Raw genomic sequence first — 217,723 nt, forward strand, 5'->3', positions numbered from 1 at the left:
CGTTGAACTGCATGCCGCGCTCGCTGAGCTTGGCGGCGAATTCGGCATCCGATTCCTCGATCATCTTCCGCTGGGCGACGCCCCATTTGCGGCCCAGCTCGGCCAGCAGCGCGCGGTCGGGCGGCGCCAGCCGGTCATGCACCCGCTTCGCGGCCAGCAGATGCGCCCCGCCCCAGACATGGCCGGTATAGGACATGTATTTCTGCACCTCGAAGAAGGAGGAGGTGAAGACGATCGAGAGCGGATTCTCCTGTGCGTCGAACAGCCCCTGCTGAAGGGCGGAATAGAGCTCGCCGAAGGCCAGCGGCGCCGGCTCGGCGCCGAGCGCGCGGAAGGTATCGACCCGCACCCGGTCGGGCGGGGTACGGATCTTGAGGCCGCGCAGATCGGCGGGCAGGCGGATCGGCTGGCGCCGGTTGGTCACGTGGCGCAGCCCGTTCTCCCAGAGGCCGAGATGGGTCATCCCCCGCCCGTCCAGCAGCTTCGCCAGGGCATCGCCAAGCGGGCCTTCCAGCGCCGAGAAGGCCTGTTCCCGCGACAGCCAGGCATAGGGCATCTCGACGATGCCCATCCGCGCCTCGAAGCTGTTGAGGTCGGAGGAGCCGACGATGGTCAGCTCCACCGTGCCGGTCTGCAGCCCCTCCAGCACCTGCCGGGCGGCACCGAGCTGGCCGCCCGGGAAGACCTGCACCGAAAGCCGCCCGTTGCTCCGCTCATTCGCTTCGCGCGCGAAGCCCTCGGCGGCGATGTTCCAGCTATGGGTCGGCTGTAGGGTATGGGCGAGGCGGAGCCGGGTCTGGCCCGCCGCGGCGCGGCCGAGCAGGAGGGCCGGGGCGGCGAGCGCCAGGCTGCGGCGGCTGATCGGCATGCGGCATTCCTTCACTGGGGCGTGACCCAGATTAGGCGGCGGCCTGCCGGAATGAAACCGTCCTAGCCCGCGACAGGCATCCGGAAGGTGAAGCGCGTCTCCTCCGGCGTCGAGGCGAGCTCGATCCGTCCGCCATGCGCCTCGGCGATTCGCCGGGCGATGTAGAGGCCGAGCCCGAGCCCGCCCTGATGCGGCCGCAGGCTGCCGCGGGCGAAGGGCTCGAAGATGCTCTCGCGGATTTCGGGGGGAATCGGCTCCCCGCCATTGGCGACGATCAGCTCGAACCAGCCGGCCTCCACCCGCGCCTCCAGCCGCACCGGCAGATCCGGGGCGCCATGGCTCATCGCATTGCCGAGCAGGTTGGAGGCGAGCTGGGCGAGGCGCCGACGGTCCCCGGACATGATGGGCGGCAGGTCGAAGGCGGTCTCGACCGGCCAGTCCTGCCGGCCCGCCTGCAATTCGGCCACCACCTGGCGGAGCAGGGCCTCGATCGGCACCGCCTCCCGGTCCAGCGCCAAGCCGCCGCCCAGGCGGAACCGCGCGAAATCGACCACCGCATCGATCAGCCCGCCCATCCGGACGACGCTCGCCTGCATCATCCCGAGCAGCGTCAGGGCCTGGGCGTTCAGCGGGGTCTTGCGCAGCAGCCGCACGCCGCCATCGATGGCGGCCAGCGGGTTGCGCAGGTCATGGCCCAGCACGGCGATGAACTGCTCCCGCAGCGCCGCCGCCTTGCGCTCGTCGAGCAGCCGCACCTCATTCGCCCGCGCCTGGTCGATGGTGCCGAGATAATGGCCGATGACCTGGGCGAACATCTCGAACATGCCGATGGTGTCCGGCGTCGCCAGCCGGTTCGGCGCCGGGTCGATGGCGCAGAGGGTGCCGAAGAAGCTGCCATCGGGGCGGCGAATCGGCACCGAGATATAGCTGCGGAAGCCATACTGGGCCGGAGTGTGGTGGTGGCGATAGACCGGGTCCGCGGCCACGTCGTCGATGACGACCAGCCGCTGCTCGCAGCGGACCTCGTGGCAGAGTGTGGTCTCGACGGCCAGCTCCCCACCCGGGGCGAGGCCGAAGGCGATCTCGTCGCGGACCGCGCAGGCGATCCAGCGCCCCTCGGTCACCCGCGCGATGGCGGCGAAGCGCAGCCCGGTGACACGACAGACAACATCGAGGATGGTCGGGATGATCGTGATCTCTCCGATCCTGGCCACATCCTCGGCAAAATCTTCAGCCATACCTCTGTCCTGGTCCCTGGAGGGCAATGCTAAGGCAGCCCGTACCCGGCTTGCCGGGACCATCCATGTTGCGCCGCGGAAAGTGACACCTGAACGGTGCCATCTCCAGCCCGAACAGCGACTTGTCACCGCGCCGTGGTTTGTCGTCGAGCCGGTCACCGCGTAAGCACTCTGTATTCAGGATGCACTTCATGACCTCTGCCTTATCCGGCCCTGCCTTGCCAGACCCTGCCCTGCCTCGCGCCGGCGGCCCGGCCTTTGGTCGGGTGGCGGGCGAACTGTTTCGCTTCGGCGTGGTCGGTGTCGTCGGCTTCCTGGTGGATGCGGGCGTGCTGACGGCGGGGATCGCGCTCGGCACCGGCCCCTGGTTCGGCCGCGTGCTCTCCTATGTCGCAGCGGCCAGCACCACCTATGCCCTGAACCGCGCCTGGACCTTCCGCTCGGCGCCCCGCGCCTCGGGCCGCGCCGCGGCCCGGCAATGGGCGCTGTTCCTGGCAGTGAACCTGATCGGCTTCGTCTTCAACTACGGCACCTATGCCGCCCTGCTGGCCACGGTGCCGCTGGTGGCGGCGCATCCGGTGCTGGGCGTCGCGGCCGGCTCGCTGGCCGGGATGGTCGCCAATTTCTTCGTCACGCGGCGCTTCGTCTTCGGCGCCGCCAACCCTTGTGCCGGGACCGAGGGAGCCTCCGCATGGAAGGGGTGATGCCGCCCAAACCGCATGCCGCCGAACGGCGACTGATGCCTGCCGTGGCGGAGCTCGGCTGGGGCCGCTTCGCCGATGAGGCACGCGGCGCCCATCCGGCGCTGCCGCTCCAGGCGCCGCTGTCGCCGGTCCTGCTGGCGACGCTGGTTGCACTGCTGGACGGGATGGCGGTGGTGCTCGCGGGCGTTGCCTTGCAGGCGCTGCCGATGCCCTCCGGCCGGCCCGAGCCGGCGCTGATCGGCTTCCTTGCCGTGCTGGTGCCCTGCATGATCGCGGCGCTTGGCGGCTATCAGCACTCCTCGCTCTACGGCAACCGGCGCGCGGCGCTGGCGACGCTGGCCGGGCTGGTGCTGGGTGGTGGCGGGCTGGCGCTGGCGGCGACGGTGCTCGGCGCGCATAATTCCTTCCCGCCCGGCCTTGCCCTGGTCTGGCTGGCGATGGCGACGGCGCCGCTGCTCTGCGGCCGGCTGGCGGCGGGGTTGGCGCTTCGCGCCGCGGCCGAACGCACCCGCCAGCGTGCGGTGGTGGTGGGCGACGGGCCGCAGGCGGCCCGCTTCGTCGCCGCGCTGCGCGGCCGGCAGGACCGCAGCATCGAGCTGATCGGGATGGTGGATGACCGCCGGGCCCAGCATACCGGTGGCCAGCGCAACGGCCTGCCCTATCTCGGCTCGATCGAGGCGCTGGGTGCCATGATCCGTCGCGGCGAGGTGGACCAGGTGATCCTGGCCCTGCCCTGGGCAGCCGAGGCGCGGATGCAGGCCCTGCTGCGGCATTTCGCCGACTACCCGGTGGATGTGCGCCTGGCGCCGGACCTGATGGCCTATCGCAGCCCTGGCCTCTCGGGGCCGGAGGCGGAGCGGCTGCGCCTGCTGCGGCTGGCCGACCGGCCGATCCGCGGCTGGGGCGCGGCGGTGAAGGCGATCGAGGATTATAGCCTGGCGGTGCTGGCCCTGGCCATCTGCGCCGTGCCGATGCTGCTGATCGCCCTGGCGGTGAAGCTCGACAGCCCCGGCCCGGTGCTGTTCCGGCAGCGCCGCACCGGCTTCAACGACCAGCCCTTCTACGTGCTGAAATTCCGCACGATGTATCAGGAGAAGCTGGACTACACCGTGGCCCAGCAGGTCCGGGCCGGCGATTCGCGGGTGACGCGTGTCGGCGCCGTGCTCCGCCGCACCTCCCTCGACGAGTTGCCGCAGATCCTCAACATCATCCGCGGCGAGATGTCCTTCATCGGCCCGCGGCCGCATGCGCCCGGCACCCGGGCCGGCGGCCGGCCCTTCGAGGAAGTCGCGGCCCGCTATGCGGCGCGGCACCGGGTGAAGCCCGGCCTCACCGGCCTGGCCCAGGTGCGCGGCTGGCGCGGCCCGACCGAGACCGAGGACAAGCTGCTCCGCCGGGTCGAGAGCGACCTCGAATATATCGATACCTGGTCGCCCTGGCTCGACTTCACCATCCTGGTCCGGACCCTGCTCGCGGTGGTTCGCATGAAGAATGCCTGCTGATCGGTGATCAGCAGGACCATGCGGACGCCATAATCGCCCGATACGGAACGGCAACCGAGCGGAGACCGCCCTTGCCCGATACCCATGCCGAAATGCGGCCGGACCTCCGGCCCGAGTGCCGTGCCATGCCGCGAATTGCCGTGCTGATCCCCTGCTACAACGAGGAAGTGGCGATCCCGCGCGTGGTCGCCGCCTTCCGCGCCGCCCTGCCCGGGGCCACCGTCTATGTCTACGACAACAACTCGAAGGACGGGACGGTTGCCGCGGCGCGCGCGGCCGGCGCCCTGGTCCGGACCGAGTTCCTGCAAGGCAAGGGCCATGTCGTGCGGCGGATGTTCGCCGATATCGAGGCCGATGCCTATGTGCTGGTCGATGGCGACGACACCTATGACGCCACCTCCGCGCCCGAGATGCTCAGGATGCTCTTCGCGGAGCGGCTCGACATGGTGACCGGCGTGCGGGTCACGCCCGAGGAAGTGGCCGCCGCCGCCTATCGGCCTGGCCACCAGCTAGGCAATGCGGTCCTCACCGGCATGGTGCGCAACGTCTTCGGCGACCGCATCTCCGACATGCTCTCCGGCTACCGCGTCTTTTCCCGCCGCTTCGTGAAGAGCTTCCCGGCGTTGGCCTCCGGCTTCGAGACGGAGACCGAGTTCACCGTCCATGCGCTGGAACTGCGGCTGCCGGTCGGCGAGCTGCGGACACGCTACAAGGAACGCCCGGCCGGCTCGACCAGCAAGCTGAACACCTATCGCGACGGCTTCCGCATCCTGCGCACCATCGTGACGCTGGTGCAGCGGGAGCGGCCGCTGATGTTCTTCTCGGCGGCCGCGCTGGTGCTGCTGGCCCTCGCCCTGGTGCTGGCGGCACCGCTGGTCAGCACCTTCCTCGCCACCGGCCTGGTGCCGCGGCTGCCGACGGCGGTGCTCTCGACCGGCCTCGTGCTGCTCTCCTTCCTCTCCTTCGCCTGCGGCCTGATCCTCGACACCGTCACCCGCGGCCGGCAGGAGGCCAAGCGCATCGCCTATCTCGCCCAGCCGGCCCCGGATTTCGAGGAGACACCATGAGCCTCGGCCCCTACCCGACACCCGAGCACATTGCCGGCGCCTCTGGGCCGGCCGGTCCGGTCGATGCCGATGTCATCATCCTCGCCCTCGACCGGGCCGAGGACACCATCGCCGCCATCGCCTCGGCCCGCGCCCAGATGGGCATCACCAAGCATGTCTGGATCACCGACCAGGGCAGCCGGCCGGAGAACCTGGCCCGGCTGACCGCGGCGGTGGCGGATGCGCCGGATGCGACGCTGGTGCGGCTCGACCGGAATTGGGGCGTCGCCGGCGGGCGCAACCGGGCAACGGCGCTCGGCCAGGGGCGGGTGGTCTTCGCCCTCGACAACGATGCCGAATTCGAGGACGCCGATACCCTGGCCCGCGCCGTCCGGGCGCTGGATGCCGAGCCGGATATCGCCGCGCTTGCCTGCCGCATCCTGGTCTTCAGCAGCGGGGCGGAGGATGTGTCCTCCTGGGGCTATCCGCCGGCGCTGCTGCCGCGGGCGGCCGACAGCTTCGATGTCTGCACCTTCGTCGGCGCCGGCCATGCCATCCGCCGGCGCGATTTCGAGGAGACGGGGGGCTATGACGATGCCCTCTTCTTCTGCTGGGAGGAGTTCGACTTCGCGCTGCGCGCCATCAATGCCGGGCAGCGCATCCGCTATCGCGGCGACATCGCCGTGCGGCACAAGGTCAGCGGCGAGCACCGCTTCGCCTGGTCCGGCACGCGCTGGTACCATTTCGTCCGCAACCGCATCTATATCGGGCTGAAATACGGCCTCGCCCCGGCTTCGCTCCTGCCGCGTTTCCTGGCCTATCAGGTGAAGGGCGCGCGGAACGGGGTGCTGGCGCAGGGCCTCCGGGCCGGGCCGGATGCCATCCGCATGTGGCGGCGCTTCCGCCCGGCGCCGGGCACCGAATCGCTCTATCGGCTGGACCCGGCGGCACGGGACTATCTGGCGCGGAACGACGCTGCCTATCGCGGCGGCATGGCGCGGCGGGTGCGGGCGGAATTGCTGGCGGCGCTGCCCGGAGCGGCCCGCAGCTGACATCCCGGTTGAGCCCGGCAGGTCCGGCCCCCATCTCCCATTCCTGACGGGACAGGCGGGCGATGCCGGACGAGCGGTCGGATGAGATGCTGGGCGAGATCGTCGCCCTGGAAACAGCCCTGGCCGCGGCCTTCGGCGAGATCGCCGTGCTGCGGGCGGCGATGGAGGGCGGCGGCGCCGAGGTGGCGCTGCGATCCATGGAATTGATGGCGGCGCAGCTGGAAGGCGCCGTCTTCCGCGGCGTGATCGGCGCCGAGGAAGCAGGCCGGCCGGGCGCCGCGGTAGGGTTCGAGCGGCGGATGGAACTGATCGTGCACGCCTTGCGCAACGCCATCGCCTTCCGGGGGCAATAGGCGCGATGGCGCGGTTTCTCTGGTCGGCCGGGACGATCCTGGTGGCGCTCGGCATCGCGGCGCAGCTTTTCGGCTGGGATGCCATCATGTGGATCCCCTCGGCGGTGCTGGACGCGCTGCTCTGGATTCCGCAGGCGGTGGTGGAGGCGTTGCGGGAGGACCCCCGCACCTATGGCGTGATCCTGGCCGGGCTGGCGCTGATGCTGGTTGCCCGGTTGCTCAGCCGCCGCGGTTGAGTCGGGCCTCCCGCCGAAGCAAGGCGATGATGGCGGGGCTGTCGACCAGGTAGCGGCGGGCCAGCCGCTTCGGGTCCTGCATCAGGCGCCAAGCCCATTCCATCCCCGCCCGCTGCACCGGGCCCGGCGCCCGCCGCTCCTCCCCTGTGAGGAAGAGCAGGCTGGCGCCGATGCAGAGGCCGATGCCGCGGGCCCGTCCGCGGGCGGCAGCGGCCTGGGCGACCCTTTCCTGCCGCGGCGAGCCGACGGCGAGGAAGGTGTAACGGGCCGGCGTCTCCTCGAGGAAGCGAACCGCCGCTTCGAAGGCGGCCGGGTCGTGCTCGAAGCCCATGGGCGGGTTGTGATGGGCGATGCGGCGGAGGCCGGTGCTGGCCGCCAGCCGCTCCAGCGCCGCCGGGGCGAGGCCGAGCACGGCGACCGGCTCATCCTTCGGCAAGCTGGCCAGCAGCGCGGCGGTCAGGTCGCTGCCGGGGACGACCGCCGGCGCCTGGAGGCCGAAGAGCCCGGCCAGCCGCGCCACCACCCGGCTGTCCAGCAGCCGCATCCAGGCCCCGTCATAGAGCGGGCCGAGCGCCGGGTTGCGGGCCAGCCGCACCAGATGGTCGGCGTTCGGCGTCACGACATAGCCGAAGGGTGCCTCGGCCGGCCGCGCTCGGAAGGCGGCCAGCACGTCCGGCAGGGTCAGGTCCGCGAAGTCGAGGCCGAGGAGCCGGCGGCCCCCCGGGTCAGAGGTCAAAGCGCAGCCGGACCTGCAGCAGGTTGCGGTCATACTCGGTGAAGCCGCCGGTCGACTCGAGCCGCCGGGTATAGGCGTAGCTGCCGATGACCTGCATGTTGCGGTTCAGCAGGTAGCGGGCCGAGAGGATCAGCAGCGCATCGGTCGAGCGCTGGCTGGGCCGTTCGTATTCGCGGCGGTCGCCCTTCACCTCGCCATGCAGGATGACGTTCCGCAGGTATTCGTGGTCGACCGAAAGGCCGAGCTGGGTGCGCTGGTAGCTCACCGCATCCTGGCGGATCGATTCCTCGATGGTGCGCGAGACGAGGAGGCGGAGGGTGGTGAGCTGGGTCGGCACATAGCTCAGGCTGCCCTCGAATGCCGGGCCCTGGAGGGTGCGGATATTCGGCCCGCGATATTCGCGCTGCCGCCAGCCGACCGCGATGCGGCCCTGCCAGAGACCGTCGAAGTCGTAGTCGAAGCCCGTCAGCGCCTCCCAGGTGAAGCTGTCGCGGGCGCGGACGCTGGGGTCGTTGGCGGTATAGCTGATATCCTGGACGCGGACGATCGTGGTGATGTTCCGCCCCGGCGCCAGGGAATAGCTGGCGCCGATGGCGCCGACCGTGGTGTTGAAGCTGTTGCGGGAGACCTGGGTGTTGAGGCCAGGGACATTCTCGAAGTCGAAGGTCCGGTAGACGCCTTGGGCGATCAGCCCGAGCCGGTTCAGCCGGGTGGTGCCGGCGACCACGAACTCATCCGAGTTGTATGGCACCGGCTGGGAGATGCCGGCGCTCTGCACATCGGCACTGTAGACGTCGAGGTGGTCGCGGTAGTGGCGGTACTGCGCCTGGAGATTGGTCGAGGACGAGAAATCATAACGGCCGAAGCCGCCGACATCGAAGTCCTGCCAGTCCTGGCTGCTCTGCTTGAAGTACTGCCGCGCATCCATGTTCACCGAGGCGCCGACCGCATGCCGGGTCCAGTCGCTCTCGAGGTTGATGCGGGCTGCCTCGTCCACATAGGCATCCGATTTGATGCTGTTCTTGCGGCCGAAGATGTTGCTGTCCCAGCCGCCGCCGGCCTCGACCGAGCCGTCCAGGCGGAAGCCGCCGAGCCGGACGCCGAGCGGGTTGTAGTCGGAACGCTGGCGGCTGGTAACGGTCACACCGCGGGCCACATCGGGCACGTTGCCGAGCTGGGCGAGCGCCTCGCCATACGGCAAGCCAGCCATCACCAAGCCCCAGAATGCCCAGCCTGGAAAGCTTTTCACTACCATTTCCCCGTCATTCTGGTCCCCCGGCCTCCGTAGCACGGGTTGCCGCCGGAGTGTGCATGCAACGATCACGTTCTCTCATGATTTCCTTACGCCCGGCAGGGTTGTTGCCGAGTGTGGCCGGAAGGACGCGGCCGGACGGCATGGAATCGTTGCGGAACATAAGCGTTGTCACCGGTTACCGTCCAGCAATAAGGCCCGAAGAGGGTTGCAATTCGCCGGCGGCGCAGTGCGTATTCGACCTTAGCGCCACCCCTTGCGCCTCCCGGCAAGGGGTCACGTGTCACCGCCATGTGGGACAGGCTCGCCCGATTCGCCGGAACCGGCGTATCATCGCCTCCCCATGGCCGGCCCAGGATGGAGCCAAGCGATGGCCAGCATCGAGACTTTCCGGGCGGGTCCTCCCGCCCCGGCCGCACCCGTACCGGAACCGCGGACCGAGGCCGCCCTGCCCGATCCGGCGGCCTTCCGCTGCGAGGACCGGCTGACCGGCCTGCTGGCCTTCGCCCTCGCCGCCGAACGGGGCGAGCCGGCAGCGCCGGAGGCCGTCTCTCGCCTGCAACGTGAAGCGGAGGCGGCGCTTTGTGACCACGCGCTGCGCTATCTTCATAATAATGTCGAGCGGCTGCGGCAGGAGGCGGTGGCCGAGCAGCTCGGGCGGCTTCGCCGTCCACCCGGCTTTCTCCGCCTGATGGCCGCCAACCTCGCGGCGATGGCGCTGGTCGCCCTCGCCGGTGGCTGGCTGGCGATGCACCCCGAAACCCTGGCCGGCATCACCGGCCTGCTGGCAGGCTGACGCATGTCCTTCACCCGCCCCGCTTCCGGTCCCGCCGGCGCCGAATTCTCCGCCGACACCCCGCTCCGCCGCGCCCTCCAGGCCTGCCGCACCCAGTTCATGCTGGTCGGGGTCTTCAGCGGCGTCGTGAACCTCCTCCAGCTCACGACCTCCGTCTATATGATGCAGGTCTTCGACCGGGTGCTGGCCACCCGCGTGCTGGACACCCTGCTCTACCTCTCGATCATCGCGGTCGCCGCCATCGGCGTGCTGGCGGTGCTGGAAGCGGTGCGCGGCAAGGTCATGCAGCGGATCGGCACCTGGGTGGAGCACCGGGTCGCGCCCGAGGGCTTCGTCCGGGCGCTGGAGGGCACGCTGCGCGGCCGGCCCTACCGGATGGAGGCGCTGCGCGACCTGGCGGTCTGCCGCGGCTATCTCGGCTCCCCCGGCGCGCTCTCGCTCTATGACATCCCCTGGGTGCCGGTCTATATCGGCGTCATCTTCCTGCTGCATCCGGTGATGGGGCTGATCGCCCTCGGCGGCGCGGTGGTGCTGTTCGGCCTGACCCTGGCCTCGGAGCTCTCCACCTCCTCCCTGCTGCGCCAGGCGAATACCGCCGCCATGGCCTCGCAGCGCCGGGCGGATGCGATCTCCCGCAATGCCGAGGTGATCGACAGCATGGGGATGCTGCCTTCGGTCATCGGCCGCTGGCGGGAATCGGTCGCGGCGATGACGGTGCCGCAGCAGCGCGCCGCCGACCGCGCCTCCTACCTCGTCGCCATGACGAAGTTCTTCCGCCTCGCGGTGCAGATCGCGATCCTCGGCGTCGGCGCCTATCTGGTCCTCCAGCAGGAGCTGACCTCGGGCGCCTCCATCGCCGGCTCGATCATCATGGGCCGGGCGCTGGCGCCGGTGGAGCAGATGATCGGCGGCTGGAAGCAGCTGGTCTCCGCCCGGCAGAGCTTCCGCCGGCTGCAGAGCTTCCTCGCCATGCCGCGGCTGCGCCCGCCGGGCCTCCCCCTGCCGGAGCCGGTCGGCAAGCTCTCGGTCGAGCGCGTCTCCTACGCCTTCCCGGGCCAGGGCGTCGCCATGATCAAGGGCGTGAATTTCAGCCTCACGCCGGGCGAGAGCTTGGCCGTGATCGGCCCCTCGGCCGCCGGCAAGACCACGCTGATCCGGCTGCTGATCGGCACGCTGCCCGCCTCGGCCGGCACGGTCCGGCTGGACGGCGCCGATGTCTATCAGTGGATGCGCGAGGATTTCGGCCGCCATGTCGGCTACCTGCCGCAGGATGTGGAGCTGTTCGACGGCACCGTCTTCCGCAACATCGCCCGCATGGCGGAAGCCGAGCCGGAGGCCGTCTACGAGGCCGCGAAGCTCGCCGGCTGCCATGAGATGATCCTCCGCCTGCCGAACGGCTACGAGACCGAGATCGGCGATGGCGGCCAGTATCTCTCGGGCGGCCAGCGGCAGCTGATCGGCCTGGCGCGGGCCATGTTCGGCCGGCCGAAGCTGGTCGTGCTGGATGAGCCGAACAGCAATCTCGACGGCGATTCCGAAGCGGCGCTGACCCAGGCGCTGGAGCGGCTGAAGGCCCAGGATACGACTGTGGTGCTGGTCTCGCACCGCCCGACCCTGGTGCAGGGGGTGGACAAGGTGCTGCTGCTGAAGGACGGCGCGATGGAGATGTTCGGCCCGCGGGCCGAGGTGCTGAAGCGCCTGATGAGCCCGCCCCGCCCCGCCGAGGTGCCGAACGGCGCCACGCCCATGCCTCGCCTCGAGGGGAGTGCCGCCCGATGAGCGTCACCACCCAGCCCGGCGGCAACCTGCCGGCCATCGCCCCCTCCTCCCGCGCCCTTGCCCCGATCGGCGGGCGCGAGCTGGGCGGCACCCTGCCGCCCTTCCCCTTCGACCCGCTGCTGGATGCCCCGGCGCCGCGCACCCGTGGCGTCATGGCGGTCGGCCTGCTGGTCTTCCTGGTCTTCGTCGTCGGCGGCCTCGCCTGGGCTGTTTTCGCCCCTCTGGCCGAGGCCTCCATCGCCCCCGGCACCATCCGGGTCGAGGGCACCCGACGGACCATCCAGCACCTTGAAGGCGGCATCGTGCGCGAGATCGCGGCGCGCGATGGCGACAAGGTGCAGAAGGGTCAGGTCCTGATGCGGCTCGACGATATCCAGGCCGATGCCTCGCTCGAGACGCTGCGGGCGCAGCGCTGGGCGCTGATGGCCCAGGATGCCCGGCTGAATGCCGAACTGACCCAGGCCCGCGAGATCACCTTCCCGGCCGAGCTGCTGCAGGCCGCGAATGCCCGGGCGCTCGACAGCGTCGCCGGCCAGCGCGCCCTGTTCGAGGCCCGGACCGCCAGCCTGAACAGCCAGGTGCAGGTCTTCCAGGCCCGCATCGACCAGCAGCAGGCGGTCATCGCCGGCGCCCGCGGCCAGCTCAGCTCCACCCGCCGTCAGCTCGCGCTGATCAAGCAGGAGGAGGAGATGACCCGCGGTCTGGTGAACCAGGGCCTGCAGCGCCTGCCGCAGCTGCTCGCGCTCCAGCGCAGCTTCGCCGGGCTCGAGGGCAGCATCGAGGACCTGAACGGCCAGATCGACCGCGCCAATGGCGCGATCGCCGAGGCGCGGAAGCAGATCCAGCAGACGGTCGAGCAGCGGATGCAGGACAACTCGCAGGAGCTGCGTGATGTCCGCGGCAAGCTGGCCGAGGCCGAGGAGAAGCTGCGCGCCGCCGCCGATGTGGTGACCCGCCGCGACATCGTCGCGCCGGAGGACGGCACCATCGTCAACCTGCGGATCTTCACCCTGGGTGCCGTGGTGAAGCCGGGCGACCCGGTCATGGACCTGGTGCCGGAGCATGACCGCCTGGTCGCCGAGGTGAATGTCCAGCCGAACGACATCGACGTGGTCTATCCCGGCCTCCGCGCCGAGGTCCGGCTGCCCGCCTTCAAGCAGCGGCTGGTGCCCTATATGCACGGACAGGTGACCTGGGTCGCGGCGGACGTGACCACCAATGACCAGACGCGGCAGCAATACTATCGGGCCTTCGTGCTGATCGACCAGGAACAGCTGGCGAGCCTGCCGAACGTCTTCCTCACCCCCGGCATGCCGGTCGAGGCGCATATCCAGATCGGCGAGCGTAGCTTCTTCCGCTACATCACCCAGCCGATCCGGGACAGCTTCCACCGCGCCTTCCGCGAGCAATAGGACCTGCCATGAGCGACAACCGCCTGACCATTCTCGCCGATGGCATCGCCGACGCCAGCGTCACCCATGGGGTGGTCCGGCTGACGCTGGCGCAGACCGGGCCGGACGGGAAGCCGGTGCCCTGCGGCCAGCTCGCAGTGCCGCTGGTGCAGCTTCCCTCCTTCGCCAACAGCCTGCTCAACCTGTTGAAGCAGGTGGAGAACCGGGTGAAGGAGCAACAGGCGGCGGCCCCGGCGGCCACCCCCACCGCCGCCCAGAGCGTCCCCGGCTCCTTCCGCTTCGGCTGAGGATGCCTGGTCGTCGGGGCCTACTGGCCCTGCCGCTGGCCGGCGCCCTGGCGGGCCCGGCCGCGGCCGCCCCGGATGTTGCGCCGATCCGGCGCCGGCTCGCCGGCCTCCGGCTCGGCGCCAATCTGGAACGCTGGTATCCGATCAGCCGCGACAACCAGCCGCGCCGGCTCGGCGCCGGCTGGTGGCGGGACTTCCGCGCCGCTGGCTTCGACCATGTGCGGATGTTCCTGCCCGAGGTCGCCAAGACCGGCTCCGGCACCGAGATCCCGGGCCTGTTCCTCGACGCGGTCCAGGATGCGGTGGGTGCCGGCCTGCCGGTGCTGCTCGGCATGGCCGATTTCTTCCACCAGAATGAACCCTGGGGCGAGCGGGACTGGGCTGCCCTGCGGGAGCGCGCGCGCTTCTTCGCGGGGCGCACCGACCCCGGCATGGTGGTGCTGGCCGCTCTGAACGAGCCGGTCTTCGACGATGCCGCCAGCTGGCTGCCGATGCGCGACCGGCTGCTGGGGGAGATGCGCCGTGCCGCGCCTCGCCACCTGCTGATGTGGGGCGGCCATGAATGGTGCAGCTGGCGGTCGCTGATCCAGCTTCGCCCGCCCGCCGATCCCGCCACGGTCGCCGAAATGCATGACTATGTCGGCGGCGATACGACAGCGGTGGAGGAGCGTTTCGGCGCCGTCGCCGCTTGGCGCGACCGCCACCGGATGCCGGTGCTGGTCAGCGAGCTGGGCGGCGCCGTGGGTCATGAGACGGACCGCGCCGCCTGGGCCGCCGACCTGGCGCAGAGCCTGCCGGTGCTGCGCCGGCTCGGCCTGCCGGCGACGTTATGGTCCTACAGCCACGGAAGCTGGTGGCGCATCCAGGAGGATGACCGCCCCAGCCCCCGCCCCGGCCTATTGCCGCGCGGGTAGCGCGCCCGACGCCACCGGACGGCCGGCGCCCCGGCGCAGCAGCCAGCGCTGCACCGGCACCTCGACGAAGCGCCAGGCCAGCCAGCCCGCGACGAGGCTGGCGAGGAAACCCACCAGCATCAGCGCCACGCGCCCGCCCGGCCCCGGCTGCATCACCCGCTGCAGGCCGACCAGCCCCGTCTCGATGAAGACCCAGCAGAGATAGACCCCGAAGGAAGCCTCGCCGAGCCGCAGCAGCAGGTCCGGCCGGCCGGTCGCCGGGGCAGCCTCCGGCCGGTGCAGCAGCGGGATCAGCGCCGCCAGCGCCAGCACCACCGCCGCATCCTGCGCGAACCAGAGTCCGAGCGGCAGGCCGATCAGCAGCACCGCCAGCAACGGCCGCGGCAGCATCCCCCCACTCGCCAGCCGGCCGATGCCGAGGCCGGTGAGGAATTCGAGGGCGAAGCGCAGCAGCCCGAAATCCAGCGTGTAGTTCAGCCCGATCGTCTCATCCCAGCCCGACATCAGGACGAGGCCGAGCAGCCCGGCGAGCGGCAGCGCCGGCAGCAGCACCCGGGGCAGCCGCCCGACCGCCAGCACCAGCAGCGGGAAGGCGAGATAGCCCGCCCATTCGACCGAGAGCGCCCAGGATGGGTAGTTCCAGGCATGCCGGTCCGTCGTCTCCCAGGCATTCACCATGAACAGTTGCAGCAGGAATTCGCGCGGCGCGAAGCGCTCCGGCTCGCGGATGGTGGCGCCGGCGGCGATGGCAAGGCCGACCAGCAGCGCCAGCGCCAGCAATGCCAGGGCATGCAGCGGCCAGATCTTGGCGAAGCGGCGGCGGAGGAATTGCACCGCCCCCGAAAAGCCGCGCGGCGGCCGCGCCCCATAGCCGAGCCAGAGCGCGAAGCCCGAGAGCAGGAAGAATCCGTCCACGCCGAGATAACCGTGACGGAACAGCGGCGCGAGCGGCGGCAGCACCTCCGACACATGCAAGGACAGGTCGAGGTGATAGATGATCACCCAGCCGATCAGGAAGAAGCGGAGCCGCGTCAGCGCCGCGTCACGCGGCGCCCCGCCATGCCCGCCCACCTGGTTGCCGCCCTGTGCCGCCTGCATGGGTACCGAACCTCCGCGCGAGAAATATCAAGCCTATCGCTGCCACAGGATGCGTCGCCGGCGCATCCCCCCCGGCGGTCACGCTTTCGGGTAAGGCCCGGGGCGGGCTGCAAGCTGACACAAGCCTGATTGGCGATGCCGCGGGCGACATGGGACAACCGTCGGGCATGACGAACCTCACCTCGCCGCTCGCCCAGGTCCTGATCGCCCTGCTCGGGGCGGTGGGGATGCTGCTCTTCGCCCTGTGGCAGCCGAATTATCTGCTGCTCTCGCTGCCGCTGCTGGTCGGCACGCTGGGCGCGCTGGCGATGTATCAGTATCCGCCGGCCATGGTGGCGCTGCTGATCGTCACCTATGGCGTCGGGCTAGACATCCAGCTCGATGGCGGCATGCTCTCGGGCAGCGGTGGCGCGACGGCGACGCTGGGCGCGGCGCTGGTGAAGGTGGTGCCCTTCGCGCTCGCCGGGCTGCTGGCCATCCGCTACGGCATCTCCGATGCGGTGAACTGGCCCTTCCTAGCCTATACCATCATCGCCACACTCAGCATCGTGATCCTGCCGATCGGCCGCATCGTCAGCAATGCCGAGATGATCCGCAGCTTCGTCGGCTCGACGGCGCCCTTCGTGCTGGCCTTCGCGCTCGCGCCGCGGCGGACCTGGACGCTGATCATCCGCGGCACCGCCTTCGTGCCGCTGATCAGCGCGGGCGTGAGCCTACTGACGACCGTCGCCGGCCTCTACCCCGCCTTCGACACGCTGGGCCGCTTCCAGGGCATGCATACCGCGCCCTTCCTCGCCGGCTTCTGCAGCACCGCCATCTTCGCCGCCACCACCGAATATCTGCGCGGCTTCCGCCTCACCTGGCTCATCATCGGGGCGCTCGACCTCGCGGTGCTGCTGGCGACCCAGGCGCGGGCGCCGCTCGGCGCCGTCATCATTTTCGTCCTCGCCGTCTTCCTGCTCTCGGACCGCAAGACCTTCCCGCTGAAGCGCAAGGTGGATCTGGCGATGGGCGGCGGCGTGCTGGGGATGCTGGTGCTCTCGCCGGTGATCGCCTTCGCCTTGCAGCGCTTCATGAACCAGGGCGCCGATACCTCCGGCCGCGACCTGATGTGGCCCTACTTCATCGATGCGATCCAGGCGCGGCCGCTCTTCGGCTATGGGCTCGGCGCCGGCAAGCTGCTGGTCAATCCAGATGATCCGTTGATCAAGCTGCTCGGTTCGACCGCCGCCCATAACGAATATCTCCGCCTCTCGGTCGATGGCGGCATCTTCGGCTGCGCGCTGATCTTCATCTCGCTCATTCTCTGGGTCTGGGTGGGCACGCGGCGGATCGCGCCCGGGGAGCGGCTGATCCTACGCGCCGGCCTGGTCGGCTGGCTGGTGCATAGCGGCTTCGACAACACGCTGATCGCCACCACCTCGGTCATCATGTTCGTCTTCTTCGCCGCCGTCCTGGCCCGCGCCCGGGTGGAGGCGAAGATGGTGCCGCAGGCCAGTGCCGAGCGGGGACGCCACCATCACCGACATCGGCGCGCCGTCGGGGTCGGCTAGCCCTATGCCCGATCAAGCTATCGCCGAGGCCGGGCTGGCGCTGCAGCCACCCCGCCCGTCCCGGCCGCGCCGGCTCGACCTCGACCGGGCGCGCGGCATCGCCATCCTGCTGGTCGTCTTCGGCCATGTGGTGGCGCAGACCGTGCCGCCCGGCGTCGAGTGGTACGAACCGGTGCGCTACGCCATCTACCGTTTCCACATGCCTTTCTTCCTCTATCTCAGCGGTACGGTGGTGGTGCTGTCGGGCGTGCTGGGGAAGCCGGCCAGGCTGGTGGGCCGGCAGCGGGCGGAACGGCTGCTGCTGCCCTTCTTCGCCATCGGCCTGGTGATCCTCTCGGCCAAGCTGCTGGCGCTGCACTTCGCCCATGTCGACAACCCGCCGGAGGGGCTGCTGGGCGGGCTGCGCGACCTGTTCTGGACCACCAGCCACAGCCCGGCGACCTCGGTCTGGTACCTCCTCGTCCTTTTCCTCTGCACCATGATGGGGCTCGGCCTGGCGCGACTCGGCCTGCGCGGGACGGGGCTGGTGGCGCTCGGCCTGCTGCTGCAGCTGCCGGAGGTGCCGGCCATCGCCTATCTCGATCGCTTCGCCTCCCACTTCCTCTACTTCGCTGCCGGTGTCTGGGTCGCCGAGCGCGAGGGGCGGCTGTTGCCTGTCTTCGAGCGCTGGCAGGGCCTCTGGTGGCTGATCTTCGCCGCGGCGCTGGCGCTGGCCGAGGCCGACTGGCTCGGCGATTGGGGAATCCTCGGCATGCGGGGCGCGATGGTGCTCTGTGGCCTGCTCTGCATCCCGGCGCTGCATGGCGCGATGCGGCTGCCGCCGGTCTCGCGCTGGGAATGGCCGCTGGTGCTCGGCCGCTATTCGATGGCGATCTACCTGTTCAACACCCTGGCGATCGGCGCAGCCAAGGCGGCGCTGATCCTGGCCGGCATCGGCTGGACCGCGGGCTGGTTCCCGCTGCATGTCACGGTGGCGATGGTGGCGGGGGTCGCCCTGCCGATGCTGGTGAAGCGGCTGGTATTGCGGCGGATCGCGGTGGTGGACCGCCTGACCGATTGAGCCGCGGCGCGGCGATGACCTCCGAGGTTATTGGGCGGCGGCCCCGGCAGGGCTAGCCTCCGCCCATGGCCAGCTCCCTTGCCCCCATCGCCCCGGCTCCCGGCACTCCGGTCGGCGCGCTGCTGCGTGCCTGGCGGCAGCGCCGGCGCCGCAGCCAGCTCGACCTCGCCCTCGATGCGGAGGTGTCCCAGCGGCATCTCTCCTTCGTCGAAAGCGGCCGCGCCGCGCCGAGCCGCGAGATGGTGCTGCGCCTGGCCGAACAGCTCGAGGTGCCGCTGCGCGAGCGCAACGCGCTGCTGCTCGCGGCCGGCTATGCACCCCGCTACGCCGAACGCGGGCTGGAGGATGCCGATATGGGCGCGGCACGCCGGGCGGTGGAGGCGATCCTGCGCGCGCATGCGCCGCATCCGGCGCTGGCAGTGGACCGGCATTGGCAGCTGGTGGCGGCGAATGACGCGCTCCGGCCGCTGCTGGCCGGCATCGATGATCCGGGGCTGCTGGCGCCGCCGGTGAATGTTATGCGCCTGGCGCTGCATCCGCGGGGCCTGGCGCCGCGCATCGCCAATCTCGGCGAATGGCGGGCGCATCTGCTGGAGCGGCTGCGCCGGCAATGCGACGCCAGTGCCGACCCGGTCCTTGCCGCCTTGCTGGCCGAGTTGGCCGCCTATGACCTGCCAGCGGGGGCGCAGGCGGCCCCATCGCAGCATCCGCCCGGCGGCATCCTAGTGCCGCTCGAGCTGGAGAGCGCGGCGGGGCAACTCTCGCTGATCTCCACCACGACCGTCTTCGGCTCGCCGGTCGAGGTCACGCTGTCGGAACTGGCGATCGAGGCCTTCTACCCGGCCGATGCGGCGACGGCCGAGCGGCTGGCGCAGCTAGCCGCCTAGCCCCGATCCCCGAAGCCCTTCGGATGCGCCGCATGCCAGGCCCAGGCGGTGCGGACGATATCGTCCAGCGCGGCGAAGCGCGGCGCCCAGCCGGTTTCCTCGCGCAGCCGGGCGGAGGAGGCGACCAGCACCGCCGGATCGCCGGCCCGGCGCGGGCCGAAGCTATGCGGCACCGGCCGGCCGCCGATCCGCTCCACGCTGTCGATCACCTGCTTCACCGAATAGCCGGTGCCGTTGCCGATATTGAAGCGGCAGCTCCCCTGCTCCAGCCGATCCAGCACGCGGAGATGCGCATCCGCCAGATCCATCACATGGACATAGTCGCGGATGCAGGTGCCATCATCGGTCGGGTAGTCGGTGCCGAAGACCGTCAGCGGCGGCCTTGTGCCGAGCGCGGCGCCGATCGCCAGCGGGATGAGATGCGTCTCCGGCTCATGATCCTCGCCGATCGCGCCCGAGGGATCGGCGCCGGCGGCGTTGAAATAGCGCAGCGCGGCGGAGCGGAGCCCATGGACCTGGTCGGCCCAGGCCAGCGCCCGCTCGACCATCAGCTTGCTCTCGCCATAGGCCGAGACCGGTGCAATCTCCGCTGTTTCATCGATCGGGATGCTCTTCGGGAAGCCGAAGAGCGCGGCGGTCGAGGAAAGGACGAAGCGGAGGCAGCCGGCCTTCACCGCCGCATCGGCGACGGCGAGGCTGTTGGAGAGGTTCTCCGAGCAGTAGCGCAACGGATCGCGCATGGATTCGCCGACCAGCGAGAGGGCGGCGAAGTGGAAGACCGCATCGAACCGCCAGGCGGCGAAGACCTCGCCCAGGCGGCGGCGGTCGCCGATCTCGGCCACCACCAGCTCGGCCGAGGGCGGCACGGCGGCCCGGTGCCCCTGCCGAAGATCGTCGAGCACGACGACATCGTCGCCGCGCTCGACCAGGGTCTTCACGATGTGGCTGCCGACATAGCCGGCGCCACCGGTGACCAGATACCGACCGCCCATCCGCGTCCTCTTACTCCCGGAAGTAACCGCCATAGCGCGGATGGTAGACCTCGGCATCGGCATAGCCAGACCGGCCATGCACCTTGGCATCCACCTGCGTCAGCGCGGCGCCGACCACGCGGGCATGCGCTTCCTCCAGCAGGCCGAGGGAGTTGCGCACCACCGAGCGCGGTGTGTCACGCCACCTTACGCAGAGGAGTGTGGCATCAGCGAGGCGCGCCACCACCCGCGCATCCGCCATCGCCAGGGCCGGCGGGGCGTCGAGGATGATGAGGTCGTAGTCGCGCCGCACCCGGTCGAGCAACCCTGCCATCGCCTCCGACATGAAGAGGCCGAGCGAGTGGATCTCGGCCGCGCCGGCCGGGATGTAGTCGAGGCTGGAGAGATGGTCGCGGCGGATGATCCGCTCCAGCAGCGCCTGGCCGAGCAGCAGATCGGTGACGCCCGGGGCGCCTTCGCACCGGAAGACCCGGCCGAGCGCCGGCTGGCGCACGTCGCAGTCGATCAGCAGCACCCGCTCCCCGTTCATCGCCGCCGAACGGGCGAGCGCGACGGAGGTGGTGGTCTTGCCTTCGCCCGGCCGGGCGGCGGTGATCACCACCACCCGCGGCGGCTCGGTCCCCAGCCAGAGCGCGGCACGGAGCGTGCGCATGCTCTCGGAGAAGGGGCTGAGCGGCTTGCGGACCACATAGTCCTCGACCTTGTGCCGGCCGAGCAGGCCGCGCTTCAGCATCGGCACCAGCGCCAGGCAGGGCAGGCCGAGCGCCGCCCGAACCTCCTCGCCCGAGCGGATGGTGCTGTCGGCCTGTTCGAGGAACCAGATCACCAGCAGGCCGAAGAGCACGCCGAGGATCGTCGCCGCCATCACGAAGAGCGAGACCTTCGGGAAGCTCGGGATCACCGGGACGGTGGAGGCCGAGAGGATGCGCGCATCCGGCTTCTCGATCGCGGTCTGCGAGACGGTCTGCTGCGAACGCTCGAGCACCGCGCGGAGCAGGCTGCGGGCCGCCTCCGCGTCACGCTCCAGTGCCGCGACCTGGATCTCGGCGCCCTGGCTCTGGTTGAGCCGGCCTTCCTGAGTCTTCAGCGCGGATTCCAGGCTGACGACGCGGGCCCGGGCGGCACGCGCCTCGGAGTCCAGCGCCTGGACCACGCGGCCGGTCTCGCCGCCCACCGCCCGCTCGGTCTCGGCCAGCCGGGACCGCGCGGCGCGGACATCCGGGTGGTTCGGGCCGAGCGTTGCCTGCAGCCGCTCCAGCTCGCGCCTCGCATCGTCGCGGGCGGCGCGGGAGGCGGTGAGGTTGGAGGCGCCGAGCGCGGTGAGGTCGGCACCGCCGCCGCCGCTCTTCGCCGCATTCAGCCGTGCTTCCGCCGTCGCCAGCAGGTTGCGGGCCTCGATCAGGTCGGTGTTGATCTTGCTGACCTGCTCGGTGGCCAGGCCGGCGCTGACGCCGCGCACCAGGCCGGACTGGCTCCGCAGCTCGGCGATCCGGCTCTCGGTCGTCTGCAATTCCTTGCGGAGCTGGGCGACGCGGCCATCGAGCCACTCATTCGCCCGCCGCACCGCGTTGAACTTCGCCTCGAGCTGGTCGGAAATATAAAGTTCGGAAGCGAGGTTCGCCGCATCGGTGGCGAGCTGCGGATCCTCCGAGGTGAACTGCACGGTCAGCACGCGGGAGTTGCGCAGCACGGTGACAAGCATGTGATCGCGCACCGCTTCCGCGGCGGCGGTCTCGGCCTTGTCGTCGGCCGGCCGCGGCACCGGCGCTTCCGGCGCGATCATGTCGGCCAGGCTCGGCGAGAGCGTGGCGACACGGCGCGCGATCGCGTCGAGCCAGCGGTATTTCAGAGTCTCGGGCCGCTTCGCCTCGGCCACCCACCAGGCGAATTCCTCACGGTTCGTGAGGTCGAACTGGCGGACGATGCGGCGGGCGACGGGCAGGCTGCGGATGATGTCGGCCTGGCTGGCCAGCACCGCATCCGTCGTCGTCTCGTCGCGCAGGATGCTCTGCAGCTCCCGCGCCGCGTAGTCCGTCGGCTCGAACATCAGTGTCGCCGAGGCGGTATAGCGTGGCGTGAGCTGCTTCGCCGCGATATAGGCTGCTATGGGGAAGAGCAGCGCGCAGAGCACAAGGACGAAGCGCCTGCGGCGGAGGGCCGCCAGGAGCGCCGTTACCGTCATGCCCTCGGGCTCGATCGGAGCCGCGACGGGCGCCGGGGCGCGGAGTTGCGGCTTGCGGTCGGAGGGAGGCCGCGATTCTACCGGTCTGTCGAGCATGCGGAATTCGTCTTCCTTCGCGGCAAAGGCTGCGGAGAGCTCCGGCAATACGCGTGCTGCGCGAGGCGGGTCAATCAACGGGCTGGCGAACAACGCGGGCATGGGCAAACATCAGCGTGATGAACCAGCCGCGCAAGGAAACGCGAATGTGCCAACGGCGCAGTGCATGGCAGAGGATGGAATGACGATCGGGGATTGAGGTCAGCGCCTCGCCTGATCGCGTTTGTCCCTGCCCGTCCACGGAAAAGGAAAACCGGACGATGCTTCTCCGCCGCGTGCTCTGCCTCTCCCTGCTGGCCGGCGTCGCCGCCTGCTCCACGCCTGGCGCCAACCTGCCGCCGCTGCCGGAAGCGACGGCATCGTCGTACCGCATCGGACCGGAGGACCAGCTCCGCGTCACCGTCTTCAACGACCCGCGACTGACCGGCGATTTCCGCGTCTCGGATGCCGGCACCATCGCGCTGCCCCTGATCGGCACCGTACGCGCCGCCGGCCTCAGCACCACCGAGATCGAGCGCGCGGTCGAGCGCGAGATGCGCGAGAAGAACCTGTTCCGCGATCCCTCCGCCGCCGTGCAGGTGCTGACCTACCGCCCGGTCTTCGTGCTTGGCATGGTGGAACGCGGCGGGCAGTTCCCCTATCAGCCGGGCATGACCGTGCTCAATGCCGTGGCTGTCGCCGGCGGCTTCAACTACCGCGCCATCCAGGACTACGTCTCGATCACCCGGGTCGGGCCGAACGGCCGGGCGCAGGAATACCGCGCGAAGCGGGATTCGCTGGTGCAGCCCGGCGACGCCGTCACCGTCTTCGAGCGGCGGTTCTGAGGCGGGGCCTGCTGCTGGCCGGGCTGCTGCTTGCCGCGGGTCCCGCGGCGGCGCAGCCCGCTTCGGCCTGGGCCGCGGCCAAGATGCCGCTGGCCGGGCCGGCGCATATCATCGGCGGCACCGGGCTCGGCTGCATCGCCGGAGCGGTGCCGCTGCCGCTGGACGGTCCTGGCTGGCAGGCGGTGCGGGTCTCGCGCAACCGCCACTGGGGCCATCCGGCGCTGATCCGCACCCTCGAACGCCTGGCCGGCGAGGCGCGGGCGCAGGGCTTCGCCGATCTCTGGATCGGCGATCTCGGCCAGCCGCGCGGCGGGCCGATGCCCTATGGCCATGCCAGCCATCAGGTGGGGCTGGATGCCGATATCTGGCTCGACCTCTCGCCCAAGCCGCCGCTGCCGCCGGCGGCGCGGGAGACGATCGATGTCGCCTCCCTGGTGCTGCCGGATGAGAGCGGGGTGGACCCACGGGTCTGGCGGCCACGCCATGCGGCGCTGATCCGCCTCGTCGCCGAGCAGCCGGGGGTGGACCGCGTACTGGTCAACCATGCCATCAAGCGGGAGCTCTGCCGGATCGCGCCCGGGGCGCCCTGGCTGCGGCTGGTGCGGCCCTGGCGCGGCCATGACAGCCATATGCATGTGCGGCTGCGCTGCCCTGCCGGCCAGGCGGATTGCCGCGACCAGGCGCCGCCCCCGCCCGGGGATGGCTGCGACGCGACCCTCGACTGGTGGCTCACGCCCGAAGCGCGGCATCCCACGCCGCGTCCGCCCGGCCCCCCTCCCCGCCTGCCGGCGGCCTGCGCCGGGGTCCTCAGCGCACCCTGACTGAAATGAAGCGTTCCTGGCGCGGATTCACGCTCCGGGACGATGACATCCCTCCGCGATCCGCTACCAGCGCCGCGCCGGCCCGCAATCGAGATGCACGAAGCCGTCGCGCCGGTAGAGGCCGACCCCACCGATCTGCATCTCCGCCGCCAGCCGGGCCATGCCCATGCTCTCCCGCCCGATCAGACGCACATCCGCTGCCATGCCCGACATATGCAGGCTGGCGCGGGAGACCCGGCGGGATTCGCGGGCGCGGGCGGCATTGGTCTCCGGCGCCCGGTAGCCGCTGACGACCTCATAGCCCTCGCTCGCCTCCATCCGCTGGGCCACGGCGGCCAGCACGTCGAAGAGACGCGGATCCATCGGCGTCGCCTCCTCCATGGAGGGGTCGCGCAGCACCCAGTCGAGCTGCTGCAAGGCCTCCCGGTCGTAGCGGCCATCCTGCCAGTAGATGCCGTCGAAGCTCTCGCCGGTCTGCAGCCGCTGGATGGCGATTCGCCGCGGCGCGCCGCCCAGGATCTGCGCCGGCGCGGGCGCCGCGGCGCAGGCCAGGCCGAGGCCGAGCGCGCCGCGCAGCAGGCTGCGGCGTCCGGCCGAATCGCAGCAGGGGCAGCCGAGCATCAGCGCGGCCCGGCGCTGGCGACTCGCGTCCGGCCACTATCCATGGCGCGGGCATAAGCCTCGTCGAGGCCATAGAGGTCGGGCCGCAACCGCACCTCGCCGCGCTCCACCACCGCCGTCGTGTAGTGCAGCCGCACCGGGATGGAATGCGGCAGGGCGACTCCGGTGGTCACCCGACTGGCCAGCACCCGGTCGGCCCGTGCCCGGTCCCAGCCCGGCACGCCCTGGAGGACCGCGTCCAGCAGCTCCATCGGCCGCTCCAGCCGGATGCAGCCGGAGGAGAAGGCGCGGTCCGGCCGGCGGAACAGGTGCCGGTCGGGGGTGTCGTGCATATAGATGTCCTCGGTATTCGGCATGATGAACTTGATACGGCCGAGGGCATTGATCTCCCCCGCATCCTGCCGGACGACATAGGGGAAGCGCTGCGGGTTCACGCTGGCCCAGTCGATGGTGGTGGGGTCGATCTCCACCCGCTGGCCATCGACCCAGGAATAGACCCGGAAGCCCTTCTCCATCATGGCGCGCGGGTCGCGGCGGAAGCGCGGCAGCAGGTCCTCCCGCGCGTTGCGCTCCGGCACGCCCCATTGCGGGTTGAACTGCACCGCATTCAGCCGGACCCGCAGCATGGGCGTGGCGCGGGCCGGCTTGCCGACGATGACGGCCATGTCGAGCAGGGTCCGGCCGCCTTCCTCCAGCGTGAGGCGCTGATGCGGGACATTCACCTCGATATGCCGCTCGGCCGGCGGCGCGGCGGCGGCACGGCGCATGTCGAGCGCGACGCGCAGCTGGCGGACCGCGATCTCGGCCGGGCGGTTCAGCGCGGCGAAGGTGATGCGGCCGATCCGGCCATCCGCCTCCAGCCCCTCGGCCGCCTGGAAGCGGCGGACCGCGGCGACCAGCGCATCATCATAGGTGTCGTCGCCGCTGCGCGGCACCTGCGGGTCGGTGAAGGCGAGGCGGGCGCGGAGCAGCGGCACCCGCGGATCGGCCATGCCCGGCTCCAGCGTATCCGGCCCGGCGCTCGGCACTGGCGGGAAGCCGCCGGCAGCCACCCGGGCCCGGGCGAGGGCCAGGGCCCGCTTCAAGGCCGGGGCCTCGGGCGGCAGCAGGGCGGCGCGGTCGATGACCGTGGCCGGCTCCGGCGCCGCCTGCAATTCGGCCAGCCAGGGGCCGAGCGGCACCGCGGCGGTGTCGCGGCGGATGTCGGGCCGGTTCGGCAATTCCACCACCCGGCCATGCAGCAGGTCGGTCAGTGCCGCCAGCGAAGCGCGCAGCAGCGCCGCCTGCCACCCAGCCGGGTCGGCACGGGATTGAGAGTCGGGCGGGATGCCATAGGCACGGGGGTCGAGCCCGTCCTCATCCAGCCGGCGCAGCCGGTCCGCGAGGCGCAACAGCGCCTCCTGCCCCGGCAGGGCCTGGGCATAGCGGACCTGCGGGGCCGGGCGAGCCTGGCCCGGCAGCACCGGGACAAGGGCGAGGAAACCGACGAGGGAGAGGATCGCACGCACGCCCTGGTGCATACATCCCCCGCCCCCTTCGCGCCACGGCTTCGTGACGCCGGCCCCGCTTCAGGCCAGGACCGTGTCCTCCGGGGTGATGATGAGCTGCGGCGAATCCGGGTCCTGCGGCTCGGCATCCGCGGCACGGCGCTCGTAGAAGACGAAAACGTCGTCCTGCAGATGTTGCGTATCCGTGTTGCGGAGGATGATGTCGGCGAGGCTGGTGTGCTGGATCTCCTCCAGCGTCGCAGCATCGAAGCCCTGGTTCTCATACCAGAGCGGATCGCCGTCCCGGCTCCGCGTGAACTGGTCGGCGATGATCAGGCCGAAGGTCTCGCCGATGAAAGCGCCCGGCATGGTCCGCTCCGCCAGACCCCCGGTCCAGAGATCGATCGCATCGACCGAGCTATAGACCTGGCGCAGCGCATCCACCGTGCCCTGGTCGTCGGTGATCTGGCCGAACTCGGTATAGGGGTCGAGATGCAGCGCTTCCCGCATCCCGTTCAGCGTCGGCAGGCCAAGGTCGCGGCCGCGCTGGATGTTGATGGCGGCGAGGTCGAGGCCGACCGGCGGGTCGAACAGGAAATTCCGCAGGTCATCCACGATCCGCACATCGAGCGACTGCGACAAATCCGCCGCGAGATGCCGCAGGAACCCGTCCGCGCCGCCATCCTCGGCGAAGGCCTCGGGCGAGAGGAAGAAGGTGTCGCGCAGCAGGATCTCGCCGGAGGGATTGCCGAATTCGTCCAGCCTCTCGGTGCGCGGCGAGACGATGGAGTGGCCGAAGCGATAGGCGGCGCCGGCGAATTCGATGGCCATGCGCGGATCGACCGAGGGATCGTAGCCGTCATACTCGCCCGGGGCGAGGCTGCCGAGGAGATGCGGCAGGAACTCGGCATAGGTGATGTGCTCGATCTCGGCCGTGACGATGGCGCGGGCCTGGTCGAAGAGCTCGTTGCCGGTCAGGCTCGGATCGGCCGCATGCAGCCGGTCCACCTGCCAATTGTGCTCGCGGACGAAAAGGGTCTGCAGGGCGGTCAGCGAGGGGTTCTCATCCGCCCGCCCATCGCCCGCGAGATGGCCCGGCAGGCCGCCTTCATTGGTTTGGGTATTCTCCCCGGTCGGGTCGATCGGAGCCAGCGGGAGGTTGTTGCCCTCCGAGGTCCGCATATGGCCGTCCGGCGTGCGCAGCCGCTCCGTCAGCTGGATCGTCGAGCCATAGACCATCGAGGCGTCGATCCAGCCGGTGACCGCATTCACCGGCTGGCCGGAGGCATCGGCATCGGCGCGGCTCATCGGGATGATGCTGCCCGGCAGCAGCCGCGTGTCATCGGCAGGGACCGTAATGTCGATCCGTGCGCCGGTGCGGGCATCGGCCGTCAGGTTGATGTCGTGGTCGATGAACTGACCCCAGGCATACATCATGCCCGAGAAGCCCTGCGGGTTCTCCTCCAGCGCATTGCCTTCGCCGACGACGATGTTGCTGATCACGCGCGGGTTGGGCCCGTCCACGAGACCGCGTTGGTCGTCTGCGTAATGGGCGGGGGCGATGCGCAGGAAAGGAGTATTGGTGACGTTGACCGTGCTCTCGGGCAGGCTCTCGAGCGAGCCGTTGAAGGTTCTGTATAACATAGGCGCTTCCTCGTTTTTCTGAGGGGCGGCCAGCGCGGGGGGGCGCTTGACGGGCGGCGGGCCAGAACGCCGACGGTCGGCCAAGTCCAGTTCGCTTGAACTTGATAGAAACCCGGGTCAATCCGGCGGACAGGTTCCTCACGTAATCGTATACGTTTCCTCAACCCCGAGGCGGAGGGGTGTCGGGCCAAGCCCACGACTCCGGCAAGAGGACATGGACCACTTTGCAAAAGGTCTATTTGGGACATGGTGGGCGTTGACGCCTGCCCCTGCCCGGGGCGAGCCTCTTCCCCTATCGCCCGCCGGTGGAGATCCCGATGAGCCCGCTCGACCACGCCCCGCTCCGCAACAGCGACCTCGATGCGGCGTTGGCCGAGGCGCATGCCGCCTATGCCGCGGCCCGGCCGCGCAGCGCCGAGATCCATGCCCGCGCCCGGGAGTTGCTGCCCGGCGGCAATACCCGCAGCGTGCTGTTCTACACCCCCTTCCCCACCGCCATGGTCCGCGGCGAGGGCTGCCGGCTCTGGGATGCCGATGGGCACGAATATCTGGACCTGCTCGGCGAATACACCGCCGGGCTGTTCGGCCATTCCGAACAGCGCATCCTGGATGCGGTGCGGGGCGCGCTGGAGCGGGGCATCAACCTCGCCTCGGTCGGCGAGGCGGAGGCGCGGCTGGCCGGGCTGATCGTCGGCCGCTTTCCCTCGATCGAGCTGGTGCGCTTCACCAATAGCGGGACCGAGGCCAATCTCATGGCCCTCGCCGCGGCGCGCGGCTTCACCGGCCGGGTGAAGACCATGGTCATGCGCGGCGGCTACCACGGCGGCGTGCTGACCTTCGCCAGCGAGCGGAACCCGGTCAACGTCCCGATCCCGCTGGCCTTCACCGACTACAACGACCCCGAGGCGGCGATGCGCGACATCCTGGCCGAGGGCGAGGAGCTGGCGGCGGTGCTGGTGGAGCCGATGCTCGGCTCCGGCGGCTGCATCCCGGCGAGCCGGGAATTCCTCCAGGCCCTGCGGGACGCGACCCGGCAAACCGGCGCGGTGCTGATCTTCGACGAGGTCATGACCAGCCGGCACGGCCGCGGCGGCTTGCAGGAAAGGCTGGGGGTGATCCCCGACATGACCACCCTCGGCAAATACATGGCCGGCGGGATGAGCTTCGGCGCCTTCGGCGGCCGGGCCGATATCATGTCCGTCTTCGACGGCCACCGGCCGGGCACGCTGCCGCATGCCGGGACCTTCAACAACAATGTCTGGTCCATGGCCGCCGGCTGCGTCGCCATGGGCGAGATCTTCGACAGCCCGACCGCCGAGGCGCTCTTTGCCCGGGGCGAGGCGCTGCGGACGGCGCTGAATGCGGCCTGCGCCGGGGTGCCGATGCAGTTCACCGGCCATGGCTCGATGCTGAACGTGCATTTCCGCCGCGGCCCGATCACCGGGCCCTATGCCGCGACCGAGGCGGAGAACAAGCTGCGGGAGCTGTTCTTCTTCGACATGCTGGGGATGGGCATCTACCTCGCCCGGCGCGGGATGGCGGCGCTCAGCCTGCCGGTGACGGAGGCGGACTGCGCCCGTTACGTCGCCGCGGTCGAGGAGTTCGCTGCGGCGCGGCAACCGCTGCTGGCCGAAGCGGGCGGGGCGGCGTAGCTTCGCCCCTCGCCCAGGAGAGCCCATCCATGCCGCATTCCGTCCCCGCCGCGGCTCGCCGCGCGCCCAACCAGGCGCGGCGCGTGATGCTGCTGACCGGCGCCTCGCGCGGGATCGGCCATGCCACGGTGAAGGTCTTCTCCGCCGCCGGCTGGCGGGTCATCACCGTCTCCCGCCAGCCCTTTCCCGAGGAATGCCCCTGGGAGATGGGGCCGGAGGATCATATCCAGGCCGATCTCTCCGATGCCGCCGATACCGTGCGGGCAATCGAGGAGATCCGCGAGCGGCTGATCCCGGATGAGGGGCGGTTGGATGCGCTGGTGAACAATGCCGGCATCTCGCCCAAGGGCCCGGGCGGGGCGCGGCTCGGGACGATCGATACCGCCATCGATGACTGGAAATGGGTGTTCCAGGTGAATTTCTTCTCCTCGATCATGCTGGCCCGCGGCCTGCTGGAGGAGTTGAAGAAGACCCGTGGGGCGGTGGTGAACGTCACCAGCATCGCGGGCAGCAAGGTGCATCCCTTCGCCGGCGCGGCCTATGCGACCTCGAAGGCGGCGCTGATGTCGCTGACGCGGGAGATGGCGCATGACTTCGGGCCTTTCGGCATCCGGGTGAACGCGATCTCGCCCGGGGAGATCGATACCTCGATCCTCTCACCCGGGACGGAGAAGATCGTCGAGGAGCAGATCCCGATGCGCCGGCTCGGCAAGCCGGCCGAGGTGGCGAAGGCGATCTACTTCCTCTGCTCCGACGCGTCCTCCTACGTGAACGGCGCCGAGATCCACATCAATGGCGGCCAGCACGTCTGACCGAACACTCCTCGCACCCGGACGATGCAGGTCTTCGTTCCCGACACGCCTCATCAAGCTCACTCAGGATTCTCTGGCCGGCCTGAAGAGCGGCGCGACTAACGCGTCCAGTCTAGGCCAATGCGAATCCACTCTCAGCCACACCATTCGGCGAAGTTGCTGCAAAGAACTAAGCCTACAGTTCCGACTTGATCCCAATCGCGTCATAGTTGGCCCCATACATTCGCAGAAGCGAACTAGATGCGTTGTCTGGAGGGCCGAAATTAGCCTGCATGCAAACGGCAGGGCTAACAACAGCCCCGCAGGAAGGGATTCGAAATGCGCCAAACTGTTCGTCTGATGCTCCTCCTATTTGTTCCGCTCCTGCTGTTGGCTGGATGCCAGCGCGACGGCCCTGCCGAACGTACCGGTCGTAGCATTGACCGCGGTGTTGATCGGATGACCCGTTAAAGGTCCGCCGTGGTGTGCGCTGCCTTTGGAGCGCACTTGGTTTCATTAAGCGGAGAGTAGCATGAACAACATCATCTACATTGTTGGACTGGTGGTCGTCGTAGTGGCCGTTCTGTCGTTTTTCGGACTGCGGTAGCGACAGGAATGCCGCCCGGTGGCAACACACCGCCACCGGGTGGATCCAAAAGTCGGACTCTTTTGGCAGAATGGCTCCGGGGCACACCCCACCGCTCCCGGCAGCAATCAGCCCCACTTCACTTACTCGTTCGTGGCCCGAACCAAACTGAATTCGCTGCGTATCTCCCCAGTGATTGTCCTCGTGGAAATAAGCGGGCTGGAGCACAGGTATGCACGAGCGATTTGTGGTCAGTTATATGGTGGAGTGGATGGGCACCCCTCGGGAGCGGCATTTTCCTACATTTGCAGCCGCCGTTGATTTTGCCAATCGGATCACGACGGACGGCACTACTACTTACCCTGACGTTGCGGCCATTACCCGCTTAACCCGGAAGCATAAGCATTGTGACTGGGAGCAAGACCAGAGCTTCGGAATCAGCGAAGTCAGTGGCGGGAAAAACCTCTCAATGCTGAATAACGGCATTATCCAGGATTATGCCTGGGGGCACGTATGAGAGCCGATTGAGAATGGGATAAATCCCCATTGGCAGAGGTGTCGCCACGCCAGCAAGCGCAGGATCTTGCGGCGTAGCGGCATTCTCAAATAGGCTCAGACAATGAAGCTAGAGCGGCTTCCGTGAGCCAGGCGAACGGAAAGCGCTCTAGCGGCCACCGCTCACCGGCAGCAGCGCCCCGGTGACATACCGGGCGGCGTCCGAGAGCAACCAGAGCACCGCCTCCGCCACCTCCTCCGCGCTGCCGCCGCGCTGCATCGGCACGCCGGGGGCGAGCCGAGTCACCCGGTCCGGCAACCCGGCCGCGGCATGCAGTTCGGTGTCGATCAGGCCAGGATTGACGGCATTCACCCGGATGCCCTCGGTCGCCAGCTCACGCGACAGGCCGATGGTCAGCGTATCCACCGCGCCCTTGCTGGCGGCGTAATGCACCCACTCCCCGCCCCCGCCGAGCGTCGAGGCGCGGGACGAGACATTGACGATGGCCCCGCCCTTGCCGCCATGCCGGGTGGACATGCGGCGGATCGCCTCGCGGCAGCAGGCGATGGTGCCGATGACATTGGTCCGGAGCACCACCTCCCAGACCTCGTCCGCGGTCTCGTCCAGCCTTCCGGTCGGGCCGGTGATCCCGGCATTGTTCACCAGCCCGTCGAGCCGGCCGAATTCGCGGTCGAGCATGGCGAAGCATGCGGCGCGTCCGGCAGGGTCGGCGATATCGGCCTGCAGGGCGACGGCACGGGCGCCGGCGGCACGTGCCGCCTCGGCGGTGGCCTCGGCGCGGGCCGCGTCGCTGCGATAGGTAAAAAGCAGGTCATGGCCCTGCGCCGCCAGACGGACCACCGCCGCGCCGATACCGCGGCCGCCACCGGTGACGAGGAGAACGGGACGGGACTCGATGGTCATCGGACTCTCCGGCGGCGAGGGGAACGGCGCAGCCTGCGCCGAGGCCGCGATGCTGTCACCCCATCGCAGGCCGGCAGTCAGGTCACCAGCCAGCCGAAGACCGCGGTCGCCGCCACCACCAGCAACAGGGCGCGGAGCAGGTGCATCACCTCCCCCTTCGCCTTGCCTTCTTCCGGTTTCGCCGTCCGGATCTGCCGGATCACCACGGCGTCGGGCTTCATGTCGTCCCGCACGGTACGTGTCGCCATCGCGCAACCCCTACCGAATGGTTGATGATCCGTCGACCATGGACCAAAGCGCCAGACGTGTAAACGATTTGGTTCCATCGGGTGCCAGGGTATCGATCCGGCTGCGCTGGCCAGGCGCGGCCGATCCGCGCATCCTCCCGCCAAGGCCTGGGGTGGCCGAAGCCCCGGCGCAGCGCAGCATGAGGGGACGGGACAGATGGGCATGAATCTTCACGCCTGGCCGGCGCAGCAGCGCGTTCGCCACGGCTTGCCGGTGGCGGAGGCCCTGCCGGCCGAGCTCGCGGATTGCCAGCGGGTGGTGCTGGCGACAACCCGCTCCCTCACCCGCAGCCGCATCGCCGAGGCGACGCGCAGCGCGATCGGGGACAGGCTCGTCGGCGAGTTCTCCGCCATGCGGGCGCATTCCCCGGTCGAGGATGTGCTGGCGCTCGCCGCCCTGCTGCGGGAGACGCGGGCGGATCGTATCGCCGCACTCGGTGGCGGCAGCGTCATCGATGGATCGAAGACGGCCTGCTTCGCGGTCTGGCGCGGCCTCGCCGATGGCGCGGCGCTGGTCGGCAGCGCCGTCTCGCGCGGCACGGATGCGGCACGGTGGGACGAGCCGGGGCTGCTGCCGCGCATCGTCGCCGTGCCGACCACCCTCTCGGCCGCCGAATTCGCGCCCAATGCCGGCTTCACCGATCTCGTGGCCGGGCGGAAATACCGGGCCCTGCATCCGATGCAGGTGCCGATCGCCGTGGTGCTCGACCCTGCGGCGACGCTGGAGACGCCGGCCGAGCTGCTGCTCTCCTCCGGCATCCGCGCGGTCGATCATGCGGCGGAGCGGCTTTGCGCCAATCAGCGCGCGCCCTTCTCCGATGCCGTCTCCCGCCAAGCGCTGGAGATGCTGGCGGTGGCGCTGCCGACCATCCAGCGCGATGCCGGCGACCTCGCGGCACGCGGCGCGGCGCAGCAGGCGATGTGGCTGTCGGTGATGGGCGGCTGGGCCGGCGTGCCGGTCGGGGCGAGCCATGGCATCGGCTATATCCTTGGCGGTGCCAAGGGCGTGCCGCATGGCATCACCTCCTGCCTCGGCCTGCCGGCGGTGATGCAATGGAATGAGCCGGTGAATGCCGAGCAGCAGGCGGTGGTCGCCAGGATCCTCGGCGGCGGCACGGCATCCGAGGCGCTGCGCGGCTTCATCCGCGGGCTCGGCCTGCCGACGACGCTGGCCGAGGTCGGCATCGGCCTCGAGGAGATTCCGGCCCTCGCCGCGAAATGGGATGGCAGCCCACCCATCGCCAGCAACCCGCGGAAGGTCAACGGGGCAGCGGATCTGGAGGCAATCCTCAGACTAATGGTCTAGACGCTCACGGTTCCTTGTGCGGTTCCTGCTTGCGCCATGCCTGCGCGAGGCGCCAGCATCCGCCACAACCGGCGCCAAGCCGGACAGGAGGAGGACGCCATGGAATTCGGCTATTTCATGATGCCGTCTCACCCGCCGGAGCGCGGGCTGAAGGAAGGGCATGACTTCGATCTCCAGGTGCTGCGCTGGCTCGACGAGCTGGGCTTCTCCGAAGCCTGGATCGGCGAGCACCATACCGCACCCTGGGAGCCGCATCCGGCGCCCGACCTCCTGATCGCGCAATCGCTGAAGGAGACCACGCGGCTGCGCATCGGCCCGGGCGGCTTCCTGCTGCCCTACCATCACCCGGCGGAGCTGGCGAACCGCGTTGCCATGCTCGACCATCTCTCCGGTGGCCGGCTGAATTTCGGCATCGCCGCCAGCGGCCTGCCGAGCGACTGGGCGATGTTCAATGTCGATGGCATGTCGGGCGCCAACCGCGAGATGACGCGCGAGGCACTCGACATTATCCTGAAGCTCTGGAGTTCGGACGGTCCCTTCCACTACGACGGCAAGTATTGGAAGGTCGACAAGCCCGACACGATGTTCGGCTTCCTCAAGCCGCATATCAAGCCGTTGCAGGCGCCGCATCCGCCGATCGGCGTCGCCGGGCTTTCCAAGAATTCCGACACGCTGAAGATGGCCGGCGAGCATGGCTTCCTGCCGATGAGCCTCAACCTCAACCCCGGCTATGTCACCAGCCATTGGGACAGCGTCGAGGCCGGAGCCCGCAAATCCGGCCGCACGCCGAGCCGGCGCGACTGGCGCCTGGTGCGCGAGGTCTTCGTCGCCGACACTGATGAGGAAGCCTGGCGGCTCTCGGTCGGCTCCATGATGGGGCGGATGATGGGCGAATACTTCCTGCCGCTGCTCGCCCAATTCGGCTTCAAGGACTATCTGAAGCACAGCCCCGAGGTGCCGGACAGCGACGTCACCGTGGACTACTGCGCCCGGCGCAATTGGCTGGTCGGCTCGCCGAAGACGGTCGCCGAGCGGCTGGAGCAGATCTACGAAGAGGTCGGCGGCTTCGGCCAGCTCTTGGTCTTCGGCTTCGACTATCTGGAGAACCCGGCCGCTTGGCGCAACTCGCTCCGGCTGTTGCAGGAAGAGGTGCTGCCTAAGGTCGCGCATCTCACTCCGGCAGCGGCCACGCCGGCCCTCGCAGCGCAGTAGCGCTTGCAGGAGCCAGGGCGGTGAGCCATGTCCTGCACATGAACGCGCATCTGGCTGCCGCCCTGCTCCTCACCCTCGCGCTGGCCGCCTGCGGCCCCGGCGGGCTGCAGGCCGGCGGCGAGTATTCCGGCCAGCCCGATACGGTGATCGGCAATACCGAGCGCAACATGGCGACCGGCGCCGTCACCAGCGAGGGCAGCATCTATGTCCGCCGCCAGGGCTACATGACGACGCCGGCGGAGCGCCTGCGCTACTGAGCTACCACAGCACCGGCACGTTATAGGCGGCGAAGGCGCGGTCGCAGGTGATGATGCGCCGCCCGCTGAGTTCTGCGGCGGCAATCAGCATCCGGTCCATCGGATCCGCATGGTGCGGCGGCAAGGCATTGGCCCGTTCCGCCATGTCCGGCTCGATCGGCAGCAGCCGGTAGCCATGATGCCGCAGCCAGCTGGTGAAGCTGCCTTGCGGCCCGAGCGGCAAGGGCGCCAGCCGTCCGGCCGAGACCTTCTTCGTGATCTCCCAGATGGTGATGGCGCTGACTGCCACATCGCCGCCGCGCATTGCCGCCATGGCCTTGGCGCTCATGCCGCGCCCGGCATCGGCGTGGAAGATGATCAGCGCGCAGGCATCGGCCAGAAAGGCTTCGTTCAAGCCTCCCAGCCCTCGGCCGCGGCTTCCTCGGCAGAGAGGGGGGCGAAGACGGCCGGGTCATAGGTGAAGCCGGCCCAGGCAGGCAGGCTGCGCCAATCCCCTGGCTCTCGCCGCACCGGCTGCTCGGCCGCCACCAGCCGGGCGACCGGCTTGCCATGCCGGGTGATCACCACCTCGTCCCCTGCCTCGACATCGGAGAGCAGGGCGGAGAGGTGCGTCTTGGCATCGTAGAGACTAGCGGCCTTTATCATGGCCCCTTTTAAGTCAGACCAATTTGTTGGTCAAGCAAACCGCTCCACAGCGAAGGGCGCGAGGTCGAGATTGGGCGCCGGCCCCAGCATCGCCTGGGCCAGCACCGCCCCGGTCGGCGCCGAGCCGGTGAGCCCCAGATGCCCGTGCCCGAAGGCGCACCAGAGGCCTGGCCAGCGCCGCACCGGCCCGATCACCGGCAGGCTGTCCGGCAGGCAGGGGCGGTGGCCCATCCAGAAGCCTTCTGCGCCTTCGACCCGTGCCTGGGGGAAAGCCATCCGCAGGTCGCGCAGCAGCAGCTCCGCCCGACGCGGCGTCGGCGGGTGGTCGAGCCCGCCGAACTCCACCGTCCCGGCGATGCGCAGCCCCTCCTCCATCGGCGAGATGAAGGCCTTGCGGTCGGCCGGCACCACCGGCCGCTGCACGTTGATCCCCGCCTCCGGCAGCATGACGTGGTAGCCGCGCTGGCTCTCGAGCGGGATGCGGATGCCGAGCGGCGCCAGCAGCCGCGCCGACCAGGCGCCGGCCGCCAGGACCACCGCATCCGCCGCGAGTGGGCCGGAGGCGGTGGCAACGCCGGTCACCCGCCCCTCCCCCGTCGTGACCGCCTGCACCGCCTCCTGCCGGACCGTCCCGCCCAGCCTTTCGATCCCGCGCGCCACCACCTCCGCCTGGCGGCGCGGATTCACGCTGCTGCCCTGCTCCGGGATGAAGACGCCGAGCGCGTAGTCGCCCCGCATATCGGGCTCCAGCGCGCGGATCGCCTCGGCACCGTCGAGGAATTCCAGCCGCATCCCGTGCTGCTGGCGCAGTTCCCAGCCGGCCGCATCCTTCGCGTAGTGGTCGCGGTCCCGGTAGAGATAGAGCTGCCCCGTCTCCCGGATCAGGTCCAGCGCGCCCTCCTCGGCGAGGATGCGCCGGTGCTGCTCCATCGCGCCGAAGAGCAGGCCCGACAGCGCCTCTGCGATCGACGCCACCCGCGCCGGCCGCGCGCTGGCGACGAAGCGGGCCAGCCAGGGCGCCGCCCGCAGCGCATAGCGCGCCGGGATATGCAGCGCGCCTTCCGGGTCCAGCAGCATCCCCGGCACCTGCTTCAGCACCCCCGGCATGGCGAGCGGCGCGACCGAGCCGGCGCTGATCGCCCCCGCATTGCCCGAGGAGGCGCCGCCGCCCGGTGGCCCCCCATCCAGCACCGTCACCGTCGCGCCCCCGCGCGCCAGATGCCAGGCGGTGCAAAGGCCGACGATCCCGGCCCCGATGACGATCACGCGCAAGCGGACTACTCCGGTTGGATGTTGCCGCGCCGGGCGATCCCGGCCCAGCGGGTCTGCTCGGCGGCGAGGAAGGCGCGAGTCGCCGCAGCATCGGCGCCGATCGGCTCCAGCCCGCGCTCGCGGAAGGCATCGGTCAGCGCTTCGCGCATCGCCGCCTGCACCGCGCTCTCGATCCGCGCCGCGATCGGCTCCGGCAGGCGGGCCGGCGCGGCGAGCGAGGCCCAGGTGCCGCCCGTCAGCCAGGGCATCCCCGCCTCCGCCGTGGTCGGCACCTCCGGCACCGCCGGCGCCCGCGTCGCGCGACACAGCGCCAAGGCCCGCAGCTTGCCGGAGGCCAGATGCGGCAGCCCGGCCGGGATGGTGTCGAAGCTGAACTGCACCTGGCCGGCCAGCAGGTCGGTCGTCAGCGGTGCGCTGCCGCGATAGGGAATATGCGTCACCTCGATACCCGCCTCCGCCTTCAGCAGCTCGCCCAGCAGGTGCGGCGCCGTGCCATTGCCGAAGGAGCCGTAATTCAGCCGCCCCGGCCGCGCCTTGGCCAGCGCCACCAGCTCACCGAGACTCGCCGCCGGCAGGCCGGGATGGACCAGCACCAGGAAGGGCTGCTCGGTCAACAGGGCGAGCGGGGTGAAATCCTCCGCCGCATAGGGGATGGAGCGCAGCGTGGCGCGCGCGATCGCCATCTCAGCCGAGGCGCCGACCAGCAGCGTATGCCCATCGGGCGGCGACTTGGCGACGAGATCGGCGCCGATGGTGCCGCTGGCCCCTGGCCGGTTCTCGACAATCACCGGCTGGCCCCAGACCCGCCCCAGCCGCTCGGCCAACAGCCGGGCGACGACATCGGTGCTGCCGCCGGCGGGGTAACCGACCACCAGCCGCACCGGGCGGCTGGGGAAATCCGTCTGCGCCCGGGCCGGCCCGACAGTAGCCGCCGCCAGTCCCGCCAGCATCTGCCGCCGCTGCATGGCTTGGTTCCTCCCCCGCGGGATGGTCGGGCGGGAGGCGCTGCGGCGCAAGCTTGACCTGGGCGGTCGCCCGACCGAATCTCGGCGCTGGAGGATGCGGCCATGCAGATCACGCCGAACAATGCGGGCCTCGGGGCCCGGGTGGAGGGGATCGACCTCGCCCAACCCCTGGCGCCCGAGGGCTTCCGTACCCTGCTCCGGGCACTCGGCCAGTATGGAGTGCTCTGCTTCCCTCGCCAGGACCTCGACGCGCCGCAGCTTTCCGCCTTCGGCAGCCGCTTCGGCGAGCTGGAGGTGAATGTCGCCAACCTCTTCCACGCGCCCGGCCATCCGGAGGTGATGATCCTCTCGAACCGCCGCGATGCGGAGGGGCGACCGACCGGGCTGAACGATGCCGGCCAGGGCTGGCACACCGACATGTCCTATTCCGCCGAGATCGCCCTGGCCAATGCGCTGCATGCGAAGGAGGTGCCGATGCGGGACGGGCGGCCGCTCGGCAGCACGCAGTTCCGCAACATGCATGCCGCCTATGACGACCTGCCGGCCGAGGTGGTGCAGCGCCTCGAAGGCCGGGTCGCGATCCACGACTTCGAGAAATTCTGGGATGTCATGCGCATGCGCCCCGGCAGCATCCGCAAGCCGCTGACGCCCGAGCAGCGGGCGAAGAAGCCGCCCGTGCCGCAGCCGATCTTCCGCCTCCACCCGATCACCGGCCGCCGCATCCTGTACTGCAATCCCGGCTATGCCATGCGGATCAAGGGGTTGGAGGAGGCCGAGAGCACCGCCCTGCTGGAATACCTGTTCCGCCACCAGGCGCAGGAGAAATACCTCTACAGCCATGACTGGACGCCGGGCGACCTGCTGATGTGGGACAATATCGGCACCGTCCACAATGCGGTGGCCGATTACGGGCCGGAGGAGCCGCGCAGCATCCTCCGCGTCCAGGTGATGGCGACGCTCGACTACGCCGCGCTGGCCGCCTGAGATGAAGCTGGCAAGTTTCCGCGACGGCATCGGCGCCGTGCTCGGCGAGGCGATCGTGCCCTTGCAACCCGCGCTCGATGCCGCCTGCGCCGCGGCGGGACAGCCGCCGGAGCTGCTGCCGCCGACCATGCTCGGCCTGCTCGAGGCCGGCGAGGCGGCGCTGGTCTCGGCGGCGCGGGCGGTGGCCTATGCGGCGCGGCCGGAGAATGCCGCGCTGCGCCGTCCCCTCGCTTCCGTCGCGCTGGGGGCGCCGCTGCGGCCGGGCAAGATCCTCGGTGTCGGGCGCAACTATGCCGACCATGCGAAGGAGGTCGGCGGGCCTAAGCTGACGGCGCCGCGCATTTTCCTGAAGCCCACCTCCTCGGTCTGCGGTCCGGGCAGCCTGGTCCGCATCCCGCGCAGCGTGACCAAGCCGGATTGGGAGGCGGAGCTCGGCGTCGTCATCGGCCGCCCGGCCTGGCGGGTGAGCGAGGGCACGGCGCTCGACCATGTCGCCGGCTACACCGTGCTGAACGACCTCTCGGCGCGGGAATTCCAGTTCGACCAGCCGCTCGCCATGACCAGCTTCGCCAAGGGGCTGGACGGCTTCTGCCCGATGGGCCCCTGGATCGTGACGGCCGACGAGGTGGGCGAGCCCTGGCAGCTCGGCCTCCGCTGCTGGCTGAACGGGGAGCTGGTGCAGGAGGGCAATACGCGCGACCTGATCTTCAGCGTCGCCGCGCTGATTGCCTGGCTCTCCCGCACCATGGAATTGCAGCCGGGCGACGTGATCGCCACCGGCACGCCCGCCGGCTCCGGCCATTTCCGCGACCCGCCGCGCTATCTCCGCCCCGGCGACCGGCTGCGGATGGAGGTGGAGCGCGTCGGCGTGCTGGAACACGGGATCGGAGAACCGCGATGAAGGCCGTCCTAGCCCTCGGCCTCGCGCTGCTGGCTGGCAGCGCCGCCGCCCAGCCGCGGGCGCCCGGCACCGACTACCCGTCCCGCCCGGTGCGGATCGTCGTCGCCCTCGCCCCGGGCGGCAATGCCGATCTCAATGCGCGGCTGGTGGCGACGCAGCTCTCGGCCCAGCTCGGCCAGCAATTCGTGGTGGAGAACCGGCCTTCCGGCGGCGGCACCGTCGCCTTCGAGACGGTCGCGGCGACGCCGCCCGATGGCTATGCGCTGCTGGTCGGCGCGCTGGGCTCGCATACGCTGAATGTCGGCCTCTATGGCGACAGGCTGCGGGTGCATCCGCTGACTGGCGTGGACCACATCACCATCAGCAGCCATTCGGCGATCGCGGTCGCGGTGAACCCGGCGCTCGGCGTTCGCACATTGCAGGAATTCGCCGCGCTGCTGCGGGCCAATCCGGGCAAATACGATTACGGCTCCTCCGGCAACGGCACCACCGGGCATATCGCGGGTGCGATGCTGGTGCAGCTGCTCGGCGTGCAGGCGCAGCACGTGCCCTATCGCGGCTCGGCCGCCGCCTTCACCGATCTGGCGGCGGGGCGGACGGCCTTCCAGGCGGACACCATCTCCTTCCTCTCGGACCATATCCGCTCCGGCACCGTGCGCGGCATCGTCATCGCCACGCCCGAACGCTCCCCCATGGCGCCGGAGGTGCCGACCAGCGCCGAGGCCGGGCTGCCGGCCTATCAGGCGACGACCTGGACGCCCTGGTCCACCACCCTCGGCACGCCGGCCCCGATCCGCCAGTTCCTGTATGAGCAGATCGCCGAGGCGCTGCGCGTGCCGGCGGTGCGGGAAAGGCTGATCGGCCTCGGCAACACCATCCCCGACGGGATGACGCCGGAGCGGACCCGCGACTTCATCGCCGCCGAGATCGACCGCTGGGTGCCCATCGTGCGCGCCACCGGCGCGGGAGTGGATTAGATGGCCAAGAACGTCTCCAGCGGCCGGCCCGTCCCGGCCGAGCGCATCCGCGCCCAGATCGAGGCCATCCTGACGGCCTGGGGCATGCCGGCGCCGGCCGCCGCGACCACCGCCGGCATCATGCTCGAGACCGACCTGATGGGCATCGACAGCCACGGCGTCTCGATGCTGATGGCCTATGAGGAAGGCGTGCGCGCCGGCCGCATCCAGCTTACCGCCGAGCCGCGGGTCCTGCGCGACACGGGCCCGACTGCATTGCTGGATGCCGGGGCCGGGCTCGGCCATCCCGTCTCCGTCCGGGCGATGGAGCTCGCGGTGGACAAGGCGAAGCAATTCGGCGTCGGCGTGGTGGGGGTGGTCAACAGCCACCATTTCGGCGCGGCCGGCGCCTATGCCCGGCTGGCCTCGGCGCGCGGCGTGATCGGCCTCGTCACCAGCTCGGCCCGCGGCGTGATCATGGTGCCGACCCGCGGCGCCATGCCGGTGCTGGGCACCAACCCCATCGCCTTCGCCGCCCCGGCCGGGCACAACCCGCCCTTCGTGCTCGACATGGCGACGACGACGGTTGCGGCCAACAAGGTGAAGGTCCACCACTTGAACGACGCCCCGCTGCCGGAGGGCTGGGTGATGGACGGCGCCGGCCGGCCGGTGACCGACCCGCATGAGGGCAATGCGCTGGTCTTCCAGCGCCCGGAAGGCGGCATCACCCCGCTCGGCGGGACCGAGATGCAGGGCAGCGCCAAGGGCTATGGCCTGGCGCTGATGGTGCAGGTGCTGGCCGGGACCCTGACCGGGGCGAGCTTCGCCGCGCTCGACGGCCGCAACCGGGGACCGGGCGAGCCGCAGAATATCGGCCATTTCTTCCTCGCCCTCGACCCGGCGGCCTTCCGCGCGCCGGAGGGTTTCGCCGCGGATCTCGATGCCGCGCTCGACCACCTCCACGCCACCCCGCCCGCCGACCCGGCCGAGCCGGTGCTGGTGCCGGGCGAGCCGGAGGCGATCATGCGCGCCCGGCGCCTGGCAGAGGGAGTGCCGGTGCCGGAGAGCCTCGATTCCCTGATCCAGGGCATCTGCGGCCGCTGCGGCGCCCCCTATCTGCTGCGGCCGAATGCCTGAGGTTCTGGGCCACGATGGGTAATCGTGGATTGCGGTCCGGTGTATTATTTCGTCTCGTGATCCACGCTTCCGGCTGATACAGCCCGCGGCGATCGCGCTTTGGCCCTCGCTCAGGGGTTGCTTTGTGGTCCCCTCCCGTTCTTGATTGGCGGGAGCGGGGAGGCGTCAAAACATGCGGATTCTGGCCTTCGCCGTACTCGCCCTGATCCTGGCCATCACGCCCAGCCTGCCCCTGCCCGGCGAGGAGCCGCCGTTCCCGTTGAAGGTCGTCGGCTTCTACACCCATGCCGGGATGTATGCGGATTTCGAGGAGCCCTTCTGGACCCGCCAGGTGCCGATGCTGACCGGCGGGCGGGTGCAGCCCTCAATCGTGCCGCTCGACCGGGCGGGGGTTCGGGAAGCCGACCTGCTGCCCCTGCTCCGCCTCGGCGTGTTGCAGGTGGCAACCGTACCGCTCGCCAATGCCGCGGGGGATGACCCCGAGCTGAGCATCGTCGACCTGCCGGCGCTCAACCCCGATGCGGCGACGCTGCGCCGTAGCTTGGCGCAGTGGCGCGGCCACCTGGCCCGGGTGATGGAGGAGCGCTACGGGCTCCGCCTGATGGCGCTGCTGATCCCGACCACCCAGGTATTATTCTGCCGGGAGCCCTTCGCCCGGCTGGCGGATGTGATGGGCCGGCGGGTCCGGGTCGGCTCGGTGGCGCAGGGCGAGCTGGTCGAGGCGATGGGCGGCACGGCGCTGGTGATGCCGCTGCCGGAGGTGGTCGCCGCCATGGCCAGCCGCCGCATCGACTGCGCCGTGACCGGCGCCATGCCCGGCAACCGGATCGGCCTGCATGAGGTGGCGACCCATGTCTCCCGCCTGCCGATGAGCTGGTTCGTCTCCGCCGTGGCGATGAACGGGGCGGTCTGGCGCAGCCTGCCTGAATCGGCGCAGCAGCCGCTGCAGCGCGGTCTGGCGCGGCTGGAGCGGCATGTGATGGAAACCGCCGAGGCCGCCATCGAGGACGGCTTCGCCTGCAATGCCGGCCGGTCCGACTGCAAGGACGGCCGGCGCGGGCAGATGGTGGTGGTAGCGGAGGAATGGGACGAAACCCTCCGCCGCCGCCTGCTAGACCGCGTGCTGCTGCCGCGCTGGCTCGATCGCTGCGGCGCCGATTGCGCCGCGGTCTGGAACCGGATCGCGGCGCCGTCGCAGAATCTCTGGGCCGGCTGCCTTACGCCGGCCGGGTCTCGAAGCGATAGACCTTGCTGACGATCCGCCAGCCCTCGCTGGTCCGGTTCAGCACCAGGTAGTCGGTGAAGTAGCGCGGCGGCAGCTGGCAGGCGACCTTCACGAAGGCGGTCTCCGGCCCGGAGATATCCATCATCAGGATCCGGTCGTCCCGCGCCAGGCCGCGGCTGGCGGCCGAGGGCCTGCTCCGCACCATTTCGAACCAGGCCTCGCGCGGCATGTCCTCCACGCCGCCATCCTTCGCCCAATACAGATGGGAGACGGGATGGAAGGCAGCGGCGAGCTTGTCGACGCTGCCTTCGTAGAGCCCGTCGAAATAGGTCTGGATCACCGCCTCGATCTCGGCGACGGCGCTGGCCGCCATGGGTTTTCCGCCCGCGTCCGGCATGGGATGCTCCTCCGGCTTTTTAATTGGTCGCGTGATTCACGCCTTTAGCCGTTCCAGCCTTCGGCGATCACGCTTAGCCCAGCCTAATCCAGAGGGAGCATCCACCGCCATGGCCCATCCGAGCCTGAGAGCCGCCTTCGAAGCAGGACGCTTCGTCGTCGCGCCCGGCGTCTTCGACATGATCTCCGCCCGGGTCGCGGACGGGATGGGCTTCACCAGCCTCTACGTCACCGGCTTCGGCACGGTGGCGAGCCATCTCGGCGTCGCCGATGCCGGCATCGCCACCTTTACCGACATGGTCGGGCGGGTCGGCACCATCGCCCGCGGCTGCCGCACCCCGGTCGTGGCGGATGCCGATACCGGCTATGGCGGGTTGCTGAATGTCCGCCACACCGTCATGGGCTATGAGGCGGCGGGCGTCACCGGCATCCAGCTGGAAGACCAGGAGATGCCGAAGAAATGCGGCCACACGCCGGGCCGCCGCGTCATCCCCGCCGAGGAGATGGTCCTCAAGATCAAGGTCGCGGCCGAGGCGCGACGCGATCCGAACATGCTGATCGTCGCGCGGACGGATGCGCGGACGACGCTCGGCCTCGAGGAGGCGATCCGCCGCGGGCAGCTCTATGCCGAGGCCGGCGCCGATGTGATCTTCATCGAAAGCCCGGAGACCGAGGCGGAGATGCAGGCGATCGGCCGCGCGATCAGGAAGCCCCTGCTCGCCAATATGGTCGAGGGCGGGCGGACACCGATCCTCCCGGCCGCGCGCCTGGCCGAGATCGGCTATGCGATGGCGATCTACCCGGCGGTCGGCTTTCTCGCCGTCGCCGCGGCGCTGGAGCGGGTCTATGGCCATCTCAAGACGCATGGCGACAGCAACGCCCTGCCCCCCGCCGAGAGCTATGGCTTCGGCCGCATTTGCGAGTTGATGGGCTTCCCGGAGGTCTGGGACTTCGACCGCAAATGGGCCCAACCGGAGGCGAAGTGATGTTCGAGCATGTGAAAGCCCTAGTCTTCGACGTCTTCGGCACGGTGGTCGATTGGCGCGAGGGCATCGCGCGGGAGGCCGGGCCCTTCCTTGCCCGGCTCGGCCGCGCCGATATCGACGCGCATGCCTTCGCCGATGCCTGGCGCGCCCGCTACCAGCCGGCGATGGAGGAGATCCGCAGCGGCAGGCGGGGCTTTACCCGGCTCGACACCCTGCACCGGGAAAACCTGGAACAGGTGCTGCAGGCGCATGGGATCGCCCCGGCCCAGATCGGCGAGGCGGCGCTCGACGAGCTCAATCATGCCTGGCACCGGCTGGACCCCTGGCCGGAGGCGGTGGCGGGGCTGACGCGCCTCAAGCGCCGCTTCATCATCGCGCCGCTCTCGAACGGCAATATCGCGTTGATGACCAATATGGCGAAGCGCGCCGGCATCCCCTGGGATGCGATCCTCGGCGCCGAGGTGGCGCAGGCCTACAAGCCGGACCCGCCGGCCTATCTCCGCACCGCCGAGGTGCTCGGCATCCGCCCGGCAGAGTTGTGCCTAGTCGCCGCGCATAACGGCGACCTGAAGGCGGCCCGCGCCGCCGGCCTCGCCACCGCTTTCGTGCCCCGCCCGGCCGAGCATGGGCCGGGGCAGCGGAAGGACCTGGAGGCCGAGGAGGCCTGGGATGTGGTGGCGCGGGACTTCCAGGACCTCGCGCACCGGCTCGGCGTGTAGGACGCGGCGGCCTCAGTGCGGGCTGAGGCTGCCGACCCGTCCGGCCGTCTGGCCGGAATCGATGACCAGTTCAGAACCATTCACATAGCTCGACTGGTCGGCGGCGAGGAACAGCACGCCATTGGCGATGTCCTGCGGCGTGCCGAGCTTGCCGGTCGGCACGCTGGCCGCGGCGATGGCGCGGGCATCGGGCGGCGCGTTCCGCCCGCCGGAACTCAGCGGCATCTTGTCCCAGATCTCGGTGTCGATGATGCCGGGATGGACGCTGTTGCAGCGGATATTGTCCTGCGCGCATTCCAGCGCGACCGATTTGGCAAAGAGCCGCACCGCCCCCTTGCTCGCCGAATAGCCCGCCAGCCCCGCCGAGCCGCGGATGCCGGCAACCGAGGAGAGCAGGATGATGGAGCCGCCGCCGGCCCGCTTCATCGCCGGGATGGCGTATTTCACCGACAGGAAGACGCCATCGACATTCACCGCCATCTGCTTGCGCCACTCCTCCAGCGACATCTCCAGCAGCGGCTTCAGGATGGCGATGCCGGCATTGGCGACCAAGACGTCGAGCTTGCCGAAGCGGGTCTCGGCCTCGCGCACCACCTCGGGCCAGCGGTCTTCCTGGGTGACATCCTGATGCAGATAGGCGGCCTCGCCCCCGGCCTCGCGGATGCGCGCCGCCGTCGCCTCGCCGCGGGCATCGTCGAGATCGGTCAGCAGCACCCGCGCGCCTTCCCGCGCCAGGGTCGCCGCGCAGGCGGCGCCGATGCCGGCCGCCGCGCCGGTGACCAGCGCGACCTTGCCTGGAAGCTGGGCCATTCTTTCCCTCCCGTCTGGTAGCCGGGAAAGGCTAGCCCGCTAGCGCCGGCGCGTCAGGGCCCCGCTCAGCAATTCCGCCCCCAGCAGCAGGCCGATCCCACCGAGCGCGAGGCTGCCGAGGCTGGGGCCCCCGACATGCGGCAGCGGCTTGCCGCTGCGCGGGCTGGTCCCCGCCGCGATGGGCCGCGCCACTGCCCCCTCGGTGCGCGGCACCCGCCGGGCCCGGCGCAGCGCGGCGCGGATCAGCGCGCCGGTCACCGTCTCGGTCAGGCGCGGCGCCAGCCCATAGGCGATGCGCGCGGCCGAGGCGGTCCAGCCGACCGCGACCTCGCCCCGCGGCCGGCGCACCAGGCGCAGCACCACCGCCGCCACCGCCTCCGGCGTCAGATAGGGGGCCTTCGGCTCCAGCGCCCGGCCGGAGAGGTTGGCGGCGCGATCCAGGCCCGGCGTATCCACCAGCGCGGGAAATAGGGCGCAGACATGGATGCCGGGATAGCCCGTCAGCTCCTGCCGGAGGCTCGCGCTGAAGCCGCGGATGCCGAATTTGCTGGCGGCATAGGAGGCGGCGAAAGGCGTCGGCGACCAGCCGCCCATGGAGCACATATTGATCAGCACCCCGCCCCGCTGGCGGATGAAATGCGGCAGGGCGGCGGAGCTGCCATGCAGGGTGCCGATCAGGTTGATCTCGACGACCTTGCGCTGCAGCCCGGCCGGCGCTTCCCAATAGGGGCCGAAGACGCCGGTGCCGACATTGTTGAACCAGACATCGATGCGGCCGAAGCGGTCGATGGCGGCGCGGGCCAGGGCCTCGACCTCGGCCTCCTCGGCGACATCGGTCGGCACAGCCAGCGCTTCGGCCCCGAGCGCACGGCACTCCCGGGCGGTGGCCTCCAGCGCCTCCTCCCGCCGGGCGGCCAGCACCAGCCGGGCCCCGGCCCGGGCGAATTCCAGCGCCGTCGCCTTGCCGATGCCGGAGGAGGCGCCGGTGATGACGGTGACGGCGTTGCGGATCTCGGGCATGGGCGGCCTTTCCAGCGGACGGGTCCAGCCGGGAGAAAGGCGCGGCGGCGGTTCAGGTTCCGGCAGGCGCCGCGGCGAAGGGCGGCTGCAGCCAGAGCGGGTCCTTCAGCTTCTTCAGGAATTCCGCATGCGCCGCGAGTTCCGCCTCGCTCGGCTGGACCAGGCGCGGCGTGCGGGGCCGGTCCAGCCCCTCCAGCGCTCGGGTCGTGCCGCCGATATTCAGCGCCAGCACGAAGCCCGGCTGGCGACCGCCCATCAGCTCCAGATAGACCTGGGCGAGCAGCTTCACGTCGAGCAGCGCGTTGTGGCTGGTGCGCATCGAGTTATCGATGCCGAGCCGGCGGCAGAGCGCATCCAGGCTGTTCGGCATGCCGGGATAGCGCTGCTTCGCCAAAGCGAGGCTATCGACCATCCGCGTCCGGTCGAGCGGCCTGCCGCCGGCCCGGACCAGCTCGGCATCGAGGAAGCCGAAATCGAAGGGCGCGTTATGCGCGACGATCGGCGAATCCCGCAGGAAGCCGAGGAAGTCGTCCAGCACCTCGGCGAATTTCGGCTTGCCCTGCAGCATCTCGGCGGTGAAGCCGTGGACCTTGGTGCTCTCGGGCGGCACGTCCCGCTCGGGGTCGAGCAGGGTGTGGTAGGTGGCGCCGGTCGGCATCAGGTTCACCAGCTCGATCGCCGCGATCTCGATGACGCGGTCGCCGGTGGCAGGGTCGAGGCCGGTGGTCTCGGTATCGAGGACGAGCTGCCTCATCGGCTGCGGATCTCCCGGACCAGGGCGCGGATGGCGCGCTGGGCATGATGGCGTGAGATGCCGGTTTCCACGACGTAGTCGGCGCGACGGCGCTTCTCGCGGTCCGGCACCTGGCGCGAGAGGATGTAGCGCAGCCGCTCCGGCGTCATCCCCGGCCGGCGCAGCACGCGGTAGCGCTGCACCGCGGCGGGGGCGGAAACCACCACGACGCAGTCGCAGCGCCCCTCCCCCCGCGTCTCGAACAGCAGCGGGATGTCGAGCACCACCAGCCGCTCCGCCCGGCGACGGGCGGCGGCAAGGAAGCGGCGCTCGGCATCGCGGACCAGCGGATGGACGATGCGTTCCAGCCGGGTCAGCGCGGCGCTGTTGCCGAGCACGGCGCGGCGCAGCGCCTCGCGGTCCACCATCAGGCCGCCCTTGCCCTCCCGCACCGTGCCGGGGAAGGCGGCGCCGATCGGGGCGACGGCGCGGCCGCCGCGCGACTGCAGCGCATGCACCGCCGCATCGGCATCGAAGACGGGGACATGCAGGCGGCGGAAGGTGCTGGCGGCGGTGGATTTCCCCATGCCGATACTGCCCGTGAGGCCCACGACCTTCATCGCGCCGGGATGTCCCCGCCGACGAAATCCCGGAGTTCGGCATCGACGACGGGATCCGTGCCGAACCAGGCGGCGAAGCCCGGCCGTGCCTGGTGCAGCAGCATCCCGAGCCCCTCGACGCCGACAAGGCCGCGCGCCCGGGCGGCGGCGAGCAGCCCGGTCTCGCGCGGGACATAGACGATATCGGCCACCACGGCGCCATCCGGCAGCGGGGCGAGGTCGAGCGCGAGGGGCGGCTGGCCTTGCATGCCCAGCGATGTGGTGTTGACCAGCAGCGCCGCATCCCCGAGCGGCGCGCGATCGGCGACCTCGATCGGGCCACCAAGCGCGCGGGCGAGGGCTTCGGCCCGGGCCGGGCTGCGATTGACCAGCACCAGGCGCGGGCAGCCGGCATCCAGCAGCGCCGCGGCGACCGCCCGGGCCGAGCCGCCGGCGCCGAGGATCACCGCCGGCCCTGCCTCCGGCCGCCAAGCCGGCGCAGCTTCCCGCAGATTGGCGAGGAAGCCATAGCCATCGGTATTCGATCCTTCGATCCGCCCCTCGCGGAAGACCAGCGTATTCACCGCCCCGGCGCGCTCGGCCGAAGGATCCACGCGGTCGCAGACGGCGAAGGCGGCTTCCTTATGCGGGATGGTGACATTGGCGCCGCGGAAGCCGAGATCGGCCAGCGCCCGGACCGAATCGGCGAAGCGCTCCGGCCGCACGGGCAGCGGCAGATAGGCGCCGTCGATGCCATGGCGGCGCAGCCAGAGCCCGTGCAGCCGCGGCGAGCGCGAATGGGAGACGGGCCAGCCGAGGATGCCGGCGAGGCGGGCATGGCCCGAAAGGATGGTCATGTCCGGAAAGTCGCCGGGGCCAGCCCGGCGGTCAACATCCGGCGACGGATACGGCCGCCGCCTCAGCCCTTGAGCGGATCGACGCGCTCGCAGAGCATGAAATGGGCATGCTCCTCCCAGGTGTATTCCTCGCGCACGGCGAAGCCCATGACGTTCACCAGGGTGCGGAAGGCCGGGATGCTCATCAGCCACCAATAGGGCCAGCAGCTCAGCCCCTCCTCGGTGCGGTGGGGCATCATCGCGCCGGATTGCTGCGGCCGCGGGGCGGTGTCGTCGATGCTCCAGCCGAATTTCGTCTTATAGTGCTGACGCATGATGTCGCGCTGCGCCTCGGACATGGCGGGCAGCAGGAAGGCCATCCCGTCCGGGCATTCGATGGTGCCGAACTCGTTCTCCACCTTGGCTGGCATGATGACCGTGTTGGTGATCAGCCATCGGCCGGTGACGCGGGTCAGGTTGTAGAGCGCCGTCACCGGATCCGCGACATGGTAGAGGATGCCGGTGGAATGCAGCACGTCGAAGCGCGGCAGCTGCTCCGGCAGGTCGGCGCGGGTGATGTCGACGCGCTCATGGCATTCGTATCGGCCGCGGCCGATGCCCATCCCGGCCATCTTGTCGTGGAAGAAGGTCCAGTAGTCCGAGCTGAAGGGCTGGATATCGGCCATCGCCACCCGGCTGGCACCGACGCCGAGGGCGGCGCTGACCCGTTCGTTGCAGGACCATTCACCAATGCCGCCGATATCGACGAAGCTCTTGCCGGGCGTAACGGCGCGAATCCAGGATTCGGGCGGGGAAACAGACATGGGTACTCCGCGGCGGTCGTCACGCCATCGTCATCAGATACGGCACGACCGTAACCGATGCGGCCTCCTGCCTCAAGCAGATGTGTCCGCAGGATATCGTATTCTGTTTCATTCCGCTGCCGCGAAGGAGGCACTCGACTGCGCCCAGAGCTCGGGCCGCAGTTCCTCCTTCCGGTCGGGGAAGAGCAGCGCGCAGGCGAAGGTCACCGCGCCGAATCCGGCCAGCACCAGCATCGCGGCGGAGAGGCCCCCCGTCGCCTCATGCAGGAAGCCGATCAGGGGCGAGGCCGCGGCGGCGCCGAGGAAGCCGATGGTGAAGCGGATGGAATAGAGCTTCACCCGCAGCGCCGGCGCGACATAGCGGGCGGTCATCGTCTCGTTCACCGTCACCTGCCCGAAGACCGAAGCCGCCATCAGCGCCGCCAGCGGCAGCACCAGCCAGCCCTGCACCATCGAGAGCAGCACCAGGCAGGGCACCTGCACCAGGGCCAGCGGCAGGAAGACGCGCTTCAGCGTGTAGCGGTCGATCAGCCGCCCGACGGTGAACTGCGTCAGCCCGCCGCAGAGCGTGGCGCCGAAGGCCAGCATGCCAACCACCGGCAGCAGGTCCGGCGAGCCGGCCAGCCGCTCCTCCATCAGCTTCGGGATCAGCAGGGTGAAGGCGTTGAAAACGAGGCCGGAGACGGCGGCGATCGTCAGCAATACCGCGACCGCGCGGCGCACCACGGCGGGCGGGATGGTCGGGAAGGGCTTGGCGCCGGCGGCGGCCTTGGCGGCATCGAAGCTTGGTTCCCGCAGCCAGGCCAGGCCGACCAGGGCGCAGAGCGCGCCGGGCAGCACGAAGGCCCAATGCCAGCCGAGCCGGGCGGCGAGCAGCGCCGTGACCACCGGGGCGAGTGCGACGCCGAGATTGCCGAAGACGCCATTGATCCCGACCGCACGGCCGACCTTCGCATCCGGCGTGGCGGAGGCGGCCTCCACCAGCATCGCCGTGCCGATCGGGTGGTAGATGGCGGCGAAGCCGCCTACCAGGGCGAGCGCGATGCCCAGCGTCAGCGGCCGCTCGGCGAGGCCCGCCAGCATCATCGCCCCGCCGGTGCCGAGGAAGAAGGCGGCCATCATGGCCTTGCGCCCGAACCGCGCCGCCAGCCAGCCCATCGGCAACGAGCCGAGCCCATAGAGCACGAACATGCCCGTCCCCAGCGCCAGGATCGGCCCATAATCCTGCCCGAAGGCGGCCGGCGCCTGCTGCACCATCCCGAGCACCGCGGTCGCCAGGATCAGCAGGCAGTAATGGGTGAAGACATGCGCCAGGTTGACGAAGAGGATCTGCCGGGCGGCCTGATCATGCATGGCGTTTTCCATTCCCGAAGGCTTTCGCCCGAGATTATCCTGGCCGGATGACGATGGCTGGCCAAATCCTGTCGGCATCCGGCCAATTGCCCGAGGCGCCGCTGCGCAACCTGCCGGAGGACGGGGTGGACCGGCCGCTGGCCGGCTTCACCCGCGACTATGTCGATGGCGAGAGCGTGCCGCGCCATGCCCATACGCGGGCGCAGCTTCTCTATGCCACGCGCGGGGTGATGCGGATTTCGACCGACACCGCCGGCTTCGTCCTGCCGCCGGGCCGGGCGCTCTGGATGCCGGCGCGGGTCCCACATGTGACGGCGATGCAGGGGCCGGTCGCCATGCGGGCGCTCTTCCTCCGCGCCGATGCCGCCGCGGCGGGGCCGGAGGTGGTGACGGTGCTCGCCGTCTCGCCCCTGCTGCGGGAGCTGGTGCTGGCCGCCTGCGCCGAGCCGCTGGAATGGGACGAAGCCGGGCGCGGCGGGCATATCACCGCCCTGATCCTCGACGAGATCGCACGCGCCACGCGCCTGCCGCTCGGCCTGCCGGCGCTGCGCGACCCGCGGCTCCGGCGGCTGGCGGCGGCCCTGCAGGCCGATCCGGCCCAGCCCCTCGGCCTCGAGGATTGGGCGCGGCATTGCGGCGCCAGCCCGCGCACCCTGACACGCCTGTTCCGCGAGGAAACAGGGATGAGCTTCGGCCGCTGGCGGCAGATGCTGCGGCTGGCGGAAGCAGCGGTGCTGCTCGCCCAGGGGATGCCGCCGGCCCGCGCCGCGGCGACCGTCGGCTATGCCAGCGCCCCGGCCTTCGGGGCGGCCTTCCGCGCCGCCTTCGGCGTCACGCCGGGCGGTGGAGCGGGGCCGGCGGCGCTGCCCTGAGCGGCACGAGGCAGGCCATGGCCAGCAGCCCCACCAGCCCCGTCAGCCCGAGCACGGCCATGGCCGGCAGCTCGGCGACCAACGGCGCGGTCAGGATCGGCGCCGCCGCCTGGGAAACCAGCACCGGCAGGGCCAGCTTGCCCATCAGCACCGGATAGCCGCGCGGACCGAACAGGGCGAGCGGCACCGCGCCGCGGCAGATGGTGATGATGCCGTTGCTGGCGCCATAGAGCAGGACGAAGGGCACCGCCGCCACCGGCCCCACCAGCATCAGCAGCAGGGCGCCGAGCGGCAGCAGCCCGCCGCCGAGCCAGGCGACGCGCAGCGGATGCACCTGCTTGCCGAGGGTGAATTCCAGCAGCCGCCCGCCAACCTGGGACGGCCCCATCAGCGCCGCCGCCCCGACCGCCGCCCCGACCGAGAGGCCGAGCCCACCCAGCATGGCCGGCAGTTGCACCGACATGGTGGTGCTGATCAGCGCCCTCAGCGTGAAGAAGGCGGCGAGGAAGAGGAAGCTGCGCCGCACCCAGTCCGCCGGCAGCGGAATCTCGCCCGGATCGGCCACGGCACCCGGCGCCGCCGCCCCCGTCGCGGCGCGCGGCAGCAGGGCATAGACCGGCAGCACCACCAGCAGGTTCACCGCGGCATAGACGAGGCAGGTGCCGCGCCAGCCGACCTCCGGCAGCAGCGCCGCCGTCGCGGGCCAGCCGACCGTGCTGGCGAAGCCACCGAGCAGCGTCACCATGGTGATCGCCCGCCGCGCATTGCGGCCATAGAGCTGGCCGAGCGTGGCGAAGGCCGCCTCATAGAGGCCGAGGGCCATGCCGAGGCCGAGCACCACCCAGCCGGCGAACCAGCCCCAGAGCCCCGGCAACAGGCCGAGCAGCGCCAGCCCGATGCCGATCACCGCCGAGGAGGCCAGCATCACCGGCCGCCCACCCAGCCGCTCGATCGCCCGGCCGACCCGTGGCGCGACCAGGCCGGAGATCAACAGCGCCAGCGAGAAGGCGCCATAGACCAGCGCCCGATCGGCGCCGAGATCCTGCACCACCACCGGCGCCAGCAGTGCCGGCAGGTAGTAGCTGGTGCCCCAGGCGAGGGTCTGGCCGATCCCGAGCAGGAGGGCGACGAAACGGGGATCGGGCGTACTGGTCATGGACCAATCCTCCCCTGATCCAGCGCCGCCGCCAATCCCTCACGCCGCGCGGGATGGCAGGACGATGCGGTTCTCGCTGACGATGAAGATGAATTCGGTATTGGTCAGGTGGCGGACCGTGCCGACCTTCTCGCCCTTCGGATTGTGGATGCCGATCTTGGCGCCGACATAGCGGCCATAGGGAATCTCGACGACCTGCAGATGGCCGCGCGGCCTAAGCATCGCCTCCAGCGCCGCGCGGTCCAGATAGCCCTCATTGTTGAAGGAGACGACGAGGGTCGGGCAGCGCAGCGCGGCGATGGTGCGCGCCAGCGCCGGGCCGATCCCGGGGCGGCTGTTGAAGGCGGACAGCCGGCTCTGGCAATCGACGCGCTTCATGGCGATGCCATAGACCTCCGGCTGGTCCCAGCGCACCAGCGTCTCCCAGACATGGTAATTCCGCAGATAGGAATGCTGGTTGTAGGGCGGGTCGAGATAGGCGAGGTCGCAATCGATCCCTGCCGCCACCGCCTCCGCCTCGCCGGAGAGGGCCACGCAGGCGCCGGCGGCAGGGCGCGGCAGCAAGGCCGGCAGGCGGAGCGAGAGCGGGTTCAGCGCCCGCGGCGCCCAGCGCTTCATATAGGCCATCTGCAGACCGGCGGTGCTGTCCACCCGGTCGGCGGCCTCCAGCAGCGAGGTGAGCAGAATCGCCTCCAGCTCCGGCTCGGCGCCCATGGCCGCGATCGCCTCGCGGATCGCCTCGATTCGGGCGCCGTTGTCCGGGTGGAAATAGCGGGCGGCGACGCAATAGGTCTCGGTGAACCAGCCGGCGCGTGGCGGCAGGCGCTGGAGGTCGGCCAGGATGCGGGTGGCCTTTTCCGCCCAGCGCTCCGCATCGGCCTGGACGTAGCAGGTGGCCAGCCTATGGGCGAAGGCGTTGTGGTCATTGGCCAGCACCCGGTAGCCCGCGCCCTTCAGCGCATGGCCGACCCGGGCGGTGCCGGAGAAGAGGTCCGCGACCGTTACCCCCCCTGGGGCGCCCGCCGGGGCCGAGGCGCCGATCGCCGCCAGGATATGCGTCAGCAGGGCGCGCTTGGAGCCGATATACTTGATCACCCGCGAAGGATCGCCTGCCGCACCGAGTCCCGGCAAGCGCTGCCTTGGCAAGCCGCCGGGCCGCGGTTACGGATCGCCCCTCCGGCATCCGGGATTTCGCGATGACCCTGCCCCGCTTCCGCAAGCTCCCGGCCCGCTATGCCGCGGTGGTGCTGCCGCTGATCCTCTCGGTCATCATGACCTGCGCGGTCTCCGGCATCTCCACCCTGACGGCGCTCGGCCCGACCGCGGAGGCGCTGCACCAATGGCCCGTCTCCTGGGCCCTGTCCTGGGTGGTCGCCTTCCCGGTCCTGATCATCGTGCTGCCGCTGGTGCGGCGGCTGGTCGGGCTGGTGGTCAGCGCGCCGGAAACGCGCTGACCACCCCGCCTCAGATGTGCAGCGCGCGGCCGTCGGCGGCGAGCGCGGCTTCCTTCACCGCCTCGTTCAGCGTCGGATGGGCATGGCTGGTGCGGGCCACATCCTCGGCGCTGGCGCCGAATTCGATGGCCAGCGCCATCTCGGCGATCAGCGTGCCGGCATCCGGTCCGATGATATGGGCGCCGAGCACCTTGTCGGTCTTCGCATCCGCCAGGATCTTCACGAAGCCGTCCGTGTCGTTCATCGCCCGCGCCCGGCCATTGGCGGTGAAGGGGAATTTGCCGGATTTGTAGGCGACGCCCTGGGCCTTCAACTCCTCCTCCGTCGCGCCGACCGAGGCGATCTCGGGCCAGGTGTACACGACGCCCGGGATGGCGCCGTAATTCACATGCCCTGCCTGGCCGGCGAGGATCTCGGCCACCGCGACGCCCTCCTCCTCGGCCTTGTGGGCGAGCATGGCGCCGGCGATGCAGTCGCCGATGGCGTAGATGCCGGGGACATTGGTAGCGAAATGCGCGTCGGTGACGACGCGGCCACGCTCGTCGAGCGCAACACCCACCGTGTCGAGGCCAAGGCCCTCGGTATAGGGCCGCCGGCCGATGGCGAGCAGCACGACATCGGCCTTGATTTCCTCCGCGGCGCCGCCGGCGGCGGGCTCGACGGTGAGCGTCACGCCATCGGCATTCTGCTTCGCCGCCGTCACCTTGGACTTGAGGCGGAACTTCATCCCCTGCTTGCCGAACAGCCGCTCGGCCTGCTTGGCGAGCTCGGCATCCATTCCCGGCACCAGCCGGTCGAGATATTCGATCACCGTCACCTGCGCGCCGAGCCGCTTCCAGACCGAGCCGAGCTCGAGCCCGATGACGCCGCCGCCAATGACGACGAGATGGCCGGGGACCTTGTCCAGCTCCAGCGCGCCGGTCGAGGTGACGACGCGCTTCTCATCCACCTCGACCCCGCGCAGCGGGGTGCTGTCGCTGCCCGTGGCGATGACGATGGCCTTGGTGGAATAGGTCTCGCCATTCACCTCGACCTGGCCGGGGGCGGTGATCTTCCCAGCGCCCTTCAGCCAGGTGACCTTGTTCTTGCGGAAGAGGAATTCGACGCCTTTCACATTGGCGTTCACCACCTCGCCCTTGCGGGCCTGCATCTTGGCAAGGTCGAGCTTCACGCCGTCGATCATCACCCCATGATCGGCCAGCTTGTGCGCGGCTTCCTCGAAATTCTCGCTGCTCTGGAGCAGTGCCTTGGAGGGGATGCAGCCGATGTTGAGGCAGGTGCCGCCGAGCGTCGCGCGCTTCTCCACGCAGGCCGTCTTCAGCCCGAGCTGGGCGGCGCGGATGGCGCAGACATAGCCGCCGGGGCCGGAGCCGATGACAATGAGGTCGAAGCTGTCGGGCATGGGGGTCCTCGGGCCGGAATTTCGCGGCGGAAACTGGCCCGAGGCGGGTCCCAAGGCAAGCCTAGGCGGCCGCCGTCCGGTCCTCCCGGGTCAGGTGGCTCTCGATCCTCGTCTCCGGCATGAACCAGGCGGTGACCAGGGCCAGAGCGAAGAAGCCGGTCACGTACCAGAAGAAGCCGCTCTCGGCCCCGACCGACTTGAACCAGAGCCCGACATATTCCGCCGTGCCGCCGAACAGCGCATTGGCTACCGCATAGGGCAGGCCGACGCCGAGCGCCCGGACCTCGGCCGGAAAGAGCTCCGCCTTCACCAGCCCGCTGATCGAGGTGTAGCAGGACACCACCGCGAGCCCCGCCAGCACCAGCAGCCCCGCCATCAGCGGCGAGGAGGCATGGCCGATGGCGGTGAGCAGAGGCACCGTCATCAGCGCCCCGAGGCCGCCGAAGGCGAGCAGCATGGTCCGCCGTCCCACCCGGTCGGCGATGGCGCCGAAGAGGGGCTGCACCACCATGAAGGCCAGCAGCACCCAGGCCATGGTGGCGCTGACGGTGCGGGCCTCGAAATGCACGGTGTTCACCAGGTATTTCTGCATGAAGGTGGTGAAGACATAGAAGCTGAGGCTGCCGCCCGCGGTCAGGCCGAGCACCAGCAGCAGCGGCTTCGGATGCCGCAGCAGGGCGCGGAGCGAGCCGGCCTCGGGCCGCTGCGAGGCCTTGGCGCTCTGCGTCTCATGCAGGGCGCGGCGGAGGAAAAGGGCGATCACCGCCGCCGCGGCCCCGATGATGAAGGGGATGCGCCAGCCCCAGGCGCGCATCTGCTCATTCGTCAGCAGGGCTTCGAGGATGACGATGACCAGCACGGCCAGCAGCTGGCCGCCGATCAGGGTGACGTATTGGAAGCTGGCATAGAAGCCGCGATGGCCGGGCTCTGCGACTTCCGACATGTAGGTGGCGCTGGTGCCGTATTCGCCGCCGACCGAGAGTCCCTGGGCCAGCCGCGCCACGGTCAGCAGCACCGGGGCGAGCAGCCCGACGCTCGCATGGGTCGGCAGCAGGGCGATCATCAGCGACCCGCCGCACATCAGCAGCACCGAGGCCATCATGGAAAAGCGCCGGCCGCGCCGGTCGGCCAGCCGGCCGAAGATCCAGCCGCCGATCGGGCGGACCAGGAAGCCGGCGGCGAAGACCCCGGCGGCGGCGAGCAGCTGCGAGGTGCGGTCGCCGGAGGGGAAGAACTCGGCCGCGAAGTAGAGCGAGCAGAAGGAATAGACATAGAAGTCGTACCACTCGACCAGATTGCCCGAGGAGCCGCCGATGATCGCGAAGATCCGGCGGCGCCGGTCGAGGACCGAATCGGGCGGGGCGGTGGGGGTCGTGGCATCCATCGGGCTTCTCCTGCTGCCCCCGCAACGCAGCTTCGGCCCTCGGGTGGCAAAAGGCTTCCCTCCGACCGGCCCGGCCCGCCAGACTGGAGCTGCAACGAGGGGCCGGAGCCTAACCGGCCCCCGCGGGACGGGAGGCCCTGGGTATGAGGATCGATCGGACACGGCTCGGCCGGCGCGCGGCGCTGGCCCTTGGCGGCGCGGCGCTGGCGGCGCCGGCTCTCGGGCAGGGGCGATACCCGGACCGCCCCATCCGCCTCGTCATTCCCTGGCCGCCGGGAGGCTCGGCCGATGCCCAACTCCGCTCGCTGGCGGAGCTCGCCGGGCGGGCGCTCGGCCAGTCGGTGGTGGTGGAGAACCGCCCCGGTGCCTCCGGCACCATGGGTGCCATGCATCTGACGACCCAGGCGCGGCCGGACGGCTACACGATCAGCCAGATGCATCTGTCGATCGTGCGGCGGCCCTTCATCACCCGCACCCCGCCCTGGGATCCGGTGAACGACTTCACCCATATCATCGGCCTGTGCGGCTGGATGTTCGGAATCGCCGTGAAGGCGGACGGGCCGATCAAGACCTGGGCGGACTACCTCGCCTATGCCCGCGCCAACCCCGGGCGGCTGACCTACACCACCTCTGGCATCGCCACGACCAACCACCTGACCATGGAGGAGCTGGCAGCGCGGGAGGGGGTGGAGCTGGTCCATGTCCCCTACCGTGCCTCGAACGAGGCGGCGGTCGCCGTCGCGTCCGGCGAGGTCATGAGCGTCGCCGACAGCTCCGCCTGGGCGCCGTTGGTGGATGGCGGGCAGCTCCGGCTGATCTGTGTCTGGACGGCCGAGCGCTCGCCCCGCTTCCCCGATGCGCCGACCCTGAAGGAGTTGGGCTACGACATGGTCGTGACCTCCCCCTATGGCCTGGCCGGGCCGAAGGGGATGGACCCGGGTGTGGTCCGTGTGCTGCATGACGCCTGCAAGGCGGCGCTGTTCGACCCGGCCAATGTCGCGGTCCGGGCGCAATTCGACATGCCGCTGGAGTATTACGATACCGAGGACTACCGGAGCTTCATCACCCGCCGGGCCCAATACGAGAAGGCTATGGCGGAGCGGCTGAAGCTCAGGATCGACTGAAGCACGAAGACCGGGAGACGCCTGAAGAATGCCATCCATCACCCGCCGCGGGGCGATCGCGATCGCCGCGAGCAGCCTCGCCGCCCCTGCCCTGGCCCAGCCCCGCTTCCCGGACCGGCCGATCCGCCTCGTCATCCCCTGGCCGGCGGGCGGCTCGGCCGATGCGCAGCTCCGCTCCATGGGCGAGATCGCCAGCAAGGCGCTCGGCCAGCCGGTGGTGATCGAGAACAAGCCGGGGGCGGGCGGCACGCTCGGGCCGATGACCGTCGCCCAGCAGGCGCGGCCGGATGGCTACACGCTCACGCAGATGCACCTCTCCGTGCTGCGCCGGCCCTGGATGATGAAGACCCCGCTCTGGGACCCGGTGCGGGACTTCACCCACATCATCGGCCTCACCGGCTGGCTCTTCGGCACCGCCGTCAAGGCCGACAGCCGCTTCGCGACCTGGCAGGAGATGATCGCCTATGCCCGGGCCAATCCCGGCAAGCTGACCTATTCGACCAGCGGCACCGGCACGACGAACCACCTGGCGATGGAGACCATGCTGGAGCAGGAGAAGGTGGAGATCACCCACGTCCCCTTCCGCGGCTCCAACGAGGGGGTGACGGCGGCGCTGGCCGGGCAGGTGGACATGGTCTCCGACAGCAGCGCCTGGGCGCCCTTCGTCGAGGCGGGGTCGATGCGGGCCCTCTCGGTCTGGACCGCCGAGCGCGCCGCCCGCTTCCCGACCGTGCCGACGCTGAAGGAGCTGGGCTACGACATGGAGGTGACCTCGCCCTATGGCGTCAGCGGCCCGAAGGGCATGGACGAGGGCGTGGTGCGGGTGCTGCACGATGCCTTCAAGGCCGCGCTCTTCGACCCGGAGAACGAGCGCATCCGCGGCCAGTTCGACATGCCGCTGGTCTACCGCAACACCGCCGACTACCGCGACTTCCTCGCCAAGCGGGTCGAGTACGAGAAGATGATGGTCAAGCGGCTGAACCTCAGCCTCGACGGCTGACCGGGCACAGGGAGGACCGAATGAAGAAGACATCCACCCGCCGCGCCCTTCTCGGCGCGGCGGCCGGCCTGCTCGCGGCCCCGGCGCTTGGCCAGGGGCGCTTTCCCAACCGGCAGATCCGCTGCCTCATCCCCTGGCCGCCGGGCGGCTCGCTCGACGCGCTGCACCGGCAGATGTTCGAGATCGCGGCGAAGGATCTCGGCCAATCGATCATCATCGAGAACATGGCCGGCGCCCGCGGCACCCGCGCCGCGATGTTCCTGATCCAGCAGGCGAAGCCGGATGGCTACACCATCGCCCACCACCACCTTTCGATCCTCCGCCACCCCTTCCTGACGCGGCAGACGACCTGGGATCCGGTCGCGGATTTCACCTACATCATGCAGCTCACCGGCTTCGTCTTCGGCACCGCGGTGCGCGGCGACAGCCCGTGGAAGACGCATGCCGATCTCATGGAGGCCGCCCGCCGCGCCCCCGGCCGCCTGACCTATTCGACCAGCGGCATCGCCACCACCAACCACCTGGCGATGGAGGACATCCTCACCCGCGAGCGGGCGGAGATGACGCATGTGCCGATGCGCGGCAGCCAGGAGGGGGTGACCGCCCTGCTGGGTCGGCAGATCGACATCGTCGCCGACAGCCAGTCCTGGCGCCCGCAGGTGGAGACCGGCGAGTTCCGCCTGCTCGCCGCCTGGACGCCGACGCGGCTGCCGAGCTTCCCCGACGTGCCGACGCTGAAGGAGCTCGGCTACGGGATGAGCGTCACCTCGCCCTATGGCCTGGCCGGGCCGAAGGGGATGGAACTGGAGGTGGTGGACATCCTCCATCGCACGCTGAAGAAGGCCTTCGAGGACGAGGCCAGCCAGGCGATCATGAAGCGCTGGGAGCTGCCGAACGAGTATCTCGGCCCGCGCGAGTATCTCGCCTTCGCCCGCGAGCGGGTGCAGTACGAGCGGGAGACGGTGGCCCGGCTCGGCATCAGCATCGATTGAGCCGGACGCGGCGGGTCAGGCCGCCATCCGCGTCCGCGCCGCGACGAGCCGCGCCACCGGCCCAACTGCCCCGACCGCCGCGAAGGCCGAGGGCGAGGCGCGCAGGACCCAGGCGGCAAGGCCCGCCCAGCGCATCGGCCCGGCGCTGCGGCGGCGCCAGGCGGCGTGGAAGGCTGCCGCCTCCCGCCCGGCCAGGATCGCCTCGGCCGCGGCGAGGCCGGACTGCAGCGCCAGCGCCACGCCCTCCCCGGTGAAGCTCGGGATCACCGCCGCCTGGTCGCCGACGCGAAAGAGCCCGGGCGGCCCGGCGGCGGGCTGGCGGAAGCCATAGGGCACACCCGCGATGGCGAGCGGCCGGTCCCAGAGCGGCGTCGCATCCCGCAGCAGCCGCGCCCCGAGTGCCGATCCCGCCGCCACACGCGCCAGGAGATCGCCCGGCGGCCCCTGCAGCGCGGCGCAGAGATTGGCCCCGCCGCCCGGCAGCGGCTGCAGCCCGGCATAGCCGCCGGCGAAGGGCAGCAGCGCCACGGCATCCGCCATCTCCACCCCCGCCAGGTGCAGCTTGAGGCCGATCGCGGGCGGGGGCGCGCCCTCGCGCGGATGGCCGCGCAGGGCGTGCTTCCCGGTCGCCAGCACCACCTGCCGCGCCTGGATCTCGCCCGAAGGGGTGCGCAGCCGCCACCCCTCCCCCGCCCGCTCGGCGCCGAGCACGGTGACGCCGCGCCGCAGCACCCTCCCCGCCGCCGCCTGCAAGGCCCCGTCCAGCACCAGCCTCGGCAGGGCCCAGGCGGGGAAGGGCAGCGCCACATCCGCCTCCCGCGCGCCATGGGCGATCCGCACCCGCCGCAACGGGATACCGCCGAGCGCCGCCAGGTCGAGGCCGAGCCGGCGCAGGGCCGCCGCCGCATCCGGGCCGAGGAATTCGCCGCAGACGCTCTCCCGCGGGGCCGTGCCGCGCTCCAGCAGCACCACCTCCCGCCCCGCCCGCGTCAAGGCGATGGCCGCCGCGCAGCCCGCCGGCCCGGCGCCGATGACGGCCAGCTCAGGCACGGGCGGAGACGATCCATTTGAAGGGGAAGGCCCAGTCGATCCGGGCCGCGATGCCGGCCTCGGCCACCAGCCTCTCCCAATCGGCGCGGGTGAAGCCGCGGGCGATGGAGACGGTGCTGTCATGCACCACCATCGGATCCATCCGCAGCGCCCGCACCGCGCCCCAGACGAAGCTCCAGGGCAGCCAGTGCCGGTGCAGGTCGGAGATCAGCCAGCCTCGCCGCGCCCGCCCCGGCAGCCAGCGGAGGAAGCGCACCAATTCCGGGTCGCGCAGGTGATGGGTGAAGAGGCTGCACAGCACGACGTCGAAGCGCTCGCTCTCCGGCAGGTCGAAGAGGTCGGCGGTGATGAAGCGCGCCTCGATCCCCGCCGCCGCCGCATAGCGCGCCGCCCAGGGGCTGCGGTCCAGCCCGACGAGTTCCACCGCGACGCCCCGTCGCTCACCCCAGCGCGCGACCGCCGCCAGCATGTCGCCGCCGCCGAAGCCGATATCGAGCACGGAGAGCTGCCGCACCCCCGTCTCCGCCACCAGCCGGTCGAGCCAGCGCAGCGTCGGGCGGTAGGCGAGGCTCATCCGGTTGATGCGGGCGAGATCCCGCAAGGCCGAGGCGAATTCCGCCTCCGTCGCCGCCGCATCGTCCATCCATTCGGCGGCGGCGCTGCGCTCGCGCATCAGGCGATGCGGAAGCGCATGGTCTCGGCCGAGAGGCCGGGGCCGAAGGCCAGCGCGCAGCCGCGCTGCCCGCGCGGCGCTGCCAGCATCCGCTGCAGCACGAACATGACGGTGGCGGAGGACATGTTGCCATGCTCCCGCAGCACCGCCCGGCTGACATCCAGCGCATGCTCCGGCAGGTTCAGCCCGTGGATGACGCCGTCCAGCACGCTCCGCCCGCCCGGATGCACCGCCCAGAGGTCGTAGGCATCCGCCGCCTCGCCGGCGAGGATCGCCGCGGCTTCCTCCGGCAGGGCGCGGGCCAGGGTCAGCGGCACGAAGCCCGAGAGCGTCATGTCGAAGCCGCCATCGCCGATGCGCCAGGTGATCTGGTCGGCGGCCTCCGGGATCAGCGCGGCATGGAAGCCCTCGATGCCGATGCCCTGCGGCTCCGCCGTCACCAGCGCCGCGCTCGCCCCATCGGCGAAGAGCAGGAAGCAAAGGAGCTGCTCGATCTCGCTGCTCGGCTGGAGGTGCAGGGTGCAGAGCTCGAGGTTGATCACCAGCACCCGCGCCCGCGCGTCGCTGCGGACGATATGGTGGGCGAGCTTCAGCGCGTTGATCGCGGCCTGGCAGCCCATGAAGCCGACGATGCTGCGCTCGACATTCCCTGGCAGGCCGAAACGGCGGATCAGCCACTGGTCGAGGCCGGGGGCGGCGAAGCCGGTGCAGGTGGCGAAGACGAGATGGGTGATGCGCGGCCCCTCCTCTTCCAGCCCCATCGCCAGGCAGGCGGCTTCGGCCAGCGCCGGGGCCTCGCGCTCGTAGCGGGCCATGCGGGCGGCGGTGCTGGGGAAGGCGTCGGTCCGGTAGAAGCTGTCGGTAGTCCCGCTGGCATCCGGCTCCGGCTCCAGCACCGAATGCCGCGTCTCGATCTGCGAGCGCTCGGCCAGCCGGGCGAAGGCGGTGCGGATGCGGGGATCGGTGATCTGCCGGTCGGCGAAGCGGCGGAAGGTGTCATGCACCTCATGCCGGGGGACGGCGGTGCCGATGCGGTTGATATAGGCCTGGGTCACGCGTGTCCTGCCCGCCAAGAGCGCGGCCCCTGGCCGCGAGCCTTGCGGATAAGCAGGCCACGGAAGCCATGGCAGGACATGGGGTGGCGGGCTATTGCCGCACCGCCCCGGTCCGGGCATCGACGGTCAATTCGCTGGGGGTGCCCTCCCGCACCGCGCGCAGGCGGATGGCATCGCCGTCGCGGCCGATCTCCGTCACCTCGGCATAACCGCGGGCCCGCAGCAGTTCCCGCGCCTGACCCTCGGTCAGCGGCGGCTGCTCGCGCGGCAGGCCGGTCGCGGCATCGATGCGGAGATTCTCGACCGGCTCGCCATAGCGCATGGACCGGGCGATGCGGAATGTATCCCCATCCCGCTCCACCCCCTCAAGGTCGGTGAAGCCGCGGGCGCGCAGCACGGTCGCGAGCTGGTCCGGGGTCAGGACGGCCGCCTGCTGCGCCAGGGCCGGGCCGGCGAGCATCAGCAGGAGGGCGAGCAGGGCGGGGCGAAGGGCGTAGGGCATCGGCCGCCTTAACCGCCCGGGGGCGGAAAGGTTCATCCGGGGCCTGTTGGACCTTGCATTGTCACGTTTCGGAACATATAATGAACATGACCGCCGCCATGGATCTACGCCGCAAGCTCGAAATCCTCGCCGATGCGGCGAAATACGATGCCTCCTGTGCCTCCTCGGGGACGGACAAGCGGGACAGCCAGCAGGGCGGGATCGGCAGCACCGAGGGCATGGGCATCTGCCATGCCTATGCGCCGGACGGGCGCTGCATCTCGCTGCTCAAGGTGCTGCTGACCAATGCCTGCATCTATGACTGCGCTTATTGCATCAACCGCGCCACCAGCAACGTCCCCCGCGCCCGCTTCACGGTGCGGGAACTGGTGGACCTGACCCTCGACTTCTACCGGCGGAACTATATCGAGGGGCTCTTCCTCTCCTCCGGCATCATCCGCTCGCCCGACTACACGATGGAGCGGCTGGTCGAGGTCGCGCGCCTCCTGCGGGAGGAGCATGGCTTCCGCGGCTACATCCACCTGAAGACCATCCCCGACGCCGCGCCCGAATTGCTGGCCGAGGCGGGGCGGCATGCCGACCGGCTCTCGATCAATGTCGAGCTGCCGCAGGAGGATTCGCTCCGCGCCCTCGCCCCGGAGAAGGATTTGTCCGAAATCCGCCGAAGCATGGCTCGCATGCGGCTGCGGATGGAGGAAGCGAAGGAGGCGCGGCAGACTGCCCGCCGGGCCGCCCCGCCACGCTTCGCCCCGGCGGGGCAGAGCACGCAGATGATCATCGGCGCGGATGCCTCGGACGACCGGGCGGTGCTCGGGACGACGGCCAATCTCTATGGCAGCTACGGGCTCAAGCGGGTCTATTTCTCCGCCTATTCGCCCATCCCCGATGCCTCCCGCCTGCTGCCGCCGGAGGCGCCGCCGCTGGTGCGGGAGCACCGGCTGTACCAGGCGGACTGGCTGCTGCGCTTCTACGGCTTCTCGCTGGAGGAGATTATGGCCGGCGGCGAGGGCGGCATGCTCGACCTCGGCATCGACCCGAAGCTGGCCTGGGCGCTGCGGCACCGGGGCGACTTCCCTGTCGACGTGAACCGGGCGCCGCGGGAGCGGCTGCTGCGCGTCCCCGGACTCGGGGCGAAGACGGTGGACCGGCTGCTGGCGGCACGCCGCCACCGGGCGATCCGGAGCGAGGATCTGGCACGGCTCCGCCTGCCGCTCTCGAAGCTGCTGCCCTTCCTGGTCACCGCCGACCACCGGCCGCGGGTGACGGACCGGCTCGACCTCCGCGCCCTGGTCGCACCGCGCACCGGCTTCGCCCGCCCGGTGCAGATGAGCCTGCTGTGATCGGCATCGCCCTCCCCGGCCCCGCCGACTTCCCGGCCTGGCGGGAGGCGGCGCGGCGGCTGCTCGCGGCCGAGGTGGTGCCGGAGCGCGTTGCCTGGCACCTCGCCGGCGAGGCCGCCGGGCTCTTCGCCGATGAGGCGGTGCCGGAGCCGCGGCGGGCGGGCCTCACCGTGCCGCGTGCTTTCCCGGAGCTGGCGGAGGTGGTCATCCGCCACCGCGACCCGGAGCGCTTCGCCCTGCTCTACCGCCTGCTCTGGCGCCTGACCCATGGCGAGCATGGGCTGCTGGAGGTGGCGACGGACCCGGAGGTGATCCGCGCCCAATCCATGGCCAAGGCGGTGCGGCGCGACGCCCACAAGATGCATGCCTTCGTCCGCTTCCGCGAGGCGCCCGGCCCCCGCTATGTCGCCTGGTTCGAGCCTGACCACCATATCCTGGAAGCCGAGGCGGGCTTTTTCCTCCGCCGCTTCGCCGGGATGCACTGGTCCATCCTGACGCCCGAGGCGAGCGCGCATTGGGATGGGGAGGAGTTGCGGATGGGCCCCGGCGGCCGCCGCGCCGATGCCCCGGCCGAGGATGCCAAGGAGGAGCTCTGGCGGGCCTATTTTGCCAGCATCTTCAACCCGGCCCGCCTGAAGCCGGCCGCCATGCGGGCCGAGATGCCGGTGAAATACTGGCGCAACCTGCCCGAGGCGCAGGACATCCCCCGGCTGATGGCCGAGGCCCCACGGCGCGTCGCCGAGATGGTCGCCCGCGGCGCCACCCCGCCCGCGCCGCGGCGGCAACGCGCCCTGGCCGCCAGCGTTGAGGCGCCCATGCCAGCCGATCTCTTCACCCAGGACCCCGCCGCGGCACTCGCCGCCCTCCGCGCCGAGGTGCTGGCCGATCGCGGGCCACTGGCCGAGCACGCCACCCAGGCCGTCTTCGGCGAGGGGCCGATCGGCGCCGCGCTCCTCTTCGTCGGCGAGCAGCCGGGCGATGAGGAGGATATCGCCGGGAAGCCCTTCGTCGGCCCGGCCGGGCGGATGTTCAACCGGGCGCTGGAGGAGGCGGGCATCCCCCGCGCCGAGGCCTATGTCACCAACGCGGTGAAGCATTTCAAATTCAAGCCGACGGGCCGGCGGCGGCTGCACCAGTCGCCGGATGCCGGTGACATCGCGCATTACCGCCCCTTCCTGCGGCGGGAGATCGAGATCGTCGGGCCGCGGCTGGTGGTCTCGCTCGGCGCCACGGCGCTCAGGGCACTGACCGGCAAGCCGCTCGCCATCACCAAGGTGCGGGGCGAGGTGGTGCGGAGCGAGGACGGGGTGCCGGTGCTGCCGACCGTCCACCCCTCCTACCTGCTCCGCCTGCCTGACCCGGAGAGCAAGGAGCGGGAATATGCCCGCTTCCTCGGCGACCTGAAGAGCGCTTGGCGCGAGGTGCAATAGGCGGGGCCCGACCAGCGCGCGAAGGGTTTCCTTGCCCCGGCCCGCCTGAGGCCGGAGACTGGCTGCTCGTTCCAGTCCCGGACCCCGCATGAGCAGCAACGCCCCGCGCCATATCCGCCTCACCTCGCATCCCGAACCACAGGCGCATCGCTGGCCTCTGCGCTGGGGGGCGGCGGGGCCAGCGGAGCGCGGCCCGGTCATCGGCTCCGTCACCCGCCCCTCCGACCGCAACGTGATCGGCACCCATGGCGGGTCCTATTCGCTCTACCGGGCGCTCGCCGTCTCGGCCGGCGCGCTCTCGCCGCTGCAGCGGCCGGACCTTGCCAATACCCATCCGGTGACGGAGATCGGGCCCTATCCGCAATGGACGGAGCCGGGGAAGATCGTCTCGCTCGACCCCTGGGGCCATGTCACCGGCGAGGCCTTCGGCCAGGCGATCGGCGAGGGCATCGATATCCGCCCGACCATCGCCATCACCCGCGCCCGGCTCAACATGGCGGAGCTGAACGCGTTGGTCGGCCAGGGTGAGCTGGCGCCGGACGGGCAGGTGCTGCACGGCAATGGCGATGTCTCCGTCACCAAGGCGGCGATCGACCCGGTCTGGTGGCTGCCGGGGATTGCCGAGCGCTTCGGCGTCGCCGAGCACGACCTCCGCCGCACCCTCTTCGAGCAGACGGGCGGGATGTATCCGGAGCTGGTGACGCGGCCCGACCTCTCGGTCTTCCTTCCGCCCATCGGCGGGATCACCGCCTATATCTTCGGCGACCCGCGGGCGCTGGCCGACCGCCATACCCGCCTCGCCTGCCGGGTGCATGACGAGTGCAACGGCTCCGACGTCTTCGGCTCCGACATCTGCACCTGCCGGCCCTATCTGATCCAGGGGATCGAGGAGGGCATCCGCGCGGCGCAGGGGGGTGGCGTCGGCCTCGTCGTCTACAACAGGAAGGAAGGGCGGGCGCTCGGCGAGGTGACGAAATTCCTCGTCTACAATGCCCGCAAGCGGCAGGAGGGCGGCGACCAGGCCGCCACCTATTTCGAGCGGACGGAATGCGTCGCGGGCGTTCAGGATGCGCGCTTCCAGCAGCTGATGCCGGATGTGCTGCATTGGCTCGGCGTGACGCGCATCCACCGCCTGATCTCGATGTCCAACTTGAAATACGACGCCATGGTGGAGCAGGGCATCGAGGTGCTGGAGCGCGTGCCGATCCCTCCCGACCGCATCCCGCCCGATGCGGCGGTCGAGATGGAGGCGAAGAAGGCCGCCGGCTACTTCGCCCCCGAGGCGCCGAGCCCCGCCGACCTCGCCCGCACCGTCGGCCGGCCGCTGGAGAGCATGTGAGCGCGTCCGATCGGCCGAGCCCTGGTGAGGTCGTGAATCGGCCGCGTCCTTCCCTGGATCTGCTGACGCCGGAGGCGGTGCGTGAGCGCTGCGGGGCGCTGTTCGCCCATGCGCAGCAGGGCAGGCTCGAAGGCTGGCAGCTCGACCTCGACCGCCTGCCCGCCACGGCCGACCTCGTCGCGCAGGTGGTGCGGGAGAACTACCCGGACCTTGCCGTGCCCTTCCATGCACGCTGGCGCCATTTCGCTGTGGGTGGCGTGGACCGCTGGGCCGCCCTCCCCGCCCGCGACCCGCGGATGGCCTTCGACCTCGCCATCACCTCGGTCCTGCTCGATGCCGGCGCCGGCATGGGCTGGCGCTACCGCGAGGCGGAGACCGGCCAGGTCTTTGCCCGCTCCGAAGGCCTCGCCGTCGCCAGCTTCCGGATGTTCACCGGCGGTGCCTTCGCCGCGGATGGCCGCAGCCCCCGGGCCGACGCCGCCCGCCTCGCAACCCTGACGGAAGCGGACCTCGCCGCTGGCTTCCAGGCCGGGCCGGACAATCCGCTGATCGGCCTCGAGGGCCGCGCCGCCCTGCTCCGCCGCCTGGGCGAGGCCGTGCCCGGCCGGCCCGGGGCGCTGTTCGATCATCTCGCCGCGCAGGCGGAAGGCGGCACGCTGCCGGCGCGGGCAATCCTCATCGCCCTGCTGCACCATCTCGGTCCCGTCTGGCCGAATGGCCCCGATATCTGGCCGCATCCCGGCATCACCGCGCCGGACGGGTTCGTGCCCTTCCACAAGCTCTCGCAATGGCTCGCCTATTCGCTGATCGAACCGATCGAGGAGTCCGGCATCCGCGTCACCGATATCGATGCGCTCACCGGCCTGCCGGAATACCGCAATGGCGGCCTCTTCCTCGACCTGGGCGTCATCCGCCTCATGGACCCGGCGGATGCCGGACGCGAGCATGCCCCGGGCAGCCCGCTGATCGTCGGCTGGCGGGCGCTGACCGTCGCGCTGCTCGACCGGATTGCACCGCTGGTGCGGAAGCGCCTGGGCGTCACGGCGGAGGCCTTCCCCCTCGCCCGCGTGCTGGAAGGCGGCACCTGGTGGGCCGGCCGGCGCCTCGCCGCCGAGCGCCGCGCCGATGGCGGCCCGCCGCTCCGCATCGCCAGCGATGGCACCCTGTTCTGAAAGGCCCGCGCATGAGGCAAGTCCATGTCGTCCGCCATCCGCTGGTGCAGCACAAGCTCTCGCTGATGCGCAGCGCCGAGCGCTCCACCCAGGGCTTCCGCCGCCTGCTGAACGAGATCGGCATGCTGCTGGCCTATGAGGTGACGCGCGACCTGCCGCTGGAGGAAGTCGAGATCGAGACGCCCCTGGCGCGGATGAAGACGCCGATCCTGTCGGGCAAGAAGCTGGTCTTCGCCCCGATTCTCCGGGCCGGAATGGGCTTCGTGGATGGGATGCTCGACCTCGTCCCCTCGGCCCGCATCGCGCATATCGGCCTCTATCGGGACCCGAAGACGCTCCAGGCCGTGGAATATTACTTCAAGGCCCCGCCCGACGTGGCCGAGCGCCTGGTCGTGGTGCTCGACCCGATGCTCGCCACCGCCAACAGCGCCGTCGCCGCCATCGACCGGCTGAAGGAACGCGGCTGCCAGGAGTTGCGCCTGGTCTGCCTGCTCGCCGCGCCGGAAGGGATCGAGCGCTTCCACGGCGCCCATCCCGAGGTGCCGATCTGGACCGCGGCCATCGACAGCCATCTCGATAGCCATGGCTATATCGTTCCTGGCCTCGGCGATGCCGGGGACCGGATGTTCGGGACGCGCTGACGCCCGAAAAACCGGTTGTCTGGACCTTTTTCTCGCATCTGTTATAGCTGGTTGTTAACTATCGCACACCGAACCCGCTGCAACCTGTCCAGCATGGAGAGCATGTCCCGCCGCCCGAAACCCTCCCGTCGCGACCGGCAATGCGCCGCCCTTCCCTACCGGCAGAATGGCCGGGAGACGGAGGTGCTGTTGGTCACGAGCCGGGAGACGCGGCGCTGGGTGCTGCCCAAGGGCTGGACCGAAGCCTGCGGCGCCGCCCGGCAGGCTGCGCGCGAGGCCTTCGAGGAGGCCGGTATCCGCGGCCGCATCGACCCCGAGCCGATCGGTGCCTATGCCTATCCGAAGCGGCTGCGCGACGGCGCCACGGTCACTTGCCAGGTCGAGGTCTTTCCCCTCGCGGTCGAGGAGATGCTGGAGGACTGGCCGGAGCGGGCGGAGCGCGAGCGCCGCTGGTTCAGCCTGCCCCAGGCCGCCGCGGCGGTGGAGGAAGGCGAGCTCGGCACCCTGATGCTGCGCCTGGCCGCGACCGGGCGCTGAGCCTCCGCCTCAGTCCAGCCGGACATCCGCGGCGCGCGCGATGGCCTGGAATTTCGCCAGCTCGCTGCGGATGAAGCCGGCGAATTCCTGGGGGCCGAGCGGCGCGGCGGTCGCGCCCAGATCGGCGATGCGCGCCGTGACCGCAGGGCTGGCGAGCACCGCCAGCGCCTCCCGCCCCAGCCGGTCCAGCACCGGCCCAGGCGTGCCGGCCGGCGCGACCAGCCCGGCCCAGCCCTCGACCGAGAAGCCCGGCAGGTTGGCGGCCTCCGCGACCGTCGGGAGATCGGGCAGCTGCGGCATCCGCCGCGCCGAGGTGACGCCGAGCGCGCGCACCCGTCCCGCCTGGATATGCGGCAGGGCGGAGGCGAGGCTGTCGAACATCAGCTTCACATTGCCCGCGATGAGGTCGGCCATGGCCGGGGCCGAGCCGCGATAGGGGATGTGGTTCAGCTGGATGCCGGCCTGCTGGCAGAAGGCCTCCGCCGCCAGATGCAGCGAGCTTCCCGGCCCGCCCGAGGCATAGTCCAGCGCCTTCGGCCGGGCCTTCGCCTGCGCGATCAGCTCGGGCAGGGAGGCGATGCCGGAGCCGGGATGCACCACCGCGATCAGCGGCGTGGTGAAGACCAGGGCGACCGGGGCGAAGTCCCGCTGCACGTCATAGGGCAGGCGCGACATGACGGCCGGATTGATGCTGAGCGGCCCGGAACTCGCCATCCCCAGCGTGTAGCCATCCGGCGCCGCCTTGGCGATCATCTCCATGCCCGGGATGCCGGCGCCGCCGCTGCGGTTGTCGACGACGAAAGGCTGGCCGAGCCGCCCCGCCAGCTCATCGCCCATGATCCGGGCCATGATGTCGGTCGCCTGGCCCGGCGGGAAGGGCACGATGACCCGCACCGACCGCGTCGGCCAGGCCGGTTGCGCCCGGGCGAGGCTGGGCAGCAGGGCGGCGGCGAGGACGGATCGGCGGCGCATGGCCGGATGGTTCCAGAGGTGGCCCGGCTTGTCCATCGCCGCCCGGCCCGTGCCAGGATGCCGGTATGCGATTCCCTCGACGCGGCCTCCTCGCCCTGCCCTTCCTCTCCACCCTGGCCCGGGCGCAGGAAGGGCCGCCGCCGCCCATCCTTTTCCTGCACGGCAATGGCGATCATGCCGCGCTGTGGCAGACCACGCTCTGGCGCTTCGAGAGCAATGGCTGGCCGCGCGCCCGGCTGCGGGCGGTGAATTTCCCCGATCCGCTGGCGCGCGACGACGATGCGGTGCCGCAGCCGGGCCGCAGCAGCAGCGTCGAGCAGACCGAGCGGCTGGCCGCCTTCATCCGCGACCTCCGGGCCGAGACCGGCGCGTCGCGGGTGGCGCTGGCCGGCAATAGCCGCGGCGGCAACCCGATCCGCGACTTCGTCGTGCAGCAGGGTGGCGCCTCGCAGGTTTCCCATGCCGTGCTCTGCGGCACGCCGAACCGCGGCGTCATGGACTGGCCGGAGCGCGCCGGCAGCGAGTTCAACAGCCGCGGTCCCTTCCTCAGCCGACTGAATGCCGGGCCCGCCGACGTGGTGCCGGAGACCAGTTTTCTCACCCTCCGCAGCGATGCCAACGACCTCTATGCCCAGCCGCGCGCGGTCTGGTCGCCGACACCGGATCGGCCGACCGGCACGGATGTCGATGGGCCGGCACTGCGCGGCGCGACCAATCTCGTGCTGCCCGGCCTCGACCACCGCGAGACCGCCTACCACCCGCGCGCCTTCGCCGAGATGTATCGCTTCATCGCCAGCCGGGCCCCGGCGCGGCTGGCGGTGCTGCCTGAGGCGCGGCCGGTGCTGGACGGGCTGGTGACCGGCACGCCGGGCGGGGTGCAGAGCAACCGGCCGGTGGAGGGCGCCACCGTCGAGCTCTTCCGCACCGATCCCGAGACCGGTGCCCGGATCGGCGAGGCCCTCCTGCGCCGCACCACCGGTGCCAAGGGACGCTGGGGCCCGGTCGCGGTCGAGTCCGGCTGGACGCTGGAATTCGTGGTGGCGGCGCCGGGCCATCCGGTGACGCATATCTACCGCTCGCCCTTCCCACGCTCCTCCGATGTGGTGCATCTGCGCCCGGCCCGGCCGCTGATGGAGGCCGACCGCGCCGCCGGCGGCGTGCTGCTCTTCACCCGGCCGCGCGGCTATTTCAGCCTGCCGCGCGACACCATCCTGCTCGACGGCGGGGTGCCCGGCGATGTGCCGCAGGGCATCGCCCGCAGCGCGACGGCGACGCTTCGCCTGCCGGCCGGCGAGCTCGGCCGCCCGATCCCGGCACTGTTCAACGAGGAACGGCTGGTCGCCCGCGCCTGGCCGGCCGCGGAGGGGCGGATCGCGGTGGCGGAGCTGACCTGGTAGCCGGCCCGCTTGCATTTGATGGCGAACGTCATTATTAACCTGGGCGGCAGGAGGACGGGATGCGCGTCAGCAAGGCACAGGCGGCGGAAAACAGGGCGCGGATCCTGGCCGAAACCTCCCGGCTGATCCGCGAGGGCGGCATCGCCGGCACCGGCGTCGATGCCCTCAGCCGCGCCGCCGGCCTCACCCATGGCAGCCTCTACAGCCAGTTCGGCTCCAAGGAGGCGCTGATGGCGGAGGCGCTGACCGAGGCGACGCGGCGCAGCGAAGAAACCGTGGCGCCCAACCTTCCCCCGGGCGGCGGCATCGCCGCCATGGTCGAGCGCTACCTCTCGCCGCGCCACCGGGACCAGCCGGGCTCCGGCTGCGCCCTCGCCGCGATCGGCGCCGAGGCGGCGCGCCAGGGCGGGCCGGTCCGCCGCGCCTTCACCGAAGGCATGCAGAAACTCGCCGGGCGGCTTCGGGTCGCGCTGGAAGGCCGCAGCCGGGCGCCCGAGGACGAGGCGCTCGCCGCCGCCTCCACTCTGGTCGGAGCGCTGATCCTGGCGCGTGCGGTCGATGACCCGGACCTGTCCGACCGCATCCTGGCAGCGGCGCGGCGTCAGCTCACGGCCGGGGAAGCCGGCGCGAATTCCGACTGAGGATTCCTGCCATGCTTGCGAACCGTCTCGCCCCGGCGCTGGCTCGCCGCGGCATCCATTACGGCTGGGTGATGGTGGCGCTGACCTTCCTGGTCGCGCTCTCCTCGGCCGGAGCGCTCGGCATCCTCGGCGCGCTGCTGCTGCCCCTCCAGCGGGAATTCGGCTGGGAGACGGGGGCAATCTCCGGCGCGCTGGCCCTGCGCCTGCTGCTGTTCGGGCTGATGGCGCCCTTCGCCGCGGCGTTGCTGCAGCGCTATGGGCTGCGGCGCATAGTCGCCTTCGCCCTCTCGCTCGTGGTGCTCGGTTGCGTGCTCTCGCAGGGGATGACGGAGATCTGGCAGCTCTGGCTCACCTGGGGCGTGATGACCGGCATCGGCACGGGGATGACCGCGCTGGTGCTGGGCGCGACGGTCGCCAATCGCTGGTTCGTGCAGCGGCGCGGCCTCGTGCTTGGGATGCTGACCGCGGCCAATGCCACGGGGCAGCTGGCCTTCCTGCCGCTCGCCGCCTGGCTGGCGCAGAATGAGGGCTGGCGGGTGGCGATGCTGCCCGGCCTCGGCGCCTGCCTCCTCGCCGGGCTGCTGATGCTGCTGCTGGGCAGCGACCATCCGGCGGAGCTCGGGATGAACGCCTATGGCGATGCTAGCGTGACCATCGCGCCGCGGCCGCCGGCGCCTTCCGGCAATGCGGTGCGGAACGCCTTCGCCGCGTTGGCCGATGGTGCGCGCTCGCGGGTCTTCTGGATCCTCTTCGCCACCTTCCTGATCTGCGGGCTTTCGACCAACGGGCTCATCCAGACCCATTTCATCCCGCTCTGCGCCGATTTCGGCATGGCGGAGGTCGAGGCGGCCTCGGTGCTGGCGATGATGGGCGCCTTCGACTTCCTCGGCACCATCGCCTCCGGCTGGCTCTCCGATCGCTACGACAACCGGAAGCTGCTGTTCTGGTATTACGGGCTGCGCGGCATCTCGCTGCTCTTCCTGCCCTTCAGCACCTTCTCGCTCTATGGCCTGTCGATCTTCGCGGTCTTCTACGGCCTCGACTGGATCGCCACGGTGCCGCCGACGGTGAAGCTGGCCGGCCAGGCCTTCGGGCGGGAACGGGCGCCGCTGGTCTTCGGCTGGGTCTTCACCGCGCACCAGCTGGGCGCCGCCACCGCCGCGCTCGGCGCCGGGCTCAGCCGGGATGCGCTGGCAAGCTACCTGCCCGCCTTTTTCCTGGCCGGCGCCGCCTGCCTGCTGGCGGCGCTGCTCGCGCTCGGCGCCCGGCCGGCGCGGCCGGTGACGGCAGCCGCTACCGCCTGATCAGCCATGCGGCGGGTTGGGCTCCCACCCGCCGCCGAGCGCCTTGTAGACGGCGACCAGATCGGTCGAGACCAGCGCCGCGCTTTGGGCCAGCGCGAGCTGGGCGTTCAGCCGGGTGCGCTCGGCATCCAGGACTTCCAGGAAGGTGCCGAGCCCGGCGGTGAAACGCTGCCGCGCCAGCGCCGCGGCCGATTGCGCCGCACGCGCCTGGCGCATCAGTGCCGCCCGCCGCCCCTGCTCGCCGTAATAGGCGGCGAGCGCATTCTCCACCTCATGCAACGCATCCAGCACGGTGCGGCGCCAGGCGATGGCCGCGGTGCGCTGCCGCGCCTCCTCCAGCCGCACCTGGGCGCGCAGCCGCCCGCCCTCGAAAAGCGGGATCATCAGCGAGGGCCCGATCGAGAAGAAGCGGCTGGCGGCGGTGAAGAGATTGGCGGTGTTGCCGGATTGCAGGCCGAGCGTACCGTTGATGCGGATGCTAGGGTAGAGCTGCGCCGTGGCGACGCCGATCCGCGCCGTCTGCGCCGCCAGCGCCGCCTCGGCCGAGGCCACATCCGGCCGGCGCCGCACCGTGTCGAGCGGCAGGCCGATCGCCACCACCTCCGGCACCGGCGGCTGCGGCGCGCGGGCGGTCAGCCGATCGGAGAGCGCGCCGGGATCCTGACCGAGCAGCCGGGCGAGCCGGTTCATCGCCTGCGTCACCTGGGCTTCGAGCTGCGGCAGCGTCGCCTCGGTGCTGGCAAGCTGCGCCTCGGCATTGGCGACATCCACCTCGGTCGCGAAGCCCGACTGGGCGCGGGAGCGGGTGAGGCCGAGGGTGTCGCGTTGCAGCCGCACGCTTTGCAGGGCCACCTCGCGCCGGGCCTGGAGGCCGCGCAGCTCGAGATAGGCCCGCGCGGCCTCGGCCCGCAGCGAGAGCCGGGCATTGTCGAGCAGCCGCTCGGCCGAAAGGAGGTCGGCACCGGCCGCCTCCACCCCGCGCCGGGTGCGGCCGAAGATGTCGAGTTCCCAGGCGGCATCGAAGCCGGCCTGGTAGATGCTCAGCGTCGGCTTCGGCCCGGTCGGGATGGCGGCGCCCTGGGTCGGGTTGGGCTGGCCGCCGGCACTCGGACTGCCGCCGGCGAGCGCCGCGAAGGGGCTGTTCCGGCTGATCCGAAGCCGTGTGTCGGAAGCCTGGGCATCGAGGGTCGGCCAGAAGCCGGCCAGCGCGATGCTCCGCTGCTCCCGCGTCTCGGCGATGCGGGCGCTGGCTTCCTCGATATCCGGGTTGCCGGATTCGGCGCTGGTCACCAGCCAGGTCAAGGTCGGGTCGCGGAAGCTGGTCCACCAGCTCCGGTCGATCTCCGCCGCCACCGCCCGGCTGCGTGCATAGGCCGGGGCATCGAGGCTGGCGCGGGTCCAGCCCTCGGGCGTGCGTGGCGTCGGGCGGAGGAAATTCGGGCCGACCGTGCAGCCGGCCGCAAGCAGCGCCAGCAGCGGCACCGCCCGCCTCATCATCCTAGTGACCACTCGGCTGTGCCCCTTTCGGCTGGCTGCGCATGAGGAAGACCAGGGGCCAGAGCACCAGCACGGCGATGCCGAGCAGCCAGAAGGCGTCGATGTAACTCAGCACCTGGGCCTGAGCCTGGACCTGCTGCGCCATTTGGCCGAGCGCGGCGGCGGGGGCTTCGGCGGCGCCGATGCCGCCCTCGCGCAGCGCCGCCTCGGTCTGGCGCAGTTGCTCGGTCCAGAGCGGGTTGTAGTCGCTGGCGCTCTCGACCAGGCGGCTCTGGTGGAATTGCGCGCCCCGGACCACGACCGCATTCATCACCGAGATGCCGACCGAGGCGCCGAGATTGCGCATCAGGTTGATCAGCGCGCTGGCATCGTTGGTCTTGTCCGGCGGCAGGCCGATATAGGCCGCGGTGGTGATGGGCACGAAGAGGAAGGGCAGCGCCACCACCTGCAGGATGCGCAGCAGCGAGACATCCCAGAAGGACATGCCGAGCTCCATCCCCGTCGCATGCAGCAGCGCGAAGCCGGACCAGAGCATGGCGCCGAGGATCATCCAGCGTGGCTGCACCAGCCCGACGAGCCGGCCGGCGATGGGCATGATGAAGACGGTGGCGAAGCCGCCCACCGCCAGGGTCAGCCCCGCCGTCGTCGCGTCATAGCCCATCAGCTCCTGCGTCAGCTGCGGCAGGAGCTGGGTGGTGCTGAACAGGGTGAAGGCGACCAGGAACATGATGAGGCTGGCGGCGAGGAAGCCGCGCTGGGCAAAGAGCCGAACATCGACGGCAGGCCGGCGCTGCCGCCTCTCCCAGGGGATCAGCAGCATGAAGCCGGTGACGCAGGTGATGGTGAGGATCGTGACCGTCTCCGACCAGAAGCCGTCATCGATCACCGCCCGGTCCAGCACCACCTGCAGGCTGCCCAGCGCGATGGCGGCGAGCAGGAAGCCGACCCAGTCGACGCCGCCGCCCTCGGCGAGGAAGCGCTTGCGGTCCTCCCGCACCGCCTCCGGTTCCTGCACGAAGACGGAGACGAGGAAGACCGAAAGCACGCCCACCGGCACGTTGATCAGGAAGATCCAGTGCCAGGAGAAGTTGTCGGTGATCCAGCCGCCCAGCGCCGGGCCGATGGCCGGCGCCGTCACCACCGTGAGGCCGTAGAGGGCGAAGGCTTGGCCGCGCTTCTCCGGCGGGAAGGTATCGGCGAGGATGGATTGCTCGGCCGGCGCCAGGCCGCCGCCGCCGATCCCCTGGATGGCGCGGCAGAGTAGCAGCATCGGCAGGTTGGGCGAGAGGGCGCAGCCGAGCGAGGCGATGGTGAAGAGCGCGACGCAGCCCATGTAGAAGCGCTTGCGCCCGAGCGCCGTCGCCAGATAGCCCGAGACCGGCAGGACGATGGCATTCGTCACCAGATAAGTCGTCAGGATCCAGGTGCTCTCGTCCTGGCTGGCGCCGACGCCACCCGCCATGTGGCGCAGCGCGACATTGGCAATGGTGGTGTCCAGCACCTCCATGAAGGTGGCGATGGAGACGATGGTGGCGATCAGCCAGGGCGAGCGGTTGCCTGCGGCGGAACGGGGAAGCGCCGCGCTCACTCGCCGCGCACCCGGACCCGCGGCACCACCGAGAGGCCGGGCGAGAGCGGCATGTTGCGCGCCCGGTCATCGGCGAGGACGATCTTCACCGGCACCCGCTGCGTGACCTTGACGTAGTTGCCGGTGGCGTTCTGCGCCGGCAGGACGGAGAAGCGGGCGCCCGTGCCGCGCTGGATGCTGTCCACCCGGCCACGCAGGACGGGGTCGGAATAGGCATCGACCTTCACCTCGACCGTCTGGCCCTCGCGGATGGTGCGGAGCTGCGTCTCCTTGAAATTGGCGGTGACCCAGACCTCCGGCTCGACCAGGGCGAGCAGCGCCTGGCCGGCGGTGACCATGTTGCCGACCTCGACGCTGCGATTGGTCACCCGGCCGGCGACCGGCGCGGTGAGGCCCGCATAGGAGCGTTGCAGCTCGGCATTGGCGACGGCGGCATCTGCCTCGTGCTTCGCCGCCTCGGCGGCCCGGATCCGGGCCTCGGCCGATGTCGCCTGGGCGCGGGCGGCGGCGGCGGCCTGGCGCATCGCCTCCAGCCGGGCCCGGGCGCCGCGGCTGCCGGATTCGGCATCGTCGCGCTGCTGCTGCGTCACCGCCCGGGGATCGACGCTGCGGAAGCGCCGCAGGCTGGTCTCGGCATTCTCCAGATCGGCCTCGGCGACCAGGACATTGGCATCCGCCTGACCGATGGAGGCGCGGCGCACCGCAAGCTCCGCCTCGGCCTGGGCGACCTGGGCCGCGGCGCTGCCCTGCCGGGCGCGGGCAGTGGCGAGCGCGATATCGAGGTCGCGCGGGTCGATCTCGACCAGGAGCTGCCCGGCCTCGACGCGCTGGTTGTCCTGCACGAGCAGTCGGGCGATGCGGCCGCCGACCTGCGGGGCGAGCCGCGTCACATGCGCCTCGATGAAGGCGTCGTCGGTCGATTCCCATTGGCGGGACGACCACCACCACCAGCCGCCACCGACAGCGAGCAAGAGCGCGGCCAGGATGCCGCCACCGATCAGCAGGCGGCGTCGGAGGGGATTGGGCGTTTCGGCGGGCTTCTTCTCCTCATCCCGCTTCGGCTCGTCACGCTGTTCGGCATGGGAGGCCGGCGCCCGGTCCTCCTCGATCCGATGTCGTCCGTCGTCCATGCGTAGAGTCCCGCCCGGCCTTTGCTGCAGCGCGACAAGGGCGGAGCGGTTGCCATGCCGCCAGGGCATGGGAGCGATGGGTCAGCCGCCGGCCGCGAGCCCTGCCACGGCATCGGCCAGTTGCCCGAGCGCCGCGCTCATCGCCGCGACGATGCCGCCGGTCCCGGCGCCGCTGACCGGCACCTCCAGCCGCACCACCTGCGCCCGGCTGTTGCGCCGCCCAGGGGTCCGGAGGGCCACCTGCGCAAGGAGATGCACGACGGGATCGGGGCCGGATTCGAAGCGCTGGATCTGGACCTCGATGGTCAGGCCGGGCTCGCCGCGCAGCGTGCCCGTCTCGGTGAAGACACTGGAGCCGGGCAGGCGCTGCATCAGGTCCTCGGCCAGGACCCGCCCGGCCAGGTCGCCCAATGGCTCGCCCCAGCGGGCGCCGCCGACCACCTCCAGCCGGGATTCGGCGGCGGCGCGGATCAGCTGCGGCCGGTCGAGATAACCGGGCAGGCCGAGCTGGCGCAGCTCGATCAGTGCCGGGGCGCCGCGGCGCTCGGGACCGGGCACCGGCGTCAGCCGGTAGAGCACCGGGTCGGGCGAGGAGGCGCAGCCGGCCACCACGAGGCCGAGCAGAAGGTGGCGTCGGCGCATCATGGCGTATTCCCTCGGTCGGTGCGGCCGCGGATCAGTGCCTCCGGGTGGCGGTCGAGCGAATCCGCCAGCAGCCGGATCGACCGCGCCGCGTCGTTCACCTGCGACAGGGTGCGGGCGAGCTGGCGGTTGATCTCGGAATCATTGCCGTAGCCGCGTTCGATGGAGCCGACCGCGGTATTGGCGCGGCCGAGCGCCTGTTCGAGGATCTGCGCCATATTGGGCAACCGGCGCAGCAACGGCGCGAACCCCTCATCGGCGCGCTTGAGCAGGCCCTGCACCTCCTCGACCGCGCTGGCCAAGCCCTGGACAGCGCCGCGCACCGCCGGCGCATTCACCAGCCCGTTCACCCCGGCGAGGGTCGCATTCAGGTTGCGGCCAATCTCGGCGAAGGGAATCTCCTGCAACCGGGCGGCGAGGCCGCCGACCGTGCCCATCAGATCCGAACCGGGCAGGGTAGGCAGGACCACATCCTCCCCCTGCATCACCACCTCGGCCGCCGGCGCGTTGTCGACGAAATCGAGGCTGACGACCATCTGCCCCGTCAGCAGGCTGCCGCTCATCAGCCGGGCGCGCATGCCACGCTCGACCATCCGGCGGGCGAAGGCCACCACATCCTCCTGCGATCGGCCGGCCCGGCCCTTCGGATAGGCGATGCGGTCCGGCTCGATCGCGATATGGACCGGCAGGCGGAAGCTGTCGCTCGGCTCGTCATATTCCAGCGCGCGGTCGAGCACGCTGCCGATGCGGATGCCGCGCATCTCGACCGGCGCACCGGGCGAAAGGCCGCGCACCGAGCCATCGAAATAGAGCAGGAAGACCAGACGGTCCTTGGTGGTGGCCGAGACCGCGGCATCGAGATCATCATAGAGCTGGAAGCGGGCGGTGTCGGGCGCCGGCGGGTCGTTCCGCAGCTCCACCGGGGTATCGAAGGCGACGCCGCCGGAGAGCACGGCGCGCAGGCTCTCCAGTTCCAGTTGCACGCCGTTGCCGCCGAGCCGGAGGCTGACGCCGGAGCTGTTCCAGAAACGCGATCCCTCCTTCAGATACCCATCGAAGGGAGCGCGGATGAAGGCGCGCAGCGTGATGCCGCCATCGAGGCCGGGCGGCTCGTAATCCAGGATCTCGCCCACCACGACATCGCGGAAAAAGATCGGCGAGCCGCGGTCGAGCGAGCCGATCCGCTGGGCGAGCAGGGTGAAGACCCGGCCTGGCTCGTCGGAGCGGATGCCGGGCGGATTTTCGAGGCCGGTGAATTCGCGCCGCGACGCGCCGCGCTCCAGGCCGGGATCGAATTCGATAAAGGCGCCGGAGACGATGGTCTCGAGCCCGGAGACATTGCCGGCCGTGAGCCGCGGCCGGACCACCCAGAACTGCGCCCGGTCGGTGAGGCGCCCATCCACCTCCCGGTTCATCCGCACGCTGACCCGCACCTGCTGCAGGTCGTCGCTGAGCGCGATGCCCTCCACCAGCCCGACCTGCACCGATTTGTAGCGCACCGGGGTCTGGCCGGCGGTCAGCCCGGCGGCATCGCGGAAGGTGAGCGTGATCAGCGGGCCGCGTTCGGACAGGGTCCGCCAACCGAGATAGCCGGCGACCAGCAGCGCGACGATCGGCACCAGCCAGACCAGGGAGATGCGGCGCCGGCGGGCGCGGACCACCGGCTCGGCCGGCGGGGGCGCGGCCTCGCTCATGCCTCATCCTCCTCGCGTCCGGCGGCGGCATCCCACATCAGCCGCGGATCGAAGACCTCGGCGGCGAGGATGGTGAGCACCACCACGCCGGCGAAGCAGACGGCGCCGATGCCGGCGGTGACCTGGGCGATGCTGCCGAAGCGCACCAGGGCGACCAGGATGGAGACCACGAAGATATCGATCATCGACCAGCGGCCGATCGCCTCGACCAGCCGGTAAAGCCGGGTCCGCACGACCAGCCCGGCGCCGGAGCGGCGATGGATGCCGATCAGCATGGTGGCGAGGCCGGCCAGCTTCAGCACCGGCACCGCAATGCTGGCGAGGAAGACGATCAGGGCCAGCGGCCAGAAGCCGCCATGGATGAACTCCTCCACCCCGCCCAGGATGGTATGCGGCCCGCCGCGTCCGAGATTGACGATCACCATCACCGGATAGGCATTGGCCGGGATGTAGAGCACCGTCGCGGCGGCGATCAGCGCCCAGGCGCGGGCGATGCTGTCGGGCTTCCGTTCGCGCAGCGTGGCGGCACAGCGCGGGCAGGTGCTGCCGGCGGGCGCCTCGCAGACCAGGCGGCAGGAGTCGCAGCCGATGGCCGGCCCGTCGAGCCGGGCGGGCCGCACCGGGGCGGCCGTCGCGCCGCGCGCCTCCAGCGCCTCCCAGACCGCCTGGGGTTCGAGCCAGGCATTGAGCGCCACCTGGGCAAGGGCCAGCGCCGCCAGCCCATAGGCGGCCGGGCCGATCTGCACCTGGGCCATGTCGGCGAGCCGGCTATAGGAGAGCAGGACGCCGAACAGGAACACCTCCAGCATCGCCCAGGCGCCGATCCGCTCATGCCAGCGGAAGGCGCGGTGGAGCCAGGGCAGCGGCTCGGCCGCGCGCAGGCCGAGCAGGACAGTCGTCAGCAACAGCAGCCGGGCCAGCGGCAGCAGCACCAGGGTGAGGATAACGAGGACGGCAAGCATCCAGAACCCGTCCCGGCCGAAGGTCAGCGCCCCCGTCTCGATGGTGCTGACCCGCGCCTGGCCGAGCAGCCGGATGCCGAGGAAGGGCAGCGTCATCGTCACCGCGTAGAGCGAGAGGCCGGCCAGGGCCAGGGCCAGCGGCGTCTCCAGCGAACCGGAGGCACGGCGCAGCACCGCGTGGCAGCGCGGGCAGCGTGCCTCGGTCCCACGGGCGAGCTGGCCGAGCCGCACCATCCTGCCGCAGCCCTCGCATTCCCTCAGGCGCGCCTCCACGGTCACCGGCAAGACGCTCCGGCGGTGGCATGGGGAACGGAGCGGCAGGGGGAGGACATCGGTCAGGCGGCCCGGCTGAAGAGGTTCCGCGGGCGAACGGTTCGCCCGCGCGGGAGTTGCATCCCGCCCGCGCCGGGCGCTTATCTCCCGCCCAGCCCAGGGAGCCACGAATATGGACATTCCGCAGCCGACTACATCCCCCGAGGCCGCCGCCCATGACGCCCGGCTCGACCGCCTGGCGATGCTGGCGGTGCGGGTGGGGCTGAACCTTGCCCCGGGGCAGGAGCTGGTGATGACGGCGCCGGTCGAGGCGCTGCCGCTGGCCCGGCGCATCGTCGAGCAGGCCTACAAGGCCGGCGCCTCGCTGGTCACCTGCCTGCTCGGCGACGACCAGATGGCGCTGGCCCGCTACCGCCATGCGCCGGAGGCGGCCTTCGACGTGGCGCCCGGCTGGTTGTTCGAGGGCATGGCGGAGGCCTTCCGTCGCGGCGCCGCGCGGCTGGCGATCGTCGGCGACGACCCGGTGCTGCTGGCGAACGAAGACCCGGAGCGGGTGGCCCGTGCCAACCGGGCGCGTTCCATCGCCTATCGCCCGGCGCTGGAACTGATCACCAGCACCGCCATCAACTGGTCCCTGGTCGCGGCGGCGACACCGGCCTGGGCGCGGACCGTCTTCCCTGACCTGCCCGAGGATGCGGCGCTCGCCCGGCTCTGGGATGCGATCTTCGCCGCCTCCCGCGCCGATGCGCCCGACCCCGTCGCCGCCTGGGAGGCACACAATGCCGGCCTGATGGCCAAGCGGCGGCGGCTGAACGAGCGGCGCTATGCCGCGCTGCGATTCCGCGGACCTGGGACGGATCTCAAGGTCGGGCTGGCGGATGGCCATGCCTGGATGGGCGGGCTCTCGACGGCCAAGAACGGCATCACCGGCAACCCGAACATCCCGACCGAGGAGGTCTTCACTACCCCGCATCGGGCGGTGACCGAGGGCGTGGTTGCGGCCAGCAAGCCGCTCTCCTACCAGGGCACGCTGATCCGGGACATCCGCGTGCGCTTCGAGGGCGGGCGGATCACCGAGGCGCATGCCAGCACCGGCCAGGCGGTGCTGGAGCGGATGATCGGCACCGATGAGGGCGCCCGGATGCTGGGCGAAGTGGCGCTGGTGCCGAATTCCAACCCGATCTCGCAGAGCGGGCTGCTCTTCTTCAACACGCTCTTCGACGAGAATGCCGCAAGCCATATCGCCCTCGGCCAAGCCTATTCGAAATGCTTCGTCGATCAGAACCTGGACAAGGCTGCGCTGGAGGCAGCGGGCGCCAATAGCAGCCTGATCCATGTGGACTGGATGATCGGCTCGGCCGAGACGGATGTCGACGGTATCGACGCGGCGGGCCGGGCCGAACCGCTCATGCGGTCCGGCGAGTGGGTCGGCTGAGGAGGCGGACCGGCCCGCCGGGGTTATGACGGGCTGGACAGCTTCATGACGACGAGGCCGCTCACGATCAGCGCCGCCGCCGACAGGCGCGCAGCATTGGCGGTCTCGCCGAGGAAGACGATCCCAACGACGAAGCTCCCCACCGCCCCGATCCCGGTCCACACTGTATAGGCGGTGCCGAGTGGGAGCGACCGCATCGACCAGGCGAGAAGCCCGAAGCTCACCAGCATCGCGGCCATGGTGACGACGGAAGGCCAGAGGCGCGTGAAGCCTTCCGACAACTTCATCGAGAAGGCCCAGACGACCTCGAACAGGCCAGCGATGATGAGGATGAACCAGGCCATGGCAGTCTCCTTCGACCAAGCTGCCGGGCCGTCCCGGACCTGAACCCGTCAAGGGAGAGGACGTGGCCTCTGACCGCTCAGCTGGGTCCGGGAGGGCGATGGTCAACCGTCCGGGGCGGCGTGGCAGCGCTCAGTCGAGGCTGAGCCCAAGGCCCTTGATCAGCGGCCAATAGATCGCCCGCTCGGCCGCGATCATCGCCCGGTGCTCCTCCGGCCCGCCGGTCAGCGGGTCGAGGCCGATCTCCCGCATCCGCGCCTGCACCGCCGGTTCGGCGATGCTGGCGGCGAGGTCGCGGGAGAGGCGGGCGGCGATTTCGTCCGGGGTCTTGCCCGGCGCGGTCAGCCCCTGCCAGGCATAGGCCTCGAAGCCGGCAAGGCTGTAGGCCTCGCGCGCCGTTGGCAGGTCCGGCAGCCCCTCCAGCCGGGCGGCGGAGAGCAGGGCGAGCGGCTGGACCTTGCGGGTGCGGATCACCTCCGCCCCCGCCGCCATGTCGAGCACGGCCGCGGTCACCGTGCCGTTCATCAGGTCGGTCATGGCCGGCGCCAGGCCACGATAAGGAACGTGGTTCAGCTTGATCCCGAGGTCGCGCGCCAGCCGCTCCATCGCCAGATGGTGCGGGGAGCCGATGCCGGGCGAGGCATAGTCGATGCTGCGCGCCTTGGCCGCGGCGAGGAAGGCGGCGGGCGAGTCCGGCCCGCCCTCCGGCTTGGTGCAGAGCACCAGGTGGAAGCGGGCCATCAGGCCGAGCGGCCGCAGCCCGGTATCGGCATCGAAGGGCAGGCGCTTGTACAGGGCGGGGTTGAAGACCAGCGTCTCGTTCCCCGCGGTGAAGACCGTGGTGCCGTCGGGCGGGGCATTGGCCGCCGCCTCGGCGGCGATGTTGGTGGCGGCGCCGGGCCGGTTCTCGATGACGATCGGCACGCCGAGCCGGGTGCCCATGCTCTGCCCGACCAGCCGCGCCAGCACATCCGTCCCGCCGCCGGGCGGGTAGCCGACCAGCCAGCGGATCGGCCGGTCCGGGAAGGCAGCCAGCGCCGGGCCGGCCAAGGTGGCGAGGCCGGCCGCGAGCGCGGTGCGGCGCGTCAGCATGGTCATGCGTGTCCCCCTACCGGCGGAATCCGGGCTCCGCCTCATCCATCCAGCGCAGCATGGCGGCGAAGAGCAAGGCGTTCTGCTCGCCATGACGCGCCGTCGCATCGAACTGCGCCGCGGCGCGGCGTGCAACCTCAGCCGGCGGGGTGCGGATCGGGCGGCCGCCGGCCAGCGCCGCCACCTGCACCTCGCAGGCCCGCTGCAGGTGATAGAGCTCGGCGAAGGCATCGGCGACGGTCGGGCCGCAGGTCAGCAGGCCGTGGTTGCGCAGGATCATCGCGTTGCGGGTGCCGAGGCTCGCCGCCAGCCGGGCGCATTCCTCGCGCTCCAGCGTGATCCCCTCGAAATCATGATAGGCGAGGCGGTCGGTATAGAAGACCGCGGGAAAGGAGATGGGCAGCAGCCCCTCCTCCTGGCAGGCCACGGCGAGGCCCGCGGTGGTGTGGGTGTGCATCACGCAATGCGCATCCGGCCGCGCCATATGGACCGAGCGATGGACGATGAAGCCGGCCGGATTCACCCCATAAGCCGAGCCGTCCAGCACCCGCCCCTCGGTATCGATCCGCACCAGGTTGGAGGCTGTCACCTCCCGGTACATCAGCCCGAAGGGGTTGATGAGGAACTGGTCCTCCGTCCCCGGCACCCGCAAGGTGATGTGGTTGTAGATCATCTCGTGCCAGCCGAGCCGGCCGAACAGCCGGTAGCAGGCGGCGAGTTCGACCCGCGCCGCCCATTCGGCCGGGCTGGTGCCGGCGGGGGCGCGGTCGGTCAGGGCCTCGGGGCTCATAGGTTGTCCTCCCTCCCCCGCATCATGCCACGCGGATCGGGAGGGAGAGGAAGCCGCGGAAGCGGGCCCGGCCGCCCCGCACCGGCGCGCCGGCGGGAACGTAGCCGGGGAAGCGGCGGAGGAAGGCGGCGATGGCGATCTGCCCCTCCAGCCGCGCCAGGTTCATGCCCGCGCACATATGGGCCCCGCCGGCGAAGGCGAGGTGCCGGTTGGGCTGGCGGGCGATGTCCAGCCGCTCGGGCTCCTCGAACCGGGCCGGATCGCGGTTGGCGGCACCGATGCAGAGGGTGACGAGGGTGCCGGCCGCGACGGGGACTCCGCCGATCTCGGTCTCCGCCACCACCCGGCGATTGCCGAGCTGGTTGGAGCTCTCGTAGCGGAGGAATTCCTCGATGGCGGTCGCGATCAGCCCCGGCTCGGCCAGCAGCCTCGCCCGCTGGTCCGGGAAGCGGAGCAGCAGCTCCAGCCCGTTGCCGATGAGGTTGGTCGTCGTCTCATGCCCGGCATTGAGCAGGAAGATGCAGTTGTGCAGCAGCTCGGCCTCGGTCAGCCGCTCCCCATCCGCCTCGCCCTGGATCAGCCGCGTCAGCACATCGGTCGCGGGGTCGCCCGGCCGGGCGCGGCGGCGGGCGACGAGGCTGCGGAGATAGTCGAGGAATTCGGTCACCGCTTCATTGCCCCGCGCGGCGGCCTCCGGCGTCACCACCGGCTCCAGCGCGCCGAGGATGGCGAGCGACCAGCCGCGCAGCGGCCCGCGCTCCTCGACCGGGACGGCGAGCAGGTTGCCGATCACCTCGATCGGGATGGCGGCGGCGAAATCCTCGATCAGATCGGCCTCGCCCCGGGCCTCGATCGCATCCAGCAGCCGCGCCACCAGGGCGTGCAGCCCGGGCTCCATGGCAGCGAGCGCCCGTGGCATCAGCGCGCCCGCGATCAGCCGCCGCACCCGCGTGTGCAGCGGCGGATCGTTGAAGACGAGGCTGGTGGTATGATGCTCGTAGAGCGGGGTCGCGCCGTATTTCGGCCGGAACTCCTCCCGCTTGTCGGAGGAGAAGGTCTTCGTATCCCGGTAGATCCGGTCGAGATCGGCCCAGCGCGTCAGGAACAGCGAGCCGTCGGCCATCCGCTTGACCGGCGCATGCTCGCGCAGCGCCCGGTAGACCGGGAAGGGATCGGCATAGAAGGCGGCGTCGAGCCGGGAGAGGTCGAAGCCCGCAGCAAGGGCCGAGTCGGCAGGGGCAGGGTCCATCGCTGGAGCCTAGCCCACTGCCCGGCCGCAGATCAGCCCTGGCGGGCCTTCAGCCGCGGGTTCTTCTTGTTCAGCACGTAGAGACGGCCGCGGCGGCGCACCACCACGCAGTTCTTGTCGCGCGTCTTGGCGGTCTTCAGGCTGTTGCGAATCTTCATGACGCGGACTCACTGGCAAGGCGAATGGGTTGCGGCGAGGCTGACGCCCCGCCGGGGAGGGCGCCGGATAAGCGAAGGGCGACCTTGAGTCAACCACGGCGGCCTATTCGGCCGCCAGCCGCGCCGCCTCGGCCCGCAGGAAGCCGTCCCGCGTCTGCGGCAGCTTGCGGCCGAGGATCTGCTCCGCCACCTGGGTCCGCAGCACCTGGGCGGTGCCGCCGGCGATGGCGAACATCCGTGCATCGCGCACCATCCGCTCCAGCGGGTTGTCCCGGCTATAGCCGGCGGCGCCCCAGACCTGGAGCGCGGCATTCGTGACCTCGATGGCGGTATCGGCGGCCAGCACCTTGGCCTGGGCGGCGGCCAGCCGGTCCGGGAAGCCGGCCGGCCCGGCGCTGCGGGCAGCCCGCCAGATCAGCGCGCGCGAGGCTTCCAGCTTGATCGACATATCGGCCAGCATCCAGCCGAGGCCCTGGAATTCCGCGATTGGCCGGCCGAACTGCCGCCGCTCCTTGGCATAGGCAAGGGCCTGATCATAGGCGCCGGCGGCGATGCCGAGCGCGACCGTCGCCGCGCCGACGCGCTGGCCGTTATAGGCATCCATCAGCCGGCCGAAGCCACGGGCGAAGCCGCCCGGCGGGCGCAGCACCATCGAATCCGGCACCACCAGCCCCTCGAAGCGCAGCTCCGCCTCCGGCATGCCCTTGAGGCCCATGGAGGGGATGCGGCGATGGACGATGAGGCCGGGCGGATCCCCCTCCCCGTTCCGGACCACCAGGAAGCCGCCGATTCCCAGTTCCTTCCCGTCCTCGAAGGCGCGGGCGAAGATCAGATGGAGGCGGGAGATGCCGCCGCCGGTGATCCAGTGCTTCACCCCATCGATCACCCAGGCATCGCCGCGGCGCTCCGCACGGGTGGTCATCTCGGTCGCGGCTGAGCCGGCCTCGGGTTCGGTGATGCAGATGGCGGGCTTGTCGCCCGCCAGCACCAGCCCGGCGGCCAAGCGCCGCTGCTCCGGGCTGCCATAGGCCATGACGGCGCCGAGCGCGCCCATATTGCTCTCGACCGCGATGCGGCCGCAGACGGAACAGGCCTTGGACAGTTCCTCGATGACCAGCGCCGCCTCGAAATAGGACCGGCCCGGGCCGCCCCATTCCTGCGGGATGGTCAGGCCCATCAGCCCCGCCTCCTGCATGCGGCGGACCATCGGCCAGGGATATTGCTCGGTGCGGTCGGTCTCGGCGGCCTGGGCGGCGGCCTCGGCCGCCACCTCCCGCGCAAGGTCGCGCAGCCGCGCCTGGTCTTCCGTCAGCCCATCCATCGGCCGTCTCCCTTCCCTGGGACTACCGTTATGATAGCTGCATGGTCGCGGCAATGGCCGGGGCGAGGCCGCGGAATTCTGCCGCGCGCGGGCTGCGCGCCCGCCAAGCCAGGGCCAGGCTGCGGCTGGGCGGGGCGCCACCTTCCGGCTCCAGCGGCCGAACCTCGACCGCGGCGCCGGACAGTACCCCGCCAGCGAGCGCGAGCTGCGGCAGCAGCGTCACCCCGAGCCCACCCGCCACCATCTGCGCCAGGGTATGGAGCGAGGTGGCGGCGAATCCGTCCTCGGCCGGCATCGCGCCGCGCGGCAGGCCGCAGGCATCGAGGGCATGGTCGCGCAGGCAATGCCCATCCTCCAGCAGCAGCAGCCGCTCGCCTGCCAGCGCCCCGACCGGCACCCTCTCCCGCGCCGCCAGCCGATGCCCGGCCGGCATGGCGGCAAGGAAGGGATCGGCGGCGATCGGCAGCGTCTCGGCCTCGCCGCAGGCGCAGGGCAGTGCCAACAGCAGCAGGTCCAGCCGCCCGGCCTCGAGCTGGGCCACCAGCCGCTCCGTCTGGTCCTCGCGCAGCCAGAGGCGGAGCCGGGGAAAGGCGGTGCGGAGCGCCGGCATCAGACGCGGCAGCAGGAAGGGGCCGATGGTCGGGATCACCCCGAATCGGAGCGGGCCGGAGAGCGGATCGCGCGCCGCCGCCGCGGTCTCCGCCACCACCTCCAGCGCTGCCAGCGCCGTGCGGGCGCGCTCCGCCACCTCGAGCCCGAGCGGCGTGAAGATCGGCCGCTTGGAAGCCCCGCGCTCCAGCAGATGCGCGTCGAGCTGGCGTTCCAGGGCAATGATGCCGGCCGACAGGGTGGATTGGGTCACGGCGCAGGCCGCCGCCGCCCGGCCGAAATGGCCATGATCGGCAAGGGCCAGCAGGTAGCGAAGCTGCTGCGGACTGGGTAGGGAGAGCATGCTGGGTAGATGGCGCGATTGATCGATATCGTCAATCAAAGCACCAAAAACTATTCATTGGACCGATCTGCTGCACTGCGCCATAAGCGGCAGCGGGCCCAACAGGGGTATCCCTGTTAGCTCTATTTATGAGCCTGTCCATAACCTGAGGGGATCACTGCATGCTGACCGTTGGCGACAAGTTCCCGAGCTTCGCCCTGACTGCCGTGAAGGCTGGTGCCGAGGGCCTCGGTGGCCCTGGCAAGTCCTTCACCGAGATCACCTCCGCCTCCGATGCCGGCAAGTGGAAGATCGTCTTCTTCTGGCCGAAGGATTTCACCTTCATCTGCCCGACCGAGATCGCCGCCTTCGGCAAGCTCGCCGGTGAGTTCGCCGACCGCGACGCGGTGGTCTACGGCGTCTCGACCGACAGCGAGTTCGTCCACCTGAACTGGCGCGTCTACAACGAGGACATCAAGAACCTCGAGATCCCGATGCTCGCCGACATCAAGCGCGAGCTGTCCGAGGGCCTCGGCATCCTCGACAAGGACGCCGGCGTCCCGCTGCGCGCGACCTTCATCGTCGATCCGGACGGCACCATTCAGTGGGCCTCGGTGAACGGCCTCAATGTCGGCCGCAACCCGCAGGAAGTGCTCCGCGTGCTCGACGCGCTGCAGACCGATGAGCTCTGCCCCTGCAACTGGAACAAGGGCCAGGAAGCCCTCGACGCCCAGAAGCTGTTCGAGAAGGCCGCCTGAACCGGATGGAGGGGGCCCCGGCCCCCTCCGCCCTCCCCTCCCCCTGCGGGAGGGGGTTCGCCGAGCGGATCGCCTGCGGTCCGTTCCGCCAACCCCTGACAATCAGACCCTTGGAAGGAGCCACGCCATGTCGCTGGAAGCCCTGCGCAACCGCCTGCCCGAATATGCCAAGGACCAGAAGCTGAATCTCGGCAGCCTGGCCGCCGAGCCGACCCTGACCGAGCAGCAGCGCGCCGGCACCTTCGTCGTCTCGGCGCTTGCCTCCCGCAATGCCGCGGTGATCCGCGACATCGTCGCCGAATTTGGCCCGAAGCTGAGCCCGGAGGCGCTGAACGCCGCCAAGGCCGCGGCCAGCATCATGGGCATGAACAACATCTACTACCGCTTCACCCACCTCGTCGTCGGCGACTACAACGCCATGCCGGCCAAGCTGCGCATGAACATCATGGCGCGGCCGGGCGTCGAGAAGGTGGATTTCGAGCTGTGGTCGCTGGCGGTCTCCGCCATCAATGGCTGCGGCATGTGCATGGAAGCCCATGAGAAGACGCTGCTGACGCATGGCGTCTCGAAGGAGGCGATCCAGGCCGCCGTCCGCATCGCCGCGGTGGTGCATGCGACCGCCGCGACCCTCGATGCCGAGGCGGCGCTGACCGCCTAGGTTTAACCGGTCTTTCACCCTGCCCCCGCATCCTGGGTCGCAACCTTGGATGCGGGAGCCGCAGGATAGATGCTTCACGGCGCCGCAGCCGTCGTACCCCCCACCTCGCGCCTGGCGGCGGATCGGAATCGCTTTCTGACCTTTGCCCTGGCCGCGGCGGAACTGCTGGTCGAGGTGACATCGGATGGCCGGATCGGCTTCACCGCCGGTGCCTTCCAGAGCCGCCTCGGCACGCCGCCCGAAGCCTGGACCGGCCGCCGCGTTCGGGAATTGGTGGCGCTGGCCGATCGGGGCGAATTCGACCTGGCCTTCAGCCTGCTGCTCGCCCGGGACCGGCTGGCCCCCATGGCCTTCCGGCTGAACGATCCGGCTGCCACCCCGGTCTCGATCGGCGGCCTTCGCCTGCTCGGCGACGGCGGCGCGGACCGGTTCTGCCTCAGCATCGCCGTCAGCCCGAACACGCTGCCTCAGCCCGGCCTCGCCGATGCCGCTGCGCTGCGCCGGGCCGCGGAGGCGGAGCTGGGTGGCGGCGAGGCGCCCTGCCTCGGCCTGATCGAGATTCATGCGGATGGGGAGGCGGCTGAAGCCGCCGCGCTGATCCGCGACCGGCTGGCGGAGAGCCTGCCTGCGGGCAGCCGGGCCGGGGAGCTGGGCACCGGCCGCTACGGCGTGCTCGGCGCTGGGCCAGGGGATCTCGGTCTCCTCAGCCAACAGATCGAGGCGCTGCTGCAGGGCGCCGGCCATGCCGCCTCGGTCGCCACCGGCAGCCTGCCGCTGGAGACCGCCGGCCTCACGCCCCTGCAGGCGACGCGGGCGCTGCGCTACGCGCTCTCGGCCTTCGATCGCGGCGGCGTCGCGGCGGTGGAGGATGCCGGTGCGGAGGGCGGGCTGGGCAACCTCCTCGGCGCCGCCTGTGCCCGTGCCGCCGGCCTGCGCCAGGCGATCGAGGAGCACCGCTTCGCCCTCAGCTTCCAGCCCATCGTCGCGCTCGAGACCGGTGAAGTGCAGCATTACGAGGCGCTGTTGCGGCCTGATCCGACGGCTCCAGAGGCGCCGCAGAATCCGCAGGAATTCGTCCTGCTCGCCGAGGCCATCGGCCTCTCGGAGGAGCTGGACTGGGCCGTCCTCCGCAGCGTCTGCGCCGCCGCCCGCGGCAGCCGGGGCGGGCCGATCGCCGCCAATATCTCCGGCCTGTCACTGCAGAGCCCGACCTTCCGCGACCGGCTGCTGGCCCTGCTGGAGGCGGAGCCGGCCCTGGTCCATCGGCTGCTGATCGAGATCACCGAAACCGCCGAGATCGAGGACGAGGCAGAAGCCACGCGCAGCGTCGCCGCACTGCGCGATCTCGGCCTGCCGCTCTGCATCGATGATTTCGGCGCCGGCGCCGCCAGCTTCCGCTACCTGCGGCTGCTGCGGGTCGATTACGTGAAGATCGACGGCACCTATGTCACCCGGGCTGCCCGCCATGCGAAGGACCGCGCCATCCTGGCCGCCATGGTGGACCTCGCCCATGGCATGCGGGCCGAGGTCGTCGCTGAGCATATCGAGACCGAGGAGGAGGCGGCGCTGATGCGGGAGCTCGGCGTGGAATACGGCCAGGGCTGGCTGTTCGGCCGGCCGGGACCCTTGCCGCGGGGGCGCTGAGCCGGCCGGCTCAGGCCCATTCGGCGGGGACGTAGCGGTAGCCGGCGCCGTCGCGGGCGATATGGCCGGTGGCCGGAAAGGGGAAGTGGTAGCCGATCACCCGCACCCGATCGGTCGTCACCCGGTCCAGCACCCGCCGCCGCGTCGCCTCGGCCGCCGCGCCGTCGAAATCGAAGACGGAATGCAGGCCGGGGCGGCGCACGAAGAGCTCTGGCCGGTGGGTGGTATCGGCCAGGATCGCCAGCTCGTCCCGCCCATCCGCCACATGGAAGATGCTGTGCCCCGGCGTATGGCCGGGCGCGGGGATGGCATGGATGCCGGGCACCACCTCGGCACCCGGGCCGAAACGGCGGATGCGGCCCTGATAGGGGGCGAAGCGGCGGGCGACATTGGCGAAATTCACCCGCTGGCCTTCCGGGCTGCGGGTCTCATTGCCGGGATCGGTCCACCAGGCCCATTCCGGCTCGGCCAGCGCCAGCTCGGCGCGGGGGAAGAAGGCGGTGCCCTCCCGCGTCAGCAGCCCATGGATATGGTCCTGATGGCAATGGGTGAGGATGACGAGGTCCACCCGCGCCGGATCCAGCCCGGCGGCGGCCATGTTCGCCGGCAGCAGGCCGGCGGTCGGCGCCATCTGCCCGCCGGTGCCGGCATCGAAGGCAATGAGCTGCCGCCCGGTCTCGACGAAGGTGACCGTATAGGGCCCGTCATAGGTCGCACTGGGCAGGAAGCTTTCGGCCAGCACCCCCTGCACCTCCGGCAGGGGTGCGTTCCGCACCAGTCCCTCGACAGGGCGACGGTTGAAGCCGTCGAAGACCGTGGTGACGGTGTAGCTGCCGATGCGGAAGCGGTAGAAGCCCGGCGCCTGCTGCTGGCTGGCCATGTGGTCCTCCCGGCGGGTCAGGCGACGCGATGCGGCGGCGTGGTGCCCTTCAGCAGCACGGCGTCGAGATTCTCCAGCGCCCGGTTGCCCATGGCATCCCGCACCTCGATGGTGGCACTGCCGAGATGCGGCAGCAGCGCGACATTCTCGAGCGTCAGATAGCCAGGATTCACCTTCGGCTCGCCGTCATAGACATCGAGGCCGGCGGCACGGATATGGCCCGACTTCAGCGCGGCGATCAGCGACTCGTCATGGACGGAGACGCCGCGGCCGCTGTTCACGACGAGGCTGCCCTTCTTCATCTTGGCGATGCGGGCGGCGTTCAGCCAATGCCGGTTGGCATCACCGCCGGGCACATGCATCGAGATGATGTCGATGGCGCCGAGGAAGCTGTCCTCGTTGTCGTGGTAGATGGCGCCCTGCTCCACTTCGGGCGGCAGCTTCTGGATATCGCGGTAGTGGATCTCCATGCGGAAGCCGCGCGCCATCGCCGCCAGCTCCCGCCCGATGCGGCCGAAGCCGAGGATGCCGAGCTTCTTGCCCTCCAGCGTTACGCCGAGGAGCTGGGTCGGGGCCCAGCCCTTCCACTGCCCGGCGCGGACCATCCGCTCCCCCTCCCCGGCCCGGCGGGCGGCCATCAGCATCAGGGTGAAGGCGGTCTCGGCGGTGGCGAAGCTCAGCACCTCCGGCGTGTTCACCACCACGATGCCGCGGGCCTTGGCGGCGGCGATGTCGATATGGTCGAAGCCGACGCTGAAGGTGGCGATGACCTTCACGCTCTCCGGCAGGGCGTTGATGCAGGCGGCGCCCAGCGCATCGCCGGCGGCGCCGAGGATGCCGGCGGCGCCCACCTCCCGTGCCCGGCGGGCGATCTCGGCGCCGTCGGTCGCCCACATCTCGTCCTGCGGGTTCAGCCGGGCGTCGTAGTCGCGGGAGGCGCGGGCCTCGATCGCCTCGGGCAGCTTGCGGGTCACCAGCAGGACGGGCTTCGGCATGGGGGCGTCTCCTCGGTTGGGCCTGTCTTACCACCCGGACGGCGTCTTGCCAGCCAGGGCGGCCAAAGGCAGGGTCGCGCCATTCGGATAAGGGAGCGGGACGGATGGATCTCGGATTGAAGGGCCGTCGCGCCCTGGTCATGGGCGGCACCAAGGGGCTCGGCCGATCGATCGCCGATGCACTGGCGGCCGAGGGCGCCGCGGTGGTCATCAGCGGCCGCGACCAGGCGCGGCTGGATGAGGCAGCGGCGGCGCTGAAGGCGGCGGGTGCGGCCTCGGCTAGTGGCATCGTCGCCGATGTCGCCTCCTCGGTCGATATGGACCGGCTGGCCGATGGTGCCATCGCCGCCATGGGCGGGGTCGATATCCTGGTGCTGAACCATGGCGGCCCGCCGCCCTGCACCGCCAGCCAGATCACCGAGCCGGCCCTGCTGGAATGGTTCCAGCACATCGTCGTCTCGCCGATCCGCATCACCAACCGGCTGCTGCCGGCGATGCGGGAGCGGGGCTGGGGCCGGGTGATCGCGGTCGGCAGCACCGGCATGCAGCACCCGATCCCGACGCTGGCGCTGTCCAACACGCTGCGCGCCTCGATCTGGGGCTGGCTGAAGACGCTCTCGGGCGAGGTGGCCAAGGACGGCGTGACGATGAACGTCCTCGCCCCCGGCACCATCCAGACCGACCGCGTGACCCAGACCACCACGGTGCGGGCCAAGCAGAAGGGTGTCTCCTTCGAGGAAGCGCTGGCCGAGGCGGCGGCGGAGATTCCGGCCGGGCGGCTCGGGACTCCTGCCGATTACGGGCCGATGGGCGCCTTCCTGGCCAGCGAGCGCGGCGCCTACATCACCGGCAGCATGATCCGGGTCGATGGCGGCCGCGTGCGGGGCATGGTCTGAGGTCTGCTGGACAAGGCGCGGCGCGGGACTTGCATCCCGCGCTGCGCAAAGGAGTGCATGGATGCTGCCGAACCTGACCCCGGATGTGGAACTCGCCGACAAGCTCTTCACCGAATTGCGGGCGCGGAGCTTCGACGGGGTCGGCGTCACCCGCGACGCCTATGGCCCGGGCGAGCGCATGGCGCATGCCCTGGTCCGAGAGGCGGCGGAGGCGGTCGGGCTGGAGACCAAACCCGACCCGGTCGGCAATCTTTACCTGACCCTGCCCGGGGCGGACCGGGCGGCGAAGCAGGTCATCCTCGGCAGCCATCTGGATAGCGTGCCGCAGGGCGGCAATTACGACGGCGCGGCGGGGGTGCTGGCGGGGCTGGCCGCCGTCGCCGGCATGAAGCGGGCCGGCTTCACCCCGGCGCGGGACATCACCGTCATGGTCACCCGCGCCGAGGAAGCCGGCGCCTGGTTCCCGACCAGCTATCCCGGCAGCCGCGGCGCCCTCGGCACCATGGCTGCGTCGGAACTGGCGGTGAAGCGGATGGACAACGGCCGGGCCCTCGCCGACCACATGCGGGAGGAGGGCTTCGACCCCGGCTTCGTCGAGCGCGGCGAGCGGGTGCTCGGGCCGGACAATGTCGCCGCATATCTCGAGGTGCATATCGAGCAGGGGCCGGTGCTGGATGCCGAGGAGATCCCGGTCGGCATCGTCACCGGCATCCCCGGCAGCCGGCGGCTGCGGGCGGCACGGGTCTTCGGCGAATACAACCATTCCGGCGGCACGCCGCGCAAATACCGCAAGGACGCTGCCATCGCGCTCGCCGAGCTGGCCGTCGCGCTCGATGAGGGCTGGTGCCGGATGGAGGCGCAGGGCCACACCATGGTCTGCACCTTCTGCACCCTGGCGACCGCGCCCGAGGCGGGCTTCACCAAGATCGCCGGCGAGGCGAGCTTCATGCTCGATGTTCGCAGCATCAACCTGCATAGCTGCGACATGCTGTTCGAGCTGCTCTACGCCAAGGTGGCGGAGATTGAGGCGCGGCGCGGCGTGCGCTTCGATCTCGGCGCCGAGGGTGGCAGCCGGCCGGCCCTGATGGATGCCGGCGTGCAGGAAGGGCTGCGGCGCGCGGCCGGGGCGCTCGGCATCCCGGCCAAGGTGATGGCCTCGGGCGGCGGGCATGATGCGGGCGCCTTCGCCAATGCCGGCATCCCGGCGGGGATGCTCTTCGTCCGCAACCAGAATGGCAGCCACAATCCGCATGAGGCCATGCGGATGGAGGATTTCGAGAAGGCCTGCGCGGTCGCGCAGCGTTTCGCAGCGGAGTATGGCTCTTGAGTGCAAAGCTGGCCGTCGATATCGGCGGCACCTTCACCGACCTCGCGGTCGAGACCGAGGAGGGCCGCTGGACCGCCAAGGTGCTGACTACCCCGGCAGCGCCGGAGCGGGGCGTGCTGGAAGGCGTGCGGGTCGTGCTGGAGAAGGCGGCGCTGCAGCCCTCCGACATTGCCCTCGTCATCCACGGCACGACGCTGGCCACCAATGCCGTCATCGAGCGCAAGGGCGCAAAGACCGCGCTGCTGACGACGGAGGGGTTCCGCGACGTCCTCGCGCTGGGCAATGAGAGCCGTTACGACCAGTACGACCTGAATATCGAGCTGCCGCAGCCGCTGGTGCCGCGGCGCTGGCGCCTGCCCGTCACCGAGCGGCTGGACAATACCGGCAAGGTGCTGGTGCCTCTGGATGCGGCGGCCATCGAGCGGCATGTCGCCTTCATGCAGGAGGAAGGCGTCGAGGCGGTCGCCATCGGTTTCCTCCACGGCTTCGTCAATCCGGTGCATGAGCAACAGGCGGCCGAGATCGTCCACCGGCTCTGGCCGGAGGTGCGGGTCTCGCTCTCATCCGAGGTCTCGCCGGAGATGCGGGAGTGGGAGCGCTTCTCCACCACCGTCGCCAATGCCTATGTGCAGCCGCTGATGGCGAGCTACCTGCACCGGCTGGAGGTCGGGCTGCGCGAGGCGGGGCTGGCCTGCCCGCTCTTCATGATGCTGTCGGGCGGCGGGCTGACCTCGCTCGAGACGGCGGCGCGCTTCCCGATCCGGCTGGTGGAGAGCGGGCCGGCAGGCGGCGCCATCTTCTCCGCCCATGTGGCGAAGCAGCGCGGGCTGACCGAGGTGCTCTCCTTCGACATGGGCGGCACCACGGCCAAGGTCTGCCTGATCGATGCCTACCAGCCCCAGGCCAGCCGCACCTTCGAGGTGGCGCGGGTCGGGCGGTTCAAGAAGGGCTCCGGCCTGCCGCTGCGCATCCCGGTGATCGAGATGGTGGAGATCGGCGCCGGCGGCGGCTCCATCGCGGCCGTCGACAGCATGGGGCGCATCACCGTCGGGCCGGAGAGCGCGGGGGCGGACCCGGGCCCAGCCTGCTATGGCCGCGGCGGGGCGAAGCCGGCGGTGACGGATGCCAACCTCACCCTCGGCCGCTACGACCCGCTGCTGTTCGCGGGCGGCAATCTTCGCCTGCACCCAGAGCCGGCGCGGGATGCGCTGGCGGCCGCGGTCGGCGGGCGGCTCGGGCTGTCCGCCGAGATGGCGGCGCTCGGCGTCATCGAGATGGTCGACGAGAACATGTCGAACGCGGCGCGTGTCCATGCCATCGAGAGCGGCAAGGGATTCGGTGGGCGCACCATCATCGCCTTCGGCGGCGGCGGGCCCGTCCATGGCTACCGCGTCGCCGAGAAGATCGGGGTGAAGCGGCTGCTGGTGCCGAGCGGGGCCGGCGTCGGCAGCGCCATCGGCTTCCTCCGCGCGCCGGTTGCCTATGAGGTGGTGAAGAGCCTCTACCAGCGCTTCGCTACATTCGATGTGGCGGCGGTGAACACGCTGCTGGCCTCCATGTCCGCCGAGGCGGCGCGGGTGGTGGCGGAGGGCAGCTTCGGCGCCCCCACCACCGAGGGGCGCATCGCCTATATGCGCTATGTCGGCCAGGGGCATGAGATCGCGGTGACGCTGCCCTCGCGCGACCTGACGCCCGAGGACGTGCCGGCGATCCGGGCGCTCTACGACACGGAGTATTCCCGCTTCTACGACCGGCCGGTGCCGGGCAGCGATGTCGAGATCATGAGCTTCGCCGTCACCGTGGCGACGCTGGCCGATCCGGTGGAGCCGGCGGCCGAGGTGGCCGACGCACCTGCCCCCTCCCCCATCCGCCACCAGGCGGTACGCGATACGGCGACGGGCGAGGTCGAGGATTGGGCGGTCTATGACCGTGAGGCCATGGCGCCGGGGGCGATGCTGCGCGGCCCCTGCATCGTGGCGGAGGCGGAGACGAGCACGCTGGTCGGGCGCGGCTGGACCTGCCGGATGGATGGGTTGGGGTATCTCGACCTGGTGCAGGAGGCGTGACCATGAAGGAAACCGGAGCCCTGGCCACCATCCAGCGCCAGATCCAATGGAACCGCCTCATCGCGGTGGTGGAAGAGCAGGCGCAGACCATGATCCGCACCGCCTTCAGCACCACGGTGCGCGAGGCGGGCGACCTGTCGGCCGGCATCTTCGACCTGCAGGGCCGCATGCTGGCCCAGGCGGTGACGGGCACGCCGGGCCACGTCAATTCTATGATGGAATCGGTCGGGCATTTCCTGGCGAAATTCCCCGCCGAGGGGATGCAGCCGGGCGACCACTACATCACCAACGACCCCTGGCTCGGCACCGGGCACCTGCATGACCTCACCGTGGTCACGCCGACCTTCCGCAACGGCAGGATCGTCGGGCTCTTCGCCAACACCGCGCATATCATCGACATCGGCGGGCTCGGCATGGGGCCGGAGGGGCGGAGCGTCTTCGAGGAGGGGCTCTACATCCCGATCGTGAAGTGCTTCGACCGGGGGCGCCCGAACGAGACCTTCTTCGACTTCCTCCGCGCCGGCAGCCGCACGCCGGTGGAGCTGGAGGGCGATGTCTACTCCCTCTGCGCCTGCAACGACGCTGGTGCCAAGCGGCTCGTCGAGATGATGGACGAGTTCGGCATGGAGAGCATCGACCCGCTCGCCGAGTACATCTTCGAGAGCTCGCTGCATGCGACGCTGGAGGAGATCCGCAAGCTCCCGCGCGGCACCTATGGCGGGCAGATCAAGTCGGATGGCTATGAGTTCGAGGTCACGCTCCAGGCCTCGATGACCGTTGGGGAGGACCGCATCACCGTCGACTATGCCGGCACTTCCGGCCTCTCGACGCGCGGCATCAACGTGCCCCCGGCCTATTGCCGCGCCTATTCCTGCTTCGGGATCAAATGCGTCGTGGCGCCGGAGATCCCGAACAACTGGGCCTCGCTCAGCCCCTTCCATATGGTCATCCCGGAGGGCTGCATCCTGAATGCGCCGCGGCCCTATCCGGTCTCCGTCCGCCATGTCGTCGGCCAATTGCTGCCGGACCTGATGATGGGCTGCCTGCACCAGGCGGTGCCGGAGCGGGTGAATGCCGAGGGCTCCTCGGCGCTGTGGAACCCGCCGCTCCGAGGCGGCAGCCAGGTCTCCGGCCAGAATGCCGAGACCGAGGATTTCGAGATCATCACCTTCAACTCCGGCGGCACCGGCGCGCGGCCGACCAAGGACGGGCTGGACGGCATCGCCTTCCCCTCCGGCGTCCGCACCATGCCGGTGGAGGCGACGGAGAACGTCGCGCCGGTGATCTTCTGGCGGAAGGAGTTGCGGCCCGATTCCGCTGGTGCCGGCCGCACCCGCGGCGGCTTCGGCCAGATCATGGAGATCGGTGCCAAGGGCGATGCCGAATTCGCCGTGAACGCCATCTTCGACCGCGTCGCCAACCCGCCGAAGGGGCGCGAGGGCGGCGGCGAGGGTGCGGGCGGCTGGGTCGGGCTGAACGATGCCAATGGCACGCCGCTACGCACCAAGGGGTTCCAGGTGATCCCCAAGGGGCGGCGGCTGCTGCTCAAGCTGCCGGGCGGCGGCGGCATGGGCGACCCGAAGGCGCGCGACCCGGAGTTGGTGAAGCGCGACGTGGCGGATGGGCTCATCACCCGCCAGGCGGCGCGGGAGATCTACGGCGTCGAGGTCTGACGCCGTAGTCCGGCTTCAGGTTCGCACGAGCGGGCAGCCGCCCTCGCTGAGGGGGCGGAAAGCCTCCTCGGCGCCGACGCTGCCGACCAGCCGGTAGTAGTCCCAGGCGCCCTTGCTCTCGCCGGGCGCCTTCACCTCGAAGAGATGGGCCGGGTGGATCTTCCGCCCGTCCTCCCGCAGCTTGCCGGGGCCGAAGCAGTCGTCATCGGTCGGCATCGCCTTCATGCGCTGCACCACCTCGAGGCCACTCGCCTTGGCCCGCTCCAGGCCGAGATCGGCCACCGCCTTCAGGTAGTGCAGCACGCCGGAATAGGTGCCGGCATGTTCCTGATTCGGGGTGTTGTTCGGCGTCTTCGGCTTGACCCGCGCATTGAAGGCGCGGGTGCGGTCGTTCAGGTCCCAGTAGAAGGTCTCGCAGATCGTCAGCCCCTGCGCCGTCTCGAGGCCCATCGCATGGATGTCGGTGATGAACATCGGCGTCCCGACCAGCCGGGCGCGGCGCGTCACGCCGAATTCGCGCGCCTGCTTGATGCAGTTGATCATGTCGGCGCCCGCCATCAGCAGCCCCACCACCTTGGCCCGGCTGGATTGCGCCTGGACCAGGAAGGAAGAGAAATCCGAGGTGCCCGGGAAGGGGAAGCGCGCCGCGCCCATAACGCGGCCGCCGGCGGCGCCGATGAAGCGCGTCAGGTCCCGCTCCATCTGATGGCCGAAGGCGTAGTCGGCGGTGATGAAATACCAGCTGTCGCCGCCGCTCTTCACCGTGGCCTGACCGACCGAATTCGCCAGCATCCAGGTATCGGCCGTCCAGTGGACGGTATTGGCGGAGCAGCGCTCGCCGGTGATGACGGCGCTCAGCGCGCCGCTGTTCATCTGGACCTTGTTCTTCTCCTGCACCAACCCGGCGACCGCCAGGGCGATGGCGGAGTGGTTGACCTCGCAGATCATGTCCACGCCGCGCTGGTCGATCCATTGGCGGGCGATGGCCATGGCGATGTCGGGCTTGTTCTGGTGGTCGCCCTGCAGGATCTCGACCTGGATGCCGCGGGCGGCGAGGCCGGAATCCTCGACGGCCTGCTGCGTGCAGGCAACGGAGGTGGGGCCGGAGGTATCGCGGTAGGAGCCGGAGAAATCGGCCAGCACGCCGATGCGGATGGGGTTGGCTGCGGGCTGCGCCCGCGCCCCGGAAGGCAGGGCCAGGGTGGCGCCGAGGCCGGCCAGCACCTGCCGGCGGTCGAGTTGGGTCATGGTCGTCCCTCCTGATTGGCCGTCAGGCTGCCGTTCGGCCCGCCGATTGACAACAACGGCCCCGGCATGGCCTTCCCCCCGGCCCGGCGGAGGGGTAACCCTGGAGCGACCGAACCGACCAGGAGCCCCGCACCGATGGCCCTCCGCTGCGACCTCATCATCCGCGACGCCACCCTGTTCGACGGCACCGGTGGGCCGCGGACGGTCGGCGATGTCGGCGTCACCGGCGAGCGGATCGTCGCCGTCGGCGACCTCGGCGGCGCCAGCGCCGACCGGGAGGTGATCGCCACCGGCCGGGCCCTCGCCCCCGGCTTCATCGACGCGCATACCCATGACGACCGCGCCGTGCTCTGCGGCCCTTCCTGCCTGCACTGCAAGTCGAGCCAGGGCGTGACCACCGTCGTCGTCGGCAATTGCGGCGTCTCGCTCGCCCCGCTGCGCATCAAGGGCGACCGGCCGCCGCCGCCGCTCGACCTGGTGGGCGACAGCGGCTTCGCCTTCGACAGCTTCGGCGAATACGCTCAGGCGCTGAAGAAGACCCCGGCGGCGGTGAACACCTATGCGCTCGTCGGGCACCAGACGCTGCGCTACCGTGTCATGGGCGAGGACCTCTACCGCCCGGCGCGCGATGCCGAGATCGCCAAGATGCGGCAGATGGTCGCCGAGGCGCTGTCCGAAGGCGCCTCCGGCTTCTCCACCGGCCTCTGGTACAAGCCCAACATGCATGCGACGACGGAGGAGGTGATCGCCGTCGCCGAGCCGTTGCGCGCCGCGGGGGGGATGTACTTCACCCATATGCGCGACGAGGCGGACCGGGTCTGCGCCTCCATCGAGGAGACGCTGAAGATCGGCAAGCGCGTCGGCGTGCCGGTCTGGATCAGCCACCACAAATGCTCGATGCCGGAGAATTACGGCCGCAGCGTGCAGACGCTGGCGCTGCTGGAAGCCAGCGCCTCGCTGCAAGAGGTCGCCTACGACATGTACCCCTATCCGGCTGGGTCCACCGTGCTGATGCCCGACCGGCTGCGCGACGATGTGCGGGTGATCATCACCTGGTCGGTGCCGCATCCGGAATTCGCCGGCAAGGACCTCGCCGAGGTGGCCCGCAACTGGAACATGGACCAGCGTGCGGCGGCGGAGAAGCTGAGCCCAGCCGGCGCCATCACCTTCCAGATGGACGAGGAGGATGTCCGCCGGATCATGGCGCACCCGATGTCGGTCATCGGCTCGGACGGCATCCCGCATGACGAACATCCGCATCCGCGGCTCTGGGGCACCTTCCCCCGCGTGCTCGGCTTCTACTCGCGCCAGCTCGGCCTGCTCGACATGGAGACGGCGATCCACAAGATGACCGGCCGCACCGCCTCGCTCTTCGGGATGGTGGACCGGGGCGTGCTGAAGCCCGGCGCCTATGCGGACCTGGTGCTGTTCGACCCGCACAAGGTCATCGACCGCGCCACCTTCGAGAACCCGAAGCAGGAATCGGAGGGGATCGAGGAGGTCTGGACCAATGGCGTCCCGACCTTCCGCGCCGGCCAGGGCCTCACCGGCGAGACGCCGGGCCGGCTGATCCGTCGGCACCGCGCGTGACCACCGGGCCTGGGGCGGAGCCCTCTGCCGAAAGCCTGTCCTTGCAGCAGGGCACCTTGCGCCGGGCGGCGCTGCTGGGCGGGGCGATCCTCGCCCTGGTCGGGGTGGTGGCCTGGTACGGCTTCCACCGGGATGCCCCCTCGCCGCTCGACCGCTATGCGCGGCTGAGCCCGAGCGCAGCGGCGGCGGCGCTGAAGCGGGACCTGGCGGCGGAATTCCCCCCGGGGACGCCGATCACGCCGCTGGTCCAGCGGCTGCAGGGCATCGGCATGGCCTGCCTGCCCGGCGGCGAGGGCCGTGCGCAATGGGAATGCGGGATCACGCTGATGACCGAGGATCGGCGGCCCGTCCAGCTACGGGCCAGCATCGGCATCCTCGGCGATCGGATCGTCACGCTGGAGACCGCGGCCGGCGAGCGGCCGCGGTAACCTGCCTCAGGGCAGCGGCTGCGGGTTGGCCGAGAGGCCGCGCAGATAGGCGATGAGGTCGGCGCGATCCTCCGGCTTGGCAATGCCGGCAAAGGCCATCCGGGTGCCGGGCGCATAGGTGGTCGGCTTGAAGAGCCAGCGGTTCAGCTCCTCATAGTTCCACGGACCCTGGTGGCTCTTCAGCGCCGCCGAATAGTTGAAGCTCTGCAGATGCCCATGCGGCTTGCCGACCACGTCATAGAGGTTGGGGCCGACACCGTTCCGGCCGCCCTCGTTGAAGGTGTGGCAGACGGCGCAGAGGCGGCGGGCGATGGCGCCGCCATTATCCGGATTGGCATTGGCCAGCAGCGGGCCGATTGCCGGCAGATCGGCCGCGCCGGTGGTCGCCGGCGCGGCAGCCCCGCCGCCGCCCGGGGCGGCAGGCGCTGCGGCCGGGGCCGCTGCGGGCGCGGCAGCCGGTGTGGCCGCGGGCGCACCGGCCGGCGGCAGCGGCTTCGGGCTGGGCGACAGGCTGCGCATATAGGCGATGATATTCGCCCGCTGCTGCGTGTTGGGGAGGCCGGCGAAGGCCATCCGGGTGCCGGGCGCGTAAGTGGCCGGCTTGAAGAGCCAGTGATTCAGCTCCTCATAGTCCCAGGGACCCTGCTTGCCCTTGAGCGCAGCGGAATAGTTGAAGCCCTCGATATGGCCATGCGACGCGCCGACCACGTTGTAGAGGTTGGGGCCCACGCCGTTCCGGCCGCCCTGGTCGAAGCTGTGGCAGGCGCCGCAATTCCGCTGGGCGAGCTGCTGCCCGGCCGCGACATCGGCACTGGCGAGCAGGCCCGAGATCGGCTCGATCTGCGGCCCGGCGGCCGGGGCACCGGCCGGGGCGCCGCCCGGGTCACCGATCCGGATGGCGCTTTCGTGCGGCTTCTCGCCATGCACCAGCAGCTTGCCCACCTGCCCGGCCACCATGAAGGTGATGCCGGCCGTGAGCACCGCGGCGAAGGCCTTGTTGAGTTCCAACGAATTCATAGGCGGTGACGTCCCCGGAGCAGCAACGGACGGTGGGCCGCGCGAAGAGGGCGCGGGGCGAAGGGCCAGGATGCATATAGCCGAAGCGGAGAAGGCCGCAACCCGTGCGGACCGAAGCCTGAGGGGACAGCGCCCCTGCCGGCCTGTCCTGGGACACACCCGGGCGACCCGATCCGCTCCGCAGCCGGCTCAGGCCGCCCTCCCTTCCTCGCGGCAAGGTGAGCCGCATGTCAGTGCCATGCTGTTCATATATCAGATGTCGCAGCCGCCTGGCCTTGCGCCAGGCCTCAACGGGAGGGCAAACCCTATGGCCAGAGCCTGGACGACCCAAGACGCCGCGCCCGCCGACACCACCGCGCCCGCCATCCGGCGGATCGGCCTCGGCGATCTGCGCGCCGCCCTGGCGCGCGGACTCGATGACTTCCTGGCCTCGCCCACCCAGCTTTTCTTTCTCTGCGTCCTCTATCCGGTCGTCGGGCTGGTCGCGGCGCGGGCGATGGCGGGCGGCGCGCTGCTGCCCCTGCTTTTCCCGCTGGTGGCCGGGCTCTCGCTGGTCGGGCCGGTGGCAGCAGTTGGCCTCTATGAGATCAGCCGGCGACGCGAGGCCGGCCAGCCCGCGAGTTGGCAGAATGCCTTCGATGTCCTGCGCAACCCCGCCTTCTTCTCCATCGCCGCCATGGGCGTGCTGGTGATGGCGATCTTCGTCGCCTGGCTGTTTGCAGCGCGGGCAATCTTCGAATCGACGGTGGGGCCGGTGCCGGCTTCGATCGGCGATCTCGTCCGCATCACCTTCGGGACGCCGGAGGGGCACCGGCTGGCCCTGATCGGCAATGGCATCGGCTTCCTGTTTGCGCTGGCGGTGCTGATGCTGACGGTGGTCTCGGTGCCGATGCTGCTGGACCGGAATGTCAGCATCGGTACGGCGATCCGGACGTCGATCCGCGCCTGCCTTGCCAATCCGGTGACGATGGCAGTCTGGGGCCTGCTGGTGGCGGTGCTGCTGCTGCTGGGCAGCCTGCCGGCCTTCATCGGCCTGGCCGTGGTGATGCCCCTGCTGGGGCATGCGACTTGGCATCTCTATCGCCGCGTCGTCGCCTGAAGCGGGCGGCCGCCCGCTTCAGGCGAAGCGGCTGGCCGCTGACGGCAGGCCGAGCCTTTGCCGCAGGGTCGACATGCCTCGCTCCCCCTGCACCAAGCCACGCCGCTGCAATTCCGGCATGGCCAGTCCCAGGAATTCCTCCAGCCCACCGCCGGGCTGGAGGAGGAACCCATCCGCCACCCCGGCATCGCGCCAGGACTCCATGGCATCGGCGAGATCGGCCGGCGTGCCGACCAGGCCGGGCGGCGGCATGGCCCCGGCCTGATCCTCTGCCTCCTGCCGGCTGCGGCCGATGCAGGCCACGAGGCGGGTCAGGCGCTTCACCGCCTGCGGTGCCCGGCCATGGTCGGCGAGCCGCGCCGTCAGCGCGGCGCCCTGGGCCCGGGCGTTCTCGAGATCGGCGGCACCGCCCAGGATCACCTCGGCGCAGCGCGCGGCGAAGTCCAGCGCAGCCTCCGAATCCGCTGCCGCGAAGATCGGCACATGCCCCTGCGGCGGCCGCGCCACATCCAGTGGGCCGCGAACCTTGAAGTGCCGCCCTTCATGCTTGAGGTAGTGCATCCGCTCGCGCAGCCAGAACTGGCCGGTGGCCTTGTTGCGCGGAAAGGCGTCGTCGTCCCAGCTGTCCTGCAGCCCCTGCATCACGGCGACGAATTCCTCGGCCCGCTCCTGCAAGCCGGTATCGGCTGGATCGAGCCCGAAGCTCCGCGCCTCGGCCGTCGAGGCGCCGGGGACCAGCGCCACCCCGGCGCGGCCGCCGCTCATATGGTCGAGCGAGGCGAGGCTGCGGGTCAGGTTGAAGGGGTGGCTGCTGGCGGTCGAGGCCGTCGCCACCAGCCCGACTTGCCGCGTCAGCACCGAGAGCGCGGCGAGCAGGGCCAGCGGCTCGGGCCGGATGGCGGGCTGGGCCGCCGCCTGATCGGGCAGGAGCAGGAAGTCGAAAGCCGCAGCCTCTGCCAGCCTCGCCGCCGCGGCGTAGCGATCAAAATCGAAGCCACCCGCCGCCGGGTCGCCGCCGACCGAAAGGCCGAGGATCATCCGCCCGCTCATGCCGCGGCTCCTGCAAGGCCGGAGAGCCGTGGCAGCTCGAGATGGTCGCGCAGGGTTCGGCCGGTATAGGCCGTGCGGTGCAGCCCGCGCCGCTGCAATTCGGGGATGACGAGGTCCACGAAGTCGTCGGCCGCGCCGGGCATATAGGGTGGCTGCACCATGAAGCCGTCGGCGGCGCCGGTCGTGAACCACTCCTCCATCATATCGGCGATGCGCTCCGGCGTGCCGATCACGCCGAGGCTCCAGAAGCCGCACATTGCCACGTCGAACAGCTGCCGCAGGGTCAGCTTCTCCTCCCGCGCCCGGTCCATCAGCGCGAGGGTCATCTCCGGCTCCCGCCCCGCCAAGCGGGCGGAGCCGAGATTGTCGGTCCGCATGCGCAGGTCCGGCACTGGCTCATCCAGGGGCAGGCCGGTCAGGTCGGGGAAGTGGTTCAGCAGAAGCTGCCCGATGCCGACCTCGACATTCATCACCGCCTGGATGGCGTCGAATTTGTCCTGCGCTTCCTGCTGGGTGCGGCCGATGAAGCACATGATGCCAGGCATCATCAGCAGATCGTCCTCGCTCCGCCCGTATTTGCCGAGCCTGCCCTTGACCGAGGCATAGTAGCGCCGCGCCATCTCGAGGCTGGGCTGCCCGCCATAGCAGATATCCGCCGACCGGGCCGCCAGCTCCTGCGCATTGACCGAGGCACCGGCGGTGATGATCGGCAGGAAGCCCTGGGGCGGCCGCGGCAGGTCGAGCGAGCCCTGGATGCGGAACTGGCCGCCGGCATGATCGACCGGCCCGCCCTGCCAGAGATCCCGCATCACATCGACGAATTCGGCGGCGCGCGCATGCCGCGTGTCGGAATCGATCGGCCCGTCCAGACCGAAATTCATCGCCTCGTCGATGTTGGTGCTGGTCACCATGTTCCAGCCGATCCGGCCGCGGCTGACATGGTCGATGGAGGCCATGCGGCGGGCGAAGGCGTAGGGGTGGTTGTAGGTGGTGGAGGCGGTGGGCACGAGCCCCACATCGCGCGTCACCGCGGCGAGCGCGGCGCAGGCCAGCACCGGGTCGAGCTTGACCTGGGCATGTTCCTTGTCGCGGGCGATCCGCTCGTCGGTGACGTTCATGATGGAGGACCAGTCGGCCATGAAGACGAAATCCATCTTGCCGCGCTCGGCGATGGCCGCACCGCGGAGATGGTGCTCGATGTCCATGCCGCTGAGTGCCGAGACCTCCGGCAGCCGCCAGGCGGAGTAATGGTAGCCGGCGCTGGCGATCGAGAGGCCAAGCTTCATCTGGCGTCGGGATGGGGTCATGCGGGCCGCCTCCGGTCAGGCCGGAACTATGCGCCCCTCCCCCGCGAACGGGAAGCCGGGCAAGCCGGCGCGGTTGACCCGCCCCGGGGCGGATGAGACGCTTCCGCCGGCAGAGGAGGCAGGGCAATGGCGCAATCCATGGCAGGCAGCAACGGCGCCGATTGGCAGGAAGCCCGGATCGACCTCGCGGCCGCACTTCGCTGGGCGGCGCGGCTCGGCCTGCATGAGGGGGTCTGCAACCACTTCTCGGTCATGCTGGCGCCCGACCGCTTCCTGATCAACGCCCATCGCACCCATTGGGCCAAGGCCCGCGCCAGCGACCTGCTGGTCATCGATGGCGCCGGCAACACACTGGAAGGCCAGGGCCGCCCGGCCACGACCGGCATCAACATCCATGTGCCGATGCACAGGATGACGGGCCACAAGGTGATCCTGCACACCCATATGCCCTATGCCACGGCGCTGACCTGCATCCAGGGCGGGCGGCTGGAGATGGTGCACCAGAATGCCGGGCGCTTCTTCGGCCTCTGCGCCTATGACGACGCCTTCAACGGCTTCGCCACGGACATGGACGAAGGCACGCGGATGTCGCGCATGATGGGCGACAAGCGCGTGCTCTTCCTCGGCAATCATGGCGTGGTGGTGGCCGGCGAGACCATCGCCGATGCCTTCGACGACCTCTATTACCTCGAGCGCGCCTGCGAGGTGCAGGTGCTGGCCATGTCTACCGGCCGCCCCTTGGCGATCATCCCGGACGAGCTGGCGGCGAAGCTGGCCAGCTTCTCCACCCGGCATGAGAACGCGGTCTATTTCCTGGCCGCGATCCGCGGGATCCTCGACGAGGAGGAGCCCGCCTACGCGACCTAGAGCGGCTTCCGTTCGACTTGGCTCACGGAAGCCGCTCTAGCTTATTGTTTGAACGAGCAAATTACCCCGATCAGGTGATTCCACCTGATCGGAGTTTGCTCTAGCCCTTCGGCTTCCGCAGCCGCTCCGCCGTCACCAGCAGCGCCGTCACCAGCACGAAGACGACGACGGAGACGGCGGCGAGCGTCGGGTTGAGCTGCAGGATCATGTCGTCCCACATCTGCTTCGGCAGGGTCGTCGTCACGCCGCCGCTGACGAAGAGCGCGACCGTCAGATCGTCGAAGGAGGTGATGAAGGCGAACAGGAAGGCCGCCACCAGCCCGCCCTTCAGCAGCGGCACCGTCACCTGCGTCAGGATGCGGAAGCGCGTGGCGCCGAGCGTTGCCGCGGCCTGGTCCAGCCGCCAGTCATAGCCCTTCAGCACCGCCGCCATGGTGACGAAGGTGAAGGGCAGCGCCAGCACCGCATGGCCCAGCACCAGCCCGGCCTCGGTCGCCACCAGGCCGAGCTGGGCGAAGAGGTAGAAGAGGGCAAGCGCGACGACGATGCGCGGCACGATCATCGGCGCCAGGAACAGCGCGAAGATCGCCCCCTGCCAGCGGCTCTGAGACCGCGCCAGGGCCAGCGCCGCGAGGCCGCCCAGCAGCGTCGCCAGGCAGGCCGTGCCGAAGGCGACGATGAAGGAGCGGAGCGTCGCCCCGAGCCAGAGCGGCGAGCCGAAATAGACCTCGAACCAACGCAGGCTGTAGCCGGGCGGCGGGAAGCCGAGGAAGCTGCTATCGGTGAAGCCCATCGGCACCACCACCAGGGTCGGCGCCCCCAGAAACAACAGCACCAGCGCCGCATAGGCCGGCAGCAGCCAGCCGAGCACCCGCCGCCCGACCAGCCGGGCCATCGCACTGCCAAGCGCCACATGCGCCGCCGCGACCGCGCTGAGGATCGAGAGCCCGGCCGTCCGCAGCGCCGCCTGGCCCCGCCGCGGCTTGGCGCTCGCCTGGCCGGAGACGGTCGAGAGGCCGAAGAGCCGGTCATAGACCCAGCAGGTCACCAGCGCCGCCGCCAGCATCATCACCGCCAGCGCGCCGGCGAGGCCCCAATTCATCATCTCCTGCACCTGGGAGATGACCAGCTGCGCCAGCATCGTGTCTCGCGGCCCGCCCAGCAGGGCCGGGGTGATGAAGAAGCCGAGCGAGGTGATGAAGACCAGCAGCCCCGCCGCCGCCAGCCCGGGCAGCGAGAGATGGAACTGCACCCGCCAGAACACCTGCCCCGGCGGCGCGCCGAGCGTTCCCGCCGCCCGCGGCAGCTGCCGGTCCACCGCCACCATCACCGGCAGCATGGTCAGCACCGCCAGCGGCAGCATGGCATGCACCATGCCGATCATCACCCCGATCCGCCCATGCAGCACCTCGAGCGGCGTATCCACCGCCCCGGTGGCGAGGAGCATCCGGTTCATCACCCCGTTCTGGTCGAGGGTGATCATCCAGGCGAAGGTCTTCACCAGATAGCTGGTCCAGAAGGGGATCATCACCAGCATCACCAGCCAGCCCCGCCGCGCCTCCGGCAGCCGCGCCAGCCAATGCGCCAGTGGATAGCCGAGCAGCAGCGCCCCGAGCGTGGTCTCGGCGGCGATGGTGAAGGTTATGCCGAGCACCCGCAGATAGACCTCGGTGCCGAGGGCATGCTGGTAATGGCCGAGGGTGAACTCGCCCGTCCCTTCTGCCTGCAGGCTCAGCGCCAGCAGGCGCAGCACCGGATAGAGGAAGAAGACCGCAAGGAAGGCGATCCCCGGCACGGCATAGAGGGCCGGCCCCAGCCGCCGCGTCACAACGGCACCAGCACGGCGGTTTCGGTCGTCCAATGCGCCTCGACCTCGGTGCCGATCTCAGGTGGGGTGGTGCCGGTCGGCAGGCGCAGCGCCGCGCCGGTGCCATCGGCCAGATCGAACAGCAGCCGCGTCTCGGCCCCGGCATAGACCGTCTCGGCCACCACGCCGCGGATGGCATTCGGCCCCGGCCCGAGGCGCAGATGCTCCGGCCGGATCACCAGCGCCGCGGCGCCGGTGGCCGTGCTGCCCGGCGGCAGGGCGAAGCGGCCATGCGGCGTCGCCAGCGCATCGCCCTCGACCTGGCCGCGCAGCAGGGTGGAGGTGCCGATGAAGCCGGCGGTGAAGGCGGTGCGGGGGTGCTCGTAGATCTCCTGCGGCGTGCCCACCTGCTCGATCCGGGCATGGTTCATCAGGCAGATCCGGTCGGAGAGGGCCAGCGCCTCCTCCTGGTCATGCGTCACATAGATGATCGTCGCCCCGGTCTCGCGGTGCAGCCGCTTGATCTCGATCTGCATGTGCTCGCGCAGCTGCCGGTCGAGCGCACCGAGCGGCTCATCCATCAGGATGATGGCGGGCTGGTAGACGAAGCAGCGCGCCAGCGCCACGCGCTGCTGCTGCCCGCCGGAGAGCTCGCGCGGGAAGCGGCCGCCGAGATGGCCGAGCTGCACCATGGTGAGCGCCGTGGCGACGCGGTCGCGGATTTCGCCGGCCGGCCGGCCGCGCATCTTCAGCGGGAAGCCGACATTCTCGGCGACGGTCAGATGGGGAAACAGCGCGTAGTTCTGGAAGACCAGCCCGATCTCGCGCTGGTGGACGGGCATGACGGTACGGTCATGCCCGTCGATGAACAACCGACCGGCATCCGGCTCGACCAGCCCACAGATCACCTGCAGCAGCGTGGTCTTGCCGGAGCCGGAGGGGCCGAGGATGGTCAGCAGCTCGCCGCTCCGCACTTCCAGCGAGAGAGGCTCCAGCGCCACCACCGGGCCGTAGCGCTTGGCGATGCCGTCGATCCGGAGCTTGACCCCGGCCCCGCTGCTCAGCGGAGCACCCAGGCGTTGAAGCGTTCGGCCGCGGCGGCGCGGTTGGCGCTCCACCACTCCTCATTCGCCAGGCGCATGAGCTTCAGGTTCTCGGGGTGCGTCGGCAGCAGCTTGGCCCGCGCCTCGGGGATGGTGTCATAGGCCTTGAGGTTGGTCGGCCCATAGCTCAGCCCCTCGGTATAGACCGCCTGCCGGGCCGGCTCGGAGCAGAAGCGGATGAACTGGCGTGCCGCATCCGCCCGCGGCGAGCCGCGCGGGATGGACCAGCCCTCGATGGAATAGAGGCCCTGGTTCCAGACGATCTTGACCGGCCCGCCAGCATCGATCACCGGCTGCACCCGGCCGTTCCAGGTCGGGATCATCGCCACCTCACCCGACTGCAGCATCTGCGTCGCCTGCGCGCCGCCGGTCCACCAGGCGGCGACATGCGGCTTGATCTTGTCGAGGCTGCGGAAGGCGCGGTCGAGATCGAGCGGGTAGAGGTCGGCCAGCGGCACGCCATCGGCCAGCAGCGCTTCCTCCAGCGTGTCGATCGGGTCCTTCCGCAGCGACCGGCGGCCGGGGAATTTCGCCACGTTCCAGAGATCGGCCCAGGATTCCGGCGCCGGGCCGCCCAGCTTGTCGGTCCGGACGGCGAGGATGGTGGCGTAGACATCCGTGCCCATCCAGAAGGGCGTCAGCGCTTCCGGCATCATCCCCGGCGCGTCCTCGGGCTTCAGCCCGATCGGCTCCAGCAGGTTCTGCTTCACCATGATGTCGCGCGCCGAGAGCGTCAGGATGCAGCAGTCCCAGGTATAGGACTTGGTCTCCACCATGGCGCGGAACTGGGCGGTCGGCTCCGCCGGGCGCGCCACATTAACGACGCGGATGCCGGTCGCCTGTTCGAAGGGCCGGTAGAAGGCCTTGCCGAAGGCCTCGCCGAAGGGGCCGCCCGGATCGGCGACGGTGATGGAGCGGGTCTGGGCCTGGCTCCGCTCCGCAATCAACGCCGGCGCCGCCAGACCGAGCGTGCCGGCCCGCAGGAATGTCCTTCGATCCATGTCCCGATCCCCGTCCTGTGCGGCCGGATCATGCAGGTTCTGCGCCAGCCGGTTCGGGGACGATAGCAATGCCGGACGGAAAGGCCAGCAGACCTTCATCCAGGCGGATATTGGCGCCCCGGATGATTGGCGCCCAACCATCAGGCGCGGCGTTCGCTCAACCTCCGCGCAGCGCCGCGAGGCGTGGCATCACATGCTCGGCGAAGCGGCGCATCTCGCGCTCGAAGGGCTGGAACTGGGTCAGCAGCGTGTCGATGCCGGCGGCGTGGAATTGCGCGATGCGCGTGGCCACCTGGTCGTAGCTGCCGACCGTGCCACCGGCGGTGCCGCCATTGGTGCCGACGCTTTCGAACTTCGCCTGGGTCTTCCGCATCGCCACCGCGGGATCGGTATTCGCCTTCACATAGGCCTTGATCTCGGCATCCTGCTTCGCGAGCGCCAGCAGACGGCGATATTCCTCCTGCGCCTCGGCCTCGGTCTCCCGCGCGATGACGAAGGTCGAGAGGCCGAAGCGCACCGGGTTGCCGGCGCGTGGGCGCTGGCGGACATCGGCGATCAGCGCCTGCACATCCTCCACCGGCTGGCCATTGATGAACCAGACATCCGCGAGCGCCGCGACCAGGTCCCGCGCCGGGCCGGATTCCCCACCGACATAGATGCGCGGGCGCGGCCGCGTCGCGGCGGCCGGGCGCAGCAGGTAGTCGCGCACCTGGAAGTAGCGGCCGTCATGCTGCACCTCCTCGCCGCGCATCAGCCGCTCGACCACCTCCAGCCATTCGGCGCCATAGGCGTAGCGCTCGTCATGCTCGCGGAAGACGAGGCCGGCATCCTCGATCTCCTTGCGGTTCCAGGCATTGACCAGGTTGATGGCGAAGCGGCCGTTGCTGATCTCCTCGATCTGCAGCGCCATCTTGGCCAGCACCACCGGGTGGTAGAGCATCGGCTTGATGGCGGCGATGATTTCGATCCGGCGCGTCTCGGCGGCCAGCGCGGCGGAGGCGGTCCAGGCCTCGAGCTGGCCGAGATCCGGCCGATGCGGGTTCATCGTGTGCTGGGCGACCAGCACGCAGTCATAGCCGAGCGCCTCCGCCTCCAGCACCAGGCCCCGGTTGCGCCGCCAGGAGGCGTCATAGGGCTCCTCCGGGTCGTGCAGCGCGGCGCGGTTGCCATGGACGAGGGCCCAGATCCCGATGCGGAGCGGAGGGGTCATGCCTGGTCATCCTTGCTGAAGGCCCGCCGGAGCATGGCCCCGACCGCCGGGCTTGTCACCGCGGCCCTAGAATTTCAGCCGCTGCACCTCGCAGGTGCCGGTAACGGTCCCGGCCGGCACGGGCAGGTCGCAGGGCGGCGGCAGGCTGGGCGGCTGGTCGGATGGGGCGGCGGGGCTCGTGGCCGTCGCGGCGCGGCAGGCCTCCACCTGGGCCGGATCGGGACGGCGCGAGAAGAGCAGCCGCGCCTCGCCGGTCTGCCGGTTCAGGCTGATCGAGAAGCGGTCATGCGCCGGCCCCTGGCGCCAGCCGGGCACCGGGCCGGCGAAGCCCGCCGCCAGCGGGTCGCGCCGCGCCGCCATCTCCTCCGATTCCTGCCAGGTGCCGCTGCCGGGCAGCTCGATGGCGAGGCCCCGTTCCTCAACCAGGATGCGGAGCGGGGCGGCCCCGCCAGGGAAGCGGCAGAGCAGGAAGGTCTCTGCCCCGGCCGGCAGGGAGGCCGCCATCAGGCCCAGCAGGGCCACGCCATGCCACCAGCCGCGCATGGTCATTCCTTCTCAAAATCGATCCGCCCAGGTTACCGCGCCTCGCGGATGCTTCAATCCGGGGCCTTGAAGCCTTAGTGTAAGGGCGTGGATACCGCCGACACACGCACGGGGCCCAGCCCCCTGCCCCTCCCCGCGGCAGCGCCGCGGGGAGGGCTGCACCGATTCGCCAATCCCGGCCGCTTCCTGCGGCTGTCCGGGCAGGTGCTGCCCTGGCTGACGGCGGCGGCCGTGCTGGTGCTCGGCATCGGCCTGCCCTGGGGGCTGTTCTTCTCTCCGCCCGACTGGCAGCAGGGCGAGACGGTCCGCATCCTCTATGTCCATGTGCCGATGGCTTGGCTGGCGATGGGCGGCTATGCCGGGCTGGCGCTGGGCTCGGTCCTCTCCCTGATCTGGCGGCATCCGCTGGCCGACCTCGCCTGCCGGGAGCTCTCGCCGGTCGGGGCGCTGGCGACGGCCCTCTGTCTTGCCACCGGCAGCCTCTGGGGCAAGCCGATGTGGGGGACTTGGTGGGTCTGGGATGCCCGGCTCACCTCCGTCCTGGTGCTGTTCTTCCTCTGGCTCGGTCATGCCGCGCTGGTGCGCGCCTTCGACGATACCGAACGCGGCGCACGGATGGGTGCCATCCTGGCGCTGATCGGGGCGGTGAACGTGCCGATTGTGAAATTCTCGGTGGACTGGTGGAACACGCTGCACCAGCCGGCCAGCGTGACGCGGCTCGGGGCGCCGGGGCTGCATGTCGATATCCTCTATCCGCTGCTGACCTGCGGGCTCGGCTTCACCCTCGCCTTCGCCGCGCTGGTGCTGGCGCGGACCCGGGCGGCGGTGATGGAGCGGCGGATCCGGGCCCTTCAGCTCGCCGCGGCGCGGAGGGCCGAGGCGCCATGAGCCTCCACTGGATTCATGTGACGGCGAGTTACGCCCTGGTCTGCGGCGGCTTCCTGATCCTCGCCATCGCCACCATCTCGCGCCATGCCGCGGCGAAGCGCCGGCTGGCCCAGCTCGACCCGCGCGCCTCGCGGCGCGCCCAGGAACCATCATGACTCGCAAGTCCCGCCGGCTCTGGCTGCTGCTGCTCTGTGCCCTCGGGCTCGGCAGCGCCACGGCCCTGACCCTCACCGCTTTCCAGGACAACCTCGTCTTCTTCCGCTCACCGAGCGACATCGCGCGGGAGGCGCCGAAGCCGGACCGCGCCTTCCGTCTGGGCGGGCTGGTCGAGACCGGCAGCGTGATGCGGGAGACGGCGCCCGACGGCAAGCCGGAGGCGCGCTTCCGCGTGACGGATGGCGCCCATGGCGTAGCGGTGACCTATATCGGCGTGTTGCCCGACCTGTTCCGCGAGGGTCAGGGCGTGGTGACCCTCGGCAAGCTCGGCCCCGACGGCACCTTCCGCGCCAGCGAGGTGCTGGCCCGCCATGACGAGACCTATATGCCGCCCGAAGTGGCCGATGCCCTGAAGAGGAGCGGCCATTGGAACCCCAACCAGGGCGCCGCCCCGCCAGCCGCCACCTGGAACACGCTGGAACCGGCCCCCGCGCAGCCGAGGCGCGGCTCGTGATCCCCGAGATCGGTCATTTCGCCCTTGCCCTTGCCCTCGCCCTTGCCCTGGTCCAGGCGGTGGTCGGGATGGTCGGGGCGCAGCGGGCGGATGCGCGGCTGATGGCGGCCACGCCGGCCCTCGCCGCCGGCCTGCTGGTCACCATCGCCGCCGCCTTCGCCTGCCTGGTCTGGGCCTATGTCGCCAACGACACCACGGTGCTGAACGTGGTGCAGAACAGCCATTCGGCGAAGCCGCTGCTCTACAAGATCAGCGGGGCCTGGGGGAACCATGAGGGGTCGATGCTCCTCTGGGTGCTCATCCTGGCACTCTGCGGCGGGGCGGTGGCGGCTTTCGGGACCAACCTGCCCTCGGCCCTGCAGGCGCGGGTGCTGGCCGTGCTGGCGCTGGTGGCGCTCGGCTTCCTCGGCTTCATCCTCGGCACCTCGAACCCCTTCCAGCGCATCTGGCCGCCGCCGCTGGACGGCCAGGGGCTGAACCCGGTCCTCCAGGACCCCGGCCTCGCCTTCCATCCGCCGCTGCTCTATCTCGGCTATGTCGGCTTCGCGGTGACCTATGCCTTCGCCGTCGCCGCCCTGATTGAGGGGCGGGTCGATGCCGCCTGGGGGCGCTGGGTGCGGCCCTGGGCGCTGGCGGCTTGGTCCTTCCTGACCCTCGGCATCGCCCTCGGCTCCTGGTGGGCCTATTACGAGCTGGGCTGGGGTGGCTACTGGTTCTGGGATCCGGTCGAGAATGCCTCGCTGATGCCCTGGCTCGCCGGCTGCGCGCTGCTGCACAGCGCCATCGTGGTCGAGAAGCGGGAGGCGCTGAAGACCTGGACGGTGTTCCTCGCCCTGCTCGCCTTCGGGATGAGCCTGCTCGGCACCTTCCTCGTCCGCTCCGGCGTGCTGAACAGCGTGCATGCCTTCGCCAATGACCCGGCGCGCGGCACCGTCATCCTCATCCTGCTCACCCTCTATATCGGCGGCGGGTTCCTGCTCTTTGCCTGGCGGGCGCAGGCGATGCTGCCGACGGGCGTCTTCACCCCCATCTCGCGGGAGGGGGCGCTGGTGCTGAACAACCTGCTGCTCTGCTCGATCGCGGCGGTGGTGCTGGTCGGCACGCTCTATCCGATGTTCGCCGACCTCGTGCTGGGCGAGAAATTCTCGGTCGGGCCGCCCTTCTTCAATACCGCGATCCTGCCGCTGGCGGTGCCGCTGGTGGGCGCCATGGCGCTCGGCCCGGTGCTGTCCTGGAAGCGGGCGCGGCTCTTTCCCGCCTTGCAGCGCCTCTGGTGGGCGGCGCTGGCCGGGCTCGGCGCGCTGGCGCTCTGCCTGGCGCTGGAGGGTCAGCGGATCGGCCCGGCGCTCGGCTTCGGTGCCGCGGCATGGACCATCCTTGCCGCCATGGCCGATATCGCCGACCGCATCGCGCTGTTCAGCCGGCCGCGCGCCGCCTGGGCCCGGGCCAAGGGCCTGCCGCGGGCGGCCTGGGGCGGGGCGCTGGCCCATGCCGGGCTCGGCGTGATGATCCTCGGCCTCGCCGGCATGGGGCTGGCGACCGATACGCTGCGGCTGGTCCGGCCGGGCGAGAGCGTGGCGCTGGCCGGGCTCGACTACCGGCTGGTCAGTCTCGCTGATGCGCCGGGGCCGAATTTCAGCGCCCGCCGCGCGACGGTCGAGGTGCGGGATGGCAGCCGCCTCGTCACCACCCTGATGCCGGAGCGGCGCAGCTTCCCCCTCGCCCGCATGACCACGACCGAGGCGGCGATCCACACCACCTGGCTCTCCGACCTCTATGTCGTGCTCGGCGAGGAGCGGGAAGGTGGCGCGGTGCTCCGCATCCACAACAACCCGCTGGCGCCCTGGATCTGGCTCGGCGGCGCGATCATGGCGCTGGGCGGCGGGCTCTCGCTCAGCGACCGGCGCATGCGCGTCTCGGCGCCGGCGGTGCGACCGGTGAAGGCGGGCGCACGGGCATGAGCGAAGCCGTCCCCTCCCCTACGCGCTCCCCCTGGCGCCGGCGCGGGCTGCTGCTGGCGCCGGTCGCGGTGGCGGGCCTCGCCGGTGCCGGCTTCTATGCCATGCTGCGCGGCCTCGGCACCGGCCGCTATGACCCGCGCGGCGTGCCCTCGGCGCTGATCGGCAAGCCGGCGCCCGATTTCACCCTACCGCCGCTGGAGGGTGCCGACCGCCCGGGCCTCGCCGCTGCCGACCTCAAAACGGGCCGGCCGGTGCTGGTGAACTTCTTCGCTTCCTGGTGCGTGCCCTGCGTCATCGAACACCCGCAGCTCATGCGCATGGCCCGCGAGGGCGTCCCCATCTTCGGCATCGCCTATAAGGACAAGCCGGAGGACAGCCTCCGCTTCCTGAAGCAGCACGGCACGCCCTATGCCCGGCTCGGCACCGACCAGCCCGGCCGGGTGGCGATCGACTGGGGCCTCTACGGCGTGCCCGAGACCTATCTCATCGATGGCGCCGGCATCATCCGCTGGCGCATGGCCGGCCCGGTGACGGAGGAGATCCTGGCCGACCAGCTCACCCCCCTGCTGCGGCGCGGCGCATGATCCGCTGGCTGCTGCTGGCCCTGCTATGGTGCGGCCCGGCGCTGGCGGTCGGCGACCCGGCCGACCAGCTCCCCGATCCGGCGCAGGAGCAGCGTGCCCGCGTCATCGGCCGCGAGCTGCGCTGCATGGTCTGCCAGAATCAGTCCATCGAGGACAGCGATGCCGATCTCGCCCGCGACCTCCGGCGGATCGTCCGCGAGCAGGTGGCGCAGGGCAAGCCGGATGATGCGGTGCTGCGCTTCCTGCATGAGCGCTACGGCGATTTCGTGCTGCTGAAGCCGCCGCTGAAGCCGGAGACGGTGCTGCTCTGGGCGACGCCGGCCCTGGCGCTGCTCGGCGGGCTGCTGCTGATCCGCGGCCTGCGCCGCCACCGCCCGCCGCCGCTGCCGGACGCCCTCACCCCGGCCGAGCGCGACCGCCTGGCCCAACTCGCAGGCAGGCCGCAGGAGTGAGCTGGTTTCCGTTCTGGCCGCTGCTCGGCCTGCTGGCCGCGGCGGCGCTGCTGCCGCTCGCCGCCACCCTGCTCCGCCCCGCCGCTGCACGTGGGCGGCGGGAGGCCGATCGTGCGCTCTACGATGCCCAGATGGCCGAGCTGGCGCGGGAGCGCGAGGCCGGCCGGCTGGACGAGGCGGCGCATCGCGCCGCGGTGCTGGAAGTGCAGCGACGCCTGCTGGCGGCGCCGGCCGAGGCCGGGTTGCGGACCGGGCGCGGCACCCGCCTTGCCCTCGGCGCGCTGGTGGTGGTGGTCCCGCTCGCCGCGCTGGGCCTCTACTGGACGACCGGCGCACCGGGCATGCCCTCCGCCCCCTATGCGCTGCGGCAGGAGGTCGCCTCCCGCGACGAGGAGGTGCTGACCCTGCTGCGCAGCCGTCTCGCCGCGATCGACCCCAACAGCCCGCAGGCGCAGGAAGGCTACCGGCTGCTCGCCAATGCCGAGCGCAGCCGCGGCGCGCTGGGCCCGGCCGCGGACTCCTATCGGCGGGCGCTGGCGGCGCGGTTCGACGCCGATTTGGCCAGCCAGCTCGCCCAGGTGCTGCTCGAGGACAACAAGATCGAGGAGGCGGCCCGGGTGCTGGCCGCCGCCCTGCCCCAGGCACCACGCCATGTCGGGCTGCGCTTTCTGACAGGTCTCGTCGAGGCACGTTCGGGCCGGCCGGAGAATGCCCGCAATCTCTGGCGCGCCCTGATCGCCGATGCGCCGCCCGAGGCGCCCTGGCGCGCCATGGTCGAGCGCCGGATGCAGGACCTGCCGTGACCGCGGCGGCGCGGCTGATGGACGCGCTGGATCGCGTTTCGGCCGCCTGGATGCGGCATGCGCCGGGGCCCCTGGCGCATGGCTATGCCGGGCTGATGGCCCGCTACGGCGCGCCCCGCCTCTATCCGCGCGGCGACCGCCAGGCGCGGGAGAACCTAGCCCGGCTCCGCCCCGATCTGCCGCGGGAGCCGGCGATGCGGGCGATGTGGGACAACCTCGCCCGCAGCTTCATGGAGGTGCCGCGCGCCCGTCGCCTGTACGACGAGGGCCGGGTGGAGACGGTCGGGGCCGAGCATCTGGCGACGCGACCGCTGATGGTGAACGCCGTCCATCTCGGCAATTGGGAGATGGTCGGGCTGTCCCTGGTGAAGCATGGCGCGCCGCCCATCGCCATCTACCAGCCGCCGAAAAGCAGCTTCCGACACGACGTGATCGTGCGGGAAAGACTGGCCGGCGGCGGCCGGCTGCTGCCGCTCGGGCGGGATGCGGCGCGGATGGCGCTCCAGGTGCTGCGGGAGGGCGATGTGCTGCTCTTCTCGCTTGATGAGCATCAGCATGGCCGTGTGGCGGCGCCGAGCCTCGGGCGCGGGCCGCGCCAGGGCGGCAATATCGCGCTCTCGGCCCGGCTGGCGCGGCTCTCCGGCGCGCCCATCGTCATCGCCCATTGCCTGCGCCTGCCGCCGCGCCGGGGGCCGCGCTTCCGCGTCACCTTCGCCCCGCCGATCCACCTGCCACGCAGCGCCGACCGCGAGGCCGACCTCCGCGCCGGGATCGCCATGCTGGATGCGGCGATCGAGCCGCTGATCCTGCAGAACCTGCCGCAATGGCTGATGCTGCACGAATGGCGCCCGGAGGGTTAGGCGGGGCGCCCCTTTGGGCGCCCGAGCCGCTCTGGCATTCCATCCCGCATCTCACCGCCTTCTTCCCCGAGGCGCCGCCGCTGCGCGGGCCACGCCCACCTGAGGCGGCAGAGCTGCGTGTGGCAGAAGGCCCTTGGGCGGCGCCCCGCTTCGGCCCGCATCACCGGCCGGTCGGGCTGCTGGCCGCGGCCGGGGTGGATCCGGTCGAGGCCGCGCTGGCCGTCCCCCCCAAACCCGAGGCCCTGGCCGCGGCGGCGGCGCTGCAACCGCTCTGGCCCGAGCCGATCGAGCCGCGGCTGCTGGCGGCGACGCGCTGGGCGGATCCGCTGCGCGGCCGGGCCACGGATGCCGCCTCGGGCCTCGCGCTGCTGGCGGAATGGCGGCGGCAGGCGGCGGCGAATCGGGGCATCGCCGCCTTCCTCGGCATGGCCGGCTGGAAGCAGGCCGCCACCGCCGCCGCCTTCGCCATGGATGGCCCGCCGCCCCCCTTCGCCCGGACCGAGGCGGAGGCGCTCGAGCTGGCGCGCCGCCAGCCGGGCGCCATCGCCGTCTGGGCCACTCGGGCGGCGCCGGGGCTGGCGGAACGCTGCACGGTGGCGGGGGTGCCGCTGCTCTGGGTGGAGGATGGCTTCCTGCGCTCGGTCGGGCTCGGGGTGGATTTCATCCCCTCGGCCTCCCTCGCGGTGGATGCGGTGGCGCCGCATTACGATGCTGGCCAGGCCTCGGGGCTGGAGCGGATCCTGGCGGAGACCGATTTCCCGGCGCCGCTCCTCACCCGGGCGGCGGCGCTGCGGGAGGCGATCGTGGCGCGGGGCCTGACCAAGTATAACCTGCGACGGCCAGCGCCGACCCTGCCGCCCTCGCCCGGCCGGCGGCGCCTCCTGGTGGTGGGGCAAGTCGAGGACGATGCCTCGATCCGACTCGGCGCCGGGCGCATCCGCACCAATCTGGCGCTGCTGGAGGCGGTGCGGCAGGCGGAGCCGGAGGCCTTCCTGATCTTCCGCCCGCATCCGGATGTCGAGACCGGCTATCGCCGCGGCTATGTCCCGCACCGGGCCGCGCTGCGGCTGGCGGATACGGTGGCATCGGGCGGCGATATCGGGGGGCTCTTCGCCCAGGTGGATGCGCTGCACGCCATCACCAGCCTCGCCGGCTTCGAGGCCCTGCTGCGCGGCCTGCCGGTGACGGTCTGGGGGAAGCCCTTCTATGCCGGCTGGGGCCTGACGACGGATCGGGAGCCACCGCCGCGCCGCGGCCGGCGCCTGTCGCTGGATGCGCTGGTGGCCGGGGCGCTGATTCTCTACCCCCGCTATTGCGACCCGGTGACCGGGCTGCCCTGCGGGCCGGAATTGCTGCTGGAGCGGCTGGCCGAGCCCGATTCCTGGCCGCGCCTGCCGCCGGCCCGCCGCGCCTTCCTGCCCTGGTGGCGGCAGCAGGGCTGGTGGCTGAAACAGGCCCGCCGCTTCGGCCTGTGGCAACGCTAATCGATGCTGATAGCGGCCTCGCGCGCGATGCCCTGCCAGCGGGTCGCGCCGGCCCGGTACCAGCCATCCAGCCCGTCCCGCGGGATATAGAGCGGATCGACGAAGGCGTTGTGCAGCCTTTCCTCGGTCTGCGCCGTGCGGGTGCGCTCCAGCGCCTCGGTCAGCCGCGCGGTGATCGCGGGCGGCGTCTGCCGCAGCACGAAAAGCCCGAACCAGATGCCGAGGTCGTATTCCGGCATGCCGGACTCCTTCAGCGTCGGCACATTCGGCAGGGCGGTGGCGCGGCGGGCGGTCGTCACCGCCAGCGGCCGTAGCGCGCCCGATTGCGCATGGGTGGCGGAGGTGGCGGTGGTGTCGAAGCCGAAATCCACCTCGCTCGCCAGCATGGCCGCGACCAGCGGCGAGGAGCCGCGATAGGGCACATGCGTCGCATCGACCCCGGCCGTTTTCAGGAAGACCGTGGCCGAGAGATGCGAGGAACTGCCATTGCCGACCGAGCCATAGATCAGCGGCCGCGCCTTGGCCTCCTTGATGAAGGCGGCGAGGTCCTTCGCCTGAACCCGCGAGGGGACGGCCGAGAGGACATTCGCCACCTCTCCGATCGTGCCGAGGCAGGCGAAGTCTCGCACCGCATCGACGCCGCTATTGGCATAGAGGATCGGGTTCACGCCGAACATGGCGGTGGTGCCGAAGAGGATGGTGTGGCCGTCCGGCTCGGCCTGGGCGGCAGCCTGGGTACCGATATTGCCGCCGGCGCCGGCGCGGTTCTCCACCACCACCGGCTGGCCGAGCTCCCGCGAGAGCGGCTCCGCCACGATGCGGCCGACGATGTCGTTCACCCCGCCAGGCGGATAGGTGACGATCAGCCGCAGCGGCCGGCTGGGCGACCAAGCGGCCGGCTGGGCCTGGAGGGCGGGGGCGGCGAGCAGGCTGGCAAGGCCGGCCAGGGCCGGGCGGCGACGGAGCATGGAGGGACCTCGCAGAATCGGCCGCGAGGGAAGCGGAGCAGGCCCGCCCTGTCCAGCGGGGTCAGAACAGTTTCACCCGACCGCGGCGGGCGGCGCCGGCGACTTGCCAGCGCGGCAACTCGCCACCGGCCATGCGGCGGGCCAGCCGGGCCAGCCGGTCGCTGCGGGCTGCGCTGGCCTCCGGCGCGGAGGGCGCCGGCAACGGTGCAGGCTCGGGCGGCGGCGGGGTGGTCTTGCGCGGGCGACGCCGACGGGGTGTGGCGTCGGCGGCCGGGGCGGGTTCGGCGGCCGGTTCGGCCTCGGCTGGGGGTAGCTCCGGCGCTGCAGCGACCGGCTCGGACTCGGCTGGGGGTGGCTCCGGCACTGCGGCAGCCGGCTCAGCCTCGGCAGGGGGCGGCTCCGGAAGTTCGGCGGCCGGCGGCGCGGTCTCGACCGGAGCCGGCTCGGGTTGAGCCTGATCGGGCGGGGGCGGCGGCGGCACGTATTTGGCGAGCAGGGCGCGCAGCGTGCCCACGGTCTCGAAATAGGAGCCGTCGCGGCTGACCAGATATCGCTTCCCGTCCACCGTGAAGATGCGCTGCTGCATGGTCAGGCGCTGCACCTGCAGCTCGGTCGCGGGAAAGAAGGCGCAGCCAATGGCACGGGCCGCGGCGACCTCATCAGGATTAAGGATCAAATTCTGCTCTCGGTTGAATGGGAAGGCCGGGTCACTCTCCCCCAGCCGGGCGATTGTCCCAAGTGAAACCCTGTTGAGCCTCAGGCGCCGTGCAGCAGGCGGTGGGCGTAGCGCCAGGCGGTGAAATAGGTATTCGCCGCCCGGGCCAGATGCGCTTCCCGCCGCCAGGCCGTGGCGTTCCGCTCCAGCGCCGCGCGCCGTTCGGCAAGGCTCGGCACCGCAGCGGTCGCGGCGATCAGGGAATCGGGGAAGGGCTCCAGCCGGAAGGGATCGAGCGCCGCCTCCGGCCGGGCGGCGGCCAGCGCCGCAGCCTCGGCGAAGCCGGCGAGCAGTTCCTCGGCCAGCGCCTCGGGCGGCAGGCGCCGTCGGCAGCAGCGGCCGGAGAAATTGGCCGCGGCAGCGGCAGCGAAATTCACCTCGGTCAGCCAGCCAGGGCCACCGAAATGGTCATAGACATAGGCCGGCAGCCGCATCGCCAGGGCATAAGGCACGGTCTTGCCGATGGTCAGCACGGCATCCGCGTCCTCCAGCGCCGCCGGCTCCAGCCGCCTTCCCTGCACATCGCCGCCCGCGCCCCAATGCTCCACCGTAATGCCGCGCGCCCGCAGCAGGGCGGCGGCTGCCAGCACCTCCTCCGGCGCATGGTTGGAGACGATGAGCAGCCGGCGCAGCGCCGGGCGCGGCAGGCCGGGCGGGCGGTGGAACCGGGCGGGGGCGGCGTTGCGGAAGGGGCGGATCAGCGCCGGGGGCAGCCCAGCCGCGGTGAAATGCGCCCGCGCCTCCTCCCCGGTGACGATGACCGCATCGGCCAGCAACTCCTCCAGCACCACCCCTGGCTGGGTCAGGGACCAGCCGAGATCGAGATGGGCGAAGGCGAAGAGCGTGCGCTCGCGGTCCTCGGGATGCGGCGCGTAGTCCAGCAGCGCCTCCATCCGGGTCTGGATCCAGACGACGTCATAGGTCAGCGGCCGGATGGCGGCAGGGTCGAGATGGAGGGCGCAGCCGGCCGCCGCCGCCATCTCCCGCATCGGCGGATCGAGCGAACAGGCGAGCAGGTCGCAGGCGAAGCCGCGGGCGATCAGATGCTCGGCGACTTCCAGCAGCACGAGCTCAGAGCCGGCGACGACCTCGAAATGCGTGGTGGCGAGCAGGGCCCGTTTCGGCCGGTCGGTCATACGCGGTCCGGGAGGAAGGGGGCGCTGGAGCGGGCGATGGGAATCGAACCCACGACATTCAGCTTGGGAAGCTGACGTTCTACCTCTGAACTACGCCCGCAGCGCAGGATGCACCCTAGCCGGCCTCGGGCGCCGGCTCAAGCCCGGTGCGGCGGCAGGAGGAGGGTTGACCCGCCCCGTCCCCGGCCGCTAACTGCGCCCGGGCCGCGAGGCCCCCTCGCGATTTGTCCGGCCAGCTTGCGGCGAGGTAAAATCAAGCGCGCTAAATCGGCCGTCGAGGGTGCCCCTGCGGCCTCCTCGCGCACCGTCCAGGTGCCGGACGCCATTGGTCTGCCAGGGTGTTCCATCCCATGTCCAAGTCCCTGCCCGAGCGTTCCCTCCGCCCCGCGACCCTGCTCGTCCGCGGCGGCACCAATCGCAGCAACCATGACGAGACCTCGGAAGCGCTCTTCCTCACCTCCGGCTTCGTCTATGACAATGCCGAGCAGGCCGAGGCGACCTTCGCCGGCACTGCCACGCATTTCCAGTATTCGCGCTTCGGCAATCCAACCGTCGCCATGCTGGAAGCACGCCTCGCCGCGCTCGAGGGGGCCGAGGCCTGCCGCTGCACCGCGACCGGGATGGCGGCGGTGCATGCGGCGCTGCTGTCGCATCTGAAGACCGGCGACCGCGTCGTCGCCTCGCGCGCGCTGTTCGGCTCCTGCCACTGGATCATCTCCACCCTGCTGCCGCGCTACGGCATCACCGGCGAATTCGTCGACGGCGCCGATATGGCCCAGTGGGAGGCGGCGCTGTCCCGCCCCGCCGCGCTGGTGCTGCTGGAGACGCCCTCCAACCCGATGCTGGAACTGGTCGACCTGCCGGCGGTCGCGGCGCTGGCGAAGAAGGCCGGGGCGATCGTGGTGGTGGACAATGTTTTCGCCACGCCGCTGCTGCAGAAGCCGCTGACGCTCGGCGCCGATGTCGTCGTCTATTCCTGCACCAAGCACATGGACGGCCAGGGCCGCGTGCTGGGCGGCGCCGTGCTGGGTTCGAAGAAGTGGGTGGAGGAGGTGCTGCAGCCCTTCATCCGCAACACCGGCCCCTCGATCAGCCCCTTCAATGCCTGGGTGGTCCTGAAGGGGCTGGAGACGCTGCATCTCCGCGTGCATGCGATGTGCCGCAGCGCCTCGGCGATCGCCGATTTCCTGGCCGAGCGGGTGGAGGTGCAGCGGGCGCTCTACCCCTATTCCGCCCGGCACCCGCAATATGCCCTGGCCCAGCGGCTGATGTCCGGCGGCGGCACCGTCGTCACCTTCGACCTGGCCGGCGGCAAGGACGCGGCCTTCCGCTTCTGCAACGCGCTGAAGCTGATCGATGTCTCCAACAATCTCGGCGATTCGAAAAGCATGGTGACGCATCCCGCGACCACCACGCATATGCGGATCGGCGCCGAGGAGCGCGCGCGGCTCGGCATCAGCGACGGCACGATCCGCCTCTCGGTCGGTCTGGAGGATGTGGCCGACCTGATCGATGACCTCGCCGAGGCGCTGGACGCCGCGGGCGAGGCGGTGGCGCGCGCCGCGGAGTAGCGCCGGCGCGGGGGGCTGTGGCAGGCTCGGGGCCCCGGCCGGATGGAAGGCGGGTGGGCGTGGTGCGCCTGCCTGCCGCTCTGTCGGCCGCTAGCAGGAAAGGGATGACCGCCGATGCCTGCCGACCGGGAAGGCCAGGGCGCCCGCCACCCCGGCTACAGTGCCGTGACCCGCGACGTGCGCGTCTCGGTCCGCACCTTCTACCTAGCCGACCAGTCGGACCCGGCCCGCAACCACTTCGTCTGGGCCTATAGCATCACCATCGCCAATGAGGGCCGGCAGACGGTGCAGCTGCTCAAGCGCACCTGGCTGATCACCGATGCCCAGGGGCGCACCCAGCGGGTGCATGGCGATGGCGTAGTGGGGGAGCGGCCGGTGCTCGATCCGGGCGAGAGCTTCGAATACACCTCGGGCACGCCGCTTTCGACGCCTTCCGGCTTCATGCGCGGCACCTACCACATGGTGCTGGCCGATAGCGGCGAGGGTTTCGACGTGGCGATCCCGACCTTCAGCCTCGACAGCCCGCACCAGATGGGGCGGGTCCACTGAGGCGCGTTACTCGGGACCGGCGGGCCAGCCGACCTTCCGCTCGTAATGCTTGGAATACTTGTCGGTGATGAGTTCGGTCTTCACCACGATGCAGACATCGGTGGTGTTGAATTGCGGGTCGAGCACCGCGCCATCGCCGACGAAGCCGCCGAGCCGGAGATAGCCCTTCACCAGCGGCGGCAACTCGTTCAGCACCGCGCGGATATCGAGCCCGGCGGGGTCCAGCCGGCCCATCGGGATATAGCGTTCCGGCAGGGCGCGCGGGCGAATCGCCGGCGGTGCCAGATGATGCGCATGCAGATAGGTCAGCGCCGGCGCCAGGGAATCGAGATCCGTGCCCGGCAGGCTAGCGCAGCCGAACATCAGGTCGATGCGGTGGCGGAAGACATAGGCGGCGATGCCGCGCCAGAGCAATTGCAGCGTGCCGCGGGTGCGGTGATTGGCATCGACGCAGGATCGGCCGAGTTCCAGGATCGGCCCTGGCAGCGCCACCAGCGGGGCGATGTCGTATTCCGATGCTGAATAGAACCCGCCCGCCGCCGCGGCCGCGTTGCGGCGGATCAGCCGGTAGGTGCCGACGACCGAACGCGGCCCCTCCCCCAGGTCATGGTCGATGACCAGCAGGTGGTCGGCGACGGCGTCGAACCGATCGCGGTCGCGGGCCGAGGCGAGCGTCTCCTCATCCGGATGGGCCCCCATCTCCTCGTAGAAGATGCGGAAGCGGAGCGCCTGGGCGGCATCCACCTCCTCCGCCGTCTCGGCAATGCGGACGCCGAGGTTGCCGGCCCGCAGTTCGCCGAAGCCGGCCTCCCGATCGGGGGCGAGGAGCAGGGGCGAGACCGTCATCGCCGGTCGCCGCTCATGCGCCGGAGCTCCGCCGCCCGGGCCGACGCGGGCCCGCCGGCGGCTTCTGGTCGGGGAAGCGGCGGCCGAACAGCTCCAGCCGGTGATCGACCAGTTCGAAGCCGAGCCGGGCGGCGATCTCCTGCGCCAGCTGCTCATGCCGCGAATCGGCGAATTCGATGACCTTGCCGGTATCGACATCGATCAGGTGGTGGTGGTGGCCATGCTCGGTCGGCTCGTAGCGGGCACGGCCGCCGCCGAAATCATGGCGTTCGAGGATGCCCTTCTCCTCCAGCAGCCGGACGGTGCGATAGACCGTGGCGATGGAGATGCGGCTGTCCTGCGCCACGGCGCGGCGGTACAGCTCCTCGACATCAGGGTGGTCCTCGCTCTCGGAGAGGACGCGGGCGATCAGTCGGCGCTGCCCGGTCATCTTCAGGCCGCGTTCGATGCACAGCCTTTCGATGCGGGAAATGCCCTCACGGTCGGCGGGAGCGGGCGTATCCATGCGGCGACCATAGACCCTTGGCGCGCCCGCGACCATGGCGGAGGCGGGTGCGTGGCGAGAGCAGAGCCTGGCGGGCGGCTAGCTGTAGCGCGCCGGCTGACGCCGCCCCCGCAACGAGAAGCGGGAGCCGGCGAGAGGCGCGCCAGTACCCTCAGGCGGTCTTGGCTGCTGCTGCCGCTGCAGCCGGAGCCGCTGCCTCGCGCCGGCCACCACGCGGCGGGCGACCACGCGGCTTGGTGCCGAGGCCGATCTTCTTGGCGAGAGAAGAGCGATGCTTGGCGTAATTCGGCGCCACCATCGGATAATCGGAGCCGAGGCCCCAACGCTCCCGGTATTGCTCGGGCGTGAGGTTGTAGGAGGTCTGAAGATGCCGCTTCAGCATCTTGAGCTTCTTACCGTCCTCGAGGCAGATCAGGTATTCGGGGGTAATCGATTTCTTGACCGGGACCGCAGGCTGCGGCCGATCCGGCTGCGACTTCACGATCGGCTGCCCAACGGAAGCGAGGCTCTTGTATACTTCCTGGATCAGGTTCGGCAAATCGGCCAGGGAGACCGGGTTGTTCGATACATGAGCCGCGACGATTTCCGCAGTCAGTCCCAGCAGATCGGCAGCAGGGGTTTCTTCAGCCATTGGGCGTGTCTTCCCGATTCTCGTCTGGACGCTATAGTGCGATCAGCTGCCGTTTCGCAATCCGTTTCGTGCGATAGAAGGGCAAGAAACCTTGAGTTTTATCTCCGCGAAAGAACTGGTTGGTGACCGGACCCTCGACATTACCGCCGAGACTTGTCCGATGACCTTCGTGCGTGTCCGTTTGGCACTGGATCGGATGACCAGCGGCGAGACGTTGTTGGTCCGCCTCCGTGGCGAGGAGCCGCGCCGCAATATTCCCCGCACCGCCGTCGAACAGGGCCATGCCCTGCTGGAGGAGGAAGACCGGCCGGACGGCACCGCCCTGCTGCTGCTCAGGAAGGGCTGAGATCCCGCCGCAGGACCAGCGCATCGGCACCATCCGCATAGTAACGGCGGCGACGCCCGACCTCGGCGAACCCCGCGGCGCGATAGAGCGCCAGCGCCGCCGCATTGCCCTCCGCGACCTCGAGGAACATCGCGGCCGCGCCGCGCAGGATGGCGCCCTGCATGGCGCCGGCCAGCAGCTCTGCGCCCGAACCCTGGCGACGCCGCGCGGGCGCCACGGCCAGGGTCAGGATTTCCGCTTCATCCGCGACGGCGCGCGCCAGCACCAGCCCCGCCCCCGGCTCCCACAGGCCGAAGGCGCCGGGCATGCCGAGCATCAGCGCCATGGCATCTGGCCCCCAGGCCTCAGTCGGCGGAAAGGCGGCCGCGTGCAGCGCGGCGAGCGCCGCCGCATCGTCCGGCCCGGCCGGCCTCATCCCGGCGGCCGCACCGCCGGCGGCTCGACATAGAGCGGCCGAGCTTCGCGTGGCGGCAGCCGGCCGGCCAGGCGCAGCGCTGCCACCAAGCCGGCCGCAGCAGCATCCGGCAGACGGGATTCAGTCAGCAGCGCATCCTCGCCGCGCGCCGCCAGCCGGGCGGCGACCGCCAGCGCGGCATCGCCGGCAACCGCGACCGGCCCCCTGGGCAGCGGCAGCTCAGCCTCGGTCACTGGCTCGGGCAATGCGGTGGCGGCGAGGCTGCCGGGTGGGATGCGCTCCAGCAGCACCCGGCCACGGCGGTTGTCCACCACGGCCCAGACAGCGCGGCTGGCGCGCACAGCCTCCGGCACCGCCGCCGCCAGCGCCTCGCCGGTGGTGACGCCGATCAGTGGTCGGCCAGCGGCAAGGCCGATCCCCTCCGCCAGGGCCAGGGCAGCGCGAAGGCCGGTGAAGCCTCCCGGCCCCACCACCACCGCCACGGCATCGAGCTGGGTGGCGCGCAGCCCCGCCTCGGCCAGCACCGCCTCGGCCATGGGCGGCAGCAGCGCGGCATGGCCCCGGTCCCCCGCCTCGGCGCGGGCGGCACGCAGCACCCCATCCTCCAGCAGGGCCGCGGAACACCGTGCAAGCGCCCCGTCGATGGCCAGGATGCGCGCCATGTCAGAGTGCGAGTTCGACCATCACCGGCACATGGTCGCTGGCCTGGGGCCAGTTGCGGGCCGGCTTCAGCACCTGGTGCCGCGACAGCGTGCCGGCGAGGTCCCCGCTGACCCAGACATGGTCCAGCCGCCGGCCCCGATCCGAGGCTTCCCAGTCCTTCGCCCGGTAGGACCACCACGTATAGAGCTTCTGGTCGGAGGGGACGAAATGCCGCAGCGCGTCGTGCCATTCCCCGGCGGCCTGCCAGCCGGTCAGCGCCTCCACCTCGACGGGTGTGTGGGAGACGACGCCGAACATCTGCTTGTGGCTCCAGACATCATGCTCACACGGGGCGATGTTCAGGTCGCCAACCAGCACGCTGCGCCGGGCCGGGCCGCGGCTCCGGGTCCATGCCGTGGCCTCGGCGACGAAGTCCAGCTTATGGGCGAATTTCGGGTTCACCTCGCGGTCGGGCGTGTCGCCGCCGGCGGGCACATAGAAATCATGCAGCTCGATCGGCCCGCCCGGCACGTCGAGGGCGACGCCGAGATGCCGGCAATCCCCCTTCGAGCACCAGTTCGGGTCGTCATGGCGGATCTCGAACGGGATGCGGGAGAGCACCGCGACCCCGTTATAGCCCTTCATCCCCCGATGGGCGATGTGCGGGAAGCCCTGGGCCCGGATCTCCTCCAGCGGGAAGAGCTCGTCCGGGCATTTGGTCTCCTGCAGGCAGAGCACATCGGGGTCGAGCGCCGCCACCAGTTCCGCCAGCAGCGGACGCCGCAGGCGGACGGAGTTGATGTTCCAGGTGGCGATGCGCAGCGTGGCCATGGTCAGACGATTCGCGTCCGGACCTCGCCCACGCCCTCGACGAAGCCTTCCAGCAGGTCGCCCCGCTGCACGGCGGCCACGCCTTCCGGCGTGCCGGTCATGATGAGGTCGCCGGGCGCCAGGCGCACGAGATGGGAGAGGTTGGAGATCACCTCCGGCACCGACCAGATCAGCTTCGAGAGGTCGGAGGTCTGGGTGACCTTGCCGTTCACCTTCAGCTCGATTTTCCCCTTGGAGACATCGACGCCCTTGGCCGGCACCAGCGCGCCCATCGGCGCCGAATTGTCGAAGCCCTTGCCCATATCCCAGGGGCGGCCGGTCTTCTTCGCCTCGTTCTGGATGTCACGGCGGGTCATGTCGAGTCCGGCGCAATAGCCCCAGACATGGCCCATGGCATCCGCCACGCTGATATTGGCGCCGGCCGAGCCGATCGCCACCACCAGTTCCATCTCATGGTGGAGCTGCTTGGTCAGCGGCGGGTAGGGCATGTCGGCGTCGTTCACCACCAGCGCATCGGCCGGTTTCGCGAAGTAGAAGGGCGGCTCGCGAGTCGGGTCGCTCCCCATCTCGATCGCATGCTCGGCGTAATTCCGGCCGACGCAGAAGATGCGGCGCACCGGGAACATCTGGCTACTGCCCTTGATGGGGACGGCGGCGACCACCGGCGGCACGATGACGTAGTCGGACATTCCTCGGAACCTCTTGCGGATTGGGGGCCGCGCCGAGCCATAGCAGCGCCGGGCAGGGCCCGGAAGCCCGCGGCACCGCGCCCAGGTCTTCAGAACCGGTTCAAGCATTCGCCCATAAGTTGATGAAGAAGCGAAAAAAAGCGCCCGGACAGGGGGGTGTCCGGGCGCCGCACTAAAAGTTCCGATCGGAATGGTCGGGCGAGCCGGTAGGGGAAACCGGGCATCACCACCGGCTTTTAAGGCAGCCGATGGTCATAGATTAGCGACTCGCTGACCCAGACGCAAAAGGCGTTTGCGCGATCCAGCCATGCGACTGTGTCCAGGCACATAAGTCACGCAGGCGTGATCTCAGTGCTACTCCGCCGCTTGAGGCAGGACCCGCCGCGCCGCCCAGGCCGCCGTCGCCCTGCCGAACTGCTCCAGCAGGCCGCGGCTGACGGCATCCTTCTCCCAGTCGTATTCCGGGTGCCACTGCACGCCATAAGCGAATCCCGTCGCGTCACGCACGCGCACCGCCTCGATCGTGCCATCCGGCGCCCAGCCCTCGGCCACCAGCCGCGGCGCCAGGCGGGCGATGCCCTGGTTATGGAGCGAGTTCACCGGAATCTCGGTGGCTCCGGCGATGCCGGCGAGCAGGGTGCCTGGCGTCAGCCGAACCTGATGCGCCTTGCCGGTGCGGATACGCGGCAGCTTCTGGTCCGAGGGGGTGGAGTGGTCCATCCGCCCTGAAAGATCCTGGATCCGCTGGTCGAGGCTGCCGCCGAGCGCCACGTTCAGCTCCTGGAAGCCGCGGCAGATCGCGAGCACCGGGACGCCGGCCGCGATGGCGGCGCGGATCAGCGGCAGGGTGGTCGAATCCCGCGCGATGTCCTCGGGCGTGCCCTCAGCATGGGGTGGGCCCTCGTAGAAATCGGGGCAGACATTGGACCGGCTGCCGGTCAGGATCAGCCCGTCAAGCCGGGGCAGGATCTGCGGCGCCAGCGCCTCCCCGGCCGCGGGCAGCAGCACAGGGATGCCGCCCACCGGTCCGAGCACGACGCGCACATAGCTGTCCGAGGCTGCATGGTTCGGCGTGGCGAAGACGCCGAAGGCCTTCACGCAGCAGGAGATGCCGATCAAAGGTTTCATCGTATTGACAAGGTCGCGCGCGATTGCGGCGCGATCAAGATGATGAGGCCGCTATCCGCCATCAAATCGTCATTGCGGAATGCCAAGTTCCTCGCGGAAGCGCGGATCGTTGAAGTCGAAGAGCCGGCTGGAAAAGCGGGTGCCGTATTCGGGCTGATAGAGGCTGACCCGCGTCTCCTGCCCCTGGGCATCGACCACCGCCCATTGCTTCAGCTCCACCGGGTTGTCGGCGAAGACGAGGGTCAGCCGACCTTCCGCCGCCTGGCCGGTGCGATACAGGGTGATGCGGATCAGCCCGCCGGAGCGCTCCACCCGGCTGACCGTGACATCGCCTGACAGCCGCACATCCTCGCGCAGCAGGATGCCGAGCGGGGTGGAGCCGAGCGGCAGGGTCGTCGCCTGCTTCAGTTGCCGGTCGAAATAGAAGAACTGGCCATGGCTGGCGACCAGCAGCAGCGGCTCCGGCGGGTCGTATTCGAAACGCATGGCACCGGGGCGCTGGATCCAGGCGGTGCCCTCGGCCGCGGCGCCATTCTGCGCGATCTGCAGGAAGCGCGCCTTCACGCTGCGCAGCGCGCCGAGCCAGGCCTCGGCCCGGGCAATATCGGCGCGGTCGCGGTCGGACAGGCTCTGGGCGGCGGCGCGGGCGGCCGGGGCCAGAAGCGCGGGCAAGGCGAAGAGGGTGCGGCGGTTCATCACCTGCCATGTGGACCGGTCCGGCGCCGGGGAAAAGCCCCGCCGGATCGTGAACGCCATACCGGACCCGTGATTCCCCAAGCCCGGCCAGGGCAGCGACGATGCGCTGACCGCCCTGTGCGGGCCGAGGATCATGGTCGAGACCCTGTCACCCCTGTTGCTGCCTGACTGGCCGGCATCGGTCGTGCCCAGCCCGCCGCGCATCGCCGTGGTGGTGAGCGGCCCGGCCGCGTCCATGCCGCTCTGCCTGCTGGCCCTGCAGCGGCAGCGCACGGCGGCCGGGCTGCGGCCGTCTGCGGGCGGAATCGCCGTGGTGTTGGCGCCCGAGGAAGGGCCGGCCCGGCTGCGGCCGCTTCTGGCGGGGATCGAGCCCCACCTCCCCTTCCCGCTGCGGATTGAGGCGACGCCGGGCGCCGAGCCCGGCTGGCGGGCCGCGTTGCGGCAGGCCGCCGATTGGGTCGGGCCCGAGGGCATGGTGCTCTCCACGCGGGCCGATGCGGCGCCCGAGCCGGGCTGGATCGCCGCCCATGCCGCCGCCATCGCCGCTGGGGCCGAGGCTGGTGCCGGTATCATCCGGCCGCCCAGCCTCCCCTGCCCTGCCCGACGCTACGCCCTGCTGCTGGAGGCGATCGCCGCCCGGCTGGATCCGCTGGCCGAGCATCTCCCGCCACCGGCCGAGGCGGCCCACAACCTCGCCTTCCGCGCCGGCATCCTGCCGGATGCGCTGCCGCCCGGCGGTGCGCCCGCCTTGCTGGCCCTGCTGCGGGCCCGGGATGCCACGATCCGCCTGGTCGCCGGGGCCGTCGTCGGCGCCGCCCTGCCCCCGCCGCCGGTGGAAGGGCTGCGCGCGGCCTGCCGGCGGGTCACCGCGCGGGCGATGCTGCGGCGGCTTTGGGAGGACGGAATCGGCATCGTCCTGCCGGAGAACGAGGCGCTGCGGCATCTCGCGCGGCGGCTCGGCCTGCCGGCCGGGGCGCTGGCGGCACTGCTCGGCACCCGGCATTTCGGCGCCGCCTGGGCGGCGGTGGAGGCAGCGAGCTCCATGCTCGCGCTGCAACCCCTGCCCGCCACGGCGCTGGCAGGGGAGACGCGGCGGGCCAGGCTGTTGCTTGCCTGGCTCCGCCTTGCCGGTCAGCGGGCCGGCGGACGGCCGGCGGGCGCCGCCATGCCGGGCGGCAGCTGCATCGGCTGGTAGCCGGCCGGCGGGCGGAAGCGCGCCGGGTCCTGCGTTCCATAGGCGACATTGGTCGCCTCGACCGAGCCGCTCTGCCCCGCATGGGTGCCGGTGCTGCGGAGCATGACGCCATCCGCGGTCAGGCAGGCCTCGCCGGTATTGCCGCCATCCTCGTATTTCCAGACCGTGCAGGACTGGCCGGCGATGGTCTCGCTGCCGCCGCGGGTGAAGCGGGCGCTGGCGGGCGGCTGGCTCGGCATGGCGGCGCCTTCCATCGGCACATCCATCACCATCCGCTGCGCTTCCATCACCACGAAGACCTTCTGGGCCTTCTGGTCGACGACCGACCAGCCGATGCCGCCCGGCATGTCGACGCGCATCTTGCCCTCGCCGGTCAGCCAGGACATCCGCATCTCCTGTCCCTGCGGCGCGCCGGGCGAGCCGCCGACCAGCCGGTAGGTGACGCTGACATCGCGGGTCGGCTGGAGCGGGGGCCGGTCCTGCGCGAAGGCAGGGGCGGCGATCAGGCAGGCCAGGGCCAGGGCAGCGCGCATCAATCCTCCTCGACGCGGCGCGTCAGCACCTCCCGCTTGCCGACATGGTTGGCGGGGCCGACGACGCCTTCCTTTTCCATCTGTTCGATCAGCTTGGCCGCGCGGTTGTAGCCGATATTCAGATGCCGCTGAATGAAGGAGGTGCTGGCCTTGCCCTCGCGGCTGACCAGCGCCACGGCCTGGTCGAACAGGCCTTTTTCGCTGTCGCTGCCTGCGGCGATGCCCGAGAGGGAGGGGCCATCGCCACCCTCCAGCTCCTCCTCCGCCTCGGTCACTTCCTCGACATAAGCCGGCTCGCCCTGCTCGCGGAGATAGTTGACCACCTTCTCCACCTCCTCGTCGGAGACGAAGGGGCCATGGACGCGGGCGACGCGGCCGCCGCCCGCCATGTGCAGCATGTCGCCCTGGCCGAGCAGCTGCTCGGCGCCCATCTCGCCGAGAATGGTGCGGCTGTCGATCTTGCTGGTGACCTGGAAGCTGATGCGGGTCGGGAAGTTGGCCTTGATGGTGCCGGTGATGACATCGACCGAGGGGCGCTGCGTCGCCATGATCACATGGATGCCGGCGGCGCGGGCCATCTGCGCCAGGCGCTGCACCGCCGCCTCGATCTCCTTGCCGGCGACGATCATCAGGTCGGCCATCTCGTCGATGACGACGACGATCATCGGCAGCGGGGCGAGGGCCAGGGGCTGCTCCTCGAAGACCGGCTTGCCGGTCTCGGGGTCGAAGCCGGTCTGCACCTTGCGGGTCAGCACCTCGCCGCGGCGGCGGGCTTCCTGCACCTTCTCGTTATAGCCGCCGATATTGCGGACGCTGATCTGCGACATGGCGCGGTAGCGCTTCTCCATCTCGCGCACCGTCCATTTCAGCGCGCCGATGGCCTTGGGCGGCTCGGTCACGACCGGGGCCAGGAGATGCGGGATGCGGTCATAGACCGACAATTCCAGCATCTTCGGGTCGATCATGATGAAGCGGCATTCCTCCGGGCTGAAGCGATAGAGCAGCGAGAGGATCATGGTGTTGATGGCGACCGACTTGCCCGAGCCGGTGGTGCCGGCGATCAGCAGATGCGGCATGCGGGCGAGGTCGGCGATCACCGGCTGGCCGCCGATATCCTTGCCGAGGGCCAGCGGCAGCCGGCCGGGATGGCGCACCCATTCCTCGGCGGCCATCGACTCGCTGAAATAGACCGTCTCCCGCTTCGCATTCGGCAGTTCGATGCCGATGACGTTGCGGCCGGGCACGGTGGCGATGCGGACCGCCGTGACATGCATGTTGCGGGCGATATCGTCGGCGAGGCCGATGACCCGGGCCGATTTCGTCCCCGGCGCGGGTTCCAGCTCGTACAGCGTGACCACCGGGCCCGGGTTGATGGCGGCGATGCGGCCGCGCACGCCGTAATCCTCCAGCACCTGCTCCAACAGCCTGGCATTGGCCTGCAGAGCCTCCTCCGAAGGACGGCCGACGCGCTTGGCCGGCGGCTCCTGCAGCAGGGAGAGCGGCGGCAGGCGCCAGGGGCTGTCCCGCAGGTCCAGCTGCGGCTGGCGGGTCGGCTCGGGCCGCTTCGGCAGCGGCGGGGTGGCCGGCTTGGTCGGGCGGGTGATGACCGGCGGCGGGGCGGCGGCGATCACCGGTTCCTGCCGCGGCCCATGGGAGACCGGCGCGGCCGCGGCGGCATCGGCGGCGCGCAGCACGCGGACGAGGTCATTGGCCGGCGGCGCCACGGGACGGCGCCGGCGCAGGCGGAACAGGCTGGCAATGCCACCGCCGATCCGGCCGAACAGGCCGCGCGCGCCACGGGCCCCGGCCCCACCGGCGCGGCTGATCCCGGCGGCACCGAATCGGGCGACGCCCCCGGCCCCGGCCCGGGCGGCCCGGCCGAGGCCGATCCATTCGCCGGGCGAGAGGCCGAGCGCCGCGACTGTCAGCGCCAGCGCCAGGGCAACCAGCGCCACATCTCCGAGCAGCTTGCCGAAGGGGCCGAACAGCGCCTGGGTGCGGAGCGCGAGGCCGCCGCCGATGATCTCGCCGGCGACGCCGCCCGGGCCGGCGCTGGTCGGCAGGCCGGCGGGCAGCGGCGCCAGGACCAGCATGGCGGCCAGCAGCGGCAGCGCCGCTAGCAGCGCCGCCAGCCGGGCGGGGAAGAGGCCGAGGCCACGATGCGCCGCCAGCCGCCAGGCCCAGCCGAGCAGGGCGAGGCCCGGCAGCGCCGCAGCCCAGCCGAAGCCCTGCAGCAGCACATCCGCCACCACCGCCCCGGTCGCGCCGGCGAGGTTGGCCGGCGCGCGGGCCGTCGCGGTCGAGAGCGAGGGATCGGCGGCGTCGTAGCTGGCCAGCGCCAGCAGCAGGCCGAGCCCGGCCAGGGCGCAGATCAGGCCCAGGCATTCATGCAGCCGGCGCCGCAGCGCGGCCTTCACCGCTGGCGAGGCGAAGCGGCGGACGCCGCCCTGGGCGGCATTTCCGCCCGCCTGGGAACGGGTGCTGGAGGTGGTGCTGGGCCGGTCGGAGGCACTCAGGCGGGGCGCAGGCATGGGGCGCGGAATCCGGTTCAGAACAGTCCCCAAGGATAGCGCGTAAAGGGTTGCCGGACCAAGGAATCAACAAGAAGGGCGCCGACCCTGCGGCCGGCGCCCTGTCACCATTCCGGAGCGGGAGGATCAGAAGACGCGGCTGAGGGTGAAGAGCACCCGGCCGTCGCAGATGCGCTGGCCGCCATCGGCCCGCCCGGCCACGGGGGCGCATTCGCGCTTGCTGATATCCGTCCCATACCAGCCGACCGCCGCAGTCACGCCGGCATAGATCTCACGCGAGACGCCGATCGAGTACCAGAGATAGTCGGGCGTGCCGAAGAAGGCGTTGCGCTGGATCCACTGATGACCCAGCCGACCGGAGGCGGTGAAGCCATAGGGCAGCGTCACATCGGCGCCACCCTCGATATAGAAGCCATCGCCCGAGCGGCCGAAGAAATTGGGCGAATAGTTGAAGGCACCGAGCAGCTTCACGGTATCGATCGTGTAGGTCGCCTTGACCGCGACCTCATGGTACTCGTTCAGCTGCGTCCCCGGCGCCTTGTCCTGGCCCGGATAGAGATAGCCCACATAGCCCACATCCAGCGCGACGCCGGCCAGTTCGAACCGGTAGCCGGCGAGGATGTCGAGTTCCTGCCGCGTGTCGTTCCAGGGATTGGCCAGGAACTTCGCGTTGCTGACGAAGGTGCCGATATAGAAGCCGCTCTCGTGCTGGATGTCGGCGGTGCCCTGGAAGGCCCAGTTGTTGCGCGTCTGGCTGATGCCGCGGAAGAGGTAGTCGTTCGAGACGGCGGGCGTCAGCGTGACTGTCAGGCCCAGCTGTTCGATCGTGGTCTGCGCCGCCGCCGGGAGCGCCGGCAGCACCAGGGCCGCGGCCGCGATGCAGGCATTGCGGATCGCCGTGAGCGGCCGGGCGAGAAGGCCGGGCTGAATTCTCATCTCTGCTTAACCCCCAGGTTTCGATTGGGTAACGTCAATGGATAAAAAAAGGGCCGGAGGGGGCGATCCCCATCCGGCCCATCCTGGATCAGGCGATGCGCTCGCCGTGCTGGGTGACGTCGAGACCCTCGCGCTCCTCCTCCTCCGGCACCCGGAGGCCGACGATCACGTCGGTGACCTTCAGCAGGATGAAGCTGGCGATCGCGGTGTAGCCGATGACGGCGACGGTCGCGTACACCTGGGTCAGGAACTGGTCGAAGGACCCGCTATAGCCATCCGGCACTGCCGTGGTGGCCGAGAGGGCGCCATAGGCGAAGACGCCGGTCAGCAGGCTGCCGATGATGCCGCAGACGCCATGCACGCCGAAGGCATCGAGGCTGTCGTCATAGCCGCAGAGATGCTTGAGGCCGGTCGCACCCCAGAAGCCGCCGAGGCCCGCGACGACGCCGATGATCAGCGCCGGCACCGGCAGCACGAAGCCGCTGGCGGGGGTGATGGCGACGAGGCCCGCGACCGCGCCGGAGATGGCGCCCAGCACGCTCGGCTTGCCCTTGGTCGCCCATTCGGCAAACAGCCAGGTGAGCGCCGCGACGCCCGCCGCGATCTGGGTGACCAGCATCGCCATGCCCGCGCGCGCGCCGGCCCCACCGGCCGAGCCCGCATTGAAGCCGAACCAGCCCACCCAGAGCAGTGCGGCGCCGATGACCGCCAGCGCCAGGTTGTAGGGCGACATGTTGTCATGGCCGTAGCCGACGCGCTTGCCGAGGACGAGGGCGCTGACCAGGCCCGCCACGCCGGCATTGATATGGACCACCGTGCCGCCGGCGAAGTCGAGCGCGCCGAGGGCGAAGATCCAGCCATTCGGATGCCAGACCCAATGGGCGATCGGCGAATAGACCAGCAAGGACCACAGCACGCTGAACAGCACCATAGCGCTGAACCGCATGCGGTCGGCGAAGGCGCCGGTGATGAGGGCCGGGGTGATGATGGCGAAGGTCATCTGGAACATCAGGAAGACCGTCTCGGGGATGGTGAAGGCCACCGCCCCGTCGCCGCTGCCGAGCGTAAAGGGCTTGTCCCAATTCTCGGCCAGGCCTGAGAGGAAGAGCTTCGACAGGTCGCCGAACCAGGGGCCGCCCTCGCCGAAGGCGATGCTGTAGCCGGCCACCATCCAGACCACCGTCACCAGCGCGGTGATGGTGAAGCTCTGCATCATGGTCGCCAGCACGTTCTTCTTGCGGACCATGCCCGCATAGAACAGCGCCAGGCCGGGGATGGTCATCATCAGCACCAGGGCGGTGCTGATCAGCATCCAGGCGGTGTCGCCGGTATCGATCTTCGGGCCATCCTGCGCCATGGCCGGTGTCGCGGCGAGCAACGCGACGGCCAGCGGCGCCAGCGCGCGTGCGGGCATCCTCATCATTATTGTCCCCTGCATCCTACGTGAGCGGTAGCGGCCTAGAGCGCCGCGGTATCGGTCTCGCCGGTGCGGATGCGCAACGCGCGCTCCACATCCAGCACGAAGATCTTCCCGTCGCCGATCTTGTCGGTGCGGGCGGCCCGGGCGACGGCTTCGAGCACGGCATCCACCAGCTCGTCCGCGACCACGACCTCGATCTTGATCTTGGGCATGAAACTGACCTGGTACTCGGCACCACGGTAGATTTCCGTCTGCCCCTTCTGGCGGCCGAAGCCCTTCACCTCGGTCACCGTCAGTCCCTGCACTCCGAGCGGGGTGAGCGCTTCGCGCACCTCGTCCAGCTTGAAGGGCTTGATGAACGCCATCACCAGCTTCATCTGCCCGTATTCCTCCTCAAAGGGTCCCGGGCGAGCTTGCAAACAAATCTCGTGCCAACCGGGAACCCCAGGCGGACCGGGCATTCGCGTCACGCAACTTTGCAGTGCTGCCGCATTTTGCGGCAGGAAGTCCAGAAGACAGGCGCCATTCGTCCGGCACCCGCAGCAGGGGCATGGACCACCGGCCCGACCCATGGGATGAGCGCGACATGACATCGATCCCCGAAATGGCGGCCTGCGTGATCGGCGCCGGCCCGGTCGGCGCCACCCTCGCCGCGACGCTCGCCGCCGCGGGCCTGCCGGTCGCGGTAGTGGACAATGCCCCGCTGCCGCCCATGGCCCTGCCGGATTTCGACGGCCGGGCCTATGCCATCGCCCTCACCTCGCAGCGGCTGCTGGCCGCGGCGGGCATCTGGGAGAGGCTGCCGGCCGAGCCCTGCGCCATCCGCCGCATCCGCGTCGCCGATGGCCGGCCCGGCGAGCCCCCCTCCCCGCTCTCGCTGGCCTTCGATGCCGGGGAGGTCTCGGCCGATCCCTTTGGCTACATGGTCGAGGCGCGGAGCCTGCGGCTGGCCCTGAACGCCGCCCTGCCGACCCTGCCCAACCTGCATGTCTTCGCGCCGGCGACGGCGACGGTGGAGCGGCAGGCGGAGGGGGCCACGATCCGGCTCTCGACCGGGGAGGTGCTGCGGGCCCGGCTGGTGGTCGCGGCCGAGGGGCGCAACAGCCCGCTCCGCCGCGAGGCCGGCATCCGTGCGACCACCCTCGACTACCACCAGATCGGCATGGTCGGCGCCTTCGCGCATGAGCATCCGCATGAGGGCATGGCGCTCGAGCAGTTCCTGCCGAACGGGCCCTTCGCCCAGCTGCCGCTGGCCGGGCCGGACCGGTTCGGGACTGCGGCCTATCCGCATGCCTCCGCCTTCGTCTGGGCCGACCGGACGGCGATCGCACGGCGGATGCTGGCGCTGGACGATGACGGCTTCGGGCGGGAGCTGGCACGGCGGCTCGGCGGCCATCTCGGCGCGGTGCGGCCGATCGGGCGGCGCTGGTCCTACCCGCTCTCCGCCCTGCTGGTGGAGCGCTGGACGGATACCCGCCTCGCCCTGATCGGCGATGCGGCACATGGGGTGCACCCGATCGCCGGCCAGGGACTCAATCTCGGCTTCCGCGACGTGGCGGCCCTCGCTGAGGAGGTCATCGATGCCTGGAATGCCGGCGGCGATCCCAGCGCGCCCGGGGTGCTGTCGCGCTACCAGGCACGCCGCCGGCCCGACACGCTGCTGATGCTGACCGGGATGCATGCGCTGGAGCGGTTGTTCGGCAACGACTTCACGCCGGTGCGGATCGCCCGCCGGCTCGGCATCGCGGCGGTGGACAGGCTGCCAGGGCTGAAGCGGGCCTTCGCCCGGCAGGCGATGGGGCTGGGGCCGGGAGTCACGGGGCTGCTGGCAGGGCAGCCCTTGTTGAAGCCGAGCGGCGGGCCGGCCTAGCCCCGCCGCCGTGGCGGCGGGTCCCGGCTCAGCCCCTTCTCCGCCAGTTCCCGCTCATAGGCGGCCCAACGCTCCGCATGTTCAGCGCCCAGCCGGTGCAGGTAGTCCCAGCTATAGATCCCGCTGTCATGCAGGTCGTCGAAGGCGATGCGGATGGCGTAGTGGCCGACCGGCTCCAGGCGGAGGATGCCGACCTCGCGCCGGCCGCTGACCAGCACCTTCTGGCCCGGCCCATGCCCCTGCACCTCGGCCGAGGGGCTTTCGACCCGCAGGTATTCGGCCGGCAGGCTGAAGCGGCTGCCATTGTCGAAGGCAACCTCCAGCAGGCGCTCGGCCCGCTTCAGCCGGATCTCGGTGGGCGTCGGCATCCTAGTCGTCGAGCCGCCGGGCCTCGTCCGGCAGCATGATCGGGATGCCGTCGCGGATCGGATAGGCCAGCCGCGCCTGGTCGCTGATCAGCTCGCCCGCGGCGCGGTCGTAGCGCAGCGGACCCTTGGTCAGCGGGCAGACCAGGATCTCCAGCAGGGCAGGGTCCACCTCGCCCGCGGGCGCGGCATCCTTCGTGATATCGCTCATGGTGTGGTCCTCTAGCTCGGCCGCCGGCCCGGCGGCGCATCGGCGGATGCCGTGCCATGGACGCCCATCTGGAGCAAGGCGATCAGCATCGCGGCGCGGTCGGAGGGCGTCGCCGCCTCCAGCAGGGCCTGCTTCTCCGGCACCTCGAAGGGGCAGACCATGGCCAGGGTCAGAACCAGCATCCGGTCCGAGGTCTGCTCGATGGCGTCCCAATTCGCCTCGATCCCGCGCGCCTTGAAGAAGGGGCGCAGCGCGCCGAGCAGCGCCGGCCGGTCCACCGCCTCCGCCGCGCCGGATTCGAGATCGGTCTGGAAGGGCGCGTAATCCGCCCGGACCCGGCGATAGCCGCGGCGCATCTCCAGCTCCTCGGCAACCCGGAAGCGGATCATCCCCGTCAGGGTGATGAGGAAGCGCCCGTCCTCGGTCTCGGCGAAGGAGGTCAGGCGCCCGAGGCAGCCGATGCGGTAGAGGCCGGGCCCGGTCGCCTCACGCGGCGCGGCCGGGTCGGGCTGGATCATCCCGAACATCCGGCCGGCCGCCAGGCTGTCCTCGGTCATCGCCAGATAGCGCGGCTCGAAGATATTGAGCGGCAGCCGCCCCTCCGGCAGCAGCAGGGCGCCGGACAGCGGGAAGACCGCGATCTCGGCAGGCAGCGCGGCAGGATCGATCGGGGCGGCCACGAAACCCGCGCTACCGGAACAGCAGCGAGGACAGCTTGCGCCGTCCCGCCACCGTGGCCGGATCGGCGAAGCCCCAGGCCTCGAAGAATTTCAGCAGCTGCTTGCGCGCCGCCTCCTCGTTCCAGGTCCGGTCGCGCTTGATTGCATCGAGCAGCGCATCGGCCGCCGCGGCACGGTCGCCGGCGGCATTCAGCGCCACGGCGAGGTCGATCCGCGCCGCATGGTCGTTCGGATCGGCGGCCAGCCGCGCCTCGAATTCCGCGAGCTGGGCGCGGGCGCGGCGGCCTTCCGAGGCCAGTTCCAGCGCGCTGCGGATCGAGGCGATGGCGGCATGGTCCGTGATCTTCGGCGGCAGGTTCTCCAGCACCTGCAGCGCCTGCTCCTCCTGGCCGAGCTCCATCAGGCTGCGGGCGACGCCGGCGAAGGCCTCGGCATTCTCCGGGTCTTCCTGGACCAGCGCGCCATAGAGCTGGAGCGCGCCCTGGTGGTCGCCCTCCTCGGCGGCGGCCTTGGCCTCGGCCAGCAGGTCCGCGGCCGGCATCTGGCCGCCGGCCAGCTTCAGCAGCCCCTCGACGAAGCGCTTGATCTCGCCCTCGGGCAGCGCGCCCTGGAAGAGGTCGGCGATCTGGCCCTGCCAGAAGGCGGCGACCGTCGGCACGCTCTGCAGCGGCAGGCCGAGCTGGGTGAGCTGCTGGACCAGCGCCCGGTTCTTGTCGATATCGATCTTGACCAGCTTCACCCGCCCACCGGCGGCGCGCACCACCTTCTCGATCGTCGGGGTCAGCGTCTTGCAGGGGCCGCACCAGGTGGCCCAGAAATCGACCAGGATCGGCGTTTGGCGGCTCGCCTCCACCACATCCTGCATGAAGGTCCGCTGATCGCCATCCTTGATCAGGTCGGCGCCGCCGGCAGGGGCACCCGCGGCGGGGCTGGCCTGGCGGTTCGGGTCGAAGATGACGTCCATATCGGGTGTTCCTTGGGCTGGCTCATAGATGCGCCGGTATGGCGCAAGGGCAATGGGCAGGGCGCAGATGGTAGGCGCCCGGCCCCGGTTTCAATCCGTCAGGCGGCGGGGGGCGGCAGCTCCAGCACTTCCGGCCGATGGCCCAGGCTTTCGAGGAAGCGCAGCAGATCGGCCGGGCGGATGGCGGTGGTCATGCTGTTCACCAGCGGGTGGAAATGCACCCAGGCGTAGCTTCGCAACAATCCGGCATCGAGCACGATCCGCACCGCGCCGGGCGGGGCATTGACCATGCCGAAGGGGGTCACCGAGCCGGGCTCGACCCCGAGCAGGCGGCGGAGATCCTCGGGCGGGGCCATCTCCACCCGCCCGGCCCCGGCGGCGCGGGCCAGGACGTTGACGGAGACCTTCCGGTCCTCCTCCAGCACCGCCAGCAGATGCGGACCGGGTCCCGACCTGGCCGGGCGGAGGAAGAGGTTCTTGCTGTGGCCGCCCTGGAGGGTGCCGCGCAGGGCCTGGCTTTCCGCCACGGTGAAGACCGGGGCGTGCTCGGTGGTCGTCGTCTCGATGCCGAGCGCGGCGAGGCGCGCCAGCAGGCCTTCGGGGGATTCCAGCATTCAGTCCAGCTTCACGTTGTTGGCGCGGATGATGGTGCCCCAGCTCTCCGTCTCGCTGTCGAGCCAGGCGCGGAAGGCGGCCGGGCCCTCGGCCCGGACCTCGCCGCCCAGGTCGCCGATGCGGCGGGCGATCTCCGGCTGGGCAAGGGTCGCGCGCAGCACCTCGTCCCAGCGGGCGAGCATGGCGGGCGGCGTCCCGCCCGGCAGCAGCACGCCCTGCCAGGTCCCGCTATCGACCGCAGGCCAGCCGAGCTCCCGGAAGGTGGGCAGCGCCGGGAAGGGCGGCAGCCGGTGCGGGCCGGAGACGGCGATGCCGCGCAGCGTGCCGTTCTGCACGAAGGGCTGGGTCGCCGTCGCGCCGTTGATGATGAGGTTGGCCTCGCCGCTTCCCGCCGCCGCCAGCGCCGCGGCGCCGCCACGATAGGGGACGAAGACCGGCTCCACGCCCCAATGCTGGGCCAGCATCAGCGCTGTCAGGTGATTGGCGGCGCCGATGCCGGAATGGGCGACATTCACCCGGTTCGGATTGGCCTTGGCGAAGGCGACCAGCCCTGCCGCATCCTGCGCCGGCAGGCTGGGATGCACGGCCAGGATATAGGGCGCGTAGATCAGCATGGTGGCCGGGGCCAGGTCGCGCCGGATGTCGAAGGGCAGGCGGCTGTACAGGCTCGGCGCGGTCGCCAGGATGCCGGCATCGATCAGCAGGATGGTATGGCCATCCGGCGCCGCCTTCGCCACCGCATCGGCGCCGAGATTGCCCGCCGCGCCGGGCCGGTTCTCCACCACCACCGACTGGCCGAGCTGTCGGGTCAGCTCGGGCGCCAGGATGCGGGCCAGGATGTCGCTGGTGCCGCCCGGGGCGAAGGGCACGATGATGCGGATCGTGTGATCGAAGGCCGGCTGGGCGAGCGTCGGCGCTGCCAGCGGAAGCGACAGCAGGGCCGGCGCGGAGGCCAGCAGGCGGCGGCGATGCAGCATCGGTCTCTCTCCCGGCGGTCGTTGCGCCCAGCCTAGCACCGGCGGCGCCGGGCCCAAACCCGTCCATCCCGGCGCGGGTCTAGGCGCGGGCGGTGCCGCTGCTACCATCCGCCCCCTCACCCCCCCCAAGGAGCCACGGCCATGAGCGATCCCGCGGATTACGTGCCCCCCAAGGTCTGGACTTGGAACAAGGCCAGCGGTGGCCGCTTCGCCAATATCAACCGCCCCATCGCCGGCCCGACCCATGAGAAGGAGCTGCCGGTCGGCCGCCATCCGCTCCAGCTCTACTCGCTCGGCACGCCGAACGGCGTGAAGGTGACGATCATGCTGGAGGAGCTGCTGGCCCTCGGGCATAGCGGGGCCGAATACGATGCTTGGCTGATCAAGATCGGTGAGGGCGACCAGTTCGGCAGCGGCTTCGTCGCCATCAACCCGAATTCCAAGATCCCCGCCCTGCTCGACCGCAGCGGGCCGGAGCCGATCCGCGTCTTCGAATCGGGCGCCATCCTCATGCATCTCGCCGAGAAATTCGGCGCCTTCCTGCCGAAGGAGGTGGCGAAGCGCGCCGAATGCCTGTCCTGGCTGTTCTGGCAGATGGGCTCGGCGCCCTATCTCGGCGGCGGGTTCGGGCATTTCTACGCCTATGCGCCGACCAAGATGGAATACCCGATCGACCGCTTCGCCATGGAGACCAAGCGCCAGCTCGACGTGCTCGACCGGCGCCTGGCCGAGAGCGAGTATCTGGGCGGCGCGGACTACACCATCGCCGATATCGCGGTCTTCCCCTGGTATGGCGGGCTGGTGAAGGGCTGGCTCTATGGCGCCGCGGAGTTCCTCGACGTGCAGTCCTACAAGCATGTCAACCGCTGGGCCGACCAGATCCATGCCCGCCCCGCCGTGCAGCGCGGCCGCATGGTCAACCGCGTCCAGGGCGAGCCCTCGAGCCAGCTCCACGAGCGGCATGAGGCCAGCGACTTCGAGACCAGGACGCAGGACAAGCTCGCCCCTCAGGGCTGACGGCGCAGCCGCCTGACCGTAGCGGCGAGGCGGAGGCGAAAGCCTCCCCTCGCCTGCTGGCCGAAGCTGCTGCGCAGTGCCTGCCACCCCGCCGCCAGCAGCGCCCGCCCGGCCGCGCCCAGCCGGTGCAGGAATGCCCGCGCCGCGACCCAGGCCGGGATACGCTCCAGCCAGGCATGGCCGAGTTCCAGCAGCCGGACCGCATGGCCATAGGCCCAGGCGAAGCTCCGCACCTGCAGCATCTTCGGTCTGGCGATGGCGAAGAGCCGGGCGGAAAAGGCAACACCCACCACCTTGGCGCCCACCAGCAGCAGCACGCCGAGCACGACATGCCCGTGCAGGAACAGCCAGAGCTCGCCGAATTTCAGCAGCGGGATGAAGAAGAGGAAGGGGAGGACGAAGACCGCCACCACCGCCCGGGGGCTCAGCCGCGCCACCGCCCCTTCCAGCAGCGCGAAGACCGGCAGGCGCGAGAGCAGATGGCCGAGCGCGGTCAGCGGCCGCCAGACCACCCGTTCCAGCAGGACGAAGGCGACCGCGAGCACCGTCACCGGCGAATGGACAAGGCGACGGAGGCGGCGGTTCCGGTCAGGCGTCATGGCAGGGGGCTTAACACGACCGGCCCTCTAATAGATGCCCATGGCCAGCCCGGCCCCGAGCGCCGCACCGAGTTCGGCGCAGCGGTCCAGCCCCTCGGGCGGGATGGTCTTGGGGGCGAGGATCGCCTCCGGCGTCTGCGCCCGGGTGCAGAGGATCAGCGGCTCCGCGACCGGCCGCAGCCGCCAGCCGGTGGCGATGCGGGCGAGTTGGCGGGCGGCATTGGTGCCGTCGCTGCCGGCGCAGATCATCGCCGCATAGGGCCGGCCGTTCAGCCGGCCGAGGGCCGGGTAGTAGCACCGGTCGAAGAAATCCTTCATCGGCCCCGACAGTGCCGCCAGCGTCTCCGGCGTGGCGAAGAGATAGCCATCAGCGGCCAGCACATCTTCCGGCCCCGCCTCGGGCGCCGGCAGCAGCCGCACCCGGACCTCGGCCGCGGCAGCCTCCCTGGCGGCCTGGGCGGCAGCCTCGGCCATCTGCCGCGTGCCGCCGGTATTGGAATGGAAGACCAGCAGCAGGGTCTTCACCCCGGCGGCTCCGGCCACCTAGCGCGGCAACTGGCTGAGCAGGCGGAAGCGCTGCACGCGCTTGCCGGTATCGACCTCGGTGGTGAAGACATTGCCGCGGCTGTCCACGGCCATGTTGTGGACCCAGTGGAATTCCCCGGCATTGCGGCCGTTCCGCCCGAACCGGCCGAGCAGTCCGCCGCCGGCCCGGTCCAGCAGCCAGACCAGGTTGTTCGAGCCATCGGCGGCGAGCAGCACGCTCTGCGCCGGATCCGGCAGGAAATCGAGGTCCCAGACCGAGCCGCTGCCGAGCGTCTCGGGCGCCACGATGAACTCCCGCACGAAGGTTCCATCCTTGCGGAAGACCTGCACCCGGTCGTTCGCCCGGTCGCAGACATAGACCAGCCCGTCGCGCGCCAGCCGCACGCAATGCACCGGGTTGCGGAAGAAGCGCGCCGGCTGCCGGGCGGAATCGCCGGGACGGTAGGCGGGCAGCGGGTCATCGGCCGGCGGCCGCTCACCATAGGCGCCCCAGTGGCGCCTATAGGCCCCCGTCGCGGCGTCGAAGACGATGACGCGGCGGTTGCCATAGCCATCGGCGACGAAGATCTCGTTGGTGGCGGGATCGACCTCGACATCGGCGGGGCGGCCGAGCCGTTCGGTGTCGTTGCTGCCGCCCGTCTCGCCTTTCTTGCCGATCTGCAACAGGAAGCGGCCCTCGCGGGTGAATTTCAGCAAGACATGGTCGTTGTTGCCGTTGCCGGCGATCCAGACATTGTCCTGGTGATCGACAGTGATGCCGTGCTCGTTCTCCGGCCAGGAGGGGTGGTGGCCGGGCCCGCCCCAGGCCTGCACGACATTGCCGTCGGGGTCGAATTCGATGACCGAGGGCGCCGGGATGCAGCATTCGGACAGCGGCGGATTTTGGGCCGCGCCGCGCTCATCCACCGTCATCGTGCGCGGGCGATGGATCACCCAGACATGGTCGCGGGCATCGACGGCGACGCCGGCCGCCTGGCCGATGCCCCAGCGGTTGGGCAGCGGCTTCGGCCAGAAGGGATCGACCGCGTATTGCGGCGGCTCGGCCAACGCGGCGAAGGGCAGCAGGGTCAGCATCAGGATGGCGAGCAGGCGGCGCATCGGGCTTCCTCCCTCCCCGGTCAGGCCGGGGTTGGGCAAGCCTCGGCGCCGACCTGCCGCGGCGTCAAGGGGCGCGGGACGGCGTGCCTGCCCCTTCCGCCGGCGCCTCGGCCGAGGCCGGGCGTCCGGTCGTCTCCTGGTTCAGCCGGGCTGTCAGCTCCGCCAACTCGCGCCGCTGCTGCTCCAGCCGGCCTTGGCCCTCGGCGATCCGGGCATTGAGCTCCTGTCGCCGGCTTTCGAGGCTGGCCATCTCGGCGCGCAGTGCCTCCGTCTGATCACGCAGCCGGGCCTGGTCCTGCCGCGCCGCCTCCAGCGCGCGGTTCGAGGTCTCGGTGAGCTGGCGGGACCGGGTCTCCGCCTCGGCCAGGGCGGCCCGGCGGGCGCCGAGATCCCGCTCGGCCGTGGCCATGTCGGCACGGAGGGCAGCGACCCGCCGCTCCGCCTCGGCGCCCGCCCGCTGCCGCTCGGTCAGCGCCGTCTCGGCCTGGGCGATGCTGGCGCGCAGCCCTTGCAGCCGCGCCTCCTCGGCGGTGGCGCGCTCGCGCTGGCCAGCCAGCCTGCGATCCTCGCCCGCCGCCTCGTCGCGCAGCCCGGTGAGGCGGCGTTCGGTCGTCGCCGCCTGGTCGCGCAGCCCGGTCAGCCGCCGCTCCTCGGCCACCGCCTGGTTGCCGAGCGTGGCCAGCCGCGCCTCCTGCGCCGTACCCTGCTCGCGCAGCGTGGCCAGGCGGCGCTCGGCCTCGCCCGCCTGCTCCCGCACCCCGGCCAGCCGCCGCTCGGCCTCGGTGGTCTGGTCGCGCAGCCCGGCCAGCCGCCGCTCGGACTCGGCCGCCTGCTCGCGCAGGCCGGTGAGGCCGGTCTCCGCCTCGGCAAGGCTCTGGCGGCGGGCGGAGGCATCCTGTTCCAGCGTGCCGGTCTCGCCGCGCAGGGCGGCCAGGCGCTCGCGCAGGCCGCGCGCCTCGGCCTCGGCGCTGCCGCGGCTGCGCTGGGCGCGGGCCAGGGCGGTGCGCGCCTCGGCCAGCCGCTGCTCGATCGCCGCCAGCTCGCCGCCCGTCGCCTGGGCGGCGGCTAGCGAGGCCTCCAGTTCCGCCACCCGGGCGCGCAGCGTGCTGCCTTGCGCCTCGGATTGCGCCAGCTCCTGCCGGAGGGAGGTGATGGTCTCGCGGCGCTCGACCGTCAGGCCGCAGCCGGCGAGCGGCAGGATCAGCGCCAGCAGCGCCGGCCCCTGCCAGGAGGAAGAGATGGACATGGAAGGCCCCCGTATGTGGGACGCATCGCGCCCGGTTCCGGCCGCCCGGTCAACCATCGGACAGAATCCGAAACGGTTTGCCCCCGCCATCCGGCGCCCGCCATTTGGGGAATGGCAGGTGGCATCCTACATGCCCTGATACCGATCATGAGCGACCAGACCCCCTTCGACCCCCTCGCCACCTTCTCCGACCGGCTCGCCGCGCTCGGTGCGCTCGGCGCTGCCCGCACCGTCGCCGTCCATGGACGGGATGGCCGCGCCCGATCCGGCCTGCTCTGGGCCGAAGGGCTGGTCGTCACCGCCGAGGAGGCGCTGGAACGCGACGACGAACTTGGCCTGACCTTGCCCGATGGGCGGGAGGTGGCAGCGAGCCTCGCCGGGCGCGATCCCGGCACCGATGTCGCCCTGTTGCGCGCCGAGACCGGCCCGGTGCCGGCGCTCGACCTCGCGCCACCCACGGCGCTGGCGCCGGGGCATCTGATCCTCGCCATCGGCCGCGGTGAATTCGGGCCGCTGGTCGCCTTCGGCGCGACGGCGGCGGTGGGCGGCCCCTGGCGTTCCATGCGCGGCGGGCGGCTGGAGCGGCGCATCCAGCTCGGCCTCCGGCTCGACCCGGTGGCGGAAGGCGGGGCGGTGCTGGACCATGCCGGGCGGCTGGTCGGCATGGCCGTGCCCGGACCGCGTCGCCAGGCGCTCGCCATTCCGGCCGAGACCATCGCCCGTTCGGTGGAGCTGCTGCGGAGCCGCGGGCGGGTGGCGCGGGGCTATCTCGGCCTGGCCCTACAGCCGGTGCGGCTGGAGGGTGGGCGCGGGCTGATCGTGGTCGGCATCGACCCGCTGAGCCCGGCGGGCCGGGCCGGGCTGCTGCTCGGCGATGTGCTGGCCGCCTGGGACGGTGCGCCGCTCGGCTCGGTGCGGGAGATGCTGGCACGGCTCGACCCCGAAAGCGTCGGGACCGAGGTGGCGCTGGAGGTGGTCCGGGCCGGTGAGCGGCGGCGCGTCATGGTTCGCATCGGCGAACGGGCGGCGGCCTGAGATGGCAGCAGCCACCCTCCTCGACCGCCCCCGCCGCGCCGCCCCGGCCGGGCTGGCGGTGGCGCTGCGCTCTGCCGATCCCGATGAGCTGGCGGGGCGGCTCGCCAGCCTGCCCGGCCTCCGCCTGGTGGAAGAAGAGACCGAGGCCGCGGTGGTGGTGAGCGACGCGCCGCCCGGCATGCCGGCGGCGGAGGGCCCGCCGGTGCTGCTGCTGGCCGAGGGCGCGGCGGCGCTGGCCGCGGTGCGGGCCGGGGCGCGGGCGGTGCTGCCGCCCGATGCGCCGCCGGCCCAGCTGGCCGCGGCGCTGCCGGCGGCGGCGCGTGGCCTGGCGGTGCTGCCCCCGGCGCTGCTCGCTGGGCTGCTCGGTCCACAGGCGGCGCGGGATGCGCGGGCCGCAGCGCCGGTCGAGGCCGGGCTGACCCGGCGCGAGCGGGAGGTGCTGGACCTGCTGGCCGCCGGCGCCTCCAACAAGGTGATTGCCCGGCGGCTCAACCTCTCCTTCCACACCGCCAAGGCGCATGTCGCGGCGGTGATGCAGAAGCTGGGTGCCGGCAGCCGGGCGGATGCGGTGGCGCGCGGGGCGCGGGCGGGGCTGGTGCTGCTGTAGCGGGACGGGCAGGCTATCGGCAGACGGAGGGGCTGCCGATGATCCAGGTCCATCACCTGAACAATTCCCGCTCCCAGCGCATCCTCTGGCTGCTGGAGGAGCTGGACCTCCCCTACGAGGTCATCCGCTACGAGCGCGACCCGCAGACGATGCTCGCCCCGCCCGAGCTGCGGCGGATCCATCCTCTCGGCAAGTCGCCCGTGGTGGTCGAGGATGGCGAGGTCCTGGCCGAGACCGGCGCCATCGTCGAGGCGATCCTGGAGCGCCACGGCGCCGGCCGCCTGGCCCCTGCCCCCGGCACACCGACCTGGCGCCGCTTCCGCTACTGGATGCATTTCGCCGAAGGCTCAGCCATGACGCCGCTGCTGGTGAAGCTCTACCTGACGCGGGTGGGTGAGGCGGCCGGGCCGGTGCTGGCGCGGATCGAGGCCAATCTGGCGGCGCTGCTCGACTACCTGGAGGCGGAGGTGGCGCGGGAGGGGTATTTCGCCGGCCCCGACTTCACCGCCGCCGATGTGATGATGAGCTTCCCGCTTGAGGCGGCGACTGCCCGGGCCGGGCTGAATGCAACACGTCCGGCGCTGTTTGGCCTGCTGCGGCGGCTGCAGGCCCGGCCGGCCTATCGCCGGGCGCTGGAACGGGGCGGGCCCTACGCCTACGCGCCTTGACTTTCGCAGCTCCTTTGAGCATTTGAATTGCTCAAAGGAGCCATCCATGCACCCCCAAGCCGCCCCGGCCGGCCTGTCCCATTATCTCCGCCTCTACCAGGCTTCCGCCGTCGAGCGGATCGAGATGATCAAGGGCGGCCTCCGGGCCAGCGAGGCCAAGCGCATCTTCGCCGACCTCGCCATCGGCCAGGGCGCCGCCCTCAAGGCGCTGCGCCTGTCGCCAGCGACGGTGAACAAGAAGGCGAAGCAGGACGGGACCCTCTCGCCCGGCGAGAGCGAGCGCGTGCTTGGCATGGCGAAGCTCGTCGGCCAGCTGGAGGCGATGATCCAGGCCTCGGGCAATCTGGAAGGCTTCGATGCCACGGCCTGGATGTCACGTTGGCTTCAAACCCCCCTCCCCGCGCTTGGCGGCCGCCGGCCCATGGATCTGATGGACACGATGGAGGGCCAGGCCCTTGTCTCCGCCACCCTCGCCCAGATGCAGAGTGGGGCCTATGCGTGAGCCGCACCGCCTGGCGGATCGCCACCGACACGCCGGATTACGAGGCCGATAACCTCTCCGGCACCGGCGCTAAGCAGACCGGAGGCCGTTGGAACGAGCCGGGCCTGCCCCTGCTCTATGCCTCGGAGAGCCGCGCCCTTGCCTGCCTGGAAACGGTTGTCCACCTGAACGCTGGCGGCCTGCCGCTCAACCGCTACCTCGTCGAGATCACCATCCCCGACGCGCTCTGGACCGCCGCCCAACGGGAGACGCCGGCCGGCCTGCCGATCGGCTGGGACGCCCAGCCCGCCGGCCGCGCCAGCATCGCCTTCGGCACGCAATGGCTCCGCTCAGGCCGCTCGGCCTTGCTGATTGTCCCCTCGGTGATCGTGCCGGAGGAGGAGAACATCCTCGTCAATCCCGGTCACCCGGCCAGTGCCGGCATCGGCGCGACCAAGATGCGCCGCTGGCTCTACGACGCCCGCCTCGCCTAATCGCCCCCACCCCGTTGCCCTTGCCGCTCGCAGCGACTACCTGACGCCTGACAGTTCTCCTCATTTCGCAAAGACAGGCATGAGCGATCCTTCCGACCTGCCGCCGGGCACCGCGCCGGCGGACGACATCGCCGCAACCGGGCCGACCGCGGCGGAAACAAGTCCCGACCAGGCGCCGCCGAACAGCTTCGCCGAGCGCATCGCCGCTCTGGAGGCCGAGGTCGCGCAGTTCCGCGACCGCTGGCTGCGCGCCGAGGCGGATGCGCAGAACCTCCGCGCCCGCACCCAGCGCGAGGTGGCGGATGCGCGCAACTACGCCATCCAGAAATTCGCCGGAGACGTGGTGGAGACGGCGCAGAACCTCCGCCGCGGCCTCGAGGCGCTGCCCGCGGCGCGGGAGGGCGAGGACCCGCTGCTGGCGAAGCTCCGCGAGGGCTTCGAGGGCGTGGAGCGCAGCTTCGTCGCCATGCTGGAACGCCATGGCATCGCCCGGCAGGAGGCGCAGGGCCAGCCCTTCGATCCCGCCCTGCATCAGGCGATGGCCGAGCAGCCGGCGCCGGAGGGCGTCGCGCCCGGCACCGTCATCCAGGCCTGGACGCCGGCCTGGACCCTGAACGGGCGGCTGCTGAAGCCAGCCATGGTGGTGGTCGCAGCTGGCGGGAAGGCCAGCGCCTCGGCCGCCTAAATTTTCATCAGTTTCGTGGCCGGGGCCTTGTTCCGGCCACGGGGCATCAATACATCGGGGCCGTCGCCGGTCATTCACCGGCAACATCCCCATCCGAGGATCGTCCGGCCCGCAGGGCGGGCAGGACAGGGTCAAAGTTCAGGGGACGGGTGCGGTGCCTGCACTACGGGCCGCCCCCGCCCGCCGCAAAGGAGAAGCACGGATGAGCAAGGTTATCGGCATCGATCTCGGGACCACGAATTCCTGCGTCGCCATCATGGAAGGCAAGGACGTCCGGGTCATCGAGAACGCCGAGGGTGCGCGCACCACCCCCTCCATGGTCGCCTTCGCCAAGAATGGCGAGCGGCTGGTGGGGCAGAGCGCCAAGCGCCAGGCGGTGACCAACCCCAGCAACACGCTGTATGCGGTGAAGCGCCTGATCGGCCGCCGCTTCGACGATCCGATGGTCAAGAAGGACATCGGCCTCGTCCCCTACAAGATTGCCCGCGCCGACAATGGCGATGCCTGGGTCGAGGTCGAGGGCCAGAAATACGCGCCGCAGCAGATCAGCGCCAATGTGCTGACCAAGATGAAGGAGACGGCCGAGGCCTATCTCGGCGAGAAGGTGACGCAGGCCGTCATCACCGTCCCCGCCTACTTCAACGATGCCCAGCGCCAGGCGACCAAGGAAGCCGGTGCGATCGCGGGCCTCGAGGTACTGCGCATCATCAACGAGCCGACGGCGGCCGCGCTCGCCTATGGCATGGACCAGAAGAAGGGCGGCACCATCGCGGTCTATGACCTCGGCGGCGGCACCTTCGACGTCTCCGTGCTCGAGATCGGCGACGGCGTCTTCGAGGTGAAGTCCACCAACGGCGACACCTTCCTCGGCGGCGAGGATTTCGATGCCCGCATCATCGACTACCTGGCCGACGAATTCCGCAAGGAGCAGGGCATCGACCTGCGCGGCGACAAGCTCGCCCTGCAGCGCCTGAAGGAGGCCGCCGAGAAGGCGAAGATCGAGCTCTCCTCCTCCAAGCAGACCGAGGTGAACCTGCCCTTCATCACCGCCGACGCCTCCGGGCCGAAGCATCTGGTGATGACGCTGACCCGCTCGAAGCTGGAAGCCCTGGTGGACGATCTGATCGCCCGCACCATGGAGCCCTGCAAGCAGGCGCTGAAGGATGCTGGTCTGACGGCTGGCGAGATCGACGAGGTGATCCTGGTCGGCGGCATGACCCGCATGCCCAAGGTCATCGAGGCGGTGAAGCAGTTCTTCGGCAAGGAGCCGGCCCGCAACGTCAACCCGGACGAGGTCGTCGCCATCGGCGCCGCGATCCAGGGTGGCGTCCTCAAGGGTGAGGTGAAGGACGTCCTGCTGCTCGACGTGACCCCGCTGAGCCTCGGCATCGAGACTCTGGGCGGCGTGTTCACCCGGCTGATCGACCGCAACACGACGATCCCGACCAAGAAGTCGCAGGTGTTCAGCACCGCCGACGACAACCAGACCGCGGTCACCATCAAGGTCTTCCAGGGTGAGCGCGAGATGGCGGCGGACAACAAGCTACTGGGCAATTTCGATCTCCAGGGCATCCCGCCAGCGCCGCGCGGCGTGCCGCAGATCGAGGTGACCTTCGACATCGACGCCAACGGCATCGTCAGCGTCCAGGCGAAGGACAAGGCGACCGGCAAGGAGCAGCAGATCAAGATCCAGGCTCGCTCCGGCCTGTCGGACAACGACATCGAGCGGATGGTGAAGGAGGCCGAGGCCAACGCCGAAGCCGACAAGAAGCGTCGCGAGACCGTCGAGGCCCGGAACGGCCTGGAAGCCCTGATCCACAGCACCGAGAAGACGCTGAAGGAGAATGGCGACAAGGTCGGCCCGGCCGAGAAGTCCGAGGTCGAGAGCGCTATCGCCGCGGCCCGCACCGCGCTCGAGGGCGGCGAGGCGGAGACCATCCGCAGCGCCTCCGAGGCGCTGTCGCAGGCGGCCATGAAGATGGGCGAGGCCCTCTACAAGGCGCAGCAGGCGAGCGAGGCGCAGGCGGGTGCGCAGCAGCAGCCGGGCAGCGGCCCGAATGCCGGCGGCCCGGGCGGCGGCTCCGACAAGGTGGTGGATGCCGATTTCGAGGAAGTCGACCCCACCAAGAAGAAGTCCGGCTAAGCCGGACTCGCACCCGGCCCCAAGGGATGCTCCTGGGGGCCGGGTTCGTCGGAGTTCGGGCCCGGGGACTAGCTCCTCCGGGCCCTTTTCGCTGCACCTTCCTCAGGGGACGTCGCCCCGGCCATGGCGAAGCGGGATTTTTATGAAGTGCTCGGCGTCTCGCGCGAGGCGAGCGAGGACGAGCTGAAGAAGGCTTATCGCAAGTTGGCGATGGCCCATCACCCTGACCGCAACCAGGGTGACAAGGATGCCGAGGCCAAGTTCAAGGAGCTGAACGAGGCCTATGACGTCCTGAAGGATGCCGAGAAGCGCGCGGCCTATGACCGCTACGGCCATGCCGCCTTCGAGGGCGGCGGGGGCGGTGGCGGCCCGGGTGGCGGGGGCGGCAACCCCTTCGGCGCGGGCTTCGAGGACATCTTCGAGGAGATGTTCGGCCGCTTTGGCAGCGGCGGCGGGCGGGGCCGGCAGCGCCAGGCCTCCGGCCGCGGCGCCGATCTGCGCACCTCGGTCGAGATCGGGCTGGAGGAAGCCTTCGCCGGCGCCAAGAAGACGGTGCGCGTCCCCTCCTCTGTCTCCTGCGAGGCCTGCAACGGCACCGGCGCCGAGGCCGGATCGACCGCGGCCCAGACCTGCCCCACCTGCCAGGGGGCCGGCAAGGTCCGCGCCCAGCAGGGCTTCTTCCTGATCGAGCGCACCTGCCCCACCTGCGGCGGCCAGGGGCGGATCATCAAGAATCCCTGCAAGGTCTGCCAGGGTGCCGGCCGGGTCCAGCGCGACCGCACCCTCAACGTCTCCATTCCGGCAGGCGTCGAGGACGGCACCCGGATCCGGCTGGCCGGCGAGGGCGAGGCGGGGCTGCGCGGGGCGCCGGCAGGCGATCTCTATGTCGATATCAGCATCCGCCAGCATCCGCTCTTCCAGCGGGACGGCGCCAATATCTTCGTCCGGGTGCCGCTGCGGATGACCCAGGCGGCGCTTGGCGGCGCGGTCGAGGTGCCGGTGGTGGATGGCGGGCGCGCCCGCGTCACCATCCCGGCCGGCACCCAGGCGGGGGACCAGTTCCGCCTGCGCGGCAAGGGCTTCTCCGTCCTCCGCAGCGCGGCGCGGGGTGACATGTATGTCCAGGTCTCGGTAGAGACGCCGCAGAACCTGACCCAGAAGCAGCGCGAGCTGCTGGAGCAGTTCGAGGCCGAGGCGGCCAAGGCCGGCCGCACCAGCCCCGAGAGCGAGGGCTTCTTCGCCAAGGTGAAGGAGTTCTGGGACGGGCTGGCGCGCTGAGAGGGGAATGATTCGGTTGAGGCGGAACCTGCGCTGAGTCGGGGCGTTCAGCCCCCGACCGCCGCACTACCCCCCAATCGGCGGTCCAGGCAGGCGGCGATGCGATACTGGTCCCACCGCATCGCCGCCCGCCCCCCATCCAGACCCGTAAAGGACAGCGCATGGCGAGCAGCCCCGTCGCCCCTGGCGTAGCCATCGAGGAGACGGCTCAACTCATCGCCGCAGCCAAGGTCGGTGGCACGCCGGTCTACAACCGCCACGCCGAACGGTTGGGCACGGTCGAGGATGTGATGCTCGACAAGCAATCCGGCCGTGTCGCTTATGCCGTAATGTCCTTCGGCGGCTTCCTTGGCATCGGTGAGCGCTACCACCCCCTCCCCTGGTCCAAGCTCCGCTACGATGTCGATCTCGGCGGCTATGTGGTCGATCTCGACCGTGACCAGCTCCAGGGCGCGCCGAGCTATGCCTCCTCAGAGGAGATCGACTGGACCGACCGGCAATGGGGTCAGCGGGTCTCCGACTATTACGGGGTCAGCCCCCACTGGGCCCAGGTGCCCTGAAGCCAGGACTCGGCCTGGGTCCTTGCGCCCACGGCTGAGTGTCCAGCTTCGCGCGAAAATCCCGGTGCATGACGCACCCGCTTTCCCCTAGGATGCGGCGGCCGTGACAGACCCGGAAGGAACCCGGGCAGGGCGGCGCTTGCAACGCGTCTGGGAATGAAGGGGCCAAAGGCCGGGATGGATGGAAATCTGGATGTGCCGGTGATCGGCGCGCCGCCGGAAGGCAGCAGCGAGGAGCTTTGCCATGGCTCGGGCGCGCCCATCTCCCGCATCGTCACCGAGGTGGCGGCGCGCTTCCCCGGGGAGCGCATCACCCTCGGCGAGATGGCGGAAGCCTTCGGGGACCGGGCTTTCGGCCTGCTGATCCTGCTGCTGCTCCTGCCCTCCCTGCTCCCCGGCATGGCCTCGGTTTTCGGGACGCCGGTGCTGCTGCTCGGCATCCAGATGGGCCTCGGGCGGCGGACCCCGAAGCTGCCCGCCTTCATCGCCCGGCAGAGCGTGAAGCGCACCGACCTGCTGCGGCTGACCGGCAGCAGCTCCAAATGGATGCGGCGGATCGAGACCTATGTCCGGCCGCGGCCGGGCTTTTTCACCACGCCGATCGGCGACCGGATCTTCGGCTGGCTCACCGCCTATGTGGCGCTGATGCTGATCCTGCCCGGCCCGGGCACCAATGGCCCGCCGGCCTTCGGCAATATTGTCATGGCGCTCGGCCTGGTGGAACATGACAACCGGGTCATGGCCTGGGGCGTCGGCCTGACCATCGCCGGCTGTGCCTTCGCCACCATCGTGCTCGGCATGGTCTGCTGGCTCGGCGTGCAGGCTCTGGGCTGGATTTTCTAGAGCGTGATCGCTGAAGGCCGGAACGGCCGGAAGCGTGAATCACGCGACTAACAACCAACCACCTCTCGCCCACCGCGCACATCCCTGCTAACCCTCCGCCATGCGCCGGTGGCCCGCAAGGGCTGAAACGGGAATGCGGCAGGCGGGGCAACCCGCCGGTCCGCAGCTGCCCCCGCAACTGTAGGCGGTGAGGCCCTGTCACGTGCCATTGCCTCCCCCCTTGGGGCGGCGAGAAGGCGGCAGGGCCAAGGGTTCCAGCGGAACCCCCACTGCGAGCCAGGAGACCGGCCGGCGCAGAGTTGTCTCGCGCGTGCCGGGCGGGGTGCACCGGCGCACCGGAACCAAAGGGTCTCCCCTCTTCTGCCGGGGCCCTTCCGATTGCGGGAACGACGCCCGTCGTTCCGGTCCGGGTCTCCCGGGCCGGGGCCTGTCGTCATGCGCAATCGGAGGATCCGATGCGACGCCTGTCCCTGTTCCTGGCGAGCGGCCTGGCCGCCCTCGCCAGCCCCGCGCTTGCCCAGACCGCCATTCCTGACACCATCGTCACCGGCACCCGCGTGCCGACCCCCGCCGAGCGGGTGCCGGCCGCCACGACCGTCATCACCCGCCAGGACATCGAGGAGCGCGGCTACCAGTCGCTGTCCGAGGCGCTGGTCTCGGTGCCAGGCCTCCGCATCGTGCCGACCGGTGGCCTCGGCTCCCAGACCAGCGTCTTCCTGCGCGGCAATTCCAGCCGTGCCGTCCTGGTGCTGCTGGACGGCGTCCCGCTGAATGACCCGGCCGAGGCCAATGGGGCCTTCAATTTCGGCAATGAGCTGCTGTTTGACGTGGAGCGGATCGAGGTTCTGCGGGGTCCGACCTCGGCCCTCTATGGCTCCCAGGCGATCGGCGGCGTCATCAACCTGGTGACGCGCCGCGCGCCGCCGGACCGCGCCGTCCAGCCCTATGGCGAGCTGGCCGGCGGCACCCAGCGGACGCTGCGCGGCGGCCTCGGGGCCACCGGCACGGTCGGGCAGTTCGACTATCTGCTCTCCGGCCAGTCGCTCTCGACCGAGGGCTCCAATGCCACGGCGCCGCGCTTCCAGCGCTCACTCGGCGAACGGGACGGGTTCCGCGGCGGCTTCGGCACTGCCCGGCTGGGCTGGACGCCGGAGGCGGGCACCCGGGTCGAGGGCCTGCTGCGCTGGCGGCAAACCAATTTCGGCCTCGACAGCATCCCCCGCGACGATCCGAACTATTCCGGCGAGGACCGGCGCTACTACGGCCAGCTGCGCGGCGAGACGCGGCTGTTCGATGGCCTCTGGACCACCGGCCTTCGCATCGCCGCGACCGAGGACCGGCGGCTCTACAGCAATCTGCCGGACCAGCTCAGCGCCGCCTCGACCCGGGACTACTATCGCGGCAGGCGGACCACGCTGGACTGGGGCAATACCGTGCGGCTGCCCTCGGCCGGCTTCCTGGACGAGGGCGTGTTCGCCTTCGGCATCACCCATATCGGCGAAGAGTCGACGACCCGCAGCGGCGGTGCGGGCTTCCAGACCCTGGTGGATGCCAGTCAGCACAGCACCGGCGGCTATGCCACGCTGCAATACCGCGCCTTCCAGCGGCTGGACCTGACCGCCGGCCTCCGCCACGACGCGACGACCGGCTTCACCGACGCCACCACCTGGCGCCTCGGCGCCGTGCTGGCGGTGCCGGAACTGGCCTCGCGGGTTCGGGTCTCGGCCGGCACGGGTTATGCGGCGCCCTCGCTCTATCAGCGCTTCGGGGTCATCACCGGCTTCTTCCGCGGCAATCCGGACCTCCGCCCAGAACGCTCCGTCGGCTGGGAGATCGGCAGCGAGACCGACATCCCCGGCTTCGGCCGGCCGAACCTCCTCACCCCGAGCTTCACCTATTTCCAGAGCCGGGTGCGGGACCTGATCAACTACAATGGCGGCTTCAACACGCTGGTGAATGTGGACCGCGCCCGCATCCATGGTGCGGAACTCGGCCTGACGCTGCGTCCCGCCACCTGGTTCGAGACGACCGCGGCCTGGACCATCACCGAAGCCTTCGACGCCACCACGGACCAGCGCCTGGCGCGGCGGCCCGAGCATGTCGTCAGTATCACCGCGCGGGTGGCACCGCTGCCGAAGGTGGTGATCGCGCCGACCGTGCTCTTTACCGGCCGCAGCCCGGAGGCGGCCTTCGCCAGCTACCAGAACAATGGCAGCAGCTATGCCTATGCCCGCAGCAACCCGGCCGGGACGGTGGTGAACCTCACCGCCACCTGGCAAGCCTTCGAGCAGGCTGCGGTGTTCCTGGAAGCCCGCAACCTCGGCAACAGCCGCTGGGAGCCGGCCAATGGCTTCGTCACCCCGGGGCGGAGCGTCCTCGTGGGCACGCGCTTCGCGCTGTGAGAAGGAGGGGGGCATGATCGCCCCCCTCGCCTACCCCGCCGCGGCCCTGGCCGAGATCGCCGGCTGCTTCGCTTTCTGGTCCGTATTGCGGCTGGGTGCCTCGCCCTGGTGGCTGGCGGCGGGGATGGCCTCGCTCGCCGCCTTCGCCTGGCTGCTGACGCTGGTGGAGGCCGCTGCGGCGGGACGGGCCTTCGCCGCCTATGGCGGGGTCTATATCGCCGCCTCGCTGGCCTGGATGTGGGCGGTGGAGGGCGAGATGCCCGATGGCCGGGACCTGGCAGGAGCGCTGCTGTGCCTGGCCGGCGCCGGCATCATCCTGGCGCGGCCGGGATGACCTCGACCACCCGGAAGCGCTCGCACCAGAGCTCCATATCCTCGGCGAACTGACCGAGGCGGGTGAAGTAGATGCGATGCGCATGCCGCCAGTAGGCGAGGCTGCGGTCGCCCTCGCCTTCGTCATGGGCGAAGGCGGCATCCACCTGCCCGAAGCGGCGGCGGGTTAGCTCGATGGTCTCGATCACCGCGCGCGGCCGGCCGGCGCCGTCCAGCGCCACCATCTGCTTGCCGATCTCGGTAAGTAGCCCCTGGCTGGCGGCCCAGCAGGTCGCGGTCTTGCGGCCGGCCAGCACCAGGGCGAGGAGTTCATCGGCGAGCTCGGGACCATCGCCGAAGGAGAAGGTCTCGAGGCTCCGCCAGTCGCTCACCGCGCCCGGGCGATGCAGAACTCGACGATGCCCGCGAGGGCCCGGCGCACCGGGCTGTCGGGGAAGAGGGCCAGCGCCTCCAGCGCCGTATCGCCATATTGCCGGGCGCGGGCAACCGTGTCTCGCAATGTGCCATGGCGCTCGATCAGCGCCTGGGCCCGGGCCAGGTCGTCCGGTCCCTGCTCCTTTTCCTCCAGCGTGCGGCGCCAGAAGCCGCGCTCGGCCTCGTCGCCCCGTTCGAAGGCGAGCAGCACGGGCAGGGTGATCTTGCCCTCGCGGAAATCATCGCCGACCGTCTTGCCCAGGCGCTCCTGCTCGGCGGCGTAGTCCAGCGCGTCATCCACCAGCTGGAAGGCGATGCCGAGATTGCGGCCATAGGCTTCGAGCGCGGCCTCCTCGGCCTGCGGCCGGTCTGCGACCACGGCGCCGATGCGCGTCGCGGCGGCGAAAAGGGCGGCGGTCTTGCCCTCCACCACTTCGAGATACTGCGCCTCGGTCGTCGTGGTGTCGTTCTGGGTGACGAGCTGCAGCACCTCACCCTCGGCGATGGTGGCCGCGGCTTCCGACAGGATGGCGAGGACCTTCAGGCTGCCATCCGTGACCATGAGCTGGAAGGCACGGGCGAAGAGGAAATCGCCGACCAGCACGGAGGGCTTGTTGCCGAACAGCGCATTGGCGCTGGCCTGGCCGCGGCGGAGCGCACTTTCATCGACCACGTCGTCATGCAGCAGCGTCGCGGTATGGATGAACTCGACGCAGGCGGCGAGCGCTACATGCCTCTCACCGCGATAGCCGCAGAGCTGGGCGGCGGCGAGGGTGAGAAGCGGTCGCAACCGCTTGCCGCCGGCCGCCACGATATGCGCGGCCAGTTGCGGGATAAGGGCGACCGGGCTGTGCATGCGCTGCACGATCAGCCGGTTGCAGGCCTCCAGATCGGACTGGACGAGCGTGGTCAGCGCGGTGAGCGCATCCTCGCCACCGGGGTCCGGACCGTTGCTGGCCGGCATCGTCACCTGGGAACCTTCCGGCACAGCACGCGCAACCGCTGCCACTCGCTTGAACCCTAGAGCATGGCCGCCACCGCCCGACACGGCCGGAGGCGAAACGCATGCGAGAAACCCTATGCTAGGCCCAAGCGGCGTTTCCCTGAAACCCGCATAGGTCTAACCTTGCGGCCGGCACCATAGCCATGCGGCCATATCGCGGCAAGCGCAGGAAAAACAAGGGCTTCGAGGAAGCATGCGACTGCTGGTGCAAAGCGTGGACCCGGTCCGGCTGAGTTTTCTCATGGCATTGCTGCGGGATGCGGGCATCGGCTGCGTGCTGCTCGACCAGCATATCAGTGCGATCGAGGGCGGAATCGGCGCCTTTCCCCGCCGCCTGGCGGTGGCCGAGGAGGATTGGGACCGCGCCCGGCGGGTGCTGCAGGAGGCGGGCGAGGAAGCTTCGTGACCGAAGCCTGGACCGAGGACCGGTTGCTCGGCGGCCGCGTCGCGCTGCGCCAGCCGCGGGTGGGGCTGCGGGCGGGGCTGGATGCGGTGCTACTGGCGGCCGGCATCCCGGCCCGGCCGGACCAGGCGGTGCTGGAGGCCGGCTGCGGCAGCGGCGCGGCCTTCCTGTGCCTGGCGGCCCGGGTGCCGGGACTGCGCATCACGGCGATCGAGCGGGATCCGGCCCTGGCCACACTGGCCCGCACCAATGCCGCGGCCAATGGGCTGGCGGCGGAGGTGCTGGAGGGTGATGTGCGCGACCTGGCGCTGGCGCGGCGCCTGCCGCCCTGCGACCAAGCCTTCGCCAACCCGCCCTTCTGGGCCACGGGCACGGCCCCGCCCGCGGCGCAGCGCGGGACGATGACCCATGCCGCCGAGGCGGGTGCGGCGACGCTGGCGGACTGGGCGTGCTTCCTGGCGGCATCGCTCGTGCGACGCGGCACGCTCGGGCTGATCCTGCCCACGGCACGGCTGGAGGCCGGGATGGCGGCGCTGGCCGCGGCCGGCTGCGGCGGCACGCTGCTGCTGCCCTTCTGGCCGCGCGAGGGCCAAGCGGCGAAGCGGGTGCTGCTGCTGGCTCGGCGTGGCGGGCGTGGCCCGGCGCGGATCACTCCGGGGCTGGTGCTGCATGGGCCGGAGGGTGGCTTCACCCCGGCGGCCGAGGCGGTGCTGCGCGAGGCAGCCCCCCTGCCTGTCTAGGTGACGTTGCTTTCCGGGTGGCGCAGGTGCCAGAGCCGCTCATGCGCCGCGACCAGGCTTTCCATGTTGCGGCGGCGATTCGTGTCCGGCGAGACCGGACGGCGCGTCAGCATCATCTCGAGGATGCGGAGCAGCTGCTCCGCGACCTCGTAATCGCCCTGATCGCAGGCATGGTGGAAGGCGATCAGGATCTTGTCGGACAGCCGTCGGCTATGCCGGGGCGCGCCCATGCCCCGCCCAGCCTCGCGCGGGCCATCCTGATCCGCATCCTCATCCGCCATCCCTGCCCACTCCGGTTGCGGCCACCGCCATCCCCCGGGACGGCCGCTTTGATCAGATTAGCAAAAAGTCCCGCTTTGTGAAACGCCATGCGATCAGCTTGCGGTGCGGCCGATCTGCGCGGCGACGGCCGCGGCGATCGCCTCCGGCGTCTGCTCCGGGCGGAACAGACTGCGCACCTTCCCATCGGGCCCGACCAGATAGATGAAGCTCGAATGGTCCATTAGGTAGTCCGTCATCTCCGGTCGCTGGACCTTGGCGTAATAGACCCGGTAGCGGCGCGCCGCCTCCGCCACCTGCTCCGGCGTGCCGGTCAAGCCCTGCATGCGGGGGTGGAAGCGGCCCACGTAATCGGCCAGGTGCTCGGGCGTGTCGCGGGCGGGATCGACCGAGATGAAGACCGGCGTGACCTTCTCCCCGGCCGGGCCGAGAGCATCGACCGCGGAGGCCATGGTGCCGAGCTCGGTCGGGCAGACATCGGGACAGAAGCTGTAGCCGAAATAGACCAGCATCCAGCGGCCGGCATAGTCGCGCTCGGTCACTGTCTTGCCGGTTTGGTCGGTCAGGGTGAAGGGGCCGCCCAGAGACAGGCCCTGGGGCAGTTGCACCCCGCCGGAGGAAACGGGGCCAGCCCCGCCGCCGAACAGGCCGCCGAGGCGGTTGGCAAAGGCCTCGGCCGGGCCCTCATCCGGGCCGCGGGTGACCCAGGCATAGGCCCAGACGCCACCCAGCAGCAGGATCAGCAGAAGCGCGCATAGCCTGACGAGTCGCAGCATGGTGCCTCCTTAGATTGGCTTCCGCTCGCTTCTGCTCACGGAAGTCCATCTAAGTTTTTGTTTGCCGAGCAAATTACTCTGATCAAGCGATTCCGCCTAACCAGAGTTTGCTCTAGCGGAGGCCAGGCGCCACCGCCAGGGGCGCCCGCCGCGGGTCAGTGATGCGAGGTAGCGATCTCGCCCTCGGGCTGGGGGCTCGAGAAGGTGCTGTCGGCGAAGGCCTCCTCCCAGCTGCCGGAGGTGCTGGCCTTGGAGTATTCCGTCGCGCGGTTCTCGAAGAAATTGGTGTGCTCGACCGCGTTTAGCATCTCATCGAGCCAGGGCAGCGGGTTCTTCTCGATGTTGTAGAGCGGCTGCAGGCCGAGCTGCTGCAGGCGGCGGTCGGCGATGAAGCGGATATAGGTCTTGGTATCGGCCGCGTTCAGCCCCTCGACGCCGCCGAGCTCGAAGGCGAGGTCGATGAAAGCGTCCTCATGGTCCACGATGGTGGCGCAGATGAGGGTGAGGTCGCGCCGCAGCTCCTCGGTCCAGATCTCCGGGTTTTCCTGCACGAAGGTGCGGAAGAGGCGGATGACGGAGAGGCAGTGCAGCGTCTCGTCCCGCACGCTCCAGGAGACGATCTGGCCCATGCCCTTCATCTTCCCGAAGCGCGGGAAGTTCATCAGGATGGCGAAGGAGGCGAAGAGCTGCAGGCCCTCGGTGAAGGCGCCGAAGGCGGCGAGCGTCTTGGCGATCTCGGTCTTCGATTCGACCGTGAAGCCCTGCATGTAGTCGAACTTATCCTTCATCTCCTTGTATTTGAGGAAGGCGCTGTATTCGAGCTCCGGCATGCCGACCGTGTCCAGCAGGTGGCTGTAGGCGGCGATGTGGATGGTCTCGATGTTCGAGAAGGCCGACAGCATCATCAGCACTTCGGTCGGTTTGAAGACCTGGCTGTAATGCTTCATGTAGCAATTGTTCACCTCGACATCCGCCTGGGTGAAGAAGCGGAAGATCTGGGTGAGCAGGTTGCGCTCGCCGGTGGTGAGGTTGCGCTGCCAGTCCTTCACGTCGTCGGCGAGCGGCACCTCTTCCGGCAGCCAGTGGACGCGCTGCTGGGTCAGCCAGGCGTCATAGGCCCAGGGGTAGCGGAAGGGCTTGTAGACCGGGTTGGCGGTGAGCAGATCGAAGCGCACGGGGTGCTCGTCGGGGGAGAAGCTGCCGTCGGCCATGGATACCGCCATCAAAGTTTCAGTGCGTGCCGGAGATAGGGTGCTGGCCGCCTATTGGCAGGCCAGGCACTCCTCGTAATTCGTCGCATTCGCCACGGCGGCCACCAGCGGCAGCGCCGCATCGGCTGCGGTCGCCACATGCGCGGCCATGATGTCGCCCTGGCCGACGACCTTCTCGCTGATCGTATCCGCCCGCTGGATCGACAGGCTCCGGCAGTAATAGAGCGACTTCACCCCCCGCTTCCAGGCCATCATATGGATCTGGTGCAGGTCCCGCTTGTGGATATTGGCGGGCAGGAAGAGGTTCACCGACTGGCTCTGGCAGATGAAGGGCGCGCGGTCGGCCGCATGCTCCACCACCCAGCGCTGGTCGAGCTCGAAGGCGGTCTTGAAGGTGGCGCGCTCCTGCTCGGTCAGGAAGTCCAGGTGCTGCACACTGCCCTTGCGGACCGTGATGCTGGTCCAGGTTTCCTCATCGTCGCGGCCGTGCTTCGCCAGCACCTTCTTGAGGTAGGGGCTGCGGACGATGTAGCTGCCGGACAGCGTCTTGTGGTTGTAGACATTCGCCGCCACCGGCTCGATCCCCGGGGAGGCGCCGCCGCAGATGATGCTGATCGAAGCCGTCGGCGCGATCGCCATCTTGTTCGAGAAGCGCTCCATGAAGCCGTATTCGGCGGCATCCGGGCAAGGCCCGCGCTCCTCGGCGAGCTGGCGGCTGGCCACATCGGCCTGCTCGCGGATGTGCTTGAACATCCGCTTGTTCCAGACCTTCGCCACCACGCTCTCGAAGGGCACATTCTGCGCCTGGAGGAAGCTGTGGAAGCCCATGACGCCGAGGCCGACGGAGCGTTCGCGCATCGCCGAATAGCGCGCCTTCGCCATGCTGTCGGGCGCGGTGTCGATGAAGTTCTGCAGGACGTTGTCGAGGAAGCGCATCACATCCGGGATGAACTGCTTGTCGTCCTTCCACTCGAACCAGGTCTCGAGGTTGAGGGAGGAGAGGCAACAGACCGCGGTGCGGTCCCGGCCATGCTGGTCGCGCCCCGTGGGCAGGGTGATCTCGGAGCAGAGGTTGGAGGTCTTCACCTCCAGCCCCGCCAGCTTGTGGTGCCCCGGCATCGCCTTGTTCACATGGTCGGAGAAGACCAGGTAGGGCTCGCCGGTCTCGATCCGCGCCGTGAGGATGCGGATCCACAGCGCCCGCGCCGAGATCTTGCGCATGATCGCGCCGTCCTTCGGGCTGGTCAGTGGCCATTCCTCGTCATTCTCGACCGCGCGCATGAAGGCATCCGGCACCAGCAGGCCATGGTGCAGGTTCAGCGCCTTGCGATTCGGGTCGCCGCCGGTCGGGCGACGGATCTCGATGAACTCCTCCACTTCCGGATGGCTGACGGGGAGGTAGACGGCGGCCGAGCCGCGGCGGAGCGAGCCCTGGGAAATGGCGAGGGTCAGGCTGTCCATGACGCGGATGAAGGGGACGACGCCGGAGGTCTTGCCGTTGCGGCCGACCTTCTCGCCGATGCCGCGCAGGTTGCCCCAGTAGCTGCCGATGCCGCCGCCCTTGGCGGCCAGCCAGACATTCTCGTTCCAGAGGCCGACGATGCCATCGAGGCTGTCATCCGCCTCGTTCAGGAAGCAAGAGATCGGCAGGCCGCGGGTGGTGCCGCCATTGGACAGCACCGGCGTCGCCGGCATGAACCAGAGCTTCGAGATGTAGTCGTAGATGCGCTGCGAGTGCGCGGCATCGTCGCCGAAGGCCGAGGCGACGCGGGCGAAGAGATCCTGGTAGCTCTCGCCGGGCAGCAGGTACCGGTCGTCCAGGGTCGCCTTGCCGAAATCCGTCAGCAACGCGTCGCGCGAACGATTGACCTGGACCTGATGATGCCCCTCGAGCTGAACCGTATCGAACACCGCCCTATCCCCTTCCACGTCCCCCGGCAGGAAATCATGCCCGCTGCCGAGCCTCGACACAAGATGTTGGAGCCGGACTGCACCGATAACACCAGATCAGGTAGGCGGTTCCCAGCGCACCGAATGGCCGGAACCCTAGGCATACAGCCAATGTTCGCTCTGCGTTCACGGATAAGCGGTTATCACGGTTGAGTCCGTCAAGCACCAACCGCACCCCGACCGGTTCATCCCCGATATCCCCATGATCCACAGGCGGAGCGGGGCGGATTGCGGCCGGAGGCGGCCTCGCGCATCCTGCAACGAGCCTGGATGGGAGACATGGCCGATGATCCGCCGCAGCCTCCTTGGAGTCGCCCTCACCGCCTTATGTCTCGGCCGAGCCGAGGCCCAGGCGTCCGTCACCCTCTTCAAGGTGATCGGTCCGCGGGATGAGGTGGTGATCGGGATGACTGCGGCCGAGCTGGAGCGGCTCGGCCCTGGCCTGGCGGTGGAGCGGGTGGCGCGCGCGCTGGTTGGCTACAACCAGCTCACGGTCTGGCGCTATTCGGTCGGCCGCGCCCCGGATGGCGGCACGCGATTCGCTGCCAATGGCCGGATCGCCATCCTCCGCCACGATACGGTGCGGATCGAGCCCTATACGGCCGCCCTGCCGGTGATGCCGCCGCCGACCGAGTAGCGACCCGCTGGCCTAGCCGCAGCGGACCGACATGCCGCCATCGACGACGAGTTCGGTGCCGGTCACGAATCGCGCCTCGTCGGAGACGAGGAACAGCACCGCATTGGCGGTGTCCCGCCCGTCGCCGGCGAAGCCCATGGGAATGCGGGACAGGCGCTGCTTCACCAGTGCCTCGACATCGCCGCCGGCACGCTGGCCGGCCAGCCGGACCTCCACCATCGGCGTGTGCATCTGCCCCGGCACCACCGTGTTCACGCGGATGCCCTTGGCCGCATATTGCACCGCGACGACGCGCGAAAGCTGGATCACCCCAGCCTTGGAGGCGGCATAGGCCACCTGCGCCGCGCCGGTCCAACGGATGCCGGAGGTCGAGGCCAGATTCACCACCGCCCCGCCGCCCTGCCGCTCCATCACCGGCAGCACATGCTTCAGGGTGAGGAAGACGCTCTTCAGGTTGGTGTCGATCTGCAGGTCCCAGACCTCTTCGGCCATTTCCACCGGGCCACCGGCCGCGGAGCCGCCGACATTGTTCACCAGCACGTCGATGCGGCCATGCCGGGCGGTGATATCGGCCACCAGCCGGGCAATGGCGGCGCCGTCGGTGACGTCGAGCGGCAAAGGCTCGAAGCGGCCGCCCTCGGCGGCGATGCGCTCGGCAGTCTCCGCCATCGATTCCGGCGCGCGATCCACCCCGACCACCACGGCACCCTCCCGTGCCAGCCCCACGGCGATGGCGCGGCCATTGCCCCAGCCCGGGCCGACGCAGCCGGCCCCGGTCACGAGGGCGACCTTCTCCTGGAAACGCTGCGACATCGGTTTTCCTCTCCTCAGCTGGAGACCACATGACGCCCGGAGGAAAGCCGATGCCTCCCGACCGGACCTGCCGCCCGAGGCAGCGATGACGCCGGAGAAGCGGGCCGCCGGCACCGGGGACCTTGCGCCTTATTCCTCGAAGAAGGGCGTTTCCTCCTCCGGTCCGCCGCGCAGCAGGATGTCGAAGCGGAAGACGCGAATGCCATCCGCCTCGCCATCCGGGCAGGCCAGGAGGCGCGGCCGCTGCGCCTCCGGGACCAGCGCCAGGACCGGGTCGGCATGGTTCGCCGGCGCGAAATCGGGGAAGAAGACGGTGGTGAGGACGCGCCGCATCAGCCCGGCGCCCATGACGGTGAGGTTGATATGCGGCGCCCGCGGGCCGGTGGCATCGGCAAAGCCGCCCGGGAGGATGGTGCGGAACTCGTAGCACCCCTCCGCATCGGTCCAGGCGCGACCCCAGCCGAGGAAGTCCGGATCGGCCAGGTGCCGGTCTGGGTCGAGCGGATGGTTGAAATGCCCGTCCGCATCGGCCTGCCAGGCTTCCAGGATCATGTTCAGGCAGGACACCCCGCCTTCGCGCACCACCCGGCCGCGCAGCAGGATCGTCTCCCCGCGCGCGGTCGGCTGCGCCTCCGCCGAGACGCGGGTCAGGTCGTTGTCGCCCGTGCGGAAGAAGGTGCGGGGGAAGAAGGGGCCGATCGTGGCCTGCGAGGTCGGCGGCAGGGGCTCGTTCGGACGCATGGCCGCCTCCTCTATGGCGTGGCTGGCGTGGCGTGGCGGCCGCGCAGCACGATGTCATGGGTGAAGCCCAGCCAGCGGTCGCCGACCTCCTCCGGCGGCAGGTGGCGGGCGATCAGCCGGTCCCGCGCCGCGGCGTCCGGGACAGCATTCAGGATGCGGTCATAGGCATTCAGCGGATCCCCCGCGAAATACATCTGGGTGACGAGCCGCGAGAGCGAGGAAGGGCCAATGACCGAGAAATGCAGATGCGGCGGGCGCCACCAGGTCTCCTTCACCGGCACGGGATAGGCGCCCGGCTTGATGGTGAAGAAGGCGTAGCGGCCTTCCTCATCGGTCAGCACCCGGCCATTGCCGATGAAATCGGGATCGAGCGGCGCGTCGCGCTGGTCGATCGGGTGGAAGTAGCGGCCGGCCGCATTGGCCTGCCACAGCTCGACGACGGCGCCGCGGACCGGCCTGCCATCCTCGTCCAGGATCCGGCCCGACAGGTGCATGAGCTGGCCGATGGCGATCCGGCCCGGCGCCAGCTGCGCCAGATTGGCATCGCCGCAGGGCAGCTTGCGATGCAGGGCGAGCGGACCGGTCGCCTCCGTCCGGCCTGCCGGCCGGCGATGCAGCGGCTGAGAGGGCGTATGGGTCCAGGTATTCGGATAGCCGGGGACCGGGACCTCGGGCTCGATCCCGGGCGGCCAGGGGGCGAAGCGATCGGGCACCTCGTCACGGGGCATGATCTTGGTCCTTCGGCCGTCATTCCGGTTGAAGCCCGGAGCGGTGACGATACTGCTCCTTCAGCGGCCCTTGAAGACCGGCCTCCGCTTCTCCGCGAAGGCCCGCCAGGCTTCCTGCGTATCCTCGGTCGAAGCGAGCGCCACGGTCTGCGACTGCTCGAATTTATAGCCGTCATTCAGCGGCATATATTCGGTGACCTGGAAGCTCCGCTTCGCCGCCTGCACCGCGAGCGGCACCTTGCCGGCGATCTCCCGCCCGATGCCCTGGGCTGCGGCCAGCAGCTCCGCCCGCGGCAGGCAGAGCGAGGCGACATTCATCCGCAGCAGCTCGGGCCCGGTCATCCGCCGCGCGGTATAGATCATCAGCCGCGCATCGGACTGGCCGAAATGCCGCAGCACATGCCGCACTCCGCCGGCGAGGCCGACATCGACCTCGGTCATCGAGAGATAGGCCTCCTCGGCGACCAGGATGATGTCGCAGCTCAGCGCCAGGACGCAGCCGGCGCCGATCGCCGCGCCATTGACGGCGGCGATGACCGGCTTGCCGCATTCCATGATGCAGTCGAAGGAGGCCCGGACGCGGCGGTTATGCGCCGGATAGGCCCCGGCGATGCCGGCGATGTTCGGCCTCTCCTTCAGGTCGGCGCCGGCGCTGAAGGCCTTACCCGCGCCGGTCAGCACCACGGCGCGGACATCCTCGCGGTCGTGCAGCATGTCGAAGACGCGCACGATCTCCTCGCGGAAGGCGGCGTTCTGCGCGTTCACCGGCGGGCGGTTCAGCGTGACGGTCGCGACATGGTCGGCGACCTCCAGCGTCAGGGTTTCGAAGGTCTCGCTCATGCCGATCTGATCCCCGCGGCGTCGATGATTCGTGTCCAGCGCCCACGCCTCATGGCGCACGCGCCGGCAGGGTGAAGAGGCCTTGTGGCGGTGGCTCCAGCGGCTCCCGCTCGCCATCGGGCAGCGGGATGCCATGGGCATTCAGCGTCATGGAGACCATGGTGTAGTAGCCGATCAGGGCGGTGAGCTCGACCGTGCCGCGGACGCCGAATGCTTCCCGCGCTGCCGCATAGGTGGCGTCCGAGACGCGGCCATTCATCTGCAGCTCGCGGGCGAAGTCGTACACCACGGCCTCGGCCGCATCGGTGAAGACGGGTGGCGCGCCGCGCTCGATCGCCTCCAGGATCGCCGGGGCGATGCCCTCCTGCGCCGCGGTGCGGGCATGGACGAACCACTCGACCTGGCTGCTCCAGCGCCGTCCGGTGACGCAGATGGCCAGTTCCGACAACCGCTTCGGCAGCGAGGTGCCGAAGCGCAGCACCTCGCCCAGCGCGGACCAGCGGCCAGCCAACTCGGCATTGTGGATGGCGGCGCGCAGCGGGCCGATCACCACGCCGCGCGGGCCGGCGACCACGCGGTCCCAGACCTCGCGCTGGGCGGGATCCAGTTCGGCGCGGGTCGGCAGGGGGATGCGCGGCGCCATCGGACGAGTCCCTTCCTGAAAGGCCGGCCTGCTTCCCTGGACGATGCCGATTCGGCCGGGGCAAATAGGTGGGTCCCCTGGCTTAAGTCATCTGCCGCCCCCAATCCAGTCGGGGAGGGCGCCATAGGGCCGGGATGGTAGATGCCAAGGGTTACAGCTTACCCAGATAGTAACGAATGGTATCAACACCCATTGACAGTTCAATCGCTAGGCCCGATTGCTCGCCTCGACCGCGATTGCAGCGCAGAGGGGGATCGGCGGCCCATGGCATCCAAAGCGGTTACCGCCCTGGCCGGCCTGCTCGCCAGCCGGGAAGACAAGATCCTTGCCGCCTGGCTGAGCACGCTGGCCGGTGCGACGGCGGATGGTCGGATCAGCCGTACCGAGATCGAGACCCAGGCCCGCGATTTCCTGCGTGCGCTGCGCGAATCGATGAGCGGCGGCGACACCTCCTCCACCGGGAGCGCGCGGCTGCGCGACATGCTGAGCTCGATCTCCCGCTCGCGCGCCCTGCTGGGTTTCTCCCCGTCCGAGACCGCGACCTTCGTCTTCTCGCTCAAGCTGCCGCTGTTCGAGGAAATTCGCGCGGCGCATGGCAGCGACGGCGAGGCGCTCGCGCGCGATACCTGGACGCTGACCGAATTGCTGGACCAGCTCGGCCTGCATACGATCGAGGTCTTCCAGAAGAGTCGCGAGGAGATCATCCAGCGCCAGCAGGATGAGATCTCCGAGCTGTCCACCCCGGTGGTGAAGCTCTGGAACGGCATCCTCGCCCTGCCGCTGATCGGCACGCTCGACAGCGCCCGCACGCAGGTCGTGATGGAGAACCTGCTGCAGAGCATCGTCGACAACGGGGCGGAGATCGCCATCATTGACATCACCGGCGTGCCCACGGTGGACACGCTCGTGGCCCAGCATCTGCTCAAGACCGTGGCGGCGGCCCGCCTCATGGGCGCGGACTGCATCGTCAGCGGCATCCGGCCGCAGATCGCGCAGACCATGGTGCATCTGGGCGTCGAGTTGAACGTCGTCTCCAAGGCCAGCCTCGCCGATGCCTTCGCCCTGGCGCTGACGCGCATCGGTCGGACCGTCGTGCCGATCCGGTCGGGCGGCTCCGGACAGCCCCGGTCCACCGGGGCCTATCCGGGCGCGCTGACCTAGGCCGGCCCGGGCATCATGGACCGCATCCCGATCCTCAAGCTTGGCCACTCGCTGCTGGTCACGATCCAGGTGGACATGCATGACCGCCTGGCCATGGCGCTCGAGGAGGATCTGACCCAGAAGATCGTGTCATCCGGCGCGAAGGGCGTGCTGATCGACATTTCGGCTCTCGAAATCGTGGACAGCTTCATCGGCCGCACCCTCGCTAACATCGCCGGCGTTTCGCGCATGTTGGATGCGGATACCGTGGTGGTTGGGATGCGTCCGGCGGTTGCGATCACCCTTGTCGAACTGGGCCTGTCGCTGCCCGGCGTGCGCACCGCCCTGAATGCCGAACGCGGCATGGCCCTGATCAGCCGCCGCGTCGCCGAGGCGGATCGGGACGGAGCGGCGGACGCCCCCGATGTCCACGGTGACGAGTGAGGTCCTGGCCATCCGGACGGGCGACGACGTGGTTCGCGTCCGGCAGGGGGTCCGAACGGCGGCATCCAAGGCCGGGCTGAGCCTCGTCGACCAGACCAAGATCATCACCGCGGCGAGCGAGCTGGCGCGCAACACCCTCGACTATGGCGGCGGCGGCACGGCACGCATCGAGCTGGTGCAGGAACCGATGCGCCGCGGCGTCAGGATCATCTTCGAGGACCAGGGTCCGGGAATCCCCGATGTGGAGCAGGCGCTGAGCGACGGCTTCACCACCGGCCGGGGCCTGGGGCTGGGGCTGGGCGGCTCCAAGCGCCTGTGCAATGAATTCCGGATCGAGACCGAGGCAGGCAAGGGGACTCGCGTGACGATCGCGCGGTGGCGCTGAGCATGCAGAGCCTCACCGTCGCCGATCCGTCACAGGTCGCCGCCGCCCGGCGCATCGCGGCCACCGTCGCGCGCGCGGTCGGCTTCGGCGAGGTCGATCAGGGGCGCGTCGCGCTGGTGGCGACCGAACTTGCGGGCAATCTGGTGCGGCATGGGCGCGGCGGCCAGCTCCTCGTCGGCAGCCAGGCGCCGGATGGGCCCGGGGAAGCCCCCGTCGTGGAGCTGCTGGCCCTCGATCGCGGCCCGGGCATGACGGATATCGCCGCCTGCCTGCGGGATGGCTTCTCCACCGCCGGCACGCCGGGCACCGGCCTCGGTGCCATCATCCGGCAATCGGAGAATTTCGACATCCACTCGGCGCCCGGATCGGGTACCGCGATCCTGGCCCGGCTGCGGCGCGGGCGTGCCGCCTTACCCCCTGCCGCCGTCTCCTGCGCCGCGGTCAACCTGCCCAAGCCCGGCGAGGAGGTCTCCGGCGATGCCTGGGCCTTCGAGCTGGGGGCCGAGACCGCCGCCCTCTTCGTTGCCGATGGCCTGGGCCATGGGCCGCTCGCGGCGGAGGCGTCGCGGGAAGCCATCCGCCTGTTCCGCCGCGCCCCGCTCGCCGCGCCGACCGAGGTGCTCCGTTCGGTCCATGGCGGCTTGCGCCCGACCCGCGGTGCGGCGGTCGCCATCGCACGCCTTGACCTTGCGGCGCGCGTGGTCGCCTATGGCGGCATCGGCAACATCGCCGGGACGATCGTGGCGGCGGACGGAGTCCGACGGATGGTCTCGCTGAATGGCACGGCCGGGCATACGGCCCGCAGCATCCAGGAATTCCGCTACCCGGTCCTGGGCCTGTCCCTGATCGTGTTGTGCTCGGATGGGCTCGGCACCTCCTGGTCGCTGGACCGCTATCCGGGACTCGCCAGCCGGGACCCGCTGCTGATCGCCGGCGTCCTCTGCCGCGACTTCGCCCGCGGCACCGATGACCTGACCGTGGCGGTCCTGCGGGCCGCAGCGCCATGACCTGGCCGCTCATCGCCCTGGCGATCGAACGGGAGGAGGATGTGGTCATCGCCCGCCAGCGGGCGCGGCGGCTGGCCCAGCTTCTCGGCCACGACACCCAGGACCAGTCGCGCATCGCCACCGCGGTGTCCGAGATCGCCCGCAACGCAGTGGTCTATGCCGGCGGCGGGCGGGTCGAATTCAGCATCGAGACGGTAGACGGGGTGCAGAGCCTCTGCATCCGCGTGGCGGATCGCGGCCCGGGCATCGCCGATCTCGACGCGGTGCTCGAGGGCCGGCACCAATCCGCCTCGGGCATGGGCATCGGCATCCTCGGCACGCGGCGGCTGATGGATAGCTTCCAGATCGAGTCCTCCCGCCAGGGCGGGACCGTTGTGCGCTTCTCGAAGCGGCTGCCGCGCGGCAGGACGATCCGCCGCGAGGATCTGGGCGCCATCGCCGCGACCCTCACCGCGGAGGGCACGCCGGACACGCTGGCCGAGACCCGCGAGCAGAACCGCGAGCTCCTGGCCAGCCTGTCCGAGCTGCGCACCCGGCAGGACGACCTGGCCCGCCTCAATCTCGAACTGGAGGACACCAATCGCGGCGTGGTCGCCCTCTATGCCGAGCTGGACCAGCGGGCGGAGGAGCTCCGGCGGGCGAGCGAGCTGAAGAGCCGCTTCCTCTCCGACATGAGCCACGAATTCCGCACCCCGCTGAATTCCATCCTGGCCTTGTCGCGCCTTCTCCTTGACCGCACCGATGGCGAGCTGGCGCCGGAGCAGGAACGCCAGGTCGGCTACATCCTCCGCTCCGCCCAGAACCTGACGGATCTGGTGAACGACCTGCTCGACATCGCCAAGGTCGAGGCCGGCAAGGTGGAGCTGCAGCCGCGCGCCTTCACGGTGGCGGAGCTGTTCGGCGCGCTGCGTGGCGTGCTGAAGCCGCTGCAGACCAGCGATGCGGTCGAGTTGGTCTTCCACGATATCGGCCATACCGCGCCGCTCTTCACCGATGAGGGCAAGGTCTCGCAGATCCTGCGCAACCTCGTCTCGAACGCGCTGAAATTCACCGAAGCGGGCTCGGTGCAGGTCACCGCGCATCACGACGCCGCCACCAGGCGCTACACCTTCGCGGTGCGCGACACCGGCATCGGCATCACGCCCGAGGACCAGGAGCGAATCTTCTCCGAATTCGTGCAGGTCGAGAATCGCCTCCAGGCCAAGGTGAAGGGCACCGGGCTCGGCCTCTCGCTGTCGCGGCGGCTGGCCGAGCTGCTCGGCGGCGAGCTGACGGTCCAGAGCGAGCCCGGCCAGGGTTCGACCTTCTCGCTCACCATCCCGGATCGCCTGCCGGGCACGGGTCCTGTTCCGGTCGATCCGGCGCCCCGCCGGGGCAATGGCCCACGCATCCTCGTCGTCGACGACGAGGATGCCTCCCGCTACGTGCTGCGGCAATTCGCCAGCACCTATCCCGGCGCCGAGGTGATCGAGGCGGTGGACGGCACCGAGGGGCTGCGGCGCGCGCGCGAGGACCGGCCGGACCTCGTCCTGCTCGATCTCCGCCTGCCGGGCCTCGACGGGTTCGAGGTGCTGCGCCGGCTCGGCGAGGATGAGGCGACGCGGCCGATCCCGGTCCTGATCTGCACCTCCTCCGTTCTCGAGGCGCCGGACTACCGGAGGCTGGACCGCGCGACGGGCATCCTGCCCAAGGCTTCACTCTCGAGGGATCAGGTGCTCTCGGCGCTGGCCGCGGCGCTGCGGGCGGGCGAGAACGCGCCATGACATCGCCCTCCGAAACGATTCTGAACGTCGATGACACCGAGGCCATCCGCTACGCCAAGACCCGGACGCTGCGGCGGGCCGGATTCACGGTGGTCGAAGCGGGGACCGGCGCCGAGGCTCTGCGGCAGATGGAGGCGGCGCGGCCGGTCGTGGCGCTGCTGGACGTCAAGCTGCCGGATATGAGCGGGCTCGAGGTCTGTCGGATCATCAAGCGCGACTTCCCCGGCACGCTGGTCCTCCAGACCTCGGCCTCCTTCATCGAGGTGGCCGACCGGGTGCGGGGGCTGGACAGCGGCGCCGACTCCTACATGACGGAGCCGGTCGAGCCGGCCGAGCTCGTGGCGGCTGTCGAGGCGCTGCTGCGGCTGCGCCGCGCCGAGGATGCGCTGCGCCGGCTGAATGCGACGCTGGAGGAGCGGGTCCAGGCGCGCACCGCCGAGCTCGCGGCGGCCAATGAGCGGCTGCGCGCCGAGATCGAGGAGCGCAGCAAGGCCGAGGAGGCGCTGCGCCAGGCGCAGAAGATGGAGGCGATCGGCCACCTCACCGGCGGCATCGCGCATGACTTCAACAACCTGCTGACCGGCATCGTCGGCGGCCTCGGCCTGCTGAAGACGCGGATCGCCGAGGGCCGGGTCGCCGAGGTCGGTCGCTATGCCGATGCGGCGGTCGCCTCCGCCCGGCGCGCGGCGGCGCTGACGCATCGGCTGCTGGCCTTCGCGCGCCGCCAGCCGCTTGACCCCAAGCCGGTCGATGTGAACGTGCTCGTCGCCTCGATGGAGGAACTGGTGCGGCGGACCGTCGGGCCCGGGGTCCGGATGGAGACGGTGCTGGCCGGCGATCTCTGGCTGGCGCTCTGCGACGCGAACCAGCTGGAAAATGCCCTGCTCAACCTGGCGATCAATGCCCGAGACGCGATGCCCGATGGCGGCCGGCTGACGATCCGGACGGAAAATACCCTGCTCGACGGGACCTATGCCGCCCAGGCCGAGATCGCGGCCGGGCCCTATGTCACCCTGAGCGTCACCGATACAGGCACCGGCATGCCGCCCGAGGTGGTGACACGGGCCTTCGATCCCTTCTTCACCACCAAGCCGGTGGGAGAGGGCACGGGGCTCGGCCTCAGCCAGCTCTACGGCTTCGTCAAGCAATCCGGCGGGCATGCCCGCATCCAGTCCGAGCTTGGCCAGGGCACCACGGTCAGCATCTACCTGCCGCGCCACCATGGCGAGGCGACGGATACGCCGATTACCTCCCTCGCCACCGCCGCGGACACGCCGCATGCCGGTTCGGGCCGCACCGTGCTCATCGTCGATGACGAGCCGGTGGTGCGCATGCTCGTCGTCGATACGCTGCGGGAACTGGGCTATGCGGCGCTGGAGGCAGCGGATGGTCCCGCAGGCCTCCGCATCCTGCAATCCGAACCCCGGATCGACCTGCTGGTGACGGATGTCGGCCTGCCGGGCGGCATCAACGGGCGCCAGCTGGCCGATGCGGCCCGCGAGCGGCGGCCCGGCCTCAAGGTTCTCTTCATCACCGGCTATGCCGAGACGGCGGCCTTCGGCCCCGGCGTCCTGAAGGAAGGCATGGCCCTGGTCACCAAGCCCTTCACCCTGGATGCGCTGGCGGCGCGCATCCGCGCCCTGGTTGAAGGCGCCTGACCGGCCGCTGCAACCGATTTGGATAATGAACCAAGCCCCGTCTCGGGCGTCGTGATACGCCCATGCGAGGAGCTGAGGTTCATGACGCGGACACTGCTTGCGGCGATGGTCGCAGTATCGACCCTGGCCATGGCCGGCCCGACCCGTGCCGAGGAGCCAGCCCTGCGCGCCGAGCCGCGGCCTGGCGCCGCAGCCAATGCCGGGGACCATTCCGGACGGGTCCAGCAGGGCCGGGCTTCCTATTACGGCCAGCAGTTCAACGGTCGCCGCATGGCGAATGGCCGCCCCTTCCGGCTGGATGCCCCCGTCGCGGCCAGCAAGACCCTGCCGCTCGGCACGACCGCGCGGGTGACCAACCGGGAGAATGGGCGCTCGGCCACGGTCCGGGTCGAGGATCGCGGCCCCTATGTCCCCGGTCGGAACCTCGATGTCAGCCCGCGGGTCGCCGACCAGCTCGGCATGCGCCGTGACGGCGTCGCGCCGGTGGAGATCGCCCCGGTCGAGGTGCCCCAGCCGGATGGCTCCATCCGCCCGGGCGCCGCGGCGGGCGGACGGAGCCAGGCCAGGCGCTGAGGGCCCGGCCCGGCGCTATTCCGGGCTGATCCCCGTGCGCTGCAGGACCGGCTCCCAGCGGCGCCGGTCAGCCTCCAGCGCCGCGCTCAGCTCGGCGCGGCCGAGATAGGCGGGATCGAAGCCGCGTTCCATCAGCAGGGTGCGGAAGGCCTCGTCCGCCATGACCTCGCGCGCCGCGGTCTCCAGCGTCGTCACGATCGGCGCCGGGGTCTGGGCCGGCGTGGCGAAGGTGTACCACAGCTCCGCCGCATAGCCCGGCAGCGCCTCGCCGATCGTGGGCAGCTCGGGCCAGGCGCGGGCCCGCTCGGCGGCGGTATTGGCCAGGGCCCGCACCTTGCCCTCGCGGATCAGCGTCTCGACCGCGCTGACGGAGGCGAACATCACCTCCACCTCGCCGGTCAGCAGGCCGGTGACGGAAGGGCCGGTGCCGCGATAGGGGACATGCACGATCCGGGTGCCTGCCAGGTCATCGAACAGCGCCGCGGCCAGGTGCTGCGCGGTCCCGGCCCCCGGCGTCCCGTGGTTGAGCTTGCCGGGATTGGCGCGGGCATAGGCGATGAATTCCGCCAGGTTGCGCACCGGCACGGCGGTGTTCACCACCAGCAGCATCGGCGTGCTGGCGAAGCGCGCGATATGCACGAAGTCCCGCTTCCAGTCGAAGCCGGGATTGCGGAACAGCAGGTCGCTGATGGCGATCCCATTGCCCGTGAACAGCGTCGTGTAGCCATCCGGCGCCGCCTGCGCCACGGCAGCCTGGCCGATATTGCCACCGGCACCACCGCGATTCTCGATCACCACTGTCTGGCCCAGCCGCTCCGATAGCGCGCGGGCGACGAGGCGGCCGAGATTGTCGGTGCCGCCGCCCGGGGTGAAGGGCACGACGAGGCGGATCGGCCGTGAAGGGTAGGTCTCGGCGCGGGCGGCGCCGGCCCAGGCCAGGGCGGCGGCGAGCGACAGCATGCTCCGTCGCGCAAGGGACGGAGTCTGGACGGGGTGCATGGACGGTTCCTCCTGGGTTCTTCCGGCTTCTGCCGGTTGTCGTTCAGTCGCGGCGGGGCTTCCGGGGGCCGGTGGCCAGCAGGCCCGCCTCCTCCAGCCCGGCGATCTCCTCCTCGGCCAGGCCAGTGGCGCGCAGCACCGCCCGGTTGTCGGCGCCGAGGCCATGGCAGGCCTCCCGCACCGAGAGCGGGCGTCGGCTGAGGCGGAAGGGGATGCCCTTGGCCGGCCTGCCATCCGGGCTGCGCAGCACGGCGGTGCCGCTGGCGAAATCCTCGGCCGCGGCCAGGGCCATGCCGTCGCGCACCGGTGCGCTGCCGCCGCTCCATTCGGCCCGCCAGCCCCCCGCGCCATCCGGCACCACGCGCTCCGCCGGGTCCGCCGGATCGGCATTGCCATGGCGGGGCGAGGGCGTGCCCGCCGCTGCAGCGATCAGCTCCTCGCCGAGCAGGAAGCTGGTCAGCTCGCGCTGGGAGAGGTCGAGATGCGCGCCCTCTCCCGTGCGATCCCGCTCCAGCAGCGCCGCGAGGACGGCGCCGGCGGCGAAGAGGCAGACCACTTGGTCCGGGTAATTCACGTCGCGGCCGGTGATCACCGGGGCCTCGCCGGCGCCGGTCAGCGCCGCCAGGCCGCCCGTCGCCTCGAGCGTCGAGCCGAAGGAGACCATGTCGCGGTCCGGTCCGTCCTCGCCCTGGCTGGAGACGCTGGCGATGATGAGGCGCGGGAAGCGGCGGCGCAGATCCTCGACGCCGAGCCCCCATTGGGCCAGCACGCCGCGCCGGTAATTCTCGATCAGCACATCCGCCCCGGCCAGCAGCCGCAGCAGCACCTCGCGCCCGCGCGGGTGTTTGAGGTCGAGGCAGACCGACTGCTTGCCGCGATTGGTGAAGCCATAGGCCGGCGAGCGATTCCACCAGTCGGTGTCCGGATCCGCCCCGTCCCAGTTGCGGAAGGGATCGAGCGCGCCCGGCCCCTCCACCTTGACCACCTCGGCGCCGAGATCGAGCAGCAGGGTCGAGGAAGCGGCGCCGGCGGTCAGCCAGCCGAGATCGACCACGCGGATGCCGGCGAGCGGCAGGGCGGCGTCAGGCGGCATCGGCGGCCTCCGGCTGGATGCGCGCGCCGTTCCAGGACAGCGGCAGCCCTGGCGTGCCGTCCGGCGCCAGGAAGCCGCGCGCCTGATTCTGCGGATCGCGCAGCAATTCCACCGGAGCCAGGACCGGGCCGATCGGAATGCGCCGGGCCTGGGCGGCGGCAGTGATCTCCGCCCGGCTGCGCGCGGTGAACCAGGGGGTGATAACGCTGAGAAATTCGGGGCGGTGCTCGGCCCGGCCGGCGGCGGTGGCGAAGCGCGGCGCCTGCAACCGTTCGTCGCCGAGCATGTTGCGCAGCGCCGGCCAGTCCTTGTCCTGAAAGACCAGGGCGACATGGCCGTCGCTGGCCGGCATGGTGTGCCAGTTGTTGCGGGCATTGCCGCGGGTCGGCGCGGCGCCGAGCACCAGGACTCCGGCCGCGACCTTCCAGTTCAGCCAGGCGGTGACGTCGAAGAGCGAGACATCCACCACCTCCTCCCCACCGGCCCGCAGCGCCGCGAGCAGGCCGGTGCAGGCCGCCAGGCCGGCGGCATAGGCCACCTGATGCCCGGCCAGCCGTGCCGGCGGCCCGCCTGCCTCGCCGACGATGCCAAGGAGGCCCGAGAGGGCGAGCAGGCCGAGCTCGCTCATCGGCGGATCGTCGCCGGGGCCGAAGACCGAGATCCGGGCGCGGATCGGCACCGCATCGGCCTGCGCCTCCAGGGCCCCGCTATCGCCGATCGCCATGTCGAAGCGGCCGCTCGTCGGCCCGCGCCGCTTGCCGGCATTGAGGAACCGGTCGAGCGCCGAGCCCCCACCGGGCAGCAGCGGCGGCTGCGTGGCCAGCGGCTCGCCGCCCGCCGGCAGCGGCCGCACCACCTCCGCCCCATAGGCGGCGCAGAGGCGCGCGGCCATGGCGGCCGCCAACCCATGCGGCCGCTGGGCGCAGAAGGCGCCAAGGTCCAGCACCCGTTTCCCCGCGAGCGGCGCCACCATGGTCAGACGCCCTGGCCGGGATTCTTGACGCCCGCCGCGAAGCGGGCGCTGCCCTCGGCCTGGGCCGTGGTCTTAGAACGGATTGTGAGGTTCACCATCTGGCCGTGATCCATGGCTTCCTGCCAATCGGTGATGATCGCGGGGATGCGGTCGAGCGCCTTCTTGCTTTCGGTCAGCGCGACGGCATCGAATTGCGCGATCTTCTGCGCCAGCGCGGTGGCGGTCGGGAGCAGCGTCTCCGGCTCCACGCATTGGTTCACCATGCCCCAGCGCTCGGCGGTGGCGCCGTCGATGCGGTTGGTCGTTAGCACCAGCCAGGCCGCCTGCTTGCGCGTCACGCCCGAGAGCTGGATCGCCGGTCCCGCCATGCCGGGATAGGTGGAGAAGCCCATCTCCGGGCAGCCGATGCTGGCGCGCGTGCTGGCGATGGCGAGGTCGCAGACATTGATCAGCGTTGCGCCGCCGCCGAGCGCGAGGCCGTTCACCGCGGCAATGAAGATGGCGGGATGCGCGCGGATCGCCATGTTCACCGCGATCCACTCCTCGCCGGCATCGTCGAGGCCCTGCTCGCGGTCCTGCTCACGCTCCTTCAGGTCCATGCCGGCGCAGAAGCTGCCGCCGGTGCCGGTCAGGACGATCGCCCTGGCCTCGCCGCGCAGGGATTCGAAGGCGCGCAGCAGGCCGCGGCGGCTGGCGCGGTCCATGGCGTTGCGCTTCGCCTCGCGGTCGATGCGCAGCTCGGCCCAGCCCTGGTGGCGGGTGAGGATGATGGGATCGGCCATGGCGGCTCAGGCCTCCGGACCGAATTGCGGAAGCAGGAAGTCGCCCGGCCCGCCGGGGAAGCGCACCGCGAGGCGCATGCCGATCCGCGCCTCGGCCGCCGTCATGCCGTCGAGATTCGTGAGCAGGTAGGGCCCTTCCTCCAGCTTCACCATGGCGACGGGATAGGGCAGCTCATCCTTCATGCCGTCGAAATACTTCTGGTGGAACACCACGAAGGACCACAGCTCGCCGCGGCCCGAAGCGGTGACCCATTCCCAGTCCGGCCGGCCGGTGAAGGGCGAGACCGGGCCGGGCGGGAAGAAGCAGCGGCCGGTCGCGGTGCAGCGCTGCAGCACCAGGCGCCGCTCGCGGCAGGCGTCCCAGAAGGTCCGATTCCAATTGTCGATAACCGGGGCGGGGCGAGTGGCGAGGCTCATGCGTCCCTCCGCAGGATCAGGCTCTGGGCGATATTGGTGGCGCAGATGTACTGCATGGCCTGGGCGTTCGGGATCTGCCGGTCGCCGCAGTCGTCGCGCAGCTGCCGCACGCATTCGGCGATGATGCCCCAGCCCTGCATGTAGCTGTCCGAGAGATGCCCGCCGGAGGTATTGGTCGGCCAGCGCCCCCCCTTCGCCCCATCGGTGCCGAGCTGCAGCGTGCCGTCGCGCACAAAATCGCCGCTCTCGCCCTGTTTGCAGAAGCCCAAGCCTTCCAGGCTGAACATCACCGTCGGCGAGAAATTGTCGTAGATGCCGAGGCCCTGGATGTCGTCCCGCCCGAAGCCGGCGCGGTCATAGACGCTGCGGGTGGCGCTGAGATTGGGGTACCAGAAATCATCCGCCGGGGCGCTGCCGTAGTGGAAGGCATCCTGCCGCGCATAGCCCGAGAGCAGCACCGCCGGCCGCCGCAGATCCCGCGCCCGCTCGGCGCTGGTCATGATCCAGGCGACGGCGCCGTCATTGATGAGGCAGTAGTCGAGCAGCTTCAGCGGCTCGCAGATCGGTCGCGCCGCGGCATGGTCCTCGAGCGTGATCGGGCGGCCATGCATCACCGCATCGGGGTTGAGGCAGGCATGGTGGCGGAAGGCGACCGAGACCGGGCCGAGATCGGCATGCGTGGTGCCGAATTCATGCATGTGGCGCTGCCACATCATGGCGTGGATGGCGCCCGGGCTGGTCATGCCCCAGGGCGACCACTGGCTGTCGCCGCCGCCATAGAGCATCCGCACGCTGCGGCCGTTATTGCCGTAGACCAGCGCGATGGTCTCCGCCGCGCCGCTGGCGATGGCCTGCGCCGCCAGCGCCAGCGAGACGCCGGAGAAGCGGCCTGGCGCCTCGGTCAGCAGGCAGTATTGCGGATTGATCCCCATGATTTCGGCGAAGCGTTCGTAGCTGGGGATGCGGTTCACGATCAGCCCGTCGATCTCGGAGGGCTTGAGACCGGCATCGTCCAGCGCGGCGTTCAGCGCTTCGCAGCCCAGGCCGTAGCTGTCGGTTTCGGGGAAGTTGCCGTAGCGGGTGGTGCCGATGCCCACGAAGGCGATCTTGTCGCGCAGCGGCCATGGCTGATGGATCGCAGGCGATGCGGGCGATGTGTCGGGTGGCATGGCGGTCCGGCTTCCAGACGTTTCTCCGGCGGCGAGGCTGCGCCGGGGTGGAGGCGGGGGCCAGGAATGAATTGGCGGGGTAGGCCAACCTGGGGTTAGGCTGGCCCATGCGCGACACCCTGCCCCCGCTGGCCAGCCTGCATGCCTTCGTCCTGGTGGCGGAGACTGGCAGCCTGACCACGGCGGCGGATCGGCTGAACGTCACCCAGCCCGCGATCAGCAAGCGCATCCGCGCGCTGGAAGCGCATCTCGGCACCGGCCTGGTGCATCGTGGCGCCAACTCGGTGAGCCTGACCGAGGCCGGGCGCGACTACGCGGCGGCGCTGGGGGAGGCCTTCGCCGCCATCCGCGGTGCCACCAGCGCGATCGGCGCGCGGCCGGAGGGGCCGCTTCGCATCCGCGCCTATACCACCTGGGCGCTGCGCTGGCTGATCCCGCGCCTGCCGCGCTTCCGGGCCCGCCATCCGGGGCAGGAGGTGGAGGTCACCACCTCCATCGCGCCGGTGGATTTCGCCCGCGACCCGGTGGATGCCGCGATCCGCTCCGCCGACCATCCGCCCGCGCCCGGTGCAGAGCGATTGCAGGTGGTGGATGTGGCGCCCTATGCCGCACCGCCGCTGGCCCGCGCGGCCCGGCGCCTGGGGCTGAGTGGCCTGACGCTGCTGGGCAGCCGGGTGCGGCCGGGCGATTGGGAGGTCTGGGCTTCCGCCACCGGCCACCGGCTGCCCGGCGTGCCGCTGCTGTTCGAGAGCACCTCGCTCGCGGTGCAGGCGGCGCTCGAGGGCCTGGGCGCGGTCATCGTATCGCCGATGCTGGTGGCGGAGGATGTGCGCCGCCGCCGGCTGCTGCCCATCGCGCCGGGCGTCGTGGATACGGTTGATTCCTATTGGCTGGTGATGCCGCCCGGCCGTCCGAGGCCAGCCTTGCAGGCCTTCCGCGCCTGGCTGCTGGAGGAGATCGCACACGACCTGTCCGGTGGGGGATGACCGGTCCCGGTTTGGCGCGTTCACGCCCGGCACCAGCCGGAGCCCGAGATGCCGCAGCGTCCTCAGGTCGTCGCCTTCGACGTAATCGAGACCCTCTTCCCGATCCAGCCGTTGCAGGGAGGGTTGGAGGCGCTCGGCCTGCCGCCGCAGATGCTGCAGGCCTGGTTCGCGGCCAGCCTGCGCGACAGCTTCGCGCTGGCGGCAATCGGCGCCTTCCAGCCGCTGCGGGCCATCATGGAGGCGGCCCTGGATGACCTACTCACCCAGCAGGGGCGCACGGCCTCGCCGGCTGCGACATCCGCCCTACTCGATGCCATGGCGACCCTGCCCCCGCAGGCGGACGCGGTGGAGGCGGTCGCGATACTGACCACGGCCGGGTTGCGGGTCATGGCGCTGAGCAATGGCGGCGCGGCGGCGACGGAGAGCCTTCTGCGGGGCGCCGGCTTGCATGAGAGGGTGGCGCCGGTGGTCACGACGGCGGAGGTGCGCCTCAGCAAGCCCCGGCGCGAGGTCTATCTCCACGCCGCCCAAAGGGCCGGGGTCGAGCCCGGGCGGCTCATGCTGGTGGCGGCGCATCCCTGGGATACGAATGGTGCCAAGGCGGCGGGGCTGCTGGCGGCCTTCGTCGCCCGCGGCCGCCCCTATCCGGCCATCCTGACGGCGCCCGATCTGCAGGGCGATGGCTTGGCCGATGTCGCGCGGGCGATCATCGCCCTGTCGGATTGAGAGAGCAGCCATGGAACAGCGGCTTCATCGCATCGAGGTCGAGACGCGCGGGCGCGGCTTGGTCGACATCACCGGCCAGGTCTGCCGCTGGGCCGGGGCACAGGGAATCGGCACCGGCCTGCTGACGATCTGGTGCCGGCATACCTCGGCCTCCCTGCTGGTGCAGGAGAATGCCTCGCCGGAGGTCCGGACCGATCTCGAAGCCTTCCTCCGGCGCCTCGTGCCCGATGGCGGCGATGGCCGCTACCGGCATGAGGAGGAGGGACCGGACGACATGCCGGCCCATATCCGCGCCGCCCTGACGCAGACCCAGCTCTCGATCCCGGTGGATGATGGCCGGCCCGTGCTCGGGACCTGGCAAGGTGTCTATCTCTACGAGCACCGGACCAGCCCGCATCGGCGCGAACTGGTGCTGCATCTGCTTGGCGAGGCGGCGGGGCCGTAAGGCGTCCTCAGCGCGATTGCGCCGGCCTGCTGCGGGATCGCTTAGCGGCGATCTGCGCCAGCGTCACCGGCCGAAACTCCCAGACATCGACACCGACATCGGTCTGGCGCGTCATCGGTGCCAAGCGGCCATGGCTATGGCCATGCAGGTTGAGCCAGCCGCGGCCCATATTGCGCCAACTGCGGAAGGGGTAGTGGCAGAGGACGAGGCCGACGCCGCCCAGCTCGATCTCGGCATAGGCCTGGGTGCTCGCCCAGCCGGCCAGCTCCGTCGTCGCCGGTGGATCGTTGTTGCCGGCGACCAGATGCTTGCGGCCGTGCAGCCGGACGAGCAGATCCGCCATCGCCGCCGCTGGCATGCCGAGGGCGAAATCGCCGAGATGCCAGACCTCGTCCTCGGGACCGACGGTCGCGTTCCAGCGCTCCAGCATGGCCGCATCCATCGCGGCCAGGGAGTCGAAGGGACGCCGGTAGAAACCTCGCGCCCCGGCATGGCCGAAATGGGTGTCGCTGGTGAAGAAAACGGCCATGGCACTGCCCGGTCACCTCGCTTCGCGCCAAGCGCCCGAGGGCCCGCTATCGGTCCAGCCTGCCGCTAGGCCGCATGGTGCAGCCCCACCGGCGTCGCTCCTGCCGGCACCTCGTCGCAGGTGGTGCGCCGCAGCTCGCGTGCCTCGTTCAGGTCGTAGCGGCGGCCGCGATGCAGCGTCGCGCGGTTGTCCCAGATCACCAGGTCGCCGGGACGCCATTCGTGCCGGTAGCGGAGATGCGGCTGGGTCGCGTGCTCCAGCAGATCCAGCAGCAGCATCTTCCCCTCGGCCACCCCCATGCCGAGGATCCGCCGCGCATGGATGCCACAGAACAGCACCTTGCGGCCGGAGCCGGGATGGATGCGGACCAGCGGCCAGACCACCGCCGGCAGCGCCGCCAGCTGCTCCGGCGTATAGTCGGTGTCGCCGAGCAGGGTCATGCGGGAATGCAGCGCGAAATGCTCGGCCTCCAGCCCCTCCACCTGGCGCTGCAGCGCCGGCGGCAGCGCATCCCAGGCGGCGCGGAGATCGACATATTCCGTCTCCCCGCCCCAGCTCGGCAGGGTCACGGCCGAGAGCATGGAATAGGAGACGGCCGGGGCCTGGAAGCTGCTGTCGCTATGCCAGAGCTGGTTGGCAAGGCCGCTGACCACCTTCTTGCTGTCGCGCGGCAGCGGCCGCCCCTCGGCATCGAGGTTGGAGATGTCGATCAGCGTCGCCTCGCGCATCCGCTCGGCCCGGCCACCGATCTTCTTCAGGCCGGGATTGAGCGGCCCGAATTGCCGGGCCATCGCCACCTGCTGCTCCTGCTCCATCAGCTGGTCGCGGAAGACCAGCACGGCATGCTGGTCCAGCGCCTCGACCACCGCTCGGACCTCCTCCGGGCCCAGGGGCTGGCGCAGGTCGAGGCCGCTGGCCTCGGCGCCGAAAACCGGGTGCAGCGGGCGGAGCGTGAGCGTCATGGCCGTTTTCTCCCTTTACCGCCGAGTCTAACCATTCGGGGAAGGCGATGCGAGGCCCCTTCCCGCCCCGCCCGGGCATGCTAAGGCTGGACCAGCGCAACAGGCGGGACGGGTTCTTGAGCCTCTGGGGCAAGATCATCGGCGGGGTGACGGGGTTCATGACCGGCGGGCCGCTCGGCGCCGTGGTCGGGGCGGCGCTCGGCCATGCCTCGGACCAGGGGGTCAATCCGCTGGGCTCGCTGTTCGGCCGCTCCGCGGTGCGGCAGGCGGCGGATGCGGCGGCGCTGCTCGGCAGCCGGGAACAGCTCTTTGCCATCACCGTCGTGGTCCTGGCCGCCAAGCTCGCCAAATGCGACGGGCCGGTGAAGCGGGCCGAGATCGACGCCTTCAAGCGGTTGTTCCGTATCCCGCCCGAGAACCTGCGCGAGGTGGCCGCCCTGTTCGACCAGGCGCGCGACAGCGCCGACCCGGCGGAGCCCTTCGCCCAGCGACTGGGCGAGGCCTTCCCGGACAACAAGGGCATGCTGGAGGACGTGCTGGCCGCCCTCTTCCAGATCGCCCTCGCCGATGGGCCGCTGACCAAGGCGGAGCTGGCTTTCCTGCAGGGTGTGCAGCGCGGCTTCGGCCTGGATGCCCGGGCCTGGGAAAGGGCGCGGGACGGGCAGACCTCGCGGGCCACCGGCGGCGGCAGTGGCGGCGGTGCCATGGCCGAGACCGGACCCGACCCCTATGCGATCCTCGGCGTCTCCCGCGATGCCTCGGACGAAGCGCTGCGCCAGGCCTGGCGGCGGCTGATGCGGGAGAACCATCCGGACAGCCTTGCCTCGCGCGGCGTGCCGGCGGAATTCGTCAAGCGGGCAACGGAAAAGGTCGCGGAGATCAACGCCGCCTGGGACCGGGTGAAGCGGGAGCGGAAGCTCTGAGGATCATCGACGCGCCGAGCCCGAACCAGGATGCACGGCCGGCGGAGATGCCGGTCGATATCCTGCTGCTGCACTATACTGGGATGCAGAGCGGCGCGGCAGCGATCGCCCGGCTGCGGGACCCCGAGGCGCGCGTCTCCTCTCATTACGTGGTCGAGGAAGATGGCGCGGTGTTCCGGCTGGTGCCGGAGGAGCGGCGCGCCTGGCATGCGGGCATTTCCCACTGGCGCGGCCGGTCGGGATTGAACGACCGCAGCATCGGGATCGAGATCGTCAACCCTGGCCATGAATGGGGCTACCGCCCCTTCCCTGCCCTGCAGATGGCGGCGGTCTGCGACCTCTGCCTCGGCATCCTCGGCCGGCATCCGATCGCGGCCTGGGATGTGGTCGGGCATAGCGACGTGGCGCCGGACCGCAAGCAGGATCCGGGCGAGTTCTTCGACTGGCAGGGGCTGGCGGCGAATGGCGTGGGGCTCTGGCCCGCGGCGCCGGGGTCCGCGCCAGGGGGGACTGAAGCCGACGCGGCGGCGCTGCTGGCGGCGATCGGCTACCGGCCGGACCTGCCGCTGCCGCTGCTGCTCAGCGCCTTCCAGCGCCGCTGGCGGCCGGCGCGGGTGGATGGCTTGGCCGATGCGGAGACGCTCGGCCTGCTGGCCGCGGTCGCGGCGCTGCACCCGCCCTTCGGGCATTGACGCGGGCGCCCTGGCCGGCGCATCAGGGCGCCGCGTCAGGTGGCTGGGCGGCCGCTGGCATCGCTGCAAGGCGGTGCTGGAGGAAAGTCCGGGCTCCACGGGAATACGGTGCCGGCCAACGGCCGGCGGGGGTCAAACCCCAGGGAAAGTGCCACAGAGAAGAGACCGCCGGGCCGCCGCAAGGCTGTCCGGCAAGGGTGAAACGGTGCGGCAAGAGCGCACCGCGCCCCTGGCAACGGGGGCGGCAGGGCAAACCCCACCGGGAGCAAGGCCGAATAGGGGTGACCGGCGAGCGTGGGCTTGGCCCGCGTGGCGCAAGGGCGTTCCCGCCCCGTCGCCCGGGTTGGCCGCGTGAGGCGCGCCGCGAGGCGCGTCCCAGAGGAATGGTCGCCTCGTCCCCGGTTTTCCGGGGGCGGACAGAACCCGGCTTACAGGCCGCCTGACGCACTTTCTCCCCAGGCCTGTCCACAGATTTTTCCACCAGCGGGCCGGTCCGCTGAAAGAACAAACCGGGTAAGTATAACATATTGCTTTCGACACTAGATGATTTCTACCGCGAACTCGATACCGGCTCATAAGCGCTTAGGAATCCGCCAATTTATCCGTCACGCCGTCCCATGCCGGATGGCATTCGTGCTTGTGGTCCCACGAAATCCCGTGCTATCCCAAGTCATCCCGCAGGGGGGTCCAACAGCTCGGGGGGGCGAGGGATCCACGGCGGGATGGTCGGGCGAGCCGGCGGGGTCGGGGGGCCCCGCCGGCCGCTGCACCGGCAGCCAGGCGGCATCAGCACGCATCCCCCACAGGGCTAGTCAACAAGCGGTCACTGGGGGGCGGTCGCTGGGCGATGTCCGAGTTCACAGGCACCTTTGGCGGGGGCTTCGACGCGAAGAAGGGCCGCATCTCGGTGCCGGCACCCTTCCGCGCCATCCTCAGCCGCCAAGGCGCCGAGGACATCATCCTCCGCAAGTCCCGCCATCTTCCCTGCATCGAGGTCTGGTCCAAGCCTGACTACATGGCGGAAGTGAACGCCCGAGTCGCAGGCCTCAGCAAGCTTTCTGCCGAGTACCAATCGATCATGCGGAAGCTGGTGGGCCGGATCCACACCCTGCACCCCGACACCGAAGGCCGCGTCGTCATGCCGCGCGAGCTGGCCGAAGCAGTCGGCCTCGGCGGCGAGCTGCAATTCGCCGGGCGTGGCGCCTATTTCGAGATCTGGTCGGCCGAGGCCTATGCCGCCGAGGAAGCCCGCCTCGACGCCGAGGATGAGGGGGGCGACGTATGAGCGGCGCGCCCGGGCATGTGCCGGTGATGCTGGCCGAGGTGCTGGAGACCCTCGCCCCGCGCGACGGCGCCACCTATCTGGACGGCACCTTCGGCGGCGGCGGCTATGCCGATGCTATCCTCGGCGCGGCGCAATGCACGTTGCTCGCCATCGACCGCGACCCGGATGCGATCGCCCGCGGCGCCGCGCTCGCCGCGCGCCATGGCGGCCGGCTGAAGCTGATCGAGGGCCGCTTCGGCGACATGCTGGAGCTGCTGGCAGCGCGCGAGATCGCCCGACTCGACGGCGTCGTCCTCGATCTCGGCGTTTCCTCCTACCAGCTCGACGAAATCGACCGCGGCTTCTCCTTCCGGGGCGATGGTCCGCTTGACATGCGGATGTCCAAGCATGGGAAGTCCGCTGCGGATCTCGTGAACGGCCTGGGCGAGTCGGAATTGGCTGATCTGCTCTACGAATTGGGTGAAGAGCGGTATTCCCGCCGCATCGCGCGCGCCATCGTCGCCGCGCGGCGGGAGGAGCCCATCACCACCACGGCGCGGCTGGCCGCCCTGGTGCGCGGCTGCGTTCCCCGCGACCCGTCGGGGATCGACGGCGCGACCCGCAGCTTCCAGGCGCTGCGCCTCGCGGTGAATGACGAGCTGGGCGAGGTCGAGCGCGGCCTGGCCGCCGCCCGGGCGTTGCTGGCGCCGGGCGGGCGGCTGGTGGTTGTTGCCTTCCACTCGCTCGAGGACCGGCTGGTGAAGCGCTTCATGGCCGGCGCCACGGGCCGCGCCGCCGGCGCATCCCGCCATGATCCGGGCGCCCTCGCCGGCCGCGCCGGGCCCGCCGAATTCCGGCTGCTGACGCCGAAGGCCCTCAGGCCCGGCCGGGCCGAGACCGATGCCAATCCCCGCGCCCGATCCGCCCGGTTGCGCGCGATCGAACGCCTTCTCCCTGACCGCCTCGCCACGCCCCGGGACGCCGCATGATCTTCCGCCCCTTCACCATGGTCTGCCTCGTCGCCTTCCTCGGCGCCGGAATGCATGTCTACCAGACGAAGCACGAGGCAGCGCTGCTCGACCGAGAGCTGCGCGGCATCGCCCGCAAGGTCGAGGAGGCGGAGGCGCGCACCCAGACGCTGCAGGCGGAATGGGCCTGGCTGAACGAGCCGGAGCGGCTGCGCAGCGTGGCGCAGCGGCACCTGCCGGAGCTGGAAGCGATGCAGCCGGCGCAGTTCGTCCGCGCCACCGAGGCCGAGCGGCGGCTGCCCTCCGTCGCCGCCTATAGCGGCCCGACCGCGCTCTTCGCAGTGCGCGAGCCGGCTTCGCTCGGCACCACCACCCTCTCGCTGCTGCCGCGCATTGCCGACGCGGTTCAGGTGGTGGTGGCGGAACCCCCGCCGGCCCCGGTGCCGGCGGCACCCCTGGCCGCGCCGGTCCTCGCCGCCGCCGAGCCGGTGGTGGCCGCGGTGGCGCCCGAGCCCTTCCTGATCCTGCCGCCGCCACCCCCGCCGCCGCCGCCGGTCCCGGTCCTCGCCGCCATCCCGGCGCCGCCGGTGCGCATTGCCCTGCCGGCCCGGCCGGCCGAGCCGCGCCCGGTTGAGCCGCGTGTGGTTACCGAGGCGCCGCCGCGCCCGGCGCTGGTGGATCTCGCCCGCGCCACCCAGCCGCGCCCGCCGGCGCCGAAGCCCGCGCCGCGGCCGGCGACCGAGCTCGCCAGCCTGCCGCCGGTCGCCGCGCCGCGCCCGGCCGTGCAGCAGGTCGCCTCCACCGCCAGCCTGGCCCGGCCGGCGACGCCGCCCGCCGCTGTGCCGCATGCCGTGGTCGCCCCGGCCGCCGCCGCGCCGGTGGCGCCGCCGTCCCCCTATGCCGGATCGGTGCTCGGCGGCGGCAGCCGGCCGCTGCTGCCCCCGCCCGTGCCCTTCGGCAGCGCCGGCGCCGCCAGCCTGCGCAACGGGACCCTGGCGCAATGAACCACTTCCCGCAGGACGGGCTGCGCCCGCCGCCCTCGCCCGATGCCGCGCCGGCCGGCCGCCGGCTGCCCGCCCATGGCGCCGCCACGCCCTCGCGCGCCCTGGTGCGCATCGCGGCACCGGAGCTGGCGCGGCGCGCGCAACTGGAGAAGACGCGGGGGCGGCTCGTGGTCGCCGCCGGTGGCTTCGCGCTGCTCTTCGGCGCGGTCACGCTGAAGCTCGCCTTCGCCACCTTGATCGACCCGATGACGCCGAAGCCGCGTGCCGCGGTGCGGATGCCGACCGGCGAGCCGAATGTCGGCCGCGCCGCCATCACCGACCGCAATGGCGAGGTGCTGGCGGTCTCGCTCCAGGTAACCGAGCTCTACGCCAATCCGCAGGAGATCAACGACCCCGAGGCGGCGGCCGACAAGCTGCTGCGGGTGCTGCCGAGCCTCGACCGCGAAAGGTTGGTCGCGCGGATCAGCCCGCGCATGGTCCCGGGCACCGAGCGGCCGGTGGAGTTCGCCTATATCGCCCGCAACCTGCCACCGCGGCAGCAGCAGGCGATCAACGACCTCGGCATCGCCGGCTTCCATTTCCGCCCTGCCGAGCGGCGCTTCTATCCCCAGGGCTCGGCGGCCGCGCATGTGCTCGGCCAGGTGGATGTGGACGGGCGCGGCATCGCCGGCGTGGAGCGCAGCTTCGACGAGCGGCTGCGCACCGACCATTCGCCGCTCCGTCTTTCGGTCGATGTCCGGGTGCAGGTGGCGCTGCGCGAGGCGGTGCAGAAGGCGATCTCCGACTATAACGGCATCGGCGGCGCCGGGGTGGTGATGGACATCAACACCGCCGAGGTGCTGGCCATGGTCAGCCTGCCGGATTACGACGCCTCCGATCCCGGCGGGCTGCAGCGGCGGCAGGCAGCGGCGCCGGCCACGGCCGCCGCGGCCTCGCTCGCCCGCCCGGTCGTTGCCCGCCCGGCCACGCCCCGCCCGCCGAGCCAGGATACGGACCCGCATTTCAACCGCGCGACCGTCGGCCTCTATGAGCCCGGCTCGACCTTCAAGCTGCTGACCGCGGCGATGGCGCTCGAGCTCGGCACGGCCAATCTCTGGAGCAGCTTCGATGCCAGCCGGCCGATCCGCTACGGCCGCTTCACCATCAGCGACTACAAGGGCAAGAACCGGGTTCTGAGCCTGCCCGAAGTGCTGGCCTATTCGTCGAACCTCGGCGCGGCGCATATGGCGATGGGCGTCGGCCCGGCGCGGCACCGCGAATTCATGGTCCGGATGGGGATGCTCCAGCGCCTGCAGGTCGAGCTGCCGGAAACGGCACGGCCGCTGGCGCCGAGCGCCAATGGCTGGCGCGACATCAACACCATGACCGTCGCCTTCGGCCATGGCATCTCGGTCTCGCCGCTGCATGTCGTCACCGGCATCTCGGCGCTCGCCAATGGCGGCATCCTGCGCTCGCCGACGCTGCTGGCCCAGCCGGCGGATGTGCAGCGCGAGGGCACGCGGGTGATCTCCGAGCGCACCTCGGAGACGATGCGCAAGCTGATGCGGCTGGTCGTCACCGACGGCTCCGGCAAGGGCGCCGACGTGGCCGGCTATTTCGTCGGCGGCAAGACCGGCACGGCGCAGAAGGTCGGGCCGCGCGGCGGCTATCTGGAAGACAAGCGCATCGCCGCCTTCGTCGGCGCCTTCCCGCTGAACGCACCGCGCTATGCCATCTATGTCATGGTGGACGAGCCGAAGCCGAATGCGCAGAGCCATGGCTATGCGACGGCGGGCTGGGTGGCGGCGCCGGCGGCGGGCGCGGTGATCCGCCGCGTCGCCCCGATCCTCGGCATGGTGCCGGAGACGGATCGCATCCCGCAGATCCAGCAGACCCTCGCGGTGCCGCTGCAGCCGGGCCGGCCACCGCGCGCCGCGCCGCCGGCCGGCGCCCCACAGGCCCCGGCGCCCGGGCCGCGCACCGCGCCGGCCGCGGCCGCACCGGCGCCCGCCCCGGCCCCGGCACCGGCCCTGGTGCCGCCGGCACCCTCCCTGCGGCGTACCGATGCAGCGCCGCCGGAAGGCCTGCTGCGCTTCGTTGCCGGCCCGGTTTCGCCGCGCGAGGCCGGCCTTGCGCCTCGGTGACCTCCTTCGTGCTGGCGGGCTGGACCCCGCCTCGGCCGGCGAAGTGGCGGGAGTCGCCATCCGCGGCCTGACCGCGGATAGCCGCGCCGTCCAGCCGGGCAGGATCTTCGTGGCGCTCCCCGGCGCGCGGGTGGATGGCCGCGCCTTCATCGCCGAGGCGGTGGCGCGCGGCGCCGAGGCCGTATTGGCGCCGGAGGGCACGGCCTGGCCCGAGGGCCTGCCGGCGCGGCCGCTGCTGGCCAGCCCCGATCCGCGCCGCAGCCTGGCGCTGATGGCCGCCGCCCTGGCCGGCGCCCAGCCGGCGACGGTGGTCGCCGTCACCGGCACCAATGGCAAGACCAGCACGGTGGATTTCCTCCGTCAGCTCTGGGCGCTCGCCGGGCGGCGGGCGGCCTCGCTCGGCACGCTCGGCCTGATCGCCCCTGGCTTCCCGGGCGGCGCCAGCCTCACCACACCGGATCCGGTGGCGCTGCATGCCCAGCTCGCGGCCCTGGCGCGGGCCGGCTTCGGCCATGCGGCAATGGAAGCCTCCTCGCACGGGATCGAGCAGCGGCGGCTGGATGGCGTGCGCCTCGCCGCCGCCGGCTTCACCAACCTGACGCGGGATCATCTCGACTACCACGGCAGCATGGAGGCCTATCGCGCCGCCAAGCTGCGGCTGTTCGAGACGGTGCTGGAACCCGCCACCACGGCCGTCGCCAATGCCGATATGGACCCCGCGACGCTGGCGGCGCTGGAAGGGATCGCGGCCCGGCGCGGCCTCGCCCTGCTGAAGGTCGGCGAGGCGGGGGATGCGGTCCGGCTGCTGGCGCAGCAGCCCCTGCCGGACGGACAGGCGCTGGAGATCATCGCCTTCGGCGCCCGGCACGCGCTGCACCTGCCGCTGCCGGGACGCTTCCAGGCCGACAATGCCCTGCTGGCCCTGGCGCTGGCGGTCGTCACCGGGCTGGAACCGGCCTGGGCGGTGACCCTGCTCTCCCGGCTCGAGGGCGTGCGGGGGCGGATGGAGCTGGCGGCGCGGCTGCCAGGCGGCGCCGCGGTCTATGTCGATTATGCCCATACGCCGGATGCGCTGGCCCGGTTGCTGACCGCGCTGCGGCCGCATGTCGGCCGCGGCGGGCGCCTGCATGTGGTCTTCGGCGCCGGCGGCGACCGTGATCCGGGCAAGCGCCCGCTGATGGGCGAGGCAGCGGCGCGCCATGCCGACCGCTGCTGGATCACCGATGACAACCCGCGCAGCGAGGATCCGGCGACGATCCGTGCCGCGGTCCTGGCCGGCTGCCCGGGCGGGGTGGATGCCGGGGAGCGGCGGGCGGCGATCGCCATGGCGCTGTCGGACCTGGCGCCGGGCGATGTGCTGGCGGTGGCCGGCAAGGGGCATGAGAGCGGCCAGACCATCGCCGGCGTGACCCTGCCCTTCGACGACGCGGCGGTGGTGCGGGAGCTTGCGGCATGAGCCTCTGGACCGCAGCGGCGCTGCGCGCAGCGACCGGCGGAAGCCTCGCCGCCGAGCTTGCCGTGACCGGCGTTTCCATCGACAGCCGCGCCGTGCAGCCGGGCGATCTGTTCATCGCGCTGCGCGACGCGCGCGACGGGCATGACTTCGTGGCCGATGCCCTGGCCCGCGGCGCGGCTGCCGCCATGGTGGACCGCGACCCGCCGGGCGTGACGCCGGAGGCGCCCCTGCTGCGCGTTGGCGACACGCTGGCCGGGCTGACCGCGCTCGGCGCCGCCGGGCGGGCGCGGACGGCGGCGCGGATCGTTGCTGTCACCGGCAGCGTCGGCAAGACCGGCACCAAGGAGATGCTGCGGCTGCTGCTCTCGGGCCTCGGCCCGACCCATGCCGCCGTCGCCTCCTACAACAACCATTGGGGCGTGCCGCTGACCCTGGCCCGGATGCCGGAGGCCAGCGCCTATGCGGTGATCGAGATCGGGATGAACAATCCGGGCGAGATCGCCCCCCTCGCCCGGCTGGCCCGGCCGCATGCGGCGCTGGTGACCAATATCGGCGCGGCCCATATCGGCCATCTCGGCAGCCTGGAGGCGATCGCCGCCGAGAAGGCGACCATCGCGGCGGGGCTCGAGCCGGGCGGCATCGCGGTGCTGCCGGCCGAAGACCCTTTCCTGCCGCTGCTGCGCGCCGCGGCGCCGGGACATCCGGTGGTCACCTTCGGCGAGGGCGGCGATGTGCGCGCCCTGTCCGTGACCGCCGAGGCCACGGGCAGCGCGGTGACGGCGGAGATCGCCGGGCGGCGCGCTGCCTTCCGGCTCGGCGCCCCGGGGGCGCATCTGGTCCGCAACGCCATCGGTGCGCTGGCGGCGGTGCATGCGCTGGGCGGCGATGCCGCAGCCGTGGCGCCACGGCTGGCGGAGTACCGGCCGATGGTCGGGCGCGGCGCGGCCGAGACCATCGCCACGCCCGATGGCGGCCGCGCCACCCTGGTGGATGAGGCCTTCAACGGTCAGCCGCCTTCGGTGCGGGCGGCGCTGGCCGTGCTGGCGCTGCTGCCGGCCCGGCGGCGGGTCGCGGTGCTGGGGCAGATGGGCGAACTCGGCCCCTTCTCGGCCGAGGAACATGCGGCCCTGGCGCCGCATGTGCAGGCGGCGGCCGATGCCGTCTTTCTTTGCGGGCCAGACATGCGCCACCTCGCCGCCGCGCTGCCGCCGGGGATGGTATTGGCCCGCACGGAAACATCGGGGGAGCTGGCGCCGCTGGTCGCGGCCGGGCTTCGGGACGGGGATGCGGTGCTGGTGAAGGGAAGCAAGGCGACGCTGATGGGCAAGGTCCTCGCGGCTCTCAGGGGAATTCGGGCGTGATCTTCAATCTCTTCGCGCCCTATGCCGAGGAATTCCCCCTCTTTAACCTGATCCGGTACACCACCTTCCGGGCGGGCGCGGCCTGCCTGACGGCGCTGGTGCTCTCGCTTGCCCTCGGCCCCGCCGTGATCCGCTGGCTGCGCGGCTTTCAGCGTGGTGGCCAGCCGATCCGCACCGACGGGCCGCAGAGCCACCTGCTGACCAAGAAGGGCACGCCCACCATGGGCGGCGTGCTGATCCTGCTGGCCTTGTCGCTGGCGACGCTGCTCTGGGCCGATCTGCGCAGCGGGCTGGTCTGGGCGGCGCTGTTCGTGACGGTCGGCTATGGCGGGCTCGGCTTCGCCGATGACTGGCTGAAGGTGACCAAGCGGAACACCAAGGGTGTCTCGGCGCGGATGAAGCTGGTCTGGCAGGCCGGCGTCGGGCTGGTCGGCGCGGTCTGGATCATCATGCTGCTGCCGCCGGCGGTGGCCACCGGCCTCGCCTTCCCGGTCTTCAAGGAGACACTGCTGCCCTTCGGCTACCTCTTCCCGCTGGTCGGGATGCTGGTGCTGATGGGCGCCTCCAATGCGGTGAACCTGACCGACGGGCTGGACGGCCTCGCCATCGTCCCGGCGATGATCGCCGCGGCGGTCTTCACCCTGATCGCCTATCTGGTCGGCAACCGGGTCTTTTCGGAATACCTCCAACTCCATTCGGTGCCGGGGGCGAATGAGTTGGCGGTGTTCTGCGCCGCGCTGATCGGCGCGGGGCTCGGCTTCCTCTGGTTCAATGCGCCGCCGGCGGCGGTCTTCATGGGGGATACGGGGTCGCTGGCGCTGGGCGGCGCGCTCGGCGCAGTCGCCGTCGCCACCAAGCATGAGATCGTGCTGGCGATCGTCGGCGGGCTGTTCGTGGTGGAGACGGTCAGCGTCATCATCCAGGTCTTCTGGTACAAGCGCACCGGACGGCGGGTCTTCTTGATGGCGCCGCTGCATCATCATTTCGAAAAAAAGGGCTGGGCCGAGGCCACCATCGTGATCCGCTTCTGGATCATCGCCATGGTGCTCGCGCTGGTCGGCCTCTCGACGCTGAAGATCCGATGAGCACTTTCCGGCCCTTCTCCGGCGAATCCGTCGCGGTCGTCGGCCTCGGCAAGGCCGGCCTGCCGGCAGCCCAGCGCCTGGCCGATTGGGGCGCCGAGGTCACCTGCTGGGACGACCGGCCGGAGGGCCGGGCCGCGGCCGAGGCGGCGGGGCTGCGGGTCGAGGACCCGGCGGCCGGACGCTTCCGCTGGGATGCGCTGCTGCTCTCGCCCGGCATCCCGCACATCCTGCCGCGGGCCCATCCGGCGGCCGAGGCGGCGCGGGCGGCGGGGCGGCCGATTCTCTGCGATGCCGAATATCTTTGGCGGGCGGTGCGGGCGGCGGGCTCCGGCGCGCGCTTCGCCGGCATTACCGGGACCAATGGGAAATCCACCACCACGGCGCTGCTGCACCATCTGCTGCGCGCGGCCGGGCGGGCGGCGGAGGCGGGCGGGAATCTTGGGCCGGCGGCGCTTTCCCTCAATATCTTGGATACCGATGGCGTATACGCACTCGAGATGTCGTCATACATGTTGGAGCGAATCCAGGGCATGCGCTTCAACCACGCGGTGATGCTCAACCTGTCGCCCGACCATCTCGACCGGCATGGCGATATGGAAGGCTACCGGGCGGCCAAGGCAGGCATCTTCCGCAACCAACGCCCCGAGGATCTGGCCGTGCTCGGCATGGACGATGCCTGGACCGCCGGCATGGCAGCCGGCCTTGCGGCACGGGTCCTGCCCATTTCCGGCGAAGGGCCGCAGTCGGGCGGAATCTGGGGCGAAGGCCGGCTGCTGCGCGACGAGGCCGGGCCGATCCTCGACCTCGCCGAGGCCCCTGCCCTGCCCGGCAGCCACAATGCCCAGAACGCGGCCGCCGCGGCCGCCTCGGCACTCGATCTCGGCCTGACGCGGGCGGAGGTGGCGGCGGGGCTGCGCAGCTATCCCGGCCTGCCGCACCGGCAGGAGCGGGTCGGCGAGTGGCAGGGCATCGCCTTCGTCAATGACAGCAAAGGCACCAATGCCGACAGCACGGCGCGGGCCCTGGCCAGCTATCCGCGCCTGGTCTGGATCGCCGGCGGCACAGCAAAGGAGGGTGGGATCGAAAGCCTCGTCCCCTTCTTCCCCCGCGTGGCGGAGGCGCTGCTGATCGGCCGCGACGCACCGATCCTAGCGGCGACGCTGGCGGCGCATGGGGTGAAGCACCGGATCGCCGGGACGCTGGAGGAAGCGGTGCCGGCCGCCGCCGAAGCGGCGCGGGCCGGGGCGGCGCCGGTGGTGCTGCTCTCGCCCGCCTGCGCCAGCTGGGACCAGTTCACCGGCTTCGAGCAGCGCGGCGCGCGGTTCCGCGCCCTGGTCGCGGCGCTGCCGGGGATGCAAGGGGGGGCCGCCTGATGGCCATTTCGCGCTCCGACAATTCCGTCCTCGGCCGCTGGTGGTGGACGGTCGACCGCTGGACGCTGGCGGCGCTGCTGATCCTGATCGGCTTCGGCTATGTCATGATGCTGGCCGCCAGCCCGGCCGTCGCCGAGCGCGTCATGGGCAGCGGCTCGCGCGAATTGCTGTTCATCAAGCAGGTCGTCTTCCTCGGCCTCGCCGCATCGCTGATGGTGATGGTCTCGCTGCTGACGCCGCGGAACATCAAGCACCTGGCGATCCTCGGCTGCATAGGCGCGCTGGTGCTGACGGCGGCGACGCTGGTGATCGGCTTCGAAACCAAGGGCGCGCGGCGCTGGCTGTCCTTCCCGCTGCTCGGCACGATGCAGCCCTCGGAATTCCTCAAGCCCTGCTTCGCCGTGGTCGTCGCCTGGATGCTGTCGGAGGGCAAGGCGGCGGCGGCGCGCCGGGCGGCGTCGGGTCAGCGCGGCCTCGCGCTGCTGCATCCGCAATGGCTCTGGCCGACCGGCGCCTTCCTGCTGCTCGCCGTGGTGGCGGTGGTGCTGAAGTCGCAGCCGGATTTCGGCATGCTGATGGTCGTCGTCTCGATGTTCCTGGCGCAGTTCTTCGTCGCCGGGCTGAACCTCGCCTTTGTCGGCGCGCTCGGCATCGGCGGCATCGGGCTGGCGATCGGTGCCTATTTCACCCTCGACCACGTCCGCAGCCGCGTCGATCGCTTCCTCGACCCCTCCTCGGGCGACACCTTCCAAATCACCAAGGCCATGGAGGCCTTCGGCAATGGCGGGCTGTTCGGCCGCGGCCCCGGCGAGGGCCGGGTGAAGAACGCCCTGCCCGACGCCCATGCCGATTTCGTCTTTGCGGTCGCGGGGGAGGAATTCGGCTTCATCGTCTGCCTCGTCATCCTCGCCCTGTTTGCCTTCGTCGTGGTGCGCGGGCTGATCCGGTTGCTGGGCGAGGCGGAGCTTTTCGTCATCCTGGCGGCGACCGGGCTGCTGGCGCAGTTCGGGCTGCAGGCCTTCGTCAATATGGCCTCCTCGCTGCACCTCATCCCGACCAAGGGGATGACCCTGCCCTTCGTCTCCTATGGTGGCTCCTCCGTGCTGGCGATCGCGCTCGGCATGGGGATGCTGCTGGCGCTGACCCGCAAGCGCGCCTCCCGCGCCGAGGGGGTGGAATGAGGGGTCCGATGGTCCACCCCATCGTCATCGCCGCCGGCGGCACCGGCGGGCACCTCTTCCCGGCCGAGGCGCTGGCGGCGGAGCTGCTGGCGCGCGGGGAGCGGATCGCGCTGATGACCGATGCCCGCTCCGCCGCCTTCGAGAGCGCGGCCTTCGCCAATGCCGAGCGTTTCGTGCTGCGCGGCTCGGGGCTTTCGGGCCGCGGCGCGGTCAGCGCGGCGCGCGGGGCGCTGGCCCTGGCGGCCGGGACCTTGCAGGCGCGGCGGCTGGTGCGCCGGCTGGAGGCCTCGGCGGTGGTCGGCTTCGGCGGCTATCCCAGCGTGCCGCCGCTGATCGCCGCATTGACCATGCTGGGCCGCCGGCCGGTGACGGTGCTGCATGAGCAGAACGCCATCCTCGGCCGCGCCAACCGGCTGCTCAGCACGCGTGCGGATGCGCTGGCGCTGTCCTATGCCGCGACCGGGCGGGTGCCGCCGGGGGCGCCGGTGCAGGTGGTCGGCAATCCGGTGCGGCCGGCGCTCGCCGCGCTGGCCGGCTGCGACTATCCGGGGACGGAGGGCGCGCTGCGGCTGCTGGTCCTCGGCGGCTCGCTCGGCGCCCGCATCTTCGCCGATGTGGTGCCGGCCGCCGTCGCCGCCCTGCCGGAGGCACTGCGCAGCCGCCTCGTCGTCGCCCAGCAATGCCGGGCGGAGGATCTGAACCGGGTGCGCGAGGCCTATGCCGGCGCCAATGTTCCGGCGGAACTCTCGCCCTTCTTTCCCGATGTGGCCGGTCGGTTGGCGACGGCGCATCTCGTCATCGCCCGCGCCGGGGCCGGGACGGTGGCGGAACTCGCCTGCGCCGGGCGGCCTTCCATCCTGGTGCCGCTGCCGCATGCGATCGACGACCACCAGAAGGCCAATGCCCGCGCCATCGCTGAGGCGGGGGCAGCCATCGTCATGCCGCAGTCCGAATTCACCCCGGCATCACTCACCGCCGAACTCGCCGCCCGTCTGAGCGATCCTCAGGGGTTGAAGCGCGCTGCCGCATCCGCCGCCCGGCTCGCCCAGCCGGATGCGGCGAAACGACTTGCCGACCTCGTTCTCTCGCTCGTCAGGGCGCGCGCCGCCCAGGAAACCCGTTGATGCGTGCCCTGCCCCTAACCATCGGTCCCATCCACTTCGTCGGCATCGGCGGCATCGGCATGTCCGGCATCGCGGAGGTGCTGCACAATCTCGGCTACCAGGTGCAGGGCAGCGACATCGCCGAGGGCTACAACACCGCCCGGCTGCGCGAGGCCGGCATCCCGGTCGCGATCGGCCATGCGGCGGAGAATCTGGGAGGCGCCCAGGTTGTCGTCGTCTCGACCGCCGTCAAGAAGGACAATCCGGAAGTCCAGGCGGCCCGCGCTGCGCTGATCCCGGTGGTGCGCCGGGCCGAGATGCTGGCCGAGCTGATGCGGCTGAAATGGTCCGTCGCGGTCGGCGGCACCCATGGCAAGACCACCACCACCAGCCTGGTCGCCTGCGTGCTGGAAGCGGCGAAGATCGACCCGACCGTCATCAATGGCGGCATCGTCAATGCCTATGGCACCAATACCCGCCTCGGCGACGGCGACTGGATGGTGGTCGAGGCGGATGAGAGCGATGGCAGCTTCCTCCGCCTGCCCTCCGTCGTCGCCATCGTCACCAATATGGATCCCGAGCATCTGGACCATTGGGGCACGGCGGAGGCGATGAAGGAGGGCTTTGCCCAATTCGTCTCCAACATCCCCTTCTATGGCTTCGCCGTGCTCTGCCTCGACCACCCCGAGGTGCAGGCGATGATCCCGAAGCTCGACCGGCGTATCGTCACCTATGGCTTCTCGCCCCAGGCCGATGTGCGGGCGGAACGCGTCATCACCGACCGGATGGGCGCGACCTTCGAGGTGGTGGTGCAGGACCGCGTGACGCGGCGCAGCCGGACGATGAAGCCCTTCCGCCTGCCGATGCTCGGCCAGCACAATGTCCAGAACGCGCTGGCCGCCATCGCCGTTGGCGTCGAGATGGATATCGACGAGGCGACGATCCGCAGCGCGCTGGCCGGCTTCAAGGGCGTGAAGCGGCGCTTCACCCGCGTCGGCGAGGCGGGCGGCATCACCGTCATCGATGACTACGGCCATCATCCGGTCGAGATCGCCGCGGTGCTGAAGGCGGCGCGGCAGGCCGGCGCGCGGGACGTGATCGCGGTGGTGCAGCCGCACCGCTATTCCCGCCTCGCCACGCTCTTCGAGGAATTCTCGAAGTGCATGAACGATGCCGGCACGGTCATCGTCGCCGATGTCTATGCCGCCGGCGAGGCGCCGATCCCGGGGATCGACAAGGATTCGCTGGTTGAGGGGCTGCGCGCCCGCGGCCATCGCAGCGTCGTCGCCCTCCCCGGGCCGGAGAGCCTGGCCGAGATGATCCATGCCATCGCCAAGCCGGGCGACTACGTCGTCTGCCTCGGCGCCGGCAGCATCACCGGCTGGGCGCATGCGCTGCCCGAGCAGCTCTCCGCATTGCAGCCCGGTTTCCGGCCGACGCCGCTGAGGCGGGCATGAGCGCGCGTGACATGATCCACGCCATCCCGCATCTCCGCGGCCGGGTCCGGGCGGGAGTGCCGCTGGCGCCGCTCACCTGGTTCCGCGTCGGCGGGCCGGCGGAATGGCTGGTGCGGCCGGCGGATGCCGAGGATCTGGTGGCGCTGCTCGCCGGCCTCGCGCCGGGGATGCCGCTGACGGTGCTCGGCGCCGCCTCCAACCTCATCATCCGCGATGGCGGGCTGCCGGGCGTCGCGCTACGGCTCGGCGGCCCCTTCGCCGAGGTGGTGGTGGAGGCGGATGGAATCGTCGCCGGCGCCGCGGCGCTCGACATGACCGTTGCCGAGCATGCGGCGGCGGCGGGGCTGGCCGGCCTCGAATTCCTCTCCGGCATCCCGGGCAGCATTGGCGGCGCGGTGGCGATGAATGCCGGCGCCTATGGGGCCGAGGTGAAGGACGCGCTCGACTGGGCCGAGCTGGCGACGCCCGCCGGCCTGGTGCGGCTGACGGCGGCGGAGCTTGATCTGTCCTACCGCCATGCCGCGCTGCCGCCAGGCGGCGTCGTCACCCGCGCCCGATTCCATGCCTGGCCGGGCGACCCGGCGCCGCGCATGGCGGAGATCCGTGCGGCGCGGGAGGCGGCGCAGCCGGTCCGCGCCCGCACCGGCGGATCGACCTTCAAGAACCCGCCCGGCCACAAGGCCTGGGCGCTGATCGATGCGGCCGGCTGCCGCGGCCTGACCCGCGGCGGCGCGCAGGTCTCGGAGAAGCACTGCAATTTCCTGCTCAACACCGGCACCGCCACGGCGGCGGAGCTGGAAGCGCTCGGCGAAGAGGTCCGCGCCCGGGTGCTCGACCTCAGCGGCATCTCCCTGGAGTGGGAGATCAAACGGCTCGGAGTGCCGGCATGACCCATGTTGCCGTGCTGCATGGCGGCATCTCGGCAGAGCGCGAGGTCAGCCTCGCCTCCGGCCAGCAATGCGTGGCGGCGCTGCGCGAGGCCGGGTTCGAGGTGACGCCGATCGATGTCGGCCCCGACCTCGCCGCGACCATCGCGGCGCTGCGGGCGGCGAAGCCGGATGTGGTCTTCAACGCCCTGCATGGCCGGTTCGGAGAGGATGGCTGCATCCAGGGCGTGCTGGACTGGCTGGGCCTTCCCTATACCCATTCCGGCCTGCGCGCCTCAGCGCTCGCCATGGACAAGGTCGCCGCCAAGGCGGTGTTCCGCGCCGCCGGCCTGCCGGTGCCCGCGCACCGGCTGCTGGAACCAGAGGAGCTGGAGGCGGAGGACCCGCTGCCGCGCCCCTATGTGGTGAAGCCGGTGAATGAGGGTTCCTCGGTCGGCGTGCATATCCTCCGCAAGGGTGACAACCGCCGGGCCGAGATCGCCCGCGGCTGGCGCTTCGGCAAGACCGTGCTGGCGGAAGAGTTCATCCCCGGCCGGGAGCTGACGGTCGGCGTGCTCGGCGACCGCGCCCTGGCGGTGACCGACATCATCGCCGATGCGGGCGAGTTCTATGACTATTCCTCGAAATATGCCGAGGGCGGCTCCCGCCATGTGGTGCCGGCCGTGATCCATCCCTCAGTGCGGGAACAGGCGATGGAGGTCGCGCTGGCCGCGCATCGCGCGCTCGGATGCCGTGGCGCCACGCGGGCGGATTTCCGCTATGACGATACCGCGGGCGAGCCGGGACGGCTCGTGCTGCTGGAAGTGAATACCCAACCCGGGCTGACGCCGACCTCGCTGCTGCCCGAACAGGCGGCGCATGCCGGCATCGGCTTCCCCGCGCTTTGCGCCTGGATGGTGGAGCAGGCCCGACATGGCCCCTGAACCCGCCCGCAATCGCCCGCCGACCCGCCGCCGGCGGGCCGAGGCGACTCCCTCCCGCCCCACGCGGCTGCGGCTCTGGCTGCGCCGGCGGCGCGGCCTGCTGCGCCCGGCCGGGCTGGCGCTCGGCGCCGGCGGGCTGCTGGTCGCGGCCGGCCTCGCCTTCATGGCAGCCGATCCGGCCGGCCGCATCGCCGCGCTCTGGGACGGCGCCGCCGAGATCGCCGGCGATGCCGGGCTGACCGTACAGGAGGTGGTGCTGGAGGGCAGCCGCAACACGCCACCTGACCTGGTGCGCGAAGCCCTCTCGATTCGCCGCGGCGATCCCATCCTCGCCTTCGACCCGCAGGCGGCGAAGGAGCGGCTGGAGATGATCGCCTGGGTGAACTCGGCGCATGTCGAGCGGCACCTGAACGGGCTGATCCGGGTGCGGATCACCGAGCGCCAGCCCTTTGCCATCTGGCAGCGCGAGGGCCGCTTCTCCGTCATCGACGAGAAGGGCGAGGTCGTCTCCTCGGAGAATATCGGCGCCTTCGGCCGGTTGCCGCTGGTCGTCGGCGCCGGCGCCAACCGCCTGGCCGGCTCGATGATCGAGCTGATGCGGGCGGTGCCGGAGGTGCAGGAGCGCACCCATGCGCTGGTCCGCGTGGCGGAGCGGCGCTGGAACCTCAGGCTGCGCAACGGCGTCGATGTCCTGCTGCCGGATGGGCAGGAAGCGGCGGCGCTGACCCGCCTGGCCGAGCTGCAGCAGAAGCAGGGTCTGCTCGACCGGCCGCTGGCCGCGATCGACCTGCGCCTGCCGGACAAGCTGGTGCTGCGCCTGCCCTCGCAGGGATCGCCCGCGCCACTGGAGCCGACGGTGCAACGGGTGAGGAGCGGCCGGGGATGAACCAGATTGCCCGCCTCGGCCAGAATGAAGGCCCGCCCGTGCAGGGCCGCCGCCGGCGCAATGCCCGCAGCGGCATCTTCGGCGTGCTGGATATCGGCTCGACCAAGATCGTCTGCATCATCGCCCGCATCGAGAATGACGGCGAGCCGCGGGCGCTGGGTTTCGGCTGGCAGCGGGCGCGTGGCATCAAGGGCGGGAACATCGTCGATCTCGAGGAGGCGGAGCGCGCCATCCGCGCCGCGGTCGGCCAGGCGGAGGAGATGGCGGATACCCAGCTGAAGGGCGCCATCGTCAACCTCTCCTGCGGCCAGCCCGAGTCGCGGCAGCAGAATATCCAATGGCCGATCGGCGGCCGCGCCATCACCGAGGCCGATCTCCGCGCCATCATGAATGAGGGCCGCCGCCGCAGCGTCGAGGACGGGCGGGAGACGGTGCATGCCTTCCCGCTCGGCTTCACCGTGGATGCAACGCCGGGTGCCGAGGATCCGCGCGGCATGATCTGCGAAAACCTCGCGGCCCGGCTGCACATGGTCGATGCGGCGCAGGCCTCCCTGCTCAATCTGGGTGCGACGCTGCTGCGCTGCGACCTGGTGGTGGAGGAATTGGTCTCCGCCCCCTTTGCCGGAGGCCTCGCCACGCTGGTCGAGGACGAGAAGCAGCTCGGCGCCACGGTCATCGATATGGGCGGCGGCACCACCAGCCTCGCGGTCTTCGCCGAGGGACACCTGTTGCACACGGCGCAGATCCCCTTCGGCGGCTGGAACGTCACCAACGACCTGGCGCGCGGCCTCTCGACGCCGATCGCCCATGCCGAGCGGCTGAAGACGCTGCATGGCGGCGTGCTCGGCGCACCGGATGACGAGCGGGAATGGTTGCCCGTGCCGCAGGTCGGCGAGGAGGAGGACCAGATCGCCCGCGTCCCCCGCGCCATGATCATCGGCATCATCCGCCCGCGGCTGGAAGAGACCTTTGAGATGGTCAAGGACCAGCTCGAGGCTGCCGGACTCAGCCGCGAGATCGGTCGGCGCGTGGTGCTGACCGGCGGCGCCAGCCAGCTGGTCGGCGCGCGCGAATTGGCGGCGCGGGTGCTGGACCGGCAAGTGCGACTCGGCCGGCCGCATCCGGTGCGCGGCCTGCCCGAAACTGCCTCCGGCCCCGCCTTCGCCGCGCCGCTCGGCCTGCTGGCTTGGGGCGCCGGCGAAGGAAGGCCACTGCTCGATTTGCTGCCGGGGCTGGAGCGGCCGACCAGCCGATTCCGTCGCCTCGTCAACTGGCTGCGGGACTTCGCATGATGCCGCCGCGCCACATCGCCCTGTGGATTACGGGGATGGAATGCGCCCTTCGCATTCAGCCCCGCGACACGACTCGCCCAACCCGTTTACGTTCCCGCGAGGAGACCTTCGCATGACCCTGAACTTGACCCTGCCCGTGACGCAACACACCGATTTCAGCCCGCGCATCACCGTCATCGGCGTCGGCGGCGGCGGGACCAATGCGGTCAACAACATGATCGCCATGGGTCTCGAAGGGGTCGAGTTCGTCGTCGCCAATACGGATGCCCAGTCGCTGGTGCATTCCAAGGCGGAGAAGCGGGTGCAGCTCGGCCCGCATCTGACGCAGGGCCTGGGCGCCGGTGCGAAGCCCGAGATCGGCCGCGCCGCCGCCGAGGAAGCAACCGAGGACCTGGCCCGGCATCTCGATGGCTGCCACATGGTCTTCATCACCGCGGGCATGGGTGGCGGGACGGGCACGGGCGCGGCGCCGGTCATCGCCCGGATGGCGCGGGAGCGGGGCGTGCTGACGGTGGGCGTGGTGACGAAGCCCTTCGACTTCGAAGGGCCGAAGCGCAAGCGCGCCTCCGAGGCGGGCATCGAGGAGCTGCAGAATTTCGTCGACACGCTGATCATCATCCCGAACCAGAACCTGTTCCGGATGGCGACGGAGCGCACCACCTTCGCCGAGGCCTTCAAGCTGGCCGATGAGGTGCTGTACGACGGCGTGCGCGGCGTGACCGACCTGATGATCAAGCCGGGCCTGGTGAACCTCGACTTCGCCGATATCCGCACCGTCATGGCGGAGATGGGCAAGGCGGTGATGGGCACCGGTGAGGCCGATGGCGACGACCGCGCGGTGAAGGCCGCCGAGCGCGCCATCAGCAACCCGCTGCTGGACGACGCCTCGCTGCGCGGCGCCCGCGGCGTGCTGATCAACATCACCGGCGGCTACGACATGACCCTGTTCGAGGTCGACGAGGCCGCGAACCGCATCCGCAAGGAAGTGGACGAGGATGCGCAGATCATCTTCGGCACCTCGGTCGAGGAAGACCTGAACGGCCGCCTCCGCGTGTCCGTCGTCGCTACCGGTATCGATGCGCAGCAGGTCCAGGCCTCCCCGGCCGCGGCGCAGGCGGCGGCCCAGCAGGCGCCCGTGGCGCAGCCGGCCGGTCCCGGCCTGACCATGCTGCCCGGCGGCCGCCCGGGCCGTCCGGCCGCCACCATGGCTCCGGGCGCGCTGCGCAGCGCGCCGGCGGCGGTGCCGGTGCGCGGTGGCGCGCTGCGGGCCCCGGTCGCGGCGCCGGCCACCGCCCCGGTGGCCAACGCGGCCCCGACCATGGCGGCCTCGGCCGTGGTGGCGCAGCCCGAGGAAGCCGCCCCGGTCCTGGCCCCGGTGACGGTGGTGCCCGAGCAGCAGCAGCGCCGCCCGGCCGCGGTGGCCAGCCAGCCGGTCGCCGCGCCGCAGGCCCCGGTCAGCGGCATCGGCCGGTTGTTCCGGACCGTGACCGGCGCCGCCACCAACGGCATGCGCCGCACCCTGCCGGAGCCGGCCCCGGCCCCGGTCGCGCCGCGGCTGGACCAGCCGGCGCCTCAGCGCCCGGCCGAGCCCCCGCAGGGCCAGGTCGATTTCGAGATTCCGGCCTTCCTGCGTCGCCAGGCGAACTAAACCGGGCGACAGGACGTTGAGTTTGTGCGGGCCGCCCCTTGGGGCGGCCCGTTTCATGTACGCCCCATCCGATAATCCGGTTCCGTGTCACGAACGGCAAAAAGCCCAGCCGAATCAATATTTTGCTTCGTAATATGGGGTAATAAGCCTTGACTCGCGGAACCCCTGCCGGGATGCCAGGTATTGCCCTGGGAAAGCGCCGCGACGCGGTGCGCCAGACTTCCTTCGGGACAGCTGGCCATGATGCAGGGGTTGGCATGGACGGATACTTTCCGCTCGAGACAGGTCGCCGCCGGACGCTCAAGGCCGCTATCGGCTGCGTCGGCACCGGCCTGCACAGCGGCAAGCGCGTCGCCCTCACCCTGCGGCCCGCCGCCGCCGGGACGGGCATCCGCTTCCGCCGCACCGATATCGGCTTCGAGATCCAGGCCCTCTACGACAATGTGGTCGAGACCCGGCTCTGCACCGCGCTCGGCCTGCCGAATGCGCCGGAAGCGCGCATCCGCACGGTCGAGCATGTGATGGCGGCGCTGGCCGGCTGCGGCGTGGATGACGCGATCGTCGAGGTCGACGGCCCCGAGGTGCCGATCCTCGATGGCTCCGCCGCGCCCTTCGTCTTCCTGATCGACTGCACGGGCCTTCTCGCCCAAGCCAGCCCCGGCCTGCCGGAAGCGATCGAGGTCCTGCGCCCGGTCAGGGTGCAGGATGGCGAAGGCCCGGACGCCGCCTGGGCCGCGCTGGCGCCCTCCGCCGGCGACCGGCTGGAAGCCTCCCTCACCATCGATTTCCCCGGCACCGCCATCGGCCGGCAGTCGCTCTCCATGCGCATTTCGCCCCAGGCCTTCCGGGCCGGGCTGGCCGAGGCGCGGACCTTCACCCTGGCCGCCGAGGTGGCCCAGCTCCGCGCCGCTGGCCTTGCCCAGGGCGGCAGCCTCGACAATGCCGTGGTGGTGGACGGGCCGCTGGTGCTGAACCCGGGCGGGCTGCGCCAGGCGGATGAGTTCGTCCGGCACAAGCTGCTGGATGCGGTGGGCGACCTGGCCCTGGCCGGCGCGCCGCTGCGGGCCCGCTTCTCCGGCCATCGCTCCGGCCATGGACTGAACAACCGGCTGCTGCATGCGCTCTTCGCCGATCCGGCGAATTGGCGGGCGGTGCCGTCGCTCTCGACCATCGGCCTGCCGGTTCCGGCCGAGGGCGTCGCCGCCCGGCTGCCGGCCGCCGCCGCCGCGGCGGTGGCCTGAGCGCAGAGGGCGTCCCAAAGGGCTCCCCTGTGGACCCGGGCCGCCGCGTGCTATAGAGCCCGTCCCCTCTCACGACCGGGCCATGATGATCCGACGCCTCCCTTCCCTGCCCGCGCTTTGCCTCGCCCTGCTGGCGCTGCCGGGCTGTTCCCTGTTCGGCGGCAACTGGGACGGCAAGCAGTCCAGCCTCGACCGAGATCAGATCTCACGGACGAGCAACACCGTGGACCGCTCCCCGGAAGGGCTCTACGCCGCCGGGATCGAGGCGCTGCAGGCCAAGCGCTACCAGGCCGCAGTCGATCTCTTTGACCAAGTGGAGCGGGACCATCCCTTCTCGGCCTGGGCGACCAACGCCAAGATCATGTCGGCTTTTGGCGAGTATCAGCGCAACCGCTACACCGAAGCGGTCGGCGCGCTCGACCGCTTCATCCAGCTGCATCCGGCGCATCGCGACATCGCCTATGCCTATTACCTGCGCGCGCTCTGCTATTATGAGCAGATCGCCGAGGCGGACCGTGACCAGCGCACCACGGAACAGGCCATGGCAGCGCTGCAGGATGTGGTGAACCGCTTCCCCGACAGCGCCTATGCGCGTGATGCGCGGCTCAAGCTCGATCTCGGCCGCGACCATCTGGCGGGCAAGGAGATGAATATCGGCCGCTTCTACCAGCGGCAGAAGCTCTACGGCGCCGCGATCGGCCGCTTCAAGCGGGTGGTGGAGGATTACCAGACCACCAACCACGTGCCCGAGGCGCTGCACCGGCTGACCGAGATCTACCTCACCCTCGGCCTGGTGGATGAGGCGAAGAAGACCGCCGCCGTGCTCGGCCACAACTTCCCCGGCAGCCCCTGGTATCAGGACAGCTACGCGCTGCTGGTGGACGGGGCGCCGCGGGCCGAGGGCGACCGGCCCGGCTTCGCCCGCCGTGCCTGGAACTGGATCTTCTAACCGACCCATGCTCGCCTCCCTGGCGATCCGCGACGTGGTGCTGATCGAGCGGCTGGACCTGTCTTTCGGGACGGGCCTGACCGTGCTGACCGGCGAGACCGGCGCGGGCAAATCCATCCTGCTGGACAGCCTTGGCCTGGCCTGCGGCATGCGGGCGGAGGCCGGGATGGTGCGCGCCGGGCAGCAGCAATGCTCGGTCGCCGCCGGCTTCGTCCCGCCCGAGGGCCATCCGGCCCATGCCATCCTCGCCGAGCAGGATATGGAGCCGGAGGAGATGCTGGTGCTCCGCCGCGTCGTGCAGGCGGATGGACGCAGCCGCGCCTTCGTCAATGGCCAGCCGGTCTCGGTCGGGCTGCTGCGGCGGCTGGCGGCCACACTGGTTGAGGTGCAGGGGCAGCACGACCAGGTCGGGCTGGCCGATCCGGCGACCCATGCCGGGCTGCTGGACGCCTTCGGCGGGCTTGAGGGCCGGCGCCAGGCCACTGCCGCCGCCTGGCGGGAATGGCGGGAGGCGGAGCGCGCCCTGGCCACGGCGCGGGAGGCGATCGCCGCCGCCCAGCGCGACGAGGAATTCCTTCGCCACGCCGTGCAGGAACTGTCGGACCTCGCCCCGGAGGAGGGCGAGGAGGAGGAGCTCTCCAAGGAGCGGCAACGCCTGCAACAGGGTGAGCGGCGCGGCGAGAGCATCGCCAATGCCCTGGGCGAATTGCAGCCGCGCGACCGCCGCCGCGGCGGCCCGGGCGAGGCGATGCGCAGTGCCGCCCGTGCGCTGGAACGCCTGCCGCCACCGAATGAGGAGGCCCAGGCAATCGTCGCCCTGCTCGGCACGGCGCAGGATGCGCTGGCCGAGGCGGAGACGCTGCTGCAACGGCTGATGCTGGAGGACGGGCCCGATCCGCGCCGGCTGGAGGCGCTGGAGGAGCGGCTGTTCGGCCTGCGCGCCGCCGCACGCAAGCATGGTGTGGCAGTGGTCGAGCTGTCGGCCCTGCTGGTGTCCCTGAAGGAGAGGCTGGGTGCCCTCGATGCCGGCAGCGGCCAAGTGGCGCGGCTGGAGCAGGCGGCCGGCGCGGCGCGGCGGGCCTATCTGGCGGCCGGCGAGGCCCTTTCGGCCGCGCGGCGCGATGCGGCGGGGCGGCTGGAAGCGGCGCTGGCGAAGGAACTGCCGCCGCTGAAGCTCGATAGGGCTCGCTTCTTCGTCGAGGTCGCGGCGCGGGAGGAGAATGGCTGGTCGTCCGATGGCATGGATAGGGTGACCTTCCTGGTTTCGACCAATCCCGGGCAGTCGCCGGGGCACCTGCAAAAGATCGCCTCGGGCGGTGAGCTGTCGCGGCTGATGCTGGCGCTGAAGGTGGTGCTGGCGCGTGGCTCGCCGGTGCCAACGCTGGTCTTCGACGAGGTGGATGCCGGCATCGGCGGCGCCACGGCGGCTGCGGTAGGCGAGCGGCTGGAGCGTGTGGCGGAGCGGCTGCAGGTGCTGGTGGTGACGCATAGCCCGCAGGTCGCGGCGCGCGGGGCGCAGCAGCTCCGCGTGGCCAAGCAGGTGAAGGGAGAGCGGGCGACGACGGTGGTGGAACCGCTCGACAAGCGCGAACGCCGCGAGGAGATCGCGCGGATGCTGGCGGGCGAACGGGTGACGGAGGCGGCGCGGGCGGCGGCGGACAGCCTGCTGACGGGCGGAATGCTGTGAGCGACCTGGCGCTGCGCACCCGCCCGCCGGAGAGCCTGACCGCGGAGGAAGCCGCCGCGGAACTGGCAGCGCTTGCCGCCGAGATCGCCGCCGCCGACATCGCCTATCACCAGAACGACGCGCCCGAGATCACCGATGCCGAATACGATGCGCTGCGGCGGCGCAACCTGGCGATCGAGGCGCGTTTCCCAACGCTGAAGCGGGGCGACAGCCCGAGCGAGGCGCCGCCCGGCGCGGCGCCGGCGGCGGGCTTCGCCAAGTCGCGGCATGGCACGCCGATGCTCAGCCTCGACAATGTCTTCGGGCCGGAGGAATTCACCGAGTTCACCCGCACCATCCGCCGCTTCCTTGGCCTGCCGGCGGAGGAAGTGCTGCGCTTCGTGGGGGAGCCGAAGATCGACGGGCTCTCGGTCAACCTGACCTATGAGAATGGCGCCTTCATCCGCGGCGCCACGCGCGGCGACGGGACCGAGGGCGAGGACATCACCGCCAATCTCCGCACCCTGGCCGAGCTGCCGCAGCGCCTGGCGGGCGAGGCGCCCGAGCGCATCGAGATCCGCGGCGAGGTCTTCATGACCAAGGCGGATTTCCTTGCCTTCCAGGCCGAGCAGACACGACTGCATGCCGAGCGCGAGGCGCGGCGGGAGGCCGGCGAGCGGGTCGGCGAGGCCATCCGCATCCCGGCCAATCCGCGCAACGCCGCCGCGGGGTCGCTGCGGCAGCTCGATCCCGGTATCACCGCGCGGCGGCCGCTGAAGCTCTTTGCCTATGCCCAGGGCCATTCGAGCGCGCCGGTGGCGGAGACGCATTCCGGCTATCTCGCGCGACTCAGGGATTGGGGCTTCCAGGTGAACCCGCTGTCGGAGGTACTGCCGGACGAGCAGGCGGCCACCGCCTTCCAGGCCCGCTTGGCCGAACAGCGCGCCGGCCTTGCCTATGACATCGACGGCGTCGTCTACAAGCTCGACCGGCTGGACTGGCAGTCGCGGCTCGGCTTCGTCGGGCGGGCGCCGCGCTGGGCGGTGGCGTGGAAATTCCCCGCCGAGCAGGCGACCACGGTGCTGCTCAGGATCGAGATCCAGGTCGGGCGGACCGGGGCGCTGACGCCGCGGGCGGTGATGCAGCCGGTCAATGTCGGCGGCGTCATGGTGCAGCACGCGACCCTGCACAATGAGGACGAGATCGCGCGGAAGGATGTCCGCATCGGCGACACGGTCGTGCTGCAGCGCGCCGGCGACGTGATCCCGCAGATCGTCTCCGTCGTGCTCGAGAAGCGGCCGGCCGACAGCCAGCCCTTCGCCTTCCCCGATCGCTGCCCGGCCTGCGGCAGCCATGCGGTGCGCCCACCCGGCGAGGTGGTGAAGCGCTGCACCGGCGGCCTCATCTGCCCGGCGCAAACTGTGGAGCGGCTGAAGCACTTCGTCGCCCGCAACGCGATGGATATCGAGGGGCTGGGCGAGGAGAACATCATCGCCCTGCACGAGGCCGGGCTGGTGCGCAGCCCGGCCGAGATCTTCCGCCTGAAAGCCCATGCCGACACCATCCGGCAATGGGAGGGCTGGGGCCGCACATCCCGGGCGGAATCGAAGAAGCTGGCGAATCTCCTCGCCGCCATCGAAGCGCGGCGGACGCCGCCGCTCGACCGCTTCATCTTCGCCCTCGGCATCCGCCGCATCGGCGAGGCGAATGCCAAGCTGCTGGCGCGGCATTACGGCAGCCTCGCCGAATGGCGGGAGCGGATGCTGGCCGCACGCATCATCGGCTCCGAGGCGCGGGAGGAGCTGGGCTCGATCCAGGGGATCGGTCCCGCCATCGCGCAGGAGCTGGTGGATTTCTTCGACGAGGAGCGGAACCTCGCCGCCCTCGACGACCTCGCCCGCGAAGTCACGCCGGTGCCGGTCGCCAGCGCGGCAGCGGCCGACAGCCCCTTCGCGGGGAAGACGCTGGTCTTCACCGGCACGCTGGAGACGATGACGCGGCCGGAGGCCGAGGCGCGGGCGGAACGGCTTGGCGCCAAGGTGACGAAGAGCGTCTCCGCCAGGACGGATTTCGTCGTGGTCGGCGCCGATGCCGGCAGCAAGGCGAAGAAGGCGGCGGAGCTCGGCCTGCGCGTCCTCAGCGAAGCCGAATGGCGGGAGCTGGCCGGCTTCGGCTGACACCCTTCCTTAACCGCGACGGGGCGAGGATGGCAGCGCAAAACGCAAGCGACCTCCATGCTCACCGCAACGGATCTCGGCTTCTGGGCCAGGCAGGCCTCCGCTCAACCTGC

General features: G+C 70.8%; 221 protein-coding genes, 1 tRNA gene, 1 other RNA gene and 2 riboswitches (2 of these 225 cut by a window edge). Of the genes, 119 read left to right on the top strand and 104 right to left on the bottom strand.

Annotation, left to right across the window (positions count from 1 at the left end; genetic code table 11):
• Both JMJ55_RS11375 and JMJ55_RS11380 read right to left on the bottom strand, forming a co-directional pair.
• A protein-coding gene (locus JMJ55_RS11375; RefSeq protein WP_202825674.1) for a DctP family TRAP transporter solute-binding subunit crosses the window boundary here: on the bottom strand, positions 1 to 868 show its 5' portion. 107 nt of this gene lie to the left of the window's left edge; 868 of the gene's 975 nt are visible here — the first part of the coding sequence; the start codon lies at positions 866 to 868; its stop codon lies beyond the left edge, outside the window.
• A gap of 62 nt (positions 869 to 930) precedes the next feature.
• Complete coding sequence (locus JMJ55_RS11380; protein WP_202825675.1) at positions 931 to 2,106, bottom strand: GAF domain-containing sensor histidine kinase; 1,176 nt, start codon at positions 2,104 to 2,106, stop codon at positions 931 to 933.
• 191 nt (positions 2,107 to 2,297) lie between these two features.
• Here JMJ55_RS11380 and JMJ55_RS11385 point away from each other — a divergent pair, with 191 nt between their 5' ends.
• The 6 genes from JMJ55_RS11385 to JMJ55_RS11410 all read left to right on the top strand — a co-directional run bounded on the left by JMJ55_RS11385 (position 2,298) and on the right by JMJ55_RS11410 (position 6,999).
• Positions 2,298 to 2,810 carry a GtrA family protein gene (locus tag JMJ55_RS11385; RefSeq protein WP_202825676.1) on the top strand — a complete coding sequence of 171 codons (513 nt, stop codon included), beginning with the start codon at positions 2,298 to 2,300 and terminating at the stop codon, positions 2,808 to 2,810.
• Positions 2,810 to 4,312 carry an exopolysaccharide biosynthesis polyprenyl glycosylphosphotransferase gene (locus JMJ55_RS11390; RefSeq protein ID WP_202825677.1) on the top strand — a complete coding sequence of 501 codons (1,503 nt, stop codon included), beginning with the start codon at positions 2,810 to 2,812 and terminating at the stop codon, positions 4,310 to 4,312. Before JMJ55_RS11385 ends, JMJ55_RS11390 begins: the two co-directional genes overlap by 1 nt.
• A 92-nt stretch (positions 4,313 to 4,404) precedes the next feature.
• Positions 4,405 to 5,379 (top strand): glycosyltransferase family 2 protein, encoded by a 975-nt coding sequence (locus JMJ55_RS11395; protein WP_202826059.1) that lies wholly within the window; start codon positions 4,405 to 4,407, stop codon positions 5,377 to 5,379.
• Complete coding sequence (locus JMJ55_RS11400) at positions 5,376 to 6,410, top strand: glycosyltransferase family 2 protein (RefSeq protein WP_202825678.1); 1,035 nt, start codon at positions 5,376 to 5,378, stop codon at positions 6,408 to 6,410. The genes JMJ55_RS11395 and JMJ55_RS11400 overlap by 4 nt, the downstream gene beginning before the upstream one ends.
• A 62-nt stretch (positions 6,411 to 6,472) precedes the next feature.
• The gene (locus tag JMJ55_RS11405) at positions 6,473 to 6,763 is read left to right on the top strand and encodes a hypothetical protein (RefSeq protein ID WP_202825679.1); all 291 of its coding nucleotides are present in this window, start codon (positions 6,473 to 6,475) and stop codon (positions 6,761 to 6,763) included.
• Positions 6,764 to 6,768: 5 nt separating this feature from the next.
• Complete coding sequence (locus JMJ55_RS11410) at positions 6,769 to 6,999, top strand: hypothetical protein (protein WP_202825680.1); 231 nt, start codon at positions 6,769 to 6,771, stop codon at positions 6,997 to 6,999.
• On the opposite strand, the gene JMJ55_RS11415 is transcribed toward JMJ55_RS11410, so the two are convergent.
• Together JMJ55_RS11415 and JMJ55_RS11420 are read right to left on the bottom strand one after the other, a co-directional pair.
• A complete protein-coding gene (locus tag JMJ55_RS11415; RefSeq protein ID WP_236033639.1) occupies positions 6,983 to 7,735 on the bottom strand; it encodes a WecB/TagA/CpsF family glycosyltransferase in 753 nt (250 codons plus the stop codon). The genes JMJ55_RS11410 and JMJ55_RS11415 overlap by 17 nt on opposite strands.
• Positions 7,725 to 8,945 carry an outer membrane beta-barrel protein gene (locus JMJ55_RS11420; RefSeq protein WP_202825682.1) on the bottom strand — a complete coding sequence of 407 codons (1,221 nt, stop codon included), beginning with the start codon at positions 8,943 to 8,945 and terminating at the stop codon, positions 7,725 to 7,727. The genes JMJ55_RS11415 and JMJ55_RS11420 overlap by 11 nt, the downstream gene beginning before the upstream one ends.
• A 412-nt stretch (positions 8,946 to 9,357) precedes the next feature.
• On the opposite strand from JMJ55_RS11420, the gene JMJ55_RS11425 reads away from it, so the two are divergent.
• From JMJ55_RS11425 to JMJ55_RS11445, 5 genes are read left to right on the top strand one after another with little or no spacing between them, the layout of a single operon-like run.
• The gene (locus JMJ55_RS11425; RefSeq protein ID WP_202825683.1) at positions 9,358 to 9,783 is read left to right on the top strand and encodes a hypothetical protein; all 426 of its coding nucleotides are present in this window, start codon (positions 9,358 to 9,360) and stop codon (positions 9,781 to 9,783) included.
• Between the two features lie 3 nt (positions 9,784 to 9,786).
• Entirely contained in the window at positions 9,787 to 11,562 is a 1,776-nt protein-coding gene (locus JMJ55_RS11430) for a type I secretion system permease/ATPase (protein WP_202825684.1), read from the top strand.
• Positions 11,559 to 12,974, top strand: a complete 1,416-nt coding sequence (locus tag JMJ55_RS11435; RefSeq protein ID WP_202825685.1) for an HlyD family type I secretion periplasmic adaptor subunit — start codon at positions 11,559 to 11,561, stop codon at positions 12,972 to 12,974. The genes JMJ55_RS11430 and JMJ55_RS11435 overlap by 4 nt, the downstream gene beginning before the upstream one ends.
• 8 nt (positions 12,975 to 12,982) lie before the next feature.
• A complete protein-coding gene (locus JMJ55_RS11440; RefSeq protein WP_202825686.1) occupies positions 12,983 to 13,261 on the top strand; it encodes a hypothetical protein in 279 nt (92 codons plus the stop codon).
• A 2-nt stretch (positions 13,262 to 13,263) separates the two neighbouring features.
• A complete protein-coding gene (locus tag JMJ55_RS11445) occupies positions 13,264 to 14,175 on the top strand; it encodes a cellulase family glycosylhydrolase (protein ID WP_202825687.1) in 912 nt (303 codons plus the stop codon).
• Here the strand turns inward: JMJ55_RS11445 and JMJ55_RS11450 are convergent.
• Positions 14,158 to 15,273 (bottom strand): acyltransferase family protein, encoded by a 1,116-nt coding sequence (locus JMJ55_RS11450; RefSeq protein ID WP_202825688.1) that lies wholly within the window; start codon positions 15,271 to 15,273, stop codon positions 14,158 to 14,160. The genes JMJ55_RS11445 and JMJ55_RS11450 overlap by 18 nt on opposite strands.
• 167 nt (positions 15,274 to 15,440) lie before the next feature.
• Between JMJ55_RS11450 and JMJ55_RS11455 the strand changes: the two genes are divergently transcribed.
• From JMJ55_RS11455 to JMJ55_RS11465, 3 genes are all read left to right on the top strand, one after another.
• Entirely contained in the window at positions 15,441 to 16,826 is a 1,386-nt protein-coding gene (locus JMJ55_RS11455) for an O-antigen ligase family protein (protein WP_202825689.1), read from the top strand.
• Between the two features lie 4 nt (positions 16,827 to 16,830).
• Entirely contained in the window at positions 16,831 to 17,886 is a 1,056-nt protein-coding gene (locus JMJ55_RS11460; RefSeq protein ID WP_202825690.1) for an acyltransferase family protein, read from the top strand.
• Between the two features lie 65 nt (positions 17,887 to 17,951).
• On the top strand, positions 17,952 to 18,773 hold the full coding sequence (locus tag JMJ55_RS11465) for a helix-turn-helix transcriptional regulator (RefSeq protein WP_202825691.1): 822 nt from the start codon (positions 17,952 to 17,954) through the stop codon (positions 18,771 to 18,773).
• Here the strand turns inward: JMJ55_RS11465 and galE are convergent.
• On the bottom strand, positions 18,770 to 19,765 hold the full coding sequence (galE, locus tag JMJ55_RS11470) for a UDP-glucose 4-epimerase GalE (protein ID WP_202825692.1): 996 nt from the start codon (positions 19,763 to 19,765) through the stop codon (positions 18,770 to 18,772). The genes JMJ55_RS11465 and galE overlap by 4 nt on opposite strands.
• Positions 19,766 to 19,775: 10 nt before the next feature.
• Positions 19,776 to 22,043, bottom strand: a complete 2,268-nt coding sequence (locus JMJ55_RS11475; RefSeq protein WP_202825693.1) for a GumC family protein — start codon at positions 22,041 to 22,043, stop codon at positions 19,776 to 19,778.
• A 260-nt stretch (positions 22,044 to 22,303) separates the two neighbouring features.
• On the opposite strand from JMJ55_RS11475, the gene JMJ55_RS11480 reads away from it, so the two are divergent.
• Together JMJ55_RS11480 and mepA are read left to right on the top strand one after the other, a co-directional pair.
• The gene (locus JMJ55_RS11480; RefSeq protein ID WP_202825694.1) at positions 22,304 to 22,867 is read left to right on the top strand and encodes a polysaccharide biosynthesis/export family protein; all 564 of its coding nucleotides are present in this window, start codon (positions 22,304 to 22,306) and stop codon (positions 22,865 to 22,867) included.
• A gap of 26 nt (positions 22,868 to 22,893) precedes the next feature.
• Complete coding sequence (gene mepA / locus JMJ55_RS11485) at positions 22,894 to 23,688, top strand: penicillin-insensitive murein endopeptidase (protein WP_268885300.1); 795 nt, start codon at positions 22,894 to 22,896, stop codon at positions 23,686 to 23,688.
• Between the two features lie 63 nt (positions 23,689 to 23,751).
• Here mepA and JMJ55_RS11490 read toward each other — a convergent pair whose 3' ends face one another.
• The 3 genes from JMJ55_RS11490 to JMJ55_RS11500 are packed head-to-tail and all read right to left on the bottom strand — an operon-like array spanning position 23,752 to position 27,440.
• Complete coding sequence (locus tag JMJ55_RS11490; protein WP_202825696.1) at positions 23,752 to 24,309, bottom strand: DUF882 domain-containing protein; 558 nt, start codon at positions 24,307 to 24,309, stop codon at positions 23,752 to 23,754.
• Complete coding sequence (locus tag JMJ55_RS11495; RefSeq protein ID WP_328702611.1) at positions 24,309 to 25,817, bottom strand: L,D-transpeptidase family protein; 1,509 nt, start codon at positions 25,815 to 25,817, stop codon at positions 24,309 to 24,311. The genes JMJ55_RS11490 and JMJ55_RS11495 overlap by 1 nt, the downstream gene beginning before the upstream one ends.
• A 60-nt stretch (positions 25,818 to 25,877) precedes the next feature.
• Positions 25,878 to 27,440 carry a peroxidase family protein gene (locus JMJ55_RS11500; RefSeq protein WP_202825698.1) on the bottom strand — a complete coding sequence of 521 codons (1,563 nt, stop codon included), beginning with the start codon at positions 27,438 to 27,440 and terminating at the stop codon, positions 25,878 to 25,880.
• 317 nt (positions 27,441 to 27,757) lie between these two features.
• Here JMJ55_RS11500 and JMJ55_RS11505 point away from each other — a divergent pair, with 317 nt between their 5' ends.
• From JMJ55_RS11505 to JMJ55_RS11515, 3 genes are all read left to right on the top strand, one after another.
• The gene (locus JMJ55_RS11505; protein WP_202825699.1) at positions 27,758 to 29,092 is read left to right on the top strand and encodes an aspartate aminotransferase family protein; all 1,335 of its coding nucleotides are present in this window, start codon (positions 27,758 to 27,760) and stop codon (positions 29,090 to 29,092) included.
• A gap of 29 nt (positions 29,093 to 29,121) precedes the next feature.
• A complete protein-coding gene (locus tag JMJ55_RS11510; protein WP_202825700.1) occupies positions 29,122 to 29,904 on the top strand; it encodes an SDR family NAD(P)-dependent oxidoreductase in 783 nt (260 codons plus the stop codon).
• Positions 29,905 to 30,701: 797 nt separating this feature from the next.
• Positions 30,702 to 30,986 carry a hypothetical protein gene (locus JMJ55_RS11515; protein ID WP_202825701.1) on the top strand — a complete coding sequence of 95 codons (285 nt, stop codon included), beginning with the start codon at positions 30,702 to 30,704 and terminating at the stop codon, positions 30,984 to 30,986.
• A 147-nt stretch (positions 30,987 to 31,133) separates the two neighbouring features.
• Here JMJ55_RS11515 and JMJ55_RS11520 read toward each other — a convergent pair whose 3' ends face one another.
• On the bottom strand, positions 31,134 to 31,889 hold the full coding sequence (locus JMJ55_RS11520) for an SDR family oxidoreductase (protein ID WP_202825702.1): 756 nt from the start codon (positions 31,887 to 31,889) through the stop codon (positions 31,134 to 31,136).
• 77 nt (positions 31,890 to 31,966) lie between these two features.
• Positions 31,967 to 32,137: a hypothetical protein gene (locus JMJ55_RS11525; protein ID WP_202825703.1), complete on the bottom strand. Its 171-nt coding sequence runs from the start codon at positions 32,135 to 32,137 to the stop codon at positions 31,967 to 31,969.
• 202 nt (positions 32,138 to 32,339) lie between these two features.
• Here JMJ55_RS11525 and JMJ55_RS11530 point away from each other — a divergent pair, with 202 nt between their 5' ends.
• The 3 genes from JMJ55_RS11530 to JMJ55_RS11540 all read left to right on the top strand — a co-directional run bounded on the left by JMJ55_RS11530 (position 32,340) and on the right by JMJ55_RS11540 (position 34,951).
• Complete coding sequence (locus JMJ55_RS11530) at positions 32,340 to 33,482, top strand: iron-containing alcohol dehydrogenase (protein ID WP_202825704.1); 1,143 nt, start codon at positions 32,340 to 32,342, stop codon at positions 33,480 to 33,482.
• Between the two features lie 99 nt (positions 33,483 to 33,581).
• Positions 33,582 to 34,694 carry an LLM class flavin-dependent oxidoreductase gene (locus JMJ55_RS11535; protein WP_202825705.1) on the top strand — a complete coding sequence of 371 codons (1,113 nt, stop codon included), beginning with the start codon at positions 33,582 to 33,584 and terminating at the stop codon, positions 34,692 to 34,694.
• 20 nt (positions 34,695 to 34,714) lie between these two features.
• Entirely contained in the window at positions 34,715 to 34,951 is a 237-nt protein-coding gene (locus tag JMJ55_RS11540) for a hypothetical protein (RefSeq protein ID WP_202825706.1), read from the top strand.
• 1 nt (position 34,952) lies between these two features.
• On the opposite strand, the gene JMJ55_RS11545 is transcribed toward JMJ55_RS11540, so the two are convergent.
• Genes JMJ55_RS11545 through JMJ55_RS11560 form a run of 4 tightly spaced genes read right to left on the bottom strand, consistent with a single transcriptional unit; the run spans position 34,953 to position 37,833 of the window.
• On the bottom strand, positions 34,953 to 35,345 hold the full coding sequence (locus tag JMJ55_RS11545; protein WP_202825707.1) for a type II toxin-antitoxin system VapC family toxin: 393 nt from the start codon (positions 35,343 to 35,345) through the stop codon (positions 34,953 to 34,955).
• Positions 35,342 to 35,596: a type II toxin-antitoxin system Phd/YefM family antitoxin gene (locus JMJ55_RS11550; RefSeq protein ID WP_236033640.1), complete on the bottom strand. Its 255-nt coding sequence runs from the start codon at positions 35,594 to 35,596 to the stop codon at positions 35,342 to 35,344. Before JMJ55_RS11550 ends, JMJ55_RS11545 begins: the two co-directional genes overlap by 4 nt.
• A 30-nt stretch (positions 35,597 to 35,626) precedes the next feature.
• On the bottom strand, positions 35,627 to 36,862 hold the full coding sequence (locus JMJ55_RS11555; RefSeq protein ID WP_328702632.1) for an NAD(P)/FAD-dependent oxidoreductase: 1,236 nt from the start codon (positions 36,860 to 36,862) through the stop codon (positions 35,627 to 35,629).
• Between the two features lie 11 nt (positions 36,863 to 36,873).
• Positions 36,874 to 37,833 (bottom strand): Bug family tripartite tricarboxylate transporter substrate binding protein, encoded by a 960-nt coding sequence (locus tag JMJ55_RS11560; protein ID WP_202825709.1) that lies wholly within the window; start codon positions 37,831 to 37,833, stop codon positions 36,874 to 36,876.
• A 102-nt stretch (positions 37,834 to 37,935) separates the two neighbouring features.
• On the opposite strand from JMJ55_RS11560, the gene JMJ55_RS11565 reads away from it, so the two are divergent.
• The 5 genes from JMJ55_RS11565 to dctP all read left to right on the top strand — a co-directional run bounded on the left by JMJ55_RS11565 (position 37,936) and on the right by dctP (position 43,066).
• Positions 37,936 to 38,817, top strand: coding sequence for a TauD/TfdA dioxygenase family protein (locus JMJ55_RS11565; protein WP_202825710.1), 882 nt, complete (start codon positions 37,936 to 37,938; stop codon positions 38,815 to 38,817).
• Between the two features lies 1 nt (position 38,818).
• Entirely contained in the window at positions 38,819 to 39,718 is a 900-nt protein-coding gene (locus JMJ55_RS11570) for a fumarylacetoacetate hydrolase family protein (RefSeq protein WP_202825711.1), read from the top strand.
• The gene (locus JMJ55_RS11575; protein ID WP_202825712.1) at positions 39,715 to 40,695 is read left to right on the top strand and encodes a Bug family tripartite tricarboxylate transporter substrate binding protein; all 981 of its coding nucleotides are present in this window, start codon (positions 39,715 to 39,717) and stop codon (positions 40,693 to 40,695) included. Before JMJ55_RS11570 ends, JMJ55_RS11575 begins: the two co-directional genes overlap by 4 nt.
• Positions 40,696 to 41,811: an Ldh family oxidoreductase gene (locus JMJ55_RS11580; protein WP_202825713.1), complete on the top strand. Its 1,116-nt coding sequence runs from the start codon at positions 40,696 to 40,698 to the stop codon at positions 41,809 to 41,811.
• Between the two features lie 172 nt (positions 41,812 to 41,983).
• Positions 41,984 to 43,066 (top strand): TRAP transporter substrate-binding protein DctP, encoded by a 1,083-nt coding sequence (gene dctP / locus JMJ55_RS11585; protein WP_202825714.1) that lies wholly within the window; start codon positions 41,984 to 41,986, stop codon positions 43,064 to 43,066.
• Here dctP and JMJ55_RS11590 read toward each other — a convergent pair.
• Entirely contained in the window at positions 43,029 to 43,433 is a 405-nt protein-coding gene (locus JMJ55_RS11590) for a nuclear transport factor 2 family protein (RefSeq protein ID WP_236033641.1), read from the bottom strand. The two genes, dctP and JMJ55_RS11590, sit on opposite strands and share 38 nt — an antisense overlap.
• 109 nt (positions 43,434 to 43,542) lie before the next feature.
• Between JMJ55_RS11590 and JMJ55_RS11595 the strand changes: the two genes are divergently transcribed.
• Both JMJ55_RS11595 and JMJ55_RS11600 read left to right on the top strand, forming a co-directional pair.
• A complete protein-coding gene (locus JMJ55_RS11595; RefSeq protein ID WP_202825716.1) occupies positions 43,543 to 44,418 on the top strand; it encodes an isocitrate lyase/PEP mutase family protein in 876 nt (291 codons plus the stop codon).
• Positions 44,418 to 45,137 carry a haloacid dehalogenase type II gene (locus JMJ55_RS11600; protein ID WP_202825717.1) on the top strand — a complete coding sequence of 240 codons (720 nt, stop codon included), beginning with the start codon at positions 44,418 to 44,420 and terminating at the stop codon, positions 45,135 to 45,137. Before JMJ55_RS11595 ends, JMJ55_RS11600 begins: the two co-directional genes overlap by 1 nt.
• Before the next feature lie 12 nt (positions 45,138 to 45,149).
• Here JMJ55_RS11600 and JMJ55_RS11605 read toward each other — a convergent pair whose 3' ends face one another.
• The 7 genes from JMJ55_RS11605 to JMJ55_RS11635 form a co-directional block, all read right to left on the bottom strand.
• Complete coding sequence (locus JMJ55_RS11605; RefSeq protein WP_202825718.1) at positions 45,150 to 45,947, bottom strand: SDR family NAD(P)-dependent oxidoreductase; 798 nt, start codon at positions 45,945 to 45,947, stop codon at positions 45,150 to 45,152.
• Positions 45,948 to 45,986: 39 nt separating this feature from the next.
• Complete coding sequence (locus JMJ55_RS11610) at positions 45,987 to 46,967, bottom strand: SDR family oxidoreductase (protein WP_202825719.1); 981 nt, start codon at positions 46,965 to 46,967, stop codon at positions 45,987 to 45,989.
• Between the two features lie 52 nt (positions 46,968 to 47,019).
• The gene (gene dnaQ / locus JMJ55_RS11615; RefSeq protein WP_202825720.1) at positions 47,020 to 47,721 is read right to left on the bottom strand and encodes a DNA polymerase III subunit epsilon; all 702 of its coding nucleotides are present in this window, start codon (positions 47,719 to 47,721) and stop codon (positions 47,020 to 47,022) included.
• The gene (gene coaE, locus JMJ55_RS11620) at positions 47,718 to 48,320 is read right to left on the bottom strand and encodes a dephospho-CoA kinase (protein WP_202825721.1); all 603 of its coding nucleotides are present in this window, start codon (positions 48,318 to 48,320) and stop codon (positions 47,718 to 47,720) included. The genes dnaQ and coaE overlap by 4 nt, the downstream gene beginning before the upstream one ends.
• A complete protein-coding gene (locus JMJ55_RS11625; RefSeq protein WP_202825722.1) occupies positions 48,317 to 49,156 on the bottom strand; it encodes a shikimate dehydrogenase in 840 nt (279 codons plus the stop codon). The genes coaE and JMJ55_RS11625 overlap by 4 nt, the downstream gene beginning before the upstream one ends.
• A 62-nt stretch (positions 49,157 to 49,218) precedes the next feature.
• Positions 49,219 to 49,959 carry a class I SAM-dependent methyltransferase gene (locus JMJ55_RS11630; protein WP_202825723.1) on the bottom strand — a complete coding sequence of 247 codons (741 nt, stop codon included), beginning with the start codon at positions 49,957 to 49,959 and terminating at the stop codon, positions 49,219 to 49,221.
• 108 nt (positions 49,960 to 50,067) lie between these two features.
• Positions 50,068 to 51,312, bottom strand: coding sequence for an MFS transporter (locus JMJ55_RS11635; protein ID WP_202825724.1), 1,245 nt, complete (start codon positions 51,310 to 51,312; stop codon positions 50,068 to 50,070).
• A gap of 53 nt (positions 51,313 to 51,365) precedes the next feature.
• Between JMJ55_RS11635 and JMJ55_RS11640 the strand changes: the two genes are divergently transcribed.
• Positions 51,366 to 52,184, top strand: coding sequence for an AraC family transcriptional regulator (locus JMJ55_RS11640; RefSeq protein ID WP_202825725.1), 819 nt, complete (start codon positions 51,366 to 51,368; stop codon positions 52,182 to 52,184).
• Here JMJ55_RS11640 and JMJ55_RS11645 read toward each other — a convergent pair.
• Together JMJ55_RS11645 and JMJ55_RS11650 are read right to left on the bottom strand one after the other, a co-directional pair.
• On the bottom strand, positions 52,144 to 53,340 hold the full coding sequence (locus JMJ55_RS11645; protein ID WP_202825726.1) for an MFS transporter: 1,197 nt from the start codon (positions 53,338 to 53,340) through the stop codon (positions 52,144 to 52,146). The two genes, JMJ55_RS11640 and JMJ55_RS11645, sit on opposite strands and share 41 nt — an antisense overlap.
• Before the next feature lie 39 nt (positions 53,341 to 53,379).
• Positions 53,380 to 54,435 carry a DNA adenine methylase gene (locus JMJ55_RS11650; protein WP_202825727.1) on the bottom strand — a complete coding sequence of 352 codons (1,056 nt, stop codon included), beginning with the start codon at positions 54,433 to 54,435 and terminating at the stop codon, positions 53,380 to 53,382.
• 101 nt (positions 54,436 to 54,536) lie between these two features.
• Between JMJ55_RS11650 and JMJ55_RS11655 the strand changes: the two genes are divergently transcribed.
• The gene (locus JMJ55_RS11655; RefSeq protein WP_202825728.1) at positions 54,537 to 54,794 is read left to right on the top strand and encodes a DUF2798 domain-containing protein; all 258 of its coding nucleotides are present in this window, start codon (positions 54,537 to 54,539) and stop codon (positions 54,792 to 54,794) included.
• Between the two features lie 10 nt (positions 54,795 to 54,804).
• Here the strand turns inward: JMJ55_RS11655 and lpdA are convergent, their stop codons facing one another.
• Together lpdA and JMJ55_RS11665 are read right to left on the bottom strand one after the other, a co-directional pair.
• Positions 54,805 to 56,196: a dihydrolipoyl dehydrogenase gene (gene lpdA, locus JMJ55_RS11660; RefSeq protein WP_202825729.1), complete on the bottom strand. Its 1,392-nt coding sequence runs from the start codon at positions 56,194 to 56,196 to the stop codon at positions 54,805 to 54,807.
• 61 nt (positions 56,197 to 56,257) lie between these two features.
• Positions 56,258 to 57,580, bottom strand: coding sequence for an MFS family transporter (locus JMJ55_RS11665; protein ID WP_202825730.1), 1,323 nt, complete (start codon positions 57,578 to 57,580; stop codon positions 56,258 to 56,260).
• A gap of 143 nt (positions 57,581 to 57,723) precedes the next feature.
• On the opposite strand from JMJ55_RS11665, the gene JMJ55_RS11670 reads away from it, so the two are divergent.
• From JMJ55_RS11670 to JMJ55_RS11680, 3 genes are read left to right on the top strand one after another with little or no spacing between them, the layout of a single operon-like run.
• On the top strand, positions 57,724 to 58,704 hold the full coding sequence (locus JMJ55_RS11670; protein ID WP_202825731.1) for a tripartite tricarboxylate transporter substrate binding protein: 981 nt from the start codon (positions 57,724 to 57,726) through the stop codon (positions 58,702 to 58,704).
• Between the two features lie 28 nt (positions 58,705 to 58,732).
• A complete protein-coding gene (locus tag JMJ55_RS11675) occupies positions 58,733 to 59,704 on the top strand; it encodes a tripartite tricarboxylate transporter substrate binding protein (RefSeq protein ID WP_202825732.1) in 972 nt (323 codons plus the stop codon).
• A gap of 20 nt (positions 59,705 to 59,724) precedes the next feature.
• Positions 59,725 to 60,696 (top strand): tripartite tricarboxylate transporter substrate binding protein, encoded by a 972-nt coding sequence (locus tag JMJ55_RS11680; RefSeq protein ID WP_202825733.1) that lies wholly within the window; start codon positions 59,725 to 59,727, stop codon positions 60,694 to 60,696.
• Positions 60,697 to 60,711: 15 nt separating this feature from the next.
• Here JMJ55_RS11680 and JMJ55_RS11685 read toward each other — a convergent pair whose 3' ends face one another.
• The 4 genes from JMJ55_RS11685 to JMJ55_RS11700 form a co-directional block, all read right to left on the bottom strand.
• A complete protein-coding gene (locus JMJ55_RS11685; protein ID WP_202825734.1) occupies positions 60,712 to 61,746 on the bottom strand; it encodes an NAD(P)/FAD-dependent oxidoreductase in 1,035 nt (344 codons plus the stop codon).
• Complete coding sequence (locus JMJ55_RS11690; protein ID WP_202825735.1) at positions 61,739 to 62,419, bottom strand: methyltransferase domain-containing protein; 681 nt, start codon at positions 62,417 to 62,419, stop codon at positions 61,739 to 61,741. The genes JMJ55_RS11685 and JMJ55_RS11690 overlap by 8 nt, the downstream gene beginning before the upstream one ends.
• Positions 62,419 to 63,474 carry a type III polyketide synthase gene (locus JMJ55_RS11695; protein WP_202825736.1) on the bottom strand — a complete coding sequence of 352 codons (1,056 nt, stop codon included), beginning with the start codon at positions 63,472 to 63,474 and terminating at the stop codon, positions 62,419 to 62,421. Before JMJ55_RS11695 ends, JMJ55_RS11690 begins: the two co-directional genes overlap by 1 nt.
• Positions 63,475 to 63,565: 91 nt before the next feature.
• Positions 63,566 to 63,976, bottom strand: coding sequence for a hypothetical protein (locus tag JMJ55_RS11700; RefSeq protein WP_202825737.1), 411 nt, complete (start codon positions 63,974 to 63,976; stop codon positions 63,566 to 63,568).
• Positions 63,977 to 64,062: 86 nt separating this feature from the next.
• On the opposite strand from JMJ55_RS11700, the gene JMJ55_RS11705 reads away from it, so the two are divergent.
• From JMJ55_RS11705 to JMJ55_RS11730, 6 genes are all read left to right on the top strand, one after another.
• Positions 64,063 to 65,316 (top strand): putative DNA modification/repair radical SAM protein, encoded by a 1,254-nt coding sequence (locus JMJ55_RS11705; RefSeq protein ID WP_202826061.1) that lies wholly within the window; start codon positions 64,063 to 64,065, stop codon positions 65,314 to 65,316.
• Positions 65,313 to 66,746: a UdgX family uracil-DNA binding protein gene (locus tag JMJ55_RS31910; RefSeq protein ID WP_202825738.1), complete on the top strand. Its 1,434-nt coding sequence runs from the start codon at positions 65,313 to 65,315 to the stop codon at positions 66,744 to 66,746. Before JMJ55_RS11705 ends, JMJ55_RS31910 begins: the two co-directional genes overlap by 4 nt.
• 88 nt (positions 66,747 to 66,834) lie before the next feature.
• Positions 66,835 to 68,085, top strand: a complete 1,251-nt coding sequence (locus tag JMJ55_RS11715) for a GTP cyclohydrolase II (protein WP_202825739.1) — start codon at positions 66,835 to 66,837, stop codon at positions 68,083 to 68,085.
• Complete coding sequence (locus JMJ55_RS11720) at positions 68,082 to 69,257, top strand: URC4/urg3 family protein (RefSeq protein ID WP_328702612.1); 1,176 nt, start codon at positions 68,082 to 68,084, stop codon at positions 69,255 to 69,257. The genes JMJ55_RS11715 and JMJ55_RS11720 overlap by 4 nt, the downstream gene beginning before the upstream one ends.
• 11 nt (positions 69,258 to 69,268) lie before the next feature.
• The gene (gene upp, locus JMJ55_RS11725; protein ID WP_202825740.1) at positions 69,269 to 69,898 is read left to right on the top strand and encodes a uracil phosphoribosyltransferase; all 630 of its coding nucleotides are present in this window, start codon (positions 69,269 to 69,271) and stop codon (positions 69,896 to 69,898) included.
• 102 nt (positions 69,899 to 70,000) lie between these two features.
• Positions 70,001 to 70,435, top strand: a complete 435-nt coding sequence (locus JMJ55_RS11730; RefSeq protein ID WP_202825741.1) for an NUDIX hydrolase — start codon at positions 70,001 to 70,003, stop codon at positions 70,433 to 70,435.
• Between the two features lie 9 nt (positions 70,436 to 70,444).
• On the opposite strand, the gene JMJ55_RS11735 is transcribed toward JMJ55_RS11730, so the two are convergent.
• Positions 70,445 to 71,407 (bottom strand): Bug family tripartite tricarboxylate transporter substrate binding protein, encoded by a 963-nt coding sequence (locus tag JMJ55_RS11735; protein WP_202825742.1) that lies wholly within the window; start codon positions 71,405 to 71,407, stop codon positions 70,445 to 70,447.
• 65 nt (positions 71,408 to 71,472) lie between these two features.
• On the opposite strand from JMJ55_RS11735, the gene JMJ55_RS11740 reads away from it, so the two are divergent.
• The 3 genes from JMJ55_RS11740 to JMJ55_RS11750 are packed head-to-tail and all read left to right on the top strand — an operon-like array spanning position 71,473 to position 74,749.
• Positions 71,473 to 72,804, top strand: coding sequence for a hydrolase (locus JMJ55_RS11740; RefSeq protein ID WP_202825743.1), 1,332 nt, complete (start codon positions 71,473 to 71,475; stop codon positions 72,802 to 72,804).
• 59 nt (positions 72,805 to 72,863) lie between these two features.
• Positions 72,864 to 73,445 (top strand): TetR/AcrR family transcriptional regulator, encoded by a 582-nt coding sequence (locus JMJ55_RS11745; protein ID WP_202825744.1) that lies wholly within the window; start codon positions 72,864 to 72,866, stop codon positions 73,443 to 73,445.
• Between the two features lie 11 nt (positions 73,446 to 73,456).
• The gene (locus JMJ55_RS11750) at positions 73,457 to 74,749 is read left to right on the top strand and encodes an MFS transporter (protein WP_202825745.1); all 1,293 of its coding nucleotides are present in this window, start codon (positions 73,457 to 73,459) and stop codon (positions 74,747 to 74,749) included.
• Here the strand turns inward: JMJ55_RS11750 and JMJ55_RS11755 are convergent, their stop codons facing one another.
• The 6 genes from JMJ55_RS11755 to JMJ55_RS11780 all read right to left on the bottom strand — a co-directional run bounded on the left by JMJ55_RS11755 (position 74,750) and on the right by JMJ55_RS11780 (position 82,541).
• Positions 74,750 to 76,246: an efflux transporter outer membrane subunit gene (locus JMJ55_RS11755; protein WP_202825746.1), complete on the bottom strand. Its 1,497-nt coding sequence runs from the start codon at positions 76,244 to 76,246 to the stop codon at positions 74,750 to 74,752. It lies immediately after the preceding gene.
• A gap of 1 nt (position 76,247) precedes the next feature.
• The gene (locus JMJ55_RS11760) at positions 76,248 to 77,834 is read right to left on the bottom strand and encodes a DHA2 family efflux MFS transporter permease subunit (RefSeq protein WP_328702613.1); all 1,587 of its coding nucleotides are present in this window, start codon (positions 77,832 to 77,834) and stop codon (positions 76,248 to 76,250) included.
• A complete protein-coding gene (locus JMJ55_RS11765; protein WP_202825747.1) occupies positions 77,831 to 78,964 on the bottom strand; it encodes an HlyD family secretion protein in 1,134 nt (377 codons plus the stop codon). The genes JMJ55_RS11760 and JMJ55_RS11765 overlap by 4 nt, the downstream gene beginning before the upstream one ends.
• A gap of 81 nt (positions 78,965 to 79,045) precedes the next feature.
• Positions 79,046 to 79,609: a PqiC family protein gene (locus tag JMJ55_RS11770; RefSeq protein WP_202825748.1), complete on the bottom strand. Its 564-nt coding sequence runs from the start codon at positions 79,607 to 79,609 to the stop codon at positions 79,046 to 79,048.
• Entirely contained in the window at positions 79,606 to 81,300 is a 1,695-nt protein-coding gene (locus tag JMJ55_RS11775) for a PqiB family protein (RefSeq protein WP_202825749.1), read from the bottom strand. The genes JMJ55_RS11770 and JMJ55_RS11775 overlap by 4 nt, the downstream gene beginning before the upstream one ends.
• Entirely contained in the window at positions 81,297 to 82,541 is a 1,245-nt protein-coding gene (locus JMJ55_RS11780) for a paraquat-inducible protein A (protein ID WP_202825750.1), read from the bottom strand. Before JMJ55_RS11780 ends, JMJ55_RS11775 begins: the two co-directional genes overlap by 4 nt.
• Before the next feature lie 166 nt (positions 82,542 to 82,707).
• Between JMJ55_RS11780 and JMJ55_RS11785 the strand changes: the two genes are divergently transcribed.
• Entirely contained in the window at positions 82,708 to 83,970 is a 1,263-nt protein-coding gene (locus tag JMJ55_RS11785; RefSeq protein ID WP_202825751.1) for an aminopeptidase, read from the top strand.
• A 23-nt stretch (positions 83,971 to 83,993) separates the two neighbouring features.
• Here JMJ55_RS11785 and sugE read toward each other — a convergent pair whose 3' ends face one another.
• The 7 genes from sugE to JMJ55_RS11820 form a co-directional block, all read right to left on the bottom strand.
• Positions 83,994 to 84,314, bottom strand: coding sequence for a quaternary ammonium compound efflux SMR transporter SugE (gene sugE, locus JMJ55_RS11790; protein WP_202825752.1), 321 nt, complete (start codon positions 84,312 to 84,314; stop codon positions 83,994 to 83,996).
• Between the two features lie 130 nt (positions 84,315 to 84,444).
• Positions 84,445 to 85,410, bottom strand: a complete 966-nt coding sequence (locus tag JMJ55_RS11795; RefSeq protein ID WP_202825753.1) for a Bug family tripartite tricarboxylate transporter substrate binding protein — start codon at positions 85,408 to 85,410, stop codon at positions 84,445 to 84,447.
• Between the two features lie 10 nt (positions 85,411 to 85,420).
• Complete coding sequence (locus JMJ55_RS11800; RefSeq protein ID WP_202825754.1) at positions 85,421 to 86,194, bottom strand: class II aldolase/adducin family protein; 774 nt, start codon at positions 86,192 to 86,194, stop codon at positions 85,421 to 85,423.
• Positions 86,195 to 86,216: 22 nt separating this feature from the next.
• Entirely contained in the window at positions 86,217 to 87,443 is a 1,227-nt protein-coding gene (locus tag JMJ55_RS11805; protein WP_202825755.1) for a cytochrome P450, read from the bottom strand.
• A gap of 32 nt (positions 87,444 to 87,475) precedes the next feature.
• Positions 87,476 to 87,601 (bottom strand): type B 50S ribosomal protein L36, encoded by a 126-nt coding sequence (ykgO, locus tag JMJ55_RS11810; RefSeq protein WP_043337704.1) that lies wholly within the window; start codon positions 87,599 to 87,601, stop codon positions 87,476 to 87,478.
• A gap of 103 nt (positions 87,602 to 87,704) precedes the next feature.
• The gene (gene acdA, locus JMJ55_RS11815; protein ID WP_202825756.1) at positions 87,705 to 88,922 is read right to left on the bottom strand and encodes a 3-sulfinopropanoyl-CoA desulfinase; all 1,218 of its coding nucleotides are present in this window, start codon (positions 88,920 to 88,922) and stop codon (positions 87,705 to 87,707) included.
• Between the two features lie 28 nt (positions 88,923 to 88,950).
• On the bottom strand, positions 88,951 to 89,874 hold the full coding sequence (locus JMJ55_RS11820) for a LysR substrate-binding domain-containing protein (RefSeq protein WP_202825757.1): 924 nt from the start codon (positions 89,872 to 89,874) through the stop codon (positions 88,951 to 88,953).
• 161 nt (positions 89,875 to 90,035) lie between these two features.
• Here JMJ55_RS11820 and JMJ55_RS11825 point away from each other — a divergent pair, with 161 nt between their 5' ends.
• From JMJ55_RS11825 to JMJ55_RS11835, 3 genes are all read left to right on the top strand, one after another.
• The gene (locus JMJ55_RS11825) at positions 90,036 to 90,611 is read left to right on the top strand and encodes a peroxiredoxin (RefSeq protein WP_202825758.1); all 576 of its coding nucleotides are present in this window, start codon (positions 90,036 to 90,038) and stop codon (positions 90,609 to 90,611) included.
• 127 nt (positions 90,612 to 90,738) lie between these two features.
• A complete protein-coding gene (locus tag JMJ55_RS11830) occupies positions 90,739 to 91,269 on the top strand; it encodes a carboxymuconolactone decarboxylase family protein (RefSeq protein ID WP_202825759.1) in 531 nt (176 codons plus the stop codon).
• Between the two features lie 69 nt (positions 91,270 to 91,338).
• Complete coding sequence (locus tag JMJ55_RS11835) at positions 91,339 to 92,913, top strand: EAL domain-containing protein (protein WP_202825760.1); 1,575 nt, start codon at positions 91,339 to 91,341, stop codon at positions 92,911 to 92,913.
• Between the two features lie 10 nt (positions 92,914 to 92,923).
• Here the strand turns inward: JMJ55_RS11835 and JMJ55_RS11840 are convergent, their stop codons facing one another.
• Positions 92,924 to 93,793 (bottom strand): MBL fold metallo-hydrolase, encoded by an 870-nt coding sequence (locus JMJ55_RS11840; RefSeq protein ID WP_202825761.1) that lies wholly within the window; start codon positions 93,791 to 93,793, stop codon positions 92,924 to 92,926.
• 17 nt (positions 93,794 to 93,810) lie between these two features.
• The gene (locus tag JMJ55_RS11845; protein ID WP_202825762.1) at positions 93,811 to 94,788 is read right to left on the bottom strand and encodes a 2-hydroxyacid dehydrogenase; all 978 of its coding nucleotides are present in this window, start codon (positions 94,786 to 94,788) and stop codon (positions 93,811 to 93,813) included.
• Positions 94,789 to 94,892: 104 nt separating this feature from the next.
• Here JMJ55_RS11845 and JMJ55_RS11850 point away from each other — a divergent pair, with 104 nt between their 5' ends.
• From JMJ55_RS11850 to JMJ55_RS11865, 4 genes are all read left to right on the top strand, one after another.
• On the top strand, positions 94,893 to 95,684 hold the full coding sequence (locus JMJ55_RS11850) for an SDR family oxidoreductase (RefSeq protein WP_202825763.1): 792 nt from the start codon (positions 94,893 to 94,895) through the stop codon (positions 95,682 to 95,684).
• 61 nt (positions 95,685 to 95,745) lie between these two features.
• Positions 95,746 to 97,011: a hydantoinase/carbamoylase family amidase gene (locus JMJ55_RS11855; RefSeq protein ID WP_202825764.1), complete on the top strand. Its 1,266-nt coding sequence runs from the start codon at positions 95,746 to 95,748 to the stop codon at positions 97,009 to 97,011.
• Positions 97,008 to 99,077 (top strand): hydantoinase/oxoprolinase family protein, encoded by a 2,070-nt coding sequence (locus JMJ55_RS11860; RefSeq protein WP_202825765.1) that lies wholly within the window; start codon positions 97,008 to 97,010, stop codon positions 99,075 to 99,077. The genes JMJ55_RS11855 and JMJ55_RS11860 overlap by 4 nt, the downstream gene beginning before the upstream one ends.
• Positions 99,078 to 99,079: 2 nt before the next feature.
• Entirely contained in the window at positions 99,080 to 100,750 is a 1,671-nt protein-coding gene (locus JMJ55_RS11865; RefSeq protein ID WP_202825766.1) for a hydantoinase B/oxoprolinase family protein, read from the top strand.
• Between the two features lie 15 nt (positions 100,751 to 100,765).
• Here JMJ55_RS11865 and JMJ55_RS11870 read toward each other — a convergent pair whose 3' ends face one another.
• Complete coding sequence (locus JMJ55_RS11870) at positions 100,766 to 101,998, bottom strand: ABC transporter substrate-binding protein (RefSeq protein ID WP_202825767.1); 1,233 nt, start codon at positions 101,996 to 101,998, stop codon at positions 100,766 to 100,768.
• 135 nt (positions 101,999 to 102,133) lie between these two features.
• On the opposite strand from JMJ55_RS11870, the gene JMJ55_RS11875 reads away from it, so the two are divergent.
• Together JMJ55_RS11875 and JMJ55_RS11880 are read left to right on the top strand one after the other, a co-directional pair.
• Complete coding sequence (locus tag JMJ55_RS11875) at positions 102,134 to 103,588, top strand: N-acyl-D-amino-acid deacylase family protein (RefSeq protein ID WP_202825768.1); 1,455 nt, start codon at positions 102,134 to 102,136, stop codon at positions 103,586 to 103,588.
• Positions 103,585 to 104,016, top strand: a complete 432-nt coding sequence (locus tag JMJ55_RS11880; RefSeq protein WP_202825769.1) for a hypothetical protein — start codon at positions 103,585 to 103,587, stop codon at positions 104,014 to 104,016. The genes JMJ55_RS11875 and JMJ55_RS11880 overlap by 4 nt, the downstream gene beginning before the upstream one ends.
• Positions 104,017 to 104,022: 6 nt before the next feature.
• Here the strand turns inward: JMJ55_RS11880 and JMJ55_RS30975 are convergent, their stop codons facing one another.
• Positions 104,023 to 105,033, bottom strand: a complete 1,011-nt coding sequence (locus JMJ55_RS30975) for a c-type cytochrome (RefSeq protein ID WP_236033644.1) — start codon at positions 105,031 to 105,033, stop codon at positions 104,023 to 104,025.
• A 307-nt stretch (positions 105,034 to 105,340) separates the two neighbouring features.
• On the opposite strand from JMJ55_RS30975, the gene JMJ55_RS11890 reads away from it, so the two are divergent.
• Entirely contained in the window at positions 105,341 to 106,132 is a 792-nt protein-coding gene (locus tag JMJ55_RS11890; RefSeq protein ID WP_202825770.1) for a DUF2189 domain-containing protein, read from the top strand.
• Positions 106,133 to 106,150: 18 nt separating this feature from the next.
• Here JMJ55_RS11890 and JMJ55_RS11895 read toward each other — a convergent pair whose 3' ends face one another.
• Together JMJ55_RS11895 and JMJ55_RS11900 are read right to left on the bottom strand one after the other, a co-directional pair.
• Entirely contained in the window at positions 106,151 to 107,182 is a 1,032-nt protein-coding gene (locus JMJ55_RS11895) for an LLM class flavin-dependent oxidoreductase (RefSeq protein WP_202825771.1), read from the bottom strand.
• Positions 107,179 to 108,489 (bottom strand): LLM class flavin-dependent oxidoreductase, encoded by a 1,311-nt coding sequence (locus tag JMJ55_RS11900; RefSeq protein ID WP_202825772.1) that lies wholly within the window; start codon positions 108,487 to 108,489, stop codon positions 107,179 to 107,181. Before JMJ55_RS11900 ends, JMJ55_RS11895 begins: the two co-directional genes overlap by 4 nt.
• 126 nt (positions 108,490 to 108,615) lie before the next feature.
• On the opposite strand from JMJ55_RS11900, the gene JMJ55_RS11905 reads away from it, so the two are divergent.
• On the top strand, positions 108,616 to 109,356 hold the full coding sequence (locus tag JMJ55_RS11905) for an aldolase (protein ID WP_236033645.1): 741 nt from the start codon (positions 108,616 to 108,618) through the stop codon (positions 109,354 to 109,356).
• A 100-nt stretch (positions 109,357 to 109,456) separates the two neighbouring features.
• On the opposite strand, the gene JMJ55_RS11910 is transcribed toward JMJ55_RS11905, so the two are convergent.
• The 5 genes from JMJ55_RS11910 to JMJ55_RS11930 all read right to left on the bottom strand — a co-directional run bounded on the left by JMJ55_RS11910 (position 109,457) and on the right by JMJ55_RS11930 (position 115,026).
• Entirely contained in the window at positions 109,457 to 111,184 is a 1,728-nt protein-coding gene (locus JMJ55_RS11910) for an ABC transporter permease subunit (RefSeq protein ID WP_328702614.1), read from the bottom strand.
• Positions 111,181 to 112,281 (bottom strand): ABC transporter ATP-binding protein, encoded by a 1,101-nt coding sequence (locus JMJ55_RS11915; protein WP_328702615.1) that lies wholly within the window; start codon positions 112,279 to 112,281, stop codon positions 111,181 to 111,183. The genes JMJ55_RS11910 and JMJ55_RS11915 overlap by 4 nt, the downstream gene beginning before the upstream one ends.
• Complete coding sequence (locus tag JMJ55_RS11920) at positions 112,224 to 113,267, bottom strand: ABC transporter substrate-binding protein (protein ID WP_202825775.1); 1,044 nt, start codon at positions 113,265 to 113,267, stop codon at positions 112,224 to 112,226. The genes JMJ55_RS11915 and JMJ55_RS11920 overlap by 58 nt, the downstream gene beginning before the upstream one ends.
• 157 nt (positions 113,268 to 113,424) lie before the next feature.
• The gene (locus JMJ55_RS11925; protein WP_202825776.1) at positions 113,425 to 114,477 is read right to left on the bottom strand and encodes an LLM class flavin-dependent oxidoreductase; all 1,053 of its coding nucleotides are present in this window, start codon (positions 114,475 to 114,477) and stop codon (positions 113,425 to 113,427) included.
• Between the two features lie 66 nt (positions 114,478 to 114,543).
• Positions 114,544 to 115,026: a hypothetical protein gene (locus tag JMJ55_RS11930; RefSeq protein ID WP_202825777.1), complete on the bottom strand. Its 483-nt coding sequence runs from the start codon at positions 115,024 to 115,026 to the stop codon at positions 114,544 to 114,546.
• A 117-nt stretch (positions 115,027 to 115,143) separates the two neighbouring features.
• Between JMJ55_RS11930 and JMJ55_RS11935 the strand changes: the two genes are divergently transcribed.
• From JMJ55_RS11935 to JMJ55_RS11975, 9 genes are read left to right on the top strand one after another with little or no spacing between them, the layout of a single operon-like run.
• The gene (locus JMJ55_RS11935) at positions 115,144 to 115,908 is read left to right on the top strand and encodes a heme ABC transporter permease (protein ID WP_202826065.1); all 765 of its coding nucleotides are present in this window, start codon (positions 115,144 to 115,146) and stop codon (positions 115,906 to 115,908) included.
• Positions 115,905 to 116,063, top strand: coding sequence for a hypothetical protein (locus JMJ55_RS11940; protein WP_202825778.1), 159 nt, complete (start codon positions 115,905 to 115,907; stop codon positions 116,061 to 116,063). The genes JMJ55_RS11935 and JMJ55_RS11940 overlap by 4 nt, the downstream gene beginning before the upstream one ends.
• Positions 116,060 to 116,578 carry a cytochrome c maturation protein CcmE gene (gene ccmE, locus JMJ55_RS11945; protein WP_202825779.1) on the top strand — a complete coding sequence of 173 codons (519 nt, stop codon included), beginning with the start codon at positions 116,060 to 116,062 and terminating at the stop codon, positions 116,576 to 116,578. Before JMJ55_RS11940 ends, ccmE begins: the two co-directional genes overlap by 4 nt.
• The gene (locus JMJ55_RS11950) at positions 116,575 to 118,539 is read left to right on the top strand and encodes a heme lyase CcmF/NrfE family subunit (RefSeq protein ID WP_202825780.1); all 1,965 of its coding nucleotides are present in this window, start codon (positions 116,575 to 116,577) and stop codon (positions 118,537 to 118,539) included. The genes ccmE and JMJ55_RS11950 overlap by 4 nt, the downstream gene beginning before the upstream one ends.
• Complete coding sequence (locus JMJ55_RS11955; RefSeq protein ID WP_202825781.1) at positions 118,536 to 119,123, top strand: DsbE family thiol:disulfide interchange protein; 588 nt, start codon at positions 118,536 to 118,538, stop codon at positions 119,121 to 119,123. The genes JMJ55_RS11950 and JMJ55_RS11955 overlap by 4 nt, the downstream gene beginning before the upstream one ends.
• Positions 119,120 to 119,575 (top strand): cytochrome c-type biogenesis protein, encoded by a 456-nt coding sequence (locus JMJ55_RS11960; protein ID WP_202825782.1) that lies wholly within the window; start codon positions 119,120 to 119,122, stop codon positions 119,573 to 119,575. Before JMJ55_RS11955 ends, JMJ55_RS11960 begins: the two co-directional genes overlap by 4 nt.
• Positions 119,572 to 120,378, top strand: a complete 807-nt coding sequence (ccmI, locus tag JMJ55_RS11965) for a c-type cytochrome biogenesis protein CcmI (RefSeq protein WP_202825783.1) — start codon at positions 119,572 to 119,574, stop codon at positions 120,376 to 120,378. The genes JMJ55_RS11960 and ccmI overlap by 4 nt, the downstream gene beginning before the upstream one ends.
• Positions 120,375 to 121,238, top strand: a complete 864-nt coding sequence (locus tag JMJ55_RS11970) for a lysophospholipid acyltransferase family protein (RefSeq protein WP_202825784.1) — start codon at positions 120,375 to 120,377, stop codon at positions 121,236 to 121,238. Before ccmI ends, JMJ55_RS11970 begins: the two co-directional genes overlap by 4 nt.
• Positions 121,220 to 122,722: a capsular polysaccharide export protein, LipB/KpsS family gene (locus tag JMJ55_RS11975; protein WP_202825785.1), complete on the top strand. Its 1,503-nt coding sequence runs from the start codon at positions 121,220 to 121,222 to the stop codon at positions 122,720 to 122,722. The genes JMJ55_RS11970 and JMJ55_RS11975 overlap by 19 nt, the downstream gene beginning before the upstream one ends.
• Here the strand turns inward: JMJ55_RS11975 and JMJ55_RS11980 are convergent.
• The 4 genes from JMJ55_RS11980 to JMJ55_RS11995 form a co-directional block, all read right to left on the bottom strand.
• Positions 122,719 to 123,690 (bottom strand): Bug family tripartite tricarboxylate transporter substrate binding protein, encoded by a 972-nt coding sequence (locus tag JMJ55_RS11980; protein WP_202825786.1) that lies wholly within the window; start codon positions 123,688 to 123,690, stop codon positions 122,719 to 122,721. The genes JMJ55_RS11975 and JMJ55_RS11980 overlap by 4 nt on opposite strands.
• A 61-nt stretch (positions 123,691 to 123,751) precedes the next feature.
• The gene (locus tag JMJ55_RS11985; protein ID WP_202825787.1) at positions 123,752 to 124,366 is read right to left on the bottom strand and encodes a hypothetical protein; all 615 of its coding nucleotides are present in this window, start codon (positions 124,364 to 124,366) and stop codon (positions 123,752 to 123,754) included.
• Positions 124,367 to 124,446: 80 nt separating this feature from the next.
• Positions 124,447 to 125,541: a hypothetical protein gene (locus JMJ55_RS11990; RefSeq protein ID WP_202825788.1), complete on the bottom strand. Its 1,095-nt coding sequence runs from the start codon at positions 125,539 to 125,541 to the stop codon at positions 124,447 to 124,449.
• Between the two features lie 25 nt (positions 125,542 to 125,566).
• Positions 125,567 to 125,641, bottom strand: a tRNA-Gly gene (locus tag JMJ55_RS11995).
• Positions 125,642 to 125,747: 106 nt separating this feature from the next.
• A riboswitch (SAM riboswitch) is annotated at positions 125,748 to 125,828 on the top strand.
• A gap of 63 nt (positions 125,829 to 125,891) precedes the next feature.
• Here JMJ55_RS11995 and metZ point away from each other — a divergent pair.
• Both metZ and apaG read left to right on the top strand, forming a co-directional pair.
• Entirely contained in the window at positions 125,892 to 127,112 is a 1,221-nt protein-coding gene (gene metZ / locus JMJ55_RS12000) for an O-succinylhomoserine sulfhydrylase (protein WP_202825789.1), read from the top strand.
• 114 nt (positions 127,113 to 127,226) lie between these two features.
• Complete coding sequence (gene apaG, locus JMJ55_RS12005; protein WP_202825790.1) at positions 127,227 to 127,661, top strand: Co2+/Mg2+ efflux protein ApaG; 435 nt, start codon at positions 127,227 to 127,229, stop codon at positions 127,659 to 127,661.
• Between the two features lie 6 nt (positions 127,662 to 127,667).
• Here apaG and JMJ55_RS12010 read toward each other — a convergent pair whose 3' ends face one another.
• The 3 genes from JMJ55_RS12010 to JMJ55_RS12020 form a co-directional block, all read right to left on the bottom strand.
• Positions 127,668 to 128,507 (bottom strand): GNAT family N-acetyltransferase, encoded by an 840-nt coding sequence (locus JMJ55_RS12010; RefSeq protein WP_202825791.1) that lies wholly within the window; start codon positions 128,505 to 128,507, stop codon positions 127,668 to 127,670.
• Positions 128,508 to 128,520: 13 nt separating this feature from the next.
• A complete protein-coding gene (locus JMJ55_RS12015; protein ID WP_236033646.1) occupies positions 128,521 to 129,012 on the bottom strand; it encodes a Fur family transcriptional regulator in 492 nt (163 codons plus the stop codon).
• A 151-nt stretch (positions 129,013 to 129,163) separates the two neighbouring features.
• On the bottom strand, positions 129,164 to 129,643 hold the full coding sequence (locus tag JMJ55_RS12020) for a MucR family transcriptional regulator (protein WP_202825792.1): 480 nt from the start codon (positions 129,641 to 129,643) through the stop codon (positions 129,164 to 129,166).
• Positions 129,644 to 129,803: 160 nt separating this feature from the next.
• Between JMJ55_RS12020 and JMJ55_RS12025 the strand changes: the two genes are divergently transcribed.
• Positions 129,804 to 129,989, top strand: coding sequence for a sulfurtransferase TusA family protein (locus JMJ55_RS12025; protein ID WP_202825793.1), 186 nt, complete (start codon positions 129,804 to 129,806; stop codon positions 129,987 to 129,989).
• Here the strand turns inward: JMJ55_RS12025 and JMJ55_RS12030 are convergent.
• From JMJ55_RS12030 to JMJ55_RS12055, 6 genes are all read right to left on the bottom strand, one after another.
• Complete coding sequence (locus JMJ55_RS12030; RefSeq protein WP_202825794.1) at positions 129,976 to 130,404, bottom strand: GNAT family N-acetyltransferase; 429 nt, start codon at positions 130,402 to 130,404, stop codon at positions 129,976 to 129,978. The genes JMJ55_RS12025 and JMJ55_RS12030 overlap by 14 nt on opposite strands.
• Positions 130,401 to 131,066, bottom strand: a complete 666-nt coding sequence (gene tsaB, locus JMJ55_RS12035) for a tRNA (adenosine(37)-N6)-threonylcarbamoyltransferase complex dimerization subunit type 1 TsaB (protein WP_202825795.1) — start codon at positions 131,064 to 131,066, stop codon at positions 130,401 to 130,403. The genes JMJ55_RS12030 and tsaB overlap by 4 nt, the downstream gene beginning before the upstream one ends.
• Before the next feature lies 1 nt (position 131,067).
• Entirely contained in the window at positions 131,068 to 131,877 is an 810-nt protein-coding gene (locus tag JMJ55_RS12040) for an exodeoxyribonuclease III (protein ID WP_202825796.1), read from the bottom strand.
• 2 nt (positions 131,878 to 131,879) lie between these two features.
• The gene (locus JMJ55_RS12045) at positions 131,880 to 132,566 is read right to left on the bottom strand and encodes a fumarylacetoacetate hydrolase family protein (protein ID WP_202825797.1); all 687 of its coding nucleotides are present in this window, start codon (positions 132,564 to 132,566) and stop codon (positions 131,880 to 131,882) included.
• A 354-nt stretch (positions 132,567 to 132,920) separates the two neighbouring features.
• Positions 132,921 to 133,694, bottom strand: a complete 774-nt coding sequence (locus JMJ55_RS12050; protein ID WP_202825798.1) for a gamma-glutamyl-gamma-aminobutyrate hydrolase family protein — start codon at positions 133,692 to 133,694, stop codon at positions 132,921 to 132,923.
• 69 nt (positions 133,695 to 133,763) lie between these two features.
• On the bottom strand, positions 133,764 to 134,390 hold the full coding sequence (locus tag JMJ55_RS12055; protein ID WP_202825799.1) for a LolA family protein: 627 nt from the start codon (positions 134,388 to 134,390) through the stop codon (positions 133,764 to 133,766).
• Between the two features lie 133 nt (positions 134,391 to 134,523).
• Here JMJ55_RS12055 and JMJ55_RS12060 point away from each other — a divergent pair, with 133 nt between their 5' ends.
• Positions 134,524 to 135,585: a hypothetical protein gene (locus JMJ55_RS12060; protein ID WP_202825800.1), complete on the top strand. Its 1,062-nt coding sequence runs from the start codon at positions 134,524 to 134,526 to the stop codon at positions 135,583 to 135,585.
• On the opposite strand, the gene JMJ55_RS12065 is transcribed toward JMJ55_RS12060, so the two are convergent.
• The 5 genes from JMJ55_RS12065 to JMJ55_RS12085 all read right to left on the bottom strand — a co-directional run bounded on the left by JMJ55_RS12065 (position 135,522) and on the right by JMJ55_RS12085 (position 141,382).
• Positions 135,522 to 136,118: a DUF4412 domain-containing protein gene (locus JMJ55_RS12065; protein WP_202825801.1), complete on the bottom strand. Its 597-nt coding sequence runs from the start codon at positions 136,116 to 136,118 to the stop codon at positions 135,522 to 135,524. The genes JMJ55_RS12060 and JMJ55_RS12065 overlap by 64 nt on opposite strands.
• Complete coding sequence (locus JMJ55_RS12070; protein WP_202825802.1) at positions 136,118 to 138,649, bottom strand: FtsK/SpoIIIE family DNA translocase; 2,532 nt, start codon at positions 138,647 to 138,649, stop codon at positions 136,118 to 136,120. The genes JMJ55_RS12065 and JMJ55_RS12070 overlap by 1 nt, the downstream gene beginning before the upstream one ends.
• Positions 138,650 to 138,775: 126 nt before the next feature.
• On the bottom strand, positions 138,776 to 139,585 hold the full coding sequence (locus JMJ55_RS12075; protein WP_202825803.1) for a TorF family putative porin: 810 nt from the start codon (positions 139,583 to 139,585) through the stop codon (positions 138,776 to 138,778).
• Between the two features lie 88 nt (positions 139,586 to 139,673).
• Positions 139,674 to 141,005 carry an ammonium transporter gene (locus JMJ55_RS12080; protein WP_202826067.1) on the bottom strand — a complete coding sequence of 444 codons (1,332 nt, stop codon included), beginning with the start codon at positions 141,003 to 141,005 and terminating at the stop codon, positions 139,674 to 139,676.
• A 38-nt stretch (positions 141,006 to 141,043) separates the two neighbouring features.
• Positions 141,044 to 141,382, bottom strand: coding sequence for a P-II family nitrogen regulator (locus JMJ55_RS12085; RefSeq protein WP_202825804.1), 339 nt, complete (start codon positions 141,380 to 141,382; stop codon positions 141,044 to 141,046).
• Between the two features lie 209 nt (positions 141,383 to 141,591).
• Between JMJ55_RS12085 and JMJ55_RS12090 the strand changes: the two genes are divergently transcribed.
• The gene (locus tag JMJ55_RS12090) at positions 141,592 to 142,875 is read left to right on the top strand and encodes an FAD-dependent monooxygenase (protein WP_202825805.1); all 1,284 of its coding nucleotides are present in this window, start codon (positions 141,592 to 141,594) and stop codon (positions 142,873 to 142,875) included.
• On the opposite strand, the gene JMJ55_RS12095 is transcribed toward JMJ55_RS12090, so the two are convergent.
• The 6 genes from JMJ55_RS12095 to JMJ55_RS12120 form a co-directional block, all read right to left on the bottom strand.
• Positions 142,872 to 143,243, bottom strand: coding sequence for a gamma-butyrobetaine hydroxylase-like domain-containing protein (locus JMJ55_RS12095; protein ID WP_202825806.1), 372 nt, complete (start codon positions 143,241 to 143,243; stop codon positions 142,872 to 142,874). The genes JMJ55_RS12090 and JMJ55_RS12095 overlap by 4 nt on opposite strands.
• Position 143,244: 1 nt before the next feature.
• Positions 143,245 to 143,451, bottom strand: coding sequence for a Trm112 family protein (locus tag JMJ55_RS12100; protein WP_202825807.1), 207 nt, complete (start codon positions 143,449 to 143,451; stop codon positions 143,245 to 143,247).
• Positions 143,452 to 143,462: 11 nt separating this feature from the next.
• Positions 143,463 to 144,131, bottom strand: a complete 669-nt coding sequence (locus tag JMJ55_RS12105; protein WP_202825808.1) for an LON peptidase substrate-binding domain-containing protein — start codon at positions 144,129 to 144,131, stop codon at positions 143,463 to 143,465.
• Positions 144,132 to 144,141: 10 nt separating this feature from the next.
• The gene (locus tag JMJ55_RS12110) at positions 144,142 to 145,095 is read right to left on the bottom strand and encodes a tetratricopeptide repeat protein (RefSeq protein WP_202825809.1); all 954 of its coding nucleotides are present in this window, start codon (positions 145,093 to 145,095) and stop codon (positions 144,142 to 144,144) included.
• Positions 145,096 to 145,193: 98 nt separating this feature from the next.
• Positions 145,194 to 145,709, bottom strand: a complete 516-nt coding sequence (locus tag JMJ55_RS12115) for a prolyl-tRNA synthetase associated domain-containing protein (protein WP_202825810.1) — start codon at positions 145,707 to 145,709, stop codon at positions 145,194 to 145,196.
• On the bottom strand, positions 145,710 to 146,687 hold the full coding sequence (locus JMJ55_RS12120) for a Bug family tripartite tricarboxylate transporter substrate binding protein (protein WP_236033647.1): 978 nt from the start codon (positions 146,685 to 146,687) through the stop codon (positions 145,710 to 145,712). It lies immediately after the preceding gene.
• A 141-nt stretch (positions 146,688 to 146,828) separates the two neighbouring features.
• Here JMJ55_RS12120 and yghU point away from each other — a divergent pair, with 141 nt between their 5' ends.
• Positions 146,829 to 147,704 (top strand): glutathione-dependent disulfide-bond oxidoreductase, encoded by an 876-nt coding sequence (yghU, locus tag JMJ55_RS12125; protein WP_202825811.1) that lies wholly within the window; start codon positions 146,829 to 146,831, stop codon positions 147,702 to 147,704.
• Here yghU and JMJ55_RS12130 read toward each other — a convergent pair.
• The 4 genes from JMJ55_RS12130 to JMJ55_RS12145 all read right to left on the bottom strand — a co-directional run bounded on the left by JMJ55_RS12130 (position 147,695) and on the right by JMJ55_RS12145 (position 151,193).
• The gene (locus JMJ55_RS12130; RefSeq protein WP_202825812.1) at positions 147,695 to 148,303 is read right to left on the bottom strand and encodes a hypothetical protein; all 609 of its coding nucleotides are present in this window, start codon (positions 148,301 to 148,303) and stop codon (positions 147,695 to 147,697) included. The genes yghU and JMJ55_RS12130 overlap by 10 nt on opposite strands.
• Before the next feature lie 27 nt (positions 148,304 to 148,330).
• A complete protein-coding gene (locus JMJ55_RS12135; RefSeq protein ID WP_202825813.1) occupies positions 148,331 to 148,828 on the bottom strand; it encodes a flavodoxin family protein in 498 nt (165 codons plus the stop codon).
• Positions 148,829 to 148,846: 18 nt separating this feature from the next.
• Complete coding sequence (locus JMJ55_RS12140; protein WP_202825814.1) at positions 148,847 to 149,947, bottom strand: NHL repeat-containing protein; 1,101 nt, start codon at positions 149,945 to 149,947, stop codon at positions 148,847 to 148,849.
• A gap of 64 nt (positions 149,948 to 150,011) precedes the next feature.
• Positions 150,012 to 151,193: a coiled-coil domain-containing protein gene (locus JMJ55_RS12145; protein ID WP_202825815.1), complete on the bottom strand. Its 1,182-nt coding sequence runs from the start codon at positions 151,191 to 151,193 to the stop codon at positions 150,012 to 150,014.
• A 147-nt stretch (positions 151,194 to 151,340) separates the two neighbouring features.
• Here JMJ55_RS12145 and JMJ55_RS12150 point away from each other — a divergent pair, with 147 nt between their 5' ends.
• The 12 genes from JMJ55_RS12150 to JMJ55_RS12205 all read left to right on the top strand — a co-directional run bounded on the left by JMJ55_RS12150 (position 151,341) and on the right by JMJ55_RS12205 (position 162,723).
• Positions 151,341 to 152,228, top strand: coding sequence for a S1C family serine protease (locus JMJ55_RS12150; protein ID WP_202825816.1), 888 nt, complete (start codon positions 151,341 to 151,343; stop codon positions 152,226 to 152,228).
• Position 152,229: 1 nt separating this feature from the next.
• A complete protein-coding gene (locus JMJ55_RS12155; RefSeq protein ID WP_202825817.1) occupies positions 152,230 to 152,835 on the top strand; it encodes a helix-turn-helix domain-containing protein in 606 nt (201 codons plus the stop codon).
• A gap of 38 nt (positions 152,836 to 152,873) precedes the next feature.
• Positions 152,874 to 153,503 carry a glutathione S-transferase family protein gene (locus tag JMJ55_RS12160; protein ID WP_202825818.1) on the top strand — a complete coding sequence of 210 codons (630 nt, stop codon included), beginning with the start codon at positions 152,874 to 152,876 and terminating at the stop codon, positions 153,501 to 153,503.
• A gap of 46 nt (positions 153,504 to 153,549) precedes the next feature.
• Positions 153,550 to 154,005 carry a type II RES/Xre toxin-antitoxin system antitoxin gene (gene parS / locus JMJ55_RS12165; protein WP_202825819.1) on the top strand — a complete coding sequence of 152 codons (456 nt, stop codon included), beginning with the start codon at positions 153,550 to 153,552 and terminating at the stop codon, positions 154,003 to 154,005.
• Positions 154,002 to 154,478, top strand: coding sequence for an RES family NAD+ phosphorylase (locus JMJ55_RS12170; protein ID WP_202825820.1), 477 nt, complete (start codon positions 154,002 to 154,004; stop codon positions 154,476 to 154,478). Before parS ends, JMJ55_RS12170 begins: the two co-directional genes overlap by 4 nt.
• A 79-nt stretch (positions 154,479 to 154,557) precedes the next feature.
• A complete protein-coding gene (locus JMJ55_RS12175; RefSeq protein ID WP_202825821.1) occupies positions 154,558 to 155,163 on the top strand; it encodes a nucleotide exchange factor GrpE in 606 nt (201 codons plus the stop codon).
• Between the two features lie 202 nt (positions 155,164 to 155,365).
• The gene (gene dnaK, locus JMJ55_RS12180; RefSeq protein ID WP_202825822.1) at positions 155,366 to 157,306 is read left to right on the top strand and encodes a molecular chaperone DnaK; all 1,941 of its coding nucleotides are present in this window, start codon (positions 155,366 to 155,368) and stop codon (positions 157,304 to 157,306) included.
• 123 nt (positions 157,307 to 157,429) lie between these two features.
• Entirely contained in the window at positions 157,430 to 158,584 is a 1,155-nt protein-coding gene (gene dnaJ / locus JMJ55_RS12185; protein WP_202825823.1) for a molecular chaperone DnaJ, read from the top strand.
• Positions 158,585 to 158,745: 161 nt separating this feature from the next.
• The gene (locus tag JMJ55_RS12190; protein ID WP_202825824.1) at positions 158,746 to 159,144 is read left to right on the top strand and encodes a PRC-barrel domain-containing protein; all 399 of its coding nucleotides are present in this window, start codon (positions 158,746 to 158,748) and stop codon (positions 159,142 to 159,144) included.
• A 177-nt stretch (positions 159,145 to 159,321) separates the two neighbouring features.
• Positions 159,322 to 159,987, top strand: coding sequence for an exopolysaccharide biosynthesis protein (locus JMJ55_RS12195; protein ID WP_202825825.1), 666 nt, complete (start codon positions 159,322 to 159,324; stop codon positions 159,985 to 159,987).
• 89 nt (positions 159,988 to 160,076) lie between these two features.
• Positions 160,077 to 160,294: riboswitch (cobalamin riboswitch) on the top strand.
• Between the two features lie 148 nt (positions 160,295 to 160,442).
• Positions 160,443 to 162,389 carry a TonB-dependent receptor plug domain-containing protein gene (locus JMJ55_RS12200; protein ID WP_202825826.1) on the top strand — a complete coding sequence of 649 codons (1,947 nt, stop codon included), beginning with the start codon at positions 160,443 to 160,445 and terminating at the stop codon, positions 162,387 to 162,389.
• A gap of 13 nt (positions 162,390 to 162,402) precedes the next feature.
• The gene (locus JMJ55_RS12205) at positions 162,403 to 162,723 is read left to right on the top strand and encodes a YnfA family protein (protein ID WP_202825827.1); all 321 of its coding nucleotides are present in this window, start codon (positions 162,403 to 162,405) and stop codon (positions 162,721 to 162,723) included.
• Here JMJ55_RS12205 and JMJ55_RS12210 read toward each other — a convergent pair.
• Positions 162,701 to 163,093, bottom strand: a complete 393-nt coding sequence (locus JMJ55_RS12210; protein WP_202825828.1) for an ASCH domain-containing protein — start codon at positions 163,091 to 163,093, stop codon at positions 162,701 to 162,703. The two genes, JMJ55_RS12205 and JMJ55_RS12210, sit on opposite strands and share 23 nt — an antisense overlap.
• Complete coding sequence (locus tag JMJ55_RS12215; protein ID WP_202826069.1) at positions 163,090 to 164,100, bottom strand: polyprenyl synthetase family protein; 1,011 nt, start codon at positions 164,098 to 164,100, stop codon at positions 163,090 to 163,092. The genes JMJ55_RS12210 and JMJ55_RS12215 overlap by 4 nt, the downstream gene beginning before the upstream one ends.
• Before the next feature lie 232 nt (positions 164,101 to 164,332).
• Here JMJ55_RS12215 and JMJ55_RS12220 point away from each other — a divergent pair, with 232 nt between their 5' ends.
• Both JMJ55_RS12220 and JMJ55_RS12225 read left to right on the top strand, forming a co-directional pair.
• Complete coding sequence (locus tag JMJ55_RS12220) at positions 164,333 to 164,545, top strand: putative signal transducing protein (RefSeq protein WP_202825829.1); 213 nt, start codon at positions 164,333 to 164,335, stop codon at positions 164,543 to 164,545.
• Positions 164,542 to 165,282 (top strand): tRNA1(Val) (adenine(37)-N6)-methyltransferase, encoded by a 741-nt coding sequence (locus JMJ55_RS12225; RefSeq protein ID WP_202825830.1) that lies wholly within the window; start codon positions 164,542 to 164,544, stop codon positions 165,280 to 165,282. Before JMJ55_RS12220 ends, JMJ55_RS12225 begins: the two co-directional genes overlap by 4 nt.
• On the opposite strand, the gene JMJ55_RS12230 is transcribed toward JMJ55_RS12225, so the two are convergent.
• From JMJ55_RS12230 to JMJ55_RS12245, 4 genes are all read right to left on the bottom strand, one after another.
• Positions 165,279 to 165,563 (bottom strand): hypothetical protein, encoded by a 285-nt coding sequence (locus JMJ55_RS12230; protein WP_202825831.1) that lies wholly within the window; start codon positions 165,561 to 165,563, stop codon positions 165,279 to 165,281. The genes JMJ55_RS12225 and JMJ55_RS12230 overlap by 4 nt on opposite strands.
• Before the next feature lie 93 nt (positions 165,564 to 165,656).
• The gene (locus tag JMJ55_RS12235; RefSeq protein ID WP_202825832.1) at positions 165,657 to 166,337 is read right to left on the bottom strand and encodes an SCO family protein; all 681 of its coding nucleotides are present in this window, start codon (positions 166,335 to 166,337) and stop codon (positions 165,657 to 165,659) included.
• Positions 166,338 to 166,492: 155 nt separating this feature from the next.
• A complete protein-coding gene (locus JMJ55_RS12240; protein ID WP_407927536.1) occupies positions 166,493 to 167,548 on the bottom strand; it encodes a ribonucleotide-diphosphate reductase subunit beta in 1,056 nt (351 codons plus the stop codon).
• Between the two features lie 51 nt (positions 167,549 to 167,599).
• Positions 167,600 to 169,459 carry a ribonucleoside-diphosphate reductase subunit alpha gene (locus JMJ55_RS12245; protein ID WP_202825834.1) on the bottom strand — a complete coding sequence of 620 codons (1,860 nt, stop codon included), beginning with the start codon at positions 169,457 to 169,459 and terminating at the stop codon, positions 167,600 to 167,602.
• A 325-nt stretch (positions 169,460 to 169,784) separates the two neighbouring features.
• On the opposite strand from JMJ55_RS12245, the gene JMJ55_RS12250 reads away from it, so the two are divergent.
• Positions 169,785 to 170,135, top strand: a complete 351-nt coding sequence (locus JMJ55_RS12250; protein WP_202825835.1) for a hypothetical protein — start codon at positions 169,785 to 169,787, stop codon at positions 170,133 to 170,135.
• Positions 170,136 to 170,147: 12 nt separating this feature from the next.
• On the opposite strand, the gene JMJ55_RS12255 is transcribed toward JMJ55_RS12250, so the two are convergent.
• From JMJ55_RS12255 to JMJ55_RS12275, 5 genes are all read right to left on the bottom strand, one after another.
• Positions 170,148 to 170,948 carry an SDR family NAD(P)-dependent oxidoreductase gene (locus tag JMJ55_RS12255; protein ID WP_202825836.1) on the bottom strand — a complete coding sequence of 267 codons (801 nt, stop codon included), beginning with the start codon at positions 170,946 to 170,948 and terminating at the stop codon, positions 170,148 to 170,150.
• A gap of 129 nt (positions 170,949 to 171,077) precedes the next feature.
• The gene (gene pcaG / locus JMJ55_RS12260) at positions 171,078 to 171,689 is read right to left on the bottom strand and encodes a protocatechuate 3,4-dioxygenase subunit alpha (RefSeq protein ID WP_202825837.1); all 612 of its coding nucleotides are present in this window, start codon (positions 171,687 to 171,689) and stop codon (positions 171,078 to 171,080) included.
• 11 nt (positions 171,690 to 171,700) lie between these two features.
• Positions 171,701 to 172,417 (bottom strand): dioxygenase family protein, encoded by a 717-nt coding sequence (locus JMJ55_RS12265; protein WP_202825838.1) that lies wholly within the window; start codon positions 172,415 to 172,417, stop codon positions 171,701 to 171,703.
• A 60-nt stretch (positions 172,418 to 172,477) separates the two neighbouring features.
• Positions 172,478 to 173,257 (bottom strand): enoyl-CoA hydratase/isomerase family protein, encoded by a 780-nt coding sequence (locus tag JMJ55_RS12270; RefSeq protein WP_202825839.1) that lies wholly within the window; start codon positions 173,255 to 173,257, stop codon positions 172,478 to 172,480.
• Positions 173,258 to 173,306: 49 nt separating this feature from the next.
• Positions 173,307 to 173,900 (bottom strand): carboxymuconolactone decarboxylase family protein, encoded by a 594-nt coding sequence (locus JMJ55_RS12275; protein WP_202825840.1) that lies wholly within the window; start codon positions 173,898 to 173,900, stop codon positions 173,307 to 173,309.
• 264 nt (positions 173,901 to 174,164) lie between these two features.
• Between JMJ55_RS12275 and JMJ55_RS12280 the strand changes: the two genes are divergently transcribed.
• The 7 genes from JMJ55_RS12280 to JMJ55_RS12310 all read left to right on the top strand — a co-directional run bounded on the left by JMJ55_RS12280 (position 174,165) and on the right by JMJ55_RS12310 (position 180,870).
• Positions 174,165 to 175,061 carry an STAS domain-containing protein gene (locus tag JMJ55_RS12280; RefSeq protein WP_202825841.1) on the top strand — a complete coding sequence of 299 codons (897 nt, stop codon included), beginning with the start codon at positions 174,165 to 174,167 and terminating at the stop codon, positions 175,059 to 175,061.
• A 15-nt stretch (positions 175,062 to 175,076) separates the two neighbouring features.
• Entirely contained in the window at positions 175,077 to 175,484 is a 408-nt protein-coding gene (locus JMJ55_RS12285; RefSeq protein ID WP_202825842.1) for an STAS domain-containing protein, read from the top strand.
• Positions 175,465 to 175,869, top strand: a complete 405-nt coding sequence (locus JMJ55_RS12290; RefSeq protein ID WP_202825843.1) for an anti-sigma regulatory factor — start codon at positions 175,465 to 175,467, stop codon at positions 175,867 to 175,869. The genes JMJ55_RS12285 and JMJ55_RS12290 overlap by 20 nt, the downstream gene beginning before the upstream one ends.
• Before the next feature lie 2 nt (positions 175,870 to 175,871).
• Positions 175,872 to 176,876, top strand: coding sequence for an ATP-binding SpoIIE family protein phosphatase (locus JMJ55_RS12295; protein WP_202825844.1), 1,005 nt, complete (start codon positions 175,872 to 175,874; stop codon positions 176,874 to 176,876).
• Positions 176,873 to 178,639: an ATP-binding protein gene (locus JMJ55_RS12300; protein WP_202825845.1), complete on the top strand. Its 1,767-nt coding sequence runs from the start codon at positions 176,873 to 176,875 to the stop codon at positions 178,637 to 178,639. Before JMJ55_RS12295 ends, JMJ55_RS12300 begins: the two co-directional genes overlap by 4 nt.
• Complete coding sequence (locus tag JMJ55_RS12305; protein ID WP_236033648.1) at positions 178,636 to 180,297, top strand: response regulator; 1,662 nt, start codon at positions 178,636 to 178,638, stop codon at positions 180,295 to 180,297. The genes JMJ55_RS12300 and JMJ55_RS12305 overlap by 4 nt, the downstream gene beginning before the upstream one ends.
• 81 nt (positions 180,298 to 180,378) lie before the next feature.
• Positions 180,379 to 180,870, top strand: a complete 492-nt coding sequence (locus JMJ55_RS12310; protein ID WP_236033649.1) for a septal ring lytic transglycosylase RlpA family protein — start codon at positions 180,379 to 180,381, stop codon at positions 180,868 to 180,870.
• Positions 180,871 to 180,885: 15 nt separating this feature from the next.
• Here the strand turns inward: JMJ55_RS12310 and JMJ55_RS12315 are convergent, their stop codons facing one another.
• From JMJ55_RS12315 to JMJ55_RS12340, 6 genes are read right to left on the bottom strand one after another with little or no spacing between them, the layout of a single operon-like run.
• Entirely contained in the window at positions 180,886 to 181,869 is a 984-nt protein-coding gene (locus tag JMJ55_RS12315; protein WP_202825846.1) for a Bug family tripartite tricarboxylate transporter substrate binding protein, read from the bottom strand.
• Between the two features lie 43 nt (positions 181,870 to 181,912).
• Complete coding sequence (locus tag JMJ55_RS12320; protein ID WP_202825847.1) at positions 181,913 to 182,962, bottom strand: CoA transferase; 1,050 nt, start codon at positions 182,960 to 182,962, stop codon at positions 181,913 to 181,915.
• Positions 182,952 to 183,935: a CoA transferase gene (locus JMJ55_RS12325; protein WP_202825848.1), complete on the bottom strand. Its 984-nt coding sequence runs from the start codon at positions 183,933 to 183,935 to the stop codon at positions 182,952 to 182,954. Before JMJ55_RS12325 ends, JMJ55_RS12320 begins: the two co-directional genes overlap by 11 nt.
• A gap of 2 nt (positions 183,936 to 183,937) precedes the next feature.
• A complete protein-coding gene (locus tag JMJ55_RS12330; RefSeq protein ID WP_202825849.1) occupies positions 183,938 to 184,717 on the bottom strand; it encodes an enoyl-CoA hydratase/isomerase family protein in 780 nt (259 codons plus the stop codon).
• Positions 184,718 to 184,723: 6 nt separating this feature from the next.
• Positions 184,724 to 185,134 (bottom strand): Zn-ribbon domain-containing OB-fold protein, encoded by a 411-nt coding sequence (locus JMJ55_RS12335; RefSeq protein WP_202825850.1) that lies wholly within the window; start codon positions 185,132 to 185,134, stop codon positions 184,724 to 184,726.
• Positions 185,131 to 186,303, bottom strand: coding sequence for a thiolase C-terminal domain-containing protein (locus tag JMJ55_RS12340; RefSeq protein WP_202825851.1), 1,173 nt, complete (start codon positions 186,301 to 186,303; stop codon positions 185,131 to 185,133). Before JMJ55_RS12340 ends, JMJ55_RS12335 begins: the two co-directional genes overlap by 4 nt.
• A gap of 107 nt (positions 186,304 to 186,410) precedes the next feature.
• Here JMJ55_RS12340 and JMJ55_RS12345 point away from each other — a divergent pair, with 107 nt between their 5' ends.
• Genes JMJ55_RS12345 through JMJ55_RS12355 form a run of 3 tightly spaced genes read left to right on the top strand, consistent with a single transcriptional unit; the run spans position 186,411 to position 188,460 of the window.
• Positions 186,411 to 187,289, top strand: coding sequence for a LysR family transcriptional regulator (locus JMJ55_RS12345; RefSeq protein ID WP_202825852.1), 879 nt, complete (start codon positions 186,411 to 186,413; stop codon positions 187,287 to 187,289).
• Between the two features lie 48 nt (positions 187,290 to 187,337).
• Positions 187,338 to 188,015 (top strand): HAD-IA family hydrolase, encoded by a 678-nt coding sequence (locus tag JMJ55_RS12350; RefSeq protein ID WP_202825853.1) that lies wholly within the window; start codon positions 187,338 to 187,340, stop codon positions 188,013 to 188,015.
• Between the two features lie 10 nt (positions 188,016 to 188,025).
• Positions 188,026 to 188,460: a secondary thiamine-phosphate synthase enzyme YjbQ gene (locus JMJ55_RS12355; RefSeq protein ID WP_202825854.1), complete on the top strand. Its 435-nt coding sequence runs from the start codon at positions 188,026 to 188,028 to the stop codon at positions 188,458 to 188,460.
• Positions 188,461 to 188,467: 7 nt separating this feature from the next.
• Here the strand turns inward: JMJ55_RS12355 and JMJ55_RS12360 are convergent, their stop codons facing one another.
• A complete protein-coding gene (locus JMJ55_RS12360) occupies positions 188,468 to 188,989 on the bottom strand; it encodes a metallophosphoesterase family protein (RefSeq protein WP_202825855.1) in 522 nt (173 codons plus the stop codon).
• Positions 188,990 to 189,054: 65 nt separating this feature from the next.
• Positions 189,055 to 189,951, bottom strand: a complete 897-nt coding sequence (locus tag JMJ55_RS12365) for a TauD/TfdA dioxygenase family protein (RefSeq protein WP_202825856.1) — start codon at positions 189,949 to 189,951, stop codon at positions 189,055 to 189,057.
• Between the two features lie 116 nt (positions 189,952 to 190,067).
• Here JMJ55_RS12365 and JMJ55_RS12370 point away from each other — a divergent pair, with 116 nt between their 5' ends.
• The 24 genes from JMJ55_RS12370 to JMJ55_RS12485 form a co-directional block, all read left to right on the top strand.
• Positions 190,068 to 190,874, top strand: coding sequence for a TerB family tellurite resistance protein (locus JMJ55_RS12370; protein WP_202825857.1), 807 nt, complete (start codon positions 190,068 to 190,070; stop codon positions 190,872 to 190,874).
• 47 nt (positions 190,875 to 190,921) lie between these two features.
• Positions 190,922 to 191,566 carry an N-acetylmuramoyl-L-alanine amidase gene (locus JMJ55_RS12375; RefSeq protein WP_202825858.1) on the top strand — a complete coding sequence of 215 codons (645 nt, stop codon included), beginning with the start codon at positions 190,922 to 190,924 and terminating at the stop codon, positions 191,564 to 191,566.
• Between the two features lie 35 nt (positions 191,567 to 191,601).
• Positions 191,602 to 192,013: RNase P RNA component class A (rnpB, locus tag JMJ55_RS12380), an RNA gene on the top strand.
• A gap of 400 nt (positions 192,014 to 192,413) precedes the next feature.
• Positions 192,414 to 192,851: a division/cell wall cluster transcriptional repressor MraZ gene (locus tag JMJ55_RS12385; protein WP_202825859.1), complete on the top strand. Its 438-nt coding sequence runs from the start codon at positions 192,414 to 192,416 to the stop codon at positions 192,849 to 192,851.
• Positions 192,848 to 193,819 carry a 16S rRNA (cytosine(1402)-N(4))-methyltransferase RsmH gene (rsmH, locus tag JMJ55_RS12390; RefSeq protein ID WP_202825860.1) on the top strand — a complete coding sequence of 324 codons (972 nt, stop codon included), beginning with the start codon at positions 192,848 to 192,850 and terminating at the stop codon, positions 193,817 to 193,819. The genes JMJ55_RS12385 and rsmH overlap by 4 nt, the downstream gene beginning before the upstream one ends.
• A complete protein-coding gene (ftsL, locus tag JMJ55_RS12395) occupies positions 193,816 to 194,802 on the top strand; it encodes a cell division protein FtsL (protein WP_202825861.1) in 987 nt (328 codons plus the stop codon). The genes rsmH and ftsL overlap by 4 nt, the downstream gene beginning before the upstream one ends.
• Entirely contained in the window at positions 194,799 to 196,925 is a 2,127-nt protein-coding gene (locus JMJ55_RS12400; RefSeq protein WP_202825862.1) for a peptidoglycan D,D-transpeptidase FtsI family protein, read from the top strand. The genes ftsL and JMJ55_RS12400 overlap by 4 nt, the downstream gene beginning before the upstream one ends.
• On the top strand, positions 196,912 to 198,381 hold the full coding sequence (locus tag JMJ55_RS12405) for a UDP-N-acetylmuramoyl-L-alanyl-D-glutamate--2,6-diaminopimelate ligase (RefSeq protein ID WP_407927537.1): 1,470 nt from the start codon (positions 196,912 to 196,914) through the stop codon (positions 198,379 to 198,381). Before JMJ55_RS12400 ends, JMJ55_RS12405 begins: the two co-directional genes overlap by 14 nt.
• Positions 198,378 to 199,742 carry a UDP-N-acetylmuramoyl-tripeptide--D-alanyl-D-alanine ligase gene (locus JMJ55_RS12410; protein WP_202825864.1) on the top strand — a complete coding sequence of 455 codons (1,365 nt, stop codon included), beginning with the start codon at positions 198,378 to 198,380 and terminating at the stop codon, positions 199,740 to 199,742. Before JMJ55_RS12405 ends, JMJ55_RS12410 begins: the two co-directional genes overlap by 4 nt.
• Positions 199,739 to 200,827: a phospho-N-acetylmuramoyl-pentapeptide-transferase gene (gene mraY / locus JMJ55_RS12415; RefSeq protein ID WP_202825865.1), complete on the top strand. Its 1,089-nt coding sequence runs from the start codon at positions 199,739 to 199,741 to the stop codon at positions 200,825 to 200,827. The genes JMJ55_RS12410 and mraY overlap by 4 nt, the downstream gene beginning before the upstream one ends.
• Entirely contained in the window at positions 200,824 to 202,200 is a 1,377-nt protein-coding gene (gene murD / locus JMJ55_RS12420) for a UDP-N-acetylmuramoyl-L-alanine--D-glutamate ligase (protein WP_202825866.1), read from the top strand. The genes mraY and murD overlap by 4 nt, the downstream gene beginning before the upstream one ends.
• Entirely contained in the window at positions 202,197 to 203,381 is a 1,185-nt protein-coding gene (locus JMJ55_RS12425; protein WP_407927539.1) for an FtsW/RodA/SpoVE family cell cycle protein, read from the top strand. Before murD ends, JMJ55_RS12425 begins: the two co-directional genes overlap by 4 nt.
• Before the next feature lie 8 nt (positions 203,382 to 203,389).
• On the top strand, positions 203,390 to 204,505 hold the full coding sequence (gene murG / locus JMJ55_RS12430; protein ID WP_202825868.1) for an undecaprenyldiphospho-muramoylpentapeptide beta-N-acetylglucosaminyltransferase: 1,116 nt from the start codon (positions 203,390 to 203,392) through the stop codon (positions 204,503 to 204,505).
• Positions 204,505 to 205,941 (top strand): UDP-N-acetylmuramate--L-alanine ligase, encoded by a 1,437-nt coding sequence (murC, locus tag JMJ55_RS12435; protein ID WP_202825869.1) that lies wholly within the window; start codon positions 204,505 to 204,507, stop codon positions 205,939 to 205,941. The genes murG and murC overlap by 1 nt, the downstream gene beginning before the upstream one ends.
• The gene (gene murB, locus JMJ55_RS12440; RefSeq protein WP_202825870.1) at positions 205,938 to 206,831 is read left to right on the top strand and encodes a UDP-N-acetylmuramate dehydrogenase; all 894 of its coding nucleotides are present in this window, start codon (positions 205,938 to 205,940) and stop codon (positions 206,829 to 206,831) included. The genes murC and murB overlap by 4 nt, the downstream gene beginning before the upstream one ends.
• Positions 206,828 to 207,751, top strand: a complete 924-nt coding sequence (locus JMJ55_RS12445) for a D-alanine--D-alanine ligase (RefSeq protein ID WP_202825871.1) — start codon at positions 206,828 to 206,830, stop codon at positions 207,749 to 207,751. The genes murB and JMJ55_RS12445 overlap by 4 nt, the downstream gene beginning before the upstream one ends.
• Positions 207,741 to 208,637 carry a cell division protein FtsQ/DivIB gene (locus JMJ55_RS12450; protein ID WP_202825872.1) on the top strand — a complete coding sequence of 299 codons (897 nt, stop codon included), beginning with the start codon at positions 207,741 to 207,743 and terminating at the stop codon, positions 208,635 to 208,637. The genes JMJ55_RS12445 and JMJ55_RS12450 overlap by 11 nt, the downstream gene beginning before the upstream one ends.
• A complete protein-coding gene (gene ftsA, locus JMJ55_RS12455) occupies positions 208,634 to 209,929 on the top strand; it encodes a cell division protein FtsA (protein WP_202825873.1) in 1,296 nt (431 codons plus the stop codon). The genes JMJ55_RS12450 and ftsA overlap by 4 nt, the downstream gene beginning before the upstream one ends.
• Positions 209,930 to 210,041: 112 nt before the next feature.
• Positions 210,042 to 211,577 carry a cell division protein FtsZ gene (ftsZ, locus tag JMJ55_RS12460; protein WP_202825874.1) on the top strand — a complete coding sequence of 512 codons (1,536 nt, stop codon included), beginning with the start codon at positions 210,042 to 210,044 and terminating at the stop codon, positions 211,575 to 211,577.
• A gap of 257 nt (positions 211,578 to 211,834) precedes the next feature.
• Positions 211,835 to 212,818 carry a UDP-3-O-acyl-N-acetylglucosamine deacetylase gene (gene lpxC, locus JMJ55_RS12465; protein ID WP_202825875.1) on the top strand — a complete coding sequence of 328 codons (984 nt, stop codon included), beginning with the start codon at positions 211,835 to 211,837 and terminating at the stop codon, positions 212,816 to 212,818.
• An 82-nt stretch (positions 212,819 to 212,900) separates the two neighbouring features.
• Positions 212,901 to 213,767, top strand: a complete 867-nt coding sequence (locus tag JMJ55_RS12470; RefSeq protein ID WP_236033650.1) for an outer membrane protein assembly factor BamD — start codon at positions 212,901 to 212,903, stop codon at positions 213,765 to 213,767.
• A 7-nt stretch (positions 213,768 to 213,774) separates the two neighbouring features.
• The gene (gene recN / locus JMJ55_RS12475) at positions 213,775 to 215,454 is read left to right on the top strand and encodes a DNA repair protein RecN (RefSeq protein ID WP_202825876.1); all 1,680 of its coding nucleotides are present in this window, start codon (positions 213,775 to 213,777) and stop codon (positions 215,452 to 215,454) included.
• An 11-nt stretch (positions 215,455 to 215,465) separates the two neighbouring features.
• Positions 215,466 to 217,610: an NAD-dependent DNA ligase LigA gene (gene ligA / locus JMJ55_RS12480; protein ID WP_407927540.1), complete on the top strand. Its 2,145-nt coding sequence runs from the start codon at positions 215,466 to 215,468 to the stop codon at positions 217,608 to 217,610.
• A 57-nt stretch (positions 217,611 to 217,667) separates the two neighbouring features.
• A protein-coding gene (locus tag JMJ55_RS12485) for a hypothetical protein (RefSeq protein WP_202825877.1) crosses the window boundary here: on the top strand, positions 217,668 to 217,723 show its 5' portion. The gene runs 1,150 nt beyond the window's last position; the window shows 56 of its 1,206 coding nt (coding positions 1-56); the start codon lies at positions 217,668 to 217,670; the stop codon falls past the right edge of the window.

This window comes from Belnapia mucosa (assembly GCF_016775475.1).
GTDB lineage: Bacteria > Pseudomonadota > Alphaproteobacteria > Acetobacterales > Acetobacteraceae > Belnapia > Belnapia mucosa.

Excerpts from the sequence above, each read along its gene's own strand:
- JMJ55_RS11380 (WP_202825675.1), bottom strand. The coding sequence starts at position 2,106 with ATGGCTGAAGATTTTGCCGAGGATGTGGCCAGGATCGGAGAGATCACG.
- JMJ55_RS11385 (WP_202825676.1), top strand. The coding sequence starts at position 2,298 with ATGACCTCTGCCTTATCCGGCCCTGCCTTGCCAGACCCTGCCCTGCCT.
- JMJ55_RS11390 (WP_202825677.1), top strand. The coding sequence starts at position 2,810 with ATGCCGCCCAAACCGCATGCCGCCGAACGGCGACTGATGCCTGCCGTG.
- JMJ55_RS11395 (WP_202826059.1), top strand. The coding sequence starts at position 4,405 with ATGCGGCCGGACCTCCGGCCCGAGTGCCGTGCCATGCCGCGAATTGCC.
- JMJ55_RS11400 (WP_202825678.1), top strand. The coding sequence starts at position 5,376 with ATGAGCCTCGGCCCCTACCCGACACCCGAGCACATTGCCGGCGCCTCT.
- JMJ55_RS11405 (WP_202825679.1), top strand. The coding sequence starts at position 6,473 with ATGCCGGACGAGCGGTCGGATGAGATGCTGGGCGAGATCGTCGCCCTG.
- JMJ55_RS11410 (WP_202825680.1), top strand. The coding sequence starts at position 6,769 with ATGGCGCGGTTTCTCTGGTCGGCCGGGACGATCCTGGTGGCGCTCGGC.
- JMJ55_RS11420 (WP_202825682.1), bottom strand. The coding sequence starts at position 8,945 with ATGGCTGGCTTGCCGTATGGCGAGGCGCTCGCCCAGCTCGGCAACGTG.
- JMJ55_RS11425 (WP_202825683.1), top strand. The coding sequence starts at position 9,358 with ATGGCCAGCATCGAGACTTTCCGGGCGGGTCCTCCCGCCCCGGCCGCA.
- JMJ55_RS11430 (WP_202825684.1), top strand. The coding sequence starts at position 9,787 with ATGTCCTTCACCCGCCCCGCTTCCGGTCCCGCCGGCGCCGAATTCTCC.
- JMJ55_RS11435 (WP_202825685.1), top strand. The coding sequence starts at position 11,559 with ATGAGCGTCACCACCCAGCCCGGCGGCAACCTGCCGGCCATCGCCCCC.
- JMJ55_RS11440 (WP_202825686.1), top strand. The coding sequence starts at position 12,983 with ATGAGCGACAACCGCCTGACCATTCTCGCCGATGGCATCGCCGACGCC.
- JMJ55_RS11445 (WP_202825687.1), top strand. The coding sequence starts at position 13,264 with ATGCCTGGTCGTCGGGGCCTACTGGCCCTGCCGCTGGCCGGCGCCCTG.
- JMJ55_RS11450 (WP_202825688.1), bottom strand. The coding sequence starts at position 15,273 with ATGCAGGCGGCACAGGGCGGCAACCAGGTGGGCGGGCATGGCGGGGCG.
- JMJ55_RS11455 (WP_202825689.1), top strand. The coding sequence starts at position 15,441 with ATGACGAACCTCACCTCGCCGCTCGCCCAGGTCCTGATCGCCCTGCTC.
- JMJ55_RS11460 (WP_202825690.1), top strand. The coding sequence starts at position 16,831 with ATGCCCGATCAAGCTATCGCCGAGGCCGGGCTGGCGCTGCAGCCACCC.
- JMJ55_RS11465 (WP_202825691.1), top strand. The coding sequence starts at position 17,952 with ATGGCCAGCTCCCTTGCCCCCATCGCCCCGGCTCCCGGCACTCCGGTC.
- galE (WP_202825692.1), bottom strand. The coding sequence starts at position 19,765 with ATGGGCGGTCGGTATCTGGTCACCGGTGGCGCCGGCTATGTCGGCAGC.
- JMJ55_RS11475 (WP_202825693.1), bottom strand. The coding sequence starts at position 22,043 with ATGCTCGACAGACCGGTAGAATCGCGGCCTCCCTCCGACCGCAAGCCG.
- JMJ55_RS11480 (WP_202825694.1), top strand. The coding sequence starts at position 22,304 with ATGCTTCTCCGCCGCGTGCTCTGCCTCTCCCTGCTGGCCGGCGTCGCC.
- JMJ55_RS11490 (WP_202825696.1), bottom strand. The coding sequence starts at position 24,309 with ATGCTCGGCTGCCCCTGCTGCGATTCGGCCGGACGCCGCAGCCTGCTG.
- JMJ55_RS11500 (WP_202825698.1), bottom strand. The coding sequence starts at position 27,440 with ATGTTATACAGAACCTTCAACGGCTCGCTCGAGAGCCTGCCCGAGAGC.
- JMJ55_RS11505 (WP_202825699.1), top strand. The coding sequence starts at position 27,758 with ATGAGCCCGCTCGACCACGCCCCGCTCCGCAACAGCGACCTCGATGCG.
- JMJ55_RS11510 (WP_202825700.1), top strand. The coding sequence starts at position 29,122 with ATGCCGCATTCCGTCCCCGCCGCGGCTCGCCGCGCGCCCAACCAGGCG.
- JMJ55_RS11515 (WP_202825701.1), top strand. The coding sequence starts at position 30,702 with ATGCACGAGCGATTTGTGGTCAGTTATATGGTGGAGTGGATGGGCACC.
- JMJ55_RS11520 (WP_202825702.1), bottom strand. The coding sequence starts at position 31,889 with ATGACCATCGAGTCCCGTCCCGTTCTCCTCGTCACCGGTGGCGGCCGC.
- JMJ55_RS11525 (WP_202825703.1), bottom strand. The coding sequence starts at position 32,137 with ATGGCGACACGTACCGTGCGGGACGACATGAAGCCCGACGCCGTGGTG.
- JMJ55_RS11530 (WP_202825704.1), top strand. The coding sequence starts at position 32,340 with ATGAATCTTCACGCCTGGCCGGCGCAGCAGCGCGTTCGCCACGGCTTG.
- JMJ55_RS11535 (WP_202825705.1), top strand. The coding sequence starts at position 33,582 with ATGGAATTCGGCTATTTCATGATGCCGTCTCACCCGCCGGAGCGCGGG.
- JMJ55_RS11550 (WP_236033640.1), bottom strand. The coding sequence starts at position 35,596 with ATGATAAAGGCCGCTAGTCTCTACGATGCCAAGACGCACCTCTCCGCC.
- JMJ55_RS11560 (WP_202825709.1), bottom strand. The coding sequence starts at position 37,833 with ATGCAGCGGCGGCAGATGCTGGCGGGACTGGCGGCGGCTACTGTCGGG.
- JMJ55_RS11565 (WP_202825710.1), top strand. The coding sequence starts at position 37,936 with ATGCAGATCACGCCGAACAATGCGGGCCTCGGGGCCCGGGTGGAGGGG.
- JMJ55_RS11570 (WP_202825711.1), top strand. The coding sequence starts at position 38,819 with ATGAAGCTGGCAAGTTTCCGCGACGGCATCGGCGCCGTGCTCGGCGAG.
- JMJ55_RS11575 (WP_202825712.1), top strand. The coding sequence starts at position 39,715 with ATGAAGGCCGTCCTAGCCCTCGGCCTCGCGCTGCTGGCTGGCAGCGCC.
- JMJ55_RS11580 (WP_202825713.1), top strand. The coding sequence starts at position 40,696 with ATGGCCAAGAACGTCTCCAGCGGCCGGCCCGTCCCGGCCGAGCGCATC.
- dctP (WP_202825714.1), top strand. The coding sequence starts at position 41,984 with ATGCGGATTCTGGCCTTCGCCGTACTCGCCCTGATCCTGGCCATCACG.
- JMJ55_RS11590 (WP_236033641.1), bottom strand. The coding sequence starts at position 43,433 with ATGCCGGACGCGGGCGGAAAACCCATGGCGGCCAGCGCCGTCGCCGAG.
- JMJ55_RS11595 (WP_202825716.1), top strand. The coding sequence starts at position 43,543 with ATGGCCCATCCGAGCCTGAGAGCCGCCTTCGAAGCAGGACGCTTCGTC.
- JMJ55_RS11600 (WP_202825717.1), top strand. The coding sequence starts at position 44,418 with ATGTTCGAGCATGTGAAAGCCCTAGTCTTCGACGTCTTCGGCACGGTG.
- JMJ55_RS11605 (WP_202825718.1), bottom strand. The coding sequence starts at position 45,947 with ATGGCCCAGCTTCCAGGCAAGGTCGCGCTGGTCACCGGCGCGGCGGCC.
- JMJ55_RS11610 (WP_202825719.1), bottom strand. The coding sequence starts at position 46,967 with ATGCCCGAGATCCGCAACGCCGTCACCGTCATCACCGGCGCCTCCTCC.
- dnaQ (WP_202825720.1), bottom strand. The coding sequence starts at position 47,721 with ATGAGGCAGCTCGTCCTCGATACCGAGACCACCGGCCTCGACCCTGCC.
- coaE (WP_202825721.1), bottom strand. The coding sequence starts at position 48,320 with ATGAAGGTCGTGGGCCTCACGGGCAGTATCGGCATGGGGAAATCCACC.
- JMJ55_RS11625 (WP_202825722.1), bottom strand. The coding sequence starts at position 49,156 with ATGACCATCCTTTCGGGCCATGCCCGCCTCGCCGGCATCCTCGGCTGG.
- JMJ55_RS11630 (WP_202825723.1), bottom strand. The coding sequence starts at position 49,959 with ATGTCTGTTTCCCCGCCCGAATCCTGGATTCGCGCCGTTACGCCCGGC.
- JMJ55_RS11635 (WP_202825724.1), bottom strand. The coding sequence starts at position 51,312 with ATGCATGATCAGGCCGCCCGGCAGATCCTCTTCGTCAACCTGGCGCAT.
- JMJ55_RS11640 (WP_202825725.1), top strand. The coding sequence starts at position 51,366 with ATGGCTGGCCAAATCCTGTCGGCATCCGGCCAATTGCCCGAGGCGCCG.
- JMJ55_RS11645 (WP_202825726.1), bottom strand. The coding sequence starts at position 53,340 with ATGACCAGTACGCCCGATCCCCGTTTCGTCGCCCTCCTGCTCGGGATC.
- JMJ55_RS11655 (WP_202825728.1), top strand. The coding sequence starts at position 54,537 with ATGACCCTGCCCCGCTTCCGCAAGCTCCCGGCCCGCTATGCCGCGGTG.
- lpdA (WP_202825729.1), bottom strand. The coding sequence starts at position 56,196 with ATGCCCGACAGCTTCGACCTCATTGTCATCGGCTCCGGCCCCGGCGGC.
- JMJ55_RS11665 (WP_202825730.1), bottom strand. The coding sequence starts at position 57,580 with ATGGATGCCACGACCCCCACCGCCCCGCCCGATTCGGTCCTCGACCGG.
- JMJ55_RS11670 (WP_202825731.1), top strand. The coding sequence starts at position 57,724 with ATGAGGATCGATCGGACACGGCTCGGCCGGCGCGCGGCGCTGGCCCTT.
- JMJ55_RS11675 (WP_202825732.1), top strand. The coding sequence starts at position 58,733 with ATGCCATCCATCACCCGCCGCGGGGCGATCGCGATCGCCGCGAGCAGC.
- JMJ55_RS11680 (WP_202825733.1), top strand. The coding sequence starts at position 59,725 with ATGAAGAAGACATCCACCCGCCGCGCCCTTCTCGGCGCGGCGGCCGGC.
- JMJ55_RS11690 (WP_202825735.1), bottom strand. The coding sequence starts at position 62,419 with ATGCGCGAGCGCAGCGCCGCCGCCGAATGGATGGACGATGCGGCGGCG.
- JMJ55_RS11700 (WP_202825737.1), bottom strand. The coding sequence starts at position 63,976 with ATGCCCTACGCCCTTCGCCCCGCCCTGCTCGCCCTCCTGCTGATGCTC.
- JMJ55_RS11705 (WP_202826061.1), top strand. The coding sequence starts at position 64,063 with ATGACCGCCGCCATGGATCTACGCCGCAAGCTCGAAATCCTCGCCGAT.
- JMJ55_RS11715 (WP_202825739.1), top strand. The coding sequence starts at position 66,835 with ATGAGCAGCAACGCCCCGCGCCATATCCGCCTCACCTCGCATCCCGAA.
- upp (WP_202825740.1), top strand. The coding sequence starts at position 69,269 with ATGAGGCAAGTCCATGTCGTCCGCCATCCGCTGGTGCAGCACAAGCTC.
- JMJ55_RS11730 (WP_202825741.1), top strand. The coding sequence starts at position 70,001 with ATGTCCCGCCGCCCGAAACCCTCCCGTCGCGACCGGCAATGCGCCGCC.
- JMJ55_RS11735 (WP_202825742.1), bottom strand. The coding sequence starts at position 71,407 with ATGCGCCGCCGATCCGTCCTCGCCGCCGCCCTGCTGCCCAGCCTCGCC.
- JMJ55_RS11740 (WP_202825743.1), top strand. The coding sequence starts at position 71,473 with ATGCGATTCCCTCGACGCGGCCTCCTCGCCCTGCCCTTCCTCTCCACC.
- JMJ55_RS11745 (WP_202825744.1), top strand. The coding sequence starts at position 72,864 with ATGCGCGTCAGCAAGGCACAGGCGGCGGAAAACAGGGCGCGGATCCTG.
- JMJ55_RS11750 (WP_202825745.1), top strand. The coding sequence starts at position 73,457 with ATGCTTGCGAACCGTCTCGCCCCGGCGCTGGCTCGCCGCGGCATCCAT.
- JMJ55_RS11755 (WP_202825746.1), bottom strand. The coding sequence starts at position 76,246 with ATGATGAGGCGGGCGGTGCCGCTGCTGGCGCTGCTTGCGGCCGGCTGC.
- JMJ55_RS11765 (WP_202825747.1), bottom strand. The coding sequence starts at position 78,964 with ATGGACGACGGACGACATCGGATCGAGGAGGACCGGGCGCCGGCCTCC.
- JMJ55_RS11770 (WP_202825748.1), bottom strand. The coding sequence starts at position 79,609 with ATGATGCGCCGACGCCACCTTCTGCTCGGCCTCGTGGTGGCCGGCTGC.
- JMJ55_RS11775 (WP_202825749.1), bottom strand. The coding sequence starts at position 81,300 with ATGAGCGAGGCCGCGCCCCCGCCGGCCGAGCCGGTGGTCCGCGCCCGC.
- JMJ55_RS11785 (WP_202825751.1), top strand. The coding sequence starts at position 82,708 with ATGGACATTCCGCAGCCGACTACATCCCCCGAGGCCGCCGCCCATGAC.
- sugE (WP_202825752.1), bottom strand. The coding sequence starts at position 84,314 with ATGGCCTGGTTCATCCTCATCATCGCTGGCCTGTTCGAGGTCGTCTGG.
- JMJ55_RS11795 (WP_202825753.1), bottom strand. The coding sequence starts at position 85,410 with ATGACCATGCTGACGCGCCGCACCGCGCTCGCGGCCGGCCTCGCCACC.
- JMJ55_RS11800 (WP_202825754.1), bottom strand. The coding sequence starts at position 86,194 with ATGAGCCCCGAGGCCCTGACCGACCGCGCCCCCGCCGGCACCAGCCCG.
- JMJ55_RS11805 (WP_202825755.1), bottom strand. The coding sequence starts at position 87,443 with ATGGACCCTGCCCCTGCCGACTCGGCCCTTGCTGCGGGCTTCGACCTC.
- ykgO (WP_043337704.1), bottom strand. The coding sequence starts at position 87,601 with ATGAAGATTCGCAACAGCCTGAAGACCGCCAAGACGCGCGACAAGAAC.
- acdA (WP_202825756.1), bottom strand. The coding sequence starts at position 88,922 with ATGGATGGGCTGACGGAAGACCAGGCGCGGCTGCGCGACCTTGCGCGG.
- JMJ55_RS11820 (WP_202825757.1), bottom strand. The coding sequence starts at position 89,874 with ATGCTCTCCCTACCCAGTCCGCAGCAGCTTCGCTACCTGCTGGCCCTT.
- JMJ55_RS11825 (WP_202825758.1), top strand. The coding sequence starts at position 90,036 with ATGCTGACCGTTGGCGACAAGTTCCCGAGCTTCGCCCTGACTGCCGTG.
- JMJ55_RS11830 (WP_202825759.1), top strand. The coding sequence starts at position 90,739 with ATGTCGCTGGAAGCCCTGCGCAACCGCCTGCCCGAATATGCCAAGGAC.
- JMJ55_RS11835 (WP_202825760.1), top strand. The coding sequence starts at position 91,339 with ATGCTTCACGGCGCCGCAGCCGTCGTACCCCCCACCTCGCGCCTGGCG.
- JMJ55_RS11840 (WP_202825761.1), bottom strand. The coding sequence starts at position 93,793 with ATGGCCAGCCAGCAGCAGGCGCCGGGCTTCTACCGCTTCCGCATCGGC.
- JMJ55_RS11845 (WP_202825762.1), bottom strand. The coding sequence starts at position 94,788 with ATGCCGAAGCCCGTCCTGCTGGTGACCCGCAAGCTGCCCGAGGCGATC.
- JMJ55_RS11850 (WP_202825763.1), top strand. The coding sequence starts at position 94,893 with ATGGATCTCGGATTGAAGGGCCGTCGCGCCCTGGTCATGGGCGGCACC.
- JMJ55_RS11855 (WP_202825764.1), top strand. The coding sequence starts at position 95,746 with ATGCTGCCGAACCTGACCCCGGATGTGGAACTCGCCGACAAGCTCTTC.
- JMJ55_RS11865 (WP_202825766.1), top strand. The coding sequence starts at position 99,080 with ATGAAGGAAACCGGAGCCCTGGCCACCATCCAGCGCCAGATCCAATGG.
- JMJ55_RS11870 (WP_202825767.1), bottom strand. The coding sequence starts at position 101,998 with ATGACCCAACTCGACCGCCGGCAGGTGCTGGCCGGCCTCGGCGCCACC.
- JMJ55_RS11875 (WP_202825768.1), top strand. The coding sequence starts at position 102,134 with ATGGCCCTCCGCTGCGACCTCATCATCCGCGACGCCACCCTGTTCGAC.
- JMJ55_RS30975 (WP_236033644.1), bottom strand. The coding sequence starts at position 105,033 with ATGAATTCGTTGGAACTCAACAAGGCCTTCGCCGCGGTGCTCACGGCC.
- JMJ55_RS11890 (WP_202825770.1), top strand. The coding sequence starts at position 105,341 with ATGGCCAGAGCCTGGACGACCCAAGACGCCGCGCCCGCCGACACCACC.
- JMJ55_RS11895 (WP_202825771.1), bottom strand. The coding sequence starts at position 107,182 with ATGAGCGGGCGGATGATCCTCGGCCTTTCGGTCGGCGGCGACCCGGCG.
- JMJ55_RS11900 (WP_202825772.1), bottom strand. The coding sequence starts at position 108,489 with ATGACCCCATCCCGACGCCAGATGAAGCTTGGCCTCTCGATCGCCAGC.
- JMJ55_RS11905 (WP_236033645.1), top strand. The coding sequence starts at position 108,616 with ATGGCGCAATCCATGGCAGGCAGCAACGGCGCCGATTGGCAGGAAGCC.
- JMJ55_RS11920 (WP_202825775.1), bottom strand. The coding sequence starts at position 113,267 with ATGGATCGAAGGACATTCCTGCGGGCCGGCACGCTCGGTCTGGCGGCG.
- JMJ55_RS11925 (WP_202825776.1), bottom strand. The coding sequence starts at position 114,477 with ATGACCCCTCCGCTCCGCATCGGGATCTGGGCCCTCGTCCATGGCAAC.
- JMJ55_RS11930 (WP_202825777.1), bottom strand. The coding sequence starts at position 115,026 with ATGACCATGCGCGGCTGGTGGCATGGCGTGGCCCTGCTGGGCCTGATG.
- JMJ55_RS11940 (WP_202825778.1), top strand. The coding sequence starts at position 115,905 with ATGAGCCTCCACTGGATTCATGTGACGGCGAGTTACGCCCTGGTCTGC.
- ccmE (WP_202825779.1), top strand. The coding sequence starts at position 116,060 with ATGACTCGCAAGTCCCGCCGGCTCTGGCTGCTGCTGCTCTGTGCCCTC.
- JMJ55_RS11955 (WP_202825781.1), top strand. The coding sequence starts at position 118,536 with ATGAGCGAAGCCGTCCCCTCCCCTACGCGCTCCCCCTGGCGCCGGCGC.
- JMJ55_RS11960 (WP_202825782.1), top strand. The coding sequence starts at position 119,120 with ATGATCCGCTGGCTGCTGCTGGCCCTGCTATGGTGCGGCCCGGCGCTG.
- JMJ55_RS11975 (WP_202825785.1), top strand. The coding sequence starts at position 121,220 with ATGGCGCCCGGAGGGTTAGGCGGGGCGCCCCTTTGGGCGCCCGAGCCG.
- JMJ55_RS11980 (WP_202825786.1), bottom strand. The coding sequence starts at position 123,690 with ATGCTCCGTCGCCGCCCGGCCCTGGCCGGCCTTGCCAGCCTGCTCGCC.
- JMJ55_RS11990 (WP_202825788.1), bottom strand. The coding sequence starts at position 125,541 with ATGACCGACCGGCCGAAACGGGCCCTGCTCGCCACCACGCATTTCGAG.
- metZ (WP_202825789.1), top strand. The coding sequence starts at position 125,892 with ATGTCCAAGTCCCTGCCCGAGCGTTCCCTCCGCCCCGCGACCCTGCTC.
- apaG (WP_202825790.1), top strand. The coding sequence starts at position 127,227 with ATGCCTGCCGACCGGGAAGGCCAGGGCGCCCGCCACCCCGGCTACAGT.
- JMJ55_RS12010 (WP_202825791.1), bottom strand. The coding sequence starts at position 128,507 with ATGACGGTCTCGCCCCTGCTCCTCGCCCCCGATCGGGAGGCCGGCTTC.
- JMJ55_RS12015 (WP_236033646.1), bottom strand. The coding sequence starts at position 129,012 with ATGGATACGCCCGCTCCCGCCGACCGTGAGGGCATTTCCCGCATCGAA.
- JMJ55_RS12020 (WP_202825792.1), bottom strand. The coding sequence starts at position 129,643 with ATGGCTGAAGAAACCCCTGCTGCCGATCTGCTGGGACTGACTGCGGAA.
- JMJ55_RS12025 (WP_202825793.1), top strand. The coding sequence starts at position 129,804 with ATGACCTTCGTGCGTGTCCGTTTGGCACTGGATCGGATGACCAGCGGC.
- JMJ55_RS12030 (WP_202825794.1), bottom strand. The coding sequence starts at position 130,404 with ATGAGGCCGGCCGGGCCGGACGATGCGGCGGCGCTCGCCGCGCTGCAC.
- tsaB (WP_202825795.1), bottom strand. The coding sequence starts at position 131,066 with ATGGCGCGCATCCTGGCCATCGACGGGGCGCTTGCACGGTGTTCCGCG.
- JMJ55_RS12040 (WP_202825796.1), bottom strand. The coding sequence starts at position 131,877 with ATGGCCACGCTGCGCATCGCCACCTGGAACATCAACTCCGTCCGCCTG.
- JMJ55_RS12045 (WP_202825797.1), bottom strand. The coding sequence starts at position 132,566 with ATGTCCGACTACGTCATCGTGCCGCCGGTGGTCGCCGCCGTCCCCATC.
- JMJ55_RS12050 (WP_202825798.1), bottom strand. The coding sequence starts at position 133,694 with ATGAAACCTTTGATCGGCATCTCCTGCTGCGTGAAGGCCTTCGGCGTC.
- JMJ55_RS12055 (WP_202825799.1), bottom strand. The coding sequence starts at position 134,390 with ATGAACCGCCGCACCCTCTTCGCCTTGCCCGCGCTTCTGGCCCCGGCC.
- JMJ55_RS12060 (WP_202825800.1), top strand. The coding sequence starts at position 134,524 with ATGGTCGAGACCCTGTCACCCCTGTTGCTGCCTGACTGGCCGGCATCG.
- JMJ55_RS12065 (WP_202825801.1), bottom strand. The coding sequence starts at position 136,118 with ATGCGCGCTGCCCTGGCCCTGGCCTGCCTGATCGCCGCCCCTGCCTTC.
- JMJ55_RS12070 (WP_202825802.1), bottom strand. The coding sequence starts at position 138,649 with ATGCCTGCGCCCCGCCTGAGTGCCTCCGACCGGCCCAGCACCACCTCC.
- JMJ55_RS12075 (WP_202825803.1), bottom strand. The coding sequence starts at position 139,585 with ATGAGAATTCAGCCCGGCCTTCTCGCCCGGCCGCTCACGGCGATCCGC.
- JMJ55_RS12080 (WP_202826067.1), bottom strand. The coding sequence starts at position 141,005 with ATGAGGATGCCCGCACGCGCGCTGGCGCCGCTGGCCGTCGCGTTGCTC.
- JMJ55_RS12085 (WP_202825804.1), bottom strand. The coding sequence starts at position 141,382 with ATGAAGCTGGTGATGGCGTTCATCAAGCCCTTCAAGCTGGACGAGGTG.
- JMJ55_RS12090 (WP_202825805.1), top strand. The coding sequence starts at position 141,592 with ATGACATCGATCCCCGAAATGGCGGCCTGCGTGATCGGCGCCGGCCCG.
- JMJ55_RS12095 (WP_202825806.1), bottom strand. The coding sequence starts at position 143,243 with ATGCCGACGCCCACCGAGATCCGGCTGAAGCGGGCCGAGCGCCTGCTG.
- JMJ55_RS12100 (WP_202825807.1), bottom strand. The coding sequence starts at position 143,451 with ATGAGCGATATCACGAAGGATGCCGCGCCCGCGGGCGAGGTGGACCCT.
- JMJ55_RS12110 (WP_202825809.1), bottom strand. The coding sequence starts at position 145,095 with ATGGACGTCATCTTCGACCCGAACCGCCAGGCCAGCCCCGCCGCGGGT.
- JMJ55_RS12115 (WP_202825810.1), bottom strand. The coding sequence starts at position 145,709 with ATGCTGGAATCCCCCGAAGGCCTGCTGGCGCGCCTCGCCGCGCTCGGC.
- JMJ55_RS12120 (WP_236033647.1), bottom strand. The coding sequence starts at position 146,687 with ATGCTGCATCGCCGCCGCCTGCTGGCCTCCGCGCCGGCCCTGCTGTCG.
- yghU (WP_202825811.1), top strand. The coding sequence starts at position 146,829 with ATGAGCGATCCCGCGGATTACGTGCCCCCCAAGGTCTGGACTTGGAAC.
- JMJ55_RS12130 (WP_202825812.1), bottom strand. The coding sequence starts at position 148,303 with ATGACGCCTGACCGGAACCGCCGCCTCCGTCGCCTTGTCCATTCGCCG.
- JMJ55_RS12140 (WP_202825814.1), bottom strand. The coding sequence starts at position 149,947 with ATGCGCCGCCTGCTCGCCATCCTGATGCTGACCCTGCTGCCCTTCGCC.
- JMJ55_RS12145 (WP_202825815.1), bottom strand. The coding sequence starts at position 151,193 with ATGTCCATCTCTTCCTCCTGGCAGGGGCCGGCGCTGCTGGCGCTGATC.
- JMJ55_RS12150 (WP_202825816.1), top strand. The coding sequence starts at position 151,341 with ATGAGCGACCAGACCCCCTTCGACCCCCTCGCCACCTTCTCCGACCGG.
- JMJ55_RS12155 (WP_202825817.1), top strand. The coding sequence starts at position 152,230 with ATGGCAGCAGCCACCCTCCTCGACCGCCCCCGCCGCGCCGCCCCGGCC.
- JMJ55_RS12160 (WP_202825818.1), top strand. The coding sequence starts at position 152,874 with ATGATCCAGGTCCATCACCTGAACAATTCCCGCTCCCAGCGCATCCTC.
- parS (WP_202825819.1), top strand. The coding sequence starts at position 153,550 with ATGCACCCCCAAGCCGCCCCGGCCGGCCTGTCCCATTATCTCCGCCTC.
- JMJ55_RS12175 (WP_202825821.1), top strand. The coding sequence starts at position 154,558 with ATGAGCGATCCTTCCGACCTGCCGCCGGGCACCGCGCCGGCGGACGAC.
- dnaK (WP_202825822.1), top strand. The coding sequence starts at position 155,366 with ATGAGCAAGGTTATCGGCATCGATCTCGGGACCACGAATTCCTGCGTC.
- dnaJ (WP_202825823.1), top strand. The coding sequence starts at position 157,430 with ATGGCGAAGCGGGATTTTTATGAAGTGCTCGGCGTCTCGCGCGAGGCG.
- JMJ55_RS12190 (WP_202825824.1), top strand. The coding sequence starts at position 158,746 with ATGGCGAGCAGCCCCGTCGCCCCTGGCGTAGCCATCGAGGAGACGGCT.
- JMJ55_RS12195 (WP_202825825.1), top strand. The coding sequence starts at position 159,322 with ATGGATGGAAATCTGGATGTGCCGGTGATCGGCGCGCCGCCGGAAGGC.
- JMJ55_RS12200 (WP_202825826.1), top strand. The coding sequence starts at position 160,443 with ATGCGACGCCTGTCCCTGTTCCTGGCGAGCGGCCTGGCCGCCCTCGCC.
- JMJ55_RS12205 (WP_202825827.1), top strand. The coding sequence starts at position 162,403 with ATGATCGCCCCCCTCGCCTACCCCGCCGCGGCCCTGGCCGAGATCGCC.
- JMJ55_RS12215 (WP_202826069.1), bottom strand. The coding sequence starts at position 164,100 with ATGCCGGCCAGCAACGGTCCGGACCCCGGTGGCGAGGATGCGCTCACC.
- JMJ55_RS12220 (WP_202825829.1), top strand. The coding sequence starts at position 164,333 with ATGCGACTGCTGGTGCAAAGCGTGGACCCGGTCCGGCTGAGTTTTCTC.
- JMJ55_RS12230 (WP_202825831.1), bottom strand. The coding sequence starts at position 165,563 with ATGGCGGATGAGGATGCGGATCAGGATGGCCCGCGCGAGGCTGGGCGG.
- JMJ55_RS12235 (WP_202825832.1), bottom strand. The coding sequence starts at position 166,337 with ATGCTGCGACTCGTCAGGCTATGCGCGCTTCTGCTGATCCTGCTGCTG.
- JMJ55_RS12240 (WP_407927536.1), bottom strand. The coding sequence starts at position 167,548 with ATGGCCGACGGCAGCTTCTCCCCCGACGAGCACCCCGTGCGCTTCGAT.
- JMJ55_RS12250 (WP_202825835.1), top strand. The coding sequence starts at position 169,785 with ATGATCCGCCGCAGCCTCCTTGGAGTCGCCCTCACCGCCTTATGTCTC.
- JMJ55_RS12255 (WP_202825836.1), bottom strand. The coding sequence starts at position 170,948 with ATGTCGCAGCGTTTCCAGGAGAAGGTCGCCCTCGTGACCGGGGCCGGC.
- pcaG (WP_202825837.1), bottom strand. The coding sequence starts at position 171,689 with ATGCGTCCGAACGAGCCCCTGCCGCCGACCTCGCAGGCCACGATCGGC.
- JMJ55_RS12265 (WP_202825838.1), bottom strand. The coding sequence starts at position 172,417 with ATGCCCCGTGACGAGGTGCCCGATCGCTTCGCCCCCTGGCCGCCCGGG.
- JMJ55_RS12270 (WP_202825839.1), bottom strand. The coding sequence starts at position 173,257 with ATGAGCGAGACCTTCGAAACCCTGACGCTGGAGGTCGCCGACCATGTC.
- JMJ55_RS12275 (WP_202825840.1), bottom strand. The coding sequence starts at position 173,900 with ATGGCGCCGCGCATCCCCCTGCCGACCCGCGCCGAACTGGATCCCGCC.
- JMJ55_RS12280 (WP_202825841.1), top strand. The coding sequence starts at position 174,165 with ATGGCATCCAAAGCGGTTACCGCCCTGGCCGGCCTGCTCGCCAGCCGG.
- JMJ55_RS12285 (WP_202825842.1), top strand. The coding sequence starts at position 175,077 with ATGGACCGCATCCCGATCCTCAAGCTTGGCCACTCGCTGCTGGTCACG.
- JMJ55_RS12290 (WP_202825843.1), top strand. The coding sequence starts at position 175,465 with ATGTCCACGGTGACGAGTGAGGTCCTGGCCATCCGGACGGGCGACGAC.
- JMJ55_RS12295 (WP_202825844.1), top strand. The coding sequence starts at position 175,872 with ATGCAGAGCCTCACCGTCGCCGATCCGTCACAGGTCGCCGCCGCCCGG.
- JMJ55_RS12300 (WP_202825845.1), top strand. The coding sequence starts at position 176,873 with ATGACCTGGCCGCTCATCGCCCTGGCGATCGAACGGGAGGAGGATGTG.
- JMJ55_RS12305 (WP_236033648.1), top strand. The coding sequence starts at position 178,636 with ATGACATCGCCCTCCGAAACGATTCTGAACGTCGATGACACCGAGGCC.
- JMJ55_RS12310 (WP_236033649.1), top strand. The coding sequence starts at position 180,379 with ATGACGCGGACACTGCTTGCGGCGATGGTCGCAGTATCGACCCTGGCC.
- JMJ55_RS12315 (WP_202825846.1), bottom strand. The coding sequence starts at position 181,869 with ATGCACCCCGTCCAGACTCCGTCCCTTGCGCGACGGAGCATGCTGTCG.
- JMJ55_RS12320 (WP_202825847.1), bottom strand. The coding sequence starts at position 182,962 with ATGCCGCCTGACGCCGCCCTGCCGCTCGCCGGCATCCGCGTGGTCGAT.
- JMJ55_RS12325 (WP_202825848.1), bottom strand. The coding sequence starts at position 183,935 with ATGGTGGCGCCGCTCGCGGGGAAACGGGTGCTGGACCTTGGCGCCTTC.
- JMJ55_RS12330 (WP_202825849.1), bottom strand. The coding sequence starts at position 184,717 with ATGGCCGATCCCATCATCCTCACCCGCCACCAGGGCTGGGCCGAGCTG.
- JMJ55_RS12335 (WP_202825850.1), bottom strand. The coding sequence starts at position 185,134 with ATGAGCCTCGCCACTCGCCCCGCCCCGGTTATCGACAATTGGAATCGG.
- JMJ55_RS12340 (WP_202825851.1), bottom strand. The coding sequence starts at position 186,303 with ATGCCACCCGACACATCGCCCGCATCGCCTGCGATCCATCAGCCATGG.
- JMJ55_RS12345 (WP_202825852.1), top strand. The coding sequence starts at position 186,411 with ATGCGCGACACCCTGCCCCCGCTGGCCAGCCTGCATGCCTTCGTCCTG.
- JMJ55_RS12350 (WP_202825853.1), top strand. The coding sequence starts at position 187,338 with ATGCCGCAGCGTCCTCAGGTCGTCGCCTTCGACGTAATCGAGACCCTC.
- JMJ55_RS12355 (WP_202825854.1), top strand. The coding sequence starts at position 188,026 with ATGGAACAGCGGCTTCATCGCATCGAGGTCGAGACGCGCGGGCGCGGC.
- JMJ55_RS12360 (WP_202825855.1), bottom strand. The coding sequence starts at position 188,989 with ATGGCCGTTTTCTTCACCAGCGACACCCATTTCGGCCATGCCGGGGCG.
- JMJ55_RS12365 (WP_202825856.1), bottom strand. The coding sequence starts at position 189,951 with ATGACGCTCACGCTCCGCCCGCTGCACCCGGTTTTCGGCGCCGAGGCC.
- JMJ55_RS12375 (WP_202825858.1), top strand. The coding sequence starts at position 190,922 with ATGCCGGTCGATATCCTGCTGCTGCACTATACTGGGATGCAGAGCGGC.
- JMJ55_RS12385 (WP_202825859.1), top strand. The coding sequence starts at position 192,414 with ATGTCCGAGTTCACAGGCACCTTTGGCGGGGGCTTCGACGCGAAGAAG.
- rsmH (WP_202825860.1), top strand. The coding sequence starts at position 192,848 with ATGAGCGGCGCGCCCGGGCATGTGCCGGTGATGCTGGCCGAGGTGCTG.
- ftsL (WP_202825861.1), top strand. The coding sequence starts at position 193,816 with ATGATCTTCCGCCCCTTCACCATGGTCTGCCTCGTCGCCTTCCTCGGC.
- JMJ55_RS12400 (WP_202825862.1), top strand. The coding sequence starts at position 194,799 with ATGAACCACTTCCCGCAGGACGGGCTGCGCCCGCCGCCCTCGCCCGAT.
- JMJ55_RS12410 (WP_202825864.1), top strand. The coding sequence starts at position 198,378 with ATGAGCCTCTGGACCGCAGCGGCGCTGCGCGCAGCGACCGGCGGAAGC.
- murD (WP_202825866.1), top strand. The coding sequence starts at position 200,824 with ATGAGCACTTTCCGGCCCTTCTCCGGCGAATCCGTCGCGGTCGTCGGC.
- murG (WP_202825868.1), top strand. The coding sequence starts at position 203,390 with ATGGTCCACCCCATCGTCATCGCCGCCGGCGGCACCGGCGGGCACCTC.
- murC (WP_202825869.1), top strand. The coding sequence starts at position 204,505 with ATGCGTGCCCTGCCCCTAACCATCGGTCCCATCCACTTCGTCGGCATC.
- murB (WP_202825870.1), top strand. The coding sequence starts at position 205,938 with ATGAGCGCGCGTGACATGATCCACGCCATCCCGCATCTCCGCGGCCGG.
- JMJ55_RS12445 (WP_202825871.1), top strand. The coding sequence starts at position 206,828 with ATGACCCATGTTGCCGTGCTGCATGGCGGCATCTCGGCAGAGCGCGAG.
- JMJ55_RS12450 (WP_202825872.1), top strand. The coding sequence starts at position 207,741 with ATGGCCCCTGAACCCGCCCGCAATCGCCCGCCGACCCGCCGCCGGCGG.
- ftsA (WP_202825873.1), top strand. The coding sequence starts at position 208,634 with ATGAACCAGATTGCCCGCCTCGGCCAGAATGAAGGCCCGCCCGTGCAG.
- ftsZ (WP_202825874.1), top strand. The coding sequence starts at position 210,042 with ATGACCCTGAACTTGACCCTGCCCGTGACGCAACACACCGATTTCAGC.
- lpxC (WP_202825875.1), top strand. The coding sequence starts at position 211,835 with ATGGACGGATACTTTCCGCTCGAGACAGGTCGCCGCCGGACGCTCAAG.
- JMJ55_RS12470 (WP_236033650.1), top strand. The coding sequence starts at position 212,901 with ATGATGATCCGACGCCTCCCTTCCCTGCCCGCGCTTTGCCTCGCCCTG.
- recN (WP_202825876.1), top strand. The coding sequence starts at position 213,775 with ATGCTCGCCTCCCTGGCGATCCGCGACGTGGTGCTGATCGAGCGGCTG.